The organism is Streptomyces paradoxus (assembly GCF_014202475.1).
GTDB classification, from domain to species: domain Bacteria; phylum Actinomycetota; class Actinomycetes; order Streptomycetales; family Streptomycetaceae; genus Streptomyces; species Streptomyces paradoxus.
On record NZ_JACHGV010000008.1, the window covers coordinates 224,522 to 433,418 of the forward strand.

Genomic DNA, 208,897 nt, shown 5'->3' on the forward strand with positions numbered 1-208,897 from the left:
CGGCATCGCCGGCCTGGTGACGGAGGTGGGCGGCCTGATGACGCATGGAGCGGTGATCGCCCGCGAGTACGGCTTGCCGGCCGTCGTGGGCGTGGATCAGGCCACCCGGCTGATCCGGGACGGACAGCGGATCCGCGTGCACGGTACGGACGGGTACATCGAGATCCTGTCCTGACGCGATGTGAGGGGGACGGGGGCCCCGTCTGAGGGTGCTTCACGGCGGCAGTGGTCCCGCCGTGCTGCTGCAGGGTCATCCCCGCACGCATGCGACCTGGCACCGGGTGGCCCCGCTGCTGGCGGCGGCCGGCCATACGGTGGTCTGCCCGGACCTGCGGGGCTGCGGGCGGGTCCGAGAAGCCCGCCACCGACCCCGAGCACCGCCCGTACTCCCAGCGCGCCATGGCGGGGGACTGCCTGGCGGTCATGCGCCGCCTCGGCACGAACGGTTCGCCGTCGTCGGGCACGACCGGGGCGGGTACGTGAGGACTACCGCGCCGGCCTCGGTATCGACCGCGAGCACGACGACGCCGACCAGCGGGCCGGTCCCGTGTCGACAGCCCGCTCCAGGTGCTGTGGGCCACGCACGACGACATGGCCGGCCTCTACGGCGACGTCCTGGGCGTCGGGCGAGACGGGGCGGGCGACCGCCTCGAAGGGGGACCGATCGACTCCGGGCACCACATGTCCCAAGAGGCGCCCGACGCCCTCGCTGCGGCCCTGCTCGGCTTCCGGGGGAACGGACCCGACGGGGACACGGTCGACTCGGGTCAAGCGGTCAGAGCCTGCTCCGTCGTGGCGTGGCAGGGAATGAGGGTGTCGACGCCGACCAGTTCCAGGACACGCAGGACCGATCTCTGAGCGCCGGCGATGCGCACCCAGCCGTCCGCGCTGCTCGCCTGCTGGTGTGCGGCGACGAAGACGTTGATGCCGCTGGAGTCCATGAAGGTCACCCCGCTGAGATCCGCGACGGTCCGCGGGGGCACCGCGCCGCCCTCGGCCAGCAGGGCCTCGCTGAGCACGTCCTGCACGTCGTGATCGATCTCGCCCCGCAGTGTCACGACCCGGATGCCTCCGGCCATGCGGTGTTCGGCGTGGAGCCGGCCCGGCCGGTCCGCTTTCTCGCGCTGGGACACCTTCTCCTCGACTGTGTTTAGGCTTGCCCGGTCAGAATGTGCACGGTTGATTCTGCCCCACCGCCCCGGCCGGATGCACGCGGGCGGCTGTGCCGAACAACACCCTTGTGGCATGCGGGGCCGCAGAACGGGTACCGGCGCGCGTGAACGGGGAGTGAGGGCGAGGCCAGTGGAATCTGCTGCCGACGGTGACGGCTGTACGACGCCGGACGTGCATCTCCTGCGCGTCGCGTACGCTTTGGACGGAGACGACAGCTGCATCGCGGACGCCCGCCATCATGCCGCCGCCTTCCTCGACAAGGCGCGCGACGACCAGCACCTGCCGGTTTCGGCCCGGGCGAGGGACCTCACCCAGCTGGTCGTCAGCGAGCTCGTCACCAACACCCGCAAGTACGCTCCCGGCCCCGTCCTGCTGGAATTGCGCGTCACCGCCCGCACCGTGGAAATCAGTGTGTGGGACAGCGACCCGAAGGTCCCCGCGGCCCGCGCCGCCGATCCCAGCAGGATCGGCCAGCACGGCTTGGAGATCGTGAAGGCCGTGGCCGAGGACTTCGAGGTACAGCGAGAGCCGGTCGGCAAACGCATCACGGCCCGTATCGCCCTGACCGACGGTCCGGGCCACTTCTGATGCATCCGAGCACGGGGCGATCGCTGCCTGGTCGGCGTGCGTTTCGGCCGCGCGCTCAAGGGCTTCCGGTCGACTGCTGCGCGACACCGCATAGCCTGCCCGGATGAGGCGTATGGACCGTGCCGCAGCGACAATCGTCGGCTCCGCCGTCGGCGACGCGCTGGGAGCACCCTTCGAGTTCGGTCCCGCGGGTACGTTCTCTGCCCGTTTCCCGGAGGCGGGGAGCTGTGGCGAGATGTGCGGAGGCGGCGGTTGGGAACCGGGCGAGGGCACGGACGACACGCAGCTGGCCGTTCTCATCGCGGAGTCACTGCTGCAGCGCGGCGGACTGGACTTGCCGGACATCTTCTCCCGCTTCCAACGCTGGGCAGCGGCGGGCCCCAAGGACATCGGCGTGCAGACCGAGGACGTCCTGACGAACGGCATGCCGTGGGATCTGGCCGCCGCGATTCAGTTCCAGGTCAACGGGCGGGCAGCCGGCAACGGTTCACTGATGAGGGCATCGACATCTGCGGTCTACTTCGCCCGTGCCGGCCGGACGGTGACGATGGACGCCGCCCGGCGCATCGCTGCCCTTACCCACGGCGACCGCGCCGCCTGGGAAGGAACGGCCGTATTCCACGAACTCGTTCGCCTGGGCCTGCAAGGCGCTGACCCGATCGGCGCCCTGCCTGCCGTTCTGGACCTCGTCCACCCCGACCACCGCCGGCGATATGGCACGGTCCTCGCTCCTGACTGGCATCCCGACCAGGCAACCGAGTTCAACGGCGCAGTCTGGCCCTGTCTCGGGTCGGCGGTCTGGGCTCTGCGCACCACGAACAGCTTCGAGCACGCCCTGCGCGCGGCGGTCGACCTGGGCGGTGACACCGACACCGTCGCAGCCGTCACCGGAGGTCTCGCGGGCGCCTGCTACGGATGGGAAGCGATCCCTGCTCGCTGGACCGACCCCTTGCACGTGCCCTTGCCCGGGTTCGGCGGACGTGTCTTGCGGCTGCCAGATCTCATCGATCTCGCGCACCACCTCGAAGCCGACACGGACTGACGCGGTCCGGCGTTGAGTACCGGGGATTACGTCACAGGGTGCGCGTCAGGAGATCCACGCCCCACTGTGCCGGTGCCGGTCCAATCGCACGGCGGAGAACTCGTCCTCACCGCCGCTCGCCGCCACACCCAATCGCCGTAGCGCTTGGGAGATCGGGCTGCCGGCCGGCGGGAAGGGCTCGCCCTCGTCCACGTGGAGCGGTGCCATCGCGATGGTGCCGCCGTCCCAGACGGCAGCCCGCTGCTCGCCCACGCCGCCGAAGTACTCCGCCTCCACGTACGCCACCGGCCCATCGGCTGACCAGTCGGCGAGTGTCTTCTCGAACCCTTTGGGGAGCCGCTGGAACCCCAGCTCGCCTTCACCGGTGCCGTCTGTCCTCGTTTCGAACAATGCGTCTGTCATCGGCATCAGAGACAGGCCCTGTCCGATCGGCGCCAGCCGGGCTGCCGACATGCCCCGAGTGGCAGCACGCAGTGTCTCCTCGGCGGCGATCACTGCCTGCAGCTCGTAACTCATCTCTGCAACTTCCTCGTTGAGGGCCCCTGAGCGCCGACGCCGTGAGTCGGCCGACGACGCCCCCGTCGGCCGGGCCCGATGCACGGTATCCCTATACGGCTTCAGCGATCCGCTGGGCGGCCTGGGCAGGGGTGAGGTGCGTGGTGTCCACGACCTCGGCCTCGTCGTGCAGCCACGTGCGGGCCGCCTCGGCGTAGGGCTCAAGGTATTCGAGGCGGAACGAGGAGGGGCCGAGCACCGTGTCTCCCTCGATGCGCTTGCGCAGGGTGTCCTGGTCGGCGTGGAGGACGAAGTGCCGTACGGGAATGGCGTGTTCGGCGAGGCCTGAACTGATCTCGCGCCAGTACTGCTCGACCAGGACGGTCATCGGCATCACCAGAGTGCCGCCGGTGTAGTCGAGGACTCTGCGGGCGGTCTCGACCACGAGCGGCCGCCACGGCGGCCAGTGCTGGAAGTTCCCCGTCCAGGGCAGCCCGGGCTTGATGTCCATGAGTGTCTCGCCGACCTTCTCGGCGTCGAACACCCGTGAATCCGGTAACAGTTGCTGCACGAGCGCACTGGTCGTGGTCTTGCCCGCGCCGTGGGTGCCGTTGAGCCATACGATCATGGGGCAAACGCTAGCGCGCTGGGGCCTCGGCCGGTTTCGTGTCCGGAGGGCTCACGCCACGAAAATGCAGAACGGATGGCCCGCAGGATCGGCGTAGACCCGGAAGGGCTCGTCGGGCCCCTGCTCGTTGTCGGACCGCAGGCTGCCGCCGAGGCTCAGCACACGCTCATGCCGTGCCTTGAGATCCTCGACCGTTTTGACCCTCAGGTCTCAGGTCCACGTGCAGACATGCGATCCCCTCTGGCCGCTCGTGTGCTGATCATCGGCTCGCCCCACCGCGCAGCAGCCCGGCTTTTCACGCCGCCTTGCCGTGACGGCGGGAACGCCGGGCCCGAGTGCGCCCGGCGGCGGGCGGGCCGGCGTCGTGGACCAGGCGCAGATGACGTTTGCGGGCATGGCGGGCCGCCGAGGGGCGGGCCGATAACCGGTCCTCGACGCGGTCCATCACGAACAGCAGCACACCCAGAGCCGGCAGCAGCAGCACGGCGACAGCGATCACAACCCAGTCCCTCCCGGTCGATGACACCCGGGTGCCCAGGGAGGAGCCACGTCGGCAGCGGACAGATGTGAAGGTCTGGTGACCGCTGGGTGCGGGCGGCGCGCGGCACGCCGGTCCGGGGGACTGCCCGGTCCGTCAGGCGTGACGGACCGGGCGTTCTACGGCAGCTGACTCCCGCGCGTACGGGGCGACGCTGATCCGGTCGATCAGTGGTGCGTAGCGCGAGCGGAGCAGCACGCCTGGGAAGGTGTCCGAGGCGTAGGTGGTGCCGTCGAACTTCGGCAGTTCCTCGGAACGGAAACCGATCGTGTTCGTCCCCTTCTTCAACTGGACCGGGACGGTCAGCTCCCGGCGAGCACCCGGCGCCGACCTGCCCCACTGCCGCGCCGGCCCACAGAACTTCGACGCGCTCACCGGAAAGGGCCTGCGCGACCGCGCGTACACCTGGACCGCCAGCAGCTATCTCCTGCTCGCCGAAGCACACGCACACCGGGAGGGCCGCTGACGGACCGCCTCTCGCACAGCCCCTGATCCGCTTCGGGTGTCTGTCGGCGGAGGCGGGGCATACGGGCTTCACCCCCTTGGAGAGGAGCTCGTCCCATGCTCGGCATAGTCGCGGCGGTGTTGTTCTTCGTGGCGTTCCTGATCAACGCGACGGACCTCAGCACCAACGATGTGTTCTCTTCGACCAACGTCATGCTGCTGGGTCTGATGTGCCTGGCCCTGCAGGTGGCCGGAGTCGGCGCCGGCTTGGCCCGCCGGCGCTGATGCCGGCCCTGAGGTCCGGTGACGTCCTGTCACCGGACCTGCGGTTCGCCGGCCGAACTCCGGCGCCTCCTGGCTGAGCCTAGTGCCGGCGCAGCCGTCTGAGCTGGACGAACAGAGCGTTTTCCGCGCACAAAGATGCGTCAACCCGTCGTTGACCTCCTCTTCGCGGCCGGGCCAAGGTGATGGGGACATCGGAATCCGATCACCTGCTGTCGGTCACCGAACCGCGTACGGGAGGCCGCGATGCTCCGGACAGAGAGCCGCGAACACAACAAGCTCAAGCAAGACACCGAGGCGGCTGCCCTCGACGTGACGTCGACGGCCGAGCCGCCCCCTCCGGCTGTCTGCCGTGACCTCTTCTTCCAGCGGTGCCTGTGGTGCGGCACCCCTGACTACCGTCGATCGTTCTGCCGTGCCTGTGGAGCCACCACCTTCAAAAGGGAGCGCAGCGCCGGTGCCGGAGTCCTCGTCCGCCGTATCGGCCAGACTCCGCTCAACACCTGGTTCGTCGCGATGGCCGAGGGCTTCAACCTGCTCTGCCAGGTCACCGGCACGGAACCGGTCGTGGTCGCGGTCGGGGCGAGAGTACGAGTCGTGCGGGGCGCGGCTCCGCGCGGCCAAGGGTTTCCCCTCGTCGAACTCACCTATCGCGCGACTTCCGTGGAGCGCTGGTGGTGACGGGACCCGGCTCCGCCAAGCACACGGCCGGCCGGAACGACCAGAGAGGGAAGCGCATGAGCACGCAGCACCAGGAGCCGGACGGACGGACCGACGACCCCCATGCCTCGGGGCGCGGTGCCCTGCACGGCCTGCGCATCGCCGACTTCTCCAGGGTTCTCGCAGGACCGTACGCCACCATGCTCCTCGCCGACCTCGGCGCCGACGTGATCAAGGTCGAGCGGCCCGGCACGGGAGACGACACCCGGGCCTGGCACCCGCCCGCAGACCAGGACGGCGTCTCGACCTACTTCCTGAGCGTCAACCGGAACAAGAGGTCGATCGTCCTGGACCTGACCGAGGAGACCGGCCGCGCACAGGCACGCGACCTGATCGCCCGATCCGACGTACTGGTGGAGAACTTCCGGCCCGGCACCATGGAGCGGCTAGGGCTCGGACACGCGCGACTCCGCGAGCTGCACCCGGAGCTGATCTACTGCTCCATCAGCGGCTTCGGCAGCGGCGCGGGCGCGTCGATCCCCGGGTACGACCTGCTCGTACAGGCCGTCGGGGGCCTGATGAGCGTGACCGGGGAGGCACACGGGGAGCCGACGAAGGCAGGCGTTGCCCTCGTCGACGTGATCACCGGGCTGCACGCCTCCCTCGGCATCCTGGCGGCCCTCCGGCACCGCGACGCCACCGGCCGGGGACAACTGGTGGAGGTGAACCTCCTCACCTCGCTGCTGTCTGCCATGGTCAACCAGGCCTCGGCGTTCGCCGTCGCCGGTGTGGTCCCGGAACGCATGGGCAACGCGCACCCGAGCATCGCACCGTACGAGACCCTCCCCACCGCCGATCGGCCGATCGCCCTCGCGGTGGGCAACGACCGGCAGTTCGCGGCGCTGTGCGAAGCCGTCGGGAAACCCGGTCTCGCCCACGACGACCGTTTCCGCACCAACGCGGACCGGGTCGCCCACCGCGTCGAACTGCGGGACATCCTGACCGGGCGGCTCGGTGCGGCGAGCGCCGACCACTGGTCGGCCGTCCTGCTCGCGGCAGGGGTTCCCGCCGGACCGGTCAACACCCTCGACGACGCCTTCGCCTTCGCCCACAAGCTCGGCCTTCCCGGCATCGTGGACATCCCCCGCGCTGCCGCCGACGGCGCGGAGGGCACAGCCTCCCGCCAGGTGGCGCACCCCATCACGCTGAGCGGGACACCCGCGCGGTACCGCCTCCCCCCGCCCGGCCTGGGCCGGCACACCGCGGAGATCCTCGACGGCCCGCTCGACCGCTCCGATGACGCCTCCGGCTGACGCGGAGCGCGACCCCGGCCGCACGGCGCGCCGGCACCGGCACCTCACCGACCTCGATTTTCCGACCCTGATGACAAGGAACCCCAGCATGAGCGGCACGCCCCTGAAGGACCCCCTCGACCTGCTCGACATCGCCTCCGTCCTCACCGGCGAGGAGCGCGAGATCCAGGCCACCGTCGCCAAGTTCCTCGCCGACCGGGTGCGCCCGCACATCGGCGAGTGGTTCGAGAACGCGCACTTCGCCCGCGAACTCGCCCCGGAGCTGGGCAAGTTGGGCGTGCTCGGCATGCACCTCGAAGGCTACGGCTGCGCCGGGACGAACGCGGTGAGCTACGGCCTGGCATGCCTGGAGCTGGAGGCGGCGGACTCCGGGTTCCGCAGCTTCGTGTCGGTGCAGGGCTCGCTGTCGATGTTCTCCATCTGGAAGTGGGGCTCACAGGAGCAGAAGCAGGAGTGGCTGCCCCGGCTCGCCGCCGGTGAGGCGATCGGCTGCTTCGGCCTGACCGAGCCCGACTTCGGCAGCAACCCCTCCGGCATGCGCACCAAGGCCGTCCGCGACGGGGACGACTGGATCCTGAACGGCTCCAAGATGTGGATCACCAACGGCGGCATCGCCGATGTCGCCACCGTCTGGGCGCAGACCGAGGACGGCGTCCGCGGCTTCCTCGTGCCCCGCGGCACCCCTGGTTTCACCACGCAGGACATCAAGCAGAAGATGTCACTGCGCGCCTCGATCACCTCCGAGCTCTACTTCGACCAGGTCCGGCTGCCCGACTCCGCGCGGCTGCCCCTGGCGGAGGGTCTGCGCGGACCGCTGTCCTGCCTGAACGAGGCCCGCTTCGGCATCCTCTTCGGCGTCCTGGGCGCGGCCCGGGACTCGCTGCAGGCCGCGATCGGCTACGCCGACTCCCGCGTGCAGTTCGGCAAGCCGATCAGCGCCTTCCAGCTCACCCAGAAGAAGCTCACCGACATGACCGTGTCCCTGGGCGGCGCCGCACTCCTCGCCGTGCACCTGGGCCGGCTGAAGGACCAGCACCGCATCCGGCCCGAGCAGATCAGCGTCGGCAAGCTCAACAACGTGCGGGAGGCCATCGCCATCGCGCGGGAGTGCCGCACCGTCCTCGGCGCCAACGGCGTCTCCCTGGAGTACTCGCCCCTGCGCCACGCCAACAACCTCGAGTCCGTCCGCACCTATGAGGGCACCGACGAGATGCACACGCTCGTCGTCGGCCAGGCGATCACCGGTTACCCGGCGTTCCGCTGACCGCCGGGAACCGGAGGAGGACGACCGTGAACATCGTCGTACTGGTCAAGCAGGTCCCGGACACCAGCGCGGAGCGCACCCTCGCCGGAGCGGACCACACCCTTGACCGCGAGAGCGCCGATCTCGTACTGGACGAGATCGACGAGCGCGCGGCGGAGGAGGCCCTGACGCTCAAGGAGGACCTGGGAGCCGAGGTCACCGTCGTGTCCATGGGACCCGACGCCGCACTCGAGGCGATCCGCAAGGTTCTGGCGATGGGCGCCGACCGCGGAATCCACATCTGCGACGACGGGCTCCGGGGCGCCGACGTGGTGACCACCGCGCGAGTGCTGGCGGCGGCCGTGCGGACGGTGGCGGACGTCGGCCTGGTGCTCGCGGGCAACGCGACGACCGACGGGCAGGCGAGCGCGGTACCCGCCATGGTCGCGGACCTGCTCGGACTGCCGCAGCTGACGCACGCCCGGGAGCTGAACGTGGACGCGGGACGGGTGCGCGCCGAGCGTGAGACCGAGCACGGCGAGACCACGCTGGACGCACCGCTGCCCGCGTTGGTCAGTGTCACCGAGAAGATCAACGAACCCCGGTACCCCTCCTTCAAGGGGATCATGGCCGCCAAGAAGAAGCCGGTGGAGACGGTCGGTCTCGACGACCTGTTCCCCGACGCGGACGGCACCGGATTCCGCACCACCCGCACCCGTGTGGTGGAGGCCGTCCCGCGTCCGGCGCGGGTGGCCGGCATGCGCGTCACGGACGACGGCTCGGCCGGCCGCCGGCTCGTCGACCACCTGATCGCCCAGAAGCTCGTCTGAACGCCCCGCGAGCCCGACATGAAGCAGGCACCCATGCCCGATGTCCTCGTCCTCGTCGACCAAGACGGGGAACGCGTCCACAAGTCCACGTACGAACTCCTCACCGCCGCACGGCGGTTGGGTGAACCGGCGGCCGTCGTGGTCGGAACTCCCGGCACCGCTGCCCGCCTGGAGGCGTCCCTCGCCCGCCATGGCGCCAGGAGCGTCTACGCGGCCGAATCCGCCGAGGCGGACGAGTTCCTCGCCACGCCGGCCGTCGACGCCCTGGAACTCGCGGTCGGGGAGGCTTCCCCCGCCGCCGTTCTGGTCTCCGCGACGACGGACGGCAAGGAGGTGGCCGGGCGTCTGGCCGCGAGGCTGGACGCCGGGCTGCTGATCGACGCGGTCGACGTGGACTCGTCCGGCGTCGTCACCCAGGTCGTCTTCGGCGGGTCGTACACCGTGCGCTCACAGGTCACCCACGGCATGCCGGTGATAACGGTGCGGCCGGGCTCGTTCGAGGCGGAGGAATGTCCGGTGCGGGCGGAGGAGAAGAAGCTCACCCCGCCACCGGTCGCCGCTGCTGCCTGCGCACGCATCACCGCACGTCGCCGCGCGATCGCAGGCGATCGTCCCGAACTCACCGAGGCGACCGTCGTCGTCTCCGGCGGACGCGGGGTCGGAGGAGCGGAAGGCTTCCGGGTGGTGGAGGAGCTGGCCGACGCCCTGGGAGGCGCGGTGGGCGCCTCACGCGCCGCGGTGGACGCCGGCTACTACCCGCACCGGTTCCAGGTGGGACAGACGGGCAAGTCCGTCTCGCCCCAGCTGTACATCGCCCTGGGCATCTCGGGAGCCATCCAGCACCTGGCCGGGATGCAGACCTCCAAGACGATCGTTGCGGTGAACAAGGATCCGGAGGCGCCGATCCTCGATCTCGCCGACTACGGCGTGGTGGGCGACCTGTTCGCCGTGGCTCCCGAAGTCACCCGGGGCGTGGCCGCCCGCCGCACGGGCGGTTGAGAGACGTACCACGCCGAGAGCTCCCGCCCCCCGTCGCATGCACGGGGGCGGGAGCTCTCGTGTCGGCTGTCCGTCCGTCAGGCGGCCAGACGCCGGAACCTGCTGCCGTGGAACACCAGCGGCTCCCGGTCGGGTTCGGCCATCAGGCCGCGAATCTCCAGCAGCACGATCGTGTGGTCGCCCCCGGGGAACTCGGCGTGGACCGAGCAGTCCAGCCACAGACCGGTGCCGCGGATGTACACGCTGCCGCCCTCGGAAGCCTCCCAGTCGACGTCTGTGAACCGGTCACCACCCTTGCCCGCGAGCGCGCGGCAGACCTGGTCCTGCTCCTCCGCCAGCACGCTCAGCCCCAGGCGGCTCTGCAGCTTCAGCTTCGGCCAGGTCGACGAGGTGTCCTGGACACAGACCGACACCAGCGGCGGCCGAAGAGAGACCGGGGTGAACGTACTGGCGGCCATGCCCACCGGAACGCCCGAATCCAGTGCGCACAGGGCTGTCACCCCGGAAGGAAAGCAGCCGAACGCCTGGCGCAGCACGACGGGGTCCGTCGGTGTCGCGGCGAGGGCGCTCATCGGACGTCCTCCCGACCCGAGAGAACCGCGCCCAGACGGCGCAGCGAGCCGTTGTTGCCCGCGACGTGCTGGGAGACGCAGCGGACGTCGCGCCAGCGGCGCTGCAGGGGGTGGGAGCTGTAGAGCCCCGAGCTGCCCGACAGGGTCATGAGTTCGTTGAGGACGCGGATGCCCTCGTGGTGGATGTGCTGGTGGCCGCCGGTGTAGCCGAACCATTCGCGGGCGGTGGGCTCCTCGCCCGCGAGCGCACGGTCCATGACGACGCGGCCGGTCTGCTCCAGCAGGGCGTTCAGTGCCGCCGTGCGAAGGTGCAGCTCGGCGAACTTCTCCTGGAACACCGGGTCCTCCCCGATGACGAGTCGGGGATCGAACGCCGGCCGTTTGGTGGCGGCGAGTTCGGCCAGATCGTCCAGCGCGCCCTCCAGGCAGCCGATGATGACGGCGTCGTGCGACGACCCGGTGGCGGTGTACGGCAAGCCGTAGAAGGGAGCGGGGATGTTGTTGCCGCCCACCAGCGGTCCCGTGAAGCGCTCGGGCACGAAGACGTCGTCCATCGTGAAGTCCGTGCTCTGGGTGGCGCGCAGACCCACGGCGTCCCATGTGTCGAGGAACGTGGCCTGCTCCGGGCGGAACAGCGCGACGCGCATGTCCGGACGGCCGTCCGGGAGCGGGGGCGCACCCTCGACCACGAAGCCCGCGAGCATCCAATCCGGCGTTAACGAACCACTGGCCAGCGGCCAGCGCCCACTGAGGCGGTAGCCTCCCGCAACCCTGGTCGCTCTGCCGTTGGGCGCTATCGCCCCACGGAGCATCAGGTCGGCGCCGTCGCCGAGCACCTCCTTCCCGAGCGTCTCGTGGGGCACGGTTTCGCGGACCCCGCCCACTTCAGCCACGCCTTCAAGGCGGCCTACGGCATGAGTCCCCGGGAGGCCCGCGCGGCGCGTCGATGACGTCAGGCGGGCTGGTAGTCGAAGAAGCCCTGCCCCGACTTGCGGCCCAGGAGACCCGATTCGACCATGCGGCGCAGCAGCGGGGGAGGGGCGTACAACGGTTCCCGGTACTCCTCGTAGAGCGCTTCGCCTATCGCCGCCACGGTGTCCAGTCCGATGAGGTCGGCGAGGCGCAGCGGCCCCATGGGATGGGCGCAGCCGGCCGTCATGCCCGTGTCGATGTCCTCCGCGGTCGCCGTGCCGGAGGCGACCATGCGTACCGCGGCCAACAGGTAAGGCACCAGCAGGGAGTTCACCACGAAGCCCGCGCGGTCCTGCGCGACGATCGTCCTCTTGCCCAGGATGCCGCCCGCGAAGGCCCGCACGCGCAGCTCGGTGCTTTCCGAGGTGTGCAGGGACGGGACGATCTCCACCAGGGGCATCACGGGGACCGGGTTGAAGAAGTGCAGGCCGATCACCGTCTCGGGACGGCCGGCAGCGGCCGCGAGCCGGGCGATGGGGATCGAGGACGTGTTGCTGGCCAGGACGGCCGCCGGGTCCGTGACCACCTCGCCCAGCTGACGGAACAGTGCCGTCTTGGCCCGCTCGTCCTCGACGGCGGCCTCGATGACCAGGTCCGCCCCGCCCAGGCGGGAGAGGTCCTCGGTGACCGAGATCCCGGCCAGGGCGTGCGCGCGGTCCTCGGGTGCGACGGCACCGCGCTTCTCCGCCTTCAGCAGGGAGTCCGCCACACCGGCCAGTCCGGCCCGGGCCCTGTCCTCGGTCACGTCGCACAACGTGACCTGGAGCCCGGCCCGGGCGCACACCTCGGTGATGCCCCGGCCCATCTGGCCCGCGCCCACGACGCCCACGTGTTTGATCGCTGTCATGTGTTCCTCCGCCTGTCCCTCTGTCGGGCGGCGGCCGCCGTTCGCCGCCACGGTGTGTGCCACGTGTCGAGCGTAGGCCTGACGTACCCACTCTGACCTGCACAGACAGTGCGTCATCCGCGTACAAACGTGCGTCGGTCGAGGGGCGCGGGCACCCCCCGTCGAGGCATGCCGAAGGGGCGTCCGGCCCATGCCGGACGCCTGTGGGGGGGGGCGGCGCTTTCAGGCTGTCGCCGGTGCGGCGGCGGCCTCCCGCAGCCGGCGGATCACGCCGCGCACCGCAGGCGAGGTCTCCCCCTTGCGGTAGGCGCCGACCAGCCGGGTGGTCGGCGCCGCGTCGGCCAGCGGCCGGTAAGCCACTCCCGGGATCTGGACGCGGCGCAGCGAATCGGGCACCAGGGCGACCGCGAGACCACCGCCCACCATGGTCAGAGCCGCGATGAAGTCCCGCACCGGGGGAGCGCACCGGGCACTGAAACCGCCCCGCTCCGCCACTTCGAGGATCTGGTCGCGGCAGCCGTACTCCTCGTCGAAGTGCGGGGCCACGAAGCACTCGTCGCGCAGTCGGGCCGCCGGAACGGCATCGTGGGCCGCGAGTGGCGACGCGGCCGGCAGCGCCAGCACCACCTGCTCGGTGAGCAGGCAGATCGCCGTGACCTCGGGTGGGTACTCAGGCCTGTACCGCAGGAATCCGACGTCGATGTCCCCGCAGGCCAGTGCCTCCAGCTGGGCGGGCGTCTCCAACTCCCGTACCTGTACCGTCAGTTCGGTGCCTGGGGCCGCGCAGCGGGTGAGGACGTCGGTCAGCACCCCGGAGAACGCGGCGGAGGCGACGTACGCGATCTGCGCGTGTCCCAGCTCCCCACGACCGGCACGCCGGCCCACCGCCTCGGCCCGGGCGGCCTGGGCGAGGGTCAGCCGCGCCTCGTCCAGGAACAGCCGCCCGGCACCGGTCAGGGCCGGGCGGGTGCGCCGCCCGCGGTCGATGAGCCGCACACCCAGGTGCGACTCCAGCGCTCTGATCTGCGCGCTGAGCGCCGACGGAGCCAGATGCAGACGGTCCGAGGCCCGGGCGAAGTGCAGTTCCTCCGCGACCACGACGAACGACTCGAGCCAGCGCAGTTCCACCGGTACCTCCGTCGTGCTGGGATCACCCCGCGGCGGCGTCAGGGCAGAACAGGACCGCCGCGGGGCGAGTTCGGGGCGTCTTCCGGGTTCAGGGGATCACGACGTAGTTGCTGAATCCACCGTCGCGATCCGTCACGCGTCCCGAGATGGCTTCGTTGACCTCGGCCAGCGGGTAGGGCTTCGTGATCAGGTAGGACAGGTCCAGCGCCCCGGTCGCCACCATGTCGGCGACTTCCTGGCCCTGCGCGGTCGTGAACCAGTTGGAGCCGATCAGCTGGACCTGCTCGTCCATGAGCCACTTGACGTCCACGGGAAGCCGGTCGGCCACCCCGCCGACGTTGACGACCCTGCCGCCCCGGCGGACCCCCTGCATGGAGTCGAGCATCGTCTCCACCGGAGCCTTCGCGCCGAGCGCACTGATGACGAAGTCAGCCCCCTCGCCGCCGGTGCGGGACTTGGCCCACTCCCCGGTGGAGCCCTCGCCCAGCCGCATGACCTCGATCCGGTCCGGGGCCAACTCCTTGACCCGCTTGAGGAGTTCCTCGTTGCGGCCCGTGCCGAGGACCCTGGAGACACCGGAGGCCAGCGCGAGGAGGGTGGAGGCGACACCCAGTGTGCCCGTGACCCCGTCGATCAGCGCGACCTGGCCGGGGGCGGCCGCGGCGTTCTTGAGGGCGCCGTAGGAGGTTCCGATGTAGCCGAGCTTTCCGGCCTGCTCGAACGTCATGTTGTCGGGGATGTTGACGATCGCGTGCTGCGGCGCGGTCATGTACTCGGCGAAGCCGCCGTAGGGGTACAGGTCGAAGATCCGCTGGCCGTCGCGGGAGGTGCTGAAGTAGCCGTTCAGGGTGAAGTAGCGGCATCGGCTGAGTTCGCCGCCGCGGCACACCTGGCAGCTGCCGCAGGACCGCAGCGGGCTCACGTAGACCCGGTCGCCGGGCTTGGTGTTGAGCACCGCCTCGCCGACCGCCTCGACCACACCCGCCGGGTCGAGACCGAAGATCGCGGGGAGCTGGGGCAGCGGCTGATGCGGATACCAGGTGGGCCAGTTGTTGATGACATTGGCCATGTTCGGCACGATCCCGCATGCCTTGACCCGCACCAGCACGTCGGTGGGCCTCGGGGTGGGCACGTCGATCGTGTCCACCGACATCGGCGCACCGAGTTCGTGCAGTCGCGCGGCGAGCATTTTCGCCATGGAAATACTCCTGAAGTGATGAGCCGTACGGTGCCGAAACCTAGGAATGGGCGAACGGGTCCGGGTAATTGTCTTCGAGGTCGATGTCCAGCAGTCCCATGATGCGGACGCCGGAGTTGTACCAGGCGATGGACAACGACAGTTCGACCATCTGCCGGCTCGTCAGGTGAGCGGCGGCGGCCTGCCAGGTCTCCTCCGAGACGTCGACCCGGAGGGTGGACTCCCTGGCGAGTCGCATGACCGCCTTCTCCGTCTCGTCGAACAGACCGGAGTGCTCGAAGTCGGCCACCGACGCGAGCTGTTCCTCGGTGAGCCCGGCCTTGAGGCCGTGCGACTGATGATGGGCGACCTCGTACGCCGACCGGGTCGCGTGACCCACGGTCAGGATCGCCAGTTCCCGCAACCTGGGGCTGAGATCGGCGGCCCGCAGCGAGTTGGCATAGGTCAGGAAGGCGTCCAGCTGGGCGGGCGCGTGGGTGAGGGCGAGGAAGATGTTCGCCGTCGGGACCTTGCGTTCGGTCTCCAGCCGGTCGTACAGCGGCTTCAGCGACTCGTCCGCGTCCTCGCGGAGCAGATAGGGAACTCGTGCCATGGCGTCTCCTTGAAGCAGGGGGGTGCGGGCGGAAGGTCAGGGGAGGGGCTGCTCCAGCAGGAACCGCTCCAGCGACATCGGATTCGGCTGCTCGGCCGGCGGAATCAGCGGCGCGCCGACGAACGGCGACGCCTCGAAGTACCACTTCTCCAGCGCGGGGAGCCCCCAGCGCACATTGGTGCTCAGCGATGCCGCGTCCCAGCGCACCGGCTCGACCTCGGTGTCGATCGTCTGGTAGTGGCTGTTGAAGACCTCGACCCGGTGACCGTCGGGGTCACGGAGGTACGCGAACAGCATCCCGCCGGGACCGTGCCGCCCGGGGCCGCGCTCGACCCCTTCGCCGTAGCCGAGGATGCCCGCCCAGTCGCACGCGGTGAAGATGTCGCGGCTCTCGGAGACGGTGTACGCGAAGTGGTGCAGCGCGGGCCCGGTGTTCTCGACGATCGCGAGGTCGAGACACGTGCCCTTGCGGTACATGAACGCGCTCAGCAGCTTGTCGCCGTGCTCCAGGTACTCCGAGTTGCGAAAGCCCAGCTCACTGTAGAAGGCGCACAGCTCATAGGCGTCGGGCGCGAAGATCTGGTAGTGGTCCAGCCGCTGCGCGTGAGCGCCCTTGTACTGCTGGAAGTCGATGTGCAGCCGCGGCCGGGTCTCCATGTGCGCGCACAGTTCCAGCGGCGTGCCGATGGGGTCGCTGACGTGCAGCGTGCGGCCCTGGTACGGGGCGTCCACCCACTCGGCGGGCAGGCCACGATCGCGGAACCATGCGTACGCGAGATCGAGGTCCTCGTCGAAGAACACCCGGAAACCGATCCTCCTGCACGCGCCCGCGCCCTCTTCGTCGAGCTCCAGGACGAGGCTGTGGTGGCAGGCCTCGGCCAGGCCGCGCAGGTAGCAGGTGCGCTCGTCCTCGTCGCTGACGACGAGCCCCAGAGCGTTCACGTAGAAGTTCCGGCTCTCGGCCAGATCGGCGACGGTGAGCCGGACGTGGCCGGCGCGGGTGATATTGAAACTCGGGCGCAGATTGACGGGTGGCAGCATGGGGTCTCCGTGCTCCGATCGGCTCTGTATTTCGATGACTGTAATACTTCGAACTGTTTTTACGGCTCGGTCGTGGAAGGCCCGGAATCGGAGAATGTGAAGGCGGACCATCCGCTGAATTCCGCGGATTCGCCGAGGGACTCCTCGATGCGCAGAACCTCGTTCCACTTGGCCATGCGCTCGGAGCGGGTGAACGAGCCCACCTTGAGCTGTCCCGCGTCCCATCCGACGCTGAGATGGGCGATGGTGACGTCCTCGGTCTCACCGGACCGGGCCGAGACGATGGTGCCGAAGCCGGCGTCCTTCCCGGCCCGCAGCGCCTGGAACGCCTCCGTGACCGTGCCGGCCTGGTTCGGCTTCACCAGGACGGCGTTCGCGGCCCCGCCGGTGGCGGCGGCCTCCACCCGCTTGGCATTGGTGACCAGGTAGTCGTCTCCGATCACCTGGCAACGGTGGCCGTGACGCCGGGTGAACTCCACCATGCCGTCGGTGTCGTCCTCGCCCACCGGGTCCTCGACGGAGAGGATCGGATACTGCTCGATCCAGCCGCCCAGCATGTCGATCAGCGCCGTGGTGTCCAGCGTGCGGTCGTCCAGGGCCAGTGTGTACCGCCCGCCGCTGCCGAACTGCGAGGCCGCGATGTCCAGCGAGATGCCGACCTGCGTCGAGGGGTCGAAACCGGCCTTCTCGATCGCCCGGGTGAGCGTTTCGAGGGCCTCCTCGTTGGAGTCGAACGCGGGCCAGAAGCCGCCCTCGTCGGCCACGCCCTGGGCCTTGCCCGCCCTGCGCATCAGGCTGCCGGCCGCCCGGTAGATCTCCGCGGTCCAGTCGAGGGCCTCGGAGAAGCTGCCCGCGGCGGGGCACATGACCATGAAGTCCTGGACGTCGACGCGACGGTCGGCGTGGGCACCACCGCCGAAGATCTGGATCTCCGGCAGCGGGATCCGGACCGGCCGGCCGCCGGCCAGGTGCTGCCACAGCGGTACGCCCTCCGACGCCGCGGCGGCGTGCAGGACCGCCATGGACGTGGCGACGATCGCGTTGCCGCCGAGGCGGCTGCGGTCGGGAGTTCCGTCGAGGTCGACCAGGAGCCGGTCGACGGCCTCCTGATCGCTCGCGTCGCGGCCCAGGAGTGCGGGGGCGATCTCGTGGTTCACCGAACCGACCGCCCGCTGGACGTCCAGCCCGCCGAAGCGGCTGCCACCGTCACGCAGGTCGAGCGCCTCGCCCTGGCCCGTCGACGCGCCCGCCGGTGCGATGGCCCGGCCGATCGCACCGTCCGCCAGACGCGCCTCGACCTCCACGGTGGGGCGCCCGCGGGAATCCCACACCCTGCGGCCATAGAGCTCGGCGATCCGCGCGTCTGTCATGGCGGTGCAACCTTTCGGAGTTCGGGCGTTCGGAGCGCCGGGCGGTGCATGTGCCTGTCCCGCCTGTCCACCAGAAGGAGGAAGGGGCGCCCCCGCAGCCGGAGGCATGTTCATCCGGTGCGGCCCGCTGTGTGCTAACGATAGCGCAATCGTGGGAACTGACGAGGGTTCTGTCAAGAGGTGAGCGGTGCTGCAATGCGCTTCTGTCTTCCCGATCCATGCGACCCTTGGCCCTGCCGCAGGCTAGTGCTATCGTTTGCACAACCCGTTCGTGAGACTGAGACGCTGCGGAAGAGACTCCGGCGAGCCCGCGCTGTCCTGGACGGACGGACAGCACAGGCAGCGCGGGTTCGCCGGGCCCGGTCGCGGCCGACAGGAAAGCGAGCTGTCATGACCCCTGAGCCGTCTGCCGCCCCCATGATCCTGACCACGGTCGTGGCCAGCACGCGTCCGGGGCGGGTGGGACGATCCGTCGCGGACTGGTTCACCGCCCGGGCCGCGCAGTGCGAGCAGTTCGAGTCGCACGTGGTCGACCTGCGCGAACTCGCCCTTCCCTTCTACGACGAGCCGCATCCGCCCGCTCTCCAGCGGTACACGCACAGCCACACCCGCACATGGAGCCGTGTCGTCGACGCCTCGGACGCGTTCGTGTTCGTCACCTCGGAGTACAACGGGGGCTTCCCGGCTCCGCTGAAGAACGCGTGGGACTACCTCGTCGTGGAGTGGCAGCACAAGCCTGCCGCGTTCGTCAGCTACGGGGGCGTCTCGGCGGGCACCCGGGCCGTGCAGATGGCCAAGCAGGTGGTGGCCAACCTGAGGATGCTGCCGATCGGCCCGACCGTGAGCATCCCGTTCGTCAGTGAACACGTCGAGGACGGAGCGTTCCTGGCCGGCAAGATCCATGAGGCCGCCGCCGAGCACATGCTGGACGAACTCGTGCGCACCGCGACGGTGATGCGCCTGTTGCGGAGGGGAGCGTACTGAGCGGCGGCGGTCGCGTGAAGGACGCGGCGTGCTCCTCCCGCGATGGTCAAGCGCATGTACAGGCGCGGCATCCGCGCGGTGGCGGGCGACGTGCCGACGTCGGCGGCACATGCCGCCAGGCACAGCCGCTGGTCAGCGCGTACACCACTGCCGTGAACACGGCCCGCTCGTCACGCGGAGAGGTCCGGCCGCCTTGCGGACGAGCAGCGAACGACGGCAGCAACGGGGCGGCCCACTGGCAGAGTTCATCAGGAACCGGACGCTTCACTGATCAGCACCCACGACCGGCAGCATGCCGCACGAACGCTACGTCACGTGAGACGACCTTCAAGCCTCGATCGGTGCGGCCGACCTGGCGGCCTGCTCGATCTTCGCGCGGTAGGCGGCACGGGCTTCCTCGTCGATCTGCTGCTCGTGTTCGGCGCGCAACCCGGTCCGGCCGTCGAGGCCCTCGCGCAGGATATCGGCGTGCCCGGCATGCCGGATGGACTCGCCGAGGACATGGACCATGATGGCGAACAGGTTCGTGTCGGCATAAGGCTCCGGCCACCACGGCACGTGGCCGGGGGCGTCGAGGGGAAGGTCGTTGATCGTCGCGTCCGAGTGTTCCCACGTGCGCTGGTAGAACCCGATGATCTGATCGCGGGTCTCCTCCTCGGTCGCCCACAGATCGCTGCCGTTGGAGTCCTGCCACCGGGGCAGCGGTTCCGGGGAAGGGCGGTCGAAGACCTCGCCGAAGTACCTGGCCTCGACGGTGGCCACGTGTTTGACCAGGCCGAGGAGGTTGGTCCCGGTCGCTGTCAAAGGCCGGCGGGCGTCGTATTCGGACAAGCCGTCGAGTTTCCAGAGCAGCGCCTTGCGGTCCCGCCGCAGTCTCCCGTGCAGGTTGTCTTTCGCGAATTCATCGATCATGCGGCATGAGCCTGCCATCGGCTGCCCGTGGTCTCAAGATCCCGTACGTGGTGGGCGATGACGGCCAGAGCCGAGGCCTGGCCGTGGCCGGCCGCCCTGGCTTGCTGAAATGGGGTCACAGGGACTGCCGTACCTCTCAGCGGCAGCTGCATTTCCGAATGCCGGGACTTTCGGTTGCCCGCTGCCGTCCGAGAGCGGGGATGGTGCGCCACCGGCGCGGCGTCGGTCCGCGGACTCAGGCGAGGGCTGCGACCAGCAGGGCGAAGGCGGCGATGATGACGGCGACGCGTACGTAGTGGAAGCGGTCCCAGCGGTTCATCTGCTCCTTCCAGTCCTCGGGCCGGTTCTCGGGGGTCCATGTCTTGCCCCGGTTGTTGATCGGGACGAGCAGCAGAAGCGACATGATCACGCTGAGGATCAGCAGCACGCCGGCGGTGACGACGAGGCCGGTCCCGTGGTGGTGCCATCCGGCGGCGGCCCAGACCGCGACGAGGACGAGCGAGGAGATGTACCAGACCGGCATCAGGGCGCCGAGCATCCGGCCCCCGTGGGCGCGGCCGAGCACGCCGCTGTCCTCGGGTAGTCCGTTGAGGATCGGGTTGATGACGAAGGCGACGGAGAACTCCACCCCCACCATGAGGCCGACGACCACGGTGGTGAACACCTCGAGTGCGTTGAGCATGATGACCCCCAGGAATCTAGCACTGCTAGCTGATGAGGCAACGCTAGTCCTGCTACCGCTCGATTGTCTAGCGGTGCTAGGATCGAGTCATGTCGGTACAGGAACGCAAGGAGCGTGAACGCGCGAGCCGCGAGCGCCTTATCGTGGCGACGGCCCGTGAACTCGCCGAGCAGCAGGGCTGGGACGCGGTCACGACCCGCCGGCTGGCCGAGCGCATCGAGTACAGCCAGCCCGTCCTCTACAGCCATTTCCGCGGCAAGCGCGAGATCATCGGCGCTGTCGCCCTCGAGGGTGCCGCCGAGATGGCCGTGGCGCTCCGGGCCGCGACCTCCGCCGCGGACGGCCCGCGCGCCCGGGTCACGGCCCTCGCCCGCGCCTACCTCCACTTCGCCGAGCGCAACCCGGCGGTCTACGACGCCATGTTCCAGCTTGACGGCGGCCTGGCGTTCGCGCACGAGGACACCCCACAGCCGCTGAAGGACGCCTTCGCCGCCCTGCTGGAAAGCCTCGACGAGGTCGCCGGGGACGGCGTCCACCCGGCACTGTTCACCGAGGTGTTCTGGGCGGCCCTGCACGGGCTGGCCACCCTGACCAGGGAGGGACGGTTGCCGCCCGAGGACACCGAGCGTCGGGTGGAACTGCTGGTGGACCGGCTCGCCAAGGTCTGACACGCCGTCCCGGCGAGCATGCAGCCGGGGTCCTCGGGCTCCGCTGCCTGCGTGCGGCATCGCTCCCGGTCACCCGCGCCCGCGCGGCGCAGCCCCCGATCGCCGTGCCCCGTACCCCCAGGGAAGCACCCGGCCCGGAAGCTGCGAAGTTTATGGAGCACGACCCGATGCGCGCCCTGGCTATGGGCTGATCACCGGGGCGTCGGCGAAACAACCCACACTGCGGCGAACCGCCCGCTGCCCACGCCGTCGATGCCGGACACGGCGCGCCTCGCTCTCATAGCCCCTCAGCGCACCGCTGGGATGGAAGCGGTGCCCCCATCCCTCGAACTCAGGCGGACCCGGGCGAAGACCCCCCGTCCGGGGACGCCGTGCTGCCGCGCAGGATCAACGAACCGGGGGAGACCGCCGTGTACGGGCCGTCGTTGCCCGGCTCGGTCTTGAGCCTGCGGATCATCCACAGGGCGCAGCCGGTGGCCATCTCCTGGATGGGCAGGCCGACCGTGGTGAGTCCGGGGCCCCACCAGGAGAATCCGGGCTCGTCCCCGAACCCGACCACGGACAGCTCCTGGGGCACCTTCACGCCCTGCCGGGACAGCTCCTCCAGGACGCCGAGGGTGAGCTGGATCGATCCCAGCACCAGCGCGGTGGGCACGTCCGGCCCCGACAGCAGCCGTCGTACCGTCTCGCGGCCGTGGTCGACCGACGACGGCGGTCCCAGCTCGGCGCGCCCGGCGTCGTCCGGCAGGCCGCCTTCGCGCAGGGCGCTGCGGAACCCGCGCAGACGCGCGGCGCCGGTGGGCAGTTCCTCGGGGCCGCCGAGGTAGGAGATGCGAGTATGCCCCTGTGCCACCAGGTGGGCCGTGGCCCGGCGCAGCGCCTCCTCGTCGTCCACGCCGAACCACTGCGAACCCAGCGACGGGTGCCGGCGCAGCAACTGCACGTGCGGGAGGGCGCGCAGAAGCTTGACGGACTCGCTGTGCGGGCGCGCGCTGGGCACGATGATCACGGCGGCCACGCGGTTCGCGGACAGCTCCCGCAGATGGCGCAGCTCCGCCGTCCGGTCGTCGTCGGTCTCCGACAGCATCAGCTGGAAGCCCTCGGATTCCATGTTCTTGGACAGCTCGTGTGCGATGGTCGAGTAGAAGCTGTTGCGGATGTCGGGAATCACCAGCGCGACCACATTGCTGGACGCTCCGCGCATCATCCGGGCCGCACGGTTGCCCACGTACCCCATGTCGGAAGCGGCCTGCCGGACGCGGAACTTGGTCTCCTCGCTGATGCGCGGGTCGTCGGCCAGTGCCCGTCCCACCGTCGACACGGAGACTCCGAGGCGCTCGGCGATGTCCCTGGTCGTGATCACGTAAGGAGTCTCCTCGACTGACTGGTCCCGTGTCGTCACTTTCCGTGTGCCAACGATAGCACCGGTGTCGCGCTCCGTGGCTGTCGAGAGCGAAGGTGCCCGGGTCGACTGCCGGCTCTGTGCTAACGTTAGCACTACTGGTTGGGCCGTGCAGCCGCCCGCGGCTGCCTAGTCGCGGAGGTGTCCGTGCGCATCGTCAGATATGCCGTCGGCGGCGAACGTCATTACGGAGAACTGGAATCCGGGGACGTCGATATCACCAGATTCGAAGGTGATCCCTATGCCGGTCTTTCTCCTACGGGGCACGTCGACCGAGTCGGCGATGTCGTCATCCTTCCGCCGGTCGACCGGCCCCGGATCTTCGGATTCGCCTACAACTACGCCTCACATGTCGACGAGACCGACCGTGAGATTCCCGAGGTGCCGGTGTGCTTCATGAAACCGAGTACGGCGGTGGTGGGTCCGGGTGACGCGATCGTGTATCCGTCCGACGGTGAACTGATTCATTTCGAGGGCGAGTTGGTCGTCGTCATCGGAAAGGAGGCCCGCCATGTCAAACCCTCCGACGCTCCTGGCCACATCCTCGGCTACACCTGCGGCAATGACGTCAGTGACCGCATCGTCCAGCGCAAGGAGAGCGCATTCGGAACGCTTCTCATCGGCAAGGGGCAGGACACCTTCGCTCCCCTTGGGCCCGTCATCACCACGGAAGTCGACCCATCAGGACTGGCCCTGACCACCCGCGTGAACGGCACCGTCATGCAGTCCGCGAGCACGGCCGACCTGCTGCTCCCGGTTCCGGACATCGTCAGCTACCTCAGCCGCTACCTGACGCTGCTCCCCGGCGACGTGATCATGACCGGCACCCCTTCCGGTGTCGGCCCCATCCGCCCCGGGGACGAGGTCGAGGTGGAGATCGAGGGCATCGGCGTCCTGCGCAATCCGGTCGTGGCCGAGAGCCGTTGAACCGGCGGGACGCCCGCCGGCGTCCGCAACGACAGGGCCTGCCCACCGCTCAGCGGTGGGCAGGCCCTTGAAGTGTCGGCGGAGCGTGCGTCAGCGGACCGCGTCGTTGAACTGCGTGGGCCGGACGAAGGCCAGGGCGGCGACGCCCAGCAACGGCAGGAACGTGACCTGGATCAGCCCTGCCCGGCTCCAGCCGAAGGTCTCCACGAGGGCGGCGAAGAGCAGGCCCGAGAACGCCGCCGGCCCGTAGTAGCCGGTGACGAAGAGACCGGAGGCGCGCCCGATCTGCGTCGGCCGTACGGCCCGCTGGATCGCGCTGTTGGTGTTCGGGTAGATGAAGCCCAGCCCGAAGGCGCCCATGAGGAAGGCGAACACGCACTGCACGCCCACCGCGGCCCGCGTCTCGTAGATGCAGACGCTGATGACCGAGACGGCGAGCAGGCTGAGGATCAGCAGGTTGCGCTGGTTCACGCGGTCGCCGAGCCAGCCGCCGAATATCGCCGTCATGCCACCGAAGCCGAGGAGGCTCATGGCCAGTGCGGCCTGCTCGGGGGAGTAGTGCAGCGAGCTGATCAGGTACGTCGGGTACAGGCCGAGGAACCCGTAGATGGCCACCCCGCTCACGACGGCGTGGACGGTCAGGGCGATGGTGTTGCGGTTGTAGGCGGAGACCGGCATGTAGTCGTACGTCCTCGTCGAGACGACCTTCTCGACGGAGGTCTCGGTCAGGCCGGTCTTCACGAGGAACAGGGAGGCGGCGGCGATCAGCAGCCCCGCCGTGCCGAACAGGTAGAAGGGCGAGTGCCAGGTGCCGTGCATGCTCATCAGCTCGACGCCGATCAGCGGCGCGATGAACACACCCACGGAGTAGCCCACGCCGATCACGCCGAAGGCGAGACCGCGCCGGTGGGCGAAGAAGGCGCCCATCGCCGCGAAGATCGCCGCGGACTGCATGCCCTCACCGAAGCCCGAGACGACCCGGTACAGGGTCATGTCAGCGAAACCCGTGGCCAGCGGAGTGGCCATGGTGCCCAGGGAGTAGATCACGATGCTGACCAGCAGCACGGTCTTGCGGCGGAAGCGGTCCAGGAGGTACCCCGCGGGCAGACCGGCCAGCGCCATGCCCAGGGTGAAGTTCGTGGCCAGCAGCCCTCCCTGTTCCAGGGAGAATCCGTACTCCTGCCGGATGTTGGGGAGCAGCGGAGGAAAGACCTGGCGGTCCATCGCGTTGACCATGTAGGAGAGAACGATCAGCAGGAAGCCCAGTCCGATCATGGTCCGGGAAAGCGGAGGACCGCTGATCCCCTCCGTGTCGTCGGCGGGCACTGCACTGGTGTCGACTTGCGCTGCATGAGTCATTACGGCTCCTGAGGAGGAATGGGCCACGGCAGGCCGCGGCGGACGCATCGCCGGTACGGGGAGATGCGCACGGCGGCCGGATGCTGTGAGGCGAGAAGGGGTGTGCTGAACGCGGCTCGGTCGAGCCGGCATACGGCGGGGAATCGCCGACCGGCGAAATGGGGGGCGAAAGGGCAGCCGCGCGGTCGGATGCCGCGTGCGGAATTCAGCCGTATGTCGCCCGTCGGGACGTCCGTGGCTATGGCGTCTTCGACAGCCGGATCTCGTGCGGCCCATGCTCTGGTGACACGGTCGGCGTTGCCAGAACGATGAAGGGAAGTCCGGGGCGCGTCAAGGTGTGAGCGCCAGAATTCTTCGGCGGATCGAGTTTCCCGCTGCCGGCCCGGCCCTTCGGGGCCGGAAAGACCCGCGCGCGGGGCCTCGGCTCCGGCTTCATGTCTCGCTCTTGACGCAGGGAAGCCGGGCAGTGCTATCGTTAGCATCAGTGGCTATGACAGAGTGATACGACGTGCCCCGGCATCTCGTGACCCGTACCCGTGGCGTGGCGCGACGCCCCGACCGACCACAAGTCGGCGGGCGCCGACACGCCGCCCGAGCCCTGCGAACCTCTCCACCCCACCCACGGCGACCGAAGGCCTGATCAGGCGAGACATCGGCCGCCGTGCCGGATGACGATCCAACCTGCTGACCGGACGCGACCGGGCGGGACGCCCGGCCGTCCGCCGCGGCCGCACGATTCTGCGAGGACGACCTGCCATGAAACCACCGAGCCGCCCCGGCACCGTGCTGCTCACCGACTACGCCTGGCCCGACGACTCGGTCGAGCGGTCGGTCATCGAGAAGGCGGGCCACACCCTGGTGACCGGCCCCGCCGAGCCCTCCTCCGCCGGGGCGATCGAGGAACTGGTCGCCGAGCACCGCCCCGCCGGCATCCTTACGTGCTGGGCGCCGGTCTCCGGCACCGCGATCGGGACCTCGCCGGATCTCCGCGTCGTGGCGCGGCTCGGAGTGGGCCTGGACAACATCGCCGTGGACGCGGCCACCGAGCGGGGCGTGTGGGTCACCAACGTGCCGGACTACTGCGTCGAGGAGGTCTCCGACCACGCCGTCGGCATGGTGCTGGCCTGGACGCGCGGCCTGGCCGTCTTCGACCGCGAGGTCCGGGCGGGCCGCTGGGACCCGGCCAGCGCCCGGCTGCGCCGGCTGTCGACGCTGACCTGCGGCATCGTCGGCTTCGGGCGGATCGGACGCGCCACGGCACGCCGGCTCGGCGTGTTCGGCTGCCGCATCCTGGCCCACGACCCGCACCCGCCGCGGGACGTCCCCGGAGTGGAGATGACGGGCCTGGAAGACCTGCTGCGCCGCAGCGACGTGGTGATCCTGCACCTGCCGCTCACGCCCGCCACCCACCACATCATCGGCAGCGAACAGCTGGAGCTGATGCGGCCGGGCGGTCTGCTGGTCAACGTCAGCCGGGGTGGCCTCGTCGACACCGACGCGGTGATCAAGGCACTCGACAGCGGGCATCTGGACGGCGCCGCCTTCGACGTCCTGGAGACCGAGCCGGACGTTCCCGCCGGGCTCTCGGCACAGCCCGGGGCGCTCCTCACCCCGCACGTCGCCTTCTCCTCCGACGCGTCGGTCATCGAGCTGCGCCGCCGCGCCGCCGAGGAGGTCGTACGGATCCTCGCGGGCGAGACACCGGCGCACGCCTGCAACACCCCCCGTGGATGAACGTGAGCTCCGCGCAGATGAACCCGGTCCCCGGGCCCGGCACCGCGCTGACCGACTTCCTGATCACCCAGGGCCTCGCCGAACCGGGTGAAACCACTCGCTGGACGCCGCTGGCCGGCGGCGTCTCGTCCGACCTGTGGCGGGTGGACCTGCCCGGACGGTCCCTCTGCGTCAAACGCGCCCTCGCCAAACTGAAGGTCTCCGCCGACTGGCAGGCACCGGTGTCACGCAACGCCTACGAGTGGGCCTGGATGCGGTTCGCGTCCCGGCACCGCCCGGACAGCGTCCCCGGCCTGCTGGCCCACGACCCCGGAGCCGGCCTGTTCGCGATGGAGTACCTGCCCCCCGAGCGGTACCCGATCTGGAAGGCGCAACTGCTGGAGGGCGAGGTGCGGGTGACGACCGCGGCGGCCGTCGGGGAACTGCTCGGCGCCCTGCACGCGGCGAGCGCGGGCGACGCGGCCCTCGCAGCGGAGTTCGCCACCGACGCCAACTTCCACGCGCTGCGCATCGAGCCGTACCTGCTCGCCACCGCCGCCGCACACCCCGCCCTCGCCGACACCATCCGAGAGCTCGCCGACCGCACGGCCGCCACACGCTCGGCCCTGGTGCACGGTGACGTCAGCCCCAAGAACATCCTCGTCGGCCCGTCGGCGCCCGTGCTGCTGGACGCCGAGTGCGCCTGGTACGGGGACCCGGCCTTCGACGTCGCCTTCTGCGTCAACCATCTCCTCCTCAAGAGCCTGGTGGTGCCCGGACGCCGCAGCGAACTCCTGCGCTCCGCCCGGGCGTTGGCCGAGGCGTACGCCCGCTGTGTCGACTGGGAGCCGCGCCCCGCAGTCGAGGAGCGCGCCGCGACACTGCTCCCGGCGCTGCTGCTGGCGCGCGTGGACGGCAAGTCCCCGGTGGAGTACCTCACGGACGACCGGCACCGGCAGTTCGTACGCACAGCCGCGACGGCCCTGTTGCGGGCGCCGGTCCCGACGATCGCGGACGTCGTGGACACCTGGGAAGCGACCCTGCCGGCCCCGACCGAACCTGTCGGCACCCGGTCCGACTGACTGACCCGACCGAGGAGAGACACATGCGCAGAGTCGTCACCGGCCATGACGGGAGCGGCAGGTCGATCGTCGTCAGCGACGGCCCGGTCCCGCGGAGCCGGGAGTTCGCCAGCCTGCCGGGCTGGGTGTCCCGGCTGCCGTGGGCCACCGAACCGGGCGAACAGGCCACCCGGGCAGGGGAGGACCCCACCCCGGACGTCACCAGCCTGCTGCCCGCGCCCGGCGGTACGCGGTTCATCGTCCTGACCTTCCCACCGGAATCCGCGCTGGCCGACCCGGCGTTCGATCCCGTCGCCTTCGACCGGGAGCAGCGGGCCGACTCGCCCGGCATCGCCGAACTCATCGAGCCCGACGGCATGCACGCCACTCCGACCGTGGACTACGGCATCGTGCTGCAGGGCGAGATGGTCCTCGAACTCGACGACGGCCACTGCACGCCGCTCTCGGCAGGCGACATCGTGATCCAGAACGGCACCCGCCACGCTTGGCGCAACCGCGGCGACCAGCCGGCCACGATGGCTTTCGTCCTCATCGGCACGGAACAAGGCGACTGACTCAACACCCGACACGGATCCCTACTGGGCACGTCTCCGGCGCCTGGAGAAACGGACGGTCGCCGGGTCCAACCCCGCAACCGTCAACGGACCAGCCGTCGAGGCCGAGAAACGCCAAGAGGTGGCTCGCACGCGACTGACCCCCGGCGGAGGCCCGCGTCCGAGGCCCCTGCTCAGAACCAGTGCAGGCAGTGCGGGGAGCGCTCGGTGCGGAAGAGGTTGTCGGCGAGGGTGGCTGCGCCCGGGTGGTGGGCCCGGATGTGCCCGGCCCGAGCGAGGGTGCTCGGGGCGGTGCCGCCCAAGTAGATGGAGCCCAGGTCCCTGATGTCCAGGGACAGGTCGGGTTCCCGGTCCGTCGGGACGCAGTCGGCCTTGCCGTCCTGGACGGTCAGCAGGTAGCGGTCGTGTTCGCCGAGGAACGGGTCGTCGACGTCGAGGACGAGCTCGCCGTCCGTGAACCAGCCGCGTGCGGTCAGAGCGCGCGGGACGTCCAGCAGCCGTACCCAGAGCCAGTCCATGTCGCCGCTCACCTCGCCCGCGCGGAAGTCCGCGAACTGCCAGCGCAGCGGGTGATCGGACGGCACCTGCTTGAACACGACCTTGGAGACCAGGTCGTGTTCGAGTACGAACCGGGCCAGGGCCGTGAAGACGGCGTCGTCGGTGGCAATGGTCTCGTCGACCGTCAGGGTGCCGGACTCGACGGCGTAGCTGGCGTACCCGTCCGGGACGCCGTCGGCGTTCCGGTGGACGGCGACGTAGCGCGGCGCCGGCGAGACCGGGGGCTGTCCCGCGCGCAGGGCCCACCAGCGGTGCGGCCTGGACAGGGCGCCGGGCTGGGCGCGGCGATACCGGTCGTAGACCTCCTCCAGAATCTCGCCGCACTCGGCCCGGCGCAGCACCTCGACCGACCCGGCCGCTGCGACCTCGGCCTCTCCGCGCGCCCGGGGAGCGGCGAGGGCGGCCTTGTGGCGCGGTGCCTTCAGCTGGGCCGTATAGGTCGCCGGTCCGTAGCCGAACCTGCCGTAGATCAGGGCTTCGGAGGCCAGCAGCACCGAAAGCGACTCCCCGCGGGCCCGCAGCTCGGTGAGCTGATGCCGCATCATCGCGCTGAGCACGCCCTGACGCCGGTGCGAGGGCAGGACGCCCACGGCGGTCACCCCGGCGACCGGGACGAGGCTCTGACCGGGCAGGGTGAGCTCGAACGAGTACGTGGCGGCAGTGCCGACGGGCCGCCCGTCCGCGGTCCGGGCGAGTATGCAGCGGTCCATTTCGAGCGCGGACCACCAGAGCCCGCCGCCCTCGACCGGGGTTTCCGGGAAGAGCCCGAACGCGGCGTGAAGTGTGTCGACGAAGACGTCGAGATCCTTGTCGGTCGTGGGACGGATCTCCATCGCTGCTGCTGCCTCCTCGGGATACCGGCACCACGTCTCATGGTGTCCGGCCACAGTGCAGCGTCGACTCGTAGCCATGGCAAGCGAATTACGGCTGGGCTCGGGGGCGGACGGAAGCCGCCGTCCTGTGAAGACCTGGCCCCTGGCGCGGCACGGCGATCGACGGCTTCGGCTGGCTCTTCGTCCTGGCCTGCTCCGGGTTCGTGCTGCTGGCGGTGGTCCCCGCGTGCAGCCGGTTCGGCTCGGTACGGCTCGGCAAGGACACCGAACGTCCGGAGTTCAGCACCGCCTCCTGGGTCGCGATGATGTTCAGCGCCGGCACCAGGACGATGCCGTTGCCCCAGTTGATCTCGTCGCCGAACTACTGGGCGTGGTGGATCTCCTGGACGCCGTTCGTCGGGACGTTCATCGCGCGGATCTCCCGTGGCCGGACCATCCGGGAGTTCATCGTCGGCGTGATCGTCGCGCCGAGCCTGGTGAGCGTCGTGTGGTTCGCGATCCTCGGCGGCACCGCCCTGAACCAGGAGATGCACGGCGCCGATCTGGCGTCGGCCGTCGCCCAGGGGGAGGAAGCGGGCCTGTTCGCCACCCTGCAGCACCTGCCGTGGTTCTCCATCACCTCGGTCCTGGTCATCGTCCTGGTCGGTCTGTTCTTCGTCAGCGGCGCCGACGCCGCATCCGTGGTGCTGGGCATGCTCTCCTGCCGTGGCAGCACGAGCCCCGGACGCGCCGTCGTGGTCCTCCGGGGCGCGCTGACCGGCCTGGTCGCGGCCGTGCTGCTGATGGCGCGCGGGCTCGAGGCGGTCAAACAGGTGGCCATCATCGCCGCGTTCCCGTTCCTCTTCGTGATGATCGGCCTGTGCGTCTCTCTGGTGAAGGCGCTGCGCGCCGACCCGACGGACATTCCCGAACCGGCGCGCGAGCAGGAGCGGGACGCCGACGCGGCGGACGAGCCGAGGCAGGGCCCCGGTGTGATGCCGGCCGAGGCCCTGGCGGACACCCAGCCCACGAGCTGAGCATGCGCCAAGGCGTCCGGTTCCGGTCGACCCCTTGACCCCCGGTGTCGTCCTCCCCGATGCTCAGTTGCGTATAGCGGTGCGTGTATCTGATGAGGCAACTCATGAAGCAGCGCACCCGCGCGAGTTTCCCGTCTGAGGAGCAGCTCATGGCTCACGAGGTACGTGCCGTCGTCGCCCGGAAGAAGGGCGCCCCGGTTTCCGTCGAGACGATCGTCGTCCCCGATCCCGGCCCGGGCGAGGCGCTGGTCAAGGTCGAGGCGTGCGGCGTCTGCCACACCGACCTCCACTACCGCGAGGGCGGGATCAACGACGAGTTCCCCTTCCTTCTGGGACACGAGGCGGCCGGCCGCGTGGAGGCGGTGGGGGAGGGGGTCACCGGCGTCGCGCCCGGCGACTTCGTCATCCTCAACTGGCGCGCCGTGTGCGGCCAGTGCCGGGCGTGCAGCAAGGGCAAGCCCTGGTACTGCTTCGCCACCCACAACGCGACGCAGCCGATGACGCTGCTCGACGGCACCCCGCTCTCGCCCGCCCTCGGCATCGGCGCCTTCGCCGAGAAGACACTGGTCGCCGCCGGGCAGTGCACCAAGGTGGACCCGGCCGCCCCGGCGGCCGCGGCCGGGCTGCTCGGATGCGGTGTCATGGCGGGCTTCGGCGCCGCCGTCAACACCGGCGCCGTCGGGCGCGGGGACTCCGTCGCCGTCATCGGCTGCGGCGGTGTCGGCATGGCCGCCGTCGCGGGCGCCCGGCTCGCCGGCGCGTCCAAGGTCATCGCGGTCGACATCGACCAGCGCAAGCTGGACCGTGCCCTGACCATGGGGGCCACCCACACCGTCGACGGCGCCAAGGGCGACGTGGTGGAGGCGGTGCGCGAACTCACCGGCGGCTTCGGCGCCGACGTCGTCGTCGAGGCCGTCGGCCGCCCGGAGACATACCGGCAGGCCTTCTACGCCCGGGACCTGGCCGGCACCGTCGTGCTGGTCGGCGTGCCCACCCCGGAGATGAAGGTGGAACTGCCCCTGCTCGACGTCTTCGGCCGCGGCGGCTCGCTGAAGTCCAGCTGGTACGGCGACTGCCTGCCCTCGCGCGACTTCCCGGCCCTCATCGACCTGTACCTGGGCGGCCGGTTCGACCTGGACGCGTTCGTCACCGAGACCATCGGCCTCGGCGACGTGGAGAAGGCCTTCGAGAAGATGCACGGCGGCGACGTGCTGCGCTCCGTGGTGGTGCTGTGATGGCCGGCGCACCGCGCATCGAACACCTCGTCACCAGCGGGACGTTCAGTCTCGACGGCGGCACCTGGGACGTCGACAACAACGTCTGGATCGTCGGTGACGACGACGAGGTGGTCGTCATCGACGCGGCACACGACTCCGACGCCGTCCTGGAGGCCGTCGGTGACCGCCGCCTGTCGGCCGTCGTGTGCACCCACGCCCACGACGACCATGTGCGCGCCGCACCGGACGTCGCCCTCGCCACCGGCGCGCGCGTCCTGCTGCACCCCGACGACCAGGTGCTGTGGAAGATGGCGCACCCGAACCGGCGCCCCGACGGCCCCCTCGCCGACGGCGACGAACTCGTCGTGGCGGGCATCGGACTGCGCGTCCTCCACACCCCCGGCCACGCACCCGGGGCCGTGTGCCTGTACGCCCCCGACCTCGGGGCACTGTTCAGCGGCGACACGCTGTTCGCGGGAGGGCCCGGGGCGACCGGGCGTTCGTACAGCGACTTCGGCACGATCATCACCTCGATCGGCGACCGGCTGCTGACGCTCCCCGGCGAGACCGTCGTGCACACCGGGCACGGCGACACGACCACCATCGAGGCGGAAGCCCCGCACCTGGAGGAGTGGGCCGCCCGCGGCTGGTGACACGAGCACCGCCGCACCCGGCCGGGGTGCCCGAACTCCTAGGGGTTTCGCATCACAGCCCCATGGACACGACCCACCCCGGCCGTCCCGGCCCGGAACCATCCCACCCGCCGGCCTTCCCCTGGACGAACCGCCGTGTACGCTCCCGCCGCCCTGGCCCGCTTCGGCGGGTTCGTCGCCACAGATCTGCGTGACGTGACCGGCGACCCCGCGGCCCTGGACTCCTCCGGGTTCTGGACGGTCGTCGCGGCATTCGAAGGCCCCATGGTCTGTGCCCGGTTCGGCGATGTGCGTCCCGCGCCGGTGCCGCCCCCGAAGCCCGGGGCCTGGCGCGGACCGGCCCCCGGCGACTGGACGTCGTCGCTGGACCGCACCGCCTACACCGCGGGCGTACGCCGCATCCGCGAACACATCGCCGCGGGCGACGTCTACCAGGCCAACCTCTGCCGGGTGCTCTCCGCGCCCCTGCCCGACCCGACCGCCTCCGACATCGACGCACTCACCGCGCTGCTCGCCCACGGCAACCCGGCGCCCTACGCCGGCACCGTCCGGCTTCCGGCACACGGCGTCGAAGCCGCCACCGCCTCGCCCGAACTGTTCCTGCGGCGGACGGGCCGCACCGTCGAGTCCGGGCCCATCAAGGGCACCGGCCGTACCGCGGACGACCTGCTGCCCAAGGACCACGCCGAGAACGTGATGATCGTGGACCTGGTCCGCAACGACCTGGGGCGCGTCTGCGCCACCGGATCCGTGACCGTCCCGGCCCTGTGCGCCGTCGAGAGCCACCCGGGGCTCGTGCACCTCGTCTCCACCGTGCGCGGAGAGCTGGCCACGGACGCGGGCTGGCCGGAGCTGCTGGCCGGAACCTTCCCACCGGGTTCCGTGACCGGCGCGCCCAAATCCAGTGCCCTGCGCGTCATCGAGGCCCTAAAGACCACGCCCCGCGGCCCGTACTGCGGCGCCGTCGGCTGGGTCGACGCCGACCGGGGAACCGGTGAACTGGCCGTGGGCATCCGCACGTTCCGGATCGACCGGGCCGCCCCGGCGGGGCCGCTGCTGCGCTTCGGCACGGGCGCCGGTATCACCTGGGGGTCCGACCCGGACCGGGAGTGGGACGAGACCGAGCTGAAGGCCTCCCGGCTGGTCGCGCTGGCGTCCGGGCCCCGTCACGACGCCGGGGTCCCGCACTTGCCTTGACAGTGCGCGCGCCCGTCCTCACACTCGTTGCTCAAATCGCACATTGTTCCTCTATATGCAACGAGGTGGACCAGCCCATGATGACTCCCGTGCGTCCCCTCGCCGACCCGCCCCGCGTCGCATGAGCACCGCAGCCCAGGCCGCTCCCGCCCTGTGCCCGCGAGGTCTTCCCCGTCCGGGCCGGACCCTGGTGATGGGCATCGTGAACGTCACGCCCGACTCGTTCTCCGACGGAGGTCGGTGGTTCGATACGGAACGGGCCGTCGCGCACGGACTCGCACTGCTCGAAGAGGGCGCGGACATCCTGGACGTGGGCGGCGAGTCGACCCGGCCCGGCGCCGAGCGCCCGACGGCCGAGGAGGAACTGCGGCGGGTGCTGCCGGTCGTCCGCGCACTCGCCGCCGCGGGCGCCAAGGTCAGTGTCGACACCATGCGGGCCGAGGTCGCCGCCCGCGCCGTCGAGGCCGGCGCCGCTCTGGTCAACGACGTCTCCGGCGGACTCGCCGACCCGGCGATGCTGCCGCTGATGGCGCGGGCCGGGACGCCGTATGTGGTGATGCACTGGCGCGGGCACTCCGCCGGCATGCAGGCGCACGCCGTCTACGACGACGTCGTCACCGAGGTCGTCGACGCATTGCGGGCGAGAGCCGACGCGGCCCTGGACGCCGGAATCCCGCCGGACTGTCTCATCGTCGACCCGGGACTGGGGTTCGCCAAGCACGCCGAGCACAACTGGCGACTCCTCGGCCACCTCCGGGAGATCACCGCCGCACTCGGCCGTCCGGTTCTGGTGGGCGCGGCGCGCAAGACGTTTCTGGGCCACCTGCTGAGGGACCCGGAGACGGGCCTGCCCCGCCCGGCGCACCTGCGTGACGCGGCCACCTCGGCCGTGTCGGCTCTGGCCGCCGCGCAGGGCGCCTGGTGCGTCCGCGTCCACGACGTCGCCTCGACGGCCGACGCGGTGCGCGTGGCCGCCCGCTGGGGTCTGGAGAACGCGCCGACGCCACCGCCCGTGCCCCGGTTCTGAGGGGTGTCCAGCTCTGACCTGCGTTTCCTATAGCGCAGGGCGTTTCACATCACGCAACAAAAAATAGGGGCGGCGAGCGACCCGTGAACTCCTTGACAAGGGTTTGTGGGCGACCCCAAACTGACGTTGCGTTCACCGCAATCCGTTTCGCTATACGCACCGAGGTGTCATGATGATTCCCGCGTGCCGTCTCGTGGATCTGCCCCGAGGCGAGGCCCACCGGCTCGACATCGACCCGCCGGTCTCGGTGTTCCACACCGACGACGGCGAACTCTTCGCCATCGACGACACATGCACCCACCAGGACGCCTCGCTCGCCGACGGCTGGCTGGAGGGCTGCGAGGTCGAATGCCCGCTGCACGCCTCGAAGTTCAACCTCAAGACCGGAGCCGTCGACGCCCCGCCGGCCAAGCTCCCGGTGCGCACGCACGAGGTCTTCGTCGAGGACGGCATGATCTACGTCCGGCTGTCCACGGCAGCCCCGAACCTGCCTCCCTGCATCGCCGCCCGGCTCGCCGGGGGCGTCGCGTGAGGACGGTCGCCGTGGTGGGCGCGTCGCTGGCCGGTCTGTCAGCGGCGCGCTCCTTGCGAAAGCAGGGGTACGACGGACGGCTGGTCGTCATAGGCGACGAGCTCCACCGTCCGTACGACAGGCCGCCCCTGTCCAAGGAGTTCCTGGCCGGCGGCATCGGCGAAGCCGATCTCGCACTGGAGCCGGACGACGAGGACCTGCAAGCGGAGTGGCTGCTCGGCGCCCGCGCCGCCGGACTCGACACCACACCCCGCGCCGTGCGGCTCACCGACGGCCGGGAGGTGAGAGCCGACGGCATCGTCATCGCCACCGGCGCCTCCGCCCGCACCCTGCCCGGGATGGACGGCCTGGCCGGAGTGCACACCCTGCGCACCCTGGACGACGCCCGCGCCCTGCGGGACGAACTGGCCCGGGGCGGACGCCTGGTCGTGATCGGCGGCGGCTTCATCGGCGCCGAGGTCGCCTCCACCGCCTACGCCCTCGGCCTCGACGTGACCATCGTCGAGGCGGCGCCCACCCCACTGGCCGGACCGCTCGGCCAGACCATGGGAAGCATCGTCTCCGCCCTCCACGCCGACCACGGCGTACGCCTGTTGTGCGGAGTGGGCGTCAAGGGGCTGAGCGGCGAGACCCGCGTCGACGCCGTCCTGATGGAAGACGGCCGCAGCATCCCCGCCGACATCGTCGTCGTGGGTGTAGGGGCCCGCCCCTGCGTCGACTGGCTGGCGGGCTCCGGTGTCGAACTCGACGACGGCGTCAAGTGCGGCGCGGACGGCCGTACCAGCCTGGCCGGGGTGGTCGCGGTCGGCGACTGCGCCTCCTGGTACGACCCGCGCGCGGGTACCCACCGCCGCGTCGAGCACTGGACCGGCGCCCGGGAACGCCCCGACGCGGCGGTCGCCGCCCTGCTCTCCTGGGGCGAGTCGGAACCGGGCGTCCCGAGGCCGCCGTACTTCTGGTCCGACCAGTACGGCGTGAAGATCCAGTTCGCCGGCAACGCGTCCCGTGCCGACAGCGTCACCATCGAGGAAGGCGCCGCGGACGACCGCAACGTCCTGGCCGTCTACCGGCGTGCCGGACACCCGGTCGCCGTCCTCGGGATGAACCAGCCCCGGCTGTTCATGCGCTGGCGCAAGCAGCTCGCTGCCCACACGCCCTGAAAGGGCTTTGCTCCTTGATCCGACGACGTCCGGTGTAGCTCGTCCCGGCGCGTGCATGCCCGATCCACGACGTTTCTCCGAGGAGTGCACTGTGACCTCGACCGGCCTGCCGGAAAGTCTCATCGCCACCCTGCCCGGCTCCGCCTACACGGACCCCGGGTTCTTCGCCCAGGAGCAGGAACACATCTTCGAGGCGATGTGGTTCTGCGCCGTGCGCTCCGCCGACCTCGCCGGCCCCGGGGCGTTCCGGACCGTCCAGGTCGGCCGCGAGAGCATCCTCATCACCCGTGCCCGCGACCAGTCCGTACGCGCCTTCTTCAACGTCTGCCGACACCGCGGAGCCAAGCTCTGCACGGCGGAGAGCGGCGAGGTCAAGCGCGCCTTCCAATGCCCCTACCACGCCTGGACGTACGACCTGACGGGCAAACTCGTCGCGGCGCCCAACCTCACCAAGATGCCCGACGTCAGCCGCACCGAGTACGGCCTGGCAGCCGTGGCGACACGCGAATGGCTCGGCTATGTGTGGGTGTGCCTCGCCGCGGACCCGCCCCCCTTCGACGAGGTCGTGCAGGACGTGGTCGCGCGTCTCGGCGACACGGAGTCGATCGAGCACTACGGCATCGAGGACCTCGGCGTCGGCAGACGGATCGTCTACGACGTCCGGGCGAACTGGAAGCTCATCGTCGAGAACTTCATGGAGTGCTACCACTGCGCGACCATCCACCCCGAACTCACCGAGGTGCTCCCCGAGTTCGCCGACGGCTACGCCGCCCAGTACTACGTGGGACACGGCGCGGAGTTCGGCTCCGACGTCCAGGGTTTCACCGTGGACGGCTCGGAGGGCCTGGACCGCATCCCGGGCGTCACCGAGGACCAGGACCGCCGCTACTACGCGATCACCGTCCGGCCGCAGGTGTTCATCAACCTCGTGCCCGACCATGTGATCTTCCACCGGATGTACCCGGTCGCCGCGGACCGCACCATCGTCGAGTGCGACTGGCTCTACCTCAAGCACGTCGTCGAGAGCGGCAAGGACGTCAGCCGGTCGGTGGAGCTCTTCGACCGGGTCAACCGGCAGGACTTCGACGCCTGCGAGCGCTGCCAGCCCGCGATGAGCTCGCGGCTGTACGCCAAGGGCGGGGTCCTCGTGCCCAGCGAGCACCACATCGGCGAGTTCCACACCTTCGTCCAGGAGCGTCTGGGCGCGGGGCGGCCGCAGTAGCGGCGGCTCCCGGCATCCCGCCCCCCCAAGCCCGGTGTGCGGGGCGGCCGGCGCGGCGGGCTCAGCCCAGGTAGCCCATCCGGTGGCTGATCTCGTCCGCGCCCTTGACCAGCACCGGAGCGAGGTCGTGCATACGGTCCTCGGTGAGCCGGTATGCCGGCCCTGAGGCGCTGATCGCCGCGATGACCTCTCCGTCCCGGTTGCGGACCGGGGCGGCCATGGCGTGCAGCCCCGCCTCGAACTCCTCCAGCGTCCAGGAGTAGCCGCGCTCCAGCGCCTCGGCGAGGTTCTTCTCCAGCTTCGTCTTCGCGGTCAGGGTGCGGGGCGTCATCTTCTTCAGGCCCGCGTCAGACAGCAGCGCGGCACGCTCCTTCGCCGGCATGTGGGCCAGCAGGATCTTGCCGCTGGACGTGGCGTGCAGCGGCGTCAGCTGGCCGACCCAGTTGAACGCCGTGACGGCGCCCGGACCGCGCACCTGGTACAGGTTGATCGCGTACTTCTCCTGCATCACGGCGAGGTTCACCGTCTCGCCGATCTCCTCGGCGAGACGCTCGCAGACCGGCCGGCTCTGCTGGGTGATGTCGATGCGCCCGGTGACCGCGCCGGCGAGACGGACGATGCCGAAACCGAGGCGGTACTTGCCGCGCTCACCCGCCTGTTCCACCAGGCCGCGCACCTCCAGAGCCCCCAGCAGCCGGAACGCGGTGGACTTGTGGACGTCGAGCTCGGCGGCTACCTCGCTGACGCCGGCCTCGCCGCGCCGGGCCAGGATCTCCAGCACGGTGATGGCTCGATCGACCGACTGCACTCCGCCGGTCGGCGCACTTGTCGTTTCGGTATCTGGATGGTAGTTGCTCACAACGCAACTATACGGGCCATTAACATAGCCGACAGCGGTGCAGGTCACGGCCTTGGACCAGAAAATCAGAAGTTGCGTTGTCCGCAACCTGGTGCGCATAGAGATACCGGTACTAGCATGCCGCGCATTCTCTACGGCGCGAGCGAGACGAGGCCTCATGGCTGACTTGCAATACGACTTCGTCATCGTCGGTGGCGGATCGGCCGGCAGTGCACTGGCCAACCGGCTCTCCGCGGATCCCGGCAACCGGGTACTGGTCCTGGAGGCGGGCAGACCCGACTACCCGTGGGACGTCTTCATCCACATGCCCGCGGCACTGACCTACCCGATCGGCAGCCGCTTCTACGACTGGAAGTACGAGTCCGAACCCGAGCCCCACATGGGCGGCCGGCGCGTCTACCACGCGCGCGGCAAGGTCCTGGGCGGTTCCAGCAGCATCAACGGCATGATCTTCCAGCGCGGCAACCCCATGGACTACGAGCGCTGGGCGGCCGATCCCGGCATGGAGAGCTGGGACTACGCGCACTGTCTGCCGTACTTCCGGCGGATGGAGAACTGCCTGGCCGCCGACCCGGACGACGAGTTCCGCGGCCACGACGGCCCCCTCGTCCTCGAACGCGGCCCCGGGACCAACCCCCTCTTCGAGGCCTTCCTCAAGGCCACCGAGGAAGCGGGGCACCCTCCGACCAGCGATGTGAACGGCTATCGGCAGGAAGGTTTCGCCAGGTTCGACCGCAATGTCCACCGAGGACGCCGGCTGTCGGCGGCGAAGGCGTACCTCAAGCCCGTGCGGAAGCGGCCCAACCTCACCGTCACCACACGTGCCCTGGTCACCCGCGTCCTCTTCGAGGGCAAGCGCGCCGTCGGCGTCGAGTACCGGCGCGGTCGTGGCGGGCCCCAGCGGGTGCGGGCCGGTGAGGTCATCCTCTGCGGAGGCGCGATCAACTCCCCGCAACTCCTCCAGCTCTCCGGCGTCGGCAACGCCAAGGAACTCGCGGCGCTCGGCGTGGACGTCGTACACGATCTGCCGGGCGTCGGCGAGAACCTCCAGGACCACCTGGAGGTGTACATCCAGTACGGCTGCAAGCAGCCCGTCTCCATGCAGCCGTACCTCGCGAAGTGGCGTGCCCCCTTCATCGGCCTGCAGTGGCTCTTCCGTACGGGACCGGCCGCGACCAACCACTTCGAGGCGGGCGGCTTCGTCCGCGGCAACGACGACGTGGACTACCCCAACCTGATGTTCCACTTCCTGCCCATCGCGGTCCGCTACGACGGCTCCGTCCCGGCCGGCGGACACGGCTACCAGGTGCACGTCGGACCCATGTACTCCGACGCCATCGGCTCGGTGAAGATCAAGAGCAAGGATCCCGCCGAGCACCCCGCGCTGCGCTTCAACTACCTCTCCACCGAGCAGGACCGCCGTGAGTGGGTCGAGGCCGTCAGGGTCGCGCGCAGGCTGCTCAACCAGCCCGCAATGGCCCCGTACAACGCCGGGGAGATCTCGCCCGGCCCGTCCGTGGAGACCGACGAGGAGATCCTCGCCTGGGTCGCCAAGGACGCCGAGACCGCACTGCATCCGTCCTGCACCTGCAAGATGGGCACCGACGAGATGGCCGTCGTGGACCCGGCCGACCTGCGCGTGCACGGCGTGGAGGGACTGCGGGTCGTCGACGCGTCCGTGATGCCGTACATCACGAACGGCAACATCTACGCGCCGGTGATGATGATCGCGGAGAAGGCGGCCGACCTCATCCTCGGCAAGCCGCCGCTGCCGCCGTCCCGCGCCGCGTACTACCGGCACCGCGAAGCATCCGCGTAACCCACTGTTTTCAGACAGCCGACCGGCCCGGAAATCCGGTGGTCCGGGCTGGTCGGCGTCGGGTTCTCAGGGTTGCCTCCTTGGTAAAACCGTCATCGGCCAACCCCTTGACGTGCGTTCCCGCCTTCTCCAGAGTGTTCCACCACAAGCAATGCGGTGCGTGATGCGCAACGCGATTCGCTCGAAGGGCCCCGACGTGGCAGACCTGTACGTGGACGGCAAATGGCGGGATCCCGTGGCCGGAGGCCACCGGGATATCCGCTGCCCGGCAGACGGCACACTCTCCGTGACCGTGTCGGAAGGCACGCGCCCCGACACCGAGGCGGCCATCGCCGCGGCCCGCCGGGCCTTCGACGAGGGGCCCTGGCCGCGCACGCCCGAGCGCGAGCGCGGCGCGCTCCTGCTGCGCACCGCCGACATCCTCGAACGTGACGCCGACGCGTTCGCCCGCGCCGAATCGCTGGACACCGGCAAGCGGCTGGTGGAGAGCGAGTACGACATCGCCGACGTCGTCTCCTGCTTCCGCTACTACGGAGGGCTCGGCGGCACCGACGCCGGCCGGGTGATCGACACCGGCCGCGACGACGCCGTCAGCCGCGTCGTGTACGAACCGATCGGCGTGTGCGCCCTGATCACCCCCTGGAACTACCCGCTGCTGCAAGCGAGCTGGAAGGTCGCCCCGGCCCTCCTCGCGGGCAACACGATCGTCCTCAAGCCCAGCGAACTCACCCCCTCGACCTCGATCCTGCTGATGAAGGCCCTGGCGGAGGCCGGACTTCCGGACGGCGCCGCCAACCTCGTCCTGGGAACCGGGCCCGAGGTGGGGGCACCGCTCGCCGAGGACCCCGCCGTCGACATGGTCTCCTTCACCGGCGGCCTGGACACCGGCAGACGCATCATGGCCACCGCCGCCGCGACCGTGAAGAAGGTCGCGCTGGAGCTCGGCGGCAAGAACCCCAATGTCGTCTTCGCCGACGCCGACTTCGAGACGGCCGTGGACTTCGCGCTCACGGCCGTCTTCCTGCATTCCGGGCAGGTCTGCTCGGCCGGGGCCCGGCTGATCGTCGAGGACGCACTGCACGACCGGTTCGTCGACGAGGTGGTACGCCGCGCCCGGCGAATCCGCCTCGGCGGCCCCTTCGACCCGCAGGCCGACACCGGCCCGCTCATCTCCGCACAGCACCTGGCGAAGGTCGAGGCGTACGTCGCGGCCGGACTGGCGGAGGGCGCCGTCCTGCGCTGCGGCGGCGAACGCCCGGGCGACCCGGCCCTGGCCGACGGCCACTACTTCCCGCCGACCGTGCTCGACGCGTGCGGTCAGGACATGAGCGTGGTGCACGAGGAGTCCTTCGGGCCCGTCCTCACCGTGGAGCGCTTCACCGACGAGGACGACGCGGTACGCATCGCCAACGACACCGAGTACGGACTCGCCGGCGCCGTCTGGACGCAGGACGCCGGCAAGGCCCAGCGGGTCGCCCGCCGGCTGCGCCACGGCACCGTGTGGATCAACGACTACCACCCCTATGTGCCGCAGGCGGAATGGGGTGGGTTCGGGCACTCCGGCGTAGGCCGGGAGCTGGGACCGACGGGCCTGGACGAGTACCGGGAGCCCAAACACATCTGGCAGAACATCCAACCCCGGCCGCAGCACTGGTTCCGCGGCTGAACGCCGAAAAGAGGTCGAACATGACCCCAGCAACGACCGAGGCGCCGCGGCGGCGCGACACCCCCCAGGACTCGGCACCCACCCCGGTCATCTCCGTACGCGAGCTGTGGAAGGTGTTCGGGCCGAAGGCGGCCCAGGTGCCCGGCTCCGAGGAACTGCGCGGACTCACCCGCCGCGAACTGATGGACCGCACCGGATGCACGGCCGCCGTGCGCGACGTTCACTTCGACGTGGCGCCCGGCGAGGTGTTCGTCGTGATGGGCCTGTCCGGCTCCGGCAAGTCCACCCTGGTGCGCTGTCTGACCCGGCTCATCGAACCCACCGCCGGCGAGATCCTCTTCGAGGGCGAGGACATCCGCGAGGCGGACGCGAGCCGCCTGCGCGAGCTGCGCCGCAGCAAGTTCTCCATGGTCTTCCAGCACTTCGGGCTGCTGCCGCACCGCCGGGTCGTCGACAACGTGGCCTTCGGCCTGGAGATCCGCGGCATGAGCAGAGCCGAGCGCACCAGGCGCGCGCTGGAGGTCGTCGAACTCGTCGGCCTCTCCGGCTACGAGAGCTCCTACCCCGACCAGCTCTCCGGGGGCATGCAGCAGCGCGTGGGCCTCGCCCGCGCCCTGGCCGGCGACCCCGACGTTCTCCTCTTCGACGAGCCGTTCTCGGCGCTCGACCCGCTGATCCGCCGGGACATGCAGAACGAGGTCGTCCGTCTGCACCACGAGGTCGGCAAGACGATGGTGTTCATCACCCACGACCTGTCCGAGGCACTGCGTCTGGGCGACCGCATCCTCATCATGCGCGACGGCAAGATGGTCCAGTGCGGCACCGGCGACGAACTGGTCGGCGCCCCCGCGGACGACTACGTACGCGACTTCGTCAGGGACGTGCCCCGCGGCGATGTGCTGACCCTGCGGTGGATCATGCGCCCCGCGGAGCCGGACGACCCCCTGGACGGTCCCGAGCTGGGCCCGGATGTCGTCGTCAAGGAGGCCACGCGGGCGGTACTCGCGGCGGACAAGCCGGTCAAGGTCGTCGAGAACGGCAAACTGCTCGGCATCGTCGGCGACGACGAGATCCTCGCGGTCGTCGCCGGGCAGGAAGGCGACGCGTGATGACCGTCGCCGTGCAGAAGACGCAGAGACCGCAGAGAACCGGGAACGAGGAGCCGCCCGCTCCCGCCCGGCGCGCGCCCACGGTCAGCCGCTCGATGATCGTCGCCGCGATCCTGGTCGTCTGGCTCGTCCTCTTCGCCGTGCTGCGCGGCAAGCAGACCCTGTCCCTGGCCGCGGCCGATCTGACCGACCTGCACCGGTGGTTCAACGACGTCAACGACTCCATCGGCGCGAACCGCAACTCAAACCCGCTCTTCCTCTACTTCTTCAACGAGATCCGCCTGGTCATCGACACCCTGGTGACCTTCGTCCAGGAGCTGATATCGCAGCCGACCGCGGGCCGGCCGGTTCCGCAGATCGGCTGGCTCGGTGTCGTGGGCCTCGTCGGCTACGTCTCCTGGGCCGTGGGCAACTGGCGGGTCGCGCTGCTGGCCGTCGCCGGCTTCACCTTCCTCGGCCTCCAGGGCCTCTGGCAGGAGAGCATGGACACGCTGGCGCTGACCCTCTCCGCGGTCTTCGTGGCGCTGCTGTTCGCCCTTCCCCTGGGGGTGTGGGCCGGACTGTCCGACCGGGTCAACCGGATCGTGACGCCGTTCCTGGACTTCATGCAGACGATGCCCACCTTCGTCTACCTGGCGCCCCTGACCCTGTTCTTCCTGATCGGCCCGGCCTCCGCCACCATCGCCACGGCGATCTACGCGGCGCCGCCCGCGATCCGCATCACCGCCCACGCCATCCGCTCGGTTCCCGAGACCACCGTCGAGGCGGCGGACTCGATGGGCGCGACGCGGCGCCAGGCGCTGCTGAAGGTGCTGCTGCCGATGTCCAAACGGACCGTGGTGATGGGCGTCAACCAGACCATCATGGCCGCCCTGGCCATGGTGACCATCGCGGCCCTGATCAACGCGCCCGGCCTCGGAGCGACCGTCGTCCAGGCCCTGCAGTCGCTGGACGTCGGCACGGCGTTCAACGCCGGACTGGCCATCGTCGTCCTGGCCATCGTGCTCGACCGGGTCACCACCGCCGCGAGCGGACGGGCCGACACGGCCCGGGGCTCGGACAGTCCCTTCCTCAAGTGGCGGCGGCAGCTGGTGGCGGCCGGGGGAGTGGTGGCCGCGGTCCTGGTCTACCTGTCGCACACGTACCTGTGGGCGGCCGAGTTCCCCGGCGAGGGCAGCACCGGCAGCACCATCGCCAGGGCGGCGACCGACGTGACCACTTGGGCGCAGGACAACCTGTCGGGCCTGACGAACGCCTTCCGGGACGTCCTCACCAACGGCCTCCTGAACCCCTTCCAGACCCTGCTGACCGACTCCCCCTGGTGGCTCGTGGGCGCCGCCCTCGTCGCGCTCGGCACCGTGCTCGGCGGATGGCGTGCCGGCGCCACCTCCGCCGTGTGCGTGGGGCTGCTCATCGGCACCGGCGTGTGGTCGGACGCCATGACGACCCTGGCGTCCACCGCGGTGGCGACCGTGCTCGTGATGCTGCTCGGCGTCGTCCTCGGGGTGTGGATGGGACGCAGCGCGCTCGTCGACCGGCTGCTGAGGCCGTCCCTGGACGCGGCCCAGGTCATGCCGCCGTTCGTCTATCTCGTGCCGTTCCTCGCGCTGTTCGGCGCGACACGGTTCACGGCGATCGTCGCCGCGATCGTCTACGCGGCACCCGTCGCCATCAAGATCATCGCTGACGGGGTGCGGGCGGTGCCCGGGACCACCGTCGAAGCGGCGATGTCCACCGGATGCAACACCTGGCAGATCATCACCAAGGTACAGCTGCCGATGTCGCGAGGAGCCCTGACCCTCGCCACCAACCAGGGCCTGATCTACGTGCTGTCGATGGTCGTGGTGGGCGGCCTGGTGGGAGCGGGCGCCCTCGGCTACGACGTCGTGGCCGGGTTCTCGCAGGGCCAGCTGTACGGGAAGGGACTGGCGGCCGGACTCGCCATCGTCCTGCTCGGAGTCATGTTCGACCGGATCACTCAGGCGGCGGCTCGCCGCGCCGGAGCATAAGGAGCACCTCACCATGGCACGACACTGGAGAGCCGGCGCGGCCGGCCTGGCCGTCCTCGGCCTCACCCTCACGGCCTGCGGGGGCGCGAAGGTCGGCGACGACAGCGCGGCCGGCTCGGGCAGCGCGGGCAAGTGCGGCACCTTCAACCTCGCGATCAACCCGTGGGTGGGCTACGAGGCGAACGCGGCGGTCCTCGCGTACGTCGCCGAGCACGACCTCGGCTGCAAGGTCGAGCAGAAGGACCTCAAGGAGGAGATCGCCTGGCAGGGCTTCGGCACGGGCGAGGTCGACGCCGTCGTGGAGAACTGGGGCCACGACGACCTGAAGAAGAAGTACATCACCGATCAGAAGACGGCCGTCGAGGCCGGCCCTACCGGCAACAAGGGCCTCATCGGCTGGTACGTGCCGCCGTGGCTGGCGAAGGCACACCCGGACATCACCGACTGGAAGAACCTCAACAAGTACGCGTCGAAGTTCAAGACCTCGGAGTCGGGCGGCAAGGGCCAGCTCCTCGACGGCGACCCGTCGTTCGTCACCAACGACGAGGCGCTGGTGAAGAACCTCAAGCTGGACTTCAAGGTGGTGTACGCGGGCAGTGAGACCGCGCTCATCCAGGCCTACCGCAACGCCGAGAAGAACAAGCAGTGGGTGATCGGCTACTTCTACGAGCCGCAGTGGTTCATGTCCGAGGTGCCGCTGAAGAAGGTCAGCCTGCCCGAGTACAAGACGGGCTGCGACGCCGACGCGGAGAAGGTCGCCTGCGATTATCCCGTGTACGAACTGGACAAGATCGTCAGCGCGAAGTTCGCCAAGTCGGGCAGCCCGGCCTATGACCTGGTGAAGAACTTCACCTGGACGAACGACGACCAGAACACCGTGGCCAAGTACATCGCGGTGGACAAGATGGCGCCCGAGGCGGCGGCGAAGAAGTGGGTCGAGGCCAACCGCGGCAAGGTCGACGCCTGGATCAAGTAGGGCGCGGGAACGCCCGTGTGAGTCCGGCCCGGGAGGCCCGGCAGGCTGTGTCGTCAGCCCGCCGGGCCTCCTCGTTTTGCGCTGTTTCCTGCCCGCCGCCCCCGGGTGTTTTTCCGGCGTCGCGGACCTCTTGACACGCCGATGCACGGCGGGCACATTGAGTTGCGCAACCTGAACCCTGTTGCGTAGACAGCAACTGGATCGCTTTCAACGTCGGAGGTGCGGCGATGGCGGGACCCCGGGTGGTCATCATCGGAGCGGGCGTCGTGGGGGCAGCGCTCGCCGACGAGATCTCCGCGCGCGGCTGGACCGAAGTGACCGTGGTCGACCAGGGCCCACTGCCCGCCACCGGGGGCTCGTCGTCGCACGCCCCGGGCCTGGTCTTCCAGACCAACCCCTCCAAGACCATGACGGAGATGGCCCGTTACACCGTCGAGAAGTTCTGCTCCCTCGACGTCGACGGGCAGCCCTGCTTCCTCCAGGTCGGCGGCCTGGAGGTGGCCACCAGCCCGGAGCGCGTCACCGAACTGCAGCGGCGCCACGGCTGGCTCGCCTCCTGGGGCATCGAGTCCCGGCTGCTGTCCACCGAGGAGTGCGTCGCACAGCACCCGCTCGTCAACCCGGACAAGGTCCTCGCCGGCCTCCACGTGCCGACGGACGGCCTCGCCAAGGCGGTCCTCGCCGTCGAGGCGCAGATCCGCCGGGCCACCGAGCGCGGCGTCCGCTTCCTCGCCCGCCACGAAGTCCTCGACGTCCGGCAGGCCGAGGGCGAGGTGACCGGCGTCCTGACCGACCAGGGCGAGATCCCCGCCGACATCGTCGTCTGCTGCGCCGGCATCTGGGGCCCGAAGATCGCCCGCATGGCCGGCATGAACCTCCCGCTCACCCCGCTCGCCCACCAGCTCGCCTGGACGGGCCCGGTCCCCGCCCTGGCCGGACAGACGCAGGAGGCGGTCCGCCCGATCCTGCGCCACCAGGACGCCGACCTGTACTACCGCGACCGCTTCGACGGCCTGGGCATCGGCTACTACGGCCACCGCCCGATGCCCATCTCCGCCGACGACATCCTCTCCGTGGACGAGTCCGACCAGATGCCCTCCGTCCTGAAGTTCACCGAGGAGGACTTCGAGGACGCCTGGACCGAGACGCAGTCCCTGCTCCCGGCGACGAAGGACGCCAAGGTGGAGGAAGGCATCAACGGCCTGTTCTCCTTCACCACCGACGGCCTGCCCCTGCTCGGCGAGTCCCCGGACGTCAAGGGCTTCTGGGTCGCCGAGGCCGTCTGGGTCACGCACTCCGCCGGCGTCGGACGTGCCATGGCAGAGTGGCTGGTCGACGGCTACTGCTCCTCGTTCGACCTGCACGAGTGCGACGTCAACCGCTTCGAGCCGCACCAGCTCTCGCCGGAGTACGTACTGGCCCGCGACTGCCAGAACTTCGTGGAGGTCTACGACATCCTCCACCCCCTCCAGCCGTCGGGGGACCCGCGCCCGATCCGCACTAGCCCGTTCCACACCCGCCAGCAGTCGCTGGGCGCCTTCTTCCTGGAGGCGAACGGCTGGGAGCGGCCCCAGTGGTACGAGGCCAACGCCGGGCTGGTCGAAGGCCGCTCCATCGTCACCCCCAACGACTGGGCCGCGCGGTACTGGTCGCCCATCGTCGCCGCCGAGGCCCAGACCACCCGCGAGACCGTCGCCCTGTACGACATGACGGCCCTCAAGCGGCTGGAGGTCAGCGGGCGCGGCGCCGGAGGGTTCCTGGAGCGGCTGTGCACCGGCAAGGTCGCCAAGTCCGTCGGCTCGGTGACGTACACGCTGCTCCTCGACCACGACGGCGGCATCCGCAGCGACGTCACCGTCGCGCGGCTGGCCCCCGACCTCTTCCAGGTCGGCGCCAACGGCAACCTGGACCTCGACTGGTTCACCCGTCACCTCCCCGCCGACGGCACGGTCCAGGTGCGTGACATCACCCCCGGCACCTGCTGCATCGGCCTGTGGGGGCCGCGCGCCCGCGATGTCCTCCAGCCGCTCACCGACGCCGACTTCTCGGCGACCGGCCTGAAGTACTTCCGCGCCAAGCGCGCCCACATCGGCTCCGTGCCGGTCACCGCGATGCGCCTGTCGTACGTGGGTGAGCTCGGCTGGGAGCTGTACACCACCGCGGACCTGGGGCAGAAGCTGTGGGACACGCTGTGGCGGGCGGCGGAGCCGCTGGGCGGGATCGCGGCCGGGCGGGGTGCGTTCAACAGCCTGCGGCTGGAGAAGGGCTACCGGTCCTTCGGCACGGACATGACGTACGAACACGACCCGTACGAGGCCGGTGTCGGCTTCGCCGTGAAACTCGACAAGGACGACTTCGTCGGGAAGGCGGCGGTGGAGCGGCGCAAGGCCGATGTCCGGCGGAAGCTGGCCTGTCTCACGATCGACGACCCGAAGGCCGTCGTCATGGGCAAGGAGCCGGTGTACGACGGGGACTGTGCGGTGGGGTACGTCACCAGTGCCGCGTATGGATACACGATCGGCAAGGGCATCGCCTATGCGTGGTTGCCGGTGGAGCTGGCCGCTCCGGGGACCGTGGTGCACATCGGGTACTTCAACCAGTCCGTCGAGGCGGTCGTCGCCGAGGAGCCGTTGTTCGATCCGACGATGTCCCGGCTTCGTGGCTGAGTCTTCGTCTGCGGGCGCGTCGCGGCTGGTCGCGCAGTTCCCCGCGCCCCCGGAGGGCGTACAGAGTCAGCCTCGTTGGAAGGGACTCCCCAGGTGACCGCACTACTCCTCGACGGCAAGGCCACTGCCTCTGCCATCCGCGGTGAACTCGCCGAACGTGTAGCCAAGTTGGCCGCTACCACCGGACGGGCGCCGGGACTCGGCACCGTCCTGATCGGCGACGACCCCGGCAGTCGTGCCTACGTCGGTGGCAAACACCGGGACTGCGCCCAGGTGGGGATCGCCTCGATCCGGCGGGAGCTGCCCGCCGACGCCTCTCAGCGGCAGGTCGAGGAGACGATCGACGAGCTCAACGCCGACCCCGCCTGTACCGGGTACATCGTCCAGCTCCCGCTGCCCCGCCACCTGGACGCGGGCGCCGTGCTGGAGCGCATGGACCCGGCCAAGGACGCCGACGGACTGCACCCCGTCAACCTCGGCCGGCTCGTCCTCGGCGTCGAGGCACCGCTGCCGTGCACTCCGCGCGGCATCGTCGAGCTGCTCCGCCGGTACGACGTGCCGCTCGCCGGAGCCCGGGTGTGCGTGATCGGGCGGGGCATCACGGTCGGTCGGCCCATCGGGCTCCTGCTCACCCGCCGCTCCGAGAACGCCACCGTCACCCTCTGCCACACCGGAACGAAGGGCCTGGCCTGGCACGTACGCGAGGCGGACATCGTCGTCGCGGCCGCCGGCTCGCCCGGACTGATCACCAAGGACATGCTGCGCCCCGGCGCGGCCGTCCTGGACGTCGGCATCACCCGCACCGACCAGGGCCTGGTCGGAGACATCCACCCGGACGCCGCCCAGGTCGCCGGATGGCTGGCGCCGATGCCCGGGGGCGTGGGCCCCATGACCCGCGCCATGTTGCTCGCCAATGTCGTCGAGGCCGCCGAGAGGAACGCGAACGCCGTATGAACGCGCTGAACACCCCCCTGGCGGAGCTGGACCCCGAGGTCCACGCCGCGCTCCGCGCCGAGCTGCACCGCCAGCAGTCCACCCTGGAGATGATCGCCTCCGAGAACTTCGCGCCCTCCGCGGTGATGGAGGCCCAGGGGTCGGTCGCGACCAACAAGTACGCCGAGGGCTACCCCGGCCGCCGCTACTACGGTGGTTGCGAACACGTCGACGTCACCGAGCGGCTGGCCATCGAGCGCATCAAGTCCCTCTTCGGCGCCGGTTTCGCCAACGTGCAGCCGCACTCGGGCGCCCAGGCGAACACCGCCGTCTTCTTCGCCCTGCTCCAGCCCGGCGACACCGTCCTCGGCCTCGACCTCGCGCACGGCGGGCACCTCACGCACGGCATGCGCATCAACTACAGCGGCAAGATGCTCAACGTCGTGCCGTACCACGTCTCAGAGGCGGACAACCTCGTCGACATGGACGAGGTCGAGCGGCTCGCCAAGGAACACCGCCCCAAGATGATCATCGCGGGCTGGTCGGCGTACCCCAGGCAGCTGGACTTCGCGGCCTTCCGCAGGATCGCCGACGAGGTGGGCGCCCTGCTGATGGTCGACATGGCGCACTTCGCCGGACTGGTGGCGGCAGGACTGCACCCGAGCCCCGTACCGCACGCCCACGTCACGACCACGACGACGCACAAGACCCTCGGCGGTCCGCGCGGCGGCGTCATCCTCACCAACGAGGCCGACCTGGCCAAGAAGATCAACTCGGCTGTCTTCCCCGGCATGCAGGGCGGCCCCCTGGAGCACGTCATCGCCGCCAAGGCGGTGTCGTTCAAGGTCGCCGCGACACCGGAGTTCGCCGAACGCCAGGCCCGCACGCTCGCCGGCTCGCGCATCCTCGCCGAGCGTCTCACCCAGGCGGACGCGGCGGCGGCCGGAGTGAAGGTGCTGACCGGCGGCACGGACGTCCACCTGGTCCTGGTCGACCTGCGCGACTCCGAGCTGGACGGCCGCCAGGCCGAGGACCTGCTCCACGAGATCGGCATCACCGTCAACCGCAACGCCGTGCCCTTCGACCCGCGCCCGCCCATGGTCACCTCGGGCCTGCGCATCGGCACCCCGGCCCTGGCCACCCGCGGTTTCACCGAGGACGACTTCGCCGAGGTCGCGGACGTCATCGCCCTCGCCCTCCAGCCGGAGCCGGACGTGGCAGCCCTGCGCGCCCGCACGGAGGCCCTGGCCGCCAAGCACCCGCTCTACCCGCACCTGTCCGACAACGGAGACGCCCGATGAGCCCCCGCACCCCCGGCGCCGAGCTCCCCGAACACCCCGACTGGCTCTGGCGCAACCCCGAGCCGAAGCGCTCCTACGACGTCGTCGTCGTGGGCGGTGGCGGACACGGCCTGGCCACCGCCCACTACCTGGCGAAGAACCACGGCATCACCAACGTGGCGGTGCTGGAGAAGGGCTGGCTGGCGGGCGGCAACATGGCCCGCAACACCACGATCATCCGCTCCAACTACCTCTGGGACGAGAGCGCCGGCATCTACGAGCACGCCCTCAAGCTGTGGGAAGGCCTGGCGGACGAGCTCGACTACCCGATCCTCTTCTCCCAGCGCGGCGTACTGAACCTCGCCCACAGCCTCCAGGACGTCCGCGACAGCGTCCGCCGCGTCGAGGCCAACCGCCTCAACGGCGTGGACGCCGAGTGGCTCGACGCGGACGGCGTCAAGGACGTCTGCCCGATCGTCAACATCTCCCCGGACGTGCGCTACCCCGTCCTGGGCGCCACCTACCAGCCCCGCGCGGGCATCGCCAAGCACGACCACGTCGCCTGGGGCCTGGCCCGGTCCGCCGACGCCGCCGGTATCGACATCATCCAGAACTGCGAGGTCACCGGCCTCGACGTGGTCGGCAACCGGGTGGTCGGAGTCCGGACCACCCGGGGCCCGATCGCCGCGGGCAAGGTCGCCCTCTGCTCGGCGGGCCACACCTCGGTCCTGGCCGCCATGGCGGGTATCGAACTCCCCGTCCAGAGCCACCCCTTGCAGGCCCTCGTGTCGGAGCTGCTGGAACCGGTCCATCCGACGGTCGTCATGTCCAACGCCGTGCACGTGTACGTCAGCCAGGCCCACAAGGGCGAGCTGGTGATGGGCGCGGGCATCGACGCGTACAACTCCTACACCCAGCGCGGCGCCTTCCACATCATCGAGGAGCAGATGGCGGCGGCCCTGGAACTCTTCCCGGTCTTCGCCCGCGCCCATGTCCTGCGCACCTGGGGCGGCATCGTCGACGTCAGCCCCGACGCCTCACCGATCATCGGCCTCAGCCCGGTGGACAACCTCTACCTCAACTGCGGCTGGGGAACCGGCGGTTTCAAGGCCACCCCGGGTGTCGGCTGGGTCTACGCCCACACCATCGCCCACGACACACCGCATCCGCTGAACGCCCCCTTCTCGCTCGACCGTTTCACCACCGGCGCGCTCGTCGACGAGCACGGCGCGGCCGCGGTGGCCCACTAGGACCACTGGAAGCTTTGGGAGCCGATCCATGCTGCTGATCCCCTGCCCGTGGTGCGGACCTCGCGACGAGGCCGAGTTCCACTACGGCGGCCAGGCCCATGTGCCGTACCCGGAGGCCCCGGCGTCCCTCACCGACGAGGAGTGGGCCCGCTACCTCTTCTTCCGCGACAACCCGAGGGGCCCCTTCGCGGAACGCTGGAGCCACGCCGCGGGCTGCCGCCGCTGGTTCAACGCCGTCCGGGACACGTCGACGAACGAGATCCTGACGGTGTACCGGGCGGGGGAGGAGCGCCCGGCCGTTCTCGAGGCACGTGCGGCGCAGGCAGCCTGTCCGGCGCGTGAGAACGAGGCCGTTCAGGCCGATACGGGGGTCTGGGGGCAGAGTCCCCAGCGGGGCCCGGGGGCAGAGCCCCTGGTTTCGGGAAGGGGCGGGGAGGGGGAGGACAACCAGCCCTTCCGCCACCCAACCCGAGGCCGGATCCAGCGCGACGAGCCCCTCACCTTCACCTTCGACGGCACGGAGTACCAGGGCTACAGAGGCGACACCCTCGCCTCCGCCCTCCTCGCCAACGGCGTCATCCAGACCGGCACCAGCATCAAACTGGGCCGCCCCCGCGGCATCTTCTCGGCCGGAGTCGAGGAACCCAACGCGGTCATCCAGATCGAGGAACCGTTCCCCGAGCCCATGCTCCCGGCCACCACCGTCGAGCTCTACGACGGCCTCGTCGCAACCAGCCTCCCCGGCCAGGGCCGCCTCGCCACCGAACCCGACCCGGCCCGCTACGACGCCGTGCACACCCACTGCGACCTCCTGGTCGTCGGCGCGGGCCCGGCCGGCCTCGCCGCGGCCGCGGCCGCCGCCCGATCGGGCGCCCGCGTCGTCCTCGCCGACGACCAGCCGGACCCCGGCGGCAGCCTCCTCGGCACCGGCGAACTCCTCGACTGGGTGGCCGAGACGACCGCCCGGCTCGACGCCGCCCCCGACGTACGGGTCCTGCGCCGCACCACGGTCTTCGGCTACTACGACGACAACCACCTGCTCGCCGTCGAGCGCCGCACCAACCACCTCGGCGCCGCGGCTCCCGAAAAGGTCTCCCGGGAACGCGTCCACCGCATCCGGGCCCGCCATGTCGTCCTCGCCACCGGCGCCCATGAACGCTCGCTGGCCTTCGCGGACAACGACCGGCCCGGCGTGATGCTGGCCGCTTCGGCCCGCGCCCACGTCAACCGCCACGGCGTCCTGCCCGGCCGCCACGCGGTCGTCTTCACCACCAACGACAGCGCCTACGCGGTGGCGCTGGACCTCGCCGCGGCGGGCGTCGCCATCGAGGCCGTGGTCGACACCCGTCCCGAACCGGGGGAGTGGGCCGACCGCACCCGCCGGGCCGGCATCGAGGTGCTGGCGGGCCACGCCGTCACCGCCACGGACGGCGCCCCCCGCCTCACCGCCGTGACCGTCGCCCCGTACGGGGAGACGACAGGGCGACGGGAGTTCGCCGCCGACCTGCTGCTGGTCTCCGGCGGCTGGAACCCGGTCGCCCACCTGTTCAGCCAGGCGGGCGGCAAGCTCCGCCTCGACGAGGAGCTCGGCAGCTTCGTCCCCGACACCGTCCGCCAGGCCGTCGAGGTCGCAGGAGCGGCCGGCGGCGTCCTCGACCTCGCCCGAGTCCTCGCGCAGGGCGCGGCCGCCGGAGCCCGCGCGGTCGAGGCCGAGGGCTACACCTCCGAGGCGCCCCGCCTGCCACAGGTGGCGGCACTGCCGCAGACGCCGCCCATGCGGGTCTTCACCGTCCCGGGCCGGGAAGGCGCCCCGCGTTTCGTCGACCTGCAGCGTGACGTCACCGTCGACGACCTGTCCCGGGCCACCGGCGCCGGTATGCGGTCGGTCGAGCACACCAAGCGCTACACCACGGCCGGCACCGCCAACGACCAGGGCAAGACCTCCGGCGTCCTGGCCAGCGGTGTCGTCGCCGAACTGCTCGGTGTGGACATCTCGGCGCTCGGCACGACCACGTTCCGGCCCCCGTACACCCCCGTCTCCTTCGCCGCCCTCGCCGGCCGCGACCGCGGCGTGCTGAGCGACCCGGTCCGCACCACCGCCCTGCACGAGTGGCATGTCGCGCACGGCGCTCTCTTCGAGAACGTCGGCCAGTGGAAGCGGCCCTGGTACTACCCGCAGGACGGCGAGGACATGGAGACGGCCGTGCTGCGCGAATGCGCCGCCGCCCGCGAGGGCGTCGCTTTCATGGACGCCTCCACCCTCGGCAAGATCGACGTCCAGGGCCCGGACGCCGCCGCCTTCCTGGACCTGCTCTACACCAACATGATGAGCACCCTGAAGGTAGGCATGATCCGCTACGGCGTGATGTGCCGCCCCGACGGGATGGTCTTCGACGACGGCACCGTCATCCGCCTCGGCCAGGACCGCTACCTGGTCACCACCACGACGGGCAACGCCGCCACCGTGCTGGACTGGATGGAGGAGTGGCTCCAGACGGAGTGGCCCGAGCTGAAAGTCCACTGCACCTCCGTGACAGAGCAGTGGGCCACCGTCGCCCTGGTCGGTCCGGAGTCCCGCGAGGTGCTCGGCTCCCTGGCGCCGCGACTGGCCGTGGCCAATGACGACTTCCCGTTCATGGCGTGGCGGGACACGACGGTCGCCGGCATCGAGGCCCGGGTGTGCCGGATCAGCTTCTCCGGCGAACTCGCCTACGAGATCAATGTGTCGCCGTGGGAGGCCATCGCCCTGTGGGAGGCGCTGTACGAGGCGGGCGCCCCGTACGGCATCACCCCCTACGGCACGGAGACCATGCACGTCCTGCGCGCGGAGAAGGGCTATCCGATCGTCGGCCAGGACACCGACGGCACGGTGACACCGCAGGACCTCGGCATGAGCTGGGCGGTGTCGAAGAAGAAGCCCGATTTCATCGGCAAGCGTTCCTTCGCCCGTGCCGACACCGTCCGCCCCGACCGCAAGCACCTGGTCGGTCTGCTCCCGGAGGACCCGGGCACGTTCCTCCCCGAGGGCACGCACCTGGTCGCCGACAGCGTGCTGCCCGCGCCCCCCGTCCCGATGCTCGGCCACGTCACGTCCAGCTACCGCAGCGCGGCCCTCGGCCGGACCTTCGCGCTCGCGCTGGTCAAGGGCGGACGCGAGCGCATCGGTGAGCGCCTCTACGCCCCCGTCGGTGACCGGCTGGTCCCGGTGACCGTCGCGAGCCCCGTCCTCTACGACCCCGAGGGAGCCCGCCGCGATGGCTGACACCGCCCGTACCGCCCCGCTCCGCAGCCCCCTGTCGCACGCCGCGGACCGGCTGGCCGCCGCGACCCGCACCTCCGGGGGCGCCGTCCGGCTCGCGGAACTCCCCTTCCTGACCCAGATCAACGTCCGCCTCGATCCCAAGGGAGCGGCGGCGAACGCCGTGGGGCTGGCGCTGGGGCTGCAACTGCCCGTCGAGCCCGGCACCGTCGTCCGCGCCGGGGAGCTGACCGCGCTGTGGCTCGGCCCCGACGAGTGGCTCGTGGTGGGCCCGCCGGGCGGCCGGCGCGGGCTGGAGAACCGGATCCGTGAGGCCGCCGGGGACGAGCCCGTGTCCGTCGTCGACGTCTCGGCTCAGCGCACCGCGCTTCTCGTCGCCGGCCCCCGTGCCCACGACCTGCTGGCCCACGGCTGCTCGCTCGACCTGCACCCGCGTGTCTTCGGCCCGGGACGCTGTGCCCAGACGACCCTGGGCCGCACCCAGGTCGTCCTGGTGGCCCGCGACGACCCGAGGGCCGGGTTCTGGGTACTGGTCCGCTCCTCTTTCGCCGGCTACCTGACGGACTGGCTGCTGGACGCCGCCGTGGAGTGGACGGGCTGACCCGGACGCCACGAAAGCGGCGGTCGGAGATCCGGATACCGGATCTCCGACCGCCGCTTGGCGTGCGAGTCCTGTCCTGGCCGGCGACCCGGCCTCAGCCCGTGTAGCCGAGACGGTGGCTGAGCTCGTCCGCCCCCGTGACGAGCACCTCCGCCAGTTCGTGCATCCGCCCCTCGGTCATCCGGAAGGCCGGTCCCGACGCGCTGAGGGCGGCGACGACCTCGCCCTCTTCGGAACGCACGGGTGCGGAGACGGCGTTGAGGCCCTCCTCGTATTCCTCCATCGTGATGGCGTAGCCCTGATCACGGGCCTGGGCGAGGTCCGCCTCCAGCTTCTTCCTGGAGGTCACCGTGCGCGGTGTCAGACGGGGCAGGCCGGTCTCGGTGAGGAGCTCGTCGCGGTCCTTCTTGTCGAGGTGGGCGAGGAGGATCTTGCCGCTGGACGTGCAGTGCAGCGGTGTCTGCCGTCCCACCCAGTTCTGGGCGGCGATGGCCGAGGTGCTGCGCACCTGGTAGAGGTTGATCGCGTGGTGGGATTCGAGGACGGCGATGTTCATCGTCTCGCCCACGTCGTCGACGAGGCGCTCGCAGATGCCCCGTCCGTGCCGGGTGACGGCGATACGGCCCGTCACGGCGCCGGCCAGGCGCACGACCCCGAAACCGAGACGGTACTTCCCGCGCTCGCTCTCCTGCTCGACCATCCCGTGCGCTTCCAGCGCGCCGAGCAGACGGAAAGCGGTGGACTTGTGGACGTCGATCGCCGCGGCCACTTCACTCACGCCCGCCTCGCCGTGCTGGGCGAGGATCTCCAGCACGGCGACAGCACGGTCAACGGACTGCACTCCGCCACTCGGAGCGCCTGCGGACTCGGCACCGTAGTTGCTCATGGCGAAACCCTAGGTGAAATGGTCAACAGGTGTGAGGGGGTGGAGGCCGATTTCCTCAGCGGAAGACGACCGTACGGTTGTCGTTGACCATGATGCGGCTCTGGCTGTGCCATTCCACCGCCCGCGCCAGGACCTGCGCCTCCACGTCACGCCCCAGGGCGACCAGGCTGTCCGGTCCCTGTGAGTGGCTCACACGGACGACGTCCTGCTCGATGATGGGCCCTTCGTCGAGGTCCGGGGTGACGTAGTGGGCCGTCGCCCCGACGAGCTTGACGCCGCGCTCGTGCGCCTGGACGTAGGGACGGGCGCCCTTGAAGCTCGGCAGGAACGAGTGGTGGATGTTGATCGCCCGGCCTTCGAGCTGCTTGCACAGGTCGTTCGACAGGATCTGCATGTAGCGGGCGAGGACCACCAGGTCGATGTCCAGCTCCTCGACGAGCTCCAGCAGCCGCGCCTCCGCCTCGGGCTTCGTCTCCCTGGTCACGGGCACGTGGTGGAACGGAATGCCGTAGCTCTCGGCGAGGGGTTCGAAGTCCCGGTGGTTGGAGACGATCGCCGGCACCTCGATGTTCAGCGCGCCGGTGCGGCAGCGGAAGAGCAGGTCGTTCAGGCAGTGCCCGAACTTCGACACCATGATCAGCGTGCGCGTCGGGGTCGACGCCTCGTACAGCTGCCAGGAGATCCGGTACGCCTCCGCCACCGGGGCGAAGCCGGACTTCAGGTCCTCCAGTGTCATGGCCGGGTCCGTGACGTCGAAGTGCACCCGCATGAAGAAGCGGTCCTTGAGCCGGTCGTCGAACTGCTGGCTCTCCTGGATGTTCCCGGAGTGCCGGACGAGGAAGCCGGTGACGGCGTGGACGAGGCCCGAGCGGTCGGGGCACGACAGCGTGAGGACGAACTCACGGCCGGATGTGGGTCCAAGAGACACTGAGCCCTCCCTGAGGGAAGTGCGTATTGCGCAACAGTGGGACTGATACGCAACATGGTCCCGGCTCCGGCGGCCCGTGGTCAAGGTCTTGACAGTGCTTCGGGTGGACTGCACTGTGAGTTGCGTAGCAAGAGGCTCGTTGCGTATGAGGCAACCACTCGCCCGACCGGGGCGCTGCACTCCGAGGTGAACCATGACTACGACCGGCCTGCCGGACAGCCTGATCGCGACCCTTCCCGGCGACCACTACACCGACCCGGAGATCTTCCGCCTGGAGCAGGAACACATCTTCGAGTCCATGTGGTTCTGCGCGGCACGCTCGTCGGAGCTGGCGAAGCCGGGTGCGTTCCGGACCGTGGACGTCGGGCGGGAGAGCGTCCTGCTGACCCGCTCGCGGGACGGCTCCGTCCGGGCCTTCTTCAACGTGTGCCGGCACCGGGGCGCGAAGCTCTGCACGCAGGAGTCCGGCGAGGTGAAGCGGGCCTTCCAATGTCCGTACCACGCCTGGACGTACGACCTGAACGGCAAGCTCGTCGCGGCCCCGAACCTGACCAAGATGCCCGACATCGGCCGCACCGAGTACGGCCTGGCGAGCGTGGCGGTGCGCGAGTGGCTCGGCTACGTGTGGGTGTGCCTGGCCGAGAACCCGCCGCCGTTCGAGGGGTCGGTGATCGCCGACGTTGTCGCGCGCCTGGGCGACGTCGAGTCCATCGAGCGGTACGACGTCGAGAGCCTGGAGGTCGGCCGGCGGATCGTCTACGACGTCAAGGCCAACTGGAAGCTCATCATCGAGAACTTCATGGAGTGCTACCACTGCGCGACCATCCACCCGGAGCTGACCGAGGTGCTCCCGGAGTTCGCCGACGGGTACGCCGCGCAGTTCTACGTGGGGCACGGCGCCGAGTTCGGCGCGGACGTCCAGGGTTTCACCGTGGACGGCTCGGAGGGCCTGGACCGCATCCCGGGCGTCACCGAGGACCAGGACCGCCGCTACTACGCGATCACCGTCCGGCCGCAGGTGTTCATCAACCTCGTCCCCGACCATGTGATCTTCCACCGGATGTTCCCGGTCGCGGTCGACCGCACGATCGTCGAGTGCGACTGGCTGTACCTGAAGGGTGTCGTGGAGAGCGGCCGGGACGTCAGCCGCTCCGTGGAACTGTTCGACCGGGTCAACCGGCAGGACTTCGACGCCTGCGAGCGCTGCCAGCCGGCCATGAGCTCGCGGCTGTACGCCAAGGGCGGCGTCCTGGTGCCCAGCGAGCACCACATCGGCGAGTTCCACGACTGGGTCCAGGACCGCCTCGGTACCCGCGCGAACCTCGCGGAGCGCTAGTCGATGGCCCGCAAGGCACCCGCCGAGGACCCCGGCGACTCCCGTCTGCGCGTGGGCCCGCCCAAGGACCACGCCGCGGGCGTCCCCGCGGTCACGTCCTCCCTGCGTCACGCCCACGCGCAGATGGGCGTCCGCCGCAGTCTGCTCACCCTGCTGAGCGTCAACCAGAAGTCGGGCTTCGACTGCCCCGGATGCGCCTGGCCCGAGCCCGGACACCGCCACCGCGCCGAGTTCTGCGAGAACGGCGCCAAGGCCGTGGCCGAGGAGGCCACCCTGCGCCGGGTCGGCCCGAGCTTCTTCGCCGAGCACCCCCTGGCGGACCTGGCCGCGCGCAGTGACTACTGGCTCGGCCGGCAGGGCCGCCTCACGCACCCCATGTACCGCCCGGCCGGCAGCGATCACTACCGGCCGGTCTCCTGGGACGAGGCGTTCGCCGTCGTCGCCCGGGAGCTGCGCACACTCGACTCACCGGACGAGGCGGCCTTCTACACCTCCGGCCGGGCGAGCAACGAAGCAGCCTTCGTCTACCAGCTCTTCGTCCGGCTCCTCGGCACCAACAACCTGCCCGACTGCTCCAACATGTGCCACGAGTCGAGCGGTTCGGCCCTGACCGAGACCATCGGCATCGGCAAGGGCAGCGTCCGGCTGGAGGACCTGTACGAGGCCGACCTGATCCTCGTCGTCGGGCAGAACCCGGGCACCAACCACCCCCGGATGCTCTCGGCACTCGAAACGGCCAAGGACCGGGGAGCCCGGATCATCTCGGTCAATCCCCTTCCCGAAGCCGGCCTGCTGCGCTTCAAGAATCCCCAGCGGCCCTCCGGGGTGCTGGGCGGCGGCACCCGACTCACCGACCTGTTCCTGCAGATCAGGCTCGGCGGCGACCAGGCCCTGTTCCAGGCCTTCAACCGCATGCTCCTGGAGGCGGAGGACGACGCCCCCGGCACGGTCGTCGACCACGACTTCATCACCGCGCACACCCACGGCTTCGAGGACTTCGCCGACTGGGCCCGCAAGACGTCCTGGGACGACGTCCTGGAGGCCACCGGCCTGTCGGCGCGGGAGATCCGGGAGGCGTTCCAGGAGGTCCTGGCCGCCGAGAAGATCGTCGTCTGCTGGGCCATGGGCCTCACCCAGCACCGCCACTCGGTGCCGACCATCCGCGAAGTCGTCAACTTCCTTCTCCTGCGCGGCAACATCGGGCGCCCCGGCGCCGGACTCTGCCCGGTGCGCGGCCACTCGAACGTCCAGGGCGACCGGACCATGGGCATCTACGAGAAGCCCGACGCCGCCTTCCTGGACGCGCTCGGCGCGGAGTTCGGCTTCGAGCCGCCGCGCCCCCACGGCCACGACGCGGTGGACACCATCCGGGCCATGCGGGACGGACGGGTGCGGGTCTTCGTCGCCCTCGGCGGCAACTTCGTCTCCGCCGCCCCCGACACCGATCTCACCGAGCGCGCGCTGCGCAACTGCGAGCTCACGGTGCAGATCTCCACCAAGCTCAACCGGTCCCACGCGGTGGCCGGCCGCCAGGCCCTCATCCTGCCCTGCCTGGGCCGCACCGAAGCCGACCTCCGGTCCGCCGGAGAGCAACAGGTGACGGTGGAGGACTCCATGGGCATGGTGCACCTCTCGCGCGGCCGCCTGGCACCCGCCTCCGACTCCTTGCTCAGCGAGGTCGCGATCATCTGCCGGATGGCGGACGCCGCCCTCGTCAGCGACGGTCCACCTGTCCCCTGGGCGGACTTCGAGGCGGACTACGACCGGATCCGGGACCGGATCGCCCGGGTGATCCCCGGCTTCGAGGACTTCAACGCCCGGGTGCGGGCGCCGGGCGGCTTCGCCCTTCCGCACCCGCCCCGCGACGAGCGGCGCTTCCCCACCAGGACCGGACGGGCCAACTTCAGCGTCAACCAGCTGGACGTCCTGCGTGTCCCGGCGGGACGGCTGCTCCTGCAGACCATCCGCTCGCACGACCAGTACAACACCACCATCTACGGCCTGGACGACCGCTACCGCGGCATCCACCAGGGCCGCAGGGTGCTCTTCGTCCACCCGGACGATCTCGCCGCCCAGGGCCTGGCCGAAGGCGAACCGGTCGACATCGTCAGCGAGTTCTCCGACGGCGTCGAACGCCGGGCCCCGGCCTTCCGTACGGTCGCCTACCCCACCCCGCGCGGCTGCTGCGCCGCCTACTTCCCCGAGACCAACGTCCTCGTCCCCCTGGATTCCACCGCGGACATCAGCAACACGCCGACGTCCAAGTCGATCGTGGTCCGGCTGGAAGCGGCCCGCTGACCGGGCAGCCGCCGTAGTCGCCATGCGGCAGCCTTGCTCATCGGGCCGGCAGCCACGCGTCGATGGCGGCCGCGAGGTCGTCCTGGCCCTCGAAGACGTGTCCGTTCATGCCGACGGCTTGCGCCGCGCGGACGTTCTCCTCGCGGTCGTCGACGAAGAGGAAGTCGGCGGGTGCGGCGTGCAGGGCGGTGACGCAGTGCTGGAAGGCGGCCGGGTCGGGCTTGGCCGCACGGATCTTTCCGGAGAAGGCGACGAGGTCGAGGTCGTGCAGCCAGGAATGGGCGGCGAGGAAGGCGTCCGCATGATCTGCCGGGATGTTGGACAGCAGGGCGACCCGGGCACGGTCTCCGAGGTTGCGCACATAGGCGACCATGCGCTCGTCGACGCGGGACCAGCTGTCGATGTCGGTGAGCCGTAGCTCTTCGATCGTGTCGGCGTCGGTGGGGCGGGACAGGGCCTGCAGTACGTCGGTCCAGTACGCGGACGCGGTGTGCCGGCCGGCGTCGTAGGGCTGACGGTGGGTCCAGTAGGCCGTGGTGAAGGCGTCCGGGGAGGTGTGGCAGCGGGCGGCCATCTTCTCCAGGGCGCCCGGGCGTTGGTGGCGGGCTATGACCCCGAAGAGGTCGAAGAGCACGATGCGGCTGCGGTCGGTGGACATGGGGCGGTTCCCTTGGGGTCTCGGGGCGTTCGGTTCAGTGCCGGTGGGGCAGGGCGCGGGCGAGTGAGCCGAGTGCGGCCAGGGCGTCGGGGCCCGCCGGGGCGAGCACGACGCTGGTCGCGCCGGCCGCATGGCGGGCACCGATCGCCGCGCGGGCCTGGGCCGGGGTGCCGGAGACGCTCAGCTGACGGACCCAGTCGGCGGGCATCGTCCGGGCGAAGTGCCGGGCGTCGGGGCTGGCGGTGCGGTGGGCGTGCAGTTCGGTGGCGAAGGGCAGCGGGGCTATGTGCGCGGCCCACTCCGGTTCGCCGACCGGCTCCAGGGCGGCGCGGACGCGGGTGAGGGCGGCTTCCTCGTCGTCGTCGACGGCGCCGGCGTCGTAGGTGACGATCTCCGGACGGTTCGCCGGGGCGGCGCGGCCCAGGTTGCGCAACGAGGCGGTGATGTAGGCGGGTGCGGCGGGCTCGGCCAGCAGGAGTCCGTCGGCGACCTCGCCCGCGGCTTGCTGCGACTTGGGGCCGCGGACACCCAGCACGACCGGCGGGACGACGTCCGGGACCTCGGTGAGGACGACGCCTTCGCAGCGTACGTACCGGCCGTTCACGGGGCCGGGCTGCCCGGCGACGAGCAGACGCAGCGCGCTCGCGTACTCCTTGATCAGCGTCAGGGGGCTGGCGGGCCAGGACCCGGCCTGGCGCATCCAGCCGGGCATGCCGTGGCCGATTCCCGCGATGAGCCGGCCGGGGTGGAGCTGGGCGAGGGTGGCCAGGTCCATCGCGGCGAAGCCCACGTTGCGGGCGCCGGCGGGCATGATGCCGATCCCGACGGTGAGGTCGGTGGTGGCGGCCAGGACGGTGGCGGCCTGGGCGACACCCCCGCGCCAGCCGAGGTCCTCCACCACCCAGACCTGGTCGAACCCCAGCTCCTCGGCACGGCGGGCGAAGGGCAGCACGTCGCGGACGGGGAGGTCGCGGGGCAGCATGACACCGACACGGCCGCGGGCGGGCCGTGCGTGGGACTCGGACATCGGGGGCTCCTTCGGTCGGCTGAGGCTTCCCTCCCCGGCCCTGGCGACCGGGGGAGATGAGGGCTTGTGCGGCACGGCTGTCAGGGACCGTGCCGCACAAGCGGTCAGTGGGTGTCGGCTGCCATCTCGCGCCGACGGGTGCTGCCGGATCCGGTGCGCAGGACGCGGGCGCCCACGGCGGTGGTCACGCACAGCAGGGTCAACAGGACGAAGGCCTCGTTCAGTGCGACGAGGTGGGTCAGCCAGCCGATGACGGCAGGCCCGGCGAGCATGCCGACATAGCCCAGCCCGGCGACGCGGGAGACGTTGGCCCCGGCGGCGGAGGGATCGGCGTGCCCGGCCGCACTGAACAGCTGCGGGACGCAGCCGGACAGGCCGCCCCGAGCCCGAGCACCACCAGCAGACCGCCGAGCGCGGCATGGCTGATCCCCACACGTTCCTCGATCGCGGGGATCTGCACCACCCAGGTGCCCAGCAAGGTGCCGTACAGGACGAAGTAGACATAGGTCGCCACGCGGGCGGCTCGCAGGGAACGCTCCATGCCGCCCACCGTATCGAACATCCATAGTGTTTGAAAATCCCGTTAATGAACAACTTAGATGTTCGTTTCTTGGTGGTGTTCAATCGCGGTATGAGCAATGCAGACCGGCACAGGCTGATCGCGAAGGCCGTCAGGGACTCCGGGGAAGCCACGGTCCAGGAACTGGCGGAGCTGACCGGCGCCTCGGAGATGACCATCCGGCGCGACCTCGACACCCTCGCCGCCCAGGGCGTCCTCGAACGCGTCCGCGGAGGGGCACGCACCCTGCTGCTCCGGGGCGAGGAGCCCCCCTTCGCGCTGCGCGCCCACGAGGCGGTCGACGCCAAACGCCGGATCGCGGCCGGGATCTCCGCACTCATCGCGGACGGCGAGAGCGTCCTGCTGGACAGTGGCACCACCTGTCTGGAGGTCGGCCGCCTCCTGCGTGAGCGGTCCGTCACCGTGATGCCCCTGTCCCTCCAGGCCATCCACCTGTTCGGCGAGACACCCGGCCCGGCCACACTGGTCGTGCCCGGCGGACAGCCCCGTGCCGCCGAGGGAGCCCTCACGGGCCCCCTCACCCTCGCCTCGCTGGCCGCCCTGCGCTTCGACACCGCCGTCATCGGCTGCTGCGGGCTGACGGCGGCCGACGGCCTGACCGCCTACGACCTCGACGACGCCGCGGTGAAGAAGGCCGGCATCGCCTCCGCCCGCCGCGTCATCGGCGCCGCCGACGGCAGCAAACTCGGCCACACCGCCTACGCCTACGTCGGCCCCGCCGCCCTCCTGCACACCCTCGTCACCGACACCACCGCAGCCGCCGGTGAAGTCACCGCACTGGAAGTCGGCGGCACCGTCGTCCGGACCGTGTGACAGACCCTCTCGGCCCCCGGCGTCGGCCCCACGGCCGACGCCGACGGGCGCGGGGTCGTCTCAGAGGTGCTGCTCGGTGGCCCGGGTGCGGTGGTACTCGTCCTGGCGCTCGTCCGTGATGTACGCCGGCACCGGCAAGTCCCACCAGCCGGGCACTCAGGGACCCGCGGCGTCGCGGTCCGTCGGTACCTCGACCAGAGCGGGTGCCCCGGACTGGACGGCCTTGCGCAGGGTCGGCTCCAGGGACGCGGCGTCGTTGACCTTCCACGACTCGATCCCGAAGGCCCGGCCCATGGCCGCGGAGTCGGGGCTGCACGGCGAGCCGTCGGGGTGCGAGAACTCGGTGCCGATGTGCCGGAGGGCCGCCTCGTTCCTGCGGACGTCGGCAGGGTGAGCCCGTCGCGCGACCCCTTCTCCCTCAGCACTCGATGACATTGACCGCGAGCCCGCCCCGAGCCGTCTCCTTGTACTTGACCTTCATGTCGGCACCGGTCTCCTTCATGGTCTTGATGACCTTGTCCAGGGAGACGTGATGGCGGCCGTCGCCCCGCAGGGCCATCCGTGCCGCGGTGACGGCCTTGACCGCGGCCATGCCGTTCCGCTCGATACAGGGGATCTGGACCAGGCCGCCGACCGGGTCGCACGTCAGACCCAGGTTGTGCTCCATGCCGATCTCGGCGGCGTTCTCCACCTGCTCCGGTGAACCGCCGAGGACCTCCGCGAGGCCGCCCGCGGCCATCGAGCAGGCCGCACCGACCTCGCCCTGACAGCCGACCTCCGCACCGGAGATGGAGGCGTTCTCCTTGAACAGCAGGCCGATTGCACCGGCCGCCAGCAGGAACCGGACGACTGCGTCGTCGTCGGCGCCATGGACGAAATTGACGTAGTAGTGCAGGACGGCCGGGATGATGCCGGCCGCCCCGTTGGTCGGGGCGGTGACCACGCGGCCCCCGGCCGCGTTCTCCTCGTTGACAGCCATGGCGTAGAGGGTCACCCACTCCAGCGCCCGCCCGGCCGGATCACCGTCGGCCCGCAGCGCCTTGGCCACGGCGGTCGCCCGGCGGCGGACCCTCAGCCCGCCCGGCAGGATCCCCTCACAGGACAGTCCGCTCGCCACGCACTCCCGCATCACCCGCCAGATCTCCAGCAGACCGGTACGGATCTCCTTCTCGCTGCGCCAGGACAGTTCGTTCTCCAGCATCAGCGCCGAGATCGACAGGCCTGTCTCCCGGGTCAGCCGCAGCAACTCGTCACCGCTGGTGAACGGGTACTTGAGCACGGTGTCGTCCAGCGTGACCCGGTCCGCGCCCACCGCGTCCTCATCGACGACGAAGCCGCCGCCGACCGAGTAGTACGTCTTCTCCAGCAGCACCGTGCCCTCGGCGTCGTACGCGAACAACGTCATGCCGTTGGCGTGGTACGGCAGTGAACGGCGGCGGTGCAGCACCAACTGGCTGTCCGCGTCGAAGCCGATCTCGTGGGCATCGCCGAGGTCGCGGCCCAGCAGCCGGAGCCGCCCCGTCGACGTGATCCGCTCGACGTCCCGTCCGGCCTCGGCCACGTCCACCGTGTGCGGCTCGTTGCCCTCCAGGCCGAGCAGCACGGCCTTGGGGCTGCCGTGGCCGTGTCCGGTGGCGCCGAGGGAGCCGAAGAGCTCGGCCCGCACCGCTGCCGTGCGGGCGAGGAGTCCTTCCCCCTCCAGCCGCCCGGCGAACATGGCGGCGGCGCGCATGGGGCCGACGGTGTGCGAACTGGACGGCCCTATGCCGATGGAGAAGAGGTCGAAGACGGAGATGGCCACGAGCGGGCTCCCGTTTCCTATTGAGCAACTGGACTCTCTATGTGCAACAGCCTTTCTCGCGGGTTCGGGGGTTGTCAAGAAGGCGGACGGCCTCGATCGGGGCGCTGGGCGAGCCACCCGGCGGTGATCGCCTGGTCAGGCGTCAGGCGTCAGGCGTCAGGCGTCAGGCGTCAGGGTCAGGCGTCTGGCGTCACGCGTCGGCTGCGCCGGGGCGCGAGGGCGGTTCGGCGTCGGTGACGCGGGTGGCGAGATTGCTTTCGAGGCGTTCGAGGACGGCCAGGGCCTCGTCGAGTTCGGCGTCGGTGAGGTCGCCGCCGACGTAGCCCTCCAGGCGGGCCCAGACGTCTTCGACCTGCCCGCGCAGGGCCTGGCTGGCGGCGGTGGGCTCGACCAGGACGGAGCGCTTGTCGCTGGTGGAACGCACGCGGCGTACGAAGCCGGCCTTCTCCAGGCGCTGGATGGTACGGGTCATGGTGGCGGCGTCGGCACCGACGTGCCGGGCGAGGTCGGTCTGGCGCATCCGTCCCCGGTCCCAGAGCTGCATCATCACCAACTCCTGGGCCGGGTGCAGGCCGACCTCGCGCAGCAGTTGCCCGGCGAGCATGCGGTGCAGGCGGGCCACCCGGAAGATCGCATGGCTGATCGGCCCCCGGCGTGCGGCCTCGGGGAGTTCCCCCGTCTCGGGGACCTGGGATGTTGCCTCGGTTTCCATGGTGCTGCCTTCTGCCCTCTCCCGTGCGGCCGTTCCTGCGGGGCCGGTCGCGGCAGCCGGCGCTGGGGCCGGCTGCCGCGTGCAGGTTCCCGGGCCCGCCTCCTGAGGGCAGGGTATGTGCTGCTCAGGTGTGGCATGCCCGGCGGACACGGGTCCGCCGCCGGACGTCAGGCGCGGGCTTCGTCCAGCGTGGGGAAGTCGGTGTAACCCTGCTCGCCGCCGCCGTAGAAGGTGGCGGGGTCGGGGGAGTTGAACGGGCCGCCCTGGGCCAGGCGGGTGGGCAGGTCGGGGTTGGCGAGGAAGAGGGCACCGTAGGCGAGCAGGTCGGCGGTGCCGTTCTCCACGAGTTCCAACTCGGCCGGCCCGGTGGGCTCCTGGCCGGTGAAGGGGTTCAGGATGAAGGTCGTGGGCCATGCCTTGCGCAGCCGGAGCACCAGGTCACGTACCCCGGGTGCCTCCAACTGGTGCAAGTAGGCGAGGTTCAGCGGGGCGAGGGCCTCGACCAGGGCGGTGTAGGTGGCCGCGGTGTCGGCGGTGTCGGACTCGTCGATGTCGTTGTAGGGGTTGCCGGGGGAGAGGCGGAAGCCGACCTTGTCGGCGCCGATGGCTGCCGCGACGGCCTTGGTGGTCTCCACGGCGAAACGGATGCGCTTCTCGGGGCTGCCGCCCCAGGTGTCGGTGCGCCGGTTGCTGTTGGGGGCCAGGAACTGGTGGATGAGGTATCCGTTGGCACCGTGCAGCTCGACGCCGTCGAAGCCGGCCTCGATGGCGTTGCGGGCGGCGGTGGCGTACTCGGCGATGGTGGCGCGGATCTCGGCGTCGGTCAGCTCGCGCGGGGTGACGAAGTCCTGGGGTCCTTCGTGGGTGTACACCTGCCCGGCGGCCGCGACGGCGGAGGGGGCGACGGGCTGCAGGCCCGTCAGGGCCGGGTGACCGACCCGTCCGGTGTGCATGATCTGCAGGTAGATCACGCCCCCCTGTGCGTGCACGGCGTCGGTCACCTTCCGCCATGCGGCGACCTGTTCGGCGGTGTGGATGCCGGGGGTGTCGGGGTAGCCCTGACCGATCCTGGAGGGCTGGGTGCCCTCGGTGACGATCAGTCCGGCGGAGGCGCGCTGCGCGTAGTAGTCCGCCATCAACGGCATGGGGCTCTGGCCGGGGCCGTAGGCCCGGCTACGGGTCATGGGCGCCATCACCAGGCGGTTGGCCAGGTGCTTGCCACCCAGCTGGTAGGGGTCGAACGCCTTCGACATCGTCATCTCTCTTTCGCGGGAAGAGGCTGTTACTTGTCCGAACAGGAAAATGGCCGTTCAGTCTTCCCCATGAGGTGTGTGAGCTGCGTCACTCGCTGACGTGAGAGGTGTGGAGAATTACTTGTTCGAGCAGATACAGGCAGGCTTCCGATGCCTCCTCGCGAGGCTGCCGCTCATGAACATCTCGTTGCCGATGCGTCCTGCCGGTGCCGGGGCGCTGATACTGGCCGGGTTTGCGGTGAGGGGCGGGAGGCCGGATGGACGGGACGGTGTGGGCGGGTCTGGTCGCCGGCTTGCTGATCGCGGTGGTGACCGCGCCCGCGGGGGTGTCCGGGGCGGTGTTCCTTCTGCCGGTTCAGCTGAGCGTCTTCGGCGTGCCCAGCCCGGCGATCACGCCGACGAACCTGCTCTTCAACGTGGTGGCCGGGCCGGGCGCGCTCTGGCGTTACCGCCGCGACGGAGCTCTGCGCGGCGGCCTGGCCCGGCGCCTGGTCGCCGGCACGCTCCCCGGCGTCGTGCTGGGCGCCGCGCTGCGCGTCTTCGCTCTGCCCGGACCAGGTGTGTTCCGGCTGCTGATCGCCGCCCTGCTCCTGCCGCTAGGGGTGTGGTTGTGTGTCCGCACCCTCAAACCGGCCCGTGGCCGTTCTGCCCCGGCGGGGGACCCGTCCCCGGTGGCGCTCGCCGCCCTCGCGGTGGCGGTGGGGGTGGTCGGAGGGATCTACGGCATCGGCGGCGGATCCCTCCTCGGACCGGTCCTCGCCGCCCGGGGTCTGCCCATGACGCGGGTGGCGCCGGCCGCACTCGCCGCGACGTTCGCCACCTCTGTCGTCGGCGCCGGTGCGTATGCGTTGCTGTCCTTGGCCAGCGTCGGCGACGTCGCACCCGACTGGTGGCTCGGGCTCGCCTGCGGCATGGGCGGGCTGGTCGGCGGCTACATCGGTGCCCGCCTGCAGCCCCGCCTGCCGGAGACGGGCCTGCGTCTTCTCCTCGGCGGCCTGGCTGCAGGCCTGGGCATCCTCTACGTCGTGCAGGCCCTGGTTTGAGGCGCCGAGTCCGCCGCGGCGCCTTCGAGGGCAGGGCGCACTGTCAGTTGTCTGTGTCCTTGGGCTGTGCTGCGTCCTCGGGTGCAGCCGCCGGCTCCGAGACCGGGGCCGTGTAGAAGACGGACCTGCCCTGCTTGGAGCGCTCGGCCTGGCTCTTTGCCACGAGTCCTTCGAGGGTGACGCGCACGACCTTGGCCGCGATACCGCGGTGGGGGTGGGCTTCGCTGAGCGCGGTGGAGATCTCCGCCGCCGAGCGCGGTTCCTTCTGCTCGGTGAGATGGCGGCGGATGAGCTCGACCAGCGTGGGCTCGGCGGCCTTGGCGCTGTCCGCCCTCTTGGCCACGGGCTTCTTGGCTGCTTCCTTCTTCGCTGCGGGCTTCTTGGCCGTCTTCTTCGCCGGCGTGGCAGCGGACTTACCTGCCTTCTGCTTCTCGCCGGCCGCCGCAACGGCCTTCTTCCGTCGCGGAGAAGGCAGCACGGCACTCTCGGACTCGGCTGCGGACCCGCTCGGCGGTGTGGTGATGCCCAGTGCCTGCTGCATGCTCACCAGCACGCCGTGGTCGTGCTGGAGAGCGGCGAGCTGCTCCTGGAGGGCGGTGATTTCCGCACCGATACGTTCTTGCTCCTTGAGGTTCGCTTCGAGATCGCCGGTCACCTGGGCGATGTACTGCGATGCCAGTTCGGTGGCGGGAATCGCTGTCTCGGGCATGGCACTGACCTTTCCTCGGCGTCGAAGGCATGCTGCGGGTGATGCGTGTACTGGAGCGGGGCTTCAGCGGCCCGGTGTGGGAGTTGTGCGTTCCGCAAGCTGCCTTGGTGAGTGATGGTACGGACTTGAGGAGTCAGTTGTTCCAGACGAGCGGTGTCCTCTTTCTGGCAGGGGCGCCCGAGGCCCGCAGCAGGCTGACTGTCTGACGTAGTTCGAGACGACGTCGTGCATCTCATGGGTGAGCTGGGCGCGTTCGGCGAGCGGCCCCTCGTCGAGCCGTCGAGGAACCGGTGCCCGGGCGGGGCGATGCACCGCGCCACGGTCGCCAGTACGTCGTTTCCCAGTCGCCGGATGACATCGGTGGCCGGCCGGTGCCGCACCAGCTTGCCCTCCCGGGTCGGGCGAACCAGACCCGCGTCGCGCAGGGTTCGCAGGGCACGGGGGACCTGCGGTTCGCTGGAGCCGAGCCGGGCGGCGAGCTCCGAGGTCGTGATGGGCTCGCCCAGCAGATGACGGCACAGCTCCATCCGCGCGGGCGAGGTCAGCGCCATCAGGCGGTCGTGCAGGTCCCCGCAGGGTCAACTGTCCGCCCGGCGAGGCGGCGGGCACCGGGTACTGCACCGCCACGCACGACGGGTGTTCGTGCTTGACCGTGAGATGGAGCCACACGCGGGCGGACGGGACGAGAACGAGAGGCCGCGGAGCCCCCTTCACCTCGTCGATCTGCAACTTGTCCAGCCGAACGCGCTCCCCGGGCCCGACCCGGGCCGCCGTCGGCAGCGACTCGCCGAGCACATCGGCCGGGGGCCGGGCCGCCAGCCTGCGGCGTACCTCCCGGGCGTGGTCCTCCAGAACCGGCCGCAGGGTCCGCCAGTCCTCGGCGAAGAACGCCGCGTCGGCGGCCCGCAGCACGGCCAGGAGCCGGTCCCGCAGGTCCAGCGGGTCCGCCACCAGATGCCGGGCCAGTTCTCCGTGGGCGTAGGAGCGGCGCAGACAGCGGGCTGTCCGCACTGCGGGAGGACGGACCGGCCTGTTGAGGCGGTCACCAGTGGGGGCTGCCCACCAGGTAGGCGATACCCGCGAGGACGGCCAGGACCAGCGCGGGGATCGCCAGCCCCTTGGCGATCGAGGTCAGTGTGTTCGTAGCGCTCGCCGCCTGCTTCGTGTGGTGCTGCTGCCGATTTCTCAGATCATGCTGGGCGATCGCGCCGGCGACCAGCGCCACCGCACCGGTGATCAGACAAATGATGAGAGGCGTGAGCGCTCCGTGCTCGCGGATGTTGTCCTCGACGTTGCCGTACACCCCTTCGGTGCCCCGTTCCGTGAGGGCCGCGACCGCCCTTTGAATGGCCAGTACGAGCGCGCCGATGGCTGCGACGGCCAGGGCGAGAGCGGCACCGGCCAGGGCGGGAGCGCGCCTGTCCGTTCGAGGGGCGGGTGCGGTTCCCGCGGGCGGTGTCCTGGGACGGGGCGGGGTGCGCGGGTGGCCGATGACCACCGTCGGCGACTTGTTGTCGCCCCCTCCATGAGGCGGCTGCCCGGAACCGTTCGACGGGCCGGTCCCGGGCCCCGTGCCGCCGGACCCGTGCGCCGGGGCCACCTCCGCCTCGACATGGATCACCGACTCGTCGGCAACACCCTTCAGCACGATGTCACCCGACAGGCGCCCCTCCGTGGCCGTGTCGACGTGGACCTCCAGACCGCTGCCGGTCGGGTCGACCCGCAGCCACGACTGTTTGGGCTGGGCCACGCAGTGGCGGGCCAGCGGTGGGCCGTGCATGGTCACGGACTGCTGGTGAGGGGTGGAACCCTTCTGCAGGAGGCCGAAGTCCAGGTGGTCCGGCGACGGTGCCAGCCGGATCTTGCCCAAGGCGTCGGACGCCATGCCGGCGATCTGCTGGATGTCGTTGCGCGCGACCTCCTCCAGGTGCTGACGCGCCCCTTCCGCCACGGGCAGCTCCGTGTGCTGCAGCCGTTTCTGCAACTCCAGCACAGCGCCCTGCCGGGTGAGGAACTCCTCGCTGCTCATCGCGGTCTGCAGGGAGGGCGGTGAGGGAATGGCGACGATCTTGATGCGGCCGCGCCGGCTGTGTGCCAGGTGCAGCTCCCCGTGCAGCTCCGCCGCTTTCTTCGGCGTCTGATGGGGGTTCTGCTCCCGCACCTGTCGGTAGACGTACTCATACAGGTCGTCTAGGGAGACCCTGCCGTCCACGTCGAGGTCGGCCTCGCCGGTCTCCAGGCCCTCGACCACGGCGTGCGTGAACACCGACGGTTGCGGGGCGGAGGAGTCGTCGGCGAGTTGGTTGCCCTCGAAGGCGTACTCCATGGAGTCGGAGGCTGTGATGACGGCCCAGCCCCGTCCGCTGACCGGCTCGTCCTTCGCGAAGGATTCGAGGACGTTGACGTCGCCGGACGCGCGCACGGAGGTGGAGCCCCGGGAGAAGGCCCCGCCGTAGCAGCAGTCGAGGAACAGGACGGTGCGGCCGGCCCGCGTGACGGACATGCAACTGCGGACGAACTGTGAGGGGACGGCCGTGGCGGCGAGCAGCGGGGGCTCGGTGTCGCTCGCGGCGAAGTACAGCTCGCCCGACTCGCTCTTGAGGCCGTGGCAGGAGAAGTGCAGCAGGAGCGTATCGGCGCGGCGGCGGTCGTTGAAGAAGCCCTGGATGCGCCTGCGCATGAGGTCGGCCGACGCGTTGTGCACGACCTCCACGTCGAAGTCGCCGATCTGCGGGTCGTGCAGCACCTTCTCGAGGGCCGCGGCGTCCTGGGCAGGGGCCCTGAGCTTCTTGAGCCCCTGGTCGGTGTACCGGTCGTTGGCGATGATCAGCGCGTGTCTGGACTCCGTCATGGCTCGGCTCCCGCCGGCGAATGGCGCTGGACGAAGATCTTGAACGCCTCGGCGACCTGGTCGTCGGTCGCCTCCGACACCTCCAGGACGTCGTCACCCATCCGCAGGTGCAGGGACGGGTGTGTGTCGTGGCGACGGCCCACCCACGACCGGATGACGGTCATCACCTGGCTCAGGGCGGTTGCCGTGCTGCCGAGGGTCACCAGCAGGGCACCGATCTGAGTGACGTCCACGGCCCGCGCTCCGGCGGGGACCTCCCCGCCGGGAAGCGTCGTGACGTCGTCCACGTCGAGGTCGAGCAGTTCCTCACGCAGGTAGCCGGTCAGCTCGGCGACGCGTTCCGCTTCCGCGTCCTCTTCGGTGAGAAGGATGTGCAGTTCGTTGTCCACCGTGTCAGCCCCTTTGTTCGTGCTCTTCGGGGCGGCGCAGAGTCGAGGTACCGGTGGGCTCTACGTCATCGTTTACAGTTTCCGCTGCTCAGAGCCGGGGGGCAAGTCGCCCACGGTGGAATGAGTTTCACGGTTCAACCGTAAGGTTTCGGCTTCAACTTGGCCCGGCCCATCGTCGGCGAGGTCCTCCGCGGACGAGGCGCGCCGAGGACGGGGCGATGCCGCGCTACGGACCGATAAACCGCATTCAACTGATTGTCACTGCTTCGAAGTAAGCATCTCGTCTCCCTGGTGGTTGCGGCCCGCCCAGCGGCTAGCTTTCTGCAGGTGGACGGATCGCCGTGATCCTTCCCGCTCGTTGCCCATTCCTCCCTGTCTCCCGGTCGGCGCATCCGTGTGCGCCGGGCGCCCCGTCGTGCAAGGAGAGACTCCCTCCCGATGACCGTCGACAGCATCCCGGAAACCCGGACCACACCCGGCGCGGCGCAGCAGTCGCTGAGCACCGCCGCCGCCCGCAACCTCGCCACCACCACCAAGTCCGCCCCGCAGATGCAGGAGATCACCTCCCGCTGGCTGCTGAGGATGCTGCCCTGGGTCGAGGCCAAGGGAGGCGCCTACCGGGTCAACCGGCGGTTGCGCCACACTCTCGGCGACGGACGCATCGAGTTCGTCCAGGAGGGCGCGACGGTCCGGGTGATCCCCCGGGAACTCGGTGAACTGGCCCTGCTGCGCGGATTCGAGGACACCAGCGTCCTCACCGCTCTCGCCGACCGATGCACACAACGCGACTTCGCGGCGGGCGAGGTCCTCGTCGAGCGTGGCGGCGCCGCGGACCGGATCCACCTGATCGCCCACGGCCGGGTCAGCCAGACCTCCGTGGGCCAGTACGGCGGAGAGATCGCCATCGCGGTCCTGGCGGACGGCGACCATTTCGGCGAGAACGCCCTGCTCGACTCCGACGCCCGCCACGACAGCACGGTGACCGCCGAGACCTCCGGCACCCTCCTCACCCTCTCCCGGGCCGACTTCGCCGCCGTCCAGGCCTCGGCACCCACCCTCCAGGCCCACGTCGAGGCGTTCGGCTCCCGCTCACGGCTGCGGCAGAACAAGCACGGCGAGGCCGAGATCGCCCTGTCGGCGGGTCACGTCGGCGAGGCCGAACTGCCGGGCACCTTCGTCGACTACGAACAGCAGCCGCGCGAGTACGAACTCTCCGTCGCGCAGACGGTACTGAGGATCCACACCCGGGTCGCCGACCTCTACAACGGTCCGATGAACCAGAGCGAGGAGCAACTCCGGCTCACCATCGAGGCCTTGCGGGAGCGCCAGGAACACGAGCTCATCAACAACCGCGAGTTCGGGCTGCTGCACAACGCCGACTTCAAGCAGCGCATCCAGCCCCGTTCCGGCCCGCCCACCCCGGACGACATGGACGACCTGCTCTGCCGCAGGCGCGGCACCAAGCTGTTCCTCGCCCACCCCAGGACCATCGCGGCCATCGGACGAGGCTTCAGCGCCTGCGGTCTCTACCCCGACCACGTCGACCTCGGCGGACAATCCGTGCCCGCCTGGCGCGGGGTCCCCATCCTGCCGTGCAACAAGATCCCGATCAGCAAGGAGCAGACCAGCTCCATCATCGCGATGCGCACCGGCGAGGAGAACCAGGGCGTCATCGGCCTGCGGCAGACGGGACTTCCGGACGAGTACGAAGAGGGCCTCTCGGTGCGGTTCATGGGCATCAACGAACAGGCGATCAACTCCTACCTCGTCAGCACCTACTACTCCGCCGCGGTGCTCCTGCCCGACGCCCTCGGCGTGATGGAGAACGTGCAGATCGCCTCCAGACCGCGCTGACCCCTGATCCGAGGCACACCTCCGTACGACGGAGCGCCCACCCCACCGCAGCAAGGAGCCGCCGATGCCCGACTCCGGGCCCCTCGGAACATCCCCTCCCGAACAGCGGCCGACGCCGCCCACAGCCCCGCCGGACGTCCCCGCCCCCGTGACCCCAGGGCTCCCGGCCACACCGACCGCCCGGCACTTCCTCGCCGCACTGCATCCGCCGGTCACGATCCCCGACCCGCCGCCGCCGGCGGCCGCCCCCGTACGGGACACACCTGACGCAGCCGAGGCCGGCTCCGCGCTCCAGCGGATCCTGCGCGGGCCCACCGGACCCGGCACGACCTCGCTCTCCCTGGCCGACCGGTACAGACTCCCGGTCGCGGCCCCGGATCCGGAACCCCCGGCCGCCGCCCCGCCCGCGGAAGGGCGAGCCGTCCCCGGCCTCTACTACCACCCCGTCCCGGAACCCGACCCCGCACGCGTCGAGGAGGTGAGCCGCCGGATCAAACGCTGGGCCGAGGACGAGGTCCAGCTCTACCCCGAGGAATGGGAGGGCCAGTTCGACGGATTCTCCGTCGGCCGCTACATGGTCGCCTGCCATCCCGACGCCCCGACGGTCGACCACCTGATGCTCGCCACACGGCTCATGGTCGCGGAGAACGCGGTGGACGACTGCTACTGCGAGGACCACGGCGGCTCACCCGTCGGTCTCGGCGGGCGCCTCCTCCTCGCGCACACCGCGATCGACCCCTTCCACACGACCGCGGAATACGCGCCGGCGTGGCTGGAGTCGCTCGCGTCGGACGCCCCGCGCCGGGCGTACACCAGCGCGATGGACTACTTCGTCCGCGCGGCAACGCCCTCGCAGTCCGACCGCTACCGGCACGACATGGCCCGGCTGCACATGGGCTATCTCGCCGAGGCCGCCTGGGCGCAGACCGGTCACGTCCCGGAGGTGTGGGAGTACCTGGCGATGCGCCAGTTCAACAACTTCCGCCCCTGCCCCACGATCACCGACACCGTCGGCGGCTACGAACTGCCCGCGGACCTGCACGCCCGGCCGGACATGCAGCGGGTCATCGCCCTCGCCGGCAACGCGACCACCATCGTCAACGACCTCTACTCGTACACCAAGGAACTCGACAGCCCTGGCCGCCACCTGAACCTGCCGGTGGTGATCGCGGAACGCGAGCAACTCTCCGAGCGCGACGCCTATCTGAAGGCCGTCGAGGTCCACAACGAACTCCAGCACGCCTTCGAGGCCGCCGCGGCCGACCTCGCGGCGGACTGCCCCCTGCCCCCGGTGCTGCGTTTCCTCAGGGGCGTGGCCGCCTGGGTCGACGGCAACCACGACTGGCACCGCACCAACACCTACCGCTACAGCCTGCCCGACTTCTGGTAAGGAACGGACATCTCTGTGACCACTGAAACGACCCCCATCGCCACCGCGAAGATCCCGGCCCCGGCGACGCCGTACCAGGGGGACATCGCCCGCTACTGGAACAACGAGGCGCGGCCGGTCAACCTCCGCCTCGGTGACGTCGACGGGCTCTACCACCACCACTACGGCGTCGGCGACGTGGATCACGCCGCGCTCGGCGACCCGGGCCACAGCGAGTACGAGAAGAAGCTCATCGCCGAGCTGCACCGGCTGGAGTCGGCACAGGCAGAGGTCCTCCTGGACCACCTCGGTTCCGTGGGGCCCGACGACACCCTCGTCGACGCGGGCTGCGGGCGCGGCGGCTCCATGGTCATGGCCCACCGCCGCTTCGGCTGCAAGGTCGAGGGCGTCACCCTGTCCGCGACCCAGGCCGACTTCGGCAACAGGCGCGCACGGGAACTGCGCATCCAGGACCACGTGCGCTCCCGCGTCTGCAACATGCTCGACACGCCGTTCGAGAAGGGCAGCATCGCCGCCTCCTGGAACAACGAGTCGAGCATGTACGTCGACCTCGACGACCTGTTCGCCGAGCACTCCCGCTTCCTGCGGGTGGGCGGCCGGTACGTGACGATCACCGGCTGCTGGAACCCCCGCTACGGCCAGCCGTCGAAGTGGGTCTCCCAGATCAACGCCCATTTCGAGTGCAACATCCACTCCCGCCGCGAGTATCTGCGCGCCATGGCCGACAACCGGCTCGTCCCGCAGACCATCGTCGACCTCACCCCTGACACGCTGCCCTACTGGGAGTTGCGGGCCACGTCCTCGCTGGTCACCGGGATCGAGAAGGCGTTCATCGAGTCCTACCGGGACGGCTCCTTCCAGTACGTCCTGATCGCGGCCGACCGCGTGTAACCCGGCCTCGCGGAGCCGGGGCCCTCATCGGGCACCCCGGCTCCGCGAGTTGTGTGCCGGCAGCCCTCAATCCCCACGGTAAGTATGAGGATTTGAAGGGTGCCGGCCGGCCCAGAGGCCCCGTGCGAGAATGTCGCCCGTGACCGGATCGTCTACGTCGCCCGTCGTCGAGAGCACGCCCCGTGCCGGTCTGGGCCCCCGTGCCGCCGCGATACTGGTGTTCGCGTCCTCGGCCGCGGTTCTGGTGGTCGAGATCGTCGCCTTGCGGCTGCTGGCTCCCTACCTCGGCCTGACCCTCGAGACCAGCACCCTGGTGATCGGCATCGCGCTCACCGCGATCGCCTTCGGCTCCTGGCTGGGCGGACAGATCGCGGACCAGGTCGATCCGCGTCGGCTCATCGGTCCCTCGCTGGGGGTCTCCGGAGCGGTGGTGGCGCTCACCCCCGCCGTGCTGCGGAGCACTGCGGAGTGGGCCCCGGCGGTGCTCCTGGTCATCGCGTCGCTGACCATCCTGGTGCCGGGCGCTCTGCTCTCCGCGGTGACGCCGTTCGTCACCAAGTTGCGTCTCACCAGCCTGGCGGAGACCGGCACGGTGGTCGGCCGGCTCTCGGGCATCGGCACCGTGGGCGCCATCGTCGGCACCGTGCTCACGGGCTTCGTCCTCGTGTCGCGGCTGCCCGTCAGCGGCATCCTGCTCGGCCTCGGAGCGCTGCTGGTGGCCGGCTCGGCGTGGGTCGAGTGGCGTACGCGCGGGTGGACCGGCGCCCCTGCCCTGGCACTCGTCGTCGCAGCAGGCGGCCTCGCCGCCACGGTCGCGCCGGGGAGCTGCGACGTGGAGACCAAGTACCACTGCGCGCGGGTCGTCGCGGACCCCGGCGGGGGCAACGGCCGCACGCTCGTCCTGGACGGCCTTCGGCACTCCTACGTCGACCTCGACGACCCGACCCGTCTGAAGTTCGAGTACGTGCGCGCCGTCGCGTCGGTGGTCGACGCCGCCTTCCCGCAGGGTGAACCTCTCGTAGCCCACCACCTGGGCGGTGGCGGACTCACCCTGCCCCGCTACCTCGCGGCCACGCGGCCCGGAACACGAAGCCTCGTCTCCGAGATCGACGGCGGGGTCGTGCGCATCAACCACGACCACCTCGGCCTGCGGCCGGAAGCCGGTGTCGACGTACGCGTGGAGGACGGCAGGCTGGGCCTGCGGCGACTCGACACCGGCAGCCGTGACCTCGTCGTCGGCGACGCGTTCGGTGGCGTCAGCGTGCCCTGGCACCTCACCACCGCGGAAGCGATGAGCGATGTCCGGCGGGTGCTCAACCACGAGGGTCTGTACGTCGCCAACCTCATCGATCACGGTGGCATGGACTTCGCGCGCGCCGAAGTGGCCACCCTCGGCGAGACCTTCGCGCACGTCGCGCTCCTCGGCGAACCCGCCGACATCGGCCTGGGCCCGGCCGCCGCGTCCAAGGGCGGCAATCTGGTGGTGCTCGCCTCCGACCGGCCGGTCGACCTCCGCGCGATCCAGACGGCGCTCGACGCGCGGCACACCGGCTGGAAGATCGCCACCGGCGACGACCTCGCCTCCTGGACCGGCGCTGCCCGGCTCCTCACCGACGATCACGCACCCGTGGACCAGCTCCTGCAGCCCTACAGCCCGCAGGACGGCCAGTGAGCGGACGAGACCGGGCCGCGTTCCAGCCCCTCGCGCATCCGTACCCCACGACCTCAGCTTGTCGTGCCGAGGGCTTCGCCGACCAGCCCGCGTACGGCTTCCAGCGCCTCGGCCCGGTCCGCCGGGACCAGTCCGATGCGCGTGCGACGGTCGAGCAGGTCGGCTTCGTCCAGGGCGCCCTCGTGCCGTAGCGCCCACAGCAGTTCGGCGCCGGTGACGGCATGGCCGGGCACGACGGGCTCGCCCAGTCGCGGGTCCTGCACGGCCAGGGCGTGTACCGCCGGTGCCTCGGTGCCGTAGCGCTGGACGAGGCGGCGGGGCGCGCGCAGGGCGGCGAGCGTCCGGGGGGCCGCGGCGCCCACCAGCGGGAGCGTGGCGGTGGGGGAGGGGCCGGCGGCCAGGCCGCGAGCTTCGACCACGGCGTTCACGGCGTCCTCGGCCATCCGGCGATAGGTGGTGAGCTTGCCGCCGACCACGCTGACCACGCCGTCCGGTGAGGTCAGTACCGCGTGCCGGCGGGAGATGTCGGCGGTGCGCGAGCCGGCGCCGGGCTGTGCGGTGGGGGTGGTGTCCAACAGGGGGCGCAGCCCGGCGAACACGCCGACGACATCGCCGCGACGGACGGGGACGTCGAGTACCGAGCCGAGGACGTCGAGCAGGAAGCCGATGTCCGTCTCCGGCACCTCGGGGACGTCCGGGACCGGCCCGTCCAGGGGTTCGTCGGTGAGTCCGACGTAGACCCGGCCGTCGTCCTGGGGCAGGACGAGGACGAAACGGTTGGTCTCGCCTGGGATGGGGATGTGCAGACCGGCGGGGAGCGGGCCGAGGTCCTCCGACCGCAGCACGAGATGGGTGCCGCGGGAGGGCCGGACCCGGATGCCCTCGACGAGGTCACCGGCCCACACACCGGAGGCGTTGATCACCGCACGGGCTCGGATCTCGCCCTCCTCGCCGGTGAGTTCGTCGCGTATGCGGGCCCCGGACGCGGAGAGTTCCAGGGCTCGGACGCGGGTCAGTACGCGGGCGCCCTGTGCGGCGGCGGTACGGGCGAGGGCCGTTACCAGGCGGGCGTCGTCGGTGAGCCTCCCGTCCCAGGACAGCAGGCCGCCGCGCAGCTCCGCGGGGCGCAGCGCCGGGGCCAGGTGCCGGGTCTCGACAGGGGAGAGCCGGCGCGGGGCGGGCAGCGTGGCACGAGCCGTGCGGGCCGACAGCCGCAGGGCGTCGCCGGCCCGGAAACCGGCCCAGGCCAGCGCGGCCTGCCCACGCGAGACGAGTCCGGTCAGGGGCAGCACGAACGGCTGGGCGCGCACCAGGTGAGGCGCCGTCCGCTCCATCAGCACGCCGCGTTCGACCGCGCTCTCGTGGGCGACGTCGAACTGTGCCGACGCCAGGTAGCGCAGCCCGCCGTGGATGAGCTTGGAGCTCCAGCGCGACGTGCCGAACGCGAGGTCGTGGGCGTCGACGGCGACGACGTCGAGACCGCGGGCCGCGGCGTCGAGGGCCGCTCCGGCGCCGGTCGCACCGAGGCCGACGACCAGCACGTCCACCACGCGGCCGTCGGTCGCCTCGGTCAGGTCGCGGGAGCGCCGCGCGGCGGACAGGGAGGCCGCGGCAGGAGTGCCGGTCAGGCTCATGGGGTGAGGGTCCTCTCCAGAACGGTGCGCAGCTCGGCGAGGAAGGCCGCGCTGGTGAGCTCGGCGTCGTCCTCCTCGGTCATGGTGCGCAGGGACAGCGCGAAGGACTGGAGGATGAGCAGCACGGTCCTGGCCTGGCGTTCGGCCGGGGCCACCCGCACCGAGCCGTCCGCGTGTCCCTCCCGCAGCGCCCCGGCGAGCAGCTCCAGCAGTGCCTCCTGGCTCGCGCCGCGCCGGTCCAGCACGTAGGGCAGGAGCAGTTCGGGATCCACGTCGACGATCTTCTGGAAGAGCGGGTGGGCGCGGAAGGCCTCGACACCCCCCACCAGGCCGTCGATCAGCGGCGGGCGCGTGCCCACCTCGGGCCGGCTCTCGGGCATGGCTCCGGTCGCGACGGCGATCCACTCGCGCGTCATGAGGTCACCGACGAGGGAACGGACGTCGGGCCAGCGGCGGTAGAGCGTCATCCGGGAGACGCCCGCGCGGCGGGCCACGTCGGTCATGGTCGTGCGGCGCACCCCGACGGCGAGGACGCAGTCCCGGACGGCGTCGAGCACCACGTCGTTGTCGGAGGACTTCTGCTGGGCCGAGCTGTTGTGACGATTAGGCGTCATGTGTAACAGTGTAACGCCCGAGGCCGCTCCAGCGGCAACCCCCGACGACCGGTGAGGACGACAGGCATGGACATGCTGTGGAACGGCTGGGGCGACCCGGCCAAGGCGACGCCGCTGCCCGACACCGTCACCGGGCTGCTGCGCGACTGGCTCGGCGTCAAGCCGCAGCCCACGGCATCGGCCCGGCTGGAGGAGATCACGATCTCCACGCCCGCTCTGGAGGGCGCCGCCCTCCACGCGCTGCACGCCGCACTCGGCGACCGGGCACAGAGCCTGCGCACGGACACGGAGAGCCGCCTCCGGCACACCCGCGGCAAGTCCACCCCGGACCTGCTGCGCATCCGCGCCGCCGACACCACCGACGCCCCGGCCGCGGTCGCCCTACCGCACAGCCACGACGAGGTGCTCGCCGTGCTCCGCGTCTGTGCCCAACACCGCCTCGCCCTCGTCCCGTTCGGCGGCGGAACCTCCGTCGTCGGCGGACTCGCCCCCTCCGGCAAGGCACCCTTCATCGCCCTGGACCTGCGGCACATGAACCGCATGCTCGACCTCGACCCCGTCTCCCGGACCGCCACCCTCCAGCCCGGGCTGCGCGCACCCGAGGCCGAGGCGCTCCTGGCCGAACACGGCTTCACCCTCGGCCACTTCCCCCAGTCCTACGAGTGGGCCACCATCGGCGGCTTCGCCGCGACCCGCTCCAGCGGGCAGGCCTCCGCGGGCTACGGACGCTTCGACGAGATGGTCCTCGGCCTCACCCTCGCCACACCCGAGGGCACCCTCGACACCGGCCGGGCACCCCGCTCGGCAGCCGGCCCCGATCTGCGGCAGCTGCTCCTCGGCTCGGAGGGCGCCTTCGGCGTCCTCACCTCCGTGACCGTCCGCATTCGGCCCGTCCCGCAGACACGCCGCTACGAAGGGTGGCGCTTCGCCTCCTTCGACGAGGGCACCGCCGCGCTGCGCCGGCTCGCCCAGGACGGCCCCCGCCCCACCGTCCTCAGGCTGTCCGACGAGACCGAGACCCTGATCGGCCTCGCCCAGCCCGAGGCCATCGGCTCCACCGCCGAGCAGCACAGCGCCGGATGCCTCGCGGTGGTCGGCTTCGAGGGCACCGAGCAGGACACCGAGCAACGGAGGGCGGCCGCGGCGGCCGTACTCACCGACTGCGGCGGCCGGTTCGCGGGCGACGAGCCGGGGGAGCGCTGGGCACACGGCCGCTACGCGGCACCGTACCTGCGGGACTCGCTCCTCGAAGCGGGCGCGTTCGCGGAAACCCTGGAGACCGCCGCCTACTGGTCGCGGCTGCCCGGCCTGTACGCGGCCGTCCGCGACGCGCTCACCGCCACACTCACCGAGAACGGCACCCCGCCGCTGGTCATGTGCCACATCTCGCACGTCTACGAGAACGGCGCCTCGCTGTACTTCACGATCGTCTCCGCCCAGGGCGCCGACCCGGTCGAGCACTGGACGCGCGCCAAACACGCCGCGAACGAGGCGATCCTCGCCGCGGGCGGCACGATCACCCACCACCACGCCGTCGGCACCGACCACCGCGACTGGTACGTACGGGAGGCCGGGGACCTCGGTGTCGAGGCACTGCGCGCCGTCAAGCGACGGCTGGACCCCGAGGGCCTGCTGAACCCCGGCGTCCTGTTGCCGGCCGACTGACCACGGCCACGGCCACGGCCACGCCCTCGGCCCCAGCCCGCACCATCCCTGACCAGACGACAGCCCGGCACCACCCGTCAGCCCGGAGGCACATCGATGCGACAGTTCACCGCCGTCGTCAACCCCACCGCGGGCGGAGCCACCAGCGCTGCGGCGCTGCACAAGGTGGCCCGCCTGCTCCGGGAGGCGGGCGCCGAGCTGGAGACCGAGTACAGCCGCAGCCTCGCCCACGCCCGCGAACTCGCCCGCCACGCCGGGGAACGCGGCCGGGTGGTGCTCGCCGTCGGCGGCGACGGGATCACCGGAAGCATCGGCGGAGCCCTCAGCGGCACCGGCGCCCTGTTCGGCATGGTCCCGGCCGGACGCGGCAACGACTTCGCCCGGGCCCTGGGCCTGCCCGGAGACCCCGACGGCGTGGCCCGGGTGCTGCTCCACGGCACGCCGCGCGCCGTGGACACCATCGAGGTCACGTCGTCCGTCCACGCCGCCACCGTCGTGCTCGGCAGCGTCTACGCGGGCGTGGACGCGCTGGCCAACCTCCACGCCAACCGCTCCCGCATGCTGCGCGGTTCGGCCTCCTACTACGCCGGTGCCCTGCGCGCGATCAGTACCTGGCGCCCCGTCCGCTACCGGATCACCGTCGACGGCCGGGACCACGCGTACAGCGGCTACACCGTGGTGGCCGCCAACTCCAGCTACTACGGCTCCGCACGCCGCATCGCCCCTAAGGCCCGTCTCGACGACGGACTGCTCGACGTCGTGATGATCCGCGACGCCCCCCGCCGGCTGTTCTTCACCCTGATGAAGGAGCTCGACACCGGCGCCCACGTCCACCGTCCCCAGGTGCAGGTGGTGCGCGGCCGTGAGATACGCATCGAGGCGGAGCGGGACGTCCCCTACGGCGCGGACGGCGAGATCGAGGCCGTCCTCCCGGTCACGGTCAGAGTGCTGCCCGGCGCGCTGCGAGTCCTGTGCTGAGCCGCAGTTCCCAAAACGAAGTGACGTCGCCGGTGCCCTGTTGCTTGGATGCCCGTTGTGACTTCTCCCGACTTTGACGATCACCCGGAGCGGGCACTGCTGGACCGGATCGAGGCGTACTACGACGCGGTCCCACGCCATGGCGCTCGCGTCGAGGACCACGGGCCGCTCACCCTGTTCGTGCGGGAGGGCCAGGGCTGGCCGTTCTACGCACGTCCCGCACGGGGGTGGTCCGGAACGCTGCGGGCCACCGATGTCCGGAAAGTCCGTGCCCGCCAGCGGGAGCTGGGGGTCCCGGAGAGTTTCGAATGGGTCGCCGAGACCACCCCCACGCTGCGGGCGGCAGCCGAGGAGTCGGGACTCGTGGTCCACGAACATCCGCTGATGGTGCTCGATCCCGGTACCCCCGCAGCTCGTGCGGACGGGGTGTCCAGCAGCGTATCCGTGCGGATCACAGGCGCGGACGATCCGATCCTGCCCGGCGCCCTGGCCGTTCCTCACCTCGCCTTCGCCGAGCCCGGGACCAGCGTCGGTCTCGCGGGAACACCGCAACTGGCGGAAGCGATCGACGCCCGCGTCGCCGACGGATCGGTGGAACGCGCGATGCTGCGCATCCGGGCAGGTCTGACCGCGGTCGCCGCAGCGGTCGAGGACGGATCAGTGCTGTCCGCGGGGCAGCACCAACCGCTCGCCGGAGTCAGCGAGATCGTCGGCGTCGGAACGCTCCCCGCAGCCCGCCGTCGTGGTCTCGCAGGTGCGGTTACCGCGGCGCTGGTGGCCGACGCCAGGTCGCGGGGTGCGGCAACCGTCTTCCTGTCGGCCGGTGACGATGATGTCGCGCGGGTCTACGCCCGGCTCGGCTTCCGCACGATCGGTACGGCGTTGATCGCCGAACCCGGAGAGTAGGCCGACCGGGTCCGGAGGAGTATGCACGGAATCCGACGACTCGGTGGCCGTTCTGATCGACCGGGTGCCATGATCACTCGGCGGCCTCGCACCCTGGCCTGCCATCCGGCGGCCCCGGGCCGCACCACGAACAGCGTTCTGGCGGAAAGGACTTACGTGCGCAGACTCGTCTACTACGTCGCCACCACTCTCGATGGTTTCATCGCGGGCCCGGACGGCGCGGACCCCACGGGTCCGAACGGCTTCTGGCCCCTTCAGGAGGACTACATACATCACCTCGTCGCCGAGTACCCGGAGACGCTCCCCGTCCAGGCCCGGCAGGCCCTGTCCGTCACGGCGGAAGGCACGCGCTTCGACACCGTCCTCGAAGGCCGGCGCAGTTACGAGATCGGACTCGCGGCCGGCATCCCCGACGCCTACCCCCACCTGCGTCACCTGGTGTTCTCCCGGACCATGACCGAGAGCCCCGCCCCGGCCGTCGAACTGGTCGCCGGCGACCCGGTGGAGACGGTGCGGGAGCTCAAGCAGCAGGACGGCAAGGACATCTGGCTGCTGGGCGGGGCCGAGCTGGCGGGCGCCCTGTACGCCGAGATCGACACGCTGATCCTCAAAGTGGGCCCGCTGACCATCGGCGACGGGATCCCGCTGTTCTCCCGCAAGGCCGCCTTCGACCCGCGTACCTGGACACTCACCGACCACACCGCCCTCAAGAGCGGCGCCGTGTTCCTGACCTACACGCGCAACACCGACTGAGATCCCCCGGCGGGCGGCGCTCTTGACGCGGACTCAGTCGTTCCCGACGCCCAGCAGCGGCCCTGCGACTGCACCTGAGAGGTGAATGCCGCAGGGCCGCGCTGAGAGGGGCGAAGGTCACAGCGGCATATCGGACAATTCGCAACTTCGATCTTCACGGAAGTCTCACAAGTTGGCTAAGTTGGTTACAGCATGCACGACTTCCACCGATCGATAGGTGGTTCAGTGCGCTCACGGACCGAAGGAGTGCCCTTTCCATGGCGCTGGAACGAACCTCGCGCCTCGAAGTGAGCGACTTCCCGGACAAGGCCAACTCCCTTGCCGCGGAGGCCCTCACCATCGAGTCCCGGATCCGGCAGTCGGCTGGTGCCCGTGCTGGCGCATGACGGCGAGGCGCCGAGCCCTGACGAGGTCCGGCGGCGGATCGACAGCCTCTACGACCGGGCCGAGAGCGACACGGGCACCTTCAACGCGACCCGCGCCGCTGCGATCCCGCGTCAGCGGGGCACGGACGCCCGCGGCCGGTCCGAGGAGGACATGGCGCCGGCGACCCAATCCCTTGCCAGGCAGTGGTTCGACGTCGCCCGCGCCAAGCTGGGCCCGTCCGTGCCGGCGTGGCAGTCGGACCGGAGGATGCCGGTCCGGCCCGACCGCGCACCCCAGGCGGAACGATCCGTGCGCCCGGCGGAACGTCCCGCAGAACCCCGTGCCCTCGAAGCGGCCAAGGCGCCCACCGGTGGTGTGCGGGAGCTGACCAGTGGATCAGCGCAGGCACCAGCCACTGAGATCCTCCCGGAGCTCTCCGGCCAGCGAGCCGCACCGGCTGCGGCAGGCGAAGCCCGGCGGGTCGAGAGTGCCTCGTGGACCGCTGAGCAGCCGGGCCTCGGTGGCGACCTGGCGGCGTGGCCGCTGTCCGAGCCCGTACCGGCGCTCGCGCCGGAGCCCAGCCCAGAGTCCCTCGCGGCGCTGCCCGCCCTCCCGGCCCCCACCGCGGCTGCTCACCAGGTGGATCTTCCAGCGAGCGGGGCGGAGACGTACGGTGCCGACCTGACGACCGTCACGACCGCACCGTATGCCGCACCCCTGCCAGCGGATCTCGCCGCCTACTACGCCGCAGGTCCGCCGGCCGAAGTGACCACCGCGACCCATGGCGCCGGCCTGCCCGACATCTCCGCACCAGTCCTGGCCGCTCATGCTCCGGCAGCGCCCGTTGAGCCGGCCGCCGCACCGGCCCTCGCCGCGCCGACGGCCCCGGATGCCCTCACCGCACGCGAGATTCCCGCCACCACCTACACACCGGTCGCCGGCGGAGAACCCTGGCTGACGCCGGTCGCCGGCCACAGCACCCAGGCCGAGCGGGTGATCGCCTTCGCTCGCGCGCAGATCGGTCTGCCTTGCGTATGGGGCGCGGTCGGGCCGGGATCGTACGACGCGGCAGGTCTCACCCAGGCCGCCTGGAAGACCGTCGGCGTCACGCTTCCCCGGACCACCCAGGCCCAGTGGACAGCGGGAGTCCAGGTCTCGCTCGCTGATGTCCAGGTCGGGGACCTGGTCTTCTTCCACGACGACCCAGGCCACGTCGGGATCTGGAGCGGCGACGGCATGATGATTCACGCCCCCGGCCCGGGTGCCCTCATCCGTGAGGAGTCGGTGTTCTTCGCCGGCCAGTCGGCGATCAAGGGCGCGATCCGCCCGGCTTGACGTCGGCTGTCGGCGCAGCCGGGGAGAAGTGAGGTGGGGGATTCCGCCGTGTCCCTGGGACATCAGGGCACTTGGGGGACGCCACACCATGACGTCCGGCGTCGGGCCTTGGCCTGTGTTCCTGCGTGCGCGGCGGCAGGGGATATGTCGATCGACACGGCCTGACGACCTGACTAGGGTCGCGGGCGTGACGATCAAGTTGAACGATGGCGCACGCAGGCTCCTTGACGATGTGAATCCCGCGGTACTGGCCACCGTGAACCCCGACGGCAGCCCGCAGACCTCGGTGGTCTGGGTCGCCCGGGACGGCGACGACCTGCTGCTCTCTTCGGCAGCCGGCCGCCGCAAGGTCACCAATGTGGAGCGCGACGCGCGGGTCAGCCTGACGGTCTATGACCGGGCCGACCCGCTGCGGTATCTGGAGGTACGCGGTACCGCGACGGTGGCCGAGGACCCGGGCCGGAAGCTGGCCGTCGCACTGGCCGAGCAGTACGAGGGGCCTGGCGCGGGCCAGGAGTACGTGGAACTGCCGCCGGAGGTGGTGCGGGTGGTCGTCAGGATCACCCCGCAGCGGCTGGTCGGCACCGTCATCGACTGACCGTCCGCGGACCTTCCGGACCTGGATGACTGCATCGACGACGGCCCTCCAGCGAGCCCATCGCCATGGCTGGGGGATCACCTGGTCAGGTGGGTGACCACCGAGCGCATCGCCTGGCGCAGGGCGGGGATCGTCTCCTCCGGTGCGTTGAGGGTTTCGAAGCCGTGGAAGCCGTTGGGGACATCGATCAGCTCGAGTTGCGCGGCGCAGTCGTCCGCCGCGGTCACGAACGCGTCGACGGTCGCGGCGATCTCGGGAGCCTCTCGCCCGGCGCGAAGGAGTACGACAGGCAGGGGACCCGCCTGTTCGACCGCCCTGGCGGGGTGGAAACGGCTGCCGGCCAGGCCCCAGGCGGGAAGGGGGGCCAGGACGGGATAGGACGCGGCCAGGCAGCGCAGCCAGGCGGGGGGTCGTGCCAGCCAGTCCGTGGTGAGGAGGCCGCCGCCTGAGAAGAACCACAGGGCGATCCGGTCGGCGTCCACCCGGGCGTCGGCCCGCACCAGCTCGACCCCCGCGGCGATGTCCGCGGCGGCGCGGTCATAGTCCGAGAGATCGTGGAGGCGGTGGTCGAGAGTCGCGCCGATCATGCCCTCGGCGGCGGCCAGGCGGGCGTATCCCACCAGGGCCGGCCACTCGCGCGGGCTCGGCCGCGCTCCGGCGGGCACCGGTCCGCCGTGCACGAAGACCACGGCCGGTCGCGGGCCATCGCCGTCGGGGACGTACAGATCGACATGACCCTGGCGGTCGCGGGGCAGCTCGGGGACGTCCAACGGGAACGGGCGCAGATGGGCGGGCGCGGGTGCGCCGTCGCCGGCCGGTCGCAGCCGGTGCCCCTCGCCGGCCGCGGCACGCAGCAGGACGTCCGCCAGTGCGGCGGGACCGGACAGCATCGGCCAGTGCCCGGTGGGGAGTTCGAAGAAGCTGACCTGAGGCTCGGTCAGGGCGGCCAGCGCAGGATCGCCGAAGTCGACGAGCCTCTGCACGAGGTCGATACTGGCGCCGTTCCGGGCGCACAGCACGCCTGAGACGGGAACCGCGGCGACCGCTCCGGTCAGCCGCAACGGCTCAAGCAGGGTGCCCAGCGGTTGTGGCGCCGCCAGGTCGGTCAACCGCTTCAGAGTCACCTCGTCGAGGTCGGCGGTACTGCCCCAGCGCCCCCACTCGTCCAGGCCTGGTGGAGCCAGCACGCCCTCGCGCTCGCCCGCCTCCGCACGTTCGGCCAGCTGCGCACGCAGCACCTGGTCCGGCACGGCGGCCAGCGCCGGAACACCGTTCTGCGGCATCCCGCAGTCCAGGTAGACGACGCGTGCGATGCGCTCCGCCCGCCGGTCGGCGGCGCCGAGCACCGGGTGGATCCCGTAGTCGTGACCGACGAGCACGATTTCCTGCCCGGACGTCGCGTCCACCGCGTCGATCGCCGCGATCACGTCCTCGATGTGCGTCTCCAGACCGACGTGCCCCGGATGGGCGGACCGGGCCGGGTCGACGCCCGTCAGCGGAACAGCGTGCACCGTGCTGCCCGCCGCTACCAGCCGCGCGGCCGTCTCCTCCCAGACCTGGGCCCCGGTGAACACACCCGCAACCATGATGAACACGTGCACGAAGTCCTCCCGTCTCATGACGCCGCGCCAGTCGCGTACGCCCTCGTCCGCGGGCCGCCCGTGGCTGCCTCGCCCGCGCCCCGGTACCGTAGGAACTCCCCTTAAGGGAGGTTCAACTGTCCGCGTCGCACGAGCCGTTGTGGAGCATCGGGGAACTCGCCGAGCGCGCCGGTGCCACGGTGAAGACCGTCCGCTTCTACTCCGACCAAGGCCTGCTCCCCGAAGCCTCCCGCAGCAGTGGCGGACACCGCCGCTACGGCCCCCAGGCACTGGAACGACTGCAGCTGATCCGTTCCCTGCGCACCCTTGACCTGCCCCTGCCCGAGATACGCCGCATCCTCGAGGACGAAGAGGCGGCCGGGCGTGTGCTGGAGAACGCCCTCGACAGCCGCCTGCGCGGGCTCGGCAGTGAGCTGAAGGCCCTGCGCTGGCGAGAAGCGGCACTCCAGCTGGTGCGGGACTGCCCGCCGGCTCAGCGCGCCGGCCGGCTGAAGCTGCTCAGCGCGTTGAGCACCCCGCCGAGCACCGCGCCCCTGGCCAGGTTCTGGCGCGCTTGGCTGCCGGCGCGGATGCCCCGCCTCGCGACGGCCGCCTTCCTGGAGGCGGCCGTCCCCCAGCCGCCCGACGAACCGCATCCGTCCCAGGTGCTCGCCTTCGCCCGGCTGCACGCGATGACGACGGCTCCCTGCCCGAACGGCCGGCAGCCCCAACCGGACGTGCACCGAGCAGCAGGGGCCGGCGGCGCCGCGCTGCTCTACGCGGGCCTCGCCGAAGCCTTCGAACTCGCAGCCCCCCACCTGCGCCAGGCGAACGACCCGCATCCAGGTGAGGCCCTGGACGCCTACGTCGCCGCGTACGCGAGCGCCTATCGCAGCCGCGACACCCACGAGTTCCGCCGCTTGCTGGCCGCCCGCCTGTCGGCCGAGGCGCGCCTGAACCAGTACTGGGAACTCGCCGCCATCGTCCTGACTCCGCCGGGCGGCCACCCCCAGCCGACCCCGGGCTCCACGGACGACTGGCTGCGCGCGGCACTGCAACTGGACAACGCCGGAGCGGCGTAAGTCCTGCCCCAGCCGTCGACGCCGTACCCGAAGGCTGCGACTTCGGCCGGTACAGCGCTCTTAGCCGACCTGGCGCCTCTTTGTGCCGAGTTTTCTCCTTCTCGATTCCGCGGCGCTGCGCCCAGGGCATTCTTGCGGCGGTTGTGGAAGGGCCGGCGTGAGCAGAGGCGCCGCGTCGGAGTCCGAGCGGGTGGACGATCCGTGCGGAACACCGTCTTGTGCGGGGAGTGGATCTGTTGACTGGGGGGACGCGATGGCTGCTGGCGGGGGCGGGGGCGGTGGCGATGGTGGCGTTCACCGTGCCGACGGTGACGTGCGGGATGTGGCTGCTGCCGGCTCTGGTGTCGGACGCGGCGGCGCGGTGGGGCGTGTCGTCCGCGCTGGGTGCGGCGGTGGCCGCGCTGTCCGTGCTGTGGGGGCAGGGCTTCGCCACACGCCCGGGCGGTGGGGGCGGCACCGCAGGCGGGCCGACGCGCAGCGTTCAGGCGACCGGGACGAGGGCGGTCGCGGTGGGAGCGACCGTGCAGGGGAACATCTCCACGGGTGACGGCGGCGTACCGGGCACGAACCCGCCTTCCGGCCACACGACGCAAGGGACGACGACCGCTTCCCCGCAGCGCCAGGCGGGGACAGCGCCGTCGGGGTCGGTGACGGCCTCAGGTGAACGGTCGGTCGCTGTCGGCGGTGCCGTCGTCGGCGACATCACCACGGGCGATCGCCCGTCCGAAGGGGACCGCCGATGAAGAAGTCACCAAGGCCCGCTGCCGAACCGAACGGTCCCACCCCATCGTCCGTGATCGCCTCGGGCGAACGGTCGATCGCTATCGACACACAAGGAGGCCCGTTCCTGGGAGTGGCGAGCACCGGGGACCACACGACCATCGTGCATGTGCCACCGCACGAGCTGCGCCCGCCGGGATCTGTGGACGCTCCGCCCGGAGTGGTGCGCTTGCCCGCACTTCGCGCCTCGTTCGTCGGCCGGGCCCGTGAACTGGCTCTGCTGGACGATGCCCTGACCGGTTCGGGGGCCGCTGTGGTGCACGCCGTGCACGGCCTGGGCGGGGTCGGCAAGAGCACCCTGGCGGCTCAGTGGGCCGCCACCCGCACCGAGGTGGCCAACCCCATCTGGTGGATCACCGCCGACTCCTCGGGCGCCCTGGCCGCGGGGCTGGCGGCACTGGCTGCCGCTCTCCAGCCCGCCCTCTCCCAACTGCCCCAGGACCAGCTCAAGGAGCGGGCCCTGCAGTGGCTGGCCGGCCACGACGGATGGCTGCTCATCCTGGACAACGTCACCGACCCCGGGGACGTGCAGCCCCTTCTGGCGCACGCCGACAAGGGCCGGATCCTCATCACCAGCCGCCGCGCATCCGGCTGGCACGACACCGGCGTGCCCATCCACCTGGACACCCTCGCCCCTGGCGAGGCGCACACCCTGCTCACTCGAATCCTCACCGGTGACGGAACCCGCCCCGAGGCAGTCCTGGACGGTGGCGCCGAACTGTGTGCCGAAGTCGGCCACCTGCCGCTGGCCATCGAGCAGGCGGGCGCCTACATCGTCCAGACCGGTATCACTCCACGCGCCTACCTGCGTCTGCTCGCCGAAGACCCTGCCTACATGTACCGCAGGGCGAAGGAAGGGTACGACAGCGAACGCACCATCGCCCGCATCTGGGCCATCACGCTGGACCGCCTCACCGACACCCCACTGGCCGGGCATCTCCTGCGCGTCCTGGCCTGGTACGCCCCGAACGCCATCCCACGCGCGCTCATCGGCCCCCTCGGCAGTGAGCCCGCCGTCGTCGACGCCGTGGGGCGCCTGGCCGCCTACAGCATGATCAGTGCCACGGATGACTCCCTGGACGTGCACAGGCTTGTCCAGGCCGTCACCCGGACGTCCGACGCTGACGATCCGCACCGGCAGCCCCACGACATCGTCCGCGCCCGCGACGCCGCCGTCACCTGCCTGAACGCCGCGCTGCCCGCCGCCGTCGACGCGTCGGCCGATGCCTCTGCCTGGCGCAGGCTCATGCCGCACATCGATGCCCTCGCCCAGCACTCCAGCCCGGACGCCGACACCGCTCTCACCGCCTACGTCTTGTGCCGCGCAGGTGCCTTCCTCCAACACCAGTTGCTCAACCCCCTGGCCGCCCCGCACTTCGAACGCGCCGGTCGAGGTTTCACCCGAGAGCTGGGGCCCGGGCATCCCAACACCCTCACAGCCCGCCACCACCTCGCCCGCGCCCACCAGGACCTCGGCGACCTGCCGAAGGCCATCCAGCTCTACCAGGACCTCCTGGACGACTACGAGCAGGTCTGGGGCCCCGGCCACGCCCAGACGTTGGTCCTCCACCGCAGTTTGGCTCAGGCCTACGGGACTGCGGGCGACCTGAGCAGGGCCATCCCCATGCTCGAGGGCGTCCTTGAGGCCCAGGAGTCGCTCCTGCGAGCCGACCACCCTGACGCACTCACCACCCGGCACAGCCTTGCGGGTGCCTACTGGCAGGTGGGCGACCTGGGCAAAGCGATCAGCCAGTACGAACGAGTGCTGACCGTGTCCGAGGACGTCCTGGGCGCCGATCATCCGGACACCCTCGCCACCCGCGCCAACCTCGCCGGCGCGCACGCCTCGACGGATCCCGACAAGGCTATCGACCTGTACGAGCGCCTCCTGACGGACCTGGAGCGGGTGTTGGGCCCGGAGCATCCGGGAACCTTCACCACGCTCAGCAGTCTTGCCCGTGCCTGCATGGGAAAAGGGGAACTGCCACGCGCCATCGGCCTGTACGAACGCAGCCTGCGGGCACGGGAGAAGAGCCTCGGCGCCAGACATCCCGACACGCTCCTGTCGAGGAGCAGCCTCGGTCTGGCCCTCTCCGTGGCGGGCGACACGTCCAAAGCGCTCCCGCTGCTCCAGCAGGTGCTGGACGACTGCCTGGAGTGTCTGGGAGCTGATCATCCTGACACTCTCACTGCCCGCAGCAAGCTCGCGGAAGCCCACACCAGGGCGGGCAACGCATCACAGTCGATCCGAACGCACCGGCAGCACCTGGCCGAGACCGAACGGGTGCTCGGCAAGGACCACCCCGACACGGCCACGGCCCGCCACAACCTCGCCAGCGCCTACATGGTGGCGGGCAACACGGCCCGGGCCGTCCCCCTCTACGAGCAAGCACTGACCGACCGGATACGCATCCTGGCCGCCGACCATCCAAAGACGAACAGCGTCCGCGTCACCCTCGCCAGGACCCACGCGTCCGCCCACAACCACCAACGAGCGCTGGTGCTGTTCGAGGAGGCGTGGAGGGCGGCGGAACGGACGCTGGGCGATGATGACCCCGACACGCTGGGCGCCCTCAGCAACCTGGCCAACGCGTATGCCCGGGCCGGCAAGAGGAGCGAGGCCATCGAGTTGTACGAACGCCTCGTGACCGATTGCAGACGGGTGTTCGGCACTGACGACCAGCGGACCAGACTGGTCGCAGCCAACCTGGCGGCAGTCCGGGGGCATTGATCGCGACGGTTCCGGTGACCAGGACAACTCGTGCACGACCAGTCGCGACTGCCGCCCCGCGAAGGAGCTGCGCAGTGCCCGTGCCTCACTGTTCCGTGCGGCGAAGACTCCCCGCTCGTCCACGTGCACGACCAGGATGTCGTAGCGGTCGATGACCTCGGAGATGCCTCGTGTCTGGATGGTGTCCCGCCAGGCGTCCGTGTTCCGGCCGAACCACTCCGGCAGTCCGCAGTGCTCGGTGACGGCGTCCCAGAAGTCGTCGAGCGTCTCGATCGACCGCCCCGCAGGTCGACCACCGGCTCCGATTCCGTCTTCTCGGCCATCGCGGCAGAGTATCCGACCCACACCCCGCCGGGCAGCGGTCCGCCGTGCCCGAGCGGCATGACCAGGGATTCGTCCGGCGTAGCCGGGTACCCGGCGGCGGAACTCAGAGCATCCGATCTACGTGGCCGCGCCGGCCATGGCCGGCTGAAGCAGAGGAACGATAGCGATGAGCCAGCCCAATCCCATCAAGCGGGCGGCAGACAAGGTCACTGAAGCCATCCAGGGCACCGGCGCAGGACCGGAGGAAGGGATCCCCGGCAAGCCGGCCCCGGATTCCGCCGGTGTCGCGGAACCGGTGGAGCCGCGTGAGCCGCTGCCGCCGAAGCCGGACCAGAGCGGGCCCGACACGATGTCGCCCACAGGGCAGGCGACCGGCGCGGCCCAGGCTCGCATGGCTCAGTCGGGCGCTTACCTCACGGACGCTCAGGGCACCCGGCGGTACGACACCGATCACTCCCTCAAGGCCGGTGCGCGCGGGCCGGTGCTGCTGCAGGACCATCACCTGCGCGAGAAGGTCATGCACTTCGACCACGAGCGCATCCCGGAGCGCGTCGTGCACGCCCGCGGCGCGGCGGCGCACGGTGTCTTCAAGAGCTACGGCACCGCGGCCGCCGTGTCGAAGGCGGCGTTCCTGGCAGCGGGCGCGGAGACCCCTGTGTTCGTGCGCTTCTCGACGGTGCTGGGGTCCAGGGGCTCCGCCGACACGGTCCGGGACACGCGCGGTTTCGCGACGAAGTTCTACACCGAAGAGGGCGTCTTCGACCTCGTCGGCAACAACATGCCGGTCTTCTTCATCCAGGACGCCATCAAGTTCCCGGACATCATCCACGCCGGCAAGCCGCACCCGGACCGGGAGATCCCCCAGGCCCAGAGCGCGCACGACACCTTCTGGGACTTCGTCACCCTGCACACCGAGGCCACCCACCACACCCTGTGGAACATGTCCGACCGGGGCATCCCGCGCTCGTACCGGATGATGGAGGGCTTCGGCGTCCACACCTTCCGTCTGGTGGCCGCCGACGGTTCCACGACACTGGTGAAGTTCCACTGGAAGCCCAAGCTCGGTGTGCACTCCCTGGTGTGGGAGGAGGCGCAGATCGCGGGTGGCGTGGACCCCGACTTCCACCGCCGCGACCTCGCGGACGCCATCGAGGCGGGCGCCTGCCCGGAGTGGGAGCTGGGCATCCAGACCTTCCCGGACACCCCGGAGCAGACCTTCGAGGGCATCGACCTGCTCGACGCGACCAACATCGTCCCCGAGGAGCTCGCCCCCGTACAGCCGATCGGGCTGCTGACGCTCAACCGCAACCCGTCGAACTACTTCGCCGAGACCGAGCAGGTCGCCTTCCACGTCGGTCACCTGGTGCCCGGCATCGACATCACCGACGACCCGCTGCTCGCCGGACGGCTGTTCTCCTATCTGGACACCCAGATCACGCGACTGGCGGGCCCGAACTTCTCGCAGATCCCCATCAACCGCCCGCACTCCCCGGTCAACGACATGCAGCGGGACGGCTTCCACCAGGACGCCGTGCACCGGGGCGTGGCACCGTACCGGCCCAACTCCCTCGACGGCGGCTGCCCGTTCCTGGCCGGGGCGGACACCGGGGCGTACATCGAGACGCCGGTGCGGGTGCCGGAAGCGACGAAGGTCCGGGAGGCGCCCGAGTCGTTCTCCGACCACTTCAGCCAGCCGCGCCGCTTCTGGCTGAGCATGAGCGCGGTGGAGCGGGAACACATCATCGGCGCTTACACCTTCGAGCTGGGCAAGTGCTACGAGCAGGCCGTCAAGGAGCGGGCGCTGCAGGTGCTGGCCAACATCGACGTCGAACTGTGCGCTCGCGTGGCCGAAGGCCTCGGCTTGCCGGCGCCAGAACCGACCGTGGCGCCGGCCGATGTCGAACCGAGTCCGGCGCTCTCCCAGGTCGGGCAGACCTGGCCCACCGACGGCCGCCTCATCGGCATCGTCACCGGCCCGGACGGGGACCTGGACGGCGTGCGTGCGGTGCGCGAGGCGGTGCTCGGCGCGGGCATGGTGCCGCTGGTCATCGCCCCGACCGGCGGCAAGCTGGGCGCGGGGGAGGACGCGGTGACCGTGCAGCGGACGTTCGCGACCGCGCGGTCCATCGAGTTCGACGCCCTGCTGGTGGCCGGAGCACCCGCGGCGGGCGGCGACGCCTACGGTTCGCGCGACGCCAAAGCCCTGCCCACCGGCCCGCAGGGGGCCCTCGATCCGCGGGTGAGCCTGCTGCTGTCGGAGGCGTTCCGCCACGGCAAGGCGATCGGCGCCTGGGCGGGCGGCGACGCGGCACTGGAGGCGCTCGGGATTGCGGCCGACGCGCCGGGCGTGGTGGTCGGCCGGGACGGCACCTCCGTGCTCGAACAGCTCCAGGAGCTGATGGCCGCGCACCGCGTGTGGGAGCGGTTCGTCACGCCCGCCTGATGTGTGCCGAGCGGCCGGGACGCGGCGTCCGGGGTGGTGGCTCCCGTCCCGGACGCCGGAGCAGTCTGCGCACCCAATGAAGGCAGGGCCGATGCCCGTCGGCGTAGCGGCTGGGGCATTGCGTGACAAAGGAAGCGGGTGCGGGTGCGGGCGGTGACGAGGCCCGTGCGTGGGACGCGCGGCTGGGCTGGGGGTTCGGGCTGATGGCGGACGATCCCGTCGAACGGTCCGCGGCCCTGGCCCGGCTTGCCCATGCCCAGGGGCACGTGCTGGGCACGGCGTAGCGCTTCGGCCTGCGCGGCACCCTCGTCCGTGGGCAGGCTGTCAGTCGAAAGCGTCGGTCACGCAGTCCACACGGCAGCCGGCGTCCTCATAGCGGTGGCGTAGGGCGGCAGCTGCCTCGTCACGCCCCACGATGAGCCCGTAGTGGCCGCTCGCCACCCTGACCACGTCCTCGACCCTCACGATGACCGGTTCTCCGCGTGCGGCCCGGCGGCGCGCTTCGGCGATCGCCATGTCCGCCGAACGCAGCAGGTTCCTCGAACGGTCCCGATGGTCGGCCGCCCGGGCCCGTTCGGCCGAAAGGGGGCGCAGGACACGCCCCCGCCAGACGAAACCGGCGGCTACGAGCACGAGGCCGAGCGCTACGAACAGGAGTCCGGCGAGGTCGCGATGCATCTCACCAGTCTTCACCACTCGTGGTGATCGTGATGCGTCCGTGCGCCTGGCGGTAGGTCGCACGCGGCGCTTGAGTCTCCAGCGGCTGGAAGGTCCAGGATCTCTCCCATGGACGACGAACAGCCCGACGTGCTCACCATCGGCCAGCTCTCCGACCGTACCGGGCTTCCGGTGCGGACCTTGCGCTTCTGGTCGGACGAGGGGGCGGTGCCGCCGGTGACCCGCTCAGCGAGCGGCTACCGGCTCTACGACGCCGCATCAGTGGGCCGCGTCGAGCTGGTCCGCACCCTGCGGGAGCTGGGTCTCGGCCTCGACGACGTGTGCAGGGTGCTGAGCGGCCGGACCACGGTCGCCGAGGTCGCCGAGGCGCATGTGGCCGCGCTCGACGCGCAGATCCGCTCGCTCAAGGTGAGCCGGGCCGTTCTGTCCACCGTGGCGAAACGGGATTCGACCGCTGAGGAGACAGCACTGATGAACCGGTTGGCGCGGCTTTCCGCCGCCGAACGCGAGCAGATCATCGACGAGTTCAAGGAGGAAGTGTTCGGCGGTCTCGACGTCGAGCCGGACCTGCGCGACCGTCTGCGCGGCTTCAGCATCGAATTGCCGGACGATCCCACACCGGAACAGGTCGACGCCTGGATCGAACTGGCGGAACTGGTACGGGACCCCGGATTCCGCGCCCGCTTGCGCGTGTGGATGGAGCTCAACACCCCCACGCCGGGGCAGGGCCCTCCCCCCGGGGCGTCGATCTGGTGGGCCAGGCAGGTCGTGCAGACCGTGGCGGAGGCCAGGGACCGCGGGGTCGGTCCCGACGAGCCGGAGGCGGCCGAGGTGCTGTCCGAGCTGTTCGGCGACGCCGACAGGGCCGCCGTGCTGCGCGGCCTGGAGGCCGGCATCGAGGCAGGGGCGGAGCACTACCGCAGGCTCGTCGCCCGTGTGCGCGGGCAGGTTTCGTCGCCCGACGCGACCGAGGAGCTGGAGTGGCTCGCGCGGGCCCTTCGTGCCGCGGAGCAGGCCTGACCGGCCGCCGCGCGGGATGGCCGGGACGGCGGCGATGACCGGACCCTCAGTAAGATGCGCCGGTGATCCCGTCAAGAGCCGGCAATCCGAGGCGGTTGCTCGTCATCGCCTGCGCAGGCGTAGCGCTGGCCTTGCTCATCCTGGGCTGGTACGCGACCCGGACGGTGGCGCCCGACTGCGTCGGCGGCGTCGCCAGGCTCACCGATGGCAGCGGGCGCACGCTCCCCGACGCCAACGGGCGGGTCTGGTCCGCCGAGGAGCTCGCCGATCTGGCCTACCGGGAAGCCGTCGCATCAGGCCGCTGCGACCCGCCCCGTGCCCGCTGGAAGCACTGGCTCGATTGACTGCCTGCCGCGGGCCAGCGCTCGCGTCCGACAAGAGGAAACCACCGAAGCCATGACCGATCACTGCTGCGCGGCGATGACCAGCCGCGCGAACGCGCGCTGCGACCAGCATGACGACGCCTACGCATGCCCGGACGCACTGGTCGACTTCAGCCTCGCGTTCCAGGAGTACGGGCTGATCATTCATGACGGCGGCCGATCGAGCGTCACGATCGAGTTCTGTCCCTGGTGCGGACAGCGCCTTCCCGAGTCGCAGCGGGACCGGTGGTTCGACGAGCTGGAGCGGCGGGGGATCGATCCGTTCGAGGACGAGGTCCCTGCCGAGTTCCAGGACGACCGCTGGCTCTCCTCCGCGCGCCAGGACTGACGCATCAGCAGGACCCCTCACGGCAGTTCACCTTGGCCGCCGGCCCGCTCACCCGAGCACGATGAGTACCACCAACGCCCCCACGAGCGAGTCGATGCGGTCCAGCAGCCCTCCGGCCCCCGCCAGCCACCGGCCCGAGTCCTTGACCCCCGCGCCCCGCTTGACGAGGGACTCCACCAGGTCGCCTGCCGGTCCGCCCACGGCCACAGCGGCCGCCGCCGGCCAGCTCCACGCGGAGAGCAGCGCGAGTACGGCGAGGCCCGCCGCCGCGCCGCACAGCGTTCCGCTCCACCGCTTGGCCGGGGACAGCGGCGACAACCGGGGCCCGCCCAGCCGTTGTCCGGCGAAGTACGCCACCACGTCGGCGATCGACACCGCGGCGAAAAGCGCCAGACCGAGCGTCCCCAGCGGTGCCAGCACGGCCAGCCCACCCAGCCAGACCAGGCCGAGCAGACCGGTGCCGAGCCGTCGCAGACCGCCCTCGGCATCGCCGGCCACCAGCGGTACGGCGGCCAGTGCCACGGCCCCGACGGCACCCACCCGCCAGACGTGATCCGGCGAGAACGCGGCGGCGACGACCAGCCCTGTCACGGCCGCGGCCAGCACCCCCCGACCGTCGCCGTCCTGGCACGTGTGCCGGCTGTCCTCGGTCAGGAGGTAGTGGGTGGGGCCGGCACCCTCCATTCGCCGGGACAGCAGTACGGCGACGCGTTCGAGCTGAGGTCGTCGCGCCTCGTACGCGGACGAGATACAGACAGCGGGATCGTGTCCCCTGCACCGCAGTTCTCTCGTGTTGAGCACCGATCCCGGGGCATGGGCTTGCGGCGTGAGGGCCAGGAGCGGGAGGACCGCGCTCAGCACGGCGATCAGGGCACCCACCCGATGTCTTCCACCGGCGGGCGCACAACAGGACGGCACTCGCCGCCACCGCGGCGAGCAGGGCGGCCCTGCACCAGGGCAGCCAGAGAGCCGGACCGGGTGGCGCCCCCAGCTCGGCGCCGCCCGGAACCGCGTCCCCGCGGTAGGTGAACCGGAGATCGGTGACAGGACTCAACAGCGGTTCGCACCAGGGAGAGACGGACAGCGTCACGGCGGCAGCCGCGAGGAGCACGGACACACCTCGCAGCGGTACCGCCCGCCCCACCAGATGGGCCACACAGGAGAAGGCGGCGAGCATCACCGCGTCGACCGCCATCATGTCGAGTGGCGCACGGCCCACCGGGTCCTGCGGATACGGCGACGCCACCATGACGGTCATGGCCAGCCCATAGCCGGCCAACGGCCACACGACTCCCGAAGCCAGACCCAGCAACGGGTAGGTCACTCCACCCCGGGCCGATGTCGTCGCGACCCAATCGGCGTCATCGCGCGCCTCCGCCCCGCCCTGCCACCCGGCCAGCAGCACCGCGAAACCCACTCCCACGGTCCGCGCCGCCAGTCCGCACATCTCACCGATGTAGACCCAGCCGGTGTCCCTCCACATGCCCCGGGCGTACAGCCCGTCCCAGACCACGGCCACGAGCACGCCGGCCATCACGAGCGCGGCCAGCGGGCCGGCCTGCCGCCGCAGGTTCGCCCGGAGCACGATGACGAACGGTGTCCGCCGCCTCAGGAACATGCCTGTAGGAAGGCGTGCGCAGGCTTACGGTTCCTGATGCCCTGGGGTGTGAAGGGGCGGAGGGGAGCGCATGGGGCGCACGGCCGAGGCGATCCCGGAGACAAGGAGGACCGCACCCCGGTTGTTCGAGTGCGGTCCTCAGGATGCGTTCTGGGACAGGCGGCGCTAGCCCCCGGACGGGGTGCCGGAGGTGGTGCGGGATCCGGAGCCGCCCGGCTTCGGCGGGGCCCAGGTGGGTTTGGCCGTCGCCTTGGCCGGGTCGGGCTCGGCGAGGGTGAGTCCCCAGGTGCCGTCCTCGCCGATGCGGGCCTCGATCTCCTTGGTCTGGCCGGTCTTGGCGAAGTACAGGACCACGACCTGCCGCACGGAGCCCTCGTCGTAGAAGTCCGCCGTCACGTCTCCCTCGGCGGCGGCGCCGAAGGCCTTGACCCAGGTGCGGGCCGTGGCATCGGCGTGCGCGTCGTCGACGGCGAGCGCGGCCAGCCCGTCGGCGTCACCGTCGGCGAGCCGCCACACGGCCTTCTGCACCGTTTCAAGACTCCCCGTGGAGGGGTAGCCGACGACCCGCAGCGGCTGGTGATTGCTGTAGTCCGTCTGGTACGTCAAGGTCCCGCCGTCCGACGAGCAGCCCGCCAGAAGCCCGCCCGCGAGGACGCCGGCCAGTGCGAGGCCCATGCGCCCGCCGTGGCGGGTCTTCATCGTGCCACCGTGGTGCAGCGCCTTGTGCATGGTGTGCATTCGAACCTTGGTCAGTTGGTCAGAGAGCGATGGAGAAGCCGTAAACCTAATGCCTGGCCGGTGTGCACACATCACCGAGCGGGGTGTTTTCCTCCACTCTGATCATGGATGGGGTGCGGTGGGCTTTGTCACGACGAGGTGAGGGAACCTCAGGCGTCTCTTGCCGTCGTCGCCGTCGCGAGGGACGTCAGCGCAGTGGCGCGAGGGTGAAGTGCCGCACCTGTAGCGGTGCGACGAGGTACTCGCCTTCCCCCGCCAGGACCACCGGCTGTTCGCGCCAGCGCTCGCCGGCGTATTCGGCGAGATCCGCCTCGCTGCGCCAGCGACTGACGTACAGCAGTGTTCCAGGTGGCGCGAGCAGCACTTCGTGGGCAACGAGACCGGGGTGGCGGTCAGGGAAGGCGCGCACCGCCGAGACGACGAAGTCACGGAACGCCTCGAAGCGTTCAGGGCGTACGCGAGCCTCGCTCACCCTGGTGATCAGGGCCAGCCCGCTGTCGGAGCGGACCCCTTCAACGTGCTGTGTGTGGACGTCACTTGGCGATTGCGTCGTCATGGTCAGATCCTCGCCTCGGACCTGCGCCCCGCCCAGTGACTGGATCGACATGGACAGGTACTTTCCTGCCATGAGCGTTCACCGAGTGACCGCGCTGGTCCTGCCGGGACAGTCCACGTTCGAGCTGGCGTCCGCCGCCGAGGTCTTCGGCCTGCGCCGCCCCGGCCTGCCTCAGGGCTATGAGTTCACGGTGTGCGCCGAGCATGCGGGTGCCGTGCCGACCCTGGCGGGGTACGACATGCTCGTCGGTGCGGACCTCACCGCACTCGACGCGGCGGACACCGTGCTCGTCCCCGGCTGGCACGACCGTACGCAGCCCGCCCCGCCGGCCGTCGTCGACGCCCTGCGACGAGCGCATGGCCGCGGCGCGCGGGTCGTCGCGATCTGCTCGGCCGCCTTCCTCCTCGCCCGGGCAGGGCTGCTGTCGCACCGCAGAGCGACCACCCACTGGCGGCTCGCCGGCGAGCTCGCCACCCAGTTCCCCGATGTGCAGGTCGAACCCGACACGCTGTACATCGACTTGGGCGATGTCGCCACCAGTGCCGGCACGGCGGCCGGCATCGACCTGTGCCTCCATCTGGCCCGCACCGACCACGGCGCCGCCTACGCCGCACACGTCGCCCGGCACATGGTGATGCCCCCGCACCGTGAGGGCGGGCAGCTGCAGTACAGCACGGGCGCTCTCGTCGACCGGCAAGTGGAGTCGCTGGCCCCGGTCCTCGACTGGGCCACCGAACGGCTGCACCAGCCCCTCACCCTCGACGCCTTCGCCGCGCAGGCCAGGATCTCGCCGCGAACACTCGCCCGCAGGTTCGCCGACCAGCTCGGCGTCAGCCCGGGCCGCTGGCTGCTCCAGCAGCGCGTCGCCGCGGCCCGGGCCCTGCTGGAGGAGACCGACCTCCCCATCGAGACGGTCGCGCAGCGGGTCGGCCTGTCCTCGGCCACCAACCTCCGCAGACGCTTCCACGCCCTCGTGCACACCACACCCGCCGCCTACCGACGCTCCTTCGGCCGCCACGAGCAGGACACGGACTCCCGACCGGATTCACAAGGATGCCGCGCCTGACCCAGCCCAGTCCGACGAGCGGCGCACCGGTCACTGCGGACCGTGGCCGTGGACGAGACCGGAGCCGGGGCGTAGCCGCCATCACGCCGCGTGGCGGTTCCCCCCACGATCCAGGTCAGCCGTACATCGCCATGCGGTACAGCGTCGCAAGCGCGTCGTCGATGGGGTGGGGCTGCGGCTTGCCGGAGGAGTCAAGCCTGTTCCACCTCTGCAGATTCACCGCGACCGTCATCTGCCGTATCACTCGCCGACTCCCCCACGCTCGGCTGCGCTCGCGCGGGAGGGGCCCCCATCGCGTCGACTCCCTCCTCCGCCTTGCAGCTGTACGCACCAGGCCCCGCTCACCGGCGCTGATCAGCACCGTCGATTTCCTGCGGCCTGATCCAAACGACAGGCCCTGGGTTACAGGCCCGGGAGTCACGGCAAACGACCGTCCGCCGCACCTCACCGTGGCGATCGCGACGCGGGGATCACCGGGCCGGTTCGATGGTGAACACCTGGCCGCCCTTGCCCACGCAGCGCTCCATGACCGCTTCGGTCCCCTCGGATCGGCCGGAGCCACGGATGCCCACGCATCCCTGGCCGTCCACACGCAACACGTACGTGCCGTTCACGTAGGGTCCGGACGGCTCGATGTGGAAGCGGCTGTCCTCGGCACAGTCGTCCATGGGCTCCAGCAGCCCGGCGCCGGGCCCTCGGGACAGGACCTTCAGGCACCCCATGCCGTAGTCGGGATGGTGCCATTGGATGCGGTAGGAGTCGCCGCCCATCGGTTCCAGCAGGGTGTCCTGCGGGGCGACTTGGTCACACGGCCGCTGTACGGCCACCAAGGGGGTGTAGCGCCGGTCGCGGACCCGTCCGTCGGTCAGGCACAGCCGCGGGGCCGTGACCGGCCGGATGCGCACCCAGCCGCTCAGCCGGCCCGACCCGGCGGAAGGAGGCGAAGGGGCAGAGGACTGCAACAGGTGAGGTGGACCGGCCGTCCGGGAGGCGCCGGCCTTCCCGGTCGGTTCGCCGCCGCCGGGGGCGTACAGCTGCCATGCGCCGACCCCACCGGCCAGCAGCAATGCAACCGTCGCAGCCACCGCCACCATCAGTGCGGGTTTCCTCCCGGCCGAGCGGTGCGGTGAGGTGCGGCGGACGGTTGCCGACCCCTCCGCGGCCGCGCGACCGGCGACCTCCTCCCGTGCCGCCAGCCATCCCTCCAGCCGATGGTCGTCCCCGCACGCCCGCACGAAGGCCGCCAGCAGCTCCGGGCGCGGCAGCGTCCTGCCTCTGAGCACATCGGCGAGGGTGCTGCGCGCCAGCGTCTCGCCGCGCTCGGCCGCCCGCCGCTCCAGCTGTCGGTACGTCAGGCCCGACCGCTCCTTCAGGTGCCGCATGGCAGCGATGAACTCGCCGGCGTCCTGGGCCCGGTGCGGGAGCGACTCCTCCTGGTTACCCATGCCAGCATCATCGCCACGGCCGGGTGGGCGGGCAACGGAGCCGTTCCGGCCTCGAACAGCGATCCGGACAAGCCACTGACCTGCCCGGACGCAACCGGACTGTCCGGGACGGCCCGAGGCCATTGTCGTGAACCCCCTCTCCTCAGCAGGCTCTTCGCCGTCACGAGGTCCGTGACTGTCCGCTCCTACGAGGAGGTGACCATGCTCAAGCAGCTCGAATCCATGGGAAGCCGGCTCCTGGGCCTGTTCGTCCCCAGCGTCGACGCTTCCGCCGCGCAGTGCTGGTCGGCCTGCTGGCAGTGCAACAACGACCACGGCGGTCCGTGCAACTGCAACGCGCCCTGCTGCTACGGCCAGGGCCGCTACACCTGCAACTGCAACACCTGTCCCTGATCCACATCCGGCAGGACGCCGCCCCCGGGGAGCCGGGGGTGGCGTCCTCTCCTCAGGCCCTCGCCATCGCCCTCGCCCTCGCCCTCGCGGAGAATACGGAGGACGCGTGCAGTACCTGCACCTCGCAACCCGCTGCCTGCTCGTGGTGATCTTCCTCGTCTCGTCGGTCGGCAAAGTCTCCGGACGCACTGCCTACAGCCGCTTCGTGACGTCGGTCCGGGACATGGGGGTGCTGCCGGCGCCGCTGGTGCCCGCCGCGGCGGCGTCCGTGGTGGCCGCCGAAACCGTCGTATGGCTGCTGCTGCTCGTCCCCACGCCCCCGGCCGCGCGATCCGGGGGTGTCATCGCAACCGGCCTGCTGTGCGCGTTCACCGCGGTGGTCCTGGCCTCGCTGTGGCGGGGCGTACGGACGCCGTGCCGGTGTTTCGGCACCTCCGCGGCCCCGCTCGGAGCCCGGCACGTGGTGCGCAACAGCTGTCTGGCCGCCTCGTCGGCCGTCTGCGTGACCACCGCCGGGGCGGGAGGGCCGGTGCACGCCTCGGGGGCCGTGGTGGCGGTGTCCGCCGGGCTCCTGACCAGTGCGCTGATCGTCTGGCTGGACGACATCGTCGACCTCTTCCGGCCAGCCGCCGCGCAGACCCGTTGACCTGTCGATCCCTCGATACCTCGTCCCGCCGAGCTGCCCCTGTAGTCGCAGAGTTTGAAGGAGGAACCATGCCCTATGTCATCGCCGCCCTGGTGCTCGTGGGAGTCCTGTGCGCCCTCGACCTCGTACTCACCCTCGGCGTCGTCAAGCGTCTGCGCGAGCACACCCGGCTGATCGCGGGGGTGCAGGACGCCGGCCGGACCTGCAAGGGAGTCGGCGAGGAGATCGGAGAGTTCGCGGTGACGACCGTGGAGGGCGAGCCGCTCACCCGCGAGACGCTGGGCACCGACACACTGGTCGCGTTCTTCTCGCCGACCTGCCGGCCGTGCAAGGAGAAGCTGCCGCAGTTCGTGGAGTACGCACGGACTGTGCCCGGTGGACGCGACCGGGTCGTGGCGGCCGTCGTCGGTGATCTCGACGTCAACACGGAGATGGTCGACGCGCTGCGGTCCGTGGCCCGGGTGGTGGTGGAGAAGAACAACGAGGAACCGCTCGGCACCGCGTTCGGCGTCATGGGCTTCCCCAGCGTGGTGCGGGTCGCGCCGGACCGCAACGGCAGGCCGGTGGTCGAACAGGACCGGGTCGAGCTGCTGCCCGCCGTCGCATGAGCCGGCCGGGCCGCCGGATTCTCCTCGCCGGGCGACTCACGGCCTCCGCCTCTCCCGGCCGCTTCGCCGCCCATCTCACGGTCACGCTGGCCATGAGCGTCCTCCCGGTGGCCACCGCCTGGCTGATGAAATCGGTGGTCGACGCCCTGGTGGCCCGCGACGGCGCTCAGGCACTGCTCGGACTCGGAACAGGACTGGCCGCGGCCGGTGTGGCCGCCTCGATCCTGCCGCAACTGGACCAGTACCTGCAGTCGGAGCTGGAGCGCAGAGTCGCCCTGCGCACCCAGGACACGCTGTTCGCCTCGGTGGACGGCTTCGTCGGGCTGCGCCGTTTCGAGGACCCGCACTTCCTCGACCGGCTGCGGCTCGCCCAGCCCGCCGGCGGGATGAATCCCCAGCACGTCGTGGACGGCACACTCGGCGCCGTCCGCGCAGGCCTCACCATGACCGGATTCCTCGGCTCCCTGCTGCTGCTGAGCCCGGTCATGGCCGCGCTGGTGCTGCTCTCCGGCATCCCGGTCCTGCTCGCCCAGCTCTCCCTGTCCCGACGCCGGGCGCGCGTGCTGTGGGAGGTCGGCCCGGCCGAGCGCAGGGAGTTCGTCTACGGCGACCTGATGGCCGACGCCACCGCCGCCAAGGAGATACGGCTGTTCGGCACCGGTGGATTCCTGCGGCGGCGGATGCTCCACGAGCGGGGCATCGCGAACGAGGCGAGGCGGGCGGTGGACCGACGGGCCGTCACTGTCCAGACCGGGCTGGCGCTGCTGTCCGCGCTGGTCTCCGGCGCGGGCCTGCTGTGGGCGGTCCACGCGGCCCGGTCGGGGGCCCTGTCGGTCGGCGGCATCACGGTGTTCGTCGCCGCGGTGGCCGGTGTGCAGAGCGCCCTGACGACGGTCGCCGCCGAGACGGCCCGGGCCCACCAGGCGCTGCTGCTGTTCGACCACTACCTCGCCGTCACCTCGGCGGGTCCCGACCTGCCCGAGGCCGCCGACGCCCGCCCCGCCGGCCCGCTGAACGCCGGCATCACCCTGCGCGACGTGTGGTTCCGCTACTCCGACGACCACCCCTGGGTGCTGCGCGGCGTCGACCTGCACATCCCCCACGGCAAGGCGACGGCCCTGGTGGGGCTCAACGGCGCCGGCAAGTCCACCCTGGTCAAGCTGCTGTGCCGACTGTACGACCCGACGCGCGGGACGATCCTGTGGGACGGTGCCGACCTGCGTGACCTGGACGTCGCGGAGCTGCGGCACCGGATCGGCGCGGTCTTCCAGGACTACATGGAGTACGACATGACGGCTGCCGAGAACGTCGCGATGGGCGACCTGGACGCACTCGGGTCCCCGGAGCGGATCCGGGCGGCGGCCCGCCGCGCCGGTGTCGACGACCGGATCGCCACACTGCCACGGGGCTACAACACCCTGCTGACACGGCTGTTCTTCTCGCAGTCCGACAAGGACGACCCGCAGACCGGGGTGGTGCTCTCCGGCGGACAGTGGCAGCGGATCGCCCTCGCACGGGCCTTCCTCAGGGACGGACGCGACCTGATGATCCTCGACGAACCGTCCGCCGGGCTCGACGCCGAGGCGGAACACGAGATCCACACCTCGCTGCGGCGACATCGCGCGGGACGGACCAGCCTGCTCATCTCGCACCGGCTCAGCGCCGTACGCGACGCCGACCTCATCGTCGTGCTGGCCGACGGCCGGATCGCGGAGCAGGGTGACCACGCACACCTCATGGCCGCCGGCGGCGCGTACGCCCGGCTGTTCCGGCTCCAGGCGTCCGGCTACGAGGCCGAGGCCGCTCCCGGAGCGGTGGGCGAACCGGCGACGCTCCCGGCGAGGCGGTGAGAGCGGACATGGCCGAAACGCCCTCCCGTGGCCGTTCCGCCGCCGGACTGCGCCCGGCGATCGCCGCGCTGCTCGGCGGCAGACTGGTCGCGGTCACGGTCCGTGGGGCGAGCATGGAGCCCGCCTACCGGGACGGCGACCGTGTCCTCGTGCTCCGCCGCCGCAAGGCGCTGACGGCCGGTCAGGTCGTCGTGGTCGAACGCCCGGACGGAGTGATGCGGTGGGCCAGCCCCCCGCTCCCGCCCGGGTCCGGGGGCACGACGTTCCGGACCCGGCAGTGGATGATCAAACGCGTGGCCGCGGCACCGGGGGACCCCGTACCGGCAGACGTACTGCCCACCTGGGCCCGTGGCACGCAGCTCCGGGTGCCACCGGACAGCCTCGTCCTGCTCGGCGACAACGCGGACTTCAGCATCGACTCCCGGACCGTGGGCTACTTTCCGGTCGCACGGGTGCTTGGCCCCGTGCTTCACCACCGCCCGGCCCGGCAACCGGGACCTCCGCGGGCCTGACACTGTCGAGGAGGGCGGGGAAAGCGCCTGCCGCCGCCGAGGCGAGGGTGATGACCGCGGCAAAGGCGACGGCGGCCCGGGTGAGGGCGGTGGGGTAGGAGGCGCCGTCCATGCGGGCGAGCTTCCCCGGGCCGAGGGCGGCCAGTACGGCAATGACGGTCACGAGTGCGATGGCGAGCGGCAGGACGGCGACGTTCACGGCAGGGTCCCCTCAGGGGTTGGGTGCTGACGTGGACGAAGGTCGCGGAACCGGTGTGCGCCGGGGTTCGCCGGGAGGAAGATGAACACCGGCGAACACATCACCACCCAGAGCGGATCGCGGCGGCCGTGCACCACCTGCTGACCAGCCCCCACCGCGGACCGGCCCTGGTACTGGGCACGCTCTGGCCCGACTACTTCAAGCAGTACACCGTCCTGCCGCCGGCCGGGGGGCCGGATCCGCACAGCCGGGTCCGGGAACTGCTCGCCGGACGCACCGTCACCGTCCCCGACGCCTTCGACACCCGCGCCCTGGCCACCGCAACCGCCCTGGCCGAGGACGGTGACCGTCTTCTGGCCGACGCCCTCACCCGCGCCCGAACCGACGGACGGCTGACCCAGGACCTCGCCGGAGGCCCGGCGCTCCTGGAGCGCCTTCACACCGACCGCCCCCGCACCCTGAACCTTCCTAGGGGGACGTTCAGAATGCTGTGGCCGTACGGCCTGGACCCGGCCGGTACGCCCACGCCCCGATGGCAGTGATTCATCCGCGCCACCGGCTACGGACCACACTCAGCCCAACATCCGCCTTGATCCTCTGAAGGGTTTCTATATCCGCTAGCCCAAGTGTTGGTGTGCCCAATCAGAGACACCGCTCAGCCGGACGGCGGCTTTGACAGGGTCACCGGTTCGGGTGGGCTGGCCCACCTCGAAGTCGTGGCCGGTCAAGCCGCTTTCGTCCTCGACGATGCGAGCGATGCGATAAGCCAGTTCCATCACCTCCAACGCGGCGGGACCCGAGTAGCGATAGGCGACCTCGATGTGGGCTGTGTCCCCGCAGTAGTCGAGCTGCACGCGTCCAGGCGGACCGAGCGTCTCAAGGGTGAGGCCATACGGGTACTCCTCGGACTCGACTGCACCGATGTCCCGCGAGACCCGGCCCAAGATCCGGGTCCACTCGTTCCGTTGCACGCCGGTCAGTCGGAGCGGCGGCAGGTCGGCATCGGCGTCAAAGCCGGCGTTGAGGTGGTCAAGCGTTTCCTGAAGCGTCAGGCCCGGCTGCACCCGCACGAGCAAGATGTCGTAGGTCACCGGGTGAATCTACGCAACGGCCAGGGGGCGACGCAGAGAGCGACCATCTCGGATGCGCACATCTCATGGACGGTACGGACTCACGGTCCGAGGCCTCCACCGGTTTCTTGGCGCTTCGAGCGGCCGCCATCCATGAGGATGTCGAGAACGTGCCCACCGGCTCCGTCCCCGGGACATCAGCACCGGATCACGCACAACAGGCCGCACGTGGAAGAAGGAGAAACCAGCATGGCGATTCAGCGGATGGACAACGTCGGCATCGTCGTCGATGACATGGATGCCGCCATCGCGTTCTTCGTGGAACTCGGTATGGAACTGGAGGGCAGAGCGGTGGTCGAGGGCCCCGTCGCAGACCAGTGCACCGGACTCGACGGCGTCCGCTGTGACATCGCGATGGTCCGGACCCCGGACGGCCACAGCCGGCTCGAACTGGCGAAGTACCGCAGCCCCGCGGTGATCAGCGCCGGGCCGCGCAACCGGCCGCACAACGTTCTGGGCTCGCACCGCGTCATGTTCGCCGTCGACGACATCGAGGACACCGTTGCCCGCCTGCGCCCTCACGGAGCCGAACTCGTCGGCGAGATCGCCCGGTTCGAGGACAGCTATCTGCTCTGCTACCTCCGGGGCCCGGAGGGCATCATCGTCGGACTGGCCGAGCAGCTGCGCTGAGAAGGTCTCCTCCGTCGGGGGTGGTCAGGCGGGTCGAGACCGATTGTTGTGCAAGTGGCGGATGAGTGGGTACTTGCGTCCGGCGGCCCGCGGCGACGGGGCCTGTGAACGGTGTGCGTGTGCGGAGTGGGGAGACCTAGGTGGGATTGCGCGAGGTGCGGGGCGCCCGGGCCATTCGAGGCTGTGCCCGGATTCTGGCGGGCCGCTACCGCCTGGACGGGCTGATCGGTTCAGGCGGTGCGGCGGACGTCCACCGCGGTTTCGACCTGCGACTGCGGCGGCCGGTCGCTGTGAAGGTCTTCCGCCCCGGCAGCGGCTTCGACACGGAGGAGGCTTTCCGCAGCGAGGCCGAGATCCTCGCCCGGTTGCAGCATCCAGGCCTGGTGACCGCCTTCGACGCCGGACACCATGACGGCGAAGCCTTCCTGGTCATGCAGTTGATCGACGGACGTACCCTGAAATCCCGTATCGCCGAGGGCCCCTTGGCCTGCGAAGCTGCGGCCGCCCTCGGCGCGGCGTTGGCCGAGGCTCTGGCTCACGCTCATGAGGAGGGAATCGTCCACCGGGATGTCAAGCCGTCCAACATCATCCTGGATTCCTCAGGCCATCCTCATCTGACGGACTTCGGTATCTCCCGGCTGCTCGATGCGACCACCCGCACCGCCACCGGCACCCTGACCGGCACGGCAGCGTATCTCTCCCCCGAACAGGTGCTGGGCCGGCCCGTCGGCCAGCCCGCCGACATCTATGCCCTCGGCCTGGTCCTCCTCGAAAGCCTCACCGGTCGACTCGAATACGACGGCGGCCCGTTGGAGGCCGCGATAGCGCGCCTGCACCGCCCGCCCTCCCTCCCGGACTTCCTGCCCGAGGGCTTCGCCACCCTCCTGCGGGACATGACCAGCCTGGAAGAGCACGTTCGTCCCGGGGCGGCCGACTGCGCCCAAGCCCTGACCCGCCTCTGCGGAACGAGCACAGCAAACCCCACCGCGTCCGGGGCCCGACCCGTGCTGAGCGCCGTGCCTCCCACGGACGCGCATCGCGCCGACAGCACACATCGCAGCGTGTCGCCCGCCGCGATGGCGCGCAGAAGCTCGAGCACCTCAAGGGGTCCGGCTGAGGGGGTGTCCCGGTCCGCCTCCCCGCGTGGCCGTCTCCGGACGCGGGGGGTGGCGGCTGCGCTGGCCGCCCTTCTCGCCGGGGGGCTGGTGGTCACCGAGGGCTTCTCGCGCCAGGATGCCGCAGGCGAAGCGGCCCCGTCCGCCCCCGATCGGGTCGCCCCTTCCGCACCCCAGGAGTCGGCCGCTCACAACGACGACACGCCCGCTGCATCGGCGCCTCCGCCTTCGCCCGCCCCCTCCGCATCGGACCGGCAGACGAGCGATGCCATCCACCTGCGCAACTCTCATCCGCCCTCCGACAACCCGGAGCCCGCCACCGACCGGGCCTCCACTCGCAGCACTTCTGAGCAGGCCGCGGCCAAGGCAGCCGCGAACGGCAGAGCGAGTGCCGCCGACCGAAATCCGGGGGAAGGCCCAAAGAAACAGAAGGGCAAGAAGGCAGCACATGCCAACTAGGACACGCTAGGGCGACTTATCAAAGCGGCGGGCCGGGGGTCGTCGCACGAGCAGGTGGCTCACCTCGTATGACATTTCAGTCGTCATCGCCTGGGTTGACCGGGCCTCCGCCGGGATAGGCCCGAGAACGGCCGGCGACCCATGGGGTGGTGGAGGTGAAGTCGGCGGTGAAGACGACCGGCGTGTTCGGCGGGCGGCCAGGAGCCGGAGGTGAGCGGGCGGAGGCAGGGCCGCCGGACGTCTGTGCATGCCGCCGTCCCGCCGGGCAGTCGCCCGCGATGGTCGGCCACGAGACGGTAGACGCCGTGAGCGGCCCAGCGCGCGGGAGGCAGCCTGAGGACCGCACCCACGACGGACCACAGGCCGCCCGCGCTCAGCAGCGTCTTCGCCACGGCCTGCGCTCCGCCGTAGACCCGACCGGCGGGTGTCACCCACAGGGCCTCGTACCGGGCACGCTCCGCAGTGACGCCCAGCGCTGCGAGATCCGCGTGCTGCCATGCCACGGCCTCGCATCGGGGCCGCACCAGACGCTGGACGACGCCCACCGACGTGGTGCAGAAGCCGCAGTCCCCGTCGTAGATCAGCACTGGTCGCATGCGCACACCTCCATCGTGCCGCACCAGCGGCCGGCCCGGCCCGGGCCCGGTGCCTTTCACAGCGGACTCGTGGGTTACCCGAAGAAACCCTTTCCCCAGGCCCTCCGGTCCTCCACTATGAGCCGTCATACCCGCCGGTAAGTCAGGTTGCCGCGCGGGTCGCAAGGCTGCGAGGAGGCGGCGGAATGGTTCGGGCCGACGACAAGGGTCGTGGTGGTGCTGAGCCCGGTCACGGGACCCACGCGGGCGCGCCCGACACCCGGCTCACCGAGCTGCTGCGCGCCGACACGGTCACGGCGTACCCGGCGCTCCAGGAACTGCGCGCCCGCCACCACGCGCAGGTCCTCGCCTACGCCCGGCTGTGCAGCCCCAACGAGTCCATGGCAAGGCAACTGGCCGCCCAGGCGTTCACGCTGGCCGCCCGCCAGGCCGCCCGCGGCATCGACCCCGGACTGCCCTGGCGCCACCACCTCCTCCTGCTGGTCGCCCGATCGGCCGGGACCTGGGCCGAGGACGGGCGGGCGGCCGGTCTGGACGCGGGGCTGCTGCTCGTCCTGAACACGACCGGTCCCTGTGGCGTGCTGCCCTCCATGCTCACGGCGTTCCAGTCCTTGCCGTCCCGCACTCAGGGCCTGATCTGGTACGGGATCGTGGAGCAGGAGTCCGCGGAGAGGACGGCCGCCCTCCTTGGTCTGACCCGGGAGGATGTCACCTACGGAACCGATCCGGCGCTGCAGCAGCTGGCCCGTGCATGCCTGCGCACCCGCCTCGCTGTCTCCGAGGACCCGGACTGCCGCGACTTCAGCCGTCTCATCGAGGAATCCGTACGCCCCGACAACCCCCGCGGCAGCGCCGATCTACAGGCCCACACGGCGCGGTGCCCGCACTGCACTAGGGCCTACGAGGAACTGTCGGCCCTGCGGGACGCACCACGCACGACGCTGGCGGAGGGATTGCTGCCGTGGGGTGGAACGGCGTATGCGGCGGGCGGGCAGGAGGTACGGGGCACCGCCGTGGAGCGGACCCCGCCCGGCCACGCCGGATCCGGGCGCGATCCGGACGAACGGGAAGGGGGACCGGATCGCCGACGCACCGTGCTGGTGTCGGCGACGCTCGGCGTGGCCTTGCTGCCGCTGGTGGTGTTTCTGATCGCGCAGGGCGGATCGCCGTCACAGGATCCGGCGGGCGCGGCGAGCGCACCGGTGAGCGTGCCGCCGGTGGCGGTCGCCGTGACGGTCACGGCCACCGTGCCGGCGAAGCCGAAGTCGCCACCGCCGTCCCCGTCATCTCCCTCGCCCTCGCGGAGCTCCAAGGCTCCGGCGCGAAGCCCCTCACCGACGAAGACTTCCGCCCCGAAGCCGCCGCCCTCCTCCGCACACCCGCCCTCCGGCACGTTCACGCAGATCGTGAACGCCGGGTCGGGGCTGTGCCTGGACGTGGGCGGCGCCTTCTCCAACGGCACCGATGTGATCACGGCTCCCTGCTCCACGTCGCGCACCCAACGCTGGCGCGTCGACGACGACCGCGGGGTACTCCAGTCGGCCGCGGATACCGACTTCTGCCTGGACAGCAGGGGGGCGACCCACCGGGGCGTCGGGATCTGGAGCTGCGACTCGGTGGACGGCCGCAACGGCCGGAACCTGATGTTCGTGGTGGACGAGGACGGGAGGATCCGCCCAGCCATCGACTTCAGGACGGCCGTCACGCCGGACGGTGGCGCCGGGGACGGGCTGTCACTGGAGTCGGCCGCCGGGGGCAACGGCCAGCGGTGGCGGGCAGGGGCCGCCTGATCCGACTTCACGCGGCCGAGACCGAGCTGGTGCAGCCTCGCCTCCGGCTGCGCGGGCTGGGCACCTTACCGCTGCCGGGGGAGTCATGCCCGTACGCGCATCGACGCGGCGAGCCGGCCAAGCCTCGGTGGAGCCACGATTGCATGATCGACTCAACGGTGGTGGACGGGCCGCAGGACACGGTGGAGGCCGGTCCTTCACTCCAGGGAGCGGCGCTCGGGGTCGGGACCCCGCGCGAGGTGGCATGCCCCCGCCCCGGATTTCCCCCGATACGGACGGGGGCTTTCCGCACCCTTGATCGGCCCGCTGTCCGGATGGGGTGCCGGGCCCGGAACAACGAGGCTGCACGCATACGGATCCACCGAGCCAAAGGGAACCCTCTGTGTTCAACTCCAAACCGCCGCGCCGCCTCGCCCGTACCGCAGCAGTCGGCGCTCTCGCTGTCGCGGCCTGTGTCACTGTCACGGCCGGCAGCGCCGGAGCCATCGTCAACGGCTCGGACTCCACCGAGAGCTACCCGTTCATGGCGGTCATCCCGCTGTCGGCCCCGGACCATGGTCTGCACGACGGGAACTGCGGGGCGTCGCTGATCCATCGGCAGTGGGTGCTGACGGCGGCTCACTGCATGAAGGGCGAGGGTCTCAGCGTGGACGGCATCGTGCGGGTCGGCAGTGACCACCGCACATCCGGCGGCACCGTCCGGAAGATCGGCCGGACCTTCGTCCACCCGGGTTATGCGAACGGCGACGACAAGGCAGCCAACAAGGACGACATCGCGCTGATACGCCTGGACCGGCCGGTCACCCAGCGACCCGTCAGGATCGCTGACGAGGCAGGGCCGCCCGGCACCCCGACCCGGCTCCTGGGCTTCGGTACCACCGTCGACACCGAGTTCACGTTCCCGGACCGGCTGCAGGAACTGGGCGCCCGCAGGGGCGCCGTGTCCGAGTGCGCACCCGGTTATGCGAACGGGAGCCGGCTGTGCACGATCTCCACCGTGCCCGGGGCCATGGCGTGCTTCGGGGACTCGGGCGGACCGCAGGTCCAAAGGGGCCGGGACGGCCGCTGGGAGCTGATCGGTGTCACCTCGGGGCCCGGCGCCCCGAATGTGCCGTGCTCACAGGGCCCCGGTCTCTACAGCAGCGCGCCCGCCTACGCGGACTGGATCGACAGGACCATGAAGACCAACAGCGCCGCGCCGCCCCAGCCCGCGACGACCACAGGATCGGCTCAGTGCTCGCAGAGGGAGAACTCCCGTTCGTAGAGCTGCTCGTTGTGTTCGTCGACGAAGAACTTGCGTTCCTGCATGAGCTGTTCGCGGTGGTTCCTGGCCTGTTCGAGCGTCATGGTCGAGGTGTCGGACCAGGGTTGCTGCGGGGGTACGTCGGAGGTCGAGACGATCGTTTCCGATGGGTCGACCAGGAAGAACGCGAGAATCTTGCGGTGCCCCGGGCGAGTGGGGTCCAGCAGGCGGAATGAGTCGACCCGGTGTTGCAGGATGTTCGGGAACGCGAGGAAGCGCCCCGCCGGAGTCGATGCCGATCCCAGCACCTGGTTCAGCGCATCCTCGTCCTCCAGGCCATAGACCTCGCGCAGACCGTTGTCATCGTTCTGTTCGTAACTGGGGTCGTCGAGCGCCGCCCGGAAACCAAGCCGGCTTTCGGTGATGTTCTCGCTGTCCCAGTAGTAGATGCCGGTGGAGACGATCCGCTCGTTCAGCATTCCCTCGGCATGCCAGGATCCGCCGCGGTACTCGGGCTTGCCGGGCGTCAGGTGAATGGTGGCGAGCTTGACGATGACTTGGAGACGGCGGCCGCGCAGGTCGACCCGGGCGGATTCGTCGGGCCGCTCGGGCGGGGTGAAGACCGGAGCGTCCGGAATGACGGGGCGGCGGTTCTCCCACCAGTCGTCCTGGGCCACTTCCCACGCACGGACGGCTTCCGCGTAGGCGCCGTCATCGCTGTAGGAGGACTTGTCCGGGTACTCCGGCTCCGAGTCGTACCAGCCGTAGGGATCCGCCTCGATCCGCAGGGGCCGCGGATGGCGCAGATCGGTGAGCACGTTCTCCAGCAGCGGGCGCATGCGCGCGAACAAGTCCGGCAGGACGGAGGCCAGTTCGCGATGCGTCTCGGGGTGGACGTTGTTGACGTAGGAGCGGAAGGCGACATCGCCTTCGTCGCTGACGTCGACGTCCGTGGGCAGCCACTGGAACTTCTCCGAGAACTCGTACTTCGAGTAGCGGTTCGTCGGATTCCGCCAAGCCCGCTCCGGCGCGCCGCTCACCTCCCTCACCAGGCAGAACAGCGAGGGGTGAACCAGATCCAGTACCTGGCCGTCCGATCCGGGATGCCAGTCCAAATCTGACTCAGGGACCTCTTCCAGAACCTGGACCGCCTTGCGGAGCCGTGATCTCAGCGTGTCGTCGACCAAGGTGTCCGACTGCCACACTCCGTCGACGGCGGACACCTCGACGCCGGTTCGCTCATCGCGCAGCGCGACGTAATGCGTCAGTTCGTCCAGCACGTAGCGCACTTGGGCTTCGGTGAGGCCCTGAGCGACCGCCTCTTGTGTCCACCTCGCGACGATGTCGGCATCGTGCATCTTGTCGAACCACCCCGGCTTCGCCCGGATGTGTGCGCTGCACTGCATCATCTGGAGTTCCCGCAGCGTTCGTGGCGGTGTGAACGATATGGAGCGGGAAGCCTGAAAAGGCAAGGGGAAAGCAGACAAGCCGGTCACTTCTCGATGTCCTCACAGTCGGTGCGCGGTGGCCGGAAGGATACGGCAGCCGACTGACACCGTTGCCGGTCAGGCGGGTGTGGGCCGTGTCCGGTCAACGGTGGGTTCGAGGCGTACGACGATGCCCTTCGACGTGGGCTGATTGCTGATGTCGGCGACGCTGTCCAGCGGGACCAGGACGTTCGTCTCCGGATAGTAGGCGGCGGCCGAGCCCTTGGCGGCCGGGTAGGGCACGACCTCGAAGTTCTCGGCCCGGCGCTCGGAGCCGTCCGCCCAGACGCTCACCAGGTCGACGTGATCGCCCTGGGCGAGGCCGAGTTCGGTCAGGTCGGCCGGGTTGACGAGTACGACGTGGCGACTGCCGTGAATGCCGCGGTAGCGGTCGTTGTTGGTGTAGGGGATGGTGTTCCACTGGTCGTGCGAGCGCAGCGTCTGCAGCAGCAGGTGGCCCTCGGGGGCCCGGGGGACCACGTGCTCGTTGCTGGTGAACAGGGCTTTGCCGACCTTGTTGTTGAAGACGCCCTCGTTCACCGGGTTGGGCAATTGGAAGCCCCCGGGGCGGGACACCCGCGCGTTGAAGTCGTGGAAGCCCGGCACGACGCGGGAGATGTGGTCGCGGATGGTGCCGTAGTCGCCCTCGAACTTGTCCCAGGGGATGTCCGCCTTGCCGTCCAGGGTGCGGCGGGCGAGCCGGCACAGGATGGCGACTTCGCTGAGCAGCAGCGGGGAGGCCGGCTCCAGGCGTCCCTGGGAGGTGTGCACCTCGCTCATGGAGTTCTCGACGGTGACGAACTGCTCGCCGTCGGCCTGGACGTCACGCTCGGTGCGTCCCAGGGTCGGCAGGATCAGCGCGGTGTCGCCGCAGACCGTGTGCGAGCGGTTGAGCTTGGTGGAGATGTGGGCGGTCAGCCGACACGAGCGCATCGCCTCCTCGGTGACCTCGCTGTCGGGAGCGGCGCGCACGAAGTTGCCGGCCAGGGCGAGGAAGACCTTGACGCGGCCCTCGCGCATGGCCTTGATCGAGTTCACCGAGTTCAGTCCATGCGGACGCGGCGGGTCGAAGCCGAATTCCCTCCGCAGGGCGTCGAGGAAGGTGTCCGGCATCTGCTCCCAGATGCCCATGGTGCGGTCGCCCTGGACGTTGCTGTGGCCGCGCACCGGGCAGGCGCCGGTGCCGGCACGCCCCAGATTGCCGCGCAGCATCAGGAAGTTGACGAACTCCCGGACGGTGGGCACGGCGTGCTTGTGCTGGGTGATGCCCATCGCCCAGCAGACGATGACGCGTTCGCTGTTCAGGACCTCGTCGCGGACCTTCTCGATCTCCGCGCGGGTCAGTCCGGTCGCGGTGTGCACGTCGTCCCAGTCGATGGTGCGGGCGTGCTGCGCGAACTCCTCGAAGCCGGTGGTGTGGGCGTCGATGAAGTCGTGGTCCAGGACGGTGCCGGGCGCCGCGTCCTCGGCCTCCAGCAGCAGGCGGTTGAGGGCCTGGAACAGGGCGAGGTCGCCGCCGGGCTTGATGTGCAGGAACCGGTCGGCGATCTGGGTGCCGCGTCCGAGGAGGCCGCTCGGCTTCTGCGGGTTCTTGAAGCGCCGCAGCCCGGCTTCCGGCAGCGGATTGACCGCCACGATCCGGCAGCCGTTGCGCTTGGCCTCCTCCAGGGCGCTGAGCTGGCGCGGGTGATTGCTGCCCGGGTTCTGCCCGACCAGGAAGATCAGGTCGGCGTGGTGGAGGTCGTCGAGGCTGACCGTGCCCTTGCCGGTGCCCAGGGTCTCGCTCAGGGCGAAGCCGCTGGACTCGTGGCACATGTTGCTGCAGTCGGGCAGGTTGTTGGTGCCGAAGGCACGGGCGAAGAGCTGGAGGACGAAGGCGGCTTCGTTGCTGGCGCGGCCGGAGGTGTAGAAGACGGCCTCGTCGGGGGAGGCCAGCCCGTTCAGTTCCTGTGCGAGGACGCCCAGGGCGTCGCTCCAGCTGACGGGCTCGTAGTGCTCGGAGCCGGGCCGCTTGATCATCGGCTCGGTGAGCCGGCCCTGCTGGTTGAGCCACAGGTCGGAGCGGGCGGCGAGATCGGAAACGCTGTGCTCACGGAAGAAGCCGGCGGTGATCCGGCGCGTGGTGGCCTCGTCGTTGATGTGTTTGGCGCCGTTCTCGCAGTACTCGTTGCGATGGCGCCGGCCCGGGGCCGGGTCCGCCCAGGCGCATCCGGGGCAGTCGACCCCGCCCACCTGGTTCATGGTCAGCAGGTCCACCCCGGTCTTGCGCGGGGAGGTCTGCTCCAGGGAGTACTCCAGCGCGTGCACGACCGCGGGGACACCGGCCGCCCACTTCTTCGGCGGTGTCACGGAGAGGGAGGTCTCCGGCTCCTCGCCGGGCGAATTCTGCATCGGTTCGCCTTTCTCTTGCCGTGCCCTGCACACCGGTCAGCCGACGGGCCACTGGGCCACGCGGCTCCTGGGCGGTTCCGGGTGATCGTGCTGCACGCGGCCGTTGCGGATGGTGCCGCGCCAGGCCCCGCCCTCCTGCCCCAGCCCTTCGATGAATCGTTTGAAGTTCACGAGTTCCCCGCGCACCAGGCGGGCGGTGAGCCGGGTGGCCCTGGACGAGCGGGTGAGGATCCTCGCGGCTCCCTGGGGTGTGAGGAGCATCCGGACGGTGATCGCGGTGCCGCCGGACTCGGTGGGCCTGAACTCGACCTCGCCCTGGTGGGAGGGGTTCTGCTCCAGGCCGCGCCAGGCCAGGTAGGCGTCGGGGTCCTGCTCCAGGATCTCGACCGCGAAGCGGCGGCGCAGGGGGCCGTAGCCGATGGTCCAGGCGGTCATGGTGGGACGGATCTGCTCGACGGCGTGCACCAGGGCCGAGAAGCGGGGGAAGGTCTTGAACTGCGTCCACTGGTTGTACGCCGTCCGCACCGGCACCGCGACCTCGATCGTTTCCTCGACGTGCCGCTCCCGCAGCGGACGGCGGCGTGTGACGCCCCCGTCAGTGCGCTTCCCCGGAGCGTTCGGCACGGCTTGCTGGGCTTCGTTCTCGGGCGCCATCGTGGTCTCTCTTCCGAGGTGACGGAGCCGGGCGTCAGGGCGCCCGGCCTTTCCTCGTGCGTCGGGGCTCCTCTACCAGTTTCCACATCGTGCACTCCGAGTCACTTCGGAGCGTCCATGTTGCCCCGGTCGGCCTGGCCACCCGGCAGGAGGGCGGCGATCGGCCCTGTCGGCGGCCCTCCACACCGGCACCCCGGCAGGAAGCCATTGCGCTTCAGCACTACCGGCCGACTCGACCCGGGTGTCCCGATCGGTCAGGGGCGCTCGGGCGGGGAGGGGCGTGTGGCTGCCTGACAGGCGTCGAGGTCGGCTCGGCCCCCGGCGCCCAGGACCCCGGTGCCCACGGTGAGCCGGCTCGGGGGGTGCCGGCGCAACTCCTGGCGGGCGAGGCGGGAGACGAGGGCGGGGAAGGCGGGCCGCAGCGGCTGGCACCAGCGCAGCCAGGGGGGCGCGTAGATGTGACGGGCACGGCGTGTGATGCCGGCGGTCAGCCATTCGGAGACCTGAGCGGTGCTGTGCACCTTGCGGGCGAACCGGGGCTGGTTGCGGCGCAGGGCCTGCAGCACAGGGTGGTCGTCCAGGCCGGTGATCATGTCGGTGCCGGTCCAGTGCAGGTAGGCGATGCCGACGCCGACCCCGTCCGGTTCCACCTCGCCGCGCAGGGCCAGGGCGAACGACTCCACCCCCGCTTTGGAGGCGCAGTAGGCGCTCATCAGCGGGGACGAGCCGAAGGCGGCGGTGGAGGCGATCTGGAGGAAGTAGCCGCGGGTGTGCGTGAGGTGGGGCAGGAAGGCGCGGGCGGTATTGGCGGATCCGGTGAGATTGACGTCGATGACCCGCTGCCACACGTCGGCCGGCGTGTGGGCGAACGGCCCGCCGGCGGCGATCCCGGCGTTGGCCACGACGACGCTCGCCTGCCCCAGTACTTCGCTGATCTCGCGGGCGGCGCGATGGAGCGCTTCCCGGTCGGTGACGTCGGTCTCGACGCAGAGGCTGCGGCCGGGCAGGGAGTCGGCGGCCTGGCGCAGGGTGGCCTCCTCGCGCCCTGTCAGCGCGACGAGCATCCCGGCGTCCGACAGACGCCGTGCGAGGGCCGCGCCCACACCCCGGGCGGCTCCGGTCACGACCGCGACCCGCCCCGCCAGCGGCGAGCCGGCCGCCTCTCGGGGCCGTCCTGACCCGGGAATCCCGCGCATAGGTCCTCGTTCCTGTAGCCGCGCCGTCCCGCCGACGGCACCCTCGCCCTTCCGTCCTACCCGGCCGAACAGATGCGCTCGAGACGTGTAGCCCATTCGGCGCCCGCGCCGACGGCCGCGGGTCAGGGGCGCCACGCCCCTGCTCCCGGCGTGCCTCCTGCCTTCGAGGGTGCGAGCAGCCGGGAGGTCAGGGCGCGCTGTCAGCGACTGAAGACCAGCTCGGCCTGGTCGCGGCGAGTGGTGTGCAGCTCCCAGTAGACCGGGGAGATCTCCTCGGCCTGGGCGGTCGGGAAGCCGGGGATGACCGACATGCCGATCGACACGTCGATGCCGACGTGGGCGGCCTGGACGCCGGTGCCCTCCAGCTCCTTGTGCAGATTGACGACCCAGTTGCGCAGGGCCGCCGCTGCGGCGTTGACGTTGCCGACCTGCGGCACGGGGTCGATGGAGCCTGCGCCGGTGGTGAACAGCAGGGTGCCCGCGCCGGCCTCCCGCATGGCGGGCAGGACCGCACGGGTGGCGGTGATCGCTCCGTAGAGCTGGAACTCCATCTCGTGCTGCACGTGCGAGGGTTCGGTCGCGCTCGGTGTGGTCAGGACGGTCGAGTCGAAGCCGCCGACGGGGGAGTACTCCAGGACGTCGATGCCGCCGAAGCGGGCGGAGGCGTCCTGGAGCGCCCGGGTGAGCGCCTCGCGGTCGAGGACGTCGGCGGGGAATGCGACGGCGGTGATGCCTTCTGCGGTCAGTTCGCCGGCCAGCTTCTCCAGCTTGACGCGGTTGCGGGCTATCAGCGCGACGTCGTAGCCGTGGGTGCCGAACGTGCGCGCGATGGCGCGACCCAGCTGAGGGCCGGCGCCGACGATGGCGATGGTGGGCATGAGAGAGCCTTCCTGGCACTAGAGGTGGATAGCCCTATCCGTTTCCAATCCGGAAAGGGCTATCCGGTTCGCGGTCGAGCGTAGCACGGGAATCGGATAAGGCTTTCCGGTTTGTTAGTCTGGTCGGCATGACCCCCCGAGATCAGCACGCCGACGGCCCCGGTGGCGCGGCCGGCTCCGCGGCTCCGTCAAAGCTGCCCACGCGCAGCGACGCGGAGCGCAACCGGGGGCGGATCATCGCCGCGGCACGCGCCGTCTTCCGGCGCGACGGACTGAACGCGTCGATGGCCTCGGTCGCTCGGGAAGCGGGGGTGGGGATCGCCACCCTCTTCCGCCACTTTTCCACCAAGGAGGAACTGGTCGGCGCGGTCTTCACCGACCGCATGGAGGCATACGCGCAGGCCACCGAAAGGGCCCTGGCCGACCCGGACCCGTGGAACGGCTTCGCCGGCTACATCGAGGAAGTCTGTGCGATGCAGGCCGCCGACCGGGGCTTCGCCGACATCCTGACCATGAGCTTGCCCGGCGCCCCAGCCCTGGAGGAGTGCCGCGACGAGGCGTACCAGGGCTTCCTCGAACTCATCCGCCGCGCCAAGGACGGCGGGCGGCTGCGCGAGGACTTCACCAGCCGGGATCTCGTCCTGCTCCTGATGGCCAACGCCGGCGTCCTCAGTGCCACCGGCGACGCCGCTCCTGATGCCTGGCGCCGCCTGGTGGCATGGATGATCCAGTCCTTCCAGGTCCCTGCCCGCGGCCCGCTCCCGGACCCGCCGGAGGACGCCGCACTGTACGAGGCCATGCGCCGCGCCAGCCAGAGCGTCACCTCAGCCGATACCGCGAAGCGGCGCTGAACTGCCGCCGGCCGATGGGCCGACGACGGCTGCGGCGTACGGTGCAGGAGCCTGGGGGCGGGTGTGGGTGCCGACGGGGCCGGTGCCGCCCTGGACGAACAGCGGCCGGGGCAGGCACCAGGCACTCCGCTCGACGAACGGCTGCCCGATCTCGGTGCCTGCCCCGGTCTGGCTCAGCGGGATCCCCGCTCGGCGACGAAGTCGTACGTGCCCGATCCGACCTGGAACACGGCTGCTCCGTCCTCCATGCGCAGGAAGCGGACTCCCTTCGCCTTGTCCGCCGGCCGCCCGCCTTCGGTCCCCGCGTCGCGCGAGCCGGCCGGGACATGGACTTCCGCGACGGTGTTGACCGGCACCGTCACCTTGAGGGTGAAGGCGCCGTCGCGGTCGGTCCAGCGCGACGACAGCAGGCCGTGGACGGTGTGGAGGCTTCCGGCACCCCGGGTGAGGTCGCCGCCGGGTACGGGAGCGATCCGGGAGCGCTTGTAGCCGGGCTCGAGGGCGGAGAGGCCACCGATGTTCTGGAACATCCAGTCACCCACGGCGCCGTAGGCGTAGTGGTTGAAGGAGTTCATGTCGACCGGACCGAATTCGCCGTCGGGCATGATCGAGTTCCACCGCTCCCACATGGTGGTGCCGCCCTTGGCGATCTCGTAGCCCCAGGACGGGTAGTCCTTGTGCAGGAGCATCGTGTAGGCGAGGTCGTCGCGGCCGATCCTGCTCAGCGCGGGCAGCAGCAGCGGCGTGCCGATGAAGCCGGTGCGCAGGTGGTGGTCGGTCAGGGCCAGTTTGGCGACGAACTTCTCGCCGACCTTGCCGACGAGCGCCGGGTCCGAAACGAGGTTCATGCCCAGGGCCATGGCGTATCCGGTCTGGGAGTTGCCCTTCACGGTGCCGTCGGCAGCGACGTAGGCCCGGGTGAAGGCCTTGCGGATGTCGGCGGAGAGCTTGCGGTAGTCGGACGCCGCCGACTCCTCGCCCAGGGCATCGGCGGCCTCCGCCATCATGCGGGCGTTCTCCGCGTAATAGGCGGTGCCCAGGACTCCCTGCTCGGTGGGGTCGTCCAGGTGCAGCCAGTCGTTGGTGAAGAAGGTGGTGCGGCCGGGCTCCAGCAGGTCCGCGCCGGCACTCTCGCGCACGAACTGGAAGAACTTGCGCATGGCGGGGTAGTTGTCGCGCAGGATGCGGGTGTCGCCGTAGGAGCGCCACACGTGGTACGGCACGGTGATCATCACGTCGGACCAGCCGACGCCGCTCTCGGCGAACTGGCCCTGGGGCGTCGGCACGACTGCGGGCAGATCGCCGTTGGCGTGCTGGGAGTTGCGGACGTCCGTCATCCAGTGGGACAGGAACGCGCGTGTGTCGACGAGGTAGTTGGCCGTCGGGGCGAACAGGCTGATGTCGCCCGTCCAGCCCAGGCGCTCGTCGCGGGCCGGGGTGTCGGTGGGGATGGACAGGAAGTTGCCGCGCTGGCTCCAGGAGATGTTGCTGACCAGCTGGTCGAGCATGCTGTCGGAGGTCTTCAGCGTGCCGGTGGAGGGGAGGTCGGAGCCCCAGACGACGCCCTGGACGTCGTCGAGCGCGGGAGATGAGTCCACTCCGGTGATCTCGATGTAGCGGAACCCGTGCTGGGTGAAGGTGGGCTCGTAGGTGACCGTTCCGGAGTCGGCGAAGACATAGCGGTCGGTGACCTTGGCGCTGCGGAAGTTGTCGGTGTACAGGGTGCCGTCCTTGTTCAGCACCTCGGCGTAACGGATCTTCGCGGTCTGGCCGGAGGAGCCGGTGAGGGTCAGCCGGGACACGCCGACCATGTTCTGGCCGAGGTCGTACACGTACGTCCCGGAGCTGGGCTCGGTCCTCTTCCGGGCCTTGAGAACCTGGGTCTCCCGCACCGGCTCGTCGCTCTGCGGGACGAGCAGGGCGGTGCGTGACTCCACCTTCGCGGCCGCTTCCCAGCGGGCGTCGTCGAATCCGGCGCGGCTCCAGCCCGCCGGCTTGAGGCGGGCGTCATACGTCTCGCCGTCCTGCAGGTCGGCCTTCACGTAGGGTCCCTCAGCCGCTTTCCACGAACCGTCCGTGGCGATCCACTGGACGGAGCCGTCCGTGTAGGCGACGCGCATCTTCGCCACGAGCGCCGGGGTGTTGCCGTACTGGCGGCTCCAGCCGATCCCGACCTTGCCGGCCCACCAGCCGTCGGCCAGGGACGCGCCGATCGCGTTGTCGCCGCTCTTGAGCAGTCTCGTGACGTCGTAGGTCTGGGACTGGATGCGCTGGTGGTAGTCGGTCCAGCCCGGGGCGAGCACCTGGTCGCCGACCCGCCGGCCGTTGACCTCCAGCGCGTAGACGCCGAGCGCGGAGACGTAGACCCGTGCTGAGGCGATCCTCTTGCCGGGCTCGGTCGCGAAGCCCTTGCGCAGCAGCGGCATCGGCCGGACACCGGGCCCGTACAGGGCGTCCGTGGTGCCGGAGACCGAGAGGGCGGAGTCGGCGACGTCACCGCCGGAGAAGGGGTTCCGGCCCGAGGCGAAGTCGGTGTCGAGCAGAGTGCTGCCGTCGGCTGCGGTCACGACGGCGTCGTAGACCGTTCCCCGCTCGCCGCAGCAGGCGTGGGTGCGGAAGCCGATGTAGCCCTTGGCGAACGTGGGATCCGTGAACGTGCTGACGAGCTTGCCGTCGAGAGTCGTCCTGATCGTGTCGCCCGCCACGTCGTAACGCACGGTGTGCCGGTCGGCGAGGAACGATGCGTTCGTGAGGCCATAGGGCGCGAGATCCACTTCCTGAACCACGCTGTAAGCGCCCTTGACTTGCTTGTGCAGCCTCAGTGCCGGGCTTGCGCCGGTGACGTTGAACTGCCACATGTATCCGTTGGCCGCGTCGGGAGCGCGCAGGAACATGCCGAAGGCGGCGTTGTCGAGCTTGAACCGGACCGTCGCGGTGTAGTCGGACCACCGGTCCAGCTCACTGGGAGCCTCGGCGCGCGTGATCCACTGAGCGCCGTCCCAGTCGCCGGCATCCAGCAGGCCGGTCTCGAAGTACGCGTCCGTGCTCCACCGGCTCACGGCTCCCTTGTCGTCCCAGGCACGGACGCGCCAGTAGTAGCGAGTGGCCGACTTCAGGTCCGGACCGCCGTATTCGACGTCGACCTGCCGGTCGGACCTCACCTTTCCGGACGACCACACGTCGGCGGCCCCGGGTTCGCGTCCGACCTGTATCTCATAGGCCTGTTGGGTCGTCGCCCGCCGCTCCGACACCAACTGCCATCCGAGAACCGGGGTTTCAGCACCGATACCGATGGGATTGGTCCGGCCGTTGGTGTTCAGGGCCCGCACGGTGAGAGGGGCGCCGGAGGCGGACGCCGCCGGGAACAGGGGATCGGGCAGGACGGTCACGCTGCCGAGAACCGCGAGCACGACGAAGCCTCTGAGGAGGCCGAGCATGATAGGTCGCCTGAGGAGCATGGCTTCTCCGGTCTACTGAATCGTTTCAATCAGGCAGGTCGCGGGGACAGTAGTCGTGTGACGTGTAACACGTCAATACGTGGGTCGGTGCGGATTGCCGCCGAAGTCGCTCCGGTCGAGGGGGAGTCGTTCTCACGCGGAATTCCTGACATGTGTCAGGACCGTCCCTGCCGGTTCCCTCCTAGCCTTTCGTGCACCGTCCTTCAGTGACAGCAGGAAGAGGGATACTTCATGCGACTTCACCTGCGCGTGCGCGCCGCCGCGCTGACCGCGGCCGCCGCCCTCGGGAGTCTGGGCCTGATCGTGCCCACGGCCTCGGCGAGTGCCCAGCACCAGTGCACGCTCGAGACGAACGCCTACTACTGCTACAACGTCTACGCCGCGAAGGTGTACGACAAGTTCGACGGCACCGGCAAGGTCGTCGGCTATATGTACTCCACCTACAGCTGGTTCAGTTGCCGGCTCGACAACGGCGGCTACGTGGGCGGCCCGCACCCGAACCGCTGGCTGCTGACGAAAGCGGACAACGGTGTCTGGGGATGGATGAAGGACACGTCCGTCAGCTCCGAGACCGACCCCCTGATCCGCTGCAACTGACCGCCCGCGCCGGTCCTGGACGCGCAGCAGCGCCGTTACGGCGACCGTGGCCACCCGGACCGTGAGGGCGCGCAACGAGCCGGGCTCCACATCGTCTCCCGCGCCTTTTCCGTCCCACTCACGCAGAAGTTCTGCTGCCGTCCCCGATAACTGCTCACACCAACTGCTGTGCACCGTTGGTGCCGCTTGTGCCGAGTGGCGCAGTTACTCGTCGTCGAGCTGGTGGTCGGCCCAGACGTAGCTTTCGGGGAGCAGGTCGGTGATGCGGACGGTTCGGATGCGGTCGCCTTTTCCGACGATGACTTTGAGATCGGGGAAGTAGTCGAGAAGGACCTGGCGGCACCGGCCGCACGGAGGGACCACTCCTCGGTTGCGGTCTCCCACGGCGACGACAGTGTCCAGTTCGTAAGCGCCCTGGGCGGCTGCCGTGCCGATGAGGACGAGCTCGGCGCAGGGTCCTCCGGTGAAGTGATAGGCGTTCACCGCGGTGACGATCCGGCCGTCCCGGGCGCGGGCCGCGGCTGCCATGGTGTGGTTGTCGCCCCGGCAGTGGGTGCGAGCGATGTGCGCTGCGGCCGCTATGAGTTCGTCGTCGATGGTGTGAGTCTGCGTGGTCATCGGCTCTGCTTCCGTTCGGTATGAGGCGACGTTGACTCGAGCGACCAGGGCGTGCAAGCGATTTCCGGCGCAGGCGCGAGGAAGTCCCGTCTCAGCGGCATGCTGTCGATGCCGTCGACAGCAAGCAATTGCGCAGCGGCCTATCAGGTCGACGTGGTTCGGTGCGGTACCCGATCATGGGTTCATGCCCCTGAGCGAGACCCTTGCCCGAGTTGATGCCGACCTGGCCGCCTGCCGGATACCCGTCGCGCGCCAGCGTTTGCGCGGTCTGGTCTCATCCTTTCCGCACGACCTGACGCTCCGTCGGCGTCTGGCCGAGGTGTACCGGCTCTACGGCGATGCCGCCGAGGCGGGACGCTGGATGTACCTCGAAGAGGACCGCAACGCCGACGAGACCGCCGCCTTCGAGGCGCGGTACAGGTCTCCCGGGTGGCGGATGAAGGCCCTGGCCTGGCGCGGACCGGAGACGACGGCTGCCACCTCCTTCGCGGAGAAGCAGCGGCTCGCCGTGCGGACGGCTTGGGCTGAGGAGCTGGGACACCCCGTCGACTGGGACGACCCCGCCTCCTACCGGGAGGGCGTGGAGAAGAAGTACGACGAGCCATGGACGGTCGGTGGTGTGCTGGCGGGCGTCGGCTGCCTGGTGGGGGCCCTCGGGTTCATCGCGATCTGGGTCAATGGCGTCGTGGCGCTCTTCGACTGACCCGGATCACCATGCGGCCGGTGCCGGTGCCGTGACGTAAGACTTCCGTCATCCGCGCCGGGGTACACACCGCCCACGTGCCCTGTTGAACAGAGCGGAGAAAGCACTCAGGGAATCGGGGCGGGCATGAGGCGTGGACGGAAGACGTGGGCAGGCCGTTGACCATCGGAGTGCTGGTGGCAGCGGTCACCGGTGTCTCCCTGGGGTTGCACTGGTTCCAGCCGTGGAAGCTGTGGCAGGACGAGACCGTGCAGGAGGCCCTGCCCGGTGCCGTCGCACCGGCACCACCTCCGGCCGGAACATCCTCCGTGTCGATCACCACGGTCTGCAGCATGTAACGGTGGGCGGGATCGGCCGGGTTGGCACTGGTGAGCTTGCCCGGGGCATGGACGGTGTACCGGTGGCGGCGCCGGTCTCCACGCTGACGGCCGTGGCCTGGTTCCTGAGCGTCGGAGGCGTCCTCCTGCTGGCCGAGTGCGTGCCACCGTGCCCCGCCAACGGGCTGCTGCGCATGGTCCTGCCCTTCGCCTCCTGCCCGTCGCATGGCGACTGACCTGATTCTTCGTACGGCCCCTGTACCGGCTCTTCCCCGACGAACCCGGCCGGCCCGATCGCGGCGAGGCACGGGACTGACGGGTCGGCCCGGGCTGGGGCCTGGCCGTCGACGCTCTCAGCTTCGCGCTCGCCGCCGCGTCCTTCGCCCTGATCCGCGTCCAGGTCGCGCGGCCGGCGCCCAGCCCCGGCCTCGTGCATGAACTGCGCGTCGGCTGGCAGGAGTTCACCTCCCGCAGCTGGGTGTGGGTGATCGTGGTGGCCTTCTGCTTCCTCAACGCCGGCATCACCGCCTCGTTCTCGGTCCTCGGCCCTGCTGTCGCCGACACCACCGGAATCGGCCGCAGCGGCTGGGGCCTGGTCGTCGCCGCGGGCTCGCTCGGCGCGGTCGCCGGCAGCGTACTGTCGCTCCGCTGGCGGCCCCGGCGCGCGATCCTGGTCGGCTGCGCACTGATGGGCCTGACGGCGATGACCCCGCTGCTGCTCGCGCTCGCCCCGTACACCTGGGCGCTGGTGGTGGCCGACTTCGTGGCCGGCGTGGGTATCGAGCAGGCCGGCGTCGCCTGGTACCCCACCCTCAACGAGCAGATCCCCGAGGACCGCCTTGCACGCGTCTACGCCTACGACGACCTCGGCTCCTACCTCGCACTCCCGCTCGCCCAGTTCGCCGCCGGACCCGCTGTCCTCCTCCTGGGCCTCCATGCCACCCTCTACGCCGCCGCCGCGCTCATCCTCCTCGCCACCCTCGTCATGGTCGCCACCCCCTCCATCCGCGCGCTGGTCCCGACCACCCGCGGAACCGCTGCCGGCCTCCAAAGAGCCGGTGGCCGGCTGAAATCGGGTCTGCTGCCTTCGAATGGACGGCCATGCAAGCCATTCAGCGACTGGCAGAGGGGACGCTGATCGGACCCTGGGCCGTAAGATCTCGGCGCGAGGCGGTGCCGCAGTGGCCGAGTGCTCGCCCAAAGGAACCTCGGAGAATCCCATGCACCGTCCTCTCGTCCTCGCCGCTGCCGTTGCGCTGCTGTGCGCCGGCTGTTCCACGGCCGACGCCGAAGACCGCGACAAGACGGCGGCCGCGTCACCGTCAGCATCGTCCTCCGGCTCCCGCACTGCCGTGCGCACAGCCGTGGCGGCTCTCCGTGCGGACAGCGCCGGGTTTCGCCAGGAGGTCGAACTGGAGGGTGAGGGTCAGGTCTACGGCCTCACCGTCACCGGCGGATTCGACTTCGCCGCGGACAAGGGCCACCTGGCGGTGGACCTCCCAGGGGGCGCCATCGACCACAGCGACCAGGTCTTCGCGGACGGCAAAATCTACATCAGCGGCGTCCAGGGAATCGGCGAGGATGCCTGGGGGGTCATGCCCCGGGACGAAGCGGAGGCGCACTACCTGCTGCGAGCCCCGCTCAACGACCCCGAGCACGTCTTGGAGCAGATTGCCGCGATGCGCAAGATCTCACGGGAGGGCGAGGAGAACATCAAGGGGGTGCGCACCGTGCGCTACCGCGGCATCCTCGACCACCGGACCGTCACCCTGCGCATGGCCCCGGACGTGAGCACGAGGATGAACCAGGCCCGCGACAGCCTGGGCAGCGACCTGCCGGTCTTCGCCGATGCGTGGGTCGACGGCCGGGGACGGCTGGTGCAGACCCGCATGAGCGTGAACATGTCCGGTACGCGGGCGACGCTGACCATGGCCCTCTCGGACATCGGTGAGCCGGTCCGCGTGACCATTCCGCGGGCCGCGGACACGGTCCCCGTCACCGAGGTCGGCGGCATCCTGAACGGCTGAACCGAGAGGCCGGGGCCCGGAGTCCAGGCTCAAGGTCAGTGACGTGGCCGGTAAGGTAGTGCTCTTCGGGCTGCTTGGCTCCGGAGTCCCAGAGGCGATCGCTCATGAACCTCCGCCCTCTCCCTGCTGTTTCCGATGACGCGATACACAACGTGTGGCGGCTTCCCGCCGCTGATGCGATGCGGGGACACCGAGCCCTTTGGTGGAGCGTCGGGCCCGCCGGGGAGCTCGCGGTCCTGTTGGTCCACCGGCGGTATCTGCATCACGCCCGCTACGTCAAGGGGTGGATCAGGTGGTGGCCTGAAGTTCCGTTCACGGGCGAGCTGGTCACCGTCACGGGCCAGGAGGAGCGGCGCATCCCGGTGAAGGACATCCGGATGCGGCCCAGCCACTTGGCCCTGCTTCCGAACTCCCGCTTCCTGCTGGTGAGCGGGCGTACGTCCCGCACCGAGACCGAGGGGCTCTGGGCGTCCAACGCTGTGGTGTTCTCCTCGTCCGGGACACCGGAGGCCGAATTCTGTGTCGGCGATGACATTCCCGCCCTGGTCACCGACGTCCACGGTGGCATCTGGACGGCCTACGGCGATGAAGGCATCTACGGCGGCCACCCCGAGTCGGGAGCGGGCCTCGCGGGCTGGGACACCCGGGGCAGGATCTCCTGGGCTCCCGGGGGCCGCCTGCCCGACCACCCACTGGAAGGCTGCACCGCCGCGACCGAGAACGAACATGTATGGCTCGTCTGGTACTCCGGGAGCAGCAGGGGCGGCACCTTCCTGACACGGATCACCCCGTCCACCGGCGACGTTGTCAGCTACCCCAGCCCCGTTCCCGATCCGGACGGATTCGCGGTCTGCGACAACAGGGCGGTGCTCACTCGCCGCGACCACAACAAGCGGTCCGTTGAACTCGTACGTGCCGAGCTGAACGGCTCCACCTGGGCAGTGACCGGCCGCCGTCGGCTACGGGTGCCCGGTCGAGTCGTCATGCACTGTGGCCAAGGCCGCGACGGTTCCCTCTGGCTCCGCGCGGGCAACACATGGTTGCGCATAGAAGCATGAACAGCCCGGATCCCCGGTGCTCGCTTCCGGCAGAACCTCCGTGTTGCGACCAAGGGCCCGTCGGTGAGGGCGACCTACTTCAATGCGGCCTTCAGCGCATTCGCAGTGGGCCCTGAGTCCGTGGAAGGAACCTTCCAGCGAAACGCGACGCCGTCACCGTCGACGTAGACGAGGGTGCCGCCCTTCTCGACGCGGGTGATGTCGAACGCAACGGTGTCGACCTGGTGGGTGTGGGCCCGCACCACTGGCTTGCCACCGCCATCGTTGAAGCCGATGGGGGCGATACGTCCTGCGCCCGCGCTGTTTCCGGCCTTGATGGTCTTCCCGTCAAGCGTCTTCCACCGGAAGCCGCCCTGGGCGGCTGTGGTCGTCACCGACTCCTCGGCCCGATTCCCTGCTCTGAACGCGACCACAGCGAAGAGACCGCGCTCCGGAGCGCCGGCGCCGGCCTTGTCGACGTAGACGAGGGTTTCCGGGGTGATCTGCGCGGTGCCTTTTCCGCTGGCGCCGGCGGTGTCGGCGGTCTGCCCGAACGTGAGCGCGGTGCTTGGGCTCGGGTGCGGATCACTCTGTCCGTCACCACCGGAACAGGCAACGAGACTCAGACAAGTTGCGGCGAGCACGGATGCTCTGGCGACATGGAGCATGATCCCCCCGGACCGGAACAGACGCACCAGGCAATTGCTGCGACACGCTAGCAAGCCCCTGGACCATCGCCTGTTCGGGGGCAGCCCGGGCTCCTCGTGGTCGTTCATGACGAGAGGGACTCTCACCATCAGTTGGCCGCCCGCACGACGATTCAGCCCCCGGCGCCGAGAACCCCCCGATCCTGGGCCGCGGTGCGCCTCAGCGCCAGGGCCGCGATGTCGTCGTCGAGCCTTCCGCCGCTGTGCTGGAGCAGATCCCGGTGCAGCTGGTCGAGCAGCTCGCGGGGGTGCTCGGGGTCCTGCAGCCGCATCCAGTCCGGCAACGGGAAGAACTGGCCCGTGTGGTCCCGGGCCTCCGATACGCCGTCCGTGTAGAGCAGCAACTGCGCACCCGGGTCGAAGGCGACGGTGTCGATCCAGTAGCGGTCTCCGATGAGCGCCGCGAGGTTGAGGGGCGGGGAGGGGATGGTGGGCACCAGGACCCGGACCTTCCCGCACTGCGCGATCAACGGAGGGGGATGCCCGCAGTTGAGAATTCTCAGCCGGCCGCCGCCGGGCGGGATCTCGGCCAGGAGAGCAGTGGCGAAGTGCTCGGGCTGGTCCTGGACGGGAAACGCGGCACTGTGGCGCGTGACGGTGGTCTCCAGGCGGTGGACGATGCCCAGCAGGTCGGGCTCGTCGTAGGCGGCTTCCCTGAAGCAGCTGATCACCGCCGAGGCCGCCCCCACCGCGGACAGACCCTTGCCCCGTACGTCGCCGATGAGCAGCCGGACCCCGTACGGTGTGCCGATCGCCTCGTAGAAGTCGCCGCCGATCCTGGCCTGTTCCTGGGCCGCCAGATACAGCGATTCGATCTCGACGCCCTCGATGCGGTGCGGCAGCGGGCGTAGCAGCACCTTCTGGGCCGCGTCGGCGACGAGCCGGACCTGGAAGAGCGTCTCCTCGCGCTGAAGCCGGACGTGGCTGCCGTACGCCGCCGCCAGGGTGACCGCGATGATCGCGGCCGATGTGTACTGCGTCCCCAGATCGGTGTGGAAGAAGCTGAGGACGATCATGAGGAGCAGGCAGAACGCCCCCAGTGACATCGTGGGCAGCACGGGCCACATCGCGGCCGCGAGGGCGGGCGCGGCGGGCAGGAGGCGGCTGAAGGCGATTTCCCTGGGGGTGGAGAACGCCAGGCCGGCGATGAGAACGGTCAGGACCAAGGGCGCCAGCCGGGAAGCCTCCCATCGGCCGCTGTAGGCGGGGCGACGGCGCCACGGCCGTGCAGACGTGATCACAAAAGCATCTTATCGGGCTAATCGGTCACAGGGCGGGGAAGGATCATGCGGACGCGAGATTTCCCGGCGGACGACCAGGTTCCGAGAGGAGAGTGCGCACGGCGCTCAGCTGCACAGACGCCCGAGATCAGTCGAACAGGGGTCGGGTGCGCCCTGGCCACTTGGGATCACCGGTGTTAAAAAGGTCGCATGGCGAGTCGTTTCGCCCGTTTTCAACACCTGTCGGTCAAGCGTCTGATCACCCAGAGCACGCGGACTGTAGCCGGGCAGGTGTTGGTTTTCCAGGTGGCCCTGGTGGTGCTGCTCGTGGCCTGCGGCGTCTTCGCCCTCATCCTGCAGTCGGAGCGGGACAGCAGCGCCGAGGCCAGGCGCCGCTCCACAGCCGTGGCACAGACCTTCGCGCACTCGCCGGGCGTCCTGGCGGCATTGCAGACCCCGGATCCCAGCAAGATCCTCCAGCCGCTCACCGAGGCGGCACGCCGGGCTGCCGATGTCGACTTCATCGTGGTCATGGACACCGAGGGCATCCGGTACACGCACCCCTTGCCGGACCGGATCGGAAAGCGGTTCGTGGGCGAGATCGGGCCGTCCTTGGCGGGGAAGGTCTATGTGGAGAGCGTCGACGGTCCGCTCGGTCGCGAGGTGCAGGCCACTGTCCCGATCAGGAACGCCGACAGCGAGGTCGTGGCCCTCGTCTCGGCCGGGATGAAGGTCAAGAACGTCGAAAGTCAGTTGAACCGGCAACTACCGATCATTCTGGGCGCGGGCGCCGGAGCCCTCGTGCTGTCCGCCGGCGTGACGGCACTGGTGGGCAGGCGGCTGCGACGGCAGACCCACAGCCTCGCCCCGGACGAGATGGCCCTCATGTACGAGCACCACGACACAGTGCTCCACTCCGTTCGGGAAGGGGTGCTGATCGTGGCCGCCGACGGGCGCCTGATGCTGGCGAACGACGAGGCCAGACGGCTGCTGGAGCTGCCCCCGGACATCGAGGGGCGGCTCGTCTCGGAACTGCCGGGCCTCGATCCCGACACCAAGGCACTGCTCGCCTCCGGGCGCGAGGTGACCGACGAGGTGCACCTCTCGGGAGAGCGGCTGATCGCGGTCAACCAGCGGCCCACGGGTCGCGAGGGAGGGCCCAGGGAAACGGTGGTGACACTGCGCGACTCCACCGAGCTGCAGGCGGTGACGGGCAGGGCGGAGGTGGCACGGGAGCGGCTCAGGCTGCTGTACGACGCCGGACTCCACATCGGCACCACTCTGGACGTGCTGCGCACCGCCGACGAATTGGCGCGGGTGCCCATTCCCCGCTTCGCGGACTTCGTCACCGTGGACCTGGCCGACGCCGTCCTGCACGGCGAGGAACCGGCCCCCACGGGGACGGACATGCGACGCGCGGCCGTGTCCGGCATCGTGGACGACCATCCGCTCACCGAACAGGGCCGGCTTTTCGACTATCAGCCGTCCACACCGCATGCGCGCGGCTACGGCAGCGGCCGCTCCCAGCTGGTGAGCGATCTCCCGGCCGCCACGGACTGGCGCGTGCAGGACCCAGGGCGGGCCAAGGCGATCATCGACTACGGCATCCACTCCCTCATCACCGCGCCCATCCAGGCCCGTGGCGTCGTGCTGGGCATGGCCAGCTTCTGGCGCACGCGGCAGCATGAGCGCTTCAACGAGGAGGACGTGTCGCTGGCGGAGGAGCTGGTGGCCCGTGCCGCGATCAGCATCGACAATGCCCGCCGCTACACCCGCGAACACGCCCTGGCGGTCACCCTCCAGCGCAGCCTGCTGCCCCAGGCCATGCCGCAGCAGAACGCCCTCGACATCGCCTACCGCTACCTCCCCGCCCAGTCGGGCGTGGGCGGGGACTGGTTCGACGTGATTCCCATGCCGGGCAGCCGGGTGGCACTGGCCGTCGGCGATGTGGTCGGCCACGGCCTCCACGCCGCCGCCACGATGGGACGGCTGCGTACCGCGGTGCACAACTTCTCCGCCCTCGACCTGCCGCCCGACGAGCTGCTGAGTCATCTGGACGACCTGGTCGGAAGCATCGACCAGAGCGAGACGGCGGAGAGCGCCGCGGGCGTCGTCGGCGCCACCTGCCTGTACGGGATCTACGACCCCGTGACGAGCCGCTACGTCGTGGCACGGGCGGGGCATCTGGCGCCCGCGCTGGTCCGGCCAGACGGGACCGTCACCTTCCCTGAGGTGCCCGCAGGTCCACCGCTGGGCCTCGGCGGCATGCCGTTCCAGACCGCGGAGCTGTGCCTCGCTGAGGGAACCCAGCTCGTCCTGTACACCGACGGCCTTATCGAGGACCGCAGACGCGACCTGGACGTGGGAATGGAGCTGCTGCGCGATGCGCTCGCCGGCAACCCCGGCCGGCCACCCGAGGAGACCTGCCAGGACGTGCTGGACAGTGTGCTTCCCGGGCGTCCCAAGGACGACGTCGCCCTGCTCGTCGCCCGCACGCGGCTACTGCCGCGCGACCGGATCGCCGACTGGGACGTACCATCGGACCCCGCCGCCGTCGCGGGTATGCGCGACGCCGTGTCCCGAAGACTCGAGGCATGGGGCCTGTCGGAGTTCGGCTTCACCATGGAGCTCATCCTGAGCGAACTCATAACCAACGCCATCCGCTACGGCTCCGGGCCGATCCATGTGCGGCTGATCCGCGACCGTGCGCTGATCTGCGAGGTGGCCGACGGCAGCAGCACCTCACCGCATCTGCGCTACGCCGCGACGACGGACGAGGGCGGCCGGGGCCTGTTCCTGGTGTCGCAGATGGCTGAGCGCTGGGGAACCCGCTACACCCCGCAAGGCAAGGTGATCTGGGCCGAACAGGCCCTGCCCCAGGTCCCGTAGCCCTTGTGCCCGGCTGCCAGGCCCTGTCGGGCAACGTGTCCGCGTCAGGCCGCGGCCTCGGCCTCTCGGTGCCCTTCGTGGCTTTGGCGGGTCCTGGTCGTGGCCAAGTCCGTTGCTCGCCGGACCGAGTCGGCGCAGGCGGCCAGCAGCGGTAGCCGGACGGCCGGACTGGGGATGCGGCCCTGGGCGTGCAACACCCCCTTGATCACGGTGGGGTTCGGCTCGGCGAAGAGCGCGGCGGACAGGCGGGCCAGCTCGGCTCCCAGTCTGCGGGCCGGTCCGGCGGCGTCGCGCTGCCAGAGGGTGATCAGCTCGGCGTAGTCGGCGGTGCGGACATTGGCCGACGCCAGGATGCCGCCGCGAGCGCCCGCCGCGAGCAGTGGCGAGATGACGGCGTCGTCGCCGCCGAGCACCGCGAAGCCCGGTGGCGACGAGCCGAGCAGTTCCATCGAGGCCGCGTCGATCGCGCCCGTGGCGTATTTGACCCCGACGACCTCCGGCAGGTGCCCGAGCGCTTTCAGTGTGCTGGTGCTGAGGGACTGACCGGTGCGGTACGGGATGTCGTAGATGACCAGCGGCAGGCCCCCGTGTTCGGCGAGTGCCGTGAAGTGCGCCAGTGTTCCCGCCTCACCGGGGCGGGTGTAGGGCGGCGCGGGAACCAGCGCCGCTGTGACGTCACCGCTCTGGGCGAGTTCCCGCAGCGTCGTGATGGCGGCGGCGGTGTCGTTGGTGCCGACGCCGACGATCAGAGGAGCTCCGTGTGCCCGGCAGGCGGCCGAGCAGATGCGCACCACGGCCTGCTTCTCCTCGCCGGTCAGCGTGGCCGCCTCCGCGGTGGTGCCCAGGGCGACGAGTCCGCGCGCACCGCCGGCCGACAGCGCCTCGTGGGCGAGGCGGGCGAGCGCGTCCGGGGCGAGACGCAGGTCGTCGGTGAACGGAGTCACCAAGGGGACGAACAGGCCGGTGAGGTTCGCATCGGGCTTCATGCATCCAGCCTGACCGACTCGAACCCAGTAGATCCAGCTCATGTTTCTACACGTATGCGTAAGATCAACTTATGCTTGATGTCCGGCGTCTCCGCCTGCTGCGCGAACTGGACCGACGCGGCACCATCGCCGCCGTGGCCGAGGCGCTTGCCTTCACCGCCTCGGCCGTCTCCCAGCAACTGGGCGTGCTGGAGCGCGAGGCCGGTGTGCCCTTGCTGGAGCGGAGCGGCAGGCGGGTGGTGCTCACGCCCGCGGGTCGCATCCTCGTCACCCACGCCGACGCCGTTCTCGAGCGCCTTGAGCTGGCGGTGTCCCAGTTGGCCGGGGCGCGCGAGGGCCTCGGCGGGCCGTTGCAGATCGGGACGTTCCCCTCCGGCGGCCCCGCGATCGTGCCCGCCACGCTGGCCGAACTGGCCCGCAGGCACCCGGCACTGGAGCCGATGGTGCGCGAGATCGACTCGGCGCGGGTCTCCGACGGCCTGCGCGCCGGCGAACTCGATGTGGCCCTCGTCCACGACTACGACTTCGTTCCCGCGTCACCGGACACCACCGTCGACCAGGTGCCCTTGCTGGAGGAGCCCATGTACCTGGCCACGGGCCGCACCGCCGACAGCACTCCCGCGACCGGTCCCGCCGCCCCCGGCGGCACGCTGGCGGAGCTGCTCGGACCGTGGGCCACGTCCCCATGGATCACGGCCCGGGAGGGCACGACCGGTCACGCGATGGCCGTACGCGCCTGTCAGGCGGCCGGATTCCAGCCGCGCATCCGCCACCAGGTCAACGACTTCCGTACGGTCCTGGCACTGGCCGCCATCGGGCAAGGGGCCGGATTCGTGCCGGAGATGACCACCGAACACGCCCCCGAGGGCGTGGCCCTGACCCGGCTGCCCCTCTTCCGCCGCTCGAAGGTCGCCTTCCGCGCGGGCGGCGGCACGCACCCTGCGATCGCTGCGTTCGTGGCGGCGGCGCGAACAGCGGTCCAGGGGCTGGGCAATAGGTGAGTTCCGGCTCTGGTCCATACGGTGCCACGAACCGGATCGCGACTCTCAGCGTTCGCCGTGCAACTCCGCTGCGGGGCCTGCCCCCACGTCCGCTGCCGGAGACCTGCCGCGCGTGGCCGGTCGGCTCCAGCGGCGCACAGCGGGGCGTTCGACCAGCCGGTAGAGCAACCACGCCAGGAGCAGGGTGATCACCACGGTCAGACTTGCGTCGAGCAGAGCCTGGGAGACCGTCGAGTGGCCCGACCAGCCGTCCGCCTTGGTCATCTGCATCGGGCCGTACAAGATGACCAGCCAGTGCACCATGTACAGGGCGAAGGAGATCTCTCCGAGGAAAATCATGGTGCGCTTGCGGAAGAAGGAAGGCCGGCCGCGCACATCTGCCGTCGCGCCCGCGGCGATGAGAAGTGCGAGGAAGAGCGCGATGGCGGATGCCTGGCTGTACATCTCCGGCAGAAACCCGGCGGTGACGACGAAACTCGCTCCCGCCAGCAGCATGGCCGGGACGAGCGGCAACCCGATCCAGCGTCCGCTGAGCACGATCTGCGCCGTCAGCATTCCGAGCATGAATTCCAGCATCCTGCTGACCGGGAAGTAGTAGGTGAACCACAGCGGCCACCACGGCACGTCGGTGTTCGTCATCATCGGCTCGTCCGGCAGCAACAGCGCGACGAACGGCAACGTGCAGATCAGGAGTGCGACGCCGCCGAGCCACAGCCACAACCGCTCGACCCGGATCTTGCGCAGCAGGGGGAGCAGCGCGGGGAAGGCCAGATAGAACAACAGCTCGCAAGCGAGCGACCAGGTGGGGGCGTTGGAGGTGTAATTCAGCACGACTTCCTGGTCGGGGATCCAGCTCTGCACGAGGAAGAGGGTGGGCAGGGTGTTGGCCGTAGTCACCGCGTTGTTCGCGACGAGCATCAGGACCACGGCGGCGCCCAGCGTGACCAGGTGGTTCGGGTACACCTTCACGAGGCGTCGGCGCCAGAAGAGCCGGCTGGTGTCACCCGGCCGCGCCGACCAGGTCAGCACGAACCCGCTGAGGACGAAGAAGAAGACCACACCGGTGGGCCCCAACGCGTACACGTACGGCTCGGTCCAGTTGAGCCAAGGCTTCTGCACGCTGGGTACCAGAACGATTCCTATATGGCAGATCAGCACCATGAAGGCGGCGATGAATCGCATCCCGGTGAGGGAAGGCAGCCTGGACAACGATGTCTTGGCCGCTGTGGGACCCGCCGGTGCCGCCATGGTGCCTCCATGGTTTGTGAGTCGACCGAATGACCACGCACCGAGCCGCACCCGGCATGCCCTGAACATGGACCAACCCGCTTGAGTCAAACTCGCGGCCGCCCAGTGAACCCCGGTCGGCCATCGCCTCGTCTGTGGAGGGCCCCGGCGGGAAATTGTGCTCAGCGCCGAGGTCAGCGAAATGAGTCGATGTTCTCGCTCACCCAGTCGTCGTAGGTGCGCAGTGGGCGGCCGATGATGTCCTGCACGGACGGCCGCTGGTCGAGTGTCCACTGAACGAGTTCGGCGAAGAGGGCGCCGTACTCTTCAAGTGCGTACAGCGTCACGTCGATCGCACCGTCCGGCCAGCCACGACGTCGCCAGATCGCCCGACTCTCGTCCGCCGCCAGATCGACCGTGTCGATGTCGCGGCCGAGAGCGGTGGCGATGCTCTGTATCCGTGAACGCGTGCTCAGCGGCGGGCCCACAGCCTCGACGACCGTCCCGGTGTAATCGTCGCTGATCAGTGCCGCGGCCACGACGGCGGCGAGGTCCTGCTCGTGGATGAAGGGGTAGTGGCCCTGGTTGAGGAAAGCCTCCCGGACCACCCCGTCGGCGCGGACGGTGTCAGGCCAGTCCGACCCTGTCGCCGGGTACGTGCCCTCGATGACGGCACCCATCACAGCCGACGGCCGGATGTGCGTCCAGGCGATGCCCGAGTGCTCCACCGCCTTCTCAATCGCCAGCCAGAACCAGGTCTCCGGCGGATTCGCCTCTTCGTACTCCGGTCCGTGAGACGACAACAGAACGACTTTACGGGCGGAGGCGTTTCGCGCCAGAGTGAGGGCGTCCTGGACCGTCGACGGATGAGCACCGGCGAGGAACACGGCCTCGACACCGTCGAAGGCTCGGGCACACTCCAGCGGCCGGGTGATGGACCCCTCCACGACGTGGACCGTGTCAGGCCAGCCATCGCACTGGTCCGGCTCGGCCATCACCCGCACATGCCGACCCATGGCGAGCAGTTGTCGGGCGAGACACCGGCCGACGATCCCGGTCGGGCTGTTGCCTTCATCTCTGCGCGGGCTGACGACGGTCAGCAGGCAGATACCTTCGGTTACCGGCGTCTTCTCATTCTGCTCGAATCTGTCCACGGCAAGACCTTTCAACGCGTGAGCGGAGATCTTGCACCGGGCCCGGCCCGGGGCACCGGACGGCCTCTGCCGTGCCCACGGCCGCAGTGCCACGGCTGCGGATCGAGGCCGGGAAGTCTACCAGGATGCACTTGGCGACAACTTCGTTGACGGCAGGCCCAGAGGGCGCCGGAGTCGTCGTGACACCGCGTCAGCGGGCCGCTGTTCCGCGTCGACCGGCGACCAGCCCCGCGCCGATAGGCGCAGGACAGAGACAGCTTTGCCGGAAATATTTGAGGTGTTCGGTTCGGGCTGACGTCATGGTGGGACCCGGATTAGTCCGGTTTCGGCAATGAACCCGTCGAGCAGGTCGGGCCGATACTGCATCCGTTTGAGTCGCGTGCGGACCAGCCCTGCCAGGTCATCGATGCTGTATGGGGCCAGATTGCCCCAGGCTCTTCTTCAAGTGCGCCCACACACCCTCGGCCGGGTTGAGGTCGGGGGTGTAGGTCGGGAAGCGGTAGACCGCCAGCCACGGCCGCTTTTCGATCAGCTCGCGCATGGCGGCGTCGACGTGGTGGCTTCAGTTGTCCCAGACCAGCACGATGTTGCCGCCGAGTTGCTGGTGGGCGGCATCCAGCAATGAGGCGAAGTCCTTCTCCCGAAAGCCCTTTTTCTCGCCTTTGCGGCTGTGGTGCACCAGCATCCGGAATATCAGCCGGGTGCGCCGGCCGGCCTTGCGGCAGACCAGGCCCGCCAGGGAGATGCGGCCCGAGCCTGCCGCCCTGGCCCTGACAAGGGGCGTGTGACCGCGCCGGGACCAGGTCCGTGCTTTCGGCGGCCGGAGCATCTGGCCCGACTCATCCGCGAAGCACAGCCACGCGTCCTGGTCCCTCACCGTCTTTCCACCCGGGGCCAGGTCTCCCTGATCCAGCCGGTCACGGCGTCCTCGTCGCGTTCGGCCGCCCGGCGCGCCGGGGCCTGCACGGTGAAGCCCATCTGGTGCAGGATGCGCCAGGTCTGCGCCGAACTGAAACGGACAATGGAACCGCCGCGCGATCACCGTCGCCACCCGGGCCAGCGTCCACCGCTGGTCCTCCACCCAGCCGTGCGCGGCCGGCCCCTTCTCCAGTTCGGCGGCCAGCCAGGCCCGCCAGTCCGGTGTCATCCGGGAGGGCCGCCCGGACGGCCCCTTGGACTGCAGGGCCGCCACTCCGCCGTCCCGCCAGCGGGCATGCCAGGCGTAAGCGGACTTGCGCGAGACCCGCAACCGCCGCGCGACCTGCGGCGGCGTCACCCCTTGCACGAATAACTGGGCAGCCTCGAACCGCACTTGCTCCCGCCGGGCCCGCTGCTTCGCGGTCAGGCCACCCCCATCGGGATACCGCATGACACCGAGATACGCCCACCACCGAGATCACCGTCACCCTAGGCAGAAATCCTCAGTAGTTGGTGAATGTGTAGCAGGTGGCGCGGGCTGCGCCGTGCTCGTTCCAGTCCCATTTGTCGGTGGGCCAGGTGAACCAGTGCGTGTCTCGCCCGGCGGACTCTGCCCGCCAGGCGGCGGGGGAGTCCGGGACGGCTCGGTCGCAGGCGGTTTCGGCTTGCTGCCGGGCTTTGTCGGCCCCTGGGTAGGCGGTGGTCATTTCCGGCTGGGCCAGGATCCGGGCGCCGTGCTTCGTCTCGCACGGGCGGCTCACGACCAGGCGGTTGGAGCCGGTGCCGGTGTGCGGGTCGAAGCAGGCGCCAGGCTCCAGTTCATCGATCTCCCGGACCGTGTCCCGCGCGGGGAGCTGCCGGGCGGCGGACGGCAGCTTCGGGGCACCCGCGCCGTGCTGACTGACTGTCAGCTCGGCCCGGATCCCCTTCAAGCTCCGCAGCGAACCCCGTTCCCGCGCCTTCAGTGCGCCCAGATCGGCCGAGACGCGGGTGAAGCGCCCCTTGCCGTCGGTGCGGAGCACGAGGTCGACGGGCAGGGGTGCGGCGGCTTCGTCGGTCCCGCGGTGCAGCATGTCCCGCAGGTCCTTGGGGAAGAGGGTGAGGGCCGCGGGAGCGGTGGTGCGGATCGTGTAGGTCCTCCCGGTCCCCGTCGGCGTGGACTTCGTCACCCGACCTCCGGACGAGAGCAGCTCCAGCAGTGTCCCGCCGAACGGGACCTGGGTGCCGGCCAATGACTCGACGTTGCGGTTGCCGTCGAGGGTGAAGTCGCTCGGGGCATGGCGGATCCAGTACGGCGCGGTGCCCGGCCGCACCAGCACGTCCGTTCCCTCGACGGCCACGCCCAGCTCCGCCGGCTGGGGAGACGGCGCGGGGGAGGAGCCCAGCAGCGCCTCCCGCTGCGCCGTGGTGACGCGCTTGGTGAAGGTCCACGACCGGGTGCCGACGGCGTGTCCCGCCTTCGGGGCCATCCGGCCCTCGCTCGTCAGGACCGCCTCACCGGTGCCGAGCTCGAAGGTCATGGCCTGCCGGAACGCGAAGGCATCCGTCGCCAGGGTCGCTTCGAGGGCCTTGGCGGGCTGCTGCGCCTTCGGAGCGGAGAAGACGGGGTGCGGCGGCTCGGCCGGTGCGCCGGCAAAGCACCCCGCGACAGCCAGGGCGGCCGCGGCTGTGGCGACGCCGAAACCGGCGCGCGTGAGGGAGGGATGACGGGATATCACGACGGTACGACAGCGGCACCCGCCCCACGGTTGCACGCCGGGGGATAACGGAACCGCAACGCAGGCGGGAGGCGCCGGACTTGGGCCGGCCGGTTGTGTCTCGACATCAATGTCAGTGCCTCCTGACAGGATGCGCGGATGACCTCAACTGGCCACCCTCTCGCCGGCCATGACGCTCAGCCTCGTGCCCGCCTTCTGGAACTGATCGGCGCCATCGAACCCTGGGACGACCTGGAGCGCACCCATCTGATGACCGCGACGCAGTGGATCGCCGGCGGAGCCCCGGTCTACCGGGTGCGCAAGCCGGATGTTCCCGCAATGCACTTGGTGAGCTACTTCGTCGTCCTCGACGACACCAGCGGTCATCTGCTGCTCGTCGCGCACCGCAAGGCGGGCCTGTGGCTGCCGGCCGGTGGACACGTCGAGCCGGAGGAAGACCCGTGGGCAACGGTGGTGCGCGAATGTCGTGAGGAGCTGGGCATCCAGGCCACGGCATCGCCGATCACCGGCGAACTCCCCCTCTTCCTCACCGTTACCGAGACTCGGGGACAGGGCGCACACACCGACGTCTCGCTCTGGTACCTCCTCAACGCCGACGCTGACACCATCGCCTCCTACGACCAGGAGGAGTTCACCGCGATCCGATGGCTGACCGCCGAGCAGGTGCTCGAGGAATCGGACGAGCTGCTCGACCCCCACATGCACCGCTTCACCCACAAGCTGCAGCATGCGTCGGCGCACTCGCGATGACGACGAGCCGGTCGAGGATGACGGTGGCCGGCACTTCGGCACCGAAGACTTGACCCAGCTGCGTACGGGCGGCGCAAGGACCTCTCTGCCGGTGGGTGGCAGACAGGTCCTGTGCGATGGCGTGGCAGATCGTGATCCGATCAGTCGCCGACCCAGTAGGTGCGCGTGTTGGTGAACTCGCGGATGCCCGCGGCGGCCAGTTCGCGGCCGTGGCCGCTGCGCTTGGTGCCGCCGAAGGGCAGGCGGGGGTCGGAGGCGACGATCGCGTTGACGAAGGCCGTTCCGCTGGTGATGCGGCGGGCGAGGGCGACGCCACGGCTCGGGTCGGCCGTCCAGATGCTCAGACCGAGCCCGTACGGCGTGGCGTTCGCAAGCCGTACGGCGTCCTCGTCGTCCCGCCCGACAGCGATGGCGGCCAGCGGGCCGAAGGTCTCCTCGTCGAAGGCCGGCATTCCCGGGCCGGTGTCGCCCAGAACGGTGGGCTGGTAGAAGAAGCCGTCGCCGGGCACGGGCTTGCCGCCCGTCAGGAGGCGAGCTCCGGCGGCGACGGATTCCTCGACCTGTCGCTGGATCGCCGCCCGCAGGTCGTCGCGGGCGAGTGGGCCGATCTGCGTCTGTCGTTCGCGCGGGTCGCCGACGCGCAGGGCTTCGACACCCGCCACGAACGCGGCGGTGAACGCATCCGCCACGCAGGGGGCGACGATGAACCGCTTCGCACATACGCAGCTCTGCCCGGAGTTGGTGAAGCGCGCCTTCACCCCGGCCGCCGCGGCGGCTTCGACGTCGGCGTCGTCCAGGACCACGAAGGCGTCCGACCCGCCCAGTTCCAGCACGGACTTCTTCGCCGCGCGCCCGGCCGCCGAACCGACGGACGCGCCCGCCCGGTTGCTTCCGGTGAGGGTGACGGCCGCGAGGCGGTCGTCCTCGACGAGCCGCGCGGTCACGTCGGACACGTCGGTGTCAGCGATCACCAGTGTGGTCACCGGCGAGGCCGTTCACCCGTTCGAATGACGCAGAGGCGCGTTGCCTGCGGTGGTGGAGAGCCGCGGCCCCCGGCGCTGCCGCCTTCACATGACTGGGTTACGGTGCCGCGTATGCGCACTGAGGACGCGATCATCCGACCCCTGCTGCGGATTCAGGACGTGGCGGCGCGTGGGGCCCTGTACGGGCTGGCCGCCGTGCCCCTGCTCGGGGTGGCCTCCCTGTTCGTCGGCGATCACCACGACCGCGGGACGTTCCTCGGCGTCGTCGGCTTGCTGGCCGCTTTCATAGCTGTGATGGGGATCCTCCTCGGGCTCTTCTTCTGGTGGACCTGCGGGGGAGACATCCGGCGCTGCCGCGACTGGCACACGGTCACGGGCCAGGCCGGGCCCATCACGGTCGCGGCCCCGGTACTGCTACGGGTCGGGGTACTGGCTCTGGTGCTGCTCCCCGGCGCCTTCGGCCTGCACTTCCTCGTGGAGGGCGCCGAGTACGGCAGCTGGCTGTACGGCAGTTGAGCCACGCGCGCCCGACGCGACACGCGACAGACGACAGGCGAAGAGCGACCGTACGAGATTCGATTGGTCCCCGGCCCGAACTCCAATGTGCACGCCTGGCCTCGCTCAACGGCGCGACACTGCGGGGAAGAGCCGCCTGCGGGTCGCGTTCCCTCCCGGACTTCGGAGCCGTCCGGGTGGGGGCGGTCTTGTCTCGCTCTGGGCCGCTCTCCTCAGCGCGCCTCCCGCACCACGGCAACGCCCCCGGCGGGCACGGAAACCGATCCGTGGACGGATTGGCCGGTGAGGAGTTCCACCCCGTGGGCCGGGATCTCGGCGCCGGCTCCGGAGTGGTCGATCAGGAACAGATGGTCCGCCTCGGTGCCGCTGCGGCGGACGGCCTCGATGCCGTCCGGTGGGCGGGCGAGGACGGGACGGACGCCGGCCTCATCGCGGATACGGTCCACGGTGCGGCCAGCGTGGCCGGATGGGGCGGGTGGTCAGGTACCAGGCAACGCCGGTGCCGTGGGCGTTTCTCGCCACGGCTGGTACGCCGGCCAGTGGCCCACCGGCGTAGGAAGCGATGGCCTCGGCGCTCGTGAGGCGGACGCGTTCGGACCACAGGGTCTGTTTCTGCCAGCTGTTCACCTTCCAGTCCGTCGGCAACGGAGCCTGGACCATCAGGAACGTCAACAGCACCCTCAACCTGGACATCCGTAACTCGGCCGGCACCGCAGCGGCCGCCGTCGTTCAGAACACCGCCTCCAGCGCCGACTCCCAGAAGCGGCCCCTCACCGACGCGGGCGACGGCTACTACAAACTCCGGAACGTGAACAGCGCCCTCGTGGCCGGTGTCGCCCAGTCCTCCATCGCCGACGGTGCGGCCGTAGTCCAGTGGAACAGCCTGAGCGTTGACGACCAACTGTGGAAGATCGTCCGCATCAACTGATCCGCTTGCCGGGCTCGCCGACTCGGTCGGCGAGCCCCCGCCGACCGCGTCGACGCCACCGTCGGGGGAGGGGCGCAGGCCGTCGTCGTCGTGGGCCGGTACCGCTCCCTGCTCCGCACCGTCGCCGGTGCGTTGGTGTCCGATGTGGACCGGGAGCGGCGGGTGGTGTCCTCAGGAGGGGCGCACGCTGGTGGACGGTGAGGAATCCGGCTCCAGACGGACGCAGCAGTGACCGGGGCTGGGTGCCAGGCGTGCCTGGAGGCTGCTTTCGCTGGTCCCGTCCAGCAGGCCGCGGAGCAGGTGGAGGTTCATGCCGCACACCGTCTGGGTGTGCTCGCGGGCGAGCGCGTGGAAGGGACAGTTGCCCAGGACGATGGCATCACCGTCAGAGCGGGGTTCGAAGCCGTTCTCCTCCAGTACGGCGAACACATCCGCCTGGCCCGGGCCGGCGAGTTGTGCGCCCAGCCCGTGGGCCTTTCGGTGCAGAACCGAACGCACCGCTTCACCTGTGGATTCGGATTCCTCCAGCGCCTGGGCCAGGAGCCGTCCGGCCAGCTCGTAATGCCGCTCCGGGAGGCTGACGGTGACCTGTTTGGCGGACCGCTTGTAGAGCTTGGCGGGCCGGCCTGCTCCGGGTCCGGTGCGGCCGCTGCGCCGCTCGTAGACGACGTCGAGCAGCGATTCGTCGGCCAGCCGGTCCAGGTGGAAGGCCGCCGTCTGCCGGGCGAGGCCGAGGGCCTCGGCGGCTTCGTCGCGGCTGACCGGTTCCGGCCGGCGCACGACGTGGTCGTAGAGCCTCCTGCGGGTCGGCTCGTCGAGAGCGGCGACGGCTGAGACGTCGGGGCGGGTTACGTCCTTCGAGGGGTCCACGAACACCAGTGTAAAACCAACAGCGATTGACTAAAGAACTATTCCCCGCTTCTATCGTTAGTGAGAGTTGTCGATAGAAGGAAGGACGTCATGTCGTCCGCAACCACAACCACCCCATCCGCCGCCTCCCGGCGGCCCGCGCTCAGCGATCCCGGTTACCAGGCGTTCGTCATCCTGCGCACCGGGTTCACCGTCGCGCCGATCCTGTTCGGGCTCGACAAATTCGCCAACCTGCTCGTGGACTGGCCCGCCTACCTCGCCCCGTGGATCAACGACATCGTTCCGGGGAGTGCCCAGGCGGCCATGTACGCGGTCGGAGTGATCGAGATCGTTGCGGGCCTCGTCGTCGCGCTCGCCCCGCGCTTCGGCGGTTGGCTGGTGGCCGGATGGCTCGCCGGGGTCATCGTCAACCTGCTGACCACCCCGGGTTACTACGACATCGCGCTGCGCGACTTCGGCCTGCTGCTCGGCGCGGTGGCCCTCGCCCGGCTCGCCCAGTACTACGGCGGCAAGCGGCAGTCTCACTGACCGAAAGCCCGCAGCCACAGGAGGTGACAAGGCGGGTGGGCGTCGCGTCCATCGGCTCACCCGCCGGGTGCCAAGGGTGTGTCCGGTCTGCGGACAGTCCGGGCGGTAAGCGGAGGGGAGCCTTGGGGCGGTGGCGTGAACCTGGTCGCCGCGATGTGGCAAGTACAGGGTGTGAACACCGACCACCATCCTGACACCCATCGACCCCACCGACGGACGGACTGTCCATGACCGACCTGGCCGGCGGCGACGCCGAGCTCATCGCGGCCTCACTGGAGGAACCCGAGCGTTTCGCGGCGCTCTTCGACCGTCACGCTCCGGCGATCCACCAGTACGTCACCCGGCGGCTGGGCCGGGACGCGGCCGATGACGTCACCGCCGAGACGTTTCTGACGGCGTTTCGGATACGGGCCCGATTCGACCCGGCCCGCGCCGGGGTGCGGCCCTGGCTGTACGGCATCGCCGCCAAGCAGATCGGTCGGCACCGCCGGGAGGAGGTCCAGGCGCTGAAGCTGCTCGCCCGTACCGGCCACGACCCGGTCGCCGACAGCTGGACCGAATTGGCCGATGACCGCCTCGCCGCCGAGACCGCCGTCCGCTCACTGGCGGGGGCGCTGGCGCGTCTGTCCGCGGGCGACCGGCACGTCCTGCTGCTGTTCGCCTGGGCCGATCTCGGCTATCAGGAGATCGCCGAGGCCCTCGGCATTCCCGTCGGCACCGTCCGCTCCCGGCTCAACCGCGCCCGCCGCAAACTGCGCAACCAGGCCGGCGCGGCCGGCGGCTCCCTCATCGAAGCTCGCATACACGAAGGTGACCCCGCATGAACGAGCTTGACGAACTGCACGGCCTGCGGGCAGACGCACCCCTTCCCGATGCCGACCGGCTCGCCGCGCCGCGGACCCGGCTCACCGCGGCACTCCGGCACCAGACCCGCCCGGAGCGCGCCGCCCTTCCCCGGCGCCGGATGATCCTGGTCGGCGCCGCCACCGCAGGGGCCCTCGCCGTGACCGCCCAGATCGTCGTGACCGGGCCCGAGGACGGCCCCCGAGCCTCCGCGCCGAAGGGCCCGAAGGTGCTGTCGGCAGGCGCCTCCGCGGACGCCCTCGAACTGGCCGCCGCGGCCGTGGAGAAGCACGCGAGCACCGAACCCGGTCCGAAGCAGTGGGTGTATGAGAAGAGCACCGTCTTCACCGGGGGCAAGCCGCAGAGCAGTGAAGAGTGGACCCGCTGGGACGGCACCGGACACGCCAACCTGCCCGGTATCCCCCCGGCCGGCGACATCTCCGGTTTCGACCCGGACAAGCTCCAGGTCTGGTACGGCCCCAACCAGGAGGAGAGGTGGAAGCAGGAGGGCTACGACGACCGCTCCCAGCGACAGTTCTACCGCTTCCTCGCCACCCTCCCCAGCGACCCCGGCCGCATGATGCAGCGCATCCGCCAGGAGCACGCCATCGACTCCATCAAGGGGGAGACGCGCGCGCAGCGCGACTGGCGGGAGATCGACGTCCTGTACCGGTCGGTGCTGATCCCGCCGAAGGTCCAGGCGGGCCTGTTCCGGGCTCTGGCGAAGATTCCGGGCGCCCGGGTGACGACCGGTGTGAAGGATCCGCTGGGCCGCGCGGCGATCGGTGTGAGCGTGACCTACGCCGACAAGACACCCTCGGGCTGGCAGGGCAAGCAGGAGATCTTCTTCGATCCCGACAGCTACGCCTACCTCGGGCAGACCCGGGACGACGGACAGATGGTCAGCGCCCGCGCCGCCTGGGGCGTGGTCAACAAGCCCGGCGCCCGCCCCTGAGCATCCGCGAGGGGCGCCCGATGTCACACCGGGCGCCCCTCGCCGGTGTACCGGCTGCTCCGGACCGCCGAGTCCGCGGCCTGGCCCGGCGTATCCTGCGGGTGTGGAGCTGCGCTTCGAGACGCGTCGGTCGGACTCACCGTGGGTCGACAGCGTATGGACCTGCACCAGCGAGCAGGTCACGACGATGACGTCCGTTGCCGGTGTGCGCTGGGGTCTGGTGTTCTGGGAGCAGGGCGGCCGGTCCTATGCGGCCGTCACCGGCCCGGAGACGCGGACAAGCACGGCGCCCGTCCCGGAGGGCGCTGCCTTCACCGGCATCGAGTTCGCCGTGGGCACCTCGCTGCGGGCCCTGCCCGCACCGGAGCTGGTCGACGGTGGCGTAGAGCTCCCCGACACCACACGCCGGACGTTCCGACTGGACGGCGCCCGCTGGCAGACCCCAGGTGCCGATGACGCCGAGAACTTGGTGGAGCGGCTGGTCAAAGCCGGGATCGTGGTGCGTGACCCGCTCGTCGTCGAAGTTATGCGAGGTCTCGAACCGGCGGTGTCGGGACGGACCGTGGAGCGCCGTTTCCGGGCCGCCACCGGTTTGACGCGGGGTGCGGTACGGCAGATCGAGCGGGCCCGTACGGCGGCGGAACTGCTGGCGGCCGGTGACACGGCCGCCGACGTCGTCGCCAAGCTCGACTACTTCGACGAGCCGCACCTCGCCCGGGCGCTGCGCGCCTACGTGGGCCGCACCGCTGGAGAATTGCGCAACGGCACGGGCGGCGCGATCGCACTCGACCTGGGTCAGCGCTTGACGTCGTAGATCAGCTTCAGGATCCCGTTGGAGTAGCTCTCCGACTCCCGCAGTGACAGCATCTGCTTGTCACGGTCGGCTCGGTGGAACAGGCTCTTGCCTGCGCCGAGCAGGACGGGGAAGACGAGCAGGTTGTACTGGTCGATCAAACCGGCTTCCGACAGCCGCCGCGCCAGTTCGGCGCTTCCGTGGATGTAGATGGAGCCGCCCTCACTCTCCTTGAGGCCGGCGACGTCCTCCGTCGTGCGCAGGATCGTCGACGGCCCCCACCCGCCGACGAGGGCGTCGTCCGACAGTGAGCTCGACACGACGTACTTGGGCAGCTCCTTGTAGGAGGCGTGGTCCTCCGAGGCGGGCCAGACCGACGCGAAGGCCTCGTAACTACGGCGGCCGAACATCAGCGCCGTCGTGTCGGCGAGCTCCTCGGCCTTCAGCGACCAGGCCTCCGGTACGAACTCCAGGTCCTTCACGACCCAGCCGCCGCTGCGGTGCCCTTCCTCGGGCCCACCGGGCGAGTCCAGAACGCCGTCGAGTGACATGAATCCGGTGTAGACCAACTTACGCATCTGCGTCTCCTCATCACGGGCTGAGCTCCTGGGATCAGGCTAGGTCTCGACCGGGACGGGCGTCTTGGACGGAAACGACATCAGTGGGGGCGGTGCCGGGGGAGCCCCCTGTGTCTTTGGTGAAGGTGTGGGTTGGGGGGCCTGGACAGTCGAGATCACGTTCGACGAATAGCCGGAGAAGGTGTTCCGCGTCTCCGACGTGCACGAGCACCTCGCTTCTTGCCATCGACGAGCCCTCGATCAATGTCAGCCGCGGATACCGCACCCTGATATGTGTCAGGGATGAGAAGGCCCTGCCGCGGCCTACAGTTCGAGGCGCCGGCTCCGAGGGCCCTGTCCCTTGCTGCGCCTGGAGTCGGATCCTGTTGAAGCGTCGTATTTCTGGGAGATCATCATGCTCAAGCGGAGTTCGGCAGCCCTCGCTGCCTCTGCCGCCGTTCTCGGCGTTATGGCCGTCGCGCCGAGCGCTTCCGCCGAGCCCAGTCCTCCGGACTGCCCCACAGGAAATGTCTGCGCCTGGAGCTCCTCCGGCTACCACGGTCCGACGATCCTGAAGACGGAAGGCAACTGGTCCGGTTCGCTGAGGGTGGGCTTCATCATGAACAACGGCTATCCCAGCCCCGGGTCCGATCACATCCAGGCCACCTGGGTCTTCGAAGGCCGCACCTGGGACAGGTGCCTGCACTACAACCCGGGACCTGGCGAGTACAAGCTCTCCTTTCCGACGGGAGTGGAGCTGAAGAGCCTCACCTGGCGTGGCGAATGCTGATCAGAAGCAAGGTGACCGCTGCGGATCAGGAACAGCAGTAGCCGCTGTGACGCCATGACCAAGGTTCCGGCAGGCGGGCATCGCGGCACGGGCCCGACCTGCTGGGAGCCTCGGACGGTCTCCCGGCTCGGCATCGACGTCCTTGTCGCGATCGGCCCGTCCGTCACCGTCGCGGCCCCCGCTTGCGCACAGACCCCTGGACGGGGGGACGTTGTGTGCCAGGGGACGGTGGCGCAGGACGTCGACCATCGCGGTGGGAGGGGGCGTGGCTGGGCGCCGGCTGCCCGCCGGGTTGGGGGGTGTTGTTCGGCGAGCTTGTGCAAGAGGCGTGCGCGGCCGTTTTCGACGGTGCGCCGCGTCGGCGCGACACTACCGACCCAAGGAACGGCCCTGCCCAGCTCACACGCCCATCGGACAGGCCCCAGGCGGTAATCGTCCGGTGGAATGGTTCGAGCAGGTGCAGGAGCGGAGCAGTCGGGAGACTGGGAGACGGCTATCACCCTGGTGAGCGCCCACGCCGAGTGCTACTCCGCCGACCATCACGCCCACGACAACCATCTGTGGCACATGGCCTGCTCGCCCGCGCGGAACGGCTCTCAGAGCTCTCGGACCTGGCCCGCACAGATGTGCACGCACGCCGACGGCTCAACCGATCGCTGCGTGAGCGAGGGATGGAAGCGATGCTCCGCGATCGCGCCGAAGACGGCGACCGCGGCGTCCTCTACTGTCTCGTTCGGCTGCTCTGCGAGACAAGCCGGACCGAGCAGGCACGCCAAGCTCTCAACACCTGGTCCCGCCATGGACTGTGGGATTCGGACCGAGACCTGATGCCAAAGTGGGTTGCGCTGATGAACGGCAGGGCCGCACTGAACTACCAACTCGTGGCAGCCGTGTTCCTCTTCGGACTTGCGATCGGCCTCGCCTGGAGCCACGCCGAGTTGGACAGCGTCCACGCCGTACGACGCGTCCTGCACCCCGGTTCCCGGCGTCGACGGAGAGCAGCGCCCGGACCCCGCCGGTCTCGCTCAGGGGTTGGGTGATCGGGGGTGCCCGAGGGGCAGCCTTTCCTGATCAGCCCGGCGGGCGCACTTCAGCGGTGCGGAAGGCGTCCCGCGGCGCGGCGCGGCTGCCGTCGTGGACGCCGTGCGGGAAGGATGACGGGTCATGACGATCGTGTTCCGGGTCCCGGCCGGCGGTGCGGAGCGGGTGGGGTTCGCCTACTCGCCGACGATGGAAGCCGTACTGAGTCTCCATGTGCTGGTGGAGCCCAAGCACCACCCCGTCCAGCACGGCTGGGTGCGTGCGATGCGCAAGCTGTCCCCGGCGCTGAAGCGGGAGATCGAGGCGTTCTCCTACGCGGTGCGCTCGTACTTCCCCGAGTTCCTCTTTCCGCAGCCGACCGGCGGACTGGCGGACTTCGAAGACGAACTCGCCGGCTTGCGCGGGGCGGATCCGGAGCTGGTCCGCCTGGAGTTCGCCGTCCCCCTGCTCACGCCCTGGCCGGGTGGCGGCGAGGGCAGGGATCCGCACGTGCTGGACGAACCGGACGTACGCGGCCTGTTGCGGGAGCGAGTCGCACGGGAAAGCGACGAAGCGATGGCCGCGATGCTCCTCGACGACCCCCGCGCGCTGCTCGAACGGTTCCTGAGCATGCTGGAGCGCTACTGGAGGGAGGCGTTCGAAGAGGAATGGGCACGGCTCGAACCCGAACTCGCCGCCGGTGTCAGCGAGGCCGGACACCAGATCGAGCAGCGCGGCCTGTACGGGATGCTCCGCGGCCTGTGGCCGGAGGTACGCAGTGATCCGCAGGCCGAACGCTTCTGGCTGGAGCGGCCGCACGACCACGAGGTCGCCATCGGCCCGGACGACACACTCGTACTCGCCCCCAGCGCCTATGTGTGGCCGCACGTACGCGTCAACTGCGACGGTCCGTGGCCCCTCGGGCTCGTCTTCCCCGTCTCCTCGATCGTCCGCGAAGCCCGCCCCAGGATCCCGCCGACCAGGCTCGTCGGCACACTTCGCGCGCTCGCCGACGACACCCGGCTGCGCGCCCTGCGACTGCTCGCCGAACGCCCGCGCAGCACACAGGAGTTGGCCCCACTCGTCGGCGTCAGCGAAGCCGCCCTGTCCAAGCACCTGAGGGTGCTGGCGGACGCGGGCCTGCTGGAGCGCCGCCGGGAGGGCTATTACGTCCTGTACTGCCTTGCGCCCGGACAGGTGGCAGGCCTGACCCCCAGCCTGGAAAGCTTCCTGCACGGCAACGAAGAGGCGACTGATTAGCCATCTGCCTAATAAGTGGATCAGACCCCCGCCGGGATTCGACAGTGGCCGCATGTCACTGCTGAGGGACCGCAACTTCCTGCTTCTCTTCGTCGGCCAGGGCATCTCACGCTTCGGCGACGGCCTGTACACCGCCGCGACCGCGTGGCTGGCCTGGTCACTGACGAAGGACCCCACGGCCGTCGCCGTGGTGAGCGTCTCCGCGTTCGCGCCCGCGTTCGTTGCCACCTTCGTCGTTGCCTCGTACGCCGACCGCCGCGACCGCCGGAAGCTGATGATCGCCACCGACCTGGCCCGGGTGGCCGTTGTGGCCGTGGCTTTGGTCCTGCTCTCCCTCAACCTGCTGAGTCTTCCCCTGCTCGTGGCGACCACGGCGCTGCTGGCGCTGATCGGTGCCCCGTTCGCCCCGGCCCGCAACGCCATCGTCCCGCAGATCGTGCCGGTCGACCGCCTCCAGCAGGCCAACGGGCTGCTGCAAGTCGCCTTCCGGGCCGCCTTCTTCGTCGGCCCGCTCATGCTCGCGCCGCTGCTGGCCTTCGGCTCGCTGCAGTCGGTGCTGGTGGTCAACGGACTGACCTTCCTGGGCTCGGCGGTCGCCGTGGCCGCCATCCGCGTGACCCGCCCCGCCCCGACCAGCGGTCAAACGGGGTTGTGGTCCGATCTTGCCGCCGGGCTCAGGGCAGTGCGGGCCGCTCCCGAGGTACTCGTGGTCATCGTGACATTCGTGCTCGCGCTCGCCCTGACCAACGGTTTCCTGACTGTCGGGCTTGTCGCCGTCGTGGGACAGGGTGGCCAGTACGGCCTGCTGCTCGGCGTCGCCGGGATCGCCGAAGTGGTGGGCGCCCTGCTCCTGACCGGCCTGCGCATCCGCAGACTCGCACTGGCCGCGGTGCTGGCGTGGGCCCTGCTTGGGATCTTCCGGGCTCCGCTGGGAACGGCCGCCTCCACGACGGTCGCAGCCCTTCTTCTCACCGCCACTGGGCTGGCCTCGGCCCTCACGGACATTCCCTTGATCGCACTGGTGCAGCAGCGCATACCGAGCCATCATCTGGCGAAGGCGCTCGGCCTGTGGGAGGCCGGAGTGGCCGGAGCCCTGGCGATCTCCCCCCTCGTGGCCTCGACCGCCATCACCCTCACCGGAGTCGAGAACGCCTTCCTGCTCTCGGGAGCCGCCGTTGTCGCCCTGGCCGTGACCGCCACGCTCACCCTCGCATGCGTCGGCGCACGGCAGCCCGGTCAGGGCCCCTTCGCCACTGCCGACGGCACGGCAAACGTCGCGGCAGCGGAAGAAGCGGCGGCGATCACGGCCAAACCGGAGTGACTGCGCGGATCATCGCGGTGCGCAGGTCAGCCCAGGCCCGGGGCGACCTTCGGCTCCTCGGCGTCGACCGCCGCTCGAACGCCTTGCTGTCGAGGCGCAGGAGCCCCGCGATCGGCGGCGTCGGGAACAGGTTCGTCGCCCGCAACGCTCCGCCGACGAGCAGGCGATCTACTTCGTCGGCAGCGGAGTGTTGCGCCCTCGGCCCGCCCGGCCGCCGACCCCCGCACGCTGGTCTTGTCGGCCGCGCCTATCCGGGGCCTGGCCGTGGGGCGTCCGCCCGGGAGGAGCAGGGCGAAGACCAGGCCCAGGGCGACCGCACCCGTGGCGATGAGGAAGGTGGTCCGGAAGCCGTGCAGTGTGGGGAGAGCGACACCGTCCACTTGGTCGCGGTGCTTGCGAGCACGGTGCCGACGACTGCGCTCGCCAGAGGCATACCCATGGATCGCATCACCGTGTTGAGGCCGTTCGCGGCGCCTGTCTCGGACAGCGGGACCGCGCCGGTGATGAGCGCGGGGACTGACCGAGGACGACCCCTGGCAGGCTCAGACGGACTTCCTCAACACCACACTGGAGGCACAGCTGACCGACCCCTCCATCACCGCCGTGCGCTCCGCAGCGGACCACGTCCTGCCCCGCACCACGGAACTCACCGAAGCAATGGATGCCCAGGCCGGCCGGCTGCTCGACCGCGCGCTCGCGGCGGCGACCGTGCGCTCTGCGGTGACCTGGGACGACCTGCGGCTGCTCATGTGCGGGATCGCCTACGCCGCCCCAGATCAACGCCGACGACCCTCAGACCCGGCTCGACTCCGGCCGCCGCTACCTGGGCACGATGCTGCACGGGATGCGCGCCTGAAGCAGCCACGCGTCTGGTCTGAGCGGAAGAGGCACGGGAGGCAGTGCCCGACGCTGTGGCGCGGTCGCCCGGCGACTCGCATGCCCCGAGCACCCTCGGTACGGCCGCCACGCTGGACGGGCTGGTGGCGACGGTGGACGACACCCTCGGTGAGGCGACCGCCACGCTGGACGGCCTCGACTGCGCGCCTCGGCCGGGTCCTGTTTCACGGGGACACTGACCGACCTCTCCATCACCACCGTGTGCGCCGCTCCGGACCAGGTCTGCCTCGCGCCACGGAACGTGATGACCTGGGAGGGGCTGAGGCCGCTCATGTGTGGGGGCATGTACGCAGCGACCACCCACGCCAAAGACCAGAAAGCCCGGGCGGGCCTGTGCCGCCCGCGAACACCCATCTCATGCGTCGCTGCTGACCAGTCGGCCTGCGTACGAGCAGTGCGGTGTATCGACTTGGGCGCCATGGGTACTCCGCGTGGAAACACAGCATGTCGAGCCGCTTCTGGAGAGTTATGACGCAGGGGACTGAAATCGAGAAGGGCAACCGGTTCTGTAAGGCGTGCGGCGCGCCGGCCGAGGACGGGAGGTTGTGCAGTCACTGCGGAACGGTTTTGGATTTCCCCGATGAGCGTGGGCTGATCGAGGACGAGGGTGCTGCGGTGCGGCGGGACTTCGAGGGGCGTGGCCCTGACCCTGACGTCTAAGATCTTCGCGGTCGGGCCGGCCGACGCTGATGCCGAGAGCCGTATCGACTGGTCGATGGTGAGCCTGGACTCACCCGGCCCGGCCACCTGGGCGGTGACAAGGCGTATTCCTCTCGGCGCAACCGCTGCTACCTGCGACGTCGCCAGATCAAGCCCACCATTCCCGAGCCCGAGATCAGCGGGCCCACCGCACAAACGCGGCAGCAGGGGCGGACGGCCCGCCGGCTTCCCCAAGACGATCTAAACGCAGGAACGGAGTGGAGCGGACGATCAACGCGTTGAAGAACCTCCGGGCCGTGGCCACACCCTTCGACAAACGCGCCTACGTCTTCCACGGGTACCGTCACCCTCGCCTCGATCCGGCCCCGCCCATGATCAGCCGGACAGACCCCAGGCCTGCCCGGCGAGGGGATGCCTTCACGTCTCGGCGCGGCGGAACTTACGGTTTGTGGGTGACCCAGAGCAGTTCCGCCGGCCAGCGGTGCGCCCAGTCGGGTGGGTCGGTTTCGTTGTAGCCGTTGGGTGTTCCGAGGTCGGGCCGCGGCTCGATGAGGTCGTCGATGATGAGACCCGCGCCGCGCAGGACCTTGACCCAGCCGCCGTAGGTGAGCTGATAGCTGGTCGCGCCGTCGTCCTCGGCGATGGTGTCCAGCCCGAAGTAGTCCTGCTGCAGCGTCGTGGTCACGCGGCTGGCGGCTTCGTCGTAGCACGCTTCGAACCACGGGCTGGCGACGTTGAACACCAGGCGCCCGCCTGGGCCCAAGACGCGTGCGGCCTGCGGGACGGCCAGGTGCGGGGGCGCCCAGCTGAGCCCACCGAAGTCGCAGAACACCAGGTCGAAGCTGTCGGCGGCGAAGGGGAGTTGTTCGGCGGCGCCTTGCACCAGCGGGTAGCGGGCCGCTCCCATCGCGCGGGCCGCTGCGGCGAGTTGGGCCTCGGACAAGTCGAGCCCGACCACGCTGGCCCCCTCGGCGGCGAGCGCCCTGGACCACTGGCCGGCGCCGCAGCCGAGTTCGAGGACGCGCTTGCCGGTGACGTCGCCCAGGGCGTGCAGGTGCGCGTCGGGGATGGAGTACATGCCCCACAGCCGGGGTGTCGCGCCGATCTGCGGGTCGTGCTTGTGCTGGTAGGCGCTGCTGATCCGGTTCCAGAGCCGCCGGTTGGCGGGGATACTGTCCACGTGCCGACTCCAGCACTGCCTGCCGGGGGCGGTCAACACGATTAGGGCACTGGCCGGCTCTCGCCTCGGTCCGGCCCTGGATCGGCCCATGATTCGCCGGACGAGCCCTAGGTGGCGCTGGAAGCCGGGGGAGGGGGCGGTCGGCCGTGACCTATACGCTCCGCTTCGAACTGAGTCCTGGCCGGGCGGCACCCCGCAGGAGCGTGCCGCGGCCCCGGTGTCGTACCCGATCGACTTCTCCAACTTCGGCGGTGGGAGAACTCTCGCGTCGGCTGGCAGGGCTCGATCGCCTTCACGCCGCGCGGGGCCAGACGGAACTCTTGCCTCCCTGGGCATGAAGTCTCCCCGGCCCACGGCTCGGGGCCTCAGCGCTGGAGTTGCGAAGGCAGCGGCACCCAACGGCGCGGGGCGCCACGATCCATGGCTTCCTGGCCGTCGTGGATCCTCAGCCCGGCCGCGGCACAGGCGTAGGCGAGTGTGTCGGCGTCGTGGGGGAAGTCGGACCGGCGCTGCCAAAAGCGGAAGTGCCAGTACGTGGCCGGGTCGGGCCTGTCCGGATGGAGTCCTATCTCCTCGTGCTCGACGACTTCGCCGTCGCGGGCCAGGGTGCCGAATGTCCCGCCCTTGGGGTTGAAGTAGATGCCGTAGGCGGCGGTACCCGCCGATATCGCCCGCAGAACGGCGTCGTCGCTCGGCATATAGCCCTCCTGCGTGATCACGCAGCCGCCAGGGGCCCCGGGCACGCTCGTCACGCCCACATAGCGGAGGGACTCGTCGTAGTCCATCGGATCGAAGGGGGCGTGCTCGGAGTCTGCTCTGGGGCACTGCGCGGGGTCGGCGCCGAGCCGCCGGATCACCTCGTCCTCGCTCAGGCCCGCCACGAAGCAGATGCCGAGTCCTTCGGTCCACAGCTCCTGCTCGCCGAAGGCCGCGATGAGCGCGTCCGCCGCTGCGAACGCCGCGGCTTCCTCGGCGGGCAGCTCCACCGCGTCAGGCAGATACGCGACGAGTGGCGCGAGCGACGTGGTCAGCAGCAACCGGCCCGGGGACCAGGGTCCGCTCTGCGGCGTCCACACATCGGCCCCGGCGTCGATCAGCGCTTGGACACTGCCCTCGTCCACGCTGCAAGCGGCGTACCACAAAGGTGTGTGTCCGTCGTCGTCGCCTGCGTCGACCTCCGCATGATGCGACAAAAGCGCGGCGACCGCCTCCGCTGCCCCTTGTTCTGCCGTCAGATGCAGCGGAGTGGTGCCACGCCATCCGACGCGGGCGTCGGGCGGTGCCCCTGCGTCCAGCCGAGCACGGATCAGGGCCGCGTCCGCCCAGTCCTGGTAACCCAGTTGCTGCCAGTCGGCCCGCGGCACATAGCGCCTGCGGGCTTCCTCCTGGCGACGCAGCATCTCGCGCTGGTGCCGAGTCAGGGGCGGCGCCAGGAAAGCAGGCGGTCCGCTCACCTCCATGTACCCGAAGGAGCTCGGCTGCTCCGACGGATCCGGCGCCTCGAGCGCCGGCCAGACCTCGAGCGCCCGCGCCGAGGCGGCATGGAGGGCCGCCACGTCGACCGAGGCGCTGGTCTCGGCAATCCCCTCGTCCGGCCACTCCACCACCAGCTGCGCCCCTCCGGCGGGTGGCAGCTCCGGCAGATACAGGTCCACGTCGGTCTTGAAGAGGGACCGGCGGGAATGGTGCAAGCCGGGATCCAGCGGTATCAGTCCGACCGCTTGCGGTGTCGATGCCACGGTCACCTGTCCCTGCGAACCGGTGATCTCCACACTCTGGTCCGTCGTGCCGTCCAGCGAGGTCACCCGGCGGCCGTCGGAGAACAGCAGGCCCACCCGCAACCCGGACTGCCGCCCCCCAGCCGCGCTGTGCTGGCGGGTCCTACGGAAGACCGCCAGGTGCAGGGTGACTGCTTGCGGCCACACGGACCATCCCGTGAGCAGCACCTTCGTGTGCGGACCGGCGCCGAGCACCTCAAGCTGCGACAGCAGCGCAGGAGCGAACCAGTCAGCCGGCGGCCCGTACCGCCCGGCGTCCTCTTCCGGCGGGCCCAGCCGGACCAATGCCGTCCGCTCGGCGGCCGGTTCCTCCGGTAACACCAGATCGTCGAAGAATCCCATGCACCGATCGTGACAGAGGGGTCTGACAGTGAGGGGATCTCGTCCGACTCGTCGGGCACCACGAGCACGTACTCGCCCTCCTTTCACCCGGGCGGTCGCCATGACGATCGGCGGTGTCTGGTCGACGGCCCGCATAATCGATCTCCAGGTCGGCGAGGCGGTCGACGGCCGGCGCGTCCAGGCGGAGGTGACCCCGCACCTGCCAGACGGCGACCTAGGGCCCGGTTTCACCGACATGCGAGGGGAACTCCCGTTCCGAGCACCGAGTACATCCTCGACAACGACGTGAAGTGGTCGGTGCGCACCTGGCAGCCCGCCAGAGCCGTCGGCGGCACGCACCTCCCGCTGAAGCACCCGGTGAAGGCAGGATCGGTCTCCCTACGCGCCGAGCTCAAGGACCGTAACGGCAACACACTCGTCCAGACGATCGAACGCGCCTACCTCATTGTCCCGTAACCTCCTGTGCCCGTCTCTGCCCGGAACGGCCCAAGGGCTGTCCCGGGCAGCGGTGCTCAAGAGCCGGACGAAGCACTGACGAGCTCCGATTTCTGGTCCGTCATCTGTTGGTGGGACAGCAGGCCGGCGATGGCTTGGACGGTGTCGCTCATGTGCTCGCGGCGGCTGAGGTGCCGGGCCCTGGCCCGCCAGTTCTTCAGGTGAGCGATCCCATGCTCGACGCGGATGCGGCGCGAGGAGTGCGCTTTGCGCTGGCGCTCGTAGATCTCCTCGTACCAATCCGGGGCGTGACCTTGCGCGCCCCCTGCCGATACCCCGCCACGCGAACGCAGACCAGTTCACCGCATCGCAAGGCCGCCGATGTCGCCGGGCTCGCCCACCGTCCCCGCCCTTTCTGGCCGTTCACTGCAGTTGCAGGGCTTGGTGCATCCAGCGCAGGCGGTGAAGGGAACGGCGGCGCATCCACAGGACCCAGGAGCACAGCGCGACCATGCCGACCGTGAAGAGAAGGGGGAAGACGAGAGAGCCGCTGAAGACCCCCAGGACGATCATGCCGACCGCGACGAGGCCCATGGCGCCGAGCCAGTACGGCAGCCACTTGCCCGCCCGCTCCACCTGGCCTAGCTGCTCGGTGACCAGCCGTCGCATGGCCGCCTGCTCCTGGGGGTCCTGCGGCACGTCCTGGTGACGGATTTTGCGGTTCAGATCGGCGAGTCCGCCCGCGTCGGTGCCCACAGCGCGGGCGGCCCGGCGGCGCTGGACGGCCAGGACCGCGACGGCGACCCCGGTGTAGAGAGCGCTCTGGAACACCCAGACAGCCGGGTGCTCGTCCCTGCGGAGCAGGGCCGTGATGCCCAGCCCCAGCAGAAAGACCAGAATCGCCTGCGCGGTCAGACTGCGGTCGAGTAAGCGCCTGAGTGAGAGCACAGCGCGGACCTCCTCGAGGGGGAGTCGGGACAGCGTCGTCGCCTTTCGGATACCCCGCGTTCTCCCGCTCATGGAGGCAGTTCGTGGCCGCGCTCACAGGCGGCGGCTGGGCACGCGCCCGAGCGGATCGACGCCTCCCAGTGCTGGTCGCGCTGGTCCCCTCGGCTTGTACGCAATCCGTAAGTCACCGACGCGCTGCGAGAGGTGTACTTCAGGACGGCGGCGGCCGCACCGGGAGCCTGGGCGAGGTCCGCTCCACCGACACCGAACACCTGAAGCTGTAGAGAGCGAACACCACGCGCGTCTCGGACCGATACGGTCCGGGGCCCGCTCGCCTATCCGCGTGCTTGCGCCGCGTTGATACTCCACTGGGACGGTGTCCATCCTGCGCCTCTCTCCTGGGTGGAGTTGGCAGCGGCGGGGGAGAAAACGCCCCCGTCCGAGCCGATTGCCGCGTGGGGAGGACGACAGGGGGCGAACCAACCATGGTCGTGGAGCCCGCAGTGGGAGGCGACAGCCGGCCAGGCGCTCGCTCACCTTCTGGTCGCCTCCCAAGGGCAGCCGGTGAAGGTCCCGGACGGTCTGACCGCAGAGGTGTTCCAACGCGCGCTCGACACTCTGCTGCCGGCAGGCACCCCGAAGCGGCGCGCTGTCCTGGCCGGGGCCGGGACAGATCTCCCCGGATGCGGGCGCCGACATCCTCCTCGTACCAGTCCATCCCCAGACGGGCCGGATCTGGACCCCCGCCGGCCGGACCGCGTCGGTATACCTGGTGCCCCTACCGCTGGGGGTATGGCTGTGGCTGGTCTCTCCCGAACCGAACTTGCCGGTTCCCGCATCAGTCGCATAGCCCAAGAGGCCTTCCGCGACGATCCGCCCCCACTCCTCCCCACGCAGCAGTTTCGGGTCGACCGGGGAACGTTCCTTGGTCCGGCTACCAGCCGTGCGCAACCCGTGGCTGCGCACGATTCTCGGGAACCTCACGCAGAGCACCTCGGCTGGCCTCTTCTAGCTTGGCCGGCATCTACTGCCCAATCTCGGGTTCTGGTTCGGGTGCTCTTGTGTGGCGAGAAAGTCTCGCGCCGCGGAGGTGATCCGGTCGCGGATGTGCTGCTGGGCCGGAGGTTGATCGTTCGGCAGGTCGGGCGCTCTCGCCAGATCAACGATGGGTTACAGCGCGTCGGGTAGTCGAGTTCGGCTGCTGCTTCCTCGTAGATCAGCTTCGCTCCGTGCACGGGATCGAGTTGGCACGTCACGATCTGGCCGGCCCACCACTGGGCAGCGGTCCATCGCGCCTTGGCAAGATCGTCTGAGGTCGGCGGCAGCAGATCCAGCTCTTCCAGCACAAGGTCGAACAGCTCTCGGGCCTGGGGATACTCACCACGCGCGAGGCCGGCCAGCAGGGGAAGCGAGGGAGCCTCGATGTCGGTCATCAGGGCGTCCAGGCCCAACTGGACCAGGTCGGCGTCCCGGGGGCGCTGCCAGGGTGCCATGGCCAGGTCTGCAGCGGCCATGCGGATCAGGCGGAGAGCCGTGATGGCTGTGATGGCCACCGGCAGCGCGGCGGCGGCCACGAGGTCCAGCCCATCCGGGATTTAGCCGCGAGACGGCGCTGTGGCTGATGGACACTCCGAACGCCCGGGCCATCGGGGCGTCGGTCCGGCAGGCGAGGGCAGGACCCACTGCGGCGAGAGCCGACCATAGCCGCTTCGTTCACCTGCTGTGCCCGCTGGATCAGTCCCGGCATCCGCTGAGCGGACGTGCGCCGAGCGCGCGAAGGCTCCGGATAAGTAGTGCCGCTGGTCTCGCAGTTGAGAGCCCACCAGACGTCTTCGTCGTTGCCGGTTGATCGGCGGAGGGGGTGCGGAGGGCGGTCGGGACCTGCTCGGGCGCCCTGCTGGTAGTGGCGCTGTGACGGTCGCTGCGCCCCGTCGTCTACTCGGCGTTGTGTATCGCCTACGGCCTTCGTCGGTGGCGGTGTGGGCTATTGGTCGGGGGTGCGGGCCAGGGCCCGGGTGCCTCCGCGCGCCGTGTTGCCGGCTCTTGCCCGAATCTCCTCCCCGGGGGAGAGTCGGGCCCGCAATCGGACCGTCGCGCACCCGCGACGGTCCGTTCAGCGCCCCCCTGAGGAGTGACACCATGAAACGATCGCGCCCCAGAATCTGGCTCCTGGCCGTCGTCACGTCCGTGTTGAGTGCAGCACTGGCGTTATCGCCCGCACAGCCGGCGGCGTCCGACCCCATCGGTGTCCTGCGCACCCTCGACTGGGAACAGGCGGCCGACCGCACGCTCCCTGCCACGGCCCCCGCCACTTTCCTCAAGCAGTGGGGCACTACATACGGCGCCACCAACGTCACCGGCCCCACGCGCGAGGGCTCCCACGCGGCCCGGTTCGAGCTGCGCAAGACCGATCCGGTCGTCTCCAGCAGCAAACGGGCGGAGATATCGCAGCGCGACGAGCAGCCGGCGAACGCCGAGCGGTGGTACGGCTTCAGCATCAATCTGGCATCGAGCTGGGCCTATGACACCTCGGCCGAGATCGTCAGCCAGTGGCACCAGTGCGACGCCGGCTGCCCGGGCGGCTCACCACCCCTGGCGCTCCTGACCGACGAAGGGCGCTGGAAGATCGACTTCCGCGGCCAGTTCCTCGATCTGGGTGCCTATACCACAGGTGTCTGGGTGGACTGGGTATTCCATGTCACCTGGCGCACTGACAGCAGCGGCGTGCTGCAGGTCTGGAAGAACGGCGAACGTGTCGTGAACCGTACCGGCGCGACCCACGGCGGCGGCCCGCGCTCGCCCTACTTCAAGTTCGGCATCTACAAGTGGGACTGGAACACCGGCGCCCCCTCCAGCACCACCCAGCGCGTGATGTATTACGACGCCCTGCGCCTGGGCGATGAGCGCGCCGTCCACGCTGACGTCGCACCGCAGCGGACTTGCACGCGGGCCGCGCCGGTGACCTCCGCGACCGCCACCACCCACGAGGCGGCGAACCCGCCCGCCAACGCCGTCGACGGCGATCTGGCGACCCGTTGGTCCGGTCAGGGCTTCGGCGCCGCGCTGATCCTCGACACCGGCGCGCCACGCCAACTGTGCGGCGCGAGGGTGGCCTGGCACCGCGGTGACCTGCGGTGGAACGACTACACCATCCACGCCTCGCCGGATGGCGTCTCCTACACCAAGGTGTGGGAAGGTCGCAGCTCGGGGACGACCACCGCGCTCGAGACCGTCCTTTTCACCACGGGGCCCGTGGACGTCCGCTACCTGAAGATCTCCTTCTGGGCGAACCCCGAGAACGACTGGGCGAGCATCACCGAAACGAGCCCCCTGAGCCTCTGACCGGCCCCCCGGGCTACCTCGACGACTCGGTATGGAGTCTGGTCCAGCGCTCACGACGGGCCCCTGCACTGCCGGTACGAGTGTAAGGCCGAACGCCTTCTTGCCTTCGTGGCGTCGCCAGTGTCCTCATCTGCTGGCGGCGGCACGCTGTTTGAGGTGGCCGCCGACACGGGCGACATCAACACGATCCCGGGGAGGTACGGCACCACGAACTTCCTGACACGGCTCACCGAACGCAGGAAGATCGACCAGAACCGGGAGAAGGCGTGCCCGTCGAGCCTGGTACGCCCGCCGGGTAAGTCCTGCGACGAGTACCCCTTCGCCGGCACCTGGCAGGGCGCCAAACACAGCGGCGGTGAATTCAGCTGCTGCATGATCAATGCCAGGCAGAACACCGATGCGGGCAAGGAGCTCAAGGGCTTCTACACCTACAGCCGCGTCCTGGAAGGCGACCGGTTCCTGGTACGGATCAGGTAGCCCAAGCCATATGAGACCCAACGAGGCCACCGTGAACGAGCCAGCCCGTACAGGCACAGCCCTGGTGCACGCCGAGTACCACCTTTTCCAGATCACGGACCCGCAAGGGCCTGTGGCCGACGACCCGGACGCAAGCCACACCGGCCTGGTGGCCGCCGACGGCGGAGCCATCGAGGTGACCACCGGGATCCACACCGGAGACGTCCACGTCACCGTCGAGCCGCACTCGAAGCGGCCCAACCCCGCCCAGGGCTGGGAGGAGATCGCTGAGATCTCCTGCAACTCCCCGTCGGGGGAACTGTTCGTGACGTCTTCCATGGATGACCCTGCGGATCTGCCCTCGCTGGCTCACCAGGGTCCCGGCTCCTACCGGCTGCGCGTCCACGCGCGCGGCCGCGACAGGGCCGTCGACCAGACGACGCTGGACGAAGCCGTGGAGTCGTATCTGATCCAGAGCTGGCCCGCCGCACCCCAGGACGCTCTCCTGGTGCAGCCGACAGACACCTACGGGGCCCAGGTAAGAGCCCAGCCTGCCGAAGACACCATCGTCGTCGACCACGAGGACTCACTCGACACCCAGATCGGCCGGGAACGCGACATCCTGCGCAGGGCCGGACGCGGCGACTACTCCTGACCGCGATCAGCGCCCCTTCTGGTTGGGACAGCTGTGCTGGCCCAACCGGAGAACGTCGGATTTCCACGTCAGTTGCCCTCGCAACGGCACTGCGCAGTGCCGTTGCGAGGGCAACTAAGAAGCCGTATCTCAACCGAGCGTGATCCTTGATTTCTGCTGGTCAGGCATGGTGTAGCTCGGAATGAGAGATGCATCCGGAGTCTAGTTTCCGCTCCGTGAGCGAGGGGTGCGCGATGGCGTCGGTGCTGGGAATGCTGGAGGAGCGGGAGACAGCGGCCCGTGTGCGGGTGGAAGGGCTACGGGAGGAAGTCGTCCGGTTGGCTGAGGCGTTCGAGGCCGCCGAGATCAAGCTGGACCGGCGGGTGATCGCGCGGGAAGAGCTGGTCGAGGCCCTGGCAACCTCGGCTGCCGAGACCACCGCCGGGACCGAGGCCGAGGAGAAAGCGGTGCTGTCACTCGCGCCGGTGCCGGGCTCGACGGTGCCGCCCTGGCGGGAAGGGCTGCCGGTGACGGTTCTGGCGCCGGACTATCAGTGCATTCTGGGCGTGCTGGAACAGCAGCGATCCATGGGTCACGGACCGCTTCGGGCCAAGGAGATCGCGGTGGAGCTGGACCTTGACGTGACGCCGGCGAAGGTCGAGGGGCGGTCGAAAGCCCGGCGCCTGGCGGAGCGCGGGTGGCTCCTCCTGGAGGCGTCGGGGGCGTTCAGTGCCGGCCGGCGGACCGTGGCCGCCCCAGACGCCGGCTCATCCGCGTGACCATCGACCACCGGATCATCGCCTCGCTGGTGGCGGGCAGAGTCTCGTAGTCCCGGGCCAGAGGCGGGAGTTCATCAGCCACGCGAACGTGCGCTCGGCCACAGCGCCTCGGCAGCACCACGAACCCTGCCATGTCGTCGGTGCGCTTGACGATCTCCAAGGTCAGGGCGAGTTTGTCCCGGCACCAGCCGACGACGGAGCCGGTGTAGCCGCCGTCGGCCCACATGAGGGTGATGTCGCGGTGCAGACGGCGCAGCACCAGCAGGCCCGCCGCGGCGTCCCGGTCGCCGATGTTCGCGGCGGTGACCGCGACGGCCAGGAGCAGGCCGAGGGCGTCGGTCACGATGTGCCGCTTGCGGCCCGGCACCTTCTTCCCGCCGTCGTAGCCGCGTGAGGCGGCCGGCACCGTCGCGGCGGCCCGCACCGACTGCGCGTCGATGATCCCCGCCGTGGGCTCGGCCTCATGGCACTCGCGCTCACGCACCCGTCCGCGCAGCCGGTCGTGGAACTCGGCGATCAGCCCGTGCTCGGGCCAGCGGCGGAAGAAGGCGTAGACCCGGGCCCATGCGGGGAAGTCGGCGGGCATCGCCCGTCATGAGATCCCGCCCGCGACCAGGTAGCGGATCGCGTCCAACAGCTGCCGGTGGCAGTAGCCCTCGGGCCGTCCACCCCGCCCCTGGAACCAGGCCGGCACGGGCAGCAACGGCCGGACGGCCGCCCACTCCGCGTCCGTCATGTCCGACGGGTACCGGCGTACCCGGTCCGCATGGTCGGCCGCGTTGCCGTACACGTGCGCGAGGCAATCGCACGACACGGCGGGCGAGTTGAAGTCAACGTGCTCGGGCACGTACAACAAAGACAACAGGGCCTCCGGAAACCACTCGGAATGGGATCGCACCCCCGCGCCACCAGGAGGCCCTGCTTTCACGCGCGGAACCGCCGCAGTCACCCGATCGAGACTCCCGTTCGATCGACAGCCTTCGGGATCGGACGAGCAACAACCACTTACGTGTCGGGATGCTCCGGCAGGGCGAGCCAGTCCGACCAGGAGATCTCGCGGCCGAGGAAGCGCGGCTGCTCGAACGGCCAGTCGGCGGCGATCCACTGCGGCACCAGCGCGTCGAGGGCCTGCTCGACCTTGCTGCCCACCAGCTCGTCCACCACCCACCAGGAGATTTCGCCGTCCGCGCCGGCCCTCTCCGGTGGGTCGATGTAGACACAGCCGAGCAGAGCTGTCTCCGCCGCGTCGAACAGCGCGTAGTTGAAGGACTGGTGTGCGGCGATCTCCTTCTCGTGCCGCAACAGGTCGGCCTGGTCGGCCTCGTAGGTCATGGTGGCCGCGGGCCAGCCCCAGGCCGGGCCGAAGATGGTCCACAGCCGCTCACGCGAACCCATCACAGCCGGATAGTCGAGCGGGGTGTCCGCCTCCCGGATCGGCCGCAGGTGGTGACCACCGCCCGGCAGCGGTACCAGGACGGGGTGGACGAAGTCATCGGGAAGCCAGCTCATGGCGCCCGACCGTAGCAGCGCGCGGCCGTCCGATCCCCTGGATTATCCCCGCATACCGCCAGGCCCTGTTCTCATGCTGGGCAGGGCCCGCGCTCCCCCGATCGAGACTCCCGTTCGATCGACAGACTCCATGATGGGTACAGCAACGGCTTCTAAGGTCAGCGGGTGCTCCAGTGGGTGGCGCCGGCCTCGACGGCCTCAACGGAGCGGTGTCGGAGGAGGCGGCCGAGCCGGTCTGGACCGGTATAGGCCGGTGGATCTCCCGCGACGGCGACTGACGGCTTTCGGCTAAGGGCGTGGCTGCCGTGACCGTGGCACACCGGCAGCGCGGTTCTCTCCTGGTTCCGGGTACGCCGGTCGGCCGGTTCAGGGCGTGCCCCGGGGCGGTGTAGGCGTTGCTGATGCCGTTGAGCACGGCGGCGCGCGTGGCGTTTCGCCGGTGGGTGGTCTTGGCGCAGGTCTGCTGGTACTCGGTTAGCAAGGCGGCGGCCTCTACCATTGCCTCCACGGCCTTCCTACGCTCCACAGGATCGTCTGGATCCAGGACATACGCCGGGTCGACGACGGCGGGCCCTTGCACGCGAAGGGCCCGCAATGCCTCTTCGGCGGCTGTGACCGGGGCCGCCCCGGTAGCCACCTGTCGAACGATGAGTTGGTTGGTCAGCCGTAGCAGCAGGGGCCACCGACCGGTTGCCTTGAGCAGAGACTCAACGAGCCTGTCGGGCAGGGATGGCAGCTCCCAGGTGAGCACCAGCCGGGCTTGCACAGCGGACATCTCATCGACCTGAAGATTTCATGCCGGAGGGCAGGATGCCAGGAACGCGAGTGGTGACTAGGCGCACGCAGCGGCGCCCACCGATCAGGAAAGGAGCTAGGTCCTCTCTTTCGGATCTTGACGGTTCCCGGATGGCACTCCCTGCTCCTGGGGCTGGGAATGCCCCGAGGTTGGGCGCCTGCAGATTCCTTAGGGCGAAGTCCCGGGCCTGTCCGCCGGGCGGGCGAGGTCGCAATCCGGTGGCCACCTTCTCCCCAACGTCCCTAGGGTCGCTGGGATGACACACAACACAGTTGATCCGGCGACGATCACACCGGAGATGGCTGCTCAGATCCGCACGTGGCGATGCGATGAGGACTACTCCTGGCGCGCTGTGGCGCAGGCCGCGTCCGACCTGTGGGGGGCCGAATGGGGCAGCAATCAGCTCTTCGGAGAAGACCTCTGCGTGGCCGCAGCGAAGCTGCTGGGCGAAAACCCCTACCGGGAACCTTGGAACTGATTCTCGGGTCCCTGGTTCAGCGGGCGGACCAGATGAAGATGCCGGCGATATGAAGTCCGGCTCGAAAGACGGTGGCGGTCTTCTCGTAGCGGGTTGCCAGGCCGCGCCAGTTCTTCAAGCGGTTGATGCAGCGTTCGACGGTGTTGCGTCGTTTGTAGGCCTCGGCGGTCGAACGAAGGTGGACGGCCTCCTCGGCGGCCTTTGCGCTTGCGGTTGGCGACTTGATCGGCCGGTTGGGGAATCACCGCCCGGATTCCTCGCCTGCGTAGGTGTGGGTGGGTGGCCCGGGACGAGTAGGCCCGGTCCGCCAGGACCACCAGGGGCCGCGTGCGTGGTCGGCCGATCGCTCTGGGCACGCGCAGCGCGGCCATGACGTGCTCGAACGCGGGCGCACGCGATCGGGCGCTCCCGCGGTGGGCTGACGACAAAGATCCACCTTGCCGCGGACAGCCGTTGCCGACCGCTGTGCTTTGTCCTCACGCCCGGTCAGGCGAATGATTGGTGGCCGGGCTCGGTGGCCGGGGCCCCTTTTTGCGGGCCCCGGCCGCGTGCTGATGGGCGCGCACGATTGTGGAATCGACCGCGACGACCCAGCACAACCGTCTCCGGCGGCCGCGCCCGCGTGCTCACCAAGCCGTCCTGAACACCTCCGCACGGCATCGGCACCGACCGCGTCGGAGCCCGGGCCACCGCCTTCCGCTCAGGAACCCAGTCACTGCTGAGTGCGTGGAATTCGGAATGGCTGTACCGGCCGGGGTAGCTGGTGCGCGGCTGTTGGTCGATTGGCTGGTCGCGCGGTGGGCGGCACTTCCAGGCTGGTACTGGGCGTCTACGACCCGAACAGCGCCAGTAAGTCGGCTACGAGTCGTGGTGGGAGCAGGGCCGGTTGGTGCTGCTGGACTTCGATTCCTCGGGTGGCGCGGTTCGCCTGCGGTACCAGCCTGGTCTGCTCGACGGCTTCTCGGGGGTCGTTCAGGCTGCGGAGTGACATCATCACGAGATTCTCAGGTGCGGTAGCGGGCCAGCTCCCATGGGTCGTGCGCGGAGAAGATCTCGACCTGGTCGCCGTGGTCACGGATCAGCTCGCGGAGTCTGGCCTGAGTTCCGAGCCGCAGGTCGCGGTGCGCCTGTGAGTGCGTCTGGACGATGTCCAGCAGCGGGTGGGGTTCCTTCAATTCGCCGACTTCCCGGTGGTAGTAGTAGGCGTCGCCGCAGTGGAGAAGCCACCGGTCGCCGTTCAGCACGGCGACCCCGGTGTGGCCGACTGTGTGACCCCCGAGGGGGATGAGTTTGATCTCTGGTGGCAGTCCCTTCGGCTCCAACGCGGTGAAACCGAACCACTGCTCGCCAAGCTCGTGATCGTAGGTGACCCATTCGGGTTCGTGTGCCCAGTGGGCCGGGCGGTAGCGGAAGCTCGGCGCCTCGGCGCGCGCCACGGCGAGTTCGGCGGCCATCACGTGGACTTGGGCGCCGGGGAAGTCGGGAAGGCCGCCGCTGTGGTCCACATCCAAGTGGGTCACGATGATGTGGCGCACGTCGGATGGTGCATGGCCGAGCCTGACGACCTGCCGGATGGCCGTCTCCTCCTCGTCGAGCGCGGGTTGTGCCATCTCGACCCACTCGGCGCCGAGCGTGCCGCCCGGATCCCAGATGTTGCCGAGGCCCAGTCCGGTCTCGACCAGGACCAAGCCGTCGGCGTCGGTCTCGACCAGCAGGCAGTGATTCACGGCAGGTGTGGGCTGTGGGCCGTCGTAAGTGGCTTCGATCGTCCGGACCGATCCGCAGTTCAAGTGATGGATCTTCATGGCGACTAGGCTGCAACTTAAACTGCGATTCAAGTCAAGGGGACTCGATGGATGAAACGTTGTTGGACATCGCCGAGGTCGCACGGCGCTCCGGACTGACACCCTCAGCCCTGCGGTTCTACGAGAAGAAGGGCCTGATCGCCCCCGCGGGCCGCAACGGCCTTCGCCGCACCTACTATCCGGACGTGTTGGAACGCCTGGCGCTGATCACATGTGCGCGCGGCGCCGGATTTTCGATTGCTGAGATTGGCCGGTTCCTCGTGGCGCGGCCGTCCGACGCGGACCTGCGCGTCCGCATGGCCGCCAAGGCCCGCGACCTGGATGAGCAGATCGGCCAGCTCAAGCGGCTCCGCGATAGCCTCCGGCACGCCGCGGTCTGCGACCACGAGCTCATCGTTGACTGTCCCGGCTTCAAGCAGGCCGTCGGCAATGTCCGCACCAGCCCCTAGCCCAGGCGGCTCTTTCTAGTGATCATCGCCGGGCACGGACGAGTTGCAGTTCAGCGGCGGTTACGGGGCCGGGCGGCCGCCGGGGTGCGAACCTGAACAGCTACACGTACATGGACCAGTAGCGACCGACAACCGTCGCGGCCCTCGCCTACAGCGAGGCTCCCGCCAGCACTCAAGGAAACGGCCAGCCAGCCACCACACACGCCAGGACTCTACGAGTCCGGGTTCCTGCCGGTGACGGCGATGTTGATGCGGTCGACTTGGAGCTTGGCGAAGAACTGCAGGTCGTGGTTCTTGGGTAGGTTTTCTCCGATGATGAGAGCGACGACAGTGCCGACGCGCAGGGCCACGACCTTGAAGGGGTCCTTTCGGTAGGCGTTCGTCTCATCGGCGCCAGCTTCGACGGAGAGGGGCTTGATCTTGCTCGTGTCGCCCTCGTGCTGCCCGGCAGCCATCGTCTTCATGCCGACCTTGGCGCTCTCCACCGAGTCGTAGGCGAGAAGCGTGAAGTCCGCATCCGTGTCGCCGCCAGAGTCCAGCATGAGGTGCTGCGTCGGCCAGGGATGTGAGCCCTGCACAGCCCCAGTCGCCCACGAGCTCACAATGCTTTCTGGCCTCGCTGCCCTCCAGGACACGGGGTTCCATGCCCTTCCAGCCCTTCGGAGCTACCAGCTTGCTGGGGATGGCCTGAGCCACCTGGGAAGGGTTGAATTGCGCGGCTACCGCGCCGTTGCCGCTCTCGCCGCTGTTGTCTTCCTCGCTGCCGTCGCCCGAACAGCCAGCCAATGCCAGTATCAGCGCAAGACCGGCGGCCGCATTGCGTGCCGTCCAAAGCATCGTCACGTACTCCCCGTTCGTTTCCATGATCGACTATCGGCCATATGCATACCATGACTTCTATGAGCAGGTCGTCTGCTGCAGCGTGCGGCAGCCGACCACACATGGCCGGGCGGCGGCCGTGACACCGTGGCCGTCCAGGCCGACATGCTGCTCGACGGCTACCAGAGGACCGGGTCGCCCGAAGAACTCCCCGCCCACCCCGCAGGTGTGCCGAGCGCTGCAGGGTCAGCCGCCGAACCGGATAACCTCGCGAGTCGGGCTCTTGCTGGATCTCCTACGCTGAGGACGGCGAGATCCTCTCATCCGTCGACCGCCTTTTCCCGGACAGCGACTACAACACGCGGTCTGAGGTGCTCGAGCGGCTCACCGGCATGTGGAAGCAATCAGCAACGATGACCGTGCCGAGGCGTACGCGTACGCGCGCGGTGCGAGCGATCCAGCAGCGGTTGCGGTGCCCGGTGCCGCAGGAAGCCGATGAGCGCCGCCTCCTCGCCATCAAGATCGCAGACGGGTACTGAGTAGGCGGTGGCCGGGCCACCGGAACCACCTGCCTCTACCTCATGCACCGCGTCACGGTGCGAAGCAGCTCGGGCTGTGTCGGCGCGGGCATGTCGTCGGCTGAGCGCGGGCAATGCTGAACTATGGCTACGGATGGTGGCGTTGCGGCCGGAGTACAGGTCTGCTCTCTCAAGGTCGATACACCTCAGCTGATCTCGCCGGGGACCGCGTACAAGATGGTCCGGTTCCCCTACGGAGCGGCGGAATCGACGGACCGATTCGAGATGCACCAGGCCGTCCAGCCGGACGGCTATGTGGTGAGTGACTGGGCGACAGACGACCGTAGCGGCCTGATCTGGCCGTCTAAAGCCGGCTGGGGCCACCTGCACGCGATGATCCAGTGGGAGTCCGCCAGCGGCACGGCCGGCTACACCGAGCTGCGCGACCAGTACGTCCGTGACCCGCTGGGCCTGACGCCCAATCCCAACGACACCACAGGCACCGAGCACCGCACGCCGACGCCCGGCGGCCAGTACTACGTCAAGAACCATGGCGTCTTCGTTGTCCCGGGGACCCCGGTTGCGCTCCGTGTTACGCACAACGACGCCACCCCGCGTCTGTTGACCCTCGCCGAGTTCAAGCTCGTCATCCACGATGCTGCCTAGGCCGGTCGTTTCGACCCTCGGGCTGCGGGCTGTTGTCGGCTGTGGTGCGGGGTAGGGGGCAGCCGCGCCGCAGTCGTTGCGGTTGATCTTCAGGGAGCGGGTCTGGTCGTTGAGGTTGTAGCCGCTCAGGTCGTGGATGGAGCCGCTGCTGCGGGTGACGCACACGTGTGGCGGATCGAGCTGCCGCGGTCACGGATTGCGGAGGGAAGGTCCGTCACGCTGCCGTCCATGGCATGCCGCACCCATGGCTGACCGCCGAAGTTGATCTCTGGGCAGATGTACACGTAGCCGGAGGGGCAGTCGATTGCTGCCTTCATGACGCTCGAAGGGGGGCTTGTTGGTGTATGGGGCGGCGGCTGGCCTGGTGTGTTGCTGGTTCGCTGAGAGGCGGGGTGGGCGGCTTCGGTGGGGAGGTCGGGCTGTGTGATGTGGGGCTGTGTGTTCTGCGCTGAGCGTGGCTGGGTTCGTTGTAGGTAGCTCTGGCGTTAAAAGGCTCGGCGGGCGTTTGTGCTGGTCAGGGCTAACTCCAGCTCGGGCCGGTCCCAGGCCACGGCGGGCGGGTTCGCGGAGACGGTCCCGGTGAGCAGCGCGCCCACGCTGCGATAGAACCCCTCGGCCGGAGGATGCGACACCACCCGCACACGGTCCAGCCCCGCCGCGCGGGCCTCGGCCTTCATGTGCTCGACCAGCAACCGCCCGATGCCGCGTCCCTGCATCCCGTCCTCGACGAAGAGCAGTTCAAGCTCCGGCGGCACGAGGACCAACGAGTAGAAGCCGAGCACCCGTCCCTCGGAATCACCGGCGTCGACAGCCACGAAGACCCGATGCGTCTCGACGTAGTCGGGCCCGACGCGGTAATCCGCGACCATCGCCGCGTACTGCCCCCCGTAGGCACGCGAGCCCCGCACAAGCCGCGTGAGCCGCTTGACGTCCCGGGCCACAGCCCGGCGTATGACGATCCCGCCGCGCATGGATGTACTACGCACCTGCATGTGGAGCATCTTACGCATCCCGAAGGGACGGGTGAGTCCCCGCTGCGCACCGGGGCCCCGGCTCACCAGGGGCGCCCTGCGGCGTGCGCCCCGAGGAGTGTGGCGACTCAAGTAAGCTACCGCTCGGTAATTTCCAGGGGGAGTTCTCGTCCGGGGACTCTGGGCCCGCGCGACGGTCGACCAGCCGTGCACCCGCGGGCCCTCGACGTAGGGCATGTATGCATCACCGATTGACGCGGCACACCGTCGCATTTCTGGTGGCCTTGGCGGTCTTGTTCGGCCCGGGTCTGGGGGAGAAGACCGCTGCGGCAGCCGACGGCATCGAGAAGCGGCAGGCGGCCGTCAGCGCCGCCGAAAAACTCGCCAGCATCGTCAGGTCCGCCGCCAAGTACTCCGGCTGCGGCGGCAAGCCGCTGCTCGAAAAGCCCGCCTGCTACCGGGAGTTCGCCGACAAGGCGATCCGGGTCGGGGCCGGCGTGGGCGTGGCCGCGTACGCCATCCACTACCTGCACAAGGACAACACCCAGCACTTCGCCAACCTCCGCAAAGAGCTCGTCGGGTTCACCGAGCTGAAGGAGGCGGTCAAGCAAGACCCCGCCGCCATCACCGACCCGGCCCTGCGGGCCAAGGCGGAGAAGCAGATCCGCGCCGCCTACGCCGCCGCGCAGGCGGACGTCGACCACCGGCTCGCGAAGGTCAACGAGACCATCCAGACCGTGGTGGCCCTGGCCGAGGTCACCGTCGCGTTCCTGCAGATCATCTTCGCGCTGGCCGCGCTCGTCGGCGACCCGGAGTTCCAGAAGGCGGCGAAGAGCATCAGGACCGGCCTCGAGGGCATGGGCAAAGACCTCGACAAGATCAACGCCGGCCTCAGCCAGATGAGCCACGCCCTCGACGACATGAACGACGCGCTGGGCGAGGTGAACGGCGCCCTGGACCAGATGAACCGGGGGATCGGCCAGGCCAACAAGGGCATGGACGAGATGAACCGGGGGATCGGCCAGGCCAACAAGGGCATGGACGAGCTGAACAAGCATGTGCCCGGCATCAAGAAGGGCGCCGAGAAGCTCAAGGAACTGCCCGGCATCGAGTTCGACTTCTCGCACCTCAAGGACACCTGGGGCTCCGGGACCTCCGGGCTCGACGCCGACGAGCAGCAGCGTCGCATGGGGCTGCTGCTGGACCTGCTGCCCGGCATCGGTGACGGCAAGGGCATCGTCGAGGCCGTCACGGGCAAGGACCTCGCCACCGACGAGGAGCTCAGCGGCTTCGACCGGGCCACGGGCGCGCTGGTCGTGCTGCGCTGGCTCAAGACGGGCAAGAAGGCCCTCGGCGGCGACGATGTACGGACCGCTCGCAAGGGCAAGTGCGTCGCCGGGAGCGTCACCGACAACAGCTTCCCGGCCGGGACCCTGGTCCTCATGGGCGACGGGGGCAGCACGCCGATCGAGCGCGTGCGCGAGGGCGACGAGGTGCTGGCCACCGATCCCGCAACCGGCTCCACCCGGGCCGAGCCGGTGACCGACCTGATCACGGGATCGGGGGAAAAGCGCCTGATCACGCTTGTCGTGGACACCGACGGCGCGGCGGGAGAGCGCACGGACACGATCACGGCGACGGACCGTCACCCGTTCTGGACGCCGGGCCCGGGAGTGTGGACCGATGCCGTCGACCTCACCGCGGGAACGGGGTTGCGCACCAGCACAGGCGCGGACGTGGAGGTCACCGCGGTTGCAACCCGTACCGTCGAACAGACGGTCCACAACCTCACCGTCGCCGGCGCGCACACGTACTACGTGCTCGTCGGAAGCACGCCCGTCCTGGTCCACAATGCCAAGAAGAACAAGTGCAGCCTCGAGATCGACCACGTGGGCCAGGTCGACCAGGACTGGGTTACCAAGGGCGCTCACGTCAACATGAAGGACGGCATGGAAGTGGCACTGCGCCCGGATGGCCAGGGCGGCATCCGGGGCGAGGCGATCCGGTTGCGGAACGGCACCGCAACGCAGAAGCAGGTCGACGCCGTCGTGGCGACGATCAAGTCCGACCCCAAGGTGCGCGCTGACATGATCAGGGTGACGAAGGCCGCCAAGGAGGTCTTCGAGTCCAGTGCCAAGGCCATGAAGGAAGGCCGCAATCCGCAGTGGCGCTTCAGCAACGACCGGACGGCCGAACTGCAGGCCCTGATAGAAGCGATGGAGAGGATGTAGATGTCCGACCTGGACTTCTACGCCCACGTCGCCACCCGCGGCGACGTGTTGGGAGTGGGGATCGGCGCGCAGCCCGCCGAATGGGAAGCCACGCTGGGCGCCGACTGCCTCGACACCGAGGACGGCAGCCTGTTGCGCCGGGACTACGGGCTGGTGGAGCTGTCGTTCCAGGAGGAGGACGGCGCCTGGCCCTGTTTCGGAGTGAGCGTGCAGGTGCACCGTCTGCGGTGGGACACCGAGTCATCCGTCCCGGCGGCCCTGCGCGGCGCCTACGGCACCTTCGCTCCCTCCACGCGCTTCGAGCACCTGGCCGCCGCGATCACCGGGCTCGGCTGCTCGGTCGAACCCGACCCGGACGAGGACGGTACGTCCGGGGACATGCGCCGCTACCGGGTGCTCGAGTCCGGCGTGAGGATCTTCGTCCGCGCGGACGGACACGCCCAGGGGCACTCGGGTGAGGTCTGGAGCCTCAGCGTGTCTCCCGCGTGGTGGCGCGCGGCGCGCTGAGCCCTCGGGGCGGGCCGTGCCACCACCTGTGCGGCTCACCCCAGCCACGTGGCCGGCTCCGAGGTCTGCCCGACCTCGGGACCGGCTGCCCAGATGGCCCGCGCCGCTCACTGCGCGGTGTCCCGCACACTACGAGTCGGCGCACAAGCGCGCATCGGCCGGTCAGGCTCGATCTGCGGTGCGCAGGGCCCGCGCCAGCCACTCCAGTTCCTCGGTCGCGTCGGGCGACGCATGCTGCCCGCGCACGCGGGCGACGAGCGTGCGGTAGCGCTCCGCCCCTGCCTCGAAGTTCGTTCAGTACGGCTCACTCCTCGTCACTGACCGGGACCTCGCTGGTCCAAAGACGGGAGTAGTCGCTGCCCGGATCAAGAGGGCCTTGCAGGCGGCCGTGGCGGTCACTGGTCACGGTCATCGTGGCGCCGGTGGGCAGGTGGTGCAGGCGCCATCCGTCTTCGTAGGAGCTCTCCACCCGCAGCCCCGGCAGTCCGATCTGGGGGAACTTGTCGCGGCCGACGAGCCAGCAGGTCACGTTGGAGGGGGCTCGGGTGGTAATCACCAGAGCGTCGTGGCGGGGGAGACAACAAGGGTGCAGCGCGTGATGTCGGCCAGGCTGACGTGGCGCGGCCACAGGCTGGTTGGGCCGTGGTTGAACATGCCGAGGGCCAGCAGCGCTCGCAAGCGCCGCTGCGGCGCTGTGCAGATGTCGAGGCGCAGACCGCTGGGAAGCGGAGGGATGTTCGCCACACGACGGACGATCCCGGGGGGCAGCAAGCGCGGCGGTCTCTCGGGTGTTGCCAGCGCGGAGACGGGCAGCCTGGCGGCGGGGTGAACCGGGACCCCTGGCGCTACCTGCAGTTCCAGCTGCCGGCAGCCTCCAACAGCCTGCACGCGCACCCTTGGCTGCTCAACTGGGCGGGTCCTTCGCTGTCACACATCGGGGCCTGAGCGGAACGCCGATGTGAGAAGCAGCGGACCTCATCGACACCGCCACGCTCAACAGCCCTGGCTCGCCAGCCAGAAACCGCCAGCCACGGCTCCCACCGCACCGGCCCCTGCTCATCCATACCGGTCATGATCGCTCGGTACCTCCGCCGCCCGATCCGGACCAGCTCTAGACCCGGGAGCTACAGCGGGGGACACGTGTGGGTTCCGCGCTCATCGGGCCGGGTCGCGATCTGATCGGTGCGCACGCGCAGCGCCTTCTCCGCGGGGTTGGCCGTGCCCTTGGCCCGTTGCGGATCCCACAGCCAGGTTTCATCGCCGGTGATATCGAACGCGAGGACCGGATGGCCGGTGGGTAGCGGTCCCGGCTGCACGGCCGTCTTCGCCTCGTCGAGGGGGCTCACGCAGACCAGCCGGGCGCTGATGCCGAAGAAGGCAGAAGGATCATGCCCGGCCGCGGCCTGGCCAGCGGTGCTTTGGGCGGCGGAGGTGGCGGAAGACAGACCCAGGATCAAGGCCGCCGTCATCATCACGGTGAGCGTGCCGACAGTGGCGATGCAGTAGGACTTCGAACCGGTGAACCAGTAGAAGTGCCGGGCCCAGCCGAGCGCGGCCAGCCCGCACAATGCGGCGATGGCGCAAAGGCCGGCCGGTTTCATGCCGGCAAGATACATCCAGAGAGGATCGACGTTGGCAGCCGAGAGCGTGTGCCAACACGGTCGTAGTCGATGGTCTCGACGGAAGCGGTGTAGACGGTCTCGAGGTTGGAGGGTGGTGGGGTGATGGCGGCAAGGAATGCCGAGGCACACGGTCAGGTAGACGCCTCGGGCCAGCCGCGTGCATCGCCGGGTGCGTTTGGATGGTCCGGGCACACGCCAGGAGGCTTTGGCGGCTCTTCGTCGGATGCCGGGGCCCCCACGCCGGAGGCTGGCGCCTGGGCGGCCGCCTGATGGGGCCGCCCCCGGGCCGAGTGTCAGATGTCCAACTTGTCGGTGTTCAACGACGCCCTCCATGACGTGCGGCCGGGAATCGCGTCCGCCCAGGCGCCGCTCCAGATACAGCCGCTGCCGGTGGGCGGCCACGACCTCGGGTGGGTTCGGCAGAGAAGCTCGGCGAGATGATCAACACTGAGCTGACCTCATGTATACCGCGAGACTGACTGGGGATTCGGATGGTGGCGGACCTGCCCCGTGCCCCAGCTGTAGTTCGCTCTGGCATACCCGGGCCTTCGGGCTTCCTGCCATGACGGTGGCGGCTGCCGCGACACCGGTGGGCCGTCGGCTTCCAGCAGCCGGTGCGCGCGGGGTTTGTGGTGGCAGATCGCGCTCGCGCCACTGCTGCTCTGCTGCCCACCACGCCGCCTTTACCGCAACGGCGTGCCGAACGCGGCGTGGTCGGGGCAGGAGGGGGTGGCGCAACGCGCTGGCCCGCCCGCTGGTGGATCGCCGGCACCTACGGCAAGTCGCCCCTCGCGGCAAGCCGGTACGAGGGCGCCCGCGTCGCCAGCCTCGCCTCGCAGACGTGATCCGCGCCACCGCACCGCACGCTCGCCGCACCAATGCAGGAGCTCGTGACAGCTTCCTGCCGTGTCGTCGATCAAGCCGGGCATTGCGCAGGTATGGTGCAAAATGTCTTCCGGCTACGGGGTCCGTCGACCACTACCCACGAGGTGCAGCCCGATGGGAATGCCTTTCCGTAACCGCCGTGCCTGGCTGAGGTTGGCGGCTGCGCTGACCGCCCTGTGCGCGAGCCTGGCCCCGTCGGCCGCAGGCGGCAGCCTCGCGTCGGCCACGCATGTGTGGAAGCTTCAGTGGACGGACGGCTTCAACGGGCGCGCGGGGAGCCTGCCCGATGCCGATAAGTGGATCATCGATGTTGGCACCGGGTACCCCGGCGGCCCGCCCAACTGGGGGACCGGTGAGGTGCAGACCTACACCACCGACCCGGCCAACATCAGTCACGACGGCCAGGGCAACCTGCGCATCACCCCCCTGCGGGACTCGGCGGGGCAGTGGACTTCCGGCCGCATCGAGACACGCCGCAGCGACTTCCGGCCCCCCGCAGGCGGTCGCATGCGCATCCAGGCCCGCATCCATCTGCCCGCCGTCACCGGCCCGGCCGCCGAAGGGTACTGGCCGGCCTTCTGGACTCTGGGCGCCTCATACCGGGCCGGGGTCCCCTCCCCGACGTCCGGCGAGTTCGACATCATGGAGAACGCCAACGGCCTGAACCGCATCTGGGGCGTCATGCACTGCGGCACGCCCACTGGGGGGCCGTGCAACGAGAGCACCGGCCTGGCCGCCAGCACCACCTGCCCCCCTGCGCGCTGCACCGGCGCCTTCCACACCTACACCCTGGAATGGGACCGCCGCACCTCCACCGAACGGCTGCACTGGTACGTCGACGGACGGCGCTACCACACCGTCAGCTCCACACAAATGACCCCGGTCACCTGGCGAGCGGCCACCGCCCAGGGCCACTTCCTGCTGCTGAACCTCGCCATCGGTGGCGGCTTCCCCAACGCGCTGGCCGGGCACCCCACTCCCACGCCGCAGACCCGCCCGGGCTATCCCATGCTCATCGACTACGTCGCCGTCTCCACCACCGCTCGCCACTGACCCTGACGAAACCAACAGATCTGCAGCCACCTTTCGCGCGGCTCGGACGCTCACGCGTGGTGGCCCTCCCACTGGTGAGGGCCAGCTCCGCGCCACTCCACCCAAGAGGAATCGCCCAGTTCGTCATGGGGCAGCCCGACGTCGCGCCGGAATGCCACCAGCTCGCCGTCCGAGTGAGCCATGCCGAGGCACCGCTCAGCTTCGGCCCGTTGGGTGATCCGCTTGTTCACACCGTCGTCGCTGGCGTCGCACGGGGAAACGGTCTTCCACACCCGCAGGGCAGGATGGAACGACCACCATGGCCACAGCATCGTTCCCGGTGACCGCCGATGAGCCAGAGCGCCTCCGCGTCCTTGAGCGGTACGGCATCCTGGTGGCACCGGCCCCGCCGGACCTGGCGTCGATCGTGGAACTCGCCGCCTACACCTGCGAGGCCCCCCACGCGGTGATCAACATCATCTCCGCCGAACACGCCAACCTGGTCGCCGCCATCGGCTTCGAACCGACCCAATGTGCCCGCAGCAACTCCATGTGCGCGGTCACCATCGTCGAACCCGCCCCCGTCTGCGTCCCCGACGCCAGCCTGGACCCGCGCTTCGCGGACAACCCCTACGTCACCGGCGCCCTTGGCGACATCCGCTTCTACGCCGCCTCCCAGCTTCGCACCCCCGAAGGACCAGTCCTCGGCACTCTCTGCGTCTTCGACACCCAGGTCCGCCAGCTGACCGCCCCACAGCGCGACGCGCTGGACAAGCTGGCCCGGATGGTCGTCGACGTCCTCGACCTGCACCGTCACCAGCGGCTCCTGCATCAGGCCCTGCAAGCGGCCGACCAAGCACGCTCAGAACTCGAACGCTCCAACCGTGCGCTGCAGCAGTTCGCCGGACAGGTCAGCCACGACCTCAAGAACCCGCTGACCGGCATCCTCGGTCACGCCTCCAACCTCGTCGACATCCCGGCGATCGCCAACGACCCCGACGCCACGTTCTGCGCCCAACGGGTCGTCAGGTCCGCGAACCGCATGCGCACCATGATCGAAGACGTGCTCGCCCTGGCCAGCGCGGGCGGACGACTCCACCTGGAAACCATCGACCTGAACGCCCTGGCCCACGCCGTCATCGAGGACCTCGACAGCCCCATCCGCACCCACGGTGCGCGCGTCACCATCGAAAGCCTGCCCACCGTGGTCGGCGACCCGACCCAGCTGCGCGTACTCCTGCAGAACGTCGTCAGCAACGCCCTCAAGTTCCGCAACCCCGAACGATGTTGCCAGATCGCCATCACCGCCGAAACACAACCGCATGGTTCACACATCGCTGTCATCGACAACGGCCGCGGCATCCCGCCCAAGGACCGGCAGCGGGTGATGGAGATGTTCACCCGGCTGGACCAGCACATCGAAGGCTCCGGCATCGGACTGGCCACCTGCCAGCGCATCGCCGCCGCTCACGGCGGCACCCTCCACCTCGAAGAGACACCGGGCGGCGGCACCACCGCCGTACTCACCCTGCCCACCAGCCCCACACCGAACCAGGCTTCCTCCTCGAGATCACCAGATGAGGGATCACGGTCGGAGTCCCACCAAGCCTGACCGCCGTGAGGCAGGCAACTCAGACCGCGGCCTCCCCGCCATCTCAGAAGCCCCCATCAGGCCGCCGCTAAAGGCTGTCCCGTAACTGTGGTTGCCGGACAGTCGTCAGGCGCTCGGGTTCCTCCACAGATACCGCTCGTCCAGGGTCCCGAATCGCACGTCTCCGCGTGCAAGGTCGACGAGGATGGGCCAGCAGTCCAACAGCTGCTCCCTCACATCACGCGAGGCGAGGTACTGCACAGAGTTGTAGGGCACGATCAGAAGCCCGTTGCTCTCACGGACCCGCTCTGCGTCAATGGCCAGAGGCGGCTCGTCATCGCGCTGGCTGCGGGCGAGGAACGTCACCGCGAGTTGCAGGGCCTCGTTCTGCTCCATCATCCGCCTCCAGTCCGTCGACCGAAGGCGTCACCCTAACCGGCCTGGGATGATCTTGGTGTGGCTGATGTGATCACCGTCGGAGTCGTCCTGGATAGCCCCGTTCACCGGGCTTAACCCACGGCAGTTCGGCAAGCTGGTGACGGTGCTGCGACGCGCAGGAGCGGACGCTATCCGCAGGGGCCGGCCGTGGAGGCTTCCGCTGGAGGACCGGGCCTTGCTCGTCGCGGCCTACTGGCGCACGAACCTCACTATGCGGCAGCTTGCCCCGCTGTTCGGGGTGTCGAAGTCGGCGGCGGACCGGATCATCGACCATCTCGGGCCGATGCTCGCTCTCCAGCCCCGCAAGCGGTTCGCCAAGGATGCCGTGCTCATCGTCGACGGAACCCTGGTCCCCACCCGCGACCACACCATCGCCGAGCGGTCGAAGAACTACCGGTACTCCACCAACCACCAGGTCGTTGTCGACGCCGACACCCGCATGGTCGTTGTGGTCGGTCCGCCGCTCTCCGGGAACCGCAACGACTGCAAGGCGTGGGCGGAATCCGGCGCCAAGGCTGCCGTCGGCAAGACCCTCACGATCGCCGACGGCGGATACCCGGGCACCGGACTCGTCACCCCGCACCGCAGGGAGCGCGGCCAGAGTGACCTCCCGGCCTGGAAAGAGGAACACAACCGGTCCCACAAGAAGGTCCGCGCTCGCGTCGAGCACGTCTTCGCCCGGATGAAGACCTGGAAGATCCTCCGCGACCGCCGCCTCAAAGGCGACGGCGTCCACCACGCCATGCTCAGCATCGCCCGCATGCACAACCTCACCCTCGCCGGATAGACCAGCGGGCCACACGACGGCTAACCACGCCCGAGACGCCTCGAAGATCATTTATGGGACAGCCCTTAGCCTCCGCAGCGGCGGCGACCACCGTGTCCAAACGCGTGTCATGCTCCCGCGGGAGGTAGGTGGGCAGGGCCCCGAACCGTTGGGGGCGTCACCGGCACCAAGGGCTGCGTGGACTTCCAGGTCGGCCAGGATGAGCTGGTCATCAAACTCGCCAATCGGGCGGCCGGCGCCCTGCGCCATCCGGGCCCGGACCCACAGATCACGCACCCGCGCCGCCAGGTCCTGGGCATCCCACGCCGCACGGCGGGCCAGCACGGTGGCCACGGACACGGCATCAGCCCGCTTGGCTGGCAGGGAAGGGACGCTGATGCAGCGGCGTACGGTGTCCCGCTTCGGCGATCCCGCCAGATTGTTATTGGTGGCGATGTCCGCGGTGATCTCATCCAGGCTGGGAGCGTCTGCCGCCAGATACACCTCTTACAGCAGCTCTTTCAGCTCCCGCAGTGCACGGGGCCAGCCCACCCGCGCCCGCCCCAGCAGCCGCGGCCGCTTCACGCTCACCTGTCCGCCGCCGTATCGCCACTCATCGCACTATCTTCTCCCCGCCCCGACTACGGCATGGCGTGAACAGCGGATATTTCCGCACTCGTTGACGGATTGTCGCAACTCAGAGTTGATCTTCGTACGGGTTCCAGCGTGAACAGCGAGCCGGCCGGCTACTCAACCGCCCACCACGACCTCGTGGAAAGAAAACCGATGTCCCGCACCCACTCGACCCGCCGCGAGCGCCTGCTCCTGACCGCTGCCGCAGTACGCGGCGCCGTCTCCGGCACCGTCCGGGCCGTTCTCGCCCGGTTCCTGGAACACCTCACCCCGTAACCCTCACAGCGCAGACACCACGCCGGGGGCCGTGCGCCGCACGGCCCCCGGCACGTCGCGCAAACACGCCTCCCGCACCGGAGCCGTGCCTCACGTGGACCTAGTCAGACAGATGACAGCACCAGATGGGGGTGCGAACATCGCCAGTCCGGCCGTGCACGAGCGGGCCGGGTTCTGGGGCACCGCGAGCGCATTGGCCGCCATAACAGCCAACGCGGCCGGATCCTGGTCGAACTCCCGAGCGCAGTTGCCAACTGAGCTGTCCGGAGGGTGCTTCACTTCAACACGCTGAATTTGACAGAGAAGGCGACCCGGAAGGCGAGGATGTCCGTGCAGCGTCCGTCGGCCAGCTCTCCGTCGTCTACGTGATCAACCGACTCACCCGACACTTGTCAGTCCTGGATATCATCTGGATCGGGTAGCCACCCGTAACGGCGCTGTCCCGGCCCCGGCAGTCCATTAATGAGCAGCCAAGGAGCGGCGCCGGTGCCGATCACGGTCGCCAGACCTACGACGGCTGCGCCGATGCGGCGGCCTGTCAGCAGAGTTGAGTGGGGCGAGACGCTCCGCCAGGCCCGAGCCTTGGGCGACGGGCCTTGTCAGATCCTCCACTGAGTACTGGATAGTGGTCGGCAAGCGGCGGGCCCCACGGCTGCCAGATGAATTCGTACAGGGTCGTGCGCCAGCCCACCGGATCCTTCAGCTGCATCCACAACCTGCCCCCACGGCGGTCCCTCTGGTGGTGCTGGGGAACCTGCGCAGCTCTTGCATGGCGGACTCCGGCCCAAGCTGACCTGATGCTCCGCGGTCTACCGCGCACGCACGGGGAGAGCCGGGCGACGTCCTTGTCCCGGATGTCGAAGCCCTCGGTATGGAGCCGGGTGACGGCGGCGTCCATGTATCGGGTGTTGAAGAGCACCAGGGCGTTGAGGACCAGACTGAGCGCGCCGATCTGGTTTTCCATGGCGGACGGAGCCTGATGCTGTGGACTTTCCCGTCGACGTCGCGCTCGCCGAGCTCGTCCCGACCCTGCCGGTCGGGACGGGCTGGCGCTACGAGATGAAATTTACGCGAGTTGGAGCAGCAAGGACTCGCCACGGCCCCGGCGCCGGCGGACATGGCCGCGCCAGCCCGCCAATACCGCGATCAGCGTCCAGCCCGCCGTGCCGCCAATCAGGCCCTCCAGCCGCCCCGCAGCGTCCACGTCATCCGCCTGCTCCATGGGTACAGCTCCCTCTGGGTCACGCATGACGTCGAGCTGGTCACCCACCTTCGGGGCCCACGCGTCGCCGTCGTGGATTAGCTTCTCCTCCAGTTCGTCGCCGTCTGTGGTCCGGAGGGTGAAGCGGTGGTTGTCACTGGACGTTCCGGCCGCGCTGTCGGCCACGATGGCGACACGTTCCCGTACACCGCGCAGTTCCAGTGCGGCCTCGGGCGCGTACTGCACGGCTCCGACGAGGACGAAGAGCGCCGGCACCGACGACAGGACCGTTAGCCACAGGGCCTGGTGGAGCAGTATCAGTGCCACGGCGAAGGCTAGGCACAGCACCACCCCGACGGTGATGGGTACCCATCTCGACCCCAACGTCAGGTAGGCGAGGCCGGTCGTGCCAGCGGCGGTCGCCCAGCCGATAAACACCACCGCGACAGTACGCCGCACCGACTTCCACGGTGGCACTGCCTCGATGGGCGGCTCCTCCGCCCTACCCGCCGGTGCAGTCATGCTGCTGCGTATGCCACCTGGCATTGTCGCTCCTGTGCTGCTGGCTGGACTCCGCCCACACCACCGCCGAGCACCAGGCTCATCGCCATGTTGTCGAAAACAGCCAGTCCGAGCAGGAACCCAGATGGAATGCCGATCAGCATCCCTACAGCAAACCCTGTGCTGATGGACGGTGCTCCGGCTTCCTCGTGGTTCGTCACCCGATCATGGTGCCGAACGACACCTGCGGAGACGAGCCTCAATACGGTCAACCTTCAAGGCCGACCAGGACCTTAAAGAACAAGCTGAGAGCCTGTGTCTGAGCCCCACATGACAAGTTGAGCTGGGCTTCGACACAGGTCAGAGCCCTATCGCATGGATGGATCCACCCGCTGACCTACTGCCGTGTCAACGGGTAGCAACGGCCAAGCTGACCACGTAGCGCTCCTCGATCGTCCTGTTCGGGAAGGCTTCAGTCAGGAGGTCGTGCTCAGCGGCCAGGAACGTCTCGGTGGCGTTCTTGCCGAGGACGAGGAAGTCGGAGTAGCTGGCGAGATTCGCGAGATGCGTTTCGAGTGGGACGCTCCTCGTCCACGACACCTGCCGGGTGACGAAGTTCAGTTCGGGCGGCAGATGGCGGAATCGGGCCATGGGGTCGGGTTCGCTGTCCTCGGCGCCGAATAGGTGGCGCAGGCGGGCGTCTTGGTCGGCTATCCAGCCGACAGTGCTGTCCGAGTCGTTCCACCAGAGGGCAAGTGTGCCGCCGGGGCGCAGTACTCGGAGGGCTTCCGGGACGGACTTGTGCGGGTCGGTCCAGTGCCAGGCCTGGGCATAGGTGACGATGTCGATGGACTCGGAGGCTAGTGGCAGGTTGTTGCCGTCACCGAGCACGACGGGGACATCGGGCAGTCTGAGGCGGAACTGGGAGGCCATTCCGGGGCCGGGCTCGATCGCGATGACGCGCGCACCGCGAGCGTGCAGGAGGGCGGTTGCCAGCCCCGTGCCGGCGCCGATGTCCGCGGCGCGGGCGCCCTTTAAGGGGCGGTCGGCGAGTTCCTCGACCGCATCGAGCAGGGCGGACGGATACGAAGGGCGGTTCGCTGCATAGCTGGCGGCGGCCTTGTCGAAGGAACGGGCCTGCGAAGTGATTGTCATTCGACCATCCTCGGCGGTCCGAAGTGCTTGGCGCAGCACTTTGACGCCGTTTCCCCGGCACGGCATTACCTGGCTCCCGACGGTGGCTTCGTGACTGATGCGCGACACCGCTTATCACCGAATCTGGACAGCACTTGGTGATCACAGGGCAGAAAATGTCGATGAGGGCCGACACCGGTCATGGGCGCACCGAGGCGCGACGCTGATGAGGATCTCCGAAACCTCCACCGCAGCTCGGTTGATCCACCAGACTTGCTCTTGTTTCCCGACGGAGGAGGGACGGCAGGCATGGCGAACAGCGCACTTCTGGTGATGGACGTCCAACGGGACGTCGTGGCCATCGCCGACGACGGTTCCGGATATCTGCCGCGCTTGCGCAGGGCGATCGACGGTGCCCGGGCTGCCGGCATCCCCGTGATCTACGTGGTGATGGGGTTACGGCCGGGCGATCCGGAAGTCAGCCCTCGCAACAGGGTGATGACAAACGCTGTGCGGGCTGGCCTCTTCACCGAGGGGGCCCCTGGTACCGAGATTCATCACGATGTTGCGCCCCAGCAGGGCGACGTGGTGGTTACCAAGAGGCGGGGGAGCGCGTTCTCGGGCAGCGACCTCGACTTGGTACTCAGGGCTCGCGATATCGACAGCCTTGTTCTCACCGGCATCGCCACCAGCGCTGTGGTGCTGTCCACCCTGTGGCACGCCATCGACCTGGACTTCGGCCTCACCGTCCTGGCGGATGCCTGCCTCGACACCGACCCCGAGGTGCACACGATGCTCACCGAAAAGCTGTTCCCGCAGTGGGCAGATGTCGTCGCCGTCGAGGACTGGCTCAAGGCCATCGCACCGCAATAGCGGGAGGCCATCCGGACCCTCACCACGCAGAGCACTCCAAGCGCCCCACCTCAAGCACCCAAGTGATGCCGAAGCAGCCCAAAAGTCGGTCCGAGTCCGGTTGATCGTGCACGGCCGGGCTCGAAGCACCACGTGCTGACCCAGGCGCACGGTATCCCGCTGCGGGTGTCGTTGACGGGCGGGCACAACGATGTCACGCAGATCCTGCCGCTGGTCGACGGCGTGCCGCCGGTGCGGGGCAAGCGGGGCCGGCCTCGGCGCAAGCCCCGGGCGTTGTATGCCGACCGCGGCTACGACCACGACATCTACCGCCGTCGTCTGCGCGAGCGCGGCATCGTCCCGAAGATCGCCCGGCGCGGAGAACCGCACGGCTCGGACCTGGGCCGGGTGCGGTGGGTTGCCGAGTCCGCCATCGCCTGGCTCCACGGCCCACGCCGCTTACGAACCCGCTGGGAAACGCGGGACGACATGCACGACGCGTTCCTCCAGTTCGCCCACTGCATGACCCTCGCCCGCAAGAACCCAGCATTCTGAAAGGACCCCTTAGGCTTTTAGTTCAGAGATGTCACCATTCCGAAGGTGACCGCACCGGTCCAGATCGCCTGTGCCATGACCGCCCGCTCCATCCCATACCGCCAGCCGGCCAGTCGGGGCCGTGCACCGCGCGCCCATCGCCCGGCCGATACCCAACTGGTTTGGCTCTTATGAGACACCGCAGGTCAGCGGATCGCACCTTGTGATCACGGCTCGTCCGGCAGGGTGCCCGGAGTAGGACTAGAAGTTGGGTGCTGCTGCTCGTCCATGCAGGGCACTACGCCCCGATACCCGCGGAGGTGCTGTGATCGTGGCGGCCTTTACAAGATCGAACAGATACCGGAGACCTCGGCGACATCGAAGGTCGCCCCACTGGTGACGGAGCTGCACAGGGAGCGCAGCAGGGCGGATCTGGATCACTGGCCGCTGGCACGGCTTCGGCGGGAGGTTCGCTGTCCGTTTTCGACCCTGTCGCCAGCGGGGTGGAGCGGCCCGCAACCGCGCCATGGCCAACGAAGTAGGCAATGGATAATAAAAAGATCATCAGTGCAGCTTAGAAGAAGCTCAACACCTTTGCTTCATGCTGCAATCACAAGCTTTGCTGTCTGGGCAGATCTTGGACACATCCGGATGGGCGTGTTCAGTTTCAGCGTCTGACCAGCGTGTCTGAAACAGGCCAGCGTGAGCCCGACCAGCTCACCTATGCCTGCAGCACCACGCAATTGGGGGGAACCATGGCACCTCACGCCATCAGAAGATCCGCGCTGCGTGCGCGGGCTCTCTCATAGCATCGGCCGCGCTCGCGCCACAGGCCATCGCCCCAGCGCAGCGGTTGCCGCTGACGCGGCGTGCACTTCGTCGGTGGGCACCTACGTGCTGAGGCCGTCAGGTAGCAGCAACGCTGCCAAGAAGGGGACTCTGGACAAGTACATGGACTGGGCCCCCAAGGAGAGCGGGTCGAGCTTCTTGGACACGGAGTTCACCGCCCAGTACCGGCCACCAGCAAACTGCTCACCGCGCCGAACGGCTTGATCTACGAGATCTCCGGCAGCGACCGCGACGCGCCGCTGCAGGCCTACAAGGACAACACCGCCACTGGCGGTGCGCTGCTGACTCCGGTGAAGTCGTACAAGCTCAACTGGGGCGGGGCCAAGCGGGTGTGGTCGAACGGCGCGCGGATCTTCGTCATAAACGACGACGACACGGTGAATGTGTTCGAGCAGTGTGCACCGGCTACCGGCGACGGCGCCATCAGCCTTATCGCCGCACTGCCCCGCTCGAGCAAGCTGACTGAGCTCATCAGCGCTCAGGACGTGTGGATGGTCGGCTCGGTCATCTACACGTTGAGCATCGATGGTGCCATAACGCACCGCACCTACGTGGAGACCAAGGACACCGCCGGCGCCATCAAGACGGCGCTGGGTGCCACGGTCACCGACAAGACCGGGCTGAGTGGTGTCACGCAGGCGTGGAGCCCCGGTCCCGGTGTCATCAACACTCTCATCACCACTGATGACCCGGACACCACTGGCCGTATCAGCAAGGCCACCACCGACCCGTTCGCCACGATCAACGACGAGGTGACCGTCGGCATCCTGGGTGATGTCATGGCGGCCCCCGCCTCCTGCCTGGCCGATGCCGATCCCAATGTCGTGCCCCACTTCGGCACCCCGCCGGCCGACGAGAACGTCCTGCCGGTCGCACAGGAAGCAGCCGACCCCGACACGCCACGGCCGTCGAACACCGTCACGGGCAAGTTCACGCTGGGCAACGGGCAACGGGCAACGGGCAACGGGCAACGGGCTTCCGGACTGGAGGTCACCGTCACCGCCGCCGACGTCGTCGCCGGTAGCGACAGCGCCGCCGGAGCCAAGGAACCCGAGCTGGGCAGGGCGACCACTGCCGCTGACGGCACCTGGTCGTTGACGCTTCCCTCCGCCCTCCCGGCGGCTGTGCGAACGGCCATGGACGACAACCGCGGAGCGTTGAACCTCAACGCCACCACGACCGGCACCACCACCTCGGGCGTTTCCGTCCTAGGGGTCGACGCCCTGGTCGCCGTACCGCCACGGTCCACAGTGCTGCGGGCCGCCAGCAGCAATGAAGCGGCCGCTGCCGCGGAAGCGATTGACGACGGCCACAGTGTGCCCATGCTGCCGAACACCGTCGACGACGCCGCGGCGGAAGATCCGACGCCGGAGCAGGAGAGGAGGACGTTCGCCGCTCAGGCCGAGGCCGACCCCATGGCGACGGACGACAAGACTCCGACCTGGCAGTCCGACCGCGGTGCCCTGGCCGCCGACTACAACCCCTACCTTGAGGGCGGCAAGGACATCAGCGCAGAGAAGATCACACCCCTCGCGCCGGAGTCGTGTGACAATGCGGTACATGCAGTCCGCCAAGATCAAGTACACGGTGGTCGGAGAGGCCCACGCGAACTGGGACTCCAAGGCGGCGTTCGAGTACGACGAGACCATGAACAGCACCATCGACATCGCCTTCAACAGCAACGGGGACTGGAAGGTCGGCGGCAGCAAGCAGGTGTCGCACGAGACGGGCGTGTCGACGGTTACACCAACAAGGGCTCGTTCTACGCCCGCCAGTACAAGGTGCCGATCGAGTACATCAAGTACAAGCACCAGCGGATCTGTTTCGGCGGTGTCCGCTCCACCTGGTACACCATCGAGGCCGGCCGCTACAAGGTTCCTTCCGGCGGCTCGGTCGGCAAGATCGGCAAGAACGTCTCCTCCAAGGACGGCTACCGTGGCTACTACAGGTCGCCCAAGAGCCATCGGGCCAGGGTGGAGCCGGGGACGTACTTCCAGCTGAGCAGGGAGAAGTCGAGCAAGTTCGGCAACGCCGTCAACTTCATGGGCGTTGCGCTCGGCGTGACCACCGGCTACGACACGAACCACAAGCAGAAGATCACCGCGGGTAACCGCACCAGTGACAAGCACCTGATCTGGGGGAAGAATGGGCCGGTTTCGAGCAAGCCTGGCGTCTTCTACTCCAACTAGGCGCCGCACCGTCCTCGGTGGCCTCGGTTGCTGTCTCGCGCTCCTGGCAGCCGGAGCGGTCTGGCTGATCACGGGCGTACCGACGGGCGGGGTCCGCGAGGGCTCCGCACTCGACGGCGGCACGCAGTCGGCCGGAGACGTAGGCTATGAGCATGCGCAGGTCGGCGAGGAGTACTGGGCAGGGCTGCCCTTGCCTTGGAACATCTCCGCCAGGACGTGGAGATCACCAGAGCGGAGTTCTCTCATGTCCCCAAGGGCCTGAAGGTCATTGAGTACCGGGCTGTCAACGGCAACGAGACCGACGGGAACATTCTGTTCGCCCGCACCGACGGCAGGGGCGGCATACCCAGCCTGTCCAAGGCCCGGAACTATGCCGGGCACCCCTTCACTGTGAAGGCGAAGTCCGGCAGCGACATCTACTACGTCGCCCGGGTCAAAGTCACCGGCCCCATACGCGGGACACTGAAGGACTGCCGCTTCTGGTACCAGCAGGGCTCCCAGCAGTACCAGCAGCAGCTGCACTGCTCAACCATCATCCGCCTGGGACCCCCCATCAAGTACGAGGACTAGGAACGGACCGCCCCGACAAGGGCCTCGCACCCGCCCGCCATGACACGGCCAGCGGGAAGCAGTCAAACGCTCGGCTGAAGGATCTCAGCCGAGCGTTTCACTTGCGTGCACACCGAGGCCGCTTACGTGGCCTCATGGCCCGACGGGTGGGTCAATCGAGGATGTGGAGCTCGATCAATCCGGCCGCCGGCCTCGAATCGATGGGGCGGTCGCCGTCTCCGGCTTCAACTGATATGCGGCTGACATGTCCTACTCCTACATGGCGAAGTAATCCGGCGTGGGGGGGCCGACTCCTACGGGCGTCGGCCGCCCCCCACTGAACCGATGAGAGGTGTGGTGTGCCCTCCCGGCGGCCACACTCAGAGTTCGCCATGAATGCAGGGCCGGCTTCGAGGAACTCCGAGAAATCAAGAAGCATGAGGAGCATGAGAAAGCCAATGGCCGACATCGCTGAGAACGCCCTCCAGCTGGGGCACCCACCAGCCGACCGCGCGGCGGCCCACCCCTTGGCCATCCCCGCCCACACTGTCAGCGTCGCTGATGTGTGGGTCAGCGGCGACCTTGGGTTCGTCCTGCTCTTGCACCGCAGGGACGACGGTCTCATCGCCGAAGAGCTGTACTACTCCCTGCAGCGTACGAACGGTGTCTGGGAGCGCCCGGATCATCTCAGTGGGGGCATCGTCGGCACGGAGTTGGGCACATCGGCCATGGTCGAGGACACGCTCGCCGGGGCTTCTATGTCCGTCGTGGCCGAATCCGAGTCTCTTGTTTACACCGGGCGTGGCTCAGACGGTGACGAAGGAGAAATTGTGCACACGTGGGAGCTTCTGGTGAGCGATGACGCAGACGTCATCGAGATCGAGCGCTTCTCACAGGCTGCCCCCGGGACACCGGCGATCTCCAGACGAGACGTGGCAGGGCCCTTGATGCTCCTCGCTCTGTTGCCCGGCGAACGGGCGCGAGTTTCCGCTCTGCGTAGAGAGAACTCACTGTTCACCCAGTTCGGCAATGTCTTGGACCTACACAACCCGAGCAGTGACCCGCAATGACTTCGCCACCGCGATCTGCCCGTGGGACGGACCGTGGCACAGAAGACCGCCAAACTAAATGCGAGCGTAGCCGAAGGAGCTTGCGCAAAGGCTATGAGAGTGGAGAAGTCCCGGGCAACCTCTGGTACGCGCAGTGGAACAACAAGAACACCACCACCGCTGACTGACCCGGGGACCCCAAGCTCTACACCGACCACAGCCGCGCCCATCAGTACATGGTCAACAGCAAGGAGACCCGCGGCAGCCCCACCACACCGTCGACCGCAATGCTTGGGACGCCCCGGTGGTCATCACCGGATAGAGGCCGGATCAGCCACGATCCTGCTGAATCTGCACCGGGTTATAGGGCACACCTTCCATCTGTGTGCCCTGCGCGGCTGCCGGACAGCAACACTGGCACGACATGCCGGTCCCGCCGAACGCACCGTCGTCCGCCCGCGTTCGGCGCACCACAGCAGGTCTGGGAAGATGGCCGGCAGCCGTCCGTGCCGGGCCCGGGGACCTGCGGGCGGCGAGAGGCGGGCGGGTACGGGCAGCGGGCGGGAGAGCGGAGCGGTGCGGCACATGCCGGAGTACCCGGAGTACCTCGCCGCGGTCGTGTTCGCCGCGGGCGGCGTCATCAACGCCCTGCTGGCACCGCACCGGTTCTCCACCGCCGTCCTGTTCTGCCTCGCGGTGACCTCTGCCGGACTCGGCGTGGCCGGTCGCAGTGCGGCAGCCCACCCGACCATCGCCACCGTCCTCGCCGTCGCCGCCCTGCTCCTGGCGCTCGCGCTGGGCCTGCTGCTGCTGGCCGACAGTGTCCTCCTGGTCCGGCGTTACGGACCGCAGGCAGCCCTGCTGGCGACCGGGGCGGCCGGCTGCGCGGTGCTGGCGGTGCTCGGCCTCGACGCGGTCTTCCACGTGGTCGGCGGCGAGGCGTTCGGTGCCCTCGTGCTCGCGGTGAACGCGGCCGCGGGCTACCTCACTCTGCTCTTCCTCGTCTTCGCCGGCTACGTAATCGTCCGGGGCCGTAGAACCCCCCTGCCGGAAACCACCCATGTCGTCGTCCTGGGCGCCGGGCTCAACGGCGACCGGCCCGGCCCGCTGCTGACCCGCAGGCTGGAGCGCGCCCTCGCGATCGACTCCGCCCGCGCACCGGACACGCCTGGTGTGGTCTTCGTCGTCTCGGGCGGCCAGGGCGACGACGAGGTCCGATCCGAGGCGGACGCGATGGCCGACTATCTGCGCGGACGCGGAGTGCCCGCCGACCGGATCGTGCGGGAAGACCGCTCCGTCAACACCGGGCAGAACCTCCGCTTCAGCGCGGCCCTCGTCGATGGCACCACTCCCGGCCACCGTGCCACGGTGGTCACCAGCGGCTTCCACGTCTACCGCACGACCCTGCTGGCCCGCCGCGCCGGCGTGCCCGTGCACGTCGTGGGCGCGCCGACCTCCCCCGCCTACTGGCTGGCCGCGACACTGCGCGAATTTGCCGCCATCCTGTGGCTGGACCGCCTCCCCCTGGTCGGACTCAGCCTGCTGCTGGCAGTGCCGGTGGCGACGGCGGTCTTTGAGCACTGAAGCGTCGGCCGCAGACCTCGTAGAGGTTCTAGGACGACGTTTCTTATGGTGAGCTGCTCGGGTGGAGGAGAAGCACTCGGCTCGCCGTGCGGGGTCGCTCCGGTCAGCGGGGCATGCAGCGACTCAGCTCGCGTGCCTTCTCGCGCAGTCCTGCCGCCCAAGATCCGCCTTCCGCCCGGGCGGACATCCCTGTGACGGCAGAGACCTGCGCGTCTTTGAGCGGGCCGTCCGGGGCGGCGCCGAGCTGTGCCCAGTCCACCTCGATTCCGGCGCGCTCTGCAAGGGCTAGCACAGTGGTGGTGAAGCCGTCGGAGAGGGCCAGCACTATGGCGTGGCTCGTTCTTCGATGGTGCGCCAGCAGGGCTTTGACGAAGGTTTCGAAGGTGACCAAGTCGATCTGGCACTCGTCGTTCTCCATGGGGCCAATACCCGACGAGAGTTCTAGTTCCGCCTCGAAGACCGCTACTTGCCGCCGGAACATGCGGGAGGTCCCATTGGACGGGTTCCACAGGGTCTCGTCGCCTATGTCGAAGTACTGACTCATTGTGGCCCCTTCAGTCGATCACGGCAGGCCAGCGTATCCAGTCGGATCATCACCGTGGCCGGAGTTACGTCCTGGCCAGACGGCGGTCGCAGATGAGGGCTGCGGCGATGCCGACGAAGGCGAGGAAGTGCTCGGGCTTGCGTTCGTAGCGGCGGTGCAGGCGTCGGCAGCCTGCCAGCCATGACACCGTTCGCTCGATGACCCAGCGGTGACGGCCCAACCGCTTCGAGGACTCGGTTCCCTTGCGTGCGATGCGGTGGGCGATACCGCGCTCGCGGAGCCATCGGCGCAGGTGGTCGTAGTCGTAGCCCTTGTCGGCGTGCAGCTTCGCCGGCCGCCGGCGACGTGGGCCGCGGCGGGAACGGATGGGAGGGATGCCGCGCACGAGCGGTTCGAGGTCCTGACTGTTCCAGCTCACCCAGGGCACCGAGTCCATCAAGGATGACGCGGTGGAGCTTCGCCCATACCCGGGCCCGGCTCCACTGGGCGAAGCGCCGGTAGACCGTGGGCCAGGCCGGTCCGAACACCGGAGGGAGTTGCCGCCACGTGCAACCCGAAGTGGCCACGAAGATGATCGCCGCCAGGGCCTCGCGGTCGCCCGCCCGTCGGCGGCCCCCACCTTTCCGGCCGCTTGGTCATCGGCCCGTAAAGCCGGGAGCCCCTGTCTTCACAGTGGTCGTGACCTGCGGGTACTGTTTCGCCGCTGTCGTGCGGACGAACGTGATGCCGTCCATTCGCCTTGGGGGAGGGATCGGCAGCCATCCATTCACTGTGGGGGCACATTGAACCTGCGTACGCGCCGCAGATCCGCGGCGCTCACCACTGCCGTCGCTTTCGCGGCGGGCCTCATCGCCGGACTTCCCGGGCCGGCCGCCGCCGTTCCCGGAAACTGGCCGGCCACCGACGGGAAGCTGCTCTACACGGACGTCGGCGGTCAGATGGCATTCGTCCGTCCCGACGGGTCATCGTGGTCCCAGTTCCACCCGACGGGAGACCAGGGCGCCTGGTCCGCCGACGGCAGCCAGGTCGCCTTCGTGAACCACTACGACGACCACATCCGCACGGCATGGGCCGACTCCGAGACCACCGGCGCCGACATCGCCATGCCAGCGGGCAGTGGCTGGCATCCTGCCGATCCGACCTTCTGGTACGGCGGCGGCGACATCGTCTTCACGGCCGGCGGCCGGCTGCGGCTGACCGCGGCCGACGGCACACGCACACCGAAGGCCCTGTTCGGCACCGATGTCGACGGCTGCGACTCCGAGCCCAGTGGCGCGGTGAACGGCATGCTGGCCTTCGTACGCACGGGCACGAGCTGCGGGACCGCGGGCGCCCCGGCCGTCTGGGTCTACAACGGCCGCTCCGGGGCGTTCACCAAGCTGGCCGACGACGCGAAGGACCCGAGCATCTCCCCGGACGGCCGGTCGGTGGCCTTCACACGGTCGGTCGACGGGCACAGGCAGCTCTTCAAGGTCAACACCGACGGCACCGGGCTCACCCAGCTCACCACGGACGCCGTGGACCACAACCGGCCCGCCTGGTCGCCGCAGGGCGACCGGATCGCGTACGACGTCTTCGTCTCCGGCGATCCCGACGTCCCCAGCGGACCCCAGGTGTGGATCCACGACCTCGGCACGGGCACGCAGACGCAGGTGCCCCAGGGCACCGGCACCGACGTGGCCTGGCAGCCGCTCAGGGACAACGCGATCTCCCGGGTCTACGGCTCCGACACCTACGACACCAACATCGCGTCGTCCAAGTGGACCTGGAACACGGTCGGCGTCGGCGCAACCGGCCTGCCGAACGCGAACGCGGCCGTGCTCATCAGCAAGTCCGACGCGGCCTACGCCACCACCGCGACCTCGCTGGCCGGCAAGAAGCGGGGGCCGGTGCTGATGACCTCCGGGACGGGCCTGGACTCCTCGGTGCAGACGGAGCTCAAGCGCATGCTGCCCAAGGGCAGGACGGTGTACCTGGTCGGCGGCACCAAGATCCTCAGCAGCGCGGTGGCGTCCAAGGTGACCTCGCTCGGGTACGTGGCCAAGCGGCTGTCCGACGTCTCGCGCTACTCGACCTCGGTCGCCGTGGCCAAGGCCATCACCAGCGCGCCGAAGTACGTCTTCCTCGCCACCGGCACCGACTACCACAACGCCCTCGCGGCGAGTTCTGCCGCCGGTTCCATGGGCTCCGCCGGTACCGCGACCGTCCTGCTGACCGACGGTTCGACCATGACTGCGTCGGTCTACGGGTACCTCAACAAGTACCGTCCCGGCACGACGAAGATCATTACGGTGGGGGCCGACGCCGAGTCGGCGCTGACCAAGGCGTACAAGGCCGGGAAGATGCCGAACTGGCCCGGCTCATACAGCTACTACCGGGTAGCCGGCTCTACGCCGCAGTCGAACGCCATGCGGCTCGCCGACCTGTGGTGGTCGCTGCCGTCGAACGCCGCCGTGGCCTCCGTGGGGAGCTGGCGGGGCGGTGTCTCCGCGTCCTCGGCGATGACCACCTACGGCCCGCTGCTGTGGACCGACGTCACCTCACTGTCGTACGACTCGAAGCGGTACCTGATGCGGATGTCGTCGAGCATGTACCACGTGGCCGTCTTCGGCGGCTCGGGATCGGTCGACGCCTCCGTCATCCCCAAGATCGGTGCGGCGATCGGCGTGGGCACCCACTACGTCTACACGCCGTACTACAAGGGCGTGGCGCCGCAGACCACGGCCGCGCAGCCGCTGTCCGGCGGCACTGGGTCAGCGCCGAGCCCGGATCTCGCGCCACTGCGGGTGACGGCCACGAAGTAGCCCTCGCGGACGTCAGGGCCCGACCGGTCAGCCGGTCGGGCCTTCGTCGCGGCCGCTCGGACGATGCCGCGGGGACCGGCCTGGCGTTCGGTCGGCTCCGCCGCGTACTCGCTCGTCAGAACGTTTCCGTCGCCACCCACATTATGTGTTGTCAAGTCTTCTTTGCAGCTCACATGGGTTACTGCGCTTCTGGCACGTGAGGCAAGTAGTCGGCGGCACGTGAGACTCAGGTCTTCGGGGTCGTACAGGTGGGCTCGCCTGATCCGAAAGGGGCGTCGTGGTACGTCAGCCGAAGCTGCGGAGCGAGGTGGCGACGTACCCCAGCAGGACGAGGCAGCAGCTGCCGACGGCGACGAGCATCTGCGGAAGGCTCGGCTGGCTCCCCAGCATCAGGGGACTCCAGCCCCAGAACACCAGCACGGTCAGCGCCGTGCGCACGGTCTGCAACGGCGCCGACCAGGCTGCCTCCTGGAGGTCGTCGGCGTCGGGCACGAGGGCGAACACCGGGGTCAGGATCGCGCCGATGAGCGTGACGACGATGAAGGCGATCAACGAGCCCACGCCCAACTCGTCGTCCTGGAAAGCCTTCCAGCGGTTCTCGGCGAGCGTGGGCAGGTCCTTGCTCTCATTGACGTAACCGCCGAGACCGGGGTCCGACCGGGCCCACAGGACGTCGACCTCGGTTCCTTTGCCGGGCTTGTCGTACGTGAAAGCACCGCGCACGGTGAGCCGTTCGGCACCGCCGGGCACGGAGACCACGAGCCGGGACGCGTATCCCTTCACGACACCGTCGCTCAACTCCTGTCGTGTGGACTGTCGTTCCACGACCGCCGCGGTGCTCACCTCCGCGCCCGCATCTCGCAGGGCGTCGAGCTTGTCGCCCGCGTTGGACGAGGTAAGGAGAGCGACGGCGAACACGGCGGAGGAGAACGCGACGAGGAGCCAGAGGGCACCGGTGCGAAGCTTGACCCAGAACTCGTCCGTGAATCCGTCGTCCTTGGGCTCGTGGCGCAGCGCCCACAGCGCCACAACCCGCAATACCGCACACCCTACGGCGACGGCACCCCACACGAAGGGTTCGTGCCAGGGCCGGGCCATGGCGGTGGCCCCCAACAGCCACATGCGCCGAACGCACAGATCCTCCCGATGAACATGTGAAACGGCCTCACCGGCGCGCTGATCGACGTGCCGACGTACGCGGCCCGGGACGAGCAGGAAACCACCCCCGGCGAACACCATCTCCGTCGGGGGTGGTTTCCTGCCCCAGCAGCAGCTTCGGGTAGCGCTCGCTGCAGGCCACCACCCTCCGCAGGGGCCAGCGCGGTTCGATGGTCAACGGCGTGAGCAGGCCCCCGGTCTACGGGCCGTACGAGTACGGGAACCCGGCACACGAGGCCATCTTCGGAGTGCCGGCCGAGCGCGTTCACCAAGCGCTCCAGCGCACCCGGGTCGACTGGGAGGCCGACTACGCAAAGTGGCGCCGGGAGAAACCCGGATCTCGCCGCAGACGTGGCTCAGGCCGTCGCACCGAACCCCCGGTAACAGTGACGACGAAAGGCCCCTCAGACGAGGGGCCGTTTTCTATCGAGAGGGCAGGCGTGGTCGCGCGGTCCACTGACGACAACGACCAACCCGCCCCCCACACCTCGTCACCGCAACAACGGCCCCGCGCCCGCCCATGAAGCCATCGCCTTAGCTTGTTCTTTAACCTTTCCACCGTTCTAGGGCGATGAGGGTCTTCTCGCGGCGGACGGTTTTGCCCACGTCGTAGCGGGGTGCCCGGTGTCTGTTCTTCGTGCCGGGTGGCCGTCCGGGGCCGGCCCGGTGGGGTTTCGGTGCTCTGGCGGGGCAGGCCATGTGCTGGTGGAGGTTCCGAAAGGTCCGGCGGACCCGGGCGGGGGTGAGCCGGTTCGGTGCTGCTGGCTTCTCCCACGGGTGCCGCAGGTCCCGGAACAGTGGGCGGGCGAGCCGGAGCTGGGTGTAGGCGGCGATGATCAGCCAAGTCCACCGGTGGGGAGTGGACGGTGGGGATGGATCGTTCCGGACGGCTTGTGGGAGTTGGCAAGGCCGTTGCTGCCGGCGGCGAGAGTTCGTCCGCAGGGCGGCGGGGTCGCGAACATCGATGATGAGGCCGTGTTTGCCGCGATCATCTACGTCCTGGTCAGCGGCTGCGCCTGGCGGGCGTTGCCACCGTGCTTCGGAGCGTCGAAGTCGACCGTGCACCGCCGCTTCGCCATCTGGTCTCGTGCCGGAGTCTGGGGCCGACTGCATCAGAAGGTTCTCCAACTCCTGGACGAGCAGGACCTGGTCGACCTGTCCTGTGCGGTCCTCGATGCCGCCCACGTGAGGGCTAAAAAATGGGGGGCGAACTTGCAGGTCCGAGCCCCGTGGACCGAGGTAAGCCAGGTTCCAAGATGCATGTCCTGTCCGACGCGAACGGACTGCCCTTACGGGTCGGGCTCTCCGCGGCCAGCACCCACGACAGTCTCGCTCTGAAGCCGATGCTGTCCCATTTCCACATGGGACACGAATCCCACGCGGCCGACTCCAAACCCGTGCGCCTTCATGCAGACAAGGCGTACGACATCCCTCACCTGCGGCGATGGCTGTGGGGCAAACGCATCGGCGTCCGTATCGCCCGCAAGGGCATCGACTCCAGCGAGCGGCTCGGCCGTCGCAGGTGGGTCATCGAACGCACCATGTCCTGGCTGACCGGCTACCGCCGTCTCAACCACCGCTACGAGCGGAAGCCAGGCAACTACCTGGCCTTTCTCGGACTGGCATCCGCTCTCTGCTGCTACAAGCGGTTCCTCAAACTGACCATGTAGGACACGGTCTAAGCGGTCTTGAGTGAGTGCGTTGTGGTTGGCGCCACTGCCGCGGCTCGTGTCATGGCGCGTGTGCATGCTCTGCAGCGGTGATGTCCCTCGGCACGCCAACCGGGTTGTTTATCAAACGGGTCGACCCGTATAGTAAATCGGTATGAGCTCCTTTCCCTCCCCCAGGGGACGTCCCAGGGATCCCCGCTCGCACGAGGCGATCGTCAGCGCGGTCACAGAGCTGGTGATCGAGGTCGGCTACGCCGCGACATCGATCGGGGCGGTGGCCGCCCGTGCCGGTGTCGGCAAGGACACGGTCTACCGGCGGTGGCGGGGCAAGCCGGAGTTGGTCTTCGAGGCCGTGTTCACGACCACCGACCATGCTCCGGTCCCAGACACCGGAACGCTGGCCGGGGACCTGACCGCACTGCTACGGGGCCTGGTCGAGGAGTTCCACGCACCTGCCGCCGCAGCGGCGCTCCCGGGGCTGCTCGCCGACTTCGCCGCCGATCCGGTGCTGAAGGCGCGCATCCGCAGCGACTTCCTGGCCCCGTCGAAGGAGCGGCTGCTGATCGTCTTCGAGCGTGCCGTGACGCGCGGAGAGCTCGCGCCCGCCACGCCCGTGGATCTGGTCCTGGACACGCTGGCCGGAGCCGTGTTCTTCCACGTCGGTCTTGTCGGGGAACATCCCGACCGTCAGCTGGCCGACCGGCTGGCTGCTGTCATAGCCAAAGGAATCGAGATCCGATGAATGGCTGGCTTCTCGCAGCGGGCATCACCGCGTTCGGTGTGGCCGCAGCGCACATCGTCGGCGGGCACCGGGATGTGGTCCGCCCGCTGCTGTCCTGCGGACTCGCTGACGAACCCAAGCGCGTCCTTCATGCCGTGTGGCACATGGTGAGCGTTGACCTGGTGCTCTCCGCAGCCGCCTTGGTCTACCTCGCGCTGGCGGACGATACGTCAGCGACCGGCCTGATGGCGTGGTTCGTGGCTGCGCACTTCGTCGCGTACACAGTCGCCTTCCTGGTCGTCACACTGTCGGTCGTCTGGCCGAATCCACTGCTCCGGCTGCCGCAGTGGATTCTGCTCCTGCCGGTCGCGGTCCTGACAGTGGCGGGCGCCGCGTAGCGACAGCCCCGGAGCGATACAGCAGAGGTGCCCTGTGGTCTGCGCACAGGCCTGCGGCCCGCTCAGCTTCCGCGAGGTCGAGGAGCTGATGATGGAGCGCGGTGTCGTCGTCTCCTACGAAACGGTCTGGCGGTGGTGTGCGAAGTTCGGCCAGGCCTACGCCCGCGAGTTGCGGCGCCGCCAGCCCGAGCAGGCGATAAGTGGCACCTGGACGAGGTCTTCATCAAGATCAACAGTGAGCAGAAGTACCTGTGGCGGGCCGTCGACCAGGACGGCACGGTGCTCGACATCCTCGTACAGAACCGGCGGGACACCGCCGCGGCCAAACGCTTCTTCCGCCGCCTGCTGAAGAACATGGGTGCTGTGCCGCGGGTGATCGTCACCGACAGGCTCCGCTCCTACGGTGCGGCCCACCGCGAGATCCTGTTCACGGCGGAGCACCGGCAGTCGAAGTATCTGAACAACCGGGTCGAGAACAGCCACCAGCCGACCAGGCAGCGTGAACGCGCGATGAAAGGCTTCCGCAGTGTCGGGGCAGCCCAGCGGTTCCTGCCCGCGTTCAGCGGCATCTCACCCCACTTCCGCCCCCGCCGCCATCTGATGACCGCTCCCGGCTATCGAGCCGAGATGGCCATCCGCTTCGCGATCTGGGACCAGGCAACCGGCCGACCCGCATCGGCCTGAGCAACAGGCCCGCAGCCCGGCTGGACCATGCGTCGACACACCCTCAGACCCTACGCACCCAACAACGTGACAACACCCGGTGTCAGGACCGGAGCGTTCGTCGAGCTCGGATCAGCCTGCGGGGCGGCGCTCACCGTGGATGGAGTCGAACACCCACGAGTGTGCTTCGGGCGGTTCGTCGCAGACGGTGCAGACGCCGGGGCGTAGGCCTCGAAGCAGTTGTGAGCGAAGCCGCCGTGGCCGTCATAGTCGCGTTACGCGTCTCTCATGTATGGAGGACGACGAGATCGCCGAACTGCGGCTCGCCCTGGACCTGGTCGTGTGCGCGACCGGCGACCAGCCCCAGACCCTGGGCACCCGGTCGCAGGACGACACGGTGACCAGTCCGCCCAGCAGCCGCTTCACCGCATAAGGCGCCGTGTTGCGCTGAGTGTTGCGGTAGGTGTGCGCCGGCCCCCGCAGCGCCCTGGAGTCCGCCCTGGTCACCATGGGCGTACGGCGTGGTAGGGCCGCTGACATCCCCGTTGCGACCCCCTTCGTCCATGCCCTGGCTGGAGTTGAGGATGAGGGAGGGCGGGATGGGCGGCGCGGACGCAGCCGGGGATCGGGGTGCGCTCAGCCGGTTGCGCGTCGGCGGGGCCGCCGCGCCCAGCCGCCGTCAGTGCGGCGGTGACGTCAGGCGGGGGACGTCGGCGGGGGAGAGGCCGGGGCGGGCACGGTGCCAGCGTGCGGGGTGCTGCCACCGGCCGGAGGCGTCGCGGGCGACGTCGACGCCGACTTCCACCACCAGCTCGGGTTCCACCAGCGTGACGTTCAGCTTCTCCCGGCTGCCCCACTCGGCAGAGAACGACCAGCCTGTCCATGGATGACCGCGCCGCCCCCGCAGCGAGCAGAGCGGCGACCGCCGTACCTGCCGCCTGGGCGAGGGAGGTGGTGCGGCCGACGTACAGAAAGCGCCCTTCGGTGTCGTACCTGCCGAGCAGCAGCGTGCGGGGAATGGCCAAAGAGTCGGTGATCGCGCCGACGATCGCCTCGCTCGTCTCGCGGACCTTGTATTTCTGCCAGCCCCTGACCGAGGCGGTAGGCCTCGTCCAGCCTTTTGAAGACCGACCCCTCCATCACCATGGCGACGTCGTGCGGAAGACGCGCGGACGCGCGGGGCCAGGACAGGCAGCCGACGGCACTCCTTGCGCAGGAGACCCGGGGCACCTTCCGTGCGCGGCAGGCGTACGGCCCACTCATCCCCAGGGCGCCACGCGAAGTCGTGCAACTTTCGCCTCACTTCCTGCTTTTCTGTTCACCATGCAGAAGAACTCGGAGAGCCTCGGCGAACTGCTGCGGTTGATAAGGCGACCGTCGCCCCCGCGCGAGGTATTGGCCTGGCTCGAGCACCGGATCGACGTGGATGCCGCGTGGGTGGGGCGCGGGTTGGCGGTGCAGGCCGCAACGGCCCGGTTCCCTGCGGAGATCCTGGGCGCACTGAGAGAGCAACTGGAGCGTCTGGCGGACGGGCGGTTGGCCGCGGCCACGCTCCGCGTGGGTACGCGCGCAGTGCACATCGAGGCGTTCGGCCTACGCGCACAACGCCCGGTGCTGGTCACGGTCGGCGCCTCGGCGCTGTCGCGGGAATCAGCGGCGCTGGCGTCCTACGTCGGCACTCTCCTCGAGCTGCAAGGGCGGGCGTCGGCGGCCGACAGCAGCCTGCGCGATTACGAGGACAAGGCCCGGCAGTTGCGCTTCGCCGTGCTGACCGCGCTGATGACCGGGGATATCACCCTGGCCAGACGGATGACCACCGGCGACGTGCCGCCGCTGCTGGATGCGGAGCGGGTGCGGGTGTACCTGCTGAGCTGCCCGGACGCTGACCGGGACCGGCTGGTCAGAGCTCATCTGGACTCTTCGGGCTACCACGGGTCGGGCCTGATGGTGCACTGCCCGGCCTTCAAGGACCACCTGATCTGCCCGATCGCCGAGGATGCGGAGCCCGATGGCCGCCCGGAGCAGGCCGAGGTGCTGCGCCGGCTCATAGGGGACAACTCCGGGTATGCACTGGGCATCAGCAGAGCCCACCCGCTCACCTTGACAGCCACGGCATACGGTGAGGCTCTGCACGCCCTGGCCGTCGCCCGCAACTCCCCCCGGCGGATGGCCGCCTACCGCGGCCGGCCTTCGCTGGCACACCTCCTGCCCCGCCAGGAGGCCCTGGCCTGGGCGACCGCCTTCCTGGCTCCGCTGCACGACCTGCCGAAGACCACCGTGGACGTCACGCGCCTCGCCGTCACATTCCCGCGATCCGCCGTGGCCCGACTGCTGCACATCAGCCGCACCACGGTCGCGGCCCACTGCCGCAGGGCGGAGGACGCCCTGGGAGTGGACCTCAGTGATGTCCGCGCCCGCGCCACCGTCGACTTGGCCCTGTCCCTCACAGGACCCCAGTCCGTTGCCACGGGCTTGCCGCACCTCGTGCCGCCGCACCTGGAAGACTTGCTGCGCACGGGACCCGCCGTCGACTGGGCGGAGTCCTTTCTGCGCCCCCTTCACGCTGCCCGGCCCTCCACCCTCCACATCACCGTGAGCGCATGGATTGACGCCGACACCGACGCCCGGCGGACGGCGGCACGCGTGGGATTGAGCCGGAATACCGTCCGGGCTCATCTGCGTGCCGCCGAAAGCCTGCTCAACCGCGATCTGCTGACCACCGGATCGGGCATCCACGACCTGGTTCACGCCCTGAGCGTGACCGGCGGCCGCCCGCACACCGCCCTCCGGGCAGACGCGTTCTGGCGGAGCCCGTGACCGCTCCGTGGCCGCCCGGGGAGGCTCACGTGTGGGCGTTCACCCAGGAGCCGCAATTCCAAGGGGTGCCGCCGGAGCCGTCCTGGAGACAGCCCCGGATCTGGATCGACAGGTTCTCTCCCAGGTCCAGGTCATTGTCGTCCTGGTAGCTGTAGCCACGGCCGTTGTAGTACGAGTGGATCGTGGCGCCGCTGACGGTGTAACGCCACTGCCCGACCGCACCGTGGTCGTCCCGGGACCCGTCCATGACGTAGAGGTGCTCGCCGTACGCCGTGAACGTGACGAGCGATCCGTTGCTACAACACGACTTTGCGTCAAAGACGTCATAGTCGCCTGCACTGGCGGGAGATGCCACCAGTACGGAGGTGGCGGCGAGCGCGAGGAACGAGCCCGCCAGGGTGGCGGCCCGTCTGTGACCGATGGACGCGAACATGAGTGAACGGCCTCTCTGGCAGAACCTTCCGGCCGGCGGCCGGACCATCAGGTAGGACGTTAGAAGCAGCCGCACTCGCGGTACCACAGTGCACGCTGACCACATTCGTCCGTCAGCTGTGCACGGTGCCCAAGTGCCGGGGACTGCCGGTGGGACGTCGCGGTCCGACGGTCCATAACCGTCGGTCCCCCGCCCCCTCGGTGCCAGCGGCGCGTTCGGAGTTGCGGCAGCTGGCCCGCGCCCGGGGAGCCGTCCAGGCCGCGTGACCGGGCGCCTCGGTCGACCTTGAGCACGAGGTTGCGCCCATCGGTGCGCTGGATGTTGCGCCAGGGGTTGCGCCTACTGTTGCGCGCCCCGCAGGAGCGTCCCCGTGTCCGTGCACGTCACCACGCCGGTTAGGCCGTGGTCGGAGGCCCGACATCCCCTCTATGCCCCCAGACCAGCCCCACAGCAGGAAGAACACGGAAAGTGGGTGGGTGGGGCAGGCTGGGCGGCCGGCGAGGGGATCCATTCCGGCCTGGCGGGCCGGACACGCCGGCCGTGTTCCCGTCCGGCTTCACGCCGCTGGAGCTCGGCGATTTTGTTGTCGATGCGTGCCAGCCACATGGCGTGCCACACCTGTCAGTCTCCGAAGCCGGCTGCGCAGATGACTGGAGTCCGGTGCACTGAGGGCGGCCTCCGCTCGCGGGCCGCCGGCCTCCCCTGGCGGCTGCTCAGTCGGGTGGGACGGCTGGGTCGATGATCCGATACCCCACGCCGGGTGTGGTGGCGATGACCGGAGGGTCGCCGAGTTTGCGGCGCAGGCGGCTGATGGTCACCGTGACGGTGTTGGTGAACGGGTCGGCGTGTTCGTCCCAGACCTGTTCGAGGAGGTTCTCCGTGCTGAGGAAGGCGGGGCTCGCGTTCAGGAGGGCTTCGAGTACCGCGAATTCCTTGACGGAGAGGTCGAGTTGGTGGCCGTCGCGGCTGGCGGTGCGGCGCATCGGGTCGAGTTCGATGCCCGCCGTGCTCAGGGTGCGGGACCGGGCGGCGGGGCGGCGGCGGGCCAGTGCGCGGATACGCAGGACGAGTTCGGGAAAGTGGAAGGGCTTGGCGAGGTAGTCGTCGGCGCCCAGGGTGAGGCCGCTGACGCGGTCGCCGGGTGAGTCGGCGGCGGTCAGCATCAGGACCATCACGCGGTCGTCCCGCTCGATGATCATCTGGCAGAGGGTGTCGCCGTGGATGCCTGGCAGGTCGCGGTCGAGCACGACGACGTCGTACGCGTTGACGTCCAGCTTGGCCGCGGCGTCGAGCCCGTCGTGGGCCATGTCTACGGCCATGCCCTGGTCGCGCAGTCCCTCGGCGATGACTTCGGCGAGGGGGCGGGCGTCCTCGACCACCAGGACTCTCAACGCGCCACGCCCGTCTCTGTGTCGGGGGCTTCCGCCGTCGCCCTGCCGTCCGTACGGGGGAGGGTGATGGTGACGCGCAGGCCGCCGTCGGGGCGGGCGCGCAGGTCCAGGGTGCCGTGGTGGGCCTGGGTGATGGCCGCGACGATGGAGAGGCCTAGGTTCTGTCGTCAAATGTCACGCCCACAGCAGGAGTGACGCGAGGGTGACGGCTGCTTCGTAGGACTGGGCGGTCTTGTCGTACCGGGTGGCGATGCCACGCCACTGCTTCAGGCGGTTGAAGCACCGTTCTACGACGTTTCGGT

The 208,897-nt window shown here is 69.8% G+C and carries 197 protein-coding genes and 24 pseudogenes (1 of these 221 only partly in view); 124 read left to right on the forward strand and 97 right to left on the reverse strand.

Annotated elements, in window-relative coordinates; all coding sequences use genetic code 11:
- Nucleotides 1-175 carry the 3' portion of a rifamycin-inactivating phosphotransferase gene (gene rph, locus HNR57_RS25890; protein ID WP_313674749.1) on the forward strand. 2,405 nt of this gene lie to the left of the window's left edge, so the window shows 175 of its 2,580 coding nt (coding positions 2,406-2,580); the start codon falls outside the window, past its left edge; the stop codon is at nt 173-175.
- A gap of 592 nt (nt 176-767) precedes the next feature.
- Here rph and HNR57_RS25895 read toward each other — a convergent pair.
- The gene (locus HNR57_RS25895; RefSeq protein ID WP_313674750.1) at nt 768-1,133 is read right to left on the reverse strand and encodes an STAS domain-containing protein; all 366 of its coding nucleotides are present in this window, start codon (nt 1,131-1,133) and stop codon (nt 768-770) included.
- A 169-nt stretch (nt 1,134-1,302) separates the two neighbouring features.
- Here HNR57_RS25895 and HNR57_RS25900 point away from each other — a divergent pair, with 169 nt between their 5' ends.
- Complete coding sequence (locus tag HNR57_RS25900; protein WP_313674752.1) at nt 1,303-1,761, forward strand: ATP-binding protein; 459 nt, start codon at nt 1,303-1,305, stop codon at nt 1,759-1,761.
- A gap of 103 nt (nt 1,762-1,864) precedes the next feature.
- On the forward strand, nt 1,865-2,803 hold the full coding sequence (locus HNR57_RS25905) for an ADP-ribosylglycohydrolase family protein (RefSeq protein ID WP_184563389.1): 939 nt from the start codon (nt 1,865-1,867) through the stop codon (nt 2,801-2,803).
- Between the two features lie 45 nt (nt 2,804-2,848).
- Here the strand turns inward: HNR57_RS25905 and HNR57_RS25910 are convergent, their stop codons facing one another.
- From HNR57_RS25910 to HNR57_RS25930, 5 genes and pseudogenes are all read right to left on the reverse strand, one after another.
- Nucleotides 2,849-3,319 carry a hypothetical protein gene (locus HNR57_RS25910; protein WP_184563391.1) on the reverse strand — a complete coding sequence of 157 codons (471 nt, stop codon included), beginning with the start codon at nt 3,317-3,319 and terminating at the stop codon, nt 2,849-2,851.
- A 91-nt stretch (nt 3,320-3,410) separates the two neighbouring features.
- The gene (locus HNR57_RS25915; RefSeq protein ID WP_184563393.1) at nt 3,411-3,926 is read right to left on the reverse strand and encodes a P-loop nucleotide/nucleoside kinase family protein; all 516 of its coding nucleotides are present in this window, start codon (nt 3,924-3,926) and stop codon (nt 3,411-3,413) included.
- A 51-nt stretch (nt 3,927-3,977) separates the two neighbouring features.
- Nucleotides 3,978-4,133 (reverse strand): VOC family protein, encoded by a 156-nt coding sequence (locus HNR57_RS40350; protein ID WP_184563724.1) that lies wholly within the window; start codon nt 4,131-4,133, stop codon nt 3,978-3,980.
- 88 nt (nt 4,134-4,221) lie between these two features.
- Nucleotides 4,222-4,425: a hypothetical protein gene (locus HNR57_RS25925; protein ID WP_184563395.1), complete on the reverse strand. Its 204-nt coding sequence runs from the start codon at nt 4,423-4,425 to the stop codon at nt 4,222-4,224.
- Nucleotides 4,426-4,560: 135 nt separating this feature from the next.
- A pseudogene (locus tag HNR57_RS25930) lies at nt 4,561-4,773 on the reverse strand (hypothetical protein); the annotation flags it as partial.
- Here HNR57_RS25930 and HNR57_RS25935 point away from each other — a divergent pair.
- The 7 genes from HNR57_RS25935 (at nt 4,733) to HNR57_RS25965 (ending at nt 10,235) form a co-directional block, all read left to right on the forward strand.
- Complete coding sequence (locus HNR57_RS25935) at nt 4,733-4,930, forward strand: hypothetical protein (RefSeq protein WP_184563776.1); 198 nt, start codon at nt 4,733-4,735, stop codon at nt 4,928-4,930. The pseudogene HNR57_RS25930 and the gene HNR57_RS25935 overlap by 41 nt on opposite strands.
- A 95-nt stretch (nt 4,931-5,025) precedes the next feature.
- Entirely contained in the window at nt 5,026-5,193 is a 168-nt protein-coding gene (locus tag HNR57_RS25940; RefSeq protein WP_184563399.1) for a hypothetical protein, read from the forward strand.
- Between the two features lie 243 nt (nt 5,194-5,436).
- On the forward strand, nt 5,437-5,871 hold the full coding sequence (locus HNR57_RS25945) for a PhlB family protein (protein WP_184563400.1): 435 nt from the start codon (nt 5,437-5,439) through the stop codon (nt 5,869-5,871).
- A 56-nt stretch (nt 5,872-5,927) separates the two neighbouring features.
- A complete protein-coding gene (locus HNR57_RS25950) occupies nt 5,928-7,163 on the forward strand; it encodes a CaiB/BaiF CoA transferase family protein (protein WP_184563402.1) in 1,236 nt (411 codons plus the stop codon).
- 88 nt (nt 7,164-7,251) lie between these two features.
- Nucleotides 7,252-8,427: an acyl-CoA dehydrogenase family protein gene (locus HNR57_RS25955; protein WP_184563404.1), complete on the forward strand. Its 1,176-nt coding sequence runs from the start codon at nt 7,252-7,254 to the stop codon at nt 8,425-8,427.
- Nucleotides 8,428-8,453: 26 nt separating this feature from the next.
- Nucleotides 8,454-9,236, forward strand: coding sequence for an electron transfer flavoprotein subunit beta/FixA family protein (locus HNR57_RS25960; RefSeq protein WP_184563406.1), 783 nt, complete (start codon nt 8,454-8,456; stop codon nt 9,234-9,236).
- A gap of 33 nt (nt 9,237-9,269) precedes the next feature.
- Nucleotides 9,270-10,235: an electron transfer flavoprotein subunit alpha/FixB family protein gene (locus HNR57_RS25965; RefSeq protein WP_184563408.1), complete on the forward strand. Its 966-nt coding sequence runs from the start codon at nt 9,270-9,272 to the stop codon at nt 10,233-10,235.
- Nucleotides 10,236-10,312: 77 nt separating this feature from the next.
- On the opposite strand, the gene HNR57_RS25970 is transcribed toward HNR57_RS25965, so the two are convergent.
- Together HNR57_RS25970 and HNR57_RS25975 are read right to left on the reverse strand one after the other, a co-directional pair.
- A complete protein-coding gene (locus tag HNR57_RS25970; RefSeq protein ID WP_184563410.1) occupies nt 10,313-10,807 on the reverse strand; it encodes a flavin reductase family protein in 495 nt (164 codons plus the stop codon).
- Nucleotides 10,804-11,511 carry an acyl-CoA dehydrogenase family protein gene (locus tag HNR57_RS25975; RefSeq protein ID WP_221343005.1) on the reverse strand — a complete coding sequence of 236 codons (708 nt, stop codon included), beginning with the start codon at nt 11,509-11,511 and terminating at the stop codon, nt 10,804-10,806. The genes HNR57_RS25970 and HNR57_RS25975 overlap by 4 nt, the downstream gene beginning before the upstream one ends.
- Nucleotides 11,512-11,595: 84 nt before the next feature.
- On the opposite strand from HNR57_RS25975, the pseudogene HNR57_RS41135 reads away from it, so the two are divergent.
- Nucleotides 11,596-11,757, forward strand: a pseudogene (locus HNR57_RS41135) (helix-turn-helix transcriptional regulator); the annotation flags it as partial.
- Nucleotides 11,758-11,759: 2 nt separating this feature from the next.
- Here HNR57_RS41135 and HNR57_RS25980 read toward each other — a convergent pair.
- The 6 genes from HNR57_RS25980 to eno form a co-directional block, all read right to left on the reverse strand.
- A complete protein-coding gene (locus HNR57_RS25980) occupies nt 11,760-12,626 on the reverse strand; it encodes a 3-hydroxybutyryl-CoA dehydrogenase (protein WP_184563412.1) in 867 nt (288 codons plus the stop codon).
- A gap of 222 nt (nt 12,627-12,848) precedes the next feature.
- Entirely contained in the window at nt 12,849-13,754 is a 906-nt protein-coding gene (locus HNR57_RS25985; RefSeq protein WP_184563414.1) for a LysR substrate-binding domain-containing protein, read from the reverse strand.
- A gap of 88 nt (nt 13,755-13,842) precedes the next feature.
- Complete coding sequence (locus HNR57_RS25990; protein ID WP_184563416.1) at nt 13,843-14,952, reverse strand: alcohol dehydrogenase catalytic domain-containing protein; 1,110 nt, start codon at nt 14,950-14,952, stop codon at nt 13,843-13,845.
- Between the two features lie 40 nt (nt 14,953-14,992).
- Nucleotides 14,993-15,544, reverse strand: coding sequence for a carboxymuconolactone decarboxylase family protein (locus tag HNR57_RS25995; protein WP_184563418.1), 552 nt, complete (start codon nt 15,542-15,544; stop codon nt 14,993-14,995).
- Nucleotides 15,545-15,580: 36 nt separating this feature from the next.
- Nucleotides 15,581-16,585: a VOC family protein gene (locus HNR57_RS26000; RefSeq protein WP_184563420.1), complete on the reverse strand. Its 1,005-nt coding sequence runs from the start codon at nt 16,583-16,585 to the stop codon at nt 15,581-15,583.
- Between the two features lie 59 nt (nt 16,586-16,644).
- A complete protein-coding gene (eno, locus tag HNR57_RS26005) occupies nt 16,645-17,955 on the reverse strand; it encodes a phosphopyruvate hydratase (protein WP_184563423.1) in 1,311 nt (436 codons plus the stop codon).
- A gap of 390 nt (nt 17,956-18,345) precedes the next feature.
- On the opposite strand from eno, the gene HNR57_RS26010 reads away from it, so the two are divergent.
- The gene (locus tag HNR57_RS26010; RefSeq protein WP_184563425.1) at nt 18,346-18,939 is read left to right on the forward strand and encodes an NADPH-dependent FMN reductase; all 594 of its coding nucleotides are present in this window, start codon (nt 18,346-18,348) and stop codon (nt 18,937-18,939) included.
- Nucleotides 18,940-18,985: 46 nt separating this feature from the next.
- Here the strand turns inward: HNR57_RS26010 and HNR57_RS40900 are convergent, their stop codons facing one another.
- From HNR57_RS40900 to HNR57_RS26025, 3 genes are all read right to left on the reverse strand, one after another.
- On the reverse strand, nt 18,986-19,207 hold the full coding sequence (locus tag HNR57_RS40900) for a transposase (protein WP_184563427.1): 222 nt from the start codon (nt 19,205-19,207) through the stop codon (nt 18,986-18,988).
- 59 nt (nt 19,208-19,266) lie between these two features.
- A complete protein-coding gene (locus tag HNR57_RS26020) occupies nt 19,267-19,851 on the reverse strand; it encodes a DinB family protein (RefSeq protein ID WP_184563429.1) in 585 nt (194 codons plus the stop codon).
- A 235-nt stretch (nt 19,852-20,086) separates the two neighbouring features.
- Complete coding sequence (locus tag HNR57_RS26025) at nt 20,087-20,533, reverse strand: anthrone oxygenase family protein (protein ID WP_184563431.1); 447 nt, start codon at nt 20,531-20,533, stop codon at nt 20,087-20,089.
- A gap of 89 nt (nt 20,534-20,622) precedes the next feature.
- Here HNR57_RS26025 and HNR57_RS26030 point away from each other — a divergent pair, with 89 nt between their 5' ends.
- Nucleotides 20,623-21,201 (forward strand): TetR/AcrR family transcriptional regulator, encoded by a 579-nt coding sequence (locus tag HNR57_RS26030; RefSeq protein WP_184563433.1) that lies wholly within the window; start codon nt 20,623-20,625, stop codon nt 21,199-21,201.
- A 331-nt stretch (nt 21,202-21,532) separates the two neighbouring features.
- Here HNR57_RS26030 and HNR57_RS26035 read toward each other — a convergent pair whose 3' ends face one another.
- On the reverse strand, nt 21,533-22,564 hold the full coding sequence (locus HNR57_RS26035) for a LacI family DNA-binding transcriptional regulator (protein WP_184563435.1): 1,032 nt from the start codon (nt 22,562-22,564) through the stop codon (nt 21,533-21,535).
- Nucleotides 22,565-22,750: 186 nt separating this feature from the next.
- Here HNR57_RS26035 and HNR57_RS26040 point away from each other — a divergent pair, with 186 nt between their 5' ends.
- Entirely contained in the window at nt 22,751-23,530 is a 780-nt protein-coding gene (locus tag HNR57_RS26040; RefSeq protein ID WP_184563437.1) for a fumarylacetoacetate hydrolase family protein, read from the forward strand.
- Between the two features lie 90 nt (nt 23,531-23,620).
- On the opposite strand, the gene HNR57_RS26045 is transcribed toward HNR57_RS26040, so the two are convergent.
- Complete coding sequence (locus tag HNR57_RS26045) at nt 23,621-24,805, reverse strand: MFS transporter (RefSeq protein WP_246554939.1); 1,185 nt, start codon at nt 24,803-24,805, stop codon at nt 23,621-23,623.
- Between the two features lie 840 nt (nt 24,806-25,645).
- On the opposite strand from HNR57_RS26045, the gene HNR57_RS26050 reads away from it, so the two are divergent.
- From HNR57_RS26050 to HNR57_RS26060, 3 genes are read left to right on the forward strand one after another with little or no spacing between them, the layout of a single operon-like run.
- Nucleotides 25,646-26,623 (forward strand): C-terminal binding protein, encoded by a 978-nt coding sequence (locus HNR57_RS26050; protein ID WP_184563441.1) that lies wholly within the window; start codon nt 25,646-25,648, stop codon nt 26,621-26,623.
- On the forward strand, nt 26,620-27,684 hold the full coding sequence (locus tag HNR57_RS26055) for a phosphotransferase family protein (protein WP_184563443.1): 1,065 nt from the start codon (nt 26,620-26,622) through the stop codon (nt 27,682-27,684). The genes HNR57_RS26050 and HNR57_RS26055 overlap by 4 nt, the downstream gene beginning before the upstream one ends.
- Nucleotides 27,685-27,707: 23 nt before the next feature.
- A complete protein-coding gene (locus tag HNR57_RS26060; RefSeq protein WP_184563445.1) occupies nt 27,708-28,238 on the forward strand; it encodes a cupin domain-containing protein in 531 nt (176 codons plus the stop codon).
- Between the two features lie 173 nt (nt 28,239-28,411).
- Here HNR57_RS26060 and HNR57_RS26065 read toward each other — a convergent pair whose 3' ends face one another.
- Entirely contained in the window at nt 28,412-29,629 is a 1,218-nt protein-coding gene (locus HNR57_RS26065) for a GNAT family N-acetyltransferase (protein ID WP_184563447.1), read from the reverse strand.
- A 158-nt stretch (nt 29,630-29,787) separates the two neighbouring features.
- Here HNR57_RS26065 and HNR57_RS26075 point away from each other — a divergent pair, with 158 nt between their 5' ends.
- The 8 genes from HNR57_RS26075 to HNR57_RS26110 all read left to right on the forward strand — a co-directional run bounded on the left by HNR57_RS26075 (nt 29,788) and on the right by HNR57_RS26110 (nt 37,653).
- Nucleotides 29,788-30,645, forward strand: coding sequence for a BCCT family transporter (locus HNR57_RS26075; protein WP_313674858.1), 858 nt, complete (start codon nt 29,788-29,790; stop codon nt 30,643-30,645).
- Nucleotides 30,646-30,794: 149 nt separating this feature from the next.
- Entirely contained in the window at nt 30,795-31,880 is a 1,086-nt protein-coding gene (locus tag HNR57_RS26080) for an S-(hydroxymethyl)mycothiol dehydrogenase (RefSeq protein ID WP_184563450.1), read from the forward strand.
- Complete coding sequence (locus HNR57_RS26085) at nt 31,880-32,515, forward strand: MBL fold metallo-hydrolase (protein WP_184563452.1); 636 nt, start codon at nt 31,880-31,882, stop codon at nt 32,513-32,515. The genes HNR57_RS26080 and HNR57_RS26085 overlap by 1 nt, the downstream gene beginning before the upstream one ends.
- Nucleotides 32,516-32,650: 135 nt before the next feature.
- Nucleotides 32,651-33,712: a chorismate-binding protein gene (locus tag HNR57_RS26090; RefSeq protein WP_184563453.1), complete on the forward strand. Its 1,062-nt coding sequence runs from the start codon at nt 32,651-32,653 to the stop codon at nt 33,710-33,712.
- Nucleotides 33,713-33,833: 121 nt separating this feature from the next.
- The gene (gene folP, locus HNR57_RS26095) at nt 33,834-34,739 is read left to right on the forward strand and encodes a dihydropteroate synthase (protein ID WP_221343007.1); all 906 of its coding nucleotides are present in this window, start codon (nt 33,834-33,836) and stop codon (nt 34,737-34,739) included.
- 169 nt (nt 34,740-34,908) lie between these two features.
- Nucleotides 34,909-35,271 carry a bifunctional 3-phenylpropionate/cinnamic acid dioxygenase ferredoxin subunit gene (locus tag HNR57_RS26100; protein WP_062931108.1) on the forward strand — a complete coding sequence of 121 codons (363 nt, stop codon included), beginning with the start codon at nt 34,909-34,911 and terminating at the stop codon, nt 35,269-35,271.
- A complete protein-coding gene (locus tag HNR57_RS26105) occupies nt 35,268-36,431 on the forward strand; it encodes an NAD(P)/FAD-dependent oxidoreductase (RefSeq protein ID WP_184563455.1) in 1,164 nt (387 codons plus the stop codon). The genes HNR57_RS26100 and HNR57_RS26105 overlap by 4 nt, the downstream gene beginning before the upstream one ends.
- 91 nt (nt 36,432-36,522) lie before the next feature.
- Nucleotides 36,523-37,653, forward strand: a complete 1,131-nt coding sequence (locus tag HNR57_RS26110) for an aromatic ring-hydroxylating oxygenase subunit alpha (RefSeq protein ID WP_184563457.1) — start codon at nt 36,523-36,525, stop codon at nt 37,651-37,653.
- A gap of 61 nt (nt 37,654-37,714) precedes the next feature.
- Here the strand turns inward: HNR57_RS26110 and HNR57_RS26115 are convergent, their stop codons facing one another.
- Nucleotides 37,715-38,461: an IclR family transcriptional regulator gene (locus HNR57_RS26115; RefSeq protein ID WP_184563732.1), complete on the reverse strand. Its 747-nt coding sequence runs from the start codon at nt 38,459-38,461 to the stop codon at nt 37,715-37,717.
- A gap of 208 nt (nt 38,462-38,669) precedes the next feature.
- On the opposite strand from HNR57_RS26115, the gene betA reads away from it, so the two are divergent.
- The 11 genes from betA (at nt 38,670) to HNR57_RS26170 (ending at nt 56,080) form a co-directional block, all read left to right on the forward strand.
- Nucleotides 38,670-40,331 carry a choline dehydrogenase gene (gene betA / locus HNR57_RS26120; RefSeq protein ID WP_184563459.1) on the forward strand — a complete coding sequence of 554 codons (1,662 nt, stop codon included), beginning with the start codon at nt 38,670-38,672 and terminating at the stop codon, nt 40,329-40,331.
- Nucleotides 40,332-40,527: 196 nt separating this feature from the next.
- On the forward strand, nt 40,528-41,997 hold the full coding sequence (locus HNR57_RS26125; RefSeq protein ID WP_184563461.1) for an aldehyde dehydrogenase family protein: 1,470 nt from the start codon (nt 40,528-40,530) through the stop codon (nt 41,995-41,997).
- A 20-nt stretch (nt 41,998-42,017) separates the two neighbouring features.
- Nucleotides 42,018-43,106 (forward strand): quaternary amine ABC transporter ATP-binding protein, encoded by a 1,089-nt coding sequence (locus HNR57_RS26130; RefSeq protein ID WP_184563463.1) that lies wholly within the window; start codon nt 42,018-42,020, stop codon nt 43,104-43,106.
- Entirely contained in the window at nt 43,106-45,115 is a 2,010-nt protein-coding gene (locus HNR57_RS26135; RefSeq protein ID WP_184563465.1) for an ABC transporter permease, read from the forward strand. The genes HNR57_RS26130 and HNR57_RS26135 overlap by 1 nt, the downstream gene beginning before the upstream one ends.
- A 13-nt stretch (nt 45,116-45,128) precedes the next feature.
- Nucleotides 45,129-46,091, forward strand: coding sequence for an ABC transporter substrate-binding protein (locus tag HNR57_RS26140; RefSeq protein ID WP_184563467.1), 963 nt, complete (start codon nt 45,129-45,131; stop codon nt 46,089-46,091).
- Nucleotides 46,092-46,318: 227 nt separating this feature from the next.
- On the forward strand, nt 46,319-48,757 hold the full coding sequence (locus HNR57_RS26145; protein WP_184563469.1) for a GcvT family protein: 2,439 nt from the start codon (nt 46,319-46,321) through the stop codon (nt 48,755-48,757).
- Nucleotides 48,758-48,850: 93 nt separating this feature from the next.
- Nucleotides 48,851-49,711, forward strand: a complete 861-nt coding sequence (locus tag HNR57_RS26150) for a bifunctional methylenetetrahydrofolate dehydrogenase/methenyltetrahydrofolate cyclohydrolase (protein ID WP_184563471.1) — start codon at nt 48,851-48,853, stop codon at nt 49,709-49,711.
- On the forward strand, nt 49,708-50,991 hold the full coding sequence (gene glyA / locus HNR57_RS26155; RefSeq protein WP_184563473.1) for a serine hydroxymethyltransferase: 1,284 nt from the start codon (nt 49,708-49,710) through the stop codon (nt 50,989-50,991). The genes HNR57_RS26150 and glyA overlap by 4 nt, the downstream gene beginning before the upstream one ends.
- Complete coding sequence (locus tag HNR57_RS26160) at nt 50,988-52,220, forward strand: sarcosine oxidase subunit beta family protein (RefSeq protein WP_107457779.1); 1,233 nt, start codon at nt 50,988-50,990, stop codon at nt 52,218-52,220. The genes glyA and HNR57_RS26160 overlap by 4 nt, the downstream gene beginning before the upstream one ends.
- Before the next feature lie 28 nt (nt 52,221-52,248).
- A complete protein-coding gene (locus tag HNR57_RS26165) occupies nt 52,249-55,482 on the forward strand; it encodes a sarcosine oxidase subunit delta family protein (RefSeq protein WP_184563475.1) in 3,234 nt (1,077 codons plus the stop codon).
- On the forward strand, nt 55,475-56,080 hold the full coding sequence (locus HNR57_RS26170) for a sarcosine oxidase subunit gamma (RefSeq protein WP_184563477.1): 606 nt from the start codon (nt 55,475-55,477) through the stop codon (nt 56,078-56,080). The genes HNR57_RS26165 and HNR57_RS26170 overlap by 8 nt, the downstream gene beginning before the upstream one ends.
- 94 nt (nt 56,081-56,174) lie before the next feature.
- On the opposite strand, the gene HNR57_RS26175 is transcribed toward HNR57_RS26170, so the two are convergent.
- Entirely contained in the window at nt 56,175-56,966 is a 792-nt protein-coding gene (locus tag HNR57_RS26175) for an IclR family transcriptional regulator (protein WP_184563479.1), read from the reverse strand.
- A 55-nt stretch (nt 56,967-57,021) separates the two neighbouring features.
- Nucleotides 57,022-57,894, reverse strand: coding sequence for a formyltetrahydrofolate deformylase (purU, locus tag HNR57_RS26180; protein ID WP_184563481.1), 873 nt, complete (start codon nt 57,892-57,894; stop codon nt 57,022-57,024).
- Nucleotides 57,895-58,087: 193 nt separating this feature from the next.
- On the opposite strand from purU, the gene HNR57_RS26185 reads away from it, so the two are divergent.
- Together HNR57_RS26185 and HNR57_RS26190 are read left to right on the forward strand one after the other, a co-directional pair.
- Nucleotides 58,088-59,230 (forward strand): aromatic ring-hydroxylating oxygenase subunit alpha, encoded by a 1,143-nt coding sequence (locus HNR57_RS26185; protein ID WP_184563483.1) that lies wholly within the window; start codon nt 58,088-58,090, stop codon nt 59,228-59,230.
- Nucleotides 59,231-59,233: 3 nt separating this feature from the next.
- Nucleotides 59,234-61,528, forward strand: a complete 2,295-nt coding sequence (locus HNR57_RS26190) for an FdhF/YdeP family oxidoreductase (protein ID WP_184563485.1) — start codon at nt 59,234-59,236, stop codon at nt 61,526-61,528.
- A gap of 37 nt (nt 61,529-61,565) precedes the next feature.
- Here HNR57_RS26190 and HNR57_RS26195 read toward each other — a convergent pair whose 3' ends face one another.
- The 3 genes and pseudogenes from HNR57_RS26195 to HNR57_RS26205 all read right to left on the reverse strand — a co-directional run.
- Nucleotides 61,566-62,186, reverse strand: coding sequence for an HAD family hydrolase (locus HNR57_RS26195; protein WP_184563487.1), 621 nt, complete (start codon nt 62,184-62,186; stop codon nt 61,566-61,568).
- 34 nt (nt 62,187-62,220) lie between these two features.
- Nucleotides 62,221-63,213: an LLM class flavin-dependent oxidoreductase gene (locus HNR57_RS26200; RefSeq protein ID WP_184563489.1), complete on the reverse strand. Its 993-nt coding sequence runs from the start codon at nt 63,211-63,213 to the stop codon at nt 62,221-62,223.
- A 104-nt stretch (nt 63,214-63,317) separates the two neighbouring features.
- Nucleotides 63,318-63,590 (reverse strand): annotated as a pseudogene (locus tag HNR57_RS26205) (MFS transporter); the annotation flags it as partial.
- 254 nt (nt 63,591-63,844) lie between these two features.
- On the opposite strand from HNR57_RS26205, the gene HNR57_RS26210 reads away from it, so the two are divergent.
- Nucleotides 63,845-64,606: a DeoR/GlpR family DNA-binding transcription regulator gene (locus tag HNR57_RS26210; RefSeq protein ID WP_184563491.1), complete on the forward strand. Its 762-nt coding sequence runs from the start codon at nt 63,845-63,847 to the stop codon at nt 64,604-64,606.
- A gap of 156 nt (nt 64,607-64,762) precedes the next feature.
- On the opposite strand, the gene HNR57_RS26215 is transcribed toward HNR57_RS26210, so the two are convergent.
- The 4 genes from HNR57_RS26215 to HNR57_RS26230 form a co-directional block, all read right to left on the reverse strand.
- Nucleotides 64,763-65,041 (reverse strand): thiamine pyrophosphate-dependent enzyme, encoded by a 279-nt coding sequence (locus tag HNR57_RS26215; RefSeq protein WP_246554941.1) that lies wholly within the window; start codon nt 65,039-65,041, stop codon nt 64,763-64,765.
- Nucleotides 65,025-66,407, reverse strand: a complete 1,383-nt coding sequence (locus HNR57_RS26220; protein WP_184563492.1) for an L-serine ammonia-lyase — start codon at nt 66,405-66,407, stop codon at nt 65,025-65,027. Before HNR57_RS26220 ends, HNR57_RS26215 begins: the two co-directional genes overlap by 17 nt.
- Before the next feature lie 190 nt (nt 66,408-66,597).
- Nucleotides 66,598-67,119, reverse strand: coding sequence for a MarR family winged helix-turn-helix transcriptional regulator (locus tag HNR57_RS26225; RefSeq protein ID WP_184563494.1), 522 nt, complete (start codon nt 67,117-67,119; stop codon nt 66,598-66,600).
- A 167-nt stretch (nt 67,120-67,286) separates the two neighbouring features.
- The gene (locus HNR57_RS26230) at nt 67,287-68,372 is read right to left on the reverse strand and encodes an alkene reductase (RefSeq protein WP_184563734.1); all 1,086 of its coding nucleotides are present in this window, start codon (nt 68,370-68,372) and stop codon (nt 67,287-67,289) included.
- Between the two features lie 257 nt (nt 68,373-68,629).
- On the opposite strand from HNR57_RS26230, the gene HNR57_RS26235 reads away from it, so the two are divergent.
- A complete protein-coding gene (locus HNR57_RS26235) occupies nt 68,630-69,415 on the forward strand; it encodes a sulfite exporter TauE/SafE family protein (RefSeq protein ID WP_184563496.1) in 786 nt (261 codons plus the stop codon).
- A 43-nt stretch (nt 69,416-69,458) separates the two neighbouring features.
- Here the strand turns inward: HNR57_RS26235 and HNR57_RS26240 are convergent, their stop codons facing one another.
- The 5 genes and pseudogenes from HNR57_RS26240 to HNR57_RS26255 form a co-directional block, all read right to left on the reverse strand.
- The gene (locus tag HNR57_RS26240) at nt 69,459-70,124 is read right to left on the reverse strand and encodes a hypothetical protein (RefSeq protein WP_184563498.1); all 666 of its coding nucleotides are present in this window, start codon (nt 70,122-70,124) and stop codon (nt 69,459-69,461) included.
- Nucleotides 70,067-70,675, reverse strand: a complete 609-nt coding sequence (locus HNR57_RS39735) for an ArsR/SmtB family transcription factor (RefSeq protein ID WP_313674779.1) — start codon at nt 70,673-70,675, stop codon at nt 70,067-70,069. The genes HNR57_RS26240 and HNR57_RS39735 overlap by 58 nt, the downstream gene beginning before the upstream one ends.
- Nucleotides 70,676-70,784: 109 nt before the next feature.
- A pseudogene (locus HNR57_RS39740) lies at nt 70,785-71,135 on the reverse strand (DUF5937 family protein); the annotation flags it as partial.
- 31 nt (nt 71,136-71,166) lie between these two features.
- Nucleotides 71,167-72,975 carry a caspase family protein gene (locus tag HNR57_RS26250; protein WP_184563500.1) on the reverse strand — a complete coding sequence of 603 codons (1,809 nt, stop codon included), beginning with the start codon at nt 72,973-72,975 and terminating at the stop codon, nt 71,167-71,169.
- Nucleotides 72,972-73,364 carry a hypothetical protein gene (locus tag HNR57_RS26255; protein WP_184563502.1) on the reverse strand — a complete coding sequence of 131 codons (393 nt, stop codon included), beginning with the start codon at nt 73,362-73,364 and terminating at the stop codon, nt 72,972-72,974. The genes HNR57_RS26250 and HNR57_RS26255 overlap by 4 nt, the downstream gene beginning before the upstream one ends.
- 438 nt (nt 73,365-73,802) lie before the next feature.
- On the opposite strand from HNR57_RS26255, the gene HNR57_RS26260 reads away from it, so the two are divergent.
- From HNR57_RS26260 to HNR57_RS26275, 4 genes are all read left to right on the forward strand, one after another.
- Nucleotides 73,803-75,218, forward strand: a complete 1,416-nt coding sequence (locus HNR57_RS26260) for a family 2B encapsulin nanocompartment shell protein (RefSeq protein WP_184563504.1) — start codon at nt 73,803-73,805, stop codon at nt 75,216-75,218.
- A gap of 64 nt (nt 75,219-75,282) precedes the next feature.
- The gene (gene tcp, locus HNR57_RS26265; RefSeq protein WP_184563506.1) at nt 75,283-76,608 is read left to right on the forward strand and encodes a 2-methylisoborneol synthase; all 1,326 of its coding nucleotides are present in this window, start codon (nt 75,283-75,285) and stop codon (nt 76,606-76,608) included.
- Between the two features lie 15 nt (nt 76,609-76,623).
- Nucleotides 76,624-77,499, forward strand: coding sequence for a geranyl diphosphate 2-C-methyltransferase (locus tag HNR57_RS26270; RefSeq protein ID WP_184563508.1), 876 nt, complete (start codon nt 76,624-76,626; stop codon nt 77,497-77,499).
- A gap of 139 nt (nt 77,500-77,638) precedes the next feature.
- On the forward strand, nt 77,639-79,171 hold the full coding sequence (locus HNR57_RS26275) for a fused MFS/spermidine synthase (protein WP_184563510.1): 1,533 nt from the start codon (nt 77,639-77,641) through the stop codon (nt 79,169-79,171).
- A 53-nt stretch (nt 79,172-79,224) separates the two neighbouring features.
- Here the strand turns inward: HNR57_RS26275 and HNR57_RS26280 are convergent, their stop codons facing one another.
- Nucleotides 79,225-80,805, reverse strand: a complete 1,581-nt coding sequence (locus HNR57_RS26280) for a glycerol-3-phosphate dehydrogenase/oxidase (RefSeq protein WP_184563512.1) — start codon at nt 80,803-80,805, stop codon at nt 79,225-79,227.
- A complete protein-coding gene (locus HNR57_RS26285; RefSeq protein WP_184563514.1) occupies nt 80,802-81,419 on the reverse strand; it encodes a TetR/AcrR family transcriptional regulator in 618 nt (205 codons plus the stop codon). The genes HNR57_RS26280 and HNR57_RS26285 overlap by 4 nt, the downstream gene beginning before the upstream one ends.
- Before the next feature lie 66 nt (nt 81,420-81,485).
- On the opposite strand from HNR57_RS26285, the gene HNR57_RS26290 reads away from it, so the two are divergent.
- The 7 genes from HNR57_RS26290 (at nt 81,486) to HNR57_RS26315 (ending at nt 88,020) form a co-directional block, all read left to right on the forward strand.
- Nucleotides 81,486-83,084, forward strand: coding sequence for an FAD-binding oxidoreductase (locus HNR57_RS26290; RefSeq protein WP_184563516.1), 1,599 nt, complete (start codon nt 81,486-81,488; stop codon nt 83,082-83,084).
- Between the two features lie 96 nt (nt 83,085-83,180).
- A complete protein-coding gene (locus HNR57_RS26295; RefSeq protein ID WP_184563518.1) occupies nt 83,181-84,062 on the forward strand; it encodes a diacylglycerol/lipid kinase family protein in 882 nt (293 codons plus the stop codon).
- Nucleotides 84,063-84,119: 57 nt separating this feature from the next.
- On the forward strand, nt 84,120-84,968 hold the full coding sequence (locus tag HNR57_RS26300; RefSeq protein WP_313674784.1) for a GNAT family N-acetyltransferase: 849 nt from the start codon (nt 84,120-84,122) through the stop codon (nt 84,966-84,968).
- Nucleotides 84,969-85,124: 156 nt separating this feature from the next.
- Entirely contained in the window at nt 85,125-85,721 is a 597-nt protein-coding gene (locus tag HNR57_RS26305) for a dihydrofolate reductase family protein (RefSeq protein ID WP_184563522.1), read from the forward strand.
- A gap of 257 nt (nt 85,722-85,978) precedes the next feature.
- On the forward strand, nt 85,979-86,107 hold the full coding sequence (locus HNR57_RS40365; protein ID WP_281403914.1) for a hypothetical protein: 129 nt from the start codon (nt 85,979-85,981) through the stop codon (nt 86,105-86,107).
- A complete protein-coding gene (locus tag HNR57_RS39215) occupies nt 86,094-87,422 on the forward strand; it encodes a C40 family peptidase (protein ID WP_313674787.1) in 1,329 nt (442 codons plus the stop codon). The genes HNR57_RS40365 and HNR57_RS39215 overlap by 14 nt, the downstream gene beginning before the upstream one ends.
- 187 nt (nt 87,423-87,609) lie before the next feature.
- A complete protein-coding gene (locus tag HNR57_RS26315) occupies nt 87,610-88,020 on the forward strand; it encodes a PPOX class F420-dependent oxidoreductase (protein ID WP_313674789.1) in 411 nt (136 codons plus the stop codon).
- 77 nt (nt 88,021-88,097) lie between these two features.
- On the opposite strand, the gene HNR57_RS26320 is transcribed toward HNR57_RS26315, so the two are convergent.
- Complete coding sequence (locus HNR57_RS26320) at nt 88,098-89,621, reverse strand: alpha/beta hydrolase (protein WP_184563740.1); 1,524 nt, start codon at nt 89,619-89,621, stop codon at nt 88,098-88,100.
- 116 nt (nt 89,622-89,737) lie between these two features.
- Here HNR57_RS26320 and HNR57_RS26325 point away from each other — a divergent pair, with 116 nt between their 5' ends.
- From HNR57_RS26325 to HNR57_RS26335, 3 genes are all read left to right on the forward strand, one after another.
- Complete coding sequence (locus HNR57_RS26325) at nt 89,738-90,682, forward strand: helix-turn-helix domain-containing protein (protein ID WP_184563742.1); 945 nt, start codon at nt 89,738-89,740, stop codon at nt 90,680-90,682.
- 236 nt (nt 90,683-90,918) lie between these two features.
- Nucleotides 90,919-91,425 carry a hypothetical protein gene (locus HNR57_RS26330; RefSeq protein WP_184563524.1) on the forward strand — a complete coding sequence of 169 codons (507 nt, stop codon included), beginning with the start codon at nt 90,919-90,921 and terminating at the stop codon, nt 91,423-91,425.
- A 206-nt stretch (nt 91,426-91,631) separates the two neighbouring features.
- Complete coding sequence (locus tag HNR57_RS26335) at nt 91,632-94,193, forward strand: tetratricopeptide repeat protein (protein WP_184563526.1); 2,562 nt, start codon at nt 91,632-91,634, stop codon at nt 94,191-94,193.
- A gap of 30 nt (nt 94,194-94,223) precedes the next feature.
- On the opposite strand, the pseudogene HNR57_RS26340 reads toward HNR57_RS26335, so the two are convergent.
- Nucleotides 94,224-94,516, reverse strand: a pseudogene (locus HNR57_RS26340) (barstar family protein); the annotation flags it as partial.
- 167 nt (nt 94,517-94,683) lie between these two features.
- On the opposite strand from HNR57_RS26340, the gene HNR57_RS26345 reads away from it, so the two are divergent.
- Nucleotides 94,684-96,960: a catalase gene (locus tag HNR57_RS26345; RefSeq protein ID WP_184563528.1), complete on the forward strand. Its 2,277-nt coding sequence runs from the start codon at nt 94,684-94,686 to the stop codon at nt 96,958-96,960.
- Nucleotides 96,961-97,082: 122 nt separating this feature from the next.
- Nucleotides 97,083-97,244 (forward strand): hypothetical protein, encoded by a 162-nt coding sequence (locus HNR57_RS26350; RefSeq protein WP_184563529.1) that lies wholly within the window; start codon nt 97,083-97,085, stop codon nt 97,242-97,244.
- A gap of 40 nt (nt 97,245-97,284) precedes the next feature.
- Here HNR57_RS26350 and HNR57_RS26355 read toward each other — a convergent pair whose 3' ends face one another.
- Nucleotides 97,285-97,638, reverse strand: a complete 354-nt coding sequence (locus tag HNR57_RS26355) for a hypothetical protein (protein WP_184563531.1) — start codon at nt 97,636-97,638, stop codon at nt 97,285-97,287.
- Nucleotides 97,639-97,746: 108 nt separating this feature from the next.
- Between HNR57_RS26355 and HNR57_RS26360 the strand changes: the two genes are divergently transcribed.
- From HNR57_RS26360 to HNR57_RS26370, 3 genes are all read left to right on the forward strand, one after another.
- The gene (locus HNR57_RS26360; RefSeq protein WP_184563533.1) at nt 97,747-98,658 is read left to right on the forward strand and encodes a helix-turn-helix domain-containing protein; all 912 of its coding nucleotides are present in this window, start codon (nt 97,747-97,749) and stop codon (nt 98,656-98,658) included.
- 62 nt (nt 98,659-98,720) lie between these two features.
- Complete coding sequence (locus HNR57_RS26365) at nt 98,721-99,002, forward strand: hypothetical protein (protein ID WP_184563535.1); 282 nt, start codon at nt 98,721-98,723, stop codon at nt 99,000-99,002.
- Between the two features lie 52 nt (nt 99,003-99,054).
- Complete coding sequence (locus tag HNR57_RS26370) at nt 99,055-99,369, forward strand: DUF6980 family protein (RefSeq protein ID WP_184563537.1); 315 nt, start codon at nt 99,055-99,057, stop codon at nt 99,367-99,369.
- A 48-nt stretch (nt 99,370-99,417) separates the two neighbouring features.
- On the opposite strand, the gene HNR57_RS26375 is transcribed toward HNR57_RS26370, so the two are convergent.
- From HNR57_RS26375 to HNR57_RS26385, 3 genes are all read right to left on the reverse strand, one after another.
- Nucleotides 99,418-100,248, reverse strand: coding sequence for a phosphatidate cytidylyltransferase (locus HNR57_RS26375; protein WP_313674795.1), 831 nt, complete (start codon nt 100,246-100,248; stop codon nt 99,418-99,420).
- 904 nt (nt 100,249-101,152) lie between these two features.
- Nucleotides 101,153-101,725, reverse strand: a complete 573-nt coding sequence (locus tag HNR57_RS26380; RefSeq protein WP_184563539.1) for a hypothetical protein — start codon at nt 101,723-101,725, stop codon at nt 101,153-101,155.
- Between the two features lie 187 nt (nt 101,726-101,912).
- Nucleotides 101,913-102,353 carry a putative quinol monooxygenase gene (locus HNR57_RS26385; protein ID WP_246554942.1) on the reverse strand — a complete coding sequence of 147 codons (441 nt, stop codon included), beginning with the start codon at nt 102,351-102,353 and terminating at the stop codon, nt 101,913-101,915.
- Between HNR57_RS26385 and HNR57_RS26390 the strand changes: the two genes are divergently transcribed.
- Nucleotides 102,352-103,347: a helix-turn-helix domain-containing protein gene (locus HNR57_RS26390; protein ID WP_184563541.1), complete on the forward strand. Its 996-nt coding sequence runs from the start codon at nt 102,352-102,354 to the stop codon at nt 103,345-103,347. The two genes, HNR57_RS26385 and HNR57_RS26390, sit on opposite strands and share 2 nt — an antisense overlap.
- 115 nt (nt 103,348-103,462) lie before the next feature.
- Here HNR57_RS26390 and HNR57_RS26395 read toward each other — a convergent pair.
- Nucleotides 103,463-103,585 (reverse strand): annotated as a pseudogene (locus tag HNR57_RS26395) (hydrolase); the annotation flags it as partial.
- Between the two features lie 232 nt (nt 103,586-103,817).
- Nucleotides 103,818-104,792 carry a helix-turn-helix domain-containing protein gene (locus tag HNR57_RS26400; RefSeq protein ID WP_184563543.1) on the reverse strand — a complete coding sequence of 325 codons (975 nt, stop codon included), beginning with the start codon at nt 104,790-104,792 and terminating at the stop codon, nt 103,818-103,820.
- Nucleotides 104,793-104,963: 171 nt separating this feature from the next.
- On the opposite strand from HNR57_RS26400, the gene HNR57_RS26405 reads away from it, so the two are divergent.
- The 6 genes from HNR57_RS26405 to HNR57_RS26430 all read left to right on the forward strand — a co-directional run bounded on the left by HNR57_RS26405 (nt 104,964) and on the right by HNR57_RS26430 (nt 109,542).
- Nucleotides 104,964-105,185, forward strand: a complete 222-nt coding sequence (locus HNR57_RS26405; protein WP_184563545.1) for a hypothetical protein — start codon at nt 104,964-104,966, stop codon at nt 105,183-105,185.
- Between the two features lie 106 nt (nt 105,186-105,291).
- Nucleotides 105,292-105,831, forward strand: coding sequence for a MauE/DoxX family redox-associated membrane protein (locus HNR57_RS26410; RefSeq protein WP_184563547.1), 540 nt, complete (start codon nt 105,292-105,294; stop codon nt 105,829-105,831).
- 68 nt (nt 105,832-105,899) lie between these two features.
- Complete coding sequence (locus tag HNR57_RS26415) at nt 105,900-106,439, forward strand: TlpA family protein disulfide reductase (RefSeq protein ID WP_184563549.1); 540 nt, start codon at nt 105,900-105,902, stop codon at nt 106,437-106,439.
- Nucleotides 106,436-108,289, forward strand: a complete 1,854-nt coding sequence (locus tag HNR57_RS26420; RefSeq protein ID WP_184563551.1) for an ABC transporter ATP-binding protein — start codon at nt 106,436-106,438, stop codon at nt 108,287-108,289. Before HNR57_RS26415 ends, HNR57_RS26420 begins: the two co-directional genes overlap by 4 nt.
- An 8-nt stretch (nt 108,290-108,297) precedes the next feature.
- Nucleotides 108,298-108,801 carry a S26 family signal peptidase gene (locus HNR57_RS26425; RefSeq protein ID WP_184563553.1) on the forward strand — a complete coding sequence of 168 codons (504 nt, stop codon included), beginning with the start codon at nt 108,298-108,300 and terminating at the stop codon, nt 108,799-108,801.
- A 327-nt stretch (nt 108,802-109,128) separates the two neighbouring features.
- Nucleotides 109,129-109,542: a hypothetical protein gene (locus HNR57_RS26430; protein WP_313674800.1), complete on the forward strand. Its 414-nt coding sequence runs from the start codon at nt 109,129-109,131 to the stop codon at nt 109,540-109,542.
- 75 nt (nt 109,543-109,617) lie between these two features.
- On the opposite strand, the gene HNR57_RS26435 is transcribed toward HNR57_RS26430, so the two are convergent.
- Entirely contained in the window at nt 109,618-110,091 is a 474-nt protein-coding gene (locus HNR57_RS26435; RefSeq protein ID WP_184563555.1) for a hypothetical protein, read from the reverse strand.
- Nucleotides 110,092-110,319: 228 nt separating this feature from the next.
- Here HNR57_RS26435 and HNR57_RS26440 point away from each other — a divergent pair, with 228 nt between their 5' ends.
- Both HNR57_RS26440 and HNR57_RS26445 read left to right on the forward strand, forming a co-directional pair.
- Entirely contained in the window at nt 110,320-110,760 is a 441-nt protein-coding gene (locus tag HNR57_RS26440) for a VOC family protein (RefSeq protein WP_184563557.1), read from the forward strand.
- Between the two features lie 140 nt (nt 110,761-110,900).
- Complete coding sequence (locus tag HNR57_RS26445; protein ID WP_313674804.1) at nt 110,901-112,334, forward strand: serine/threonine protein kinase; 1,434 nt, start codon at nt 110,901-110,903, stop codon at nt 112,332-112,334.
- 82 nt (nt 112,335-112,416) lie between these two features.
- Here HNR57_RS26445 and HNR57_RS39745 read toward each other — a convergent pair.
- Both HNR57_RS39745 and HNR57_RS26450 read right to left on the reverse strand, forming a co-directional pair.
- A pseudogene (locus HNR57_RS39745) lies at nt 112,417-112,527 on the reverse strand (beta-glucanase); the annotation flags it as partial.
- 52 nt (nt 112,528-112,579) lie between these two features.
- A pseudogene (locus HNR57_RS26450) lies at nt 112,580-112,936 on the reverse strand (thiol-disulfide oxidoreductase DCC family protein); the annotation flags it as partial.
- Between the two features lie 179 nt (nt 112,937-113,115).
- Between HNR57_RS26450 and HNR57_RS26455 the strand changes: the two are divergent.
- Nucleotides 113,116-114,720, forward strand: a complete 1,605-nt coding sequence (locus HNR57_RS26455) for a ricin-type beta-trefoil lectin domain protein (protein ID WP_184563558.1) — start codon at nt 113,116-113,118, stop codon at nt 114,718-114,720.
- Nucleotides 114,721-115,102: 382 nt separating this feature from the next.
- Nucleotides 115,103-115,984: a S1 family peptidase gene (locus HNR57_RS26460; protein WP_184563560.1), complete on the forward strand. Its 882-nt coding sequence runs from the start codon at nt 115,103-115,105 to the stop codon at nt 115,982-115,984.
- Here HNR57_RS26460 and HNR57_RS26465 read toward each other — a convergent pair.
- The 5 genes from HNR57_RS26465 to HNR57_RS26485 all read right to left on the reverse strand — a co-directional run bounded on the left by HNR57_RS26465 (nt 115,951) and on the right by HNR57_RS26485 (nt 122,569).
- Entirely contained in the window at nt 115,951-117,459 is a 1,509-nt protein-coding gene (locus HNR57_RS26465; RefSeq protein WP_184563562.1) for a DUF4246 domain-containing protein, read from the reverse strand. The genes HNR57_RS26460 and HNR57_RS26465 overlap by 34 nt on opposite strands.
- Before the next feature lie 69 nt (nt 117,460-117,528).
- A complete protein-coding gene (locus HNR57_RS26470; RefSeq protein WP_184563564.1) occupies nt 117,529-119,841 on the reverse strand; it encodes an FdhF/YdeP family oxidoreductase in 2,313 nt (770 codons plus the stop codon).
- Nucleotides 119,842-119,877: 36 nt separating this feature from the next.
- Complete coding sequence (locus HNR57_RS26475) at nt 119,878-120,495, reverse strand: SRPBCC family protein (RefSeq protein WP_184563566.1); 618 nt, start codon at nt 120,493-120,495, stop codon at nt 119,878-119,880.
- Between the two features lie 254 nt (nt 120,496-120,749).
- Nucleotides 120,750-121,691, reverse strand: a complete 942-nt coding sequence (locus tag HNR57_RS26480; protein WP_184563568.1) for an SDR family oxidoreductase — start codon at nt 121,689-121,691, stop codon at nt 120,750-120,752.
- A 200-nt stretch (nt 121,692-121,891) separates the two neighbouring features.
- Nucleotides 121,892-122,569: an SDR family NAD(P)-dependent oxidoreductase gene (locus HNR57_RS26485; protein WP_184563570.1), complete on the reverse strand. Its 678-nt coding sequence runs from the start codon at nt 122,567-122,569 to the stop codon at nt 121,892-121,894.
- A 128-nt stretch (nt 122,570-122,697) separates the two neighbouring features.
- On the opposite strand from HNR57_RS26485, the gene HNR57_RS26490 reads away from it, so the two are divergent.
- Nucleotides 122,698-123,420, forward strand: coding sequence for a TetR/AcrR family transcriptional regulator (locus HNR57_RS26490; protein WP_184563572.1), 723 nt, complete (start codon nt 122,698-122,700; stop codon nt 123,418-123,420).
- Nucleotides 123,421-123,593: 173 nt separating this feature from the next.
- Here the strand turns inward: HNR57_RS26490 and HNR57_RS26495 are convergent, their stop codons facing one another.
- The gene (locus tag HNR57_RS26495) at nt 123,594-126,857 is read right to left on the reverse strand and encodes a family 78 glycoside hydrolase catalytic domain (RefSeq protein ID WP_184563573.1); all 3,264 of its coding nucleotides are present in this window, start codon (nt 126,855-126,857) and stop codon (nt 123,594-123,596) included.
- A gap of 252 nt (nt 126,858-127,109) precedes the next feature.
- Here HNR57_RS26495 and HNR57_RS26500 point away from each other — a divergent pair, with 252 nt between their 5' ends.
- Nucleotides 127,110-127,475 carry a hypothetical protein gene (locus tag HNR57_RS26500; protein WP_184563575.1) on the forward strand — a complete coding sequence of 122 codons (366 nt, stop codon included), beginning with the start codon at nt 127,110-127,112 and terminating at the stop codon, nt 127,473-127,475.
- 204 nt (nt 127,476-127,679) lie between these two features.
- Here HNR57_RS26500 and HNR57_RS26505 read toward each other — a convergent pair whose 3' ends face one another.
- Nucleotides 127,680-128,093, reverse strand: coding sequence for a cytidine deaminase family protein (locus tag HNR57_RS26505; protein WP_184563577.1), 414 nt, complete (start codon nt 128,091-128,093; stop codon nt 127,680-127,682).
- A 184-nt stretch (nt 128,094-128,277) separates the two neighbouring features.
- Between HNR57_RS26505 and HNR57_RS26510 the strand changes: the two genes are divergently transcribed.
- The 6 genes from HNR57_RS26510 (at nt 128,278) to HNR57_RS26535 (ending at nt 132,198) form a co-directional block, all read left to right on the forward strand.
- The gene (locus tag HNR57_RS26510) at nt 128,278-128,796 is read left to right on the forward strand and encodes a DUF6584 family protein (protein ID WP_184563579.1); all 519 of its coding nucleotides are present in this window, start codon (nt 128,278-128,280) and stop codon (nt 128,794-128,796) included.
- Nucleotides 128,797-128,942: 146 nt separating this feature from the next.
- Nucleotides 128,943-129,134: a hypothetical protein gene (locus HNR57_RS26515; RefSeq protein WP_376772289.1), complete on the forward strand. Its 192-nt coding sequence runs from the start codon at nt 128,943-128,945 to the stop codon at nt 129,132-129,134.
- 47 nt (nt 129,135-129,181) lie between these two features.
- The gene (locus HNR57_RS26520) at nt 129,182-129,349 is read left to right on the forward strand and encodes a hypothetical protein (protein WP_184563581.1); all 168 of its coding nucleotides are present in this window, start codon (nt 129,182-129,184) and stop codon (nt 129,347-129,349) included.
- Between the two features lie 152 nt (nt 129,350-129,501).
- On the forward strand, nt 129,502-130,251 hold the full coding sequence (locus HNR57_RS26525) for an MFS transporter (protein WP_376772293.1): 750 nt from the start codon (nt 129,502-129,504) through the stop codon (nt 130,249-130,251).
- 82 nt (nt 130,252-130,333) lie between these two features.
- Nucleotides 130,334-131,140, forward strand: a complete 807-nt coding sequence (locus HNR57_RS26530) for an SCO4651 family lipoprotein (protein WP_184563584.1) — start codon at nt 130,334-130,336, stop codon at nt 131,138-131,140.
- 179 nt (nt 131,141-131,319) lie between these two features.
- Nucleotides 131,320-132,198: a hypothetical protein gene (locus HNR57_RS26535; RefSeq protein ID WP_246554943.1), complete on the forward strand. Its 879-nt coding sequence runs from the start codon at nt 131,320-131,322 to the stop codon at nt 132,196-132,198.
- Nucleotides 132,199-132,272: 74 nt separating this feature from the next.
- Here the strand turns inward: HNR57_RS26535 and HNR57_RS26540 are convergent, their stop codons facing one another.
- Together HNR57_RS26540 and HNR57_RS26545 are read right to left on the reverse strand one after the other, a co-directional pair.
- Nucleotides 132,273-132,845, reverse strand: a complete 573-nt coding sequence (locus tag HNR57_RS26540) for a hypothetical protein (protein WP_184563586.1) — start codon at nt 132,843-132,845, stop codon at nt 132,273-132,275.
- Nucleotides 132,846-132,997: 152 nt separating this feature from the next.
- The gene (locus HNR57_RS26545) at nt 132,998-134,125 is read right to left on the reverse strand and encodes a PP2C family protein-serine/threonine phosphatase (protein WP_376772291.1); all 1,128 of its coding nucleotides are present in this window, start codon (nt 134,123-134,125) and stop codon (nt 132,998-133,000) included.
- 189 nt (nt 134,126-134,314) lie between these two features.
- On the opposite strand from HNR57_RS26545, the gene HNR57_RS26550 reads away from it, so the two are divergent.
- Nucleotides 134,315-136,993, forward strand: a complete 2,679-nt coding sequence (locus tag HNR57_RS26550) for a SpoIIE family protein phosphatase (RefSeq protein WP_184563588.1) — start codon at nt 134,315-134,317, stop codon at nt 136,991-136,993.
- Nucleotides 136,994-137,037: 44 nt separating this feature from the next.
- Here HNR57_RS26550 and HNR57_RS26555 read toward each other — a convergent pair whose 3' ends face one another.
- Nucleotides 137,038-137,979, reverse strand: coding sequence for a 4-hydroxy-tetrahydrodipicolinate synthase family protein (locus HNR57_RS26555; RefSeq protein ID WP_246554944.1), 942 nt, complete (start codon nt 137,977-137,979; stop codon nt 137,038-137,040).
- Between the two features lie 71 nt (nt 137,980-138,050).
- On the opposite strand from HNR57_RS26555, the gene HNR57_RS26560 reads away from it, so the two are divergent.
- Nucleotides 138,051-138,980 (forward strand): LysR family transcriptional regulator, encoded by a 930-nt coding sequence (locus tag HNR57_RS26560; protein ID WP_184563592.1) that lies wholly within the window; start codon nt 138,051-138,053, stop codon nt 138,978-138,980.
- 45 nt (nt 138,981-139,025) lie between these two features.
- Here HNR57_RS26560 and HNR57_RS26565 read toward each other — a convergent pair whose 3' ends face one another.
- The 4 genes and pseudogenes from HNR57_RS26565 to HNR57_RS26585 all read right to left on the reverse strand — a co-directional run bounded on the left by HNR57_RS26565 (nt 139,026) and on the right by HNR57_RS26585 (nt 143,997).
- Nucleotides 139,026-140,162, reverse strand: a complete 1,137-nt coding sequence (locus tag HNR57_RS26565) for an acyltransferase family protein (RefSeq protein WP_184563594.1) — start codon at nt 140,160-140,162, stop codon at nt 139,026-139,028.
- 239 nt (nt 140,163-140,401) lie between these two features.
- Nucleotides 140,402-141,361 carry an SDR family oxidoreductase gene (locus tag HNR57_RS26570; protein WP_184563596.1) on the reverse strand — a complete coding sequence of 320 codons (960 nt, stop codon included), beginning with the start codon at nt 141,359-141,361 and terminating at the stop codon, nt 140,402-140,404.
- Between the two features lie 297 nt (nt 141,362-141,658).
- Nucleotides 141,659-142,730: pseudogene (locus tag HNR57_RS41080) on the reverse strand (IS630 family transposase).
- Nucleotides 142,731-142,782: 52 nt separating this feature from the next.
- Nucleotides 142,783-143,997 carry a hypothetical protein gene (locus HNR57_RS26585; RefSeq protein WP_184563598.1) on the reverse strand — a complete coding sequence of 405 codons (1,215 nt, stop codon included), beginning with the start codon at nt 143,995-143,997 and terminating at the stop codon, nt 142,783-142,785.
- Between the two features lie 138 nt (nt 143,998-144,135).
- Here HNR57_RS26585 and HNR57_RS26590 point away from each other — a divergent pair, with 138 nt between their 5' ends.
- Nucleotides 144,136-144,747, forward strand: a complete 612-nt coding sequence (locus HNR57_RS26590) for an NUDIX hydrolase (RefSeq protein ID WP_184563600.1) — start codon at nt 144,136-144,138, stop codon at nt 144,745-144,747.
- Between the two features lie 140 nt (nt 144,748-144,887).
- Here the strand turns inward: HNR57_RS26590 and HNR57_RS26595 are convergent, their stop codons facing one another.
- Nucleotides 144,888-145,730: an aldehyde dehydrogenase family protein gene (locus tag HNR57_RS26595; RefSeq protein WP_313674820.1), complete on the reverse strand. Its 843-nt coding sequence runs from the start codon at nt 145,728-145,730 to the stop codon at nt 144,888-144,890.
- A gap of 111 nt (nt 145,731-145,841) precedes the next feature.
- Here HNR57_RS26595 and HNR57_RS26600 point away from each other — a divergent pair, with 111 nt between their 5' ends.
- Complete coding sequence (locus HNR57_RS26600; protein ID WP_221343017.1) at nt 145,842-146,246, forward strand: DUF6336 family protein; 405 nt, start codon at nt 145,842-145,844, stop codon at nt 146,244-146,246.
- Between the two features lie 212 nt (nt 146,247-146,458).
- Here the strand turns inward: HNR57_RS26600 and HNR57_RS40635 are convergent, their stop codons facing one another.
- Both HNR57_RS40635 and HNR57_RS39755 read right to left on the reverse strand, forming a co-directional pair.
- Nucleotides 146,459-146,692 (reverse strand): Beta-galactosidase C-terminal domain, encoded by a 234-nt coding sequence (locus tag HNR57_RS40635; RefSeq protein WP_313674823.1) that lies wholly within the window; start codon nt 146,690-146,692, stop codon nt 146,459-146,461.
- Complete coding sequence (locus HNR57_RS39755; RefSeq protein WP_313674825.1) at nt 146,673-146,939, reverse strand: beta-galactosidase trimerization domain-containing protein; 267 nt, start codon at nt 146,937-146,939, stop codon at nt 146,673-146,675. The genes HNR57_RS40635 and HNR57_RS39755 overlap by 20 nt, the downstream gene beginning before the upstream one ends.
- On the opposite strand from HNR57_RS39755, the gene HNR57_RS26610 reads away from it, so the two are divergent.
- Nucleotides 146,824-147,174, forward strand: a complete 351-nt coding sequence (locus HNR57_RS26610; protein WP_313674827.1) for an RICIN domain-containing protein — start codon at nt 146,824-146,826, stop codon at nt 147,172-147,174. The two genes, HNR57_RS39755 and HNR57_RS26610, sit on opposite strands and share 116 nt — an antisense overlap.
- 171 nt (nt 147,175-147,345) lie before the next feature.
- Here the strand turns inward: HNR57_RS26610 and HNR57_RS26615 are convergent, their stop codons facing one another.
- Nucleotides 147,346-148,050, reverse strand: a complete 705-nt coding sequence (locus HNR57_RS26615) for a helix-turn-helix transcriptional regulator (RefSeq protein ID WP_184563602.1) — start codon at nt 148,048-148,050, stop codon at nt 147,346-147,348.
- Nucleotides 148,051-148,134: 84 nt separating this feature from the next.
- Here HNR57_RS26615 and HNR57_RS26620 point away from each other — a divergent pair, with 84 nt between their 5' ends.
- From HNR57_RS26620 to HNR57_RS26635, 4 genes are all read left to right on the forward strand, one after another.
- A complete protein-coding gene (locus HNR57_RS26620) occupies nt 148,135-148,572 on the forward strand; it encodes a hypothetical protein (protein ID WP_184563604.1) in 438 nt (145 codons plus the stop codon).
- Nucleotides 148,573-148,799: 227 nt separating this feature from the next.
- Nucleotides 148,800-149,396 (forward strand): RNA polymerase sigma factor, encoded by a 597-nt coding sequence (locus HNR57_RS26625; protein ID WP_184563606.1) that lies wholly within the window; start codon nt 148,800-148,802, stop codon nt 149,394-149,396.
- Nucleotides 149,393-150,370: a CU044_5270 family protein gene (locus tag HNR57_RS26630; RefSeq protein ID WP_184563608.1), complete on the forward strand. Its 978-nt coding sequence runs from the start codon at nt 149,393-149,395 to the stop codon at nt 150,368-150,370. The genes HNR57_RS26625 and HNR57_RS26630 overlap by 4 nt, the downstream gene beginning before the upstream one ends.
- 103 nt (nt 150,371-150,473) lie before the next feature.
- A complete protein-coding gene (locus HNR57_RS26635) occupies nt 150,474-151,184 on the forward strand; it encodes a helix-turn-helix domain-containing protein (protein WP_184563610.1) in 711 nt (236 codons plus the stop codon).
- Here the strand turns inward: HNR57_RS26635 and HNR57_RS26640 are convergent.
- Nucleotides 151,166-151,741 (reverse strand): dihydrofolate reductase family protein, encoded by a 576-nt coding sequence (locus HNR57_RS26640; protein ID WP_184563612.1) that lies wholly within the window; start codon nt 151,739-151,741, stop codon nt 151,166-151,168. The genes HNR57_RS26635 and HNR57_RS26640 overlap by 19 nt on opposite strands.
- Before the next feature lie 340 nt (nt 151,742-152,081).
- Between HNR57_RS26640 and HNR57_RS26645 the strand changes: the two genes are divergently transcribed.
- The 3 genes from HNR57_RS26645 (at nt 152,082) to HNR57_RS26655 (ending at nt 156,111) form a co-directional block, all read left to right on the forward strand.
- Entirely contained in the window at nt 152,082-152,510 is a 429-nt protein-coding gene (locus tag HNR57_RS26645) for a peptidase inhibitor family I36 protein (RefSeq protein WP_246554946.1), read from the forward strand.
- 1,164 nt (nt 152,511-153,674) lie between these two features.
- Complete coding sequence (locus HNR57_RS26650) at nt 153,675-154,790, forward strand: ArsR/SmtB family transcription factor (protein ID WP_184563613.1); 1,116 nt, start codon at nt 153,675-153,677, stop codon at nt 154,788-154,790.
- A gap of 52 nt (nt 154,791-154,842) precedes the next feature.
- Nucleotides 154,843-156,111, forward strand: a complete 1,269-nt coding sequence (locus HNR57_RS26655) for an MFS transporter (RefSeq protein WP_184563615.1) — start codon at nt 154,843-154,845, stop codon at nt 156,109-156,111.
- 26 nt (nt 156,112-156,137) lie between these two features.
- On the opposite strand, the pseudogene HNR57_RS40915 reads toward HNR57_RS26655, so the two are convergent.
- Nucleotides 156,138-156,631 (reverse strand): annotated as a pseudogene (locus tag HNR57_RS40915) (hypothetical protein); the annotation flags it as partial.
- Nucleotides 156,632-156,690: 59 nt separating this feature from the next.
- On the opposite strand from HNR57_RS40915, the pseudogene HNR57_RS40920 reads away from it, so the two are divergent.
- From HNR57_RS40920 to HNR57_RS26665, 3 genes and pseudogenes are all read left to right on the forward strand, one after another.
- Nucleotides 156,691-156,861: pseudogene (locus HNR57_RS40920) on the forward strand (TetR/AcrR family transcriptional regulator); the annotation flags it as partial.
- A 149-nt stretch (nt 156,862-157,010) separates the two neighbouring features.
- Nucleotides 157,011-157,187: a hypothetical protein gene (locus HNR57_RS26660; RefSeq protein WP_184563617.1), complete on the forward strand. Its 177-nt coding sequence runs from the start codon at nt 157,011-157,013 to the stop codon at nt 157,185-157,187.
- Nucleotides 157,188-157,737: 550 nt separating this feature from the next.
- A pseudogene (locus HNR57_RS26665) lies at nt 157,738-158,043 on the forward strand (IS5/IS1182 family transposase); the annotation flags it as partial.
- A gap of 64 nt (nt 158,044-158,107) precedes the next feature.
- On the opposite strand, the gene HNR57_RS26670 reads toward HNR57_RS26665, so the two are convergent.
- On the reverse strand, nt 158,108-158,848 hold the full coding sequence (locus HNR57_RS26670) for a class I SAM-dependent methyltransferase (protein WP_184563619.1): 741 nt from the start codon (nt 158,846-158,848) through the stop codon (nt 158,108-158,110).
- A gap of 365 nt (nt 158,849-159,213) precedes the next feature.
- Nucleotides 159,214-160,968, reverse strand: a complete 1,755-nt coding sequence (locus HNR57_RS26675; protein ID WP_184563621.1) for an ankyrin repeat domain-containing protein — start codon at nt 160,966-160,968, stop codon at nt 159,214-159,216.
- Nucleotides 160,969-161,104: 136 nt separating this feature from the next.
- Between HNR57_RS26675 and HNR57_RS40925 the strand changes: the two are divergent.
- Nucleotides 161,105-161,424, forward strand: a pseudogene (locus HNR57_RS40925) (hypothetical protein); the annotation flags it as partial.
- 402 nt (nt 161,425-161,826) lie between these two features.
- On the opposite strand, the gene HNR57_RS26685 reads toward HNR57_RS40925, so the two are convergent.
- Nucleotides 161,827-162,351 carry a hypothetical protein gene (locus HNR57_RS26685; protein ID WP_184563623.1) on the reverse strand — a complete coding sequence of 175 codons (525 nt, stop codon included), beginning with the start codon at nt 162,349-162,351 and terminating at the stop codon, nt 161,827-161,829.
- A gap of 372 nt (nt 162,352-162,723) precedes the next feature.
- Here HNR57_RS26685 and HNR57_RS39770 point away from each other — a divergent pair.
- Nucleotides 162,724-163,363 (forward strand): annotated as a pseudogene (locus HNR57_RS39770) (hypothetical protein); the annotation flags it as partial.
- Here the strand turns inward: HNR57_RS39770 and HNR57_RS26690 are convergent.
- Nucleotides 163,332-163,925, reverse strand: coding sequence for a hypothetical protein (locus HNR57_RS26690; protein WP_184563778.1), 594 nt, complete (start codon nt 163,923-163,925; stop codon nt 163,332-163,334). The pseudogene HNR57_RS39770 and the gene HNR57_RS26690 overlap by 32 nt on opposite strands.
- Before the next feature lie 565 nt (nt 163,926-164,490).
- Between HNR57_RS26690 and HNR57_RS26695 the strand changes: the two genes are divergently transcribed.
- The 4 genes from HNR57_RS26695 to HNR57_RS26710 all read left to right on the forward strand — a co-directional run bounded on the left by HNR57_RS26695 (nt 164,491) and on the right by HNR57_RS26710 (nt 167,562).
- Nucleotides 164,491-165,693, forward strand: coding sequence for a heparin lyase I family protein (locus tag HNR57_RS26695; protein ID WP_184563631.1), 1,203 nt, complete (start codon nt 164,491-164,493; stop codon nt 165,691-165,693).
- Between the two features lie 156 nt (nt 165,694-165,849).
- The gene (locus HNR57_RS40640) at nt 165,850-166,170 is read left to right on the forward strand and encodes a NucA/NucB deoxyribonuclease domain-containing protein (protein ID WP_313674835.1); all 321 of its coding nucleotides are present in this window, start codon (nt 165,850-165,852) and stop codon (nt 166,168-166,170) included.
- Nucleotides 166,171-166,180: 10 nt separating this feature from the next.
- Nucleotides 166,181-166,804, forward strand: coding sequence for a hypothetical protein (locus HNR57_RS26705; protein ID WP_221343019.1), 624 nt, complete (start codon nt 166,181-166,183; stop codon nt 166,802-166,804).
- A gap of 233 nt (nt 166,805-167,037) precedes the next feature.
- A complete protein-coding gene (locus HNR57_RS26710; protein ID WP_246554949.1) occupies nt 167,038-167,562 on the forward strand; it encodes a hypothetical protein in 525 nt (174 codons plus the stop codon).
- Here the strand turns inward: HNR57_RS26710 and HNR57_RS26715 are convergent.
- The 3 genes from HNR57_RS26715 to HNR57_RS26720 form a co-directional block, all read right to left on the reverse strand.
- Nucleotides 167,510-168,148 carry a transposase gene (locus HNR57_RS26715; protein ID WP_246554950.1) on the reverse strand — a complete coding sequence of 213 codons (639 nt, stop codon included), beginning with the start codon at nt 168,146-168,148 and terminating at the stop codon, nt 167,510-167,512. The two genes, HNR57_RS26710 and HNR57_RS26715, sit on opposite strands and share 53 nt — an antisense overlap.
- 6 nt (nt 168,149-168,154) lie before the next feature.
- Nucleotides 168,155-168,409: a transposase gene (locus tag HNR57_RS39775; protein WP_246554952.1), complete on the reverse strand. Its 255-nt coding sequence runs from the start codon at nt 168,407-168,409 to the stop codon at nt 168,155-168,157.
- Nucleotides 168,410-168,567: 158 nt separating this feature from the next.
- Nucleotides 168,568-169,071 (reverse strand): GNAT family N-acetyltransferase, encoded by a 504-nt coding sequence (locus HNR57_RS26720; protein WP_073492597.1) that lies wholly within the window; start codon nt 169,069-169,071, stop codon nt 168,568-168,570.
- Between the two features lie 1,052 nt (nt 169,072-170,123).
- On the opposite strand from HNR57_RS26720, the gene HNR57_RS26725 reads away from it, so the two are divergent.
- The gene (locus HNR57_RS26725; RefSeq protein WP_184563633.1) at nt 170,124-170,345 is read left to right on the forward strand and encodes a hypothetical protein; all 222 of its coding nucleotides are present in this window, start codon (nt 170,124-170,126) and stop codon (nt 170,343-170,345) included.
- A gap of 16 nt (nt 170,346-170,361) precedes the next feature.
- On the opposite strand, the pseudogene HNR57_RS39780 reads toward HNR57_RS26725, so the two are convergent.
- Nucleotides 170,362-170,728 (reverse strand): annotated as a pseudogene (locus HNR57_RS39780) (transposase); the annotation flags it as partial.
- Nucleotides 170,729-170,739: 11 nt separating this feature from the next.
- Here HNR57_RS39780 and HNR57_RS26735 point away from each other — a divergent pair.
- Nucleotides 170,740-170,844, forward strand: a pseudogene (locus tag HNR57_RS26735) (IS5 family transposase); the annotation flags it as partial.
- 25 nt (nt 170,845-170,869) lie between these two features.
- Here the strand turns inward: HNR57_RS26735 and HNR57_RS40930 are convergent.
- Both HNR57_RS40930 and HNR57_RS26740 read right to left on the reverse strand, forming a co-directional pair.
- Nucleotides 170,870-170,938: pseudogene (locus HNR57_RS40930) on the reverse strand (transposase); the annotation flags it as partial.
- A gap of 411 nt (nt 170,939-171,349) precedes the next feature.
- Nucleotides 171,350-172,150, reverse strand: a complete 801-nt coding sequence (locus HNR57_RS26740) for an MBL fold metallo-hydrolase (RefSeq protein WP_184563635.1) — start codon at nt 172,148-172,150, stop codon at nt 171,350-171,352.
- Between the two features lie 47 nt (nt 172,151-172,197).
- On the opposite strand from HNR57_RS26740, the gene HNR57_RS26745 reads away from it, so the two are divergent.
- Nucleotides 172,198-172,599: a MerR family transcriptional regulator gene (locus HNR57_RS26745; RefSeq protein WP_184563637.1), complete on the forward strand. Its 402-nt coding sequence runs from the start codon at nt 172,198-172,200 to the stop codon at nt 172,597-172,599.
- Nucleotides 172,600-172,811: 212 nt separating this feature from the next.
- Here HNR57_RS26745 and HNR57_RS26750 read toward each other — a convergent pair whose 3' ends face one another.
- Nucleotides 172,812-173,141 (reverse strand): hypothetical protein, encoded by a 330-nt coding sequence (locus tag HNR57_RS26750; protein ID WP_184563639.1) that lies wholly within the window; start codon nt 173,139-173,141, stop codon nt 172,812-172,814.
- 939 nt (nt 173,142-174,080) lie between these two features.
- Here HNR57_RS26750 and HNR57_RS26755 point away from each other — a divergent pair.
- On the forward strand, nt 174,081-174,602 hold the full coding sequence (locus HNR57_RS26755; RefSeq protein ID WP_184563641.1) for a hypothetical protein: 522 nt from the start codon (nt 174,081-174,083) through the stop codon (nt 174,600-174,602).
- Between the two features lie 485 nt (nt 174,603-175,087).
- Here the strand turns inward: HNR57_RS26755 and HNR57_RS26760 are convergent, their stop codons facing one another.
- Nucleotides 175,088-175,594 (reverse strand): GNAT family N-acetyltransferase, encoded by a 507-nt coding sequence (locus HNR57_RS26760; protein WP_184563643.1) that lies wholly within the window; start codon nt 175,592-175,594, stop codon nt 175,088-175,090.
- A gap of 257 nt (nt 175,595-175,851) precedes the next feature.
- Between HNR57_RS26760 and HNR57_RS26765 the strand changes: the two genes are divergently transcribed.
- Both HNR57_RS26765 and HNR57_RS26770 read left to right on the forward strand, forming a co-directional pair.
- A complete protein-coding gene (locus tag HNR57_RS26765) occupies nt 175,852-177,804 on the forward strand; it encodes a pre-toxin TG domain-containing protein (protein WP_184563645.1) in 1,953 nt (650 codons plus the stop codon).
- Nucleotides 177,805-178,311, forward strand: a complete 507-nt coding sequence (locus HNR57_RS26770; RefSeq protein ID WP_184563647.1) for a hypothetical protein — start codon at nt 177,805-177,807, stop codon at nt 178,309-178,311.
- Nucleotides 178,312-178,615: 304 nt separating this feature from the next.
- On the opposite strand, the gene HNR57_RS26775 is transcribed toward HNR57_RS26770, so the two are convergent.
- The 3 genes from HNR57_RS26775 to HNR57_RS26785 all read right to left on the reverse strand — a co-directional run bounded on the left by HNR57_RS26775 (nt 178,616) and on the right by HNR57_RS26785 (nt 179,912).
- Entirely contained in the window at nt 178,616-178,867 is a 252-nt protein-coding gene (locus HNR57_RS26775; RefSeq protein WP_184563649.1) for a hypothetical protein, read from the reverse strand.
- Nucleotides 178,864-179,055 (reverse strand): hypothetical protein, encoded by a 192-nt coding sequence (locus HNR57_RS26780; RefSeq protein ID WP_184563650.1) that lies wholly within the window; start codon nt 179,053-179,055, stop codon nt 178,864-178,866. Before HNR57_RS26780 ends, HNR57_RS26775 begins: the two co-directional genes overlap by 4 nt.
- Before the next feature lie 380 nt (nt 179,056-179,435).
- On the reverse strand, nt 179,436-179,912 hold the full coding sequence (locus HNR57_RS26785) for a hypothetical protein (protein ID WP_184563652.1): 477 nt from the start codon (nt 179,910-179,912) through the stop codon (nt 179,436-179,438).
- A 653-nt stretch (nt 179,913-180,565) separates the two neighbouring features.
- Between HNR57_RS26785 and HNR57_RS26790 the strand changes: the two genes are divergently transcribed.
- From HNR57_RS26790 to HNR57_RS26800, 3 genes are all read left to right on the forward strand, one after another.
- Nucleotides 180,566-180,778: a hypothetical protein gene (locus HNR57_RS26790; protein WP_184563654.1), complete on the forward strand. Its 213-nt coding sequence runs from the start codon at nt 180,566-180,568 to the stop codon at nt 180,776-180,778.
- A 154-nt stretch (nt 180,779-180,932) separates the two neighbouring features.
- A complete protein-coding gene (locus tag HNR57_RS26795; RefSeq protein ID WP_184563656.1) occupies nt 180,933-181,871 on the forward strand; it encodes a glycoside hydrolase family 16 protein in 939 nt (312 codons plus the stop codon).
- Between the two features lie 298 nt (nt 181,872-182,169).
- Nucleotides 182,170-183,462, forward strand: a complete 1,293-nt coding sequence (locus HNR57_RS26800; RefSeq protein ID WP_184563658.1) for a GAF domain-containing sensor histidine kinase — start codon at nt 182,170-182,172, stop codon at nt 183,460-183,462.
- Between the two features lie 105 nt (nt 183,463-183,567).
- On the opposite strand, the gene HNR57_RS26805 is transcribed toward HNR57_RS26800, so the two are convergent.
- Nucleotides 183,568-183,837 (reverse strand): YrhB domain-containing protein, encoded by a 270-nt coding sequence (locus tag HNR57_RS26805; protein ID WP_246554955.1) that lies wholly within the window; start codon nt 183,835-183,837, stop codon nt 183,568-183,570.
- 94 nt (nt 183,838-183,931) lie between these two features.
- On the opposite strand from HNR57_RS26805, the gene HNR57_RS26810 reads away from it, so the two are divergent.
- Together HNR57_RS26810 and HNR57_RS26815 are read left to right on the forward strand one after the other, a co-directional pair.
- On the forward strand, nt 183,932-184,666 hold the full coding sequence (locus HNR57_RS26810; RefSeq protein WP_184563765.1) for a transposase: 735 nt from the start codon (nt 183,932-183,934) through the stop codon (nt 184,664-184,666).
- A 705-nt stretch (nt 184,667-185,371) separates the two neighbouring features.
- On the forward strand, nt 185,372-185,554 hold the full coding sequence (locus HNR57_RS26815) for a hypothetical protein (protein WP_184563661.1): 183 nt from the start codon (nt 185,372-185,374) through the stop codon (nt 185,552-185,554).
- A gap of 814 nt (nt 185,555-186,368) precedes the next feature.
- Here HNR57_RS26815 and HNR57_RS40645 read toward each other — a convergent pair.
- From HNR57_RS40645 to HNR57_RS26835, 4 genes and pseudogenes are all read right to left on the reverse strand, one after another.
- Nucleotides 186,369-186,536 (reverse strand): annotated as a pseudogene (locus tag HNR57_RS40645) (Tn3 family transposase); the annotation flags it as partial.
- An 84-nt stretch (nt 186,537-186,620) separates the two neighbouring features.
- Nucleotides 186,621-187,214 carry a hypothetical protein gene (locus HNR57_RS26825; protein ID WP_313674846.1) on the reverse strand — a complete coding sequence of 198 codons (594 nt, stop codon included), beginning with the start codon at nt 187,212-187,214 and terminating at the stop codon, nt 186,621-186,623.
- Between the two features lie 59 nt (nt 187,215-187,273).
- Nucleotides 187,274-187,477: a hypothetical protein gene (locus HNR57_RS26830; protein WP_184563665.1), complete on the reverse strand. Its 204-nt coding sequence runs from the start codon at nt 187,475-187,477 to the stop codon at nt 187,274-187,276.
- A 187-nt stretch (nt 187,478-187,664) separates the two neighbouring features.
- Nucleotides 187,665-188,411: a class I SAM-dependent methyltransferase gene (locus HNR57_RS26835; RefSeq protein WP_184563767.1), complete on the reverse strand. Its 747-nt coding sequence runs from the start codon at nt 188,409-188,411 to the stop codon at nt 187,665-187,667.
- Between the two features lie 288 nt (nt 188,412-188,699).
- Here HNR57_RS26835 and HNR57_RS26840 point away from each other — a divergent pair, with 288 nt between their 5' ends.
- The 7 genes and pseudogenes from HNR57_RS26840 (at nt 188,700) to HNR57_RS26865 (ending at nt 195,996) form a co-directional block, all read left to right on the forward strand.
- Nucleotides 188,700-189,263: a cysteine hydrolase family protein gene (locus tag HNR57_RS26840; RefSeq protein ID WP_184563667.1), complete on the forward strand. Its 564-nt coding sequence runs from the start codon at nt 188,700-188,702 to the stop codon at nt 189,261-189,263.
- Nucleotides 189,264-189,344: 81 nt separating this feature from the next.
- Nucleotides 189,345-189,797, forward strand: a pseudogene (locus HNR57_RS26845) (transposase); the annotation flags it as partial.
- Between the two features lie 1,028 nt (nt 189,798-190,825).
- Nucleotides 190,826-192,814 (forward strand): hypothetical protein, encoded by a 1,989-nt coding sequence (locus tag HNR57_RS26850; RefSeq protein ID WP_184563669.1) that lies wholly within the window; start codon nt 190,826-190,828, stop codon nt 192,812-192,814.
- 195 nt (nt 192,815-193,009) lie between these two features.
- Entirely contained in the window at nt 193,010-193,384 is a 375-nt protein-coding gene (locus HNR57_RS26855; RefSeq protein ID WP_184563671.1) for a hypothetical protein, read from the forward strand.
- Nucleotides 193,385-193,821: 437 nt separating this feature from the next.
- A complete protein-coding gene (locus HNR57_RS26860) occupies nt 193,822-194,433 on the forward strand; it encodes a hypothetical protein (protein WP_184563673.1) in 612 nt (203 codons plus the stop codon).
- 107 nt (nt 194,434-194,540) lie between these two features.
- Nucleotides 194,541-194,734 (forward strand): annotated as a pseudogene (locus tag HNR57_RS39785) (glycoside hydrolase domain-containing protein); the annotation flags it as partial.
- A gap of 263 nt (nt 194,735-194,997) precedes the next feature.
- Nucleotides 194,998-195,996, forward strand: coding sequence for a YdcF family protein (locus HNR57_RS26865; RefSeq protein ID WP_184563675.1), 999 nt, complete (start codon nt 194,998-195,000; stop codon nt 195,994-195,996).
- A 103-nt stretch (nt 195,997-196,099) separates the two neighbouring features.
- On the opposite strand, the gene HNR57_RS26870 is transcribed toward HNR57_RS26865, so the two are convergent.
- Together HNR57_RS26870 and HNR57_RS26875 are read right to left on the reverse strand one after the other, a co-directional pair.
- Nucleotides 196,100-196,540 carry a DUF6086 family protein gene (locus HNR57_RS26870; RefSeq protein ID WP_184563677.1) on the reverse strand — a complete coding sequence of 147 codons (441 nt, stop codon included), beginning with the start codon at nt 196,538-196,540 and terminating at the stop codon, nt 196,100-196,102.
- Between the two features lie 64 nt (nt 196,541-196,604).
- Nucleotides 196,605-197,175: pseudogene (locus HNR57_RS26875) on the reverse strand (transposase); the annotation flags it as partial.
- 147 nt (nt 197,176-197,322) lie between these two features.
- Between HNR57_RS26875 and HNR57_RS26880 the strand changes: the two are divergent.
- Nucleotides 197,323-199,344 (forward strand): cell wall-binding repeat-containing protein, encoded by a 2,022-nt coding sequence (locus HNR57_RS26880; protein ID WP_184563679.1) that lies wholly within the window; start codon nt 197,323-197,325, stop codon nt 199,342-199,344.
- A 285-nt stretch (nt 199,345-199,629) separates the two neighbouring features.
- Here the strand turns inward: HNR57_RS26880 and HNR57_RS26885 are convergent, their stop codons facing one another.
- Together HNR57_RS26885 and HNR57_RS39790 are read right to left on the reverse strand one after the other, a co-directional pair.
- Complete coding sequence (locus HNR57_RS26885; RefSeq protein WP_184563681.1) at nt 199,630-200,466, reverse strand: hypothetical protein; 837 nt, start codon at nt 200,464-200,466, stop codon at nt 199,630-199,632.
- Nucleotides 200,467-201,048: 582 nt separating this feature from the next.
- A pseudogene (locus tag HNR57_RS39790) lies at nt 201,049-201,369 on the reverse strand (NF041680 family putative transposase); the annotation flags it as partial.
- Here HNR57_RS39790 and HNR57_RS26890 point away from each other — a divergent pair.
- From HNR57_RS26890 to HNR57_RS26910, 5 genes and pseudogenes are all read left to right on the forward strand, one after another.
- Nucleotides 201,355-202,172 (forward strand): IS5 family transposase gene (locus HNR57_RS26890; RefSeq protein ID WP_184563768.1). Its coding sequence is split into 2 segments (ribosomal slippage): nt 201,355-201,702 and nt 201,705-202,172, totalling 816 coding nucleotides; the frame shifts between segments, so codons are not numbered across the junction. The pseudogene HNR57_RS39790 and the gene HNR57_RS26890 sit on opposite strands and share 15 nt — an antisense overlap.
- 154 nt (nt 202,173-202,326) lie before the next feature.
- Nucleotides 202,327-202,914, forward strand: coding sequence for a TetR/AcrR family transcriptional regulator (locus HNR57_RS26895; protein ID WP_184563683.1), 588 nt, complete (start codon nt 202,327-202,329; stop codon nt 202,912-202,914).
- The gene (locus HNR57_RS26900) at nt 202,911-203,291 is read left to right on the forward strand and encodes a hypothetical protein (RefSeq protein WP_184563685.1); all 381 of its coding nucleotides are present in this window, start codon (nt 202,911-202,913) and stop codon (nt 203,289-203,291) included. The genes HNR57_RS26895 and HNR57_RS26900 overlap by 4 nt, the downstream gene beginning before the upstream one ends.
- A 16-nt stretch (nt 203,292-203,307) precedes the next feature.
- A pseudogene (locus HNR57_RS26905) lies at nt 203,308-203,975 on the forward strand (IS6 family transposase).
- A gap of 271 nt (nt 203,976-204,246) precedes the next feature.
- Nucleotides 204,247-204,387 carry a hypothetical protein gene (locus HNR57_RS26910; protein ID WP_184563687.1) on the forward strand — a complete coding sequence of 47 codons (141 nt, stop codon included), beginning with the start codon at nt 204,247-204,249 and terminating at the stop codon, nt 204,385-204,387.
- A 246-nt stretch (nt 204,388-204,633) separates the two neighbouring features.
- Here HNR57_RS26910 and HNR57_RS26915 read toward each other — a convergent pair whose 3' ends face one another.
- Nucleotides 204,634-204,777 carry an ATP-dependent DNA ligase gene (locus tag HNR57_RS26915; RefSeq protein WP_313674863.1) on the reverse strand — a complete coding sequence of 48 codons (144 nt, stop codon included), beginning with the start codon at nt 204,775-204,777 and terminating at the stop codon, nt 204,634-204,636.
- Nucleotides 204,778-204,971: 194 nt separating this feature from the next.
- Between HNR57_RS26915 and HNR57_RS26920 the strand changes: the two genes are divergently transcribed.
- The gene (locus HNR57_RS26920; protein ID WP_376772292.1) at nt 204,972-206,771 is read left to right on the forward strand and encodes a helix-turn-helix domain-containing protein; all 1,800 of its coding nucleotides are present in this window, start codon (nt 204,972-204,974) and stop codon (nt 206,769-206,771) included.
- Between the two features lie 25 nt (nt 206,772-206,796).
- Here HNR57_RS26920 and HNR57_RS26925 read toward each other — a convergent pair whose 3' ends face one another.
- The 4 genes and pseudogenes from HNR57_RS26925 to HNR57_RS26935 all read right to left on the reverse strand — a co-directional run.
- A complete protein-coding gene (locus HNR57_RS26925) occupies nt 206,797-207,204 on the reverse strand; it encodes a hypothetical protein (RefSeq protein WP_184563689.1) in 408 nt (135 codons plus the stop codon).
- A 713-nt stretch (nt 207,205-207,917) separates the two neighbouring features.
- Nucleotides 207,918-208,595, reverse strand: coding sequence for a response regulator transcription factor (locus tag HNR57_RS26930; RefSeq protein WP_221343020.1), 678 nt, complete (start codon nt 208,593-208,595; stop codon nt 207,918-207,920).
- Nucleotides 208,592-208,744 (reverse strand): annotated as a pseudogene (locus tag HNR57_RS39800) (two-component sensor histidine kinase); the annotation flags it as partial. The gene HNR57_RS26930 and the pseudogene HNR57_RS39800, both read right to left, overlap by 4 nt.
- Before the next feature lie 25 nt (nt 208,745-208,769).
- Nucleotides 208,770-208,897 (reverse strand): transposase (locus HNR57_RS26935; RefSeq protein ID WP_184563691.1); only part of this gene is annotated, 128 nt, incomplete at its 5' end.

Bases quoted from the DNA above. Each gene is read 5' to 3' on its own strand.
- HNR57_RS26910 (WP_184563687.1), top strand. From the start codon at position 204,247: ATGGAGGACGACGAGATCGCCGAACTGCGGCTCGCCCTGGACCTGGTC.
- HNR57_RS26000 (WP_184563420.1), bottom strand. From the start codon at position 16,585: ATGCTGCCACCCGTCAATCTGCGCCCGAGTTTCAATATCACCCGCGCC.
- betA (WP_184563459.1), top strand. From the start codon at position 38,670: ATGGCTGACTTGCAATACGACTTCGTCATCGTCGGTGGCGGATCGGCC.
- HNR57_RS26560 (WP_184563592.1), top strand. From the start codon at position 138,051: ATGCTTGATGTCCGGCGTCTCCGCCTGCTGCGCGAACTGGACCGACGC.
- HNR57_RS26870 (WP_184563677.1), bottom strand. From the start codon at position 196,540: ATGAGTCAGTACTTCGACATAGGCGACGAGACCCTGTGGAACCCGTCC.
- HNR57_RS26655 (WP_184563615.1), top strand. From the start codon at position 154,843: ATGTCACTGCTGAGGGACCGCAACTTCCTGCTTCTCTTCGTCGGCCAG.
- HNR57_RS26130 (WP_184563463.1), top strand. From the start codon at position 42,018: ATGACCCCAGCAACGACCGAGGCGCCGCGGCGGCGCGACACCCCCCAG.
- HNR57_RS26490 (WP_184563572.1), top strand. From the start codon at position 122,698: ATGACCCCCCGAGATCAGCACGCCGACGGCCCCGGTGGCGCGGCCGGC.
- glyA (WP_184563473.1), top strand. From the start codon at position 49,708: ATGAACGCGCTGAACACCCCCCTGGCGGAGCTGGACCCCGAGGTCCAC.
- HNR57_RS26540 (WP_184563586.1), bottom strand. From the start codon at position 132,845: ATGCTCCATGTCGCCAGAGCATCCGTGCTCGCCGCAACTTGTCTGAGT.
- HNR57_RS26380 (WP_184563539.1), bottom strand. From the start codon at position 101,725: ATGCACACCATGCACAAGGCGCTGCACCACGGTGGCACGATGAAGACC.
- HNR57_RS26065 (WP_184563447.1), bottom strand. From the start codon at position 29,629: ATGGAGATCCGTCCCACGACCGACAAGGATCTCGACGTCTTCGTCGAC.
- HNR57_RS26500 (WP_184563575.1), top strand. From the start codon at position 127,110: ATGCGACTTCACCTGCGCGTGCGCGCCGCCGCGCTGACCGCGGCCGCC.
- HNR57_RS25970 (WP_184563410.1), bottom strand. From the start codon at position 10,807: ATGAGCGCCCTCGCCGCGACACCGACGGACCCCGTCGTGCTGCGCCAG.
- HNR57_RS26520 (WP_184563581.1), top strand. From the start codon at position 129,182: ATGGACGGTGTACCGGTGGCGGCGCCGGTCTCCACGCTGACGGCCGTG.
- HNR57_RS26805 (WP_246554955.1), bottom strand. From the start codon at position 183,837: ATGGAGCAGAACGAGGCCCTGCAACTCGCGGTGACGTTCCTCGCCCGC.
- HNR57_RS26235 (WP_184563496.1), top strand. From the start codon at position 68,630: ATGGACGGGACGGTGTGGGCGGGTCTGGTCGCCGGCTTGCTGATCGCG.
- HNR57_RS26085 (WP_184563452.1), top strand. From the start codon at position 31,880: ATGGCCGGCGCACCGCGCATCGAACACCTCGTCACCAGCGGGACGTTC.
- HNR57_RS39735 (WP_313674779.1), bottom strand. From the start codon at position 70,675: ATGGCGCTGACCTCGCCCGCGCGGATGGAGCTGTGCCGTCATCTGCTG.
- HNR57_RS26455 (WP_184563558.1), top strand. From the start codon at position 113,116: ATGGTTCGGGCCGACGACAAGGGTCGTGGTGGTGCTGAGCCCGGTCAC.
- HNR57_RS26535 (WP_246554943.1), top strand. From the start codon at position 131,320: ATGCGGGGACACCGAGCCCTTTGGTGGAGCGTCGGGCCCGCCGGGGAG.
- HNR57_RS26355 (WP_184563531.1), bottom strand. From the start codon at position 97,638: ATGCATCGCGACCTCGCCGGACTCCTGTTCGTAGCGCTCGGCCTCGTG.
- HNR57_RS26895 (WP_184563683.1), top strand. From the start codon at position 202,327: ATGAGCTCCTTTCCCTCCCCCAGGGGACGTCCCAGGGATCCCCGCTCG.
- HNR57_RS26530 (WP_184563584.1), top strand. From the start codon at position 130,334: ATGCACCGTCCTCTCGTCCTCGCCGCTGCCGTTGCGCTGCTGTGCGCC.
- HNR57_RS26045 (WP_246554939.1), bottom strand. From the start codon at position 24,805: ATGATCGGACTGGGCTTCCTGCTGATCGTTCTCTCCTACATGGTCAAC.
- HNR57_RS26740 (WP_184563635.1), bottom strand. From the start codon at position 172,150: ATGAAGATCCATCACTTGAACTGCGGATCGGTCCGGACGATCGAAGCC.
- HNR57_RS26900 (WP_184563685.1), top strand. From the start codon at position 202,911: ATGAATGGCTGGCTTCTCGCAGCGGGCATCACCGCGTTCGGTGTGGCC.
- HNR57_RS26295 (WP_184563518.1), top strand. From the start codon at position 83,181: ATGCGACAGTTCACCGCCGTCGTCAACCCCACCGCGGGCGGAGCCACC.
- HNR57_RS26160 (WP_107457779.1), top strand. From the start codon at position 50,988: ATGAGCCCCCGCACCCCCGGCGCCGAGCTCCCCGAACACCCCGACTGG.
- HNR57_RS26480 (WP_184563568.1), bottom strand. From the start codon at position 121,691: ATGCGCGGGATTCCCGGGTCAGGACGGCCCCGAGAGGCGGCCGGCTCG.
- HNR57_RS26200 (WP_184563489.1), bottom strand. From the start codon at position 63,213: ATGTCCGAGTCCCACGCACGGCCCGCCCGCGGCCGTGTCGGTGTCATG.
- HNR57_RS26240 (WP_184563498.1), bottom strand. From the start codon at position 70,124: ATGCCCGAGACAGCGATTCCCGCCACCGAACTGGCATCGCAGTACATC.
- HNR57_RS26290 (WP_184563516.1), top strand. From the start codon at position 81,486: ATGGACATGCTGTGGAACGGCTGGGGCGACCCGGCCAAGGCGACGCCG.
- HNR57_RS26920 (WP_376772292.1), top strand. From the start codon at position 204,972: ATGGCCAAAGAGTCGGTGATCGCGCCGACGATCGCCTCGCTCGTCTCG.
- HNR57_RS26640 (WP_184563612.1), bottom strand. From the start codon at position 151,741: ATGCGTAAGTTGGTCTACACCGGATTCATGTCACTCGACGGCGTTCTG.
- HNR57_RS26420 (WP_184563551.1), top strand. From the start codon at position 106,436: ATGAGCCGGCCGGGCCGCCGGATTCTCCTCGCCGGGCGACTCACGGCC.
- HNR57_RS26100 (WP_062931108.1), top strand. From the start codon at position 34,909: ATGATGATTCCCGCGTGCCGTCTCGTGGATCTGCCCCGAGGCGAGGCC.
- HNR57_RS26440 (WP_184563557.1), top strand. From the start codon at position 110,320: ATGGCGATTCAGCGGATGGACAACGTCGGCATCGTCGTCGATGACATG.
- HNR57_RS26800 (WP_184563658.1), top strand. From the start codon at position 182,170: ATGGCCACAGCATCGTTCCCGGTGACCGCCGATGAGCCAGAGCGCCTC.
- HNR57_RS26370 (WP_184563537.1), top strand. From the start codon at position 99,055: ATGACCGATCACTGCTGCGCGGCGATGACCAGCCGCGCGAACGCGCGC.
- HNR57_RS26705 (WP_221343019.1), top strand. From the start codon at position 166,181: ATGAGACCCAACGAGGCCACCGTGAACGAGCCAGCCCGTACAGGCACA.
- HNR57_RS26745 (WP_184563637.1), top strand. From the start codon at position 172,198: ATGGATGAAACGTTGTTGGACATCGCCGAGGTCGCACGGCGCTCCGGA.
- HNR57_RS26025 (WP_184563431.1), bottom strand. From the start codon at position 20,533: ATGCTCAACGCACTCGAGGTGTTCACCACCGTGGTCGTCGGCCTCATG.
- HNR57_RS26225 (WP_184563494.1), bottom strand. From the start codon at position 67,119: ATGGAAACCGAGGCAACATCCCAGGTCCCCGAGACGGGGGAACTCCCC.
- HNR57_RS26590 (WP_184563600.1), top strand. From the start codon at position 144,136: ATGACCTCAACTGGCCACCCTCTCGCCGGCCATGACGCTCAGCCTCGT.
- eno (WP_184563423.1), bottom strand. From the start codon at position 17,955: ATGACAGACGCGCGGATCGCCGAGCTCTATGGCCGCAGGGTGTGGGAT.
- HNR57_RS26280 (WP_184563512.1), bottom strand. From the start codon at position 80,805: ATGAGCCTGACCGGCACTCCTGCCGCGGCCTCCCTGTCCGCCGCGCGG.
- HNR57_RS26190 (WP_184563485.1), top strand. From the start codon at position 59,234: ATGGCCCGCAAGGCACCCGCCGAGGACCCCGGCGACTCCCGTCTGCGC.
- tcp (WP_184563506.1), top strand. From the start codon at position 75,283: ATGCCCGACTCCGGGCCCCTCGGAACATCCCCTCCCGAACAGCGGCCG.
- HNR57_RS26720 (WP_073492597.1), bottom strand. From the start codon at position 169,071: ATGAGCTGGCTTCCCGATGACTTCGTCCACCCCGTCCTGGTACCGCTG.
- HNR57_RS26795 (WP_184563656.1), top strand. From the start codon at position 180,933: ATGGGAATGCCTTTCCGTAACCGCCGTGCCTGGCTGAGGTTGGCGGCT.
- HNR57_RS26185 (WP_184563483.1), top strand. From the start codon at position 58,088: ATGACTACGACCGGCCTGCCGGACAGCCTGATCGCGACCCTTCCCGGC.
- HNR57_RS26865 (WP_184563675.1), top strand. From the start codon at position 194,998: ATGCCGGAGTACCCGGAGTACCTCGCCGCGGTCGTGTTCGCCGCGGGC.
- HNR57_RS26625 (WP_184563606.1), top strand. From the start codon at position 148,800: ATGACCGACCTGGCCGGCGGCGACGCCGAGCTCATCGCGGCCTCACTG.
- HNR57_RS26565 (WP_184563594.1), bottom strand. From the start codon at position 140,162: ATGCGATTCATCGCCGCCTTCATGGTGCTGATCTGCCATATAGGAATC.
- HNR57_RS25995 (WP_184563418.1), bottom strand. From the start codon at position 15,544: ATGGCACGAGTTCCCTATCTGCTCCGCGAGGACGCGGACGAGTCGCTG.
- HNR57_RS26425 (WP_184563553.1), top strand. From the start codon at position 108,298: ATGGCCGAAACGCCCTCCCGTGGCCGTTCCGCCGCCGGACTGCGCCCG.
- HNR57_RS26725 (WP_184563633.1), top strand. From the start codon at position 170,124: ATGACACACAACACAGTTGATCCGGCGACGATCACACCGGAGATGGCT.
- HNR57_RS26510 (WP_184563579.1), top strand. From the start codon at position 128,278: ATGCCCCTGAGCGAGACCCTTGCCCGAGTTGATGCCGACCTGGCCGCC.
- HNR57_RS26345 (WP_184563528.1), top strand. From the start codon at position 94,684: ATGAGCCAGCCCAATCCCATCAAGCGGGCGGCAGACAAGGTCACTGAA.
- HNR57_RS26360 (WP_184563533.1), top strand. From the start codon at position 97,747: ATGGACGACGAACAGCCCGACGTGCTCACCATCGGCCAGCTCTCCGAC.
- HNR57_RS26675 (WP_184563621.1), bottom strand. From the start codon at position 160,968: ATGGGATTCTTCGACGATCTGGTGTTACCGGAGGAACCGGCCGCCGAG.
- HNR57_RS26630 (WP_184563608.1), top strand. From the start codon at position 149,393: ATGAACGAGCTTGACGAACTGCACGGCCTGCGGGCAGACGCACCCCTT.
- HNR57_RS26260 (WP_184563504.1), top strand. From the start codon at position 73,803: ATGACCGTCGACAGCATCCCGGAAACCCGGACCACACCCGGCGCGGCG.
- HNR57_RS26650 (WP_184563613.1), top strand. From the start codon at position 153,675: ATGACGATCGTGTTCCGGGTCCCGGCCGGCGGTGCGGAGCGGGTGGGG.
- HNR57_RS26080 (WP_184563450.1), top strand. From the start codon at position 30,795: ATGGCTCACGAGGTACGTGCCGTCGTCGCCCGGAAGAAGGGCGCCCCG.
- HNR57_RS26835 (WP_184563767.1), bottom strand. From the start codon at position 188,411: ATGACAATCACTTCGCAGGCCCGTTCCTTCGACAAGGCCGCCGCCAGC.
- HNR57_RS26385 (WP_246554942.1), bottom strand. From the start codon at position 102,353: ATGGCAGGAAAGTACCTGTCCATGTCGATCCAGTCACTGGGCGGGGCG.
- HNR57_RS26715 (WP_246554950.1), bottom strand. From the start codon at position 168,148: ATGCCCGCCGACTTCCCCGCATGGGCCCGGGTCTACGCCTTCTTCCGC.
- HNR57_RS39755 (WP_313674825.1), bottom strand. From the start codon at position 146,939: ATGTCCAGGTTGAGGGTGCTGTTGACGTTCCTGATGGTCCAGGCTCCG.
- HNR57_RS26505 (WP_184563577.1), bottom strand. From the start codon at position 128,093: ATGACCACGCAGACTCACACCATCGACGACGAACTCATAGCGGCCGCA.
- HNR57_RS26250 (WP_184563500.1), bottom strand. From the start codon at position 72,975: ATGACGGAGTCCAGACACGCGCTGATCATCGCCAACGACCGGTACACC.
- HNR57_RS26925 (WP_184563689.1), bottom strand. From the start codon at position 207,204: ATGTTCGCGTCCATCGGTCACAGACGGGCCGCCACCCTGGCGGGCTCG.
- HNR57_RS26210 (WP_184563491.1), top strand. From the start codon at position 63,845: ATGAGCAATGCAGACCGGCACAGGCTGATCGCGAAGGCCGTCAGGGAC.
- HNR57_RS25990 (WP_184563416.1), bottom strand. From the start codon at position 14,952: ATGGCGAAAATGCTCGCCGCGCGACTGCACGAACTCGGTGCGCCGATG.
- HNR57_RS26135 (WP_184563465.1), top strand. From the start codon at position 43,106: ATGACCGTCGCCGTGCAGAAGACGCAGAGACCGCAGAGAACCGGGAAC.
- HNR57_RS26390 (WP_184563541.1), top strand. From the start codon at position 102,352: ATGAGCGTTCACCGAGTGACCGCGCTGGTCCTGCCGGGACAGTCCACG.
- HNR57_RS25940 (WP_184563399.1), top strand. From the start codon at position 5,026: ATGCTCGGCATAGTCGCGGCGGTGTTGTTCTTCGTGGCGTTCCTGATC.
- HNR57_RS26755 (WP_184563641.1), top strand. From the start codon at position 174,081: ATGGCTACGGATGGTGGCGTTGCGGCCGGAGTACAGGTCTGCTCTCTC.
- HNR57_RS26710 (WP_246554949.1), top strand. From the start codon at position 167,038: ATGGCGTCGGTGCTGGGAATGCTGGAGGAGCGGGAGACAGCGGCCCGT.
- HNR57_RS26145 (WP_184563469.1), top strand. From the start codon at position 46,319: ATGGCGGGACCCCGGGTGGTCATCATCGGAGCGGGCGTCGTGGGGGCA.
- HNR57_RS26285 (WP_184563514.1), bottom strand. From the start codon at position 81,419: ATGACGCCTAATCGTCACAACAGCTCGGCCCAGCAGAAGTCCTCCGAC.
- HNR57_RS26695 (WP_184563631.1), top strand. From the start codon at position 164,491: ATGAAACGATCGCGCCCCAGAATCTGGCTCCTGGCCGTCGTCACGTCC.
- HNR57_RS26400 (WP_184563543.1), bottom strand. From the start codon at position 104,792: ATGGGTAACCAGGAGGAGTCGCTCCCGCACCGGGCCCAGGACGCCGGC.
- HNR57_RS26140 (WP_184563467.1), top strand. From the start codon at position 45,129: ATGGCACGACACTGGAGAGCCGGCGCGGCCGGCCTGGCCGTCCTCGGC.
- HNR57_RS26785 (WP_184563652.1), bottom strand. From the start codon at position 179,912: ATGAAACCGGCCGGCCTTTGCGCCATCGCCGCATTGTGCGGGCTGGCC.
- HNR57_RS26415 (WP_184563549.1), top strand. From the start codon at position 105,900: ATGCCCTATGTCATCGCCGCCCTGGTGCTCGTGGGAGTCCTGTGCGCC.
- HNR57_RS25975 (WP_221343005.1), bottom strand. From the start codon at position 11,511: ATGCTCGCGGGCTTCGTGGTCGAGGGTGCGCCCCCGCTCCCGGACGGC.
- HNR57_RS25980 (WP_184563412.1), bottom strand. From the start codon at position 12,626: ATGACAGCGATCAAACACGTGGGCGTCGTGGGCGCGGGCCAGATGGGC.
- HNR57_RS26495 (WP_184563573.1), bottom strand. From the start codon at position 126,857: ATGCTCGGCCTCCTCAGAGGCTTCGTCGTGCTCGCGGTTCTCGGCAGC.
- HNR57_RS26600 (WP_221343017.1), top strand. From the start codon at position 145,842: ATGCGCACTGAGGACGCGATCATCCGACCCCTGCTGCGGATTCAGGAC.
- HNR57_RS26050 (WP_184563441.1), top strand. From the start codon at position 25,646: ATGAAACCACCGAGCCGCCCCGGCACCGTGCTGCTCACCGACTACGCC.
- HNR57_RS26175 (WP_184563479.1), bottom strand. From the start codon at position 56,966: ATGAGCAACTACGGTGCCGAGTCCGCAGGCGCTCCGAGTGGCGGAGTG.
- HNR57_RS26215 (WP_246554941.1), bottom strand. From the start codon at position 65,041: ATGTCATCGAGTGCTGAGGGAGAAGGGGTCGCGCGACGGGCTCACCCT.
- HNR57_RS25965 (WP_184563408.1), top strand. From the start codon at position 9,270: ATGCCCGATGTCCTCGTCCTCGTCGACCAAGACGGGGAACGCGTCCAC.
- HNR57_RS25915 (WP_184563393.1), bottom strand. From the start codon at position 3,926: ATGATCGTATGGCTCAACGGCACCCACGGCGCGGGCAAGACCACGACC.
- HNR57_RS26750 (WP_184563639.1), bottom strand. From the start codon at position 173,141: ATGCTGGACTCTGGCGGCGACACGGATGCGGACTTCACGCTTCTCGCC.
- HNR57_RS25905 (WP_184563389.1), top strand. From the start codon at position 1,865: ATGAGGCGTATGGACCGTGCCGCAGCGACAATCGTCGGCTCCGCCGTC.
- HNR57_RS26010 (WP_184563425.1), top strand. From the start codon at position 18,346: ATGACCCCTGAGCCGTCTGCCGCCCCCATGATCCTGACCACGGTCGTG.
- folP (WP_221343007.1), top strand. From the start codon at position 33,834: ATGAGCACCGCAGCCCAGGCCGCTCCCGCCCTGTGCCCGCGAGGTCTT.
- HNR57_RS26550 (WP_184563588.1), top strand. From the start codon at position 134,315: ATGGCGAGTCGTTTCGCCCGTTTTCAACACCTGTCGGTCAAGCGTCTG.
- HNR57_RS40365 (WP_281403914.1), top strand. From the start codon at position 85,979: ATGGCGCTGGAACGAACCTCGCGCCTCGAAGTGAGCGACTTCCCGGAC.
- HNR57_RS26860 (WP_184563673.1), top strand. From the start codon at position 193,822: ATGGCCGACATCGCTGAGAACGCCCTCCAGCTGGGGCACCCACCAGCC.
- HNR57_RS26030 (WP_184563433.1), top strand. From the start codon at position 20,623: ATGTCGGTACAGGAACGCAAGGAGCGTGAACGCGCGAGCCGCGAGCGC.
- HNR57_RS26760 (WP_184563643.1), bottom strand. From the start codon at position 175,594: ATGCAGGTGCGTAGTACATCCATGCGCGGCGGGATCGTCATACGCCGG.
- HNR57_RS26555 (WP_246554944.1), bottom strand. From the start codon at position 137,979: ATGAAGCCCGATGCGAACCTCACCGGCCTGTTCGTCCCCTTGGTGACT.
- HNR57_RS26470 (WP_184563564.1), bottom strand. From the start codon at position 119,841: ATGCAGAATTCGCCCGGCGAGGAGCCGGAGACCTCCCTCTCCGTGACA.
- HNR57_RS26195 (WP_184563487.1), bottom strand. From the start codon at position 62,186: ATGTCCACCGACCGCAGCCGCATCGTGCTCTTCGACCTCTTCGGGGTC.
- HNR57_RS25910 (WP_184563391.1), bottom strand. From the start codon at position 3,319: ATGAGTTACGAGCTGCAGGCAGTGATCGCCGCCGAGGAGACACTGCGT.
- HNR57_RS25950 (WP_184563402.1), top strand. From the start codon at position 5,928: ATGAGCACGCAGCACCAGGAGCCGGACGGACGGACCGACGACCCCCAT.
- HNR57_RS26485 (WP_184563570.1), bottom strand. From the start codon at position 122,569: ATGCCCACCATCGCCATCGTCGGCGCCGGCCCTCAGCTGGGTCGCGCC.
- HNR57_RS26885 (WP_184563681.1), bottom strand. From the start codon at position 200,466: ATGTGGCTGTTGGGGGCCACCGCCATGGCCCGGCCCTGGCACGAACCC.
- HNR57_RS26770 (WP_184563647.1), top strand. From the start codon at position 177,805: ATGTCCGACCTGGACTTCTACGCCCACGTCGCCACCCGCGGCGACGTG.
- HNR57_RS26055 (WP_184563443.1), top strand. From the start codon at position 26,620: ATGAACGTGAGCTCCGCGCAGATGAACCCGGTCCCCGGGCCCGGCACC.
- HNR57_RS26840 (WP_184563667.1), top strand. From the start codon at position 188,700: ATGGCGAACAGCGCACTTCTGGTGATGGACGTCCAACGGGACGTCGTG.
- HNR57_RS25955 (WP_184563404.1), top strand. From the start codon at position 7,252: ATGAGCGGCACGCCCCTGAAGGACCCCCTCGACCTGCTCGACATCGCC.
- HNR57_RS26230 (WP_184563734.1), bottom strand. From the start codon at position 68,372: ATGTCGAAGGCGTTCGACCCCTACCAGCTGGGTGGCAAGCACCTGGCC.
- HNR57_RS26165 (WP_184563475.1), top strand. From the start codon at position 52,249: ATGCTGCTGATCCCCTGCCCGTGGTGCGGACCTCGCGACGAGGCCGAG.
- HNR57_RS26060 (WP_184563445.1), top strand. From the start codon at position 27,708: ATGCGCAGAGTCGTCACCGGCCATGACGGGAGCGGCAGGTCGATCGTC.
- HNR57_RS26620 (WP_184563604.1), top strand. From the start codon at position 148,135: ATGTCGTCCGCAACCACAACCACCCCATCCGCCGCCTCCCGGCGGCCC.
- HNR57_RS26170 (WP_184563477.1), top strand. From the start codon at position 55,475: ATGGCTGACACCGCCCGTACCGCCCCGCTCCGCAGCCCCCTGTCGCAC.
- HNR57_RS26475 (WP_184563566.1), bottom strand. From the start codon at position 120,495: ATGGCGCCCGAGAACGAAGCCCAGCAAGCCGTGCCGAACGCTCCGGGG.
- HNR57_RS26020 (WP_184563429.1), bottom strand. From the start codon at position 19,851: ATGATCGATGAATTCGCGAAAGACAACCTGCACGGGAGACTGCGGCGG.
- HNR57_RS25945 (WP_184563400.1), top strand. From the start codon at position 5,437: ATGCTCCGGACAGAGAGCCGCGAACACAACAAGCTCAAGCAAGACACC.